Annotated in this window: 222 protein-coding genes (2 of these 222 cut by a window edge); 131 read left to right on the top strand and 91 right to left on the bottom strand. The window is 44.3% G+C overall.

The features are described from left to right. A protein-coding gene (locus M0C34_RS21085) for a hypothetical protein (RefSeq protein WP_248713612.1) crosses the window boundary here: on the bottom strand, positions 1-332 show its start. 1027 nt of this gene lie to the left of the window's left edge; only the first 332 of its 1359 coding nucleotides appear in the window; its start codon is at positions 330-332; the stop codon falls past the left edge of the window. Next, positions 332-1429, bottom strand: a complete 1098-nt coding sequence (locus M0C34_RS21080) for a hypothetical protein (protein ID WP_248713611.1) — start codon at positions 1427-1429, stop codon at positions 332-334. The genes M0C34_RS21085 and M0C34_RS21080 overlap by 1 nt, the downstream gene beginning before the upstream one ends. A 187-nt stretch (positions 1430-1616) precedes the next feature. Between M0C34_RS21080 and M0C34_RS21075 the strand changes: the two genes are divergently transcribed. From M0C34_RS21075 to M0C34_RS21055, 5 genes are all read left to right on the top strand, one after another. Continuing rightward, positions 1617-4409, top strand: coding sequence for an AAA family ATPase (locus M0C34_RS21075; RefSeq protein ID WP_248713610.1), 2793 nt, complete (start codon positions 1617-1619; stop codon positions 4407-4409). 574 nt (positions 4410-4983) lie between these two features. Further along, positions 4984-5544 (top strand): GbsR/MarR family transcriptional regulator, encoded by a 561-nt coding sequence (locus tag M0C34_RS21070; protein ID WP_248713609.1) that lies wholly within the window; start codon positions 4984-4986, stop codon positions 5542-5544. A 30-nt stretch (positions 5545-5574) separates the two neighbouring features. Continuing rightward, complete coding sequence (locus M0C34_RS21065; RefSeq protein ID WP_248713608.1) at positions 5575-6966, top strand: cytochrome ubiquinol oxidase subunit I; 1392 nt, start codon at positions 5575-5577, stop codon at positions 6964-6966. Next, entirely contained in the window at positions 6963-7967 is a 1005-nt protein-coding gene (gene cydB / locus M0C34_RS21060; RefSeq protein ID WP_248713607.1) for a cytochrome d ubiquinol oxidase subunit II, read from the top strand. Before M0C34_RS21065 ends, cydB begins: the two co-directional genes overlap by 4 nt. A 290-nt stretch (positions 7968-8257) precedes the next feature. After that, entirely contained in the window at positions 8258-8755 is a 498-nt protein-coding gene (locus tag M0C34_RS21055) for a YehS family protein (protein ID WP_248713606.1), read from the top strand. A 74-nt stretch (positions 8756-8829) separates the two neighbouring features. Here M0C34_RS21055 and M0C34_RS21050 read toward each other — a convergent pair whose 3' ends face one another. Together M0C34_RS21050 and M0C34_RS21045 are read right to left on the bottom strand one after the other, a co-directional pair. Continuing rightward, positions 8830-9024, bottom strand: a complete 195-nt coding sequence (locus M0C34_RS21050) for a hypothetical protein (RefSeq protein WP_248713605.1) — start codon at positions 9022-9024, stop codon at positions 8830-8832. Positions 9025-9153: 129 nt separating this feature from the next. Further along, on the bottom strand, positions 9154-10506 hold the full coding sequence (locus tag M0C34_RS21045; RefSeq protein WP_248713604.1) for an MFS transporter: 1353 nt from the start codon (positions 10504-10506) through the stop codon (positions 9154-9156). A gap of 332 nt (positions 10507-10838) precedes the next feature. On the opposite strand from M0C34_RS21045, the gene M0C34_RS21040 reads away from it, so the two are divergent. From M0C34_RS21040 to M0C34_RS21000, 9 genes are all read left to right on the top strand, one after another. Beyond that, positions 10839-11915, top strand: coding sequence for a DUF2804 domain-containing protein (locus tag M0C34_RS21040; RefSeq protein WP_248713603.1), 1077 nt, complete (start codon positions 10839-10841; stop codon positions 11913-11915). Between the two features lie 14 nt (positions 11916-11929). After that, positions 11930-12790: a sterol desaturase family protein gene (locus M0C34_RS21035; RefSeq protein WP_248713602.1), complete on the top strand. Its 861-nt coding sequence runs from the start codon at positions 11930-11932 to the stop codon at positions 12788-12790. Between the two features lie 79 nt (positions 12791-12869). After that, on the top strand, positions 12870-13634 hold the full coding sequence (locus M0C34_RS21030) for a DeoR/GlpR family DNA-binding transcription regulator (RefSeq protein WP_248713601.1): 765 nt from the start codon (positions 12870-12872) through the stop codon (positions 13632-13634). Positions 13635-13656: 22 nt separating this feature from the next. Then, the gene (gene glmS / locus M0C34_RS21025; RefSeq protein WP_248713600.1) at positions 13657-15492 is read left to right on the top strand and encodes a glutamine--fructose-6-phosphate transaminase (isomerizing); all 1836 of its coding nucleotides are present in this window, start codon (positions 13657-13659) and stop codon (positions 15490-15492) included. Positions 15493-15681: 189 nt separating this feature from the next. Further along, positions 15682-16101, top strand: a complete 420-nt coding sequence (locus tag M0C34_RS21020; protein WP_248713599.1) for a DUF2141 domain-containing protein — start codon at positions 15682-15684, stop codon at positions 16099-16101. Positions 16102-16216: 115 nt separating this feature from the next. Beyond that, on the top strand, positions 16217-17701 hold the full coding sequence (locus M0C34_RS21015) for a lipid-binding SYLF domain-containing protein (RefSeq protein ID WP_248713598.1): 1485 nt from the start codon (positions 16217-16219) through the stop codon (positions 17699-17701). A 91-nt stretch (positions 17702-17792) separates the two neighbouring features. Further along, complete coding sequence (locus tag M0C34_RS21010; protein WP_248713597.1) at positions 17793-18179, top strand: hypothetical protein; 387 nt, start codon at positions 17793-17795, stop codon at positions 18177-18179. Between the two features lie 127 nt (positions 18180-18306). Then, positions 18307-18867, top strand: coding sequence for a c-type cytochrome (locus M0C34_RS21005; protein WP_248713596.1), 561 nt, complete (start codon positions 18307-18309; stop codon positions 18865-18867). Beyond that, positions 18864-19301 carry a DUF411 domain-containing protein gene (locus tag M0C34_RS21000; RefSeq protein WP_248713595.1) on the top strand — a complete coding sequence of 146 codons (438 nt, stop codon included), beginning with the start codon at positions 18864-18866 and terminating at the stop codon, positions 19299-19301. Before M0C34_RS21005 ends, M0C34_RS21000 begins: the two co-directional genes overlap by 4 nt. Before the next feature lie 166 nt (positions 19302-19467). Here the strand turns inward: M0C34_RS21000 and M0C34_RS20995 are convergent, their stop codons facing one another. From M0C34_RS20995 to M0C34_RS20985, 3 genes are all read right to left on the bottom strand, one after another. Continuing rightward, positions 19468-20067 (bottom strand): MltR family transcriptional regulator, encoded by a 600-nt coding sequence (locus M0C34_RS20995; RefSeq protein WP_248713594.1) that lies wholly within the window; start codon positions 20065-20067, stop codon positions 19468-19470. Then, positions 20067-21215, bottom strand: a complete 1149-nt coding sequence (locus M0C34_RS20990; RefSeq protein ID WP_248713593.1) for a mannitol-1-phosphate 5-dehydrogenase — start codon at positions 21213-21215, stop codon at positions 20067-20069. Before M0C34_RS20990 ends, M0C34_RS20995 begins: the two co-directional genes overlap by 1 nt. A gap of 87 nt (positions 21216-21302) precedes the next feature. Further along, positions 21303-23195, bottom strand: a complete 1893-nt coding sequence (locus M0C34_RS20985; RefSeq protein WP_248713592.1) for a PTS mannitol transporter subunit IICBA — start codon at positions 23193-23195, stop codon at positions 21303-21305. A gap of 483 nt (positions 23196-23678) precedes the next feature. Between M0C34_RS20985 and M0C34_RS20980 the strand changes: the two genes are divergently transcribed. Beyond that, entirely contained in the window at positions 23679-24317 is a 639-nt protein-coding gene (locus tag M0C34_RS20980) for an HAD family hydrolase (RefSeq protein ID WP_248713591.1), read from the top strand. A gap of 40 nt (positions 24318-24357) precedes the next feature. Here the strand turns inward: M0C34_RS20980 and M0C34_RS20975 are convergent, their stop codons facing one another. The 5 genes from M0C34_RS20975 to M0C34_RS20960 form a co-directional block, all read right to left on the bottom strand. Next, the gene (locus M0C34_RS20975; RefSeq protein ID WP_248713590.1) at positions 24358-25566 is read right to left on the bottom strand and encodes a winged helix-turn-helix domain-containing protein; all 1209 of its coding nucleotides are present in this window, start codon (positions 25564-25566) and stop codon (positions 24358-24360) included. A 177-nt stretch (positions 25567-25743) separates the two neighbouring features. After that, entirely contained in the window at positions 25744-25887 is a 144-nt protein-coding gene (locus M0C34_RS20970) for an antibiotic biosynthesis monooxygenase (RefSeq protein WP_248713589.1), read from the bottom strand. A 206-nt stretch (positions 25888-26093) separates the two neighbouring features. After that, a complete protein-coding gene (locus M0C34_RS21230; RefSeq protein WP_256469303.1) occupies positions 26094-26222 on the bottom strand; it encodes a hypothetical protein in 129 nt (42 codons plus the stop codon). Between the two features lie 40 nt (positions 26223-26262). After that, positions 26263-26808: a phage tail protein gene (locus M0C34_RS20965; protein WP_248713588.1), complete on the bottom strand. Its 546-nt coding sequence runs from the start codon at positions 26806-26808 to the stop codon at positions 26263-26265. 113 nt (positions 26809-26921) lie between these two features. After that, entirely contained in the window at positions 26922-27623 is a 702-nt protein-coding gene (locus tag M0C34_RS20960; protein WP_248713587.1) for a PEP-CTERM sorting domain-containing protein, read from the bottom strand. A 243-nt stretch (positions 27624-27866) separates the two neighbouring features. On the opposite strand from M0C34_RS20960, the gene M0C34_RS20955 reads away from it, so the two are divergent. The 3 genes from M0C34_RS20955 (at position 27867) to M0C34_RS20945 (ending at position 31654) form a co-directional block, all read left to right on the top strand. Beyond that, positions 27867-28697 carry a mechanosensitive ion channel family protein gene (locus M0C34_RS20955; RefSeq protein WP_248713586.1) on the top strand — a complete coding sequence of 277 codons (831 nt, stop codon included), beginning with the start codon at positions 27867-27869 and terminating at the stop codon, positions 28695-28697. 146 nt (positions 28698-28843) lie between these two features. Next, positions 28844-30406 carry a M14 family zinc carboxypeptidase gene (locus M0C34_RS20950; protein ID WP_248713585.1) on the top strand — a complete coding sequence of 521 codons (1563 nt, stop codon included), beginning with the start codon at positions 28844-28846 and terminating at the stop codon, positions 30404-30406. A 90-nt stretch (positions 30407-30496) separates the two neighbouring features. Beyond that, on the top strand, positions 30497-31654 hold the full coding sequence (locus M0C34_RS20945; RefSeq protein ID WP_248713584.1) for an endonuclease/exonuclease/phosphatase family protein: 1158 nt from the start codon (positions 30497-30499) through the stop codon (positions 31652-31654). Positions 31655-31705: 51 nt separating this feature from the next. On the opposite strand, the gene M0C34_RS20940 is transcribed toward M0C34_RS20945, so the two are convergent. The 3 genes from M0C34_RS20940 to M0C34_RS20930 all read right to left on the bottom strand — a co-directional run bounded on the left by M0C34_RS20940 (position 31706) and on the right by M0C34_RS20930 (position 34527). Continuing rightward, positions 31706-32977: a GGDEF domain-containing protein gene (locus M0C34_RS20940; protein WP_248713583.1), complete on the bottom strand. Its 1272-nt coding sequence runs from the start codon at positions 32975-32977 to the stop codon at positions 31706-31708. A gap of 200 nt (positions 32978-33177) precedes the next feature. Beyond that, positions 33178-33507, bottom strand: coding sequence for a DUF6172 family protein (locus M0C34_RS20935; protein ID WP_248713582.1), 330 nt, complete (start codon positions 33505-33507; stop codon positions 33178-33180). A 294-nt stretch (positions 33508-33801) separates the two neighbouring features. Next, positions 33802-34527: an oligogalacturonate-specific porin KdgM family protein gene (locus M0C34_RS20930; protein WP_248713581.1), complete on the bottom strand. Its 726-nt coding sequence runs from the start codon at positions 34525-34527 to the stop codon at positions 33802-33804. A 155-nt stretch (positions 34528-34682) separates the two neighbouring features. Between M0C34_RS20930 and M0C34_RS20925 the strand changes: the two genes are divergently transcribed. The 19 genes from M0C34_RS20925 (at position 34683) to trpB (ending at position 54149) form a co-directional block, all read left to right on the top strand. Beyond that, complete coding sequence (locus M0C34_RS20925; protein ID WP_248713580.1) at positions 34683-35555, top strand: LysR family transcriptional regulator; 873 nt, start codon at positions 34683-34685, stop codon at positions 35553-35555. Between the two features lie 237 nt (positions 35556-35792). Further along, positions 35793-36230, top strand: coding sequence for an FMN-binding protein MioC (gene mioC / locus M0C34_RS20920; RefSeq protein ID WP_248713579.1), 438 nt, complete (start codon positions 35793-35795; stop codon positions 36228-36230). A 371-nt stretch (positions 36231-36601) separates the two neighbouring features. After that, positions 36602-38491: a tRNA uridine-5-carboxymethylaminomethyl(34) synthesis enzyme MnmG gene (gene mnmG / locus M0C34_RS20915; protein WP_248713578.1), complete on the top strand. Its 1890-nt coding sequence runs from the start codon at positions 36602-36604 to the stop codon at positions 38489-38491. Between the two features lie 9 nt (positions 38492-38500). Further along, entirely contained in the window at positions 38501-39127 is a 627-nt protein-coding gene (gene rsmG / locus M0C34_RS20910) for a 16S rRNA (guanine(527)-N(7))-methyltransferase RsmG (RefSeq protein ID WP_248713577.1), read from the top strand. 11 nt (positions 39128-39138) lie between these two features. Beyond that, positions 39139-39930, top strand: coding sequence for a ParA family protein (locus tag M0C34_RS20905; protein ID WP_248713576.1), 792 nt, complete (start codon positions 39139-39141; stop codon positions 39928-39930). 17 nt (positions 39931-39947) lie between these two features. After that, positions 39948-40868: a ParB/RepB/Spo0J family partition protein gene (locus tag M0C34_RS20900; protein WP_248713575.1), complete on the top strand. Its 921-nt coding sequence runs from the start codon at positions 39948-39950 to the stop codon at positions 40866-40868. Between the two features lie 261 nt (positions 40869-41129). Next, positions 41130-41534 carry an ATP synthase subunit I gene (locus M0C34_RS20895; RefSeq protein WP_248713574.1) on the top strand — a complete coding sequence of 135 codons (405 nt, stop codon included), beginning with the start codon at positions 41130-41132 and terminating at the stop codon, positions 41532-41534. Then, a complete protein-coding gene (gene atpB / locus M0C34_RS20890) occupies positions 41524-42339 on the top strand; it encodes a F0F1 ATP synthase subunit A (protein ID WP_248713573.1) in 816 nt (271 codons plus the stop codon). The genes M0C34_RS20895 and atpB overlap by 11 nt, the downstream gene beginning before the upstream one ends. A 52-nt stretch (positions 42340-42391) precedes the next feature. Beyond that, positions 42392-42646: a F0F1 ATP synthase subunit C gene (gene atpE, locus M0C34_RS20885; RefSeq protein ID WP_137673530.1), complete on the top strand. Its 255-nt coding sequence runs from the start codon at positions 42392-42394 to the stop codon at positions 42644-42646. A 34-nt stretch (positions 42647-42680) separates the two neighbouring features. Further along, on the top strand, positions 42681-43154 hold the full coding sequence (atpF, locus tag M0C34_RS20880; protein ID WP_137673529.1) for a F0F1 ATP synthase subunit B: 474 nt from the start codon (positions 42681-42683) through the stop codon (positions 43152-43154). 19 nt (positions 43155-43173) lie between these two features. Next, complete coding sequence (gene atpH, locus M0C34_RS20875) at positions 43174-43704, top strand: F0F1 ATP synthase subunit delta (protein ID WP_248713572.1); 531 nt, start codon at positions 43174-43176, stop codon at positions 43702-43704. A 14-nt stretch (positions 43705-43718) separates the two neighbouring features. Next, positions 43719-45260, top strand: coding sequence for a F0F1 ATP synthase subunit alpha (gene atpA / locus M0C34_RS20870; protein ID WP_248713571.1), 1542 nt, complete (start codon positions 43719-43721; stop codon positions 45258-45260). A 29-nt stretch (positions 45261-45289) separates the two neighbouring features. Then, entirely contained in the window at positions 45290-46153 is an 864-nt protein-coding gene (gene atpG / locus M0C34_RS20865; protein ID WP_248713570.1) for a F0F1 ATP synthase subunit gamma, read from the top strand. A 36-nt stretch (positions 46154-46189) separates the two neighbouring features. Then, positions 46190-47566 carry a F0F1 ATP synthase subunit beta gene (atpD, locus tag M0C34_RS20860; protein WP_248713569.1) on the top strand — a complete coding sequence of 459 codons (1377 nt, stop codon included), beginning with the start codon at positions 46190-46192 and terminating at the stop codon, positions 47564-47566. Between the two features lie 31 nt (positions 47567-47597). Continuing rightward, positions 47598-48023 carry a F0F1 ATP synthase subunit epsilon gene (locus tag M0C34_RS20855; RefSeq protein ID WP_248713568.1) on the top strand — a complete coding sequence of 142 codons (426 nt, stop codon included), beginning with the start codon at positions 47598-47600 and terminating at the stop codon, positions 48021-48023. Between the two features lie 201 nt (positions 48024-48224). Beyond that, positions 48225-49874, top strand: coding sequence for an ATPase RavA domain-containing protein (locus M0C34_RS20850; protein ID WP_248713567.1), 1650 nt, complete (start codon positions 48225-48227; stop codon positions 49872-49874). Positions 49875-49877: 3 nt separating this feature from the next. Next, positions 49878-51317 (top strand): ATPase RavA stimulator ViaA, encoded by a 1440-nt coding sequence (gene viaA, locus M0C34_RS20845; RefSeq protein WP_248713566.1) that lies wholly within the window; start codon positions 49878-49880, stop codon positions 51315-51317. Between the two features lie 91 nt (positions 51318-51408). Further along, positions 51409-52770 carry a bifunctional UDP-N-acetylglucosamine diphosphorylase/glucosamine-1-phosphate N-acetyltransferase GlmU gene (gene glmU / locus M0C34_RS20840; RefSeq protein WP_248713565.1) on the top strand — a complete coding sequence of 454 codons (1362 nt, stop codon included), beginning with the start codon at positions 51409-51411 and terminating at the stop codon, positions 52768-52770. A 155-nt stretch (positions 52771-52925) separates the two neighbouring features. Continuing rightward, complete coding sequence (gene trpB / locus M0C34_RS20835) at positions 52926-54149, top strand: tryptophan synthase subunit beta (RefSeq protein ID WP_248713564.1); 1224 nt, start codon at positions 52926-52928, stop codon at positions 54147-54149. 37 nt (positions 54150-54186) lie between these two features. On the opposite strand, the gene M0C34_RS20830 is transcribed toward trpB, so the two are convergent. Further along, positions 54187-55014 (bottom strand): hypothetical protein, encoded by an 828-nt coding sequence (locus tag M0C34_RS20830; RefSeq protein WP_248713563.1) that lies wholly within the window; start codon positions 55012-55014, stop codon positions 54187-54189. A 237-nt stretch (positions 55015-55251) separates the two neighbouring features. On the opposite strand from M0C34_RS20830, the gene M0C34_RS20825 reads away from it, so the two are divergent. Continuing rightward, positions 55252-56946, top strand: coding sequence for a mechanosensitive ion channel family protein (locus M0C34_RS20825; protein ID WP_248713562.1), 1695 nt, complete (start codon positions 55252-55254; stop codon positions 56944-56946). A gap of 165 nt (positions 56947-57111) precedes the next feature. Beyond that, positions 57112-57795: a DUF2786 domain-containing protein gene (locus tag M0C34_RS20820; protein WP_248713561.1), complete on the top strand. Its 684-nt coding sequence runs from the start codon at positions 57112-57114 to the stop codon at positions 57793-57795. A gap of 106 nt (positions 57796-57901) precedes the next feature. On the opposite strand, the gene pyk is transcribed toward M0C34_RS20820, so the two are convergent. Further along, entirely contained in the window at positions 57902-59338 is a 1437-nt protein-coding gene (gene pyk / locus M0C34_RS20815) for a pyruvate kinase (RefSeq protein WP_248713560.1), read from the bottom strand. A 145-nt stretch (positions 59339-59483) separates the two neighbouring features. On the opposite strand from pyk, the gene nadE reads away from it, so the two are divergent. Both nadE and M0C34_RS20805 read left to right on the top strand, forming a co-directional pair. After that, a complete protein-coding gene (gene nadE / locus M0C34_RS20810; protein ID WP_248713559.1) occupies positions 59484-60314 on the top strand; it encodes an ammonia-dependent NAD(+) synthetase in 831 nt (276 codons plus the stop codon). A gap of 116 nt (positions 60315-60430) precedes the next feature. Further along, positions 60431-61051: a trimeric intracellular cation channel family protein gene (locus M0C34_RS20805; protein ID WP_248713558.1), complete on the top strand. Its 621-nt coding sequence runs from the start codon at positions 60431-60433 to the stop codon at positions 61049-61051. Between the two features lie 3323 nt (positions 61052-64374). Here M0C34_RS20805 and M0C34_RS20800 read toward each other — a convergent pair. Next, positions 64375-65733, bottom strand: a complete 1359-nt coding sequence (locus M0C34_RS20800; protein WP_248713557.1) for an MATE family efflux transporter — start codon at positions 65731-65733, stop codon at positions 64375-64377. A gap of 170 nt (positions 65734-65903) precedes the next feature. On the opposite strand from M0C34_RS20800, the gene M0C34_RS20795 reads away from it, so the two are divergent. From M0C34_RS20795 to glgX, 3 genes are all read left to right on the top strand, one after another. After that, on the top strand, positions 65904-67025 hold the full coding sequence (locus tag M0C34_RS20795) for a 1-acyl-sn-glycerol-3-phosphate acyltransferase (protein ID WP_248713556.1): 1122 nt from the start codon (positions 65904-65906) through the stop codon (positions 67023-67025). A gap of 78 nt (positions 67026-67103) precedes the next feature. Then, positions 67104-67286 carry a hypothetical protein gene (locus M0C34_RS20790; protein ID WP_248713555.1) on the top strand — a complete coding sequence of 61 codons (183 nt, stop codon included), beginning with the start codon at positions 67104-67106 and terminating at the stop codon, positions 67284-67286. 118 nt (positions 67287-67404) lie between these two features. Further along, positions 67405-69495, top strand: coding sequence for a glycogen debranching protein GlgX (glgX, locus tag M0C34_RS20785; RefSeq protein WP_248713554.1), 2091 nt, complete (start codon positions 67405-67407; stop codon positions 69493-69495). Here the strand turns inward: glgX and M0C34_RS21225 are convergent, their stop codons facing one another. Together M0C34_RS21225 and M0C34_RS20780 are read right to left on the bottom strand one after the other, a co-directional pair. Next, positions 69496-69627, bottom strand: coding sequence for a hypothetical protein (locus M0C34_RS21225; protein WP_256469302.1), 132 nt, complete (start codon positions 69625-69627; stop codon positions 69496-69498). 494 nt (positions 69628-70121) lie between these two features. After that, the gene (locus M0C34_RS20780; RefSeq protein WP_248713553.1) at positions 70122-72515 is read right to left on the bottom strand and encodes a DNA polymerase II; all 2394 of its coding nucleotides are present in this window, start codon (positions 72513-72515) and stop codon (positions 70122-70124) included. Between the two features lie 150 nt (positions 72516-72665). On the opposite strand from M0C34_RS20780, the gene M0C34_RS20775 reads away from it, so the two are divergent. Continuing rightward, positions 72666-73280 carry a sugar O-acetyltransferase gene (locus M0C34_RS20775; RefSeq protein WP_248713552.1) on the top strand — a complete coding sequence of 205 codons (615 nt, stop codon included), beginning with the start codon at positions 72666-72668 and terminating at the stop codon, positions 73278-73280. A 232-nt stretch (positions 73281-73512) separates the two neighbouring features. Beyond that, complete coding sequence (locus M0C34_RS20770) at positions 73513-74862, top strand: Fic family protein (protein WP_248713551.1); 1350 nt, start codon at positions 73513-73515, stop codon at positions 74860-74862. 184 nt (positions 74863-75046) lie between these two features. Here M0C34_RS20770 and pgi read toward each other — a convergent pair whose 3' ends face one another. Continuing rightward, positions 75047-76699 carry a glucose-6-phosphate isomerase gene (pgi, locus tag M0C34_RS20765; RefSeq protein WP_248713550.1) on the bottom strand — a complete coding sequence of 551 codons (1653 nt, stop codon included), beginning with the start codon at positions 76697-76699 and terminating at the stop codon, positions 75047-75049. Positions 76700-76996: 297 nt separating this feature from the next. On the opposite strand from pgi, the gene M0C34_RS20760 reads away from it, so the two are divergent. The 8 genes from M0C34_RS20760 to M0C34_RS20725 all read left to right on the top strand — a co-directional run bounded on the left by M0C34_RS20760 (position 76997) and on the right by M0C34_RS20725 (position 84264). Continuing rightward, positions 76997-78121 (top strand): GGDEF domain-containing protein, encoded by a 1125-nt coding sequence (locus M0C34_RS20760; RefSeq protein ID WP_248715687.1) that lies wholly within the window; start codon positions 76997-76999, stop codon positions 78119-78121. Then, positions 78121-78393, top strand: coding sequence for a YihD family protein (locus tag M0C34_RS20755; protein ID WP_371923103.1), 273 nt, complete (start codon positions 78121-78123; stop codon positions 78391-78393). The genes M0C34_RS20760 and M0C34_RS20755 overlap by 1 nt, the downstream gene beginning before the upstream one ends. An 86-nt stretch (positions 78394-78479) precedes the next feature. Continuing rightward, on the top strand, positions 78480-79895 hold the full coding sequence (gene ccoG / locus M0C34_RS20750) for a cytochrome c oxidase accessory protein CcoG (RefSeq protein WP_248713549.1): 1416 nt from the start codon (positions 78480-78482) through the stop codon (positions 79893-79895). A gap of 6 nt (positions 79896-79901) precedes the next feature. Continuing rightward, the gene (locus tag M0C34_RS20745) at positions 79902-80294 is read left to right on the top strand and encodes an MAPEG family protein (protein ID WP_248713548.1); all 393 of its coding nucleotides are present in this window, start codon (positions 79902-79904) and stop codon (positions 80292-80294) included. A gap of 53 nt (positions 80295-80347) precedes the next feature. Further along, the gene (locus M0C34_RS20740) at positions 80348-81319 is read left to right on the top strand and encodes a serine/threonine protein kinase (protein WP_248713547.1); all 972 of its coding nucleotides are present in this window, start codon (positions 80348-80350) and stop codon (positions 81317-81319) included. A gap of 1 nt (position 81320) precedes the next feature. Beyond that, on the top strand, positions 81321-81794 hold the full coding sequence (locus M0C34_RS20735; protein WP_248713546.1) for a CYTH domain-containing protein: 474 nt from the start codon (positions 81321-81323) through the stop codon (positions 81792-81794). A 110-nt stretch (positions 81795-81904) separates the two neighbouring features. Continuing rightward, on the top strand, positions 81905-83566 hold the full coding sequence (locus tag M0C34_RS20730) for an AMP-binding protein (protein WP_248713545.1): 1662 nt from the start codon (positions 81905-81907) through the stop codon (positions 83564-83566). A gap of 92 nt (positions 83567-83658) precedes the next feature. Further along, the gene (locus M0C34_RS20725; RefSeq protein WP_248713544.1) at positions 83659-84264 is read left to right on the top strand and encodes a thiol:disulfide interchange protein DsbA/DsbL; all 606 of its coding nucleotides are present in this window, start codon (positions 83659-83661) and stop codon (positions 84262-84264) included. Positions 84265-84316: 52 nt separating this feature from the next. Here the strand turns inward: M0C34_RS20725 and M0C34_RS20720 are convergent, their stop codons facing one another. From M0C34_RS20720 to M0C34_RS20710, 3 genes are all read right to left on the bottom strand, one after another. Beyond that, positions 84317-85057 (bottom strand): substrate-binding periplasmic protein, encoded by a 741-nt coding sequence (locus M0C34_RS20720; protein WP_248713543.1) that lies wholly within the window; start codon positions 85055-85057, stop codon positions 84317-84319. Further along, the gene (locus M0C34_RS20715; protein WP_371923102.1) at positions 85045-86724 is read right to left on the bottom strand and encodes an ABC transporter substrate-binding protein; all 1680 of its coding nucleotides are present in this window, start codon (positions 86722-86724) and stop codon (positions 85045-85047) included. Before M0C34_RS20715 ends, M0C34_RS20720 begins: the two co-directional genes overlap by 13 nt. Positions 86725-86801: 77 nt before the next feature. Then, positions 86802-87698, bottom strand: a complete 897-nt coding sequence (locus M0C34_RS20710) for an acyltransferase (RefSeq protein WP_248713542.1) — start codon at positions 87696-87698, stop codon at positions 86802-86804. A gap of 161 nt (positions 87699-87859) precedes the next feature. On the opposite strand from M0C34_RS20710, the gene M0C34_RS20705 reads away from it, so the two are divergent. Both M0C34_RS20705 and M0C34_RS20700 read left to right on the top strand, forming a co-directional pair. After that, the gene (locus M0C34_RS20705; protein WP_248713541.1) at positions 87860-88291 is read left to right on the top strand and encodes an HIT domain-containing protein; all 432 of its coding nucleotides are present in this window, start codon (positions 87860-87862) and stop codon (positions 88289-88291) included. A 39-nt stretch (positions 88292-88330) separates the two neighbouring features. Beyond that, positions 88331-88588 carry a hypothetical protein gene (locus tag M0C34_RS20700; protein ID WP_248713540.1) on the top strand — a complete coding sequence of 86 codons (258 nt, stop codon included), beginning with the start codon at positions 88331-88333 and terminating at the stop codon, positions 88586-88588. A gap of 22 nt (positions 88589-88610) precedes the next feature. Here the strand turns inward: M0C34_RS20700 and M0C34_RS20695 are convergent, their stop codons facing one another. From M0C34_RS20695 to gmk, 5 genes are all read right to left on the bottom strand, one after another. Next, the gene (locus M0C34_RS20695; protein WP_248713539.1) at positions 88611-90230 is read right to left on the bottom strand and encodes a methyl-accepting chemotaxis protein; all 1620 of its coding nucleotides are present in this window, start codon (positions 90228-90230) and stop codon (positions 88611-88613) included. Positions 90231-90352: 122 nt separating this feature from the next. Beyond that, positions 90353-91066, bottom strand: coding sequence for a tRNA (guanosine(18)-2'-O)-methyltransferase TrmH (trmH, locus tag M0C34_RS20690; RefSeq protein ID WP_248713538.1), 714 nt, complete (start codon positions 91064-91066; stop codon positions 90353-90355). 14 nt (positions 91067-91080) lie between these two features. Continuing rightward, the gene (gene spoT / locus M0C34_RS20685; protein WP_248713537.1) at positions 91081-93192 is read right to left on the bottom strand and encodes a bifunctional GTP diphosphokinase/guanosine-3',5'-bis pyrophosphate 3'-pyrophosphohydrolase; all 2112 of its coding nucleotides are present in this window, start codon (positions 93190-93192) and stop codon (positions 91081-91083) included. A 104-nt stretch (positions 93193-93296) separates the two neighbouring features. After that, the gene (gene rpoZ, locus M0C34_RS20680) at positions 93297-93572 is read right to left on the bottom strand and encodes a DNA-directed RNA polymerase subunit omega (RefSeq protein WP_248713536.1); all 276 of its coding nucleotides are present in this window, start codon (positions 93570-93572) and stop codon (positions 93297-93299) included. 73 nt (positions 93573-93645) lie between these two features. Further along, positions 93646-94272 (bottom strand): guanylate kinase, encoded by a 627-nt coding sequence (gene gmk / locus M0C34_RS20675; RefSeq protein ID WP_248713535.1) that lies wholly within the window; start codon positions 94270-94272, stop codon positions 93646-93648. 254 nt (positions 94273-94526) lie between these two features. Between gmk and ppk2 the strand changes: the two genes are divergently transcribed. Both ppk2 and ung read left to right on the top strand, forming a co-directional pair. Further along, positions 94527-95306: a polyphosphate kinase 2 gene (gene ppk2, locus M0C34_RS20670; protein ID WP_248713534.1), complete on the top strand. Its 780-nt coding sequence runs from the start codon at positions 94527-94529 to the stop codon at positions 95304-95306. A 73-nt stretch (positions 95307-95379) separates the two neighbouring features. Next, positions 95380-96039, top strand: a complete 660-nt coding sequence (gene ung / locus M0C34_RS20665; RefSeq protein ID WP_248713533.1) for a uracil-DNA glycosylase — start codon at positions 95380-95382, stop codon at positions 96037-96039. Here the strand turns inward: ung and M0C34_RS20660 are convergent, their stop codons facing one another. Next, the gene (locus M0C34_RS20660; RefSeq protein WP_248713532.1) at positions 96040-97338 is read right to left on the bottom strand and encodes a GGDEF domain-containing protein; all 1299 of its coding nucleotides are present in this window, start codon (positions 97336-97338) and stop codon (positions 96040-96042) included. A 186-nt stretch (positions 97339-97524) separates the two neighbouring features. Between M0C34_RS20660 and M0C34_RS20655 the strand changes: the two genes are divergently transcribed. Further along, positions 97525-97812 (top strand): peptidylprolyl isomerase, encoded by a 288-nt coding sequence (locus M0C34_RS20655; RefSeq protein WP_248713531.1) that lies wholly within the window; start codon positions 97525-97527, stop codon positions 97810-97812. Here M0C34_RS20655 and M0C34_RS20650 read toward each other — a convergent pair. From M0C34_RS20650 to M0C34_RS20635, 4 genes are all read right to left on the bottom strand, one after another. Beyond that, positions 97787-98281 (bottom strand): LEA/WHy family protein, encoded by a 495-nt coding sequence (locus tag M0C34_RS20650; RefSeq protein ID WP_248713530.1) that lies wholly within the window; start codon positions 98279-98281, stop codon positions 97787-97789. The two genes, M0C34_RS20655 and M0C34_RS20650, sit on opposite strands and share 26 nt — an antisense overlap. A 118-nt stretch (positions 98282-98399) precedes the next feature. Next, entirely contained in the window at positions 98400-98858 is a 459-nt protein-coding gene (locus tag M0C34_RS20645) for an NfeD family protein (RefSeq protein ID WP_248713529.1), read from the bottom strand. 3 nt (positions 98859-98861) lie between these two features. Next, positions 98862-99797 carry an SPFH domain-containing protein gene (locus M0C34_RS20640; RefSeq protein ID WP_248713528.1) on the bottom strand — a complete coding sequence of 312 codons (936 nt, stop codon included), beginning with the start codon at positions 99795-99797 and terminating at the stop codon, positions 98862-98864. A 186-nt stretch (positions 99798-99983) separates the two neighbouring features. Then, positions 99984-100961: a LysR family transcriptional regulator gene (locus M0C34_RS20635; protein WP_248713527.1), complete on the bottom strand. Its 978-nt coding sequence runs from the start codon at positions 100959-100961 to the stop codon at positions 99984-99986. 114 nt (positions 100962-101075) lie between these two features. On the opposite strand from M0C34_RS20635, the gene M0C34_RS20630 reads away from it, so the two are divergent. The 4 genes from M0C34_RS20630 (at position 101076) to M0C34_RS20615 (ending at position 104389) form a co-directional block, all read left to right on the top strand. After that, on the top strand, positions 101076-101459 hold the full coding sequence (locus M0C34_RS20630) for a DoxX family protein (protein WP_248713526.1): 384 nt from the start codon (positions 101076-101078) through the stop codon (positions 101457-101459). A 9-nt stretch (positions 101460-101468) separates the two neighbouring features. Continuing rightward, the gene (locus M0C34_RS20625; RefSeq protein ID WP_248713525.1) at positions 101469-102311 is read left to right on the top strand and encodes a pirin family protein; all 843 of its coding nucleotides are present in this window, start codon (positions 101469-101471) and stop codon (positions 102309-102311) included. 28 nt (positions 102312-102339) lie between these two features. After that, positions 102340-103320, top strand: a complete 981-nt coding sequence (locus tag M0C34_RS20620; RefSeq protein ID WP_248713524.1) for a glutathione S-transferase family protein — start codon at positions 102340-102342, stop codon at positions 103318-103320. A gap of 76 nt (positions 103321-103396) precedes the next feature. After that, complete coding sequence (locus tag M0C34_RS20615) at positions 103397-104389, top strand: ABC transporter substrate-binding protein (protein ID WP_248713523.1); 993 nt, start codon at positions 103397-103399, stop codon at positions 104387-104389. Positions 104390-104477: 88 nt separating this feature from the next. Here the strand turns inward: M0C34_RS20615 and M0C34_RS20610 are convergent, their stop codons facing one another. Beyond that, positions 104478-105242, bottom strand: coding sequence for an endonuclease (locus M0C34_RS20610; RefSeq protein ID WP_248713522.1), 765 nt, complete (start codon positions 105240-105242; stop codon positions 104478-104480). 404 nt (positions 105243-105646) lie between these two features. Here M0C34_RS20610 and M0C34_RS20605 point away from each other — a divergent pair, with 404 nt between their 5' ends. The 4 genes from M0C34_RS20605 to M0C34_RS20590 all read left to right on the top strand — a co-directional run bounded on the left by M0C34_RS20605 (position 105647) and on the right by M0C34_RS20590 (position 109931). Then, positions 105647-105880 carry a helix-turn-helix domain-containing protein gene (locus M0C34_RS20605; RefSeq protein ID WP_248713521.1) on the top strand — a complete coding sequence of 78 codons (234 nt, stop codon included), beginning with the start codon at positions 105647-105649 and terminating at the stop codon, positions 105878-105880. Continuing rightward, complete coding sequence (locus M0C34_RS20600; RefSeq protein WP_248713520.1) at positions 105870-107834, top strand: DUF2075 domain-containing protein; 1965 nt, start codon at positions 105870-105872, stop codon at positions 107832-107834. The genes M0C34_RS20605 and M0C34_RS20600 overlap by 11 nt, the downstream gene beginning before the upstream one ends. 292 nt (positions 107835-108126) lie before the next feature. Then, positions 108127-108807, top strand: a complete 681-nt coding sequence (locus M0C34_RS20595) for a hypothetical protein (protein ID WP_248713519.1) — start codon at positions 108127-108129, stop codon at positions 108805-108807. Positions 108808-108809: 2 nt separating this feature from the next. Further along, a complete protein-coding gene (locus tag M0C34_RS20590) occupies positions 108810-109931 on the top strand; it encodes a helix-turn-helix domain-containing protein (protein ID WP_248713518.1) in 1122 nt (373 codons plus the stop codon). A 43-nt stretch (positions 109932-109974) separates the two neighbouring features. On the opposite strand, the gene ptuB is transcribed toward M0C34_RS20590, so the two are convergent. The 3 genes from ptuB to M0C34_RS20575 are packed head-to-tail and all read right to left on the bottom strand — an operon-like array spanning position 109975 to position 113251. Beyond that, entirely contained in the window at positions 109975-110643 is a 669-nt protein-coding gene (ptuB, locus tag M0C34_RS20585; RefSeq protein ID WP_248713517.1) for a retron Ec78 anti-phage system effector HNH endonuclease PtuB, read from the bottom strand. Between the two features lie 3 nt (positions 110644-110646). After that, entirely contained in the window at positions 110647-112335 is a 1689-nt protein-coding gene (gene ptuA, locus M0C34_RS20580; RefSeq protein ID WP_248713516.1) for a retron Ec78 anti-phage system effector ATPase PtuA, read from the bottom strand. Further along, complete coding sequence (locus tag M0C34_RS20575; protein WP_248713515.1) at positions 112328-113251, bottom strand: retron St85 family RNA-directed DNA polymerase; 924 nt, start codon at positions 113249-113251, stop codon at positions 112328-112330. Before M0C34_RS20575 ends, ptuA begins: the two co-directional genes overlap by 8 nt. 426 nt (positions 113252-113677) lie before the next feature. Here M0C34_RS20575 and M0C34_RS20570 point away from each other — a divergent pair. Continuing rightward, positions 113678-114831 (top strand): IS3 family transposase gene (locus M0C34_RS20570; RefSeq protein WP_248713514.1). Its coding sequence is split into 2 segments (ribosomal slippage): positions 113678-113927 and positions 113927-114831, totalling 1155 coding nucleotides; the frame shifts between segments, so codons are not numbered across the junction. 83 nt (positions 114832-114914) lie between these two features. On the opposite strand, the gene M0C34_RS20565 is transcribed toward M0C34_RS20570, so the two are convergent. From M0C34_RS20565 to M0C34_RS20545, 5 genes are all read right to left on the bottom strand, one after another. Then, entirely contained in the window at positions 114915-115826 is a 912-nt protein-coding gene (locus M0C34_RS20565; protein ID WP_248713513.1) for a hypothetical protein, read from the bottom strand. 17 nt (positions 115827-115843) lie between these two features. Further along, a complete protein-coding gene (locus tag M0C34_RS20560) occupies positions 115844-116359 on the bottom strand; it encodes a hypothetical protein (RefSeq protein ID WP_248713512.1) in 516 nt (171 codons plus the stop codon). Positions 116360-116362: 3 nt separating this feature from the next. Continuing rightward, positions 116363-117166 (bottom strand): TIGR04255 family protein, encoded by an 804-nt coding sequence (locus tag M0C34_RS20555; RefSeq protein ID WP_248713511.1) that lies wholly within the window; start codon positions 117164-117166, stop codon positions 116363-116365. Between the two features lie 272 nt (positions 117167-117438). Continuing rightward, a complete protein-coding gene (locus M0C34_RS20550; protein WP_248713510.1) occupies positions 117439-118689 on the bottom strand; it encodes a tyrosine-type recombinase/integrase in 1251 nt (416 codons plus the stop codon). 179 nt (positions 118690-118868) lie between these two features. Further along, entirely contained in the window at positions 118869-119729 is an 861-nt protein-coding gene (locus tag M0C34_RS20545) for a YicC/YloC family endoribonuclease (RefSeq protein ID WP_248713509.1), read from the bottom strand. Positions 119730-119999: 270 nt separating this feature from the next. Here M0C34_RS20545 and rph point away from each other — a divergent pair, with 270 nt between their 5' ends. Both rph and pyrE read left to right on the top strand, forming a co-directional pair. Continuing rightward, the gene (gene rph / locus M0C34_RS20540) at positions 120000-120716 is read left to right on the top strand and encodes a ribonuclease PH (RefSeq protein WP_248713508.1); all 717 of its coding nucleotides are present in this window, start codon (positions 120000-120002) and stop codon (positions 120714-120716) included. Between the two features lie 14 nt (positions 120717-120730). Next, positions 120731-121375 carry an orotate phosphoribosyltransferase gene (pyrE, locus tag M0C34_RS20535; RefSeq protein ID WP_248715684.1) on the top strand — a complete coding sequence of 215 codons (645 nt, stop codon included), beginning with the start codon at positions 120731-120733 and terminating at the stop codon, positions 121373-121375. 59 nt (positions 121376-121434) lie between these two features. On the opposite strand, the gene M0C34_RS20530 is transcribed toward pyrE, so the two are convergent. Next, on the bottom strand, positions 121435-122103 hold the full coding sequence (locus M0C34_RS20530) for a potassium channel family protein (protein WP_248713507.1): 669 nt from the start codon (positions 122101-122103) through the stop codon (positions 121435-121437). A 219-nt stretch (positions 122104-122322) separates the two neighbouring features. Between M0C34_RS20530 and M0C34_RS20525 the strand changes: the two genes are divergently transcribed. Beyond that, a complete protein-coding gene (locus M0C34_RS20525; protein WP_248713506.1) occupies positions 122323-122778 on the top strand; it encodes a hypothetical protein in 456 nt (151 codons plus the stop codon). 113 nt (positions 122779-122891) lie between these two features. Here the strand turns inward: M0C34_RS20525 and mscS are convergent, their stop codons facing one another. From mscS to coaBC, 4 genes are all read right to left on the bottom strand, one after another. Then, on the bottom strand, positions 122892-123722 hold the full coding sequence (gene mscS, locus M0C34_RS20520; RefSeq protein ID WP_248713505.1) for a small-conductance mechanosensitive channel MscS: 831 nt from the start codon (positions 123720-123722) through the stop codon (positions 122892-122894). Positions 123723-123860: 138 nt separating this feature from the next. Beyond that, positions 123861-124454, bottom strand: coding sequence for a nucleoid occlusion factor SlmA (gene slmA, locus M0C34_RS20515; RefSeq protein ID WP_248713504.1), 594 nt, complete (start codon positions 124452-124454; stop codon positions 123861-123863). Positions 124455-124505: 51 nt separating this feature from the next. After that, positions 124506-124964, bottom strand: a complete 459-nt coding sequence (dut, locus tag M0C34_RS20510) for a dUTP diphosphatase (RefSeq protein ID WP_248715683.1) — start codon at positions 124962-124964, stop codon at positions 124506-124508. A gap of 1 nt (position 124965) precedes the next feature. Further along, the gene (coaBC, locus tag M0C34_RS20505; RefSeq protein ID WP_371923099.1) at positions 124966-126186 is read right to left on the bottom strand and encodes a bifunctional phosphopantothenoylcysteine decarboxylase/phosphopantothenate--cysteine ligase CoaBC; all 1221 of its coding nucleotides are present in this window, start codon (positions 126184-126186) and stop codon (positions 124966-124968) included. A gap of 125 nt (positions 126187-126311) precedes the next feature. Here coaBC and radC point away from each other — a divergent pair, with 125 nt between their 5' ends. The 5 genes from radC to mutM all read left to right on the top strand — a co-directional run bounded on the left by radC (position 126312) and on the right by mutM (position 128949). Continuing rightward, complete coding sequence (gene radC, locus M0C34_RS20500; protein WP_248713503.1) at positions 126312-126986, top strand: RadC family protein; 675 nt, start codon at positions 126312-126314, stop codon at positions 126984-126986. 133 nt (positions 126987-127119) lie between these two features. Further along, positions 127120-127356 carry a 50S ribosomal protein L28 gene (gene rpmB / locus M0C34_RS20495; protein ID WP_248713502.1) on the top strand — a complete coding sequence of 79 codons (237 nt, stop codon included), beginning with the start codon at positions 127120-127122 and terminating at the stop codon, positions 127354-127356. Positions 127357-127379: 23 nt separating this feature from the next. Beyond that, complete coding sequence (gene rpmG / locus M0C34_RS20490; protein ID WP_285762680.1) at positions 127380-127535, top strand: 50S ribosomal protein L33; 156 nt, start codon at positions 127380-127382, stop codon at positions 127533-127535. Between the two features lie 140 nt (positions 127536-127675). Continuing rightward, complete coding sequence (locus M0C34_RS20485) at positions 127676-128137, top strand: hypothetical protein (protein WP_248713501.1); 462 nt, start codon at positions 127676-127678, stop codon at positions 128135-128137. After that, a complete protein-coding gene (gene mutM / locus M0C34_RS20480) occupies positions 128137-128949 on the top strand; it encodes a bifunctional DNA-formamidopyrimidine glycosylase/DNA-(apurinic or apyrimidinic site) lyase (protein WP_248713500.1) in 813 nt (270 codons plus the stop codon). The genes M0C34_RS20485 and mutM overlap by 1 nt, the downstream gene beginning before the upstream one ends. On the opposite strand, the gene coaD is transcribed toward mutM, so the two are convergent. Further along, positions 128946-129431: a pantetheine-phosphate adenylyltransferase gene (gene coaD, locus M0C34_RS20475; RefSeq protein ID WP_248713499.1), complete on the bottom strand. Its 486-nt coding sequence runs from the start codon at positions 129429-129431 to the stop codon at positions 128946-128948. The two genes, mutM and coaD, sit on opposite strands and share 4 nt — an antisense overlap. A gap of 203 nt (positions 129432-129634) precedes the next feature. Here coaD and M0C34_RS20470 point away from each other — a divergent pair, with 203 nt between their 5' ends. Both M0C34_RS20470 and M0C34_RS20465 read left to right on the top strand, forming a co-directional pair. Beyond that, positions 129635-130681 carry a glycosyltransferase family 9 protein gene (locus M0C34_RS20470; protein WP_248713498.1) on the top strand — a complete coding sequence of 349 codons (1047 nt, stop codon included), beginning with the start codon at positions 129635-129637 and terminating at the stop codon, positions 130679-130681. 2 nt (positions 130682-130683) lie between these two features. Continuing rightward, positions 130684-131757, top strand: coding sequence for a glycosyltransferase family 9 protein (locus M0C34_RS20465; protein WP_248713497.1), 1074 nt, complete (start codon positions 130684-130686; stop codon positions 131755-131757). Between the two features lies 1 nt (position 131758). Here M0C34_RS20465 and M0C34_RS20460 read toward each other — a convergent pair whose 3' ends face one another. Together M0C34_RS20460 and M0C34_RS20455 are read right to left on the bottom strand one after the other, a co-directional pair. Next, complete coding sequence (locus tag M0C34_RS20460; protein ID WP_248713496.1) at positions 131759-132538, bottom strand: glycosyltransferase family 2 protein; 780 nt, start codon at positions 132536-132538, stop codon at positions 131759-131761. After that, positions 132535-133584 carry a glycosyltransferase family 9 protein gene (locus tag M0C34_RS20455; protein WP_248713495.1) on the bottom strand — a complete coding sequence of 350 codons (1050 nt, stop codon included), beginning with the start codon at positions 133582-133584 and terminating at the stop codon, positions 132535-132537. The genes M0C34_RS20460 and M0C34_RS20455 overlap by 4 nt, the downstream gene beginning before the upstream one ends. 89 nt (positions 133585-133673) lie before the next feature. On the opposite strand from M0C34_RS20455, the gene M0C34_RS20450 reads away from it, so the two are divergent. Next, positions 133674-134393 (top strand): 3-deoxy-D-manno-octulosonic acid kinase, encoded by a 720-nt coding sequence (locus M0C34_RS20450; protein ID WP_248713494.1) that lies wholly within the window; start codon positions 133674-133676, stop codon positions 134391-134393. A 60-nt stretch (positions 134394-134453) separates the two neighbouring features. On the opposite strand, the gene waaA is transcribed toward M0C34_RS20450, so the two are convergent. The 6 genes from waaA to rfaD are packed head-to-tail and all read right to left on the bottom strand — an operon-like array spanning position 134454 to position 140490. Next, positions 134454-135710: a lipid IV(A) 3-deoxy-D-manno-octulosonic acid transferase gene (waaA, locus tag M0C34_RS20445; protein WP_248713493.1), complete on the bottom strand. Its 1257-nt coding sequence runs from the start codon at positions 135708-135710 to the stop codon at positions 134454-134456. Between the two features lie 11 nt (positions 135711-135721). Beyond that, positions 135722-137062 (bottom strand): 3-deoxy-D-manno-octulosonic acid transferase, encoded by a 1341-nt coding sequence (locus M0C34_RS20440; protein WP_248713492.1) that lies wholly within the window; start codon positions 137060-137062, stop codon positions 135722-135724. Between the two features lie 19 nt (positions 137063-137081). Beyond that, positions 137082-137477 (bottom strand): GtrA family protein, encoded by a 396-nt coding sequence (locus M0C34_RS20435; protein WP_256469301.1) that lies wholly within the window; start codon positions 137475-137477, stop codon positions 137082-137084. A 3-nt stretch (positions 137478-137480) separates the two neighbouring features. Further along, positions 137481-138413, bottom strand: coding sequence for a glycosyltransferase family 2 protein (locus M0C34_RS20430; protein ID WP_248713490.1), 933 nt, complete (start codon positions 138411-138413; stop codon positions 137481-137483). Positions 138414-138450: 37 nt separating this feature from the next. Next, on the bottom strand, positions 138451-139482 hold the full coding sequence (gene waaF, locus M0C34_RS20425) for a lipopolysaccharide heptosyltransferase II (protein WP_248713489.1): 1032 nt from the start codon (positions 139480-139482) through the stop codon (positions 138451-138453). Between the two features lie 51 nt (positions 139483-139533). Beyond that, entirely contained in the window at positions 139534-140490 is a 957-nt protein-coding gene (gene rfaD / locus M0C34_RS20420; protein ID WP_248713488.1) for an ADP-glyceromanno-heptose 6-epimerase, read from the bottom strand. A gap of 156 nt (positions 140491-140646) precedes the next feature. Here rfaD and M0C34_RS20415 point away from each other — a divergent pair, with 156 nt between their 5' ends. The 4 genes from M0C34_RS20415 (at position 140647) to M0C34_RS20400 (ending at position 144832) form a co-directional block, all read left to right on the top strand. Continuing rightward, complete coding sequence (locus tag M0C34_RS20415) at positions 140647-141288, top strand: TetR/AcrR family transcriptional regulator (protein ID WP_248713487.1); 642 nt, start codon at positions 140647-140649, stop codon at positions 141286-141288. Positions 141289-141373: 85 nt separating this feature from the next. After that, positions 141374-142567: a glycine C-acetyltransferase gene (locus tag M0C34_RS20410; protein WP_248713486.1), complete on the top strand. Its 1194-nt coding sequence runs from the start codon at positions 141374-141376 to the stop codon at positions 142565-142567. Between the two features lie 2 nt (positions 142568-142569). Then, a complete protein-coding gene (gene tdh / locus M0C34_RS20405; protein WP_248715681.1) occupies positions 142570-143595 on the top strand; it encodes an L-threonine 3-dehydrogenase in 1026 nt (341 codons plus the stop codon). 64 nt (positions 143596-143659) lie between these two features. Further along, positions 143660-144832 (top strand): CDP-glycerol glycerophosphotransferase family protein, encoded by a 1173-nt coding sequence (locus M0C34_RS20400; protein ID WP_248713485.1) that lies wholly within the window; start codon positions 143660-143662, stop codon positions 144830-144832. A gap of 15 nt (positions 144833-144847) precedes the next feature. Here the strand turns inward: M0C34_RS20400 and M0C34_RS20395 are convergent, their stop codons facing one another. Next, positions 144848-145276 carry an FAD synthase family protein gene (locus tag M0C34_RS20395; RefSeq protein WP_248713484.1) on the bottom strand — a complete coding sequence of 143 codons (429 nt, stop codon included), beginning with the start codon at positions 145274-145276 and terminating at the stop codon, positions 144848-144850. Between the two features lie 172 nt (positions 145277-145448). Between M0C34_RS20395 and M0C34_RS20390 the strand changes: the two genes are divergently transcribed. Both M0C34_RS20390 and M0C34_RS20385 read left to right on the top strand, forming a co-directional pair. Further along, the gene (locus tag M0C34_RS20390) at positions 145449-146492 is read left to right on the top strand and encodes a glycosyltransferase family 9 protein (RefSeq protein ID WP_248713483.1); all 1044 of its coding nucleotides are present in this window, start codon (positions 145449-145451) and stop codon (positions 146490-146492) included. A gap of 11 nt (positions 146493-146503) precedes the next feature. Further along, positions 146504-147277: a glycosyltransferase family 25 protein gene (locus tag M0C34_RS20385; protein WP_248713482.1), complete on the top strand. Its 774-nt coding sequence runs from the start codon at positions 146504-146506 to the stop codon at positions 147275-147277. A 54-nt stretch (positions 147278-147331) separates the two neighbouring features. Here M0C34_RS20385 and M0C34_RS20380 read toward each other — a convergent pair whose 3' ends face one another. Together M0C34_RS20380 and M0C34_RS20375 are read right to left on the bottom strand one after the other, a co-directional pair. Then, positions 147332-148162, bottom strand: a complete 831-nt coding sequence (locus M0C34_RS20380; protein ID WP_248713481.1) for a glycosyltransferase — start codon at positions 148160-148162, stop codon at positions 147332-147334. After that, a complete protein-coding gene (locus M0C34_RS20375) occupies positions 148162-149946 on the bottom strand; it encodes a bifunctional glycosyltransferase family 4 protein/polysaccharide deacetylase (RefSeq protein WP_248713480.1) in 1785 nt (594 codons plus the stop codon). The genes M0C34_RS20380 and M0C34_RS20375 overlap by 1 nt, the downstream gene beginning before the upstream one ends. Before the next feature lie 134 nt (positions 149947-150080). Here M0C34_RS20375 and M0C34_RS20370 point away from each other — a divergent pair, with 134 nt between their 5' ends. Together M0C34_RS20370 and M0C34_RS20365 are read left to right on the top strand one after the other, a co-directional pair. Then, positions 150081-153248 (top strand): ABC transporter substrate binding protein, encoded by a 3168-nt coding sequence (locus M0C34_RS20370; protein WP_248713479.1) that lies wholly within the window; start codon positions 150081-150083, stop codon positions 153246-153248. Between the two features lie 44 nt (positions 153249-153292). Continuing rightward, a complete protein-coding gene (locus M0C34_RS20365; protein ID WP_256469300.1) occupies positions 153293-154045 on the top strand; it encodes a class I SAM-dependent methyltransferase in 753 nt (250 codons plus the stop codon). Positions 154046-154442: 397 nt separating this feature from the next. Here the strand turns inward: M0C34_RS20365 and M0C34_RS20360 are convergent, their stop codons facing one another. The 10 genes from M0C34_RS20360 to M0C34_RS20315 form a co-directional block, all read right to left on the bottom strand. Then, complete coding sequence (locus M0C34_RS20360; protein WP_248713478.1) at positions 154443-154856, bottom strand: GNAT family N-acetyltransferase; 414 nt, start codon at positions 154854-154856, stop codon at positions 154443-154445. Continuing rightward, positions 154853-156046 (bottom strand): enoyl-ACP reductase FabV, encoded by a 1194-nt coding sequence (fabV, locus tag M0C34_RS20355; RefSeq protein ID WP_248713477.1) that lies wholly within the window; start codon positions 156044-156046, stop codon positions 154853-154855. Before fabV ends, M0C34_RS20360 begins: the two co-directional genes overlap by 4 nt. A gap of 79 nt (positions 156047-156125) precedes the next feature. Continuing rightward, the gene (locus tag M0C34_RS20350; protein WP_248713476.1) at positions 156126-157832 is read right to left on the bottom strand and encodes a GGDEF domain-containing protein; all 1707 of its coding nucleotides are present in this window, start codon (positions 157830-157832) and stop codon (positions 156126-156128) included. A 155-nt stretch (positions 157833-157987) separates the two neighbouring features. Further along, positions 157988-159460 (bottom strand): dihydrolipoyl dehydrogenase, encoded by a 1473-nt coding sequence (locus tag M0C34_RS20345; RefSeq protein WP_371923098.1) that lies wholly within the window; start codon positions 159458-159460, stop codon positions 157988-157990. Positions 159461-159566: 106 nt separating this feature from the next. Next, entirely contained in the window at positions 159567-160295 is a 729-nt protein-coding gene (locus M0C34_RS20340) for a glutathione peroxidase (protein WP_248713475.1), read from the bottom strand. A gap of 282 nt (positions 160296-160577) precedes the next feature. Beyond that, a complete protein-coding gene (locus M0C34_RS20335) occupies positions 160578-161438 on the bottom strand; it encodes an ABC transporter permease (protein ID WP_248713474.1) in 861 nt (286 codons plus the stop codon). 2 nt (positions 161439-161440) lie between these two features. Next, a complete protein-coding gene (locus M0C34_RS20330; protein WP_248713473.1) occupies positions 161441-162685 on the bottom strand; it encodes an ABC transporter permease in 1245 nt (414 codons plus the stop codon). 48 nt (positions 162686-162733) lie between these two features. Then, positions 162734-163780, bottom strand: coding sequence for an ABC transporter substrate-binding protein (locus M0C34_RS20325; RefSeq protein ID WP_248713472.1), 1047 nt, complete (start codon positions 163778-163780; stop codon positions 162734-162736). An 18-nt stretch (positions 163781-163798) separates the two neighbouring features. Beyond that, positions 163799-164908 carry an ABC transporter ATP-binding protein gene (locus M0C34_RS20320; RefSeq protein ID WP_248713471.1) on the bottom strand — a complete coding sequence of 370 codons (1110 nt, stop codon included), beginning with the start codon at positions 164906-164908 and terminating at the stop codon, positions 163799-163801. A 202-nt stretch (positions 164909-165110) separates the two neighbouring features. Further along, positions 165111-166013 carry a LysR family transcriptional regulator gene (locus M0C34_RS20315; RefSeq protein ID WP_248713470.1) on the bottom strand — a complete coding sequence of 301 codons (903 nt, stop codon included), beginning with the start codon at positions 166011-166013 and terminating at the stop codon, positions 165111-165113. A 128-nt stretch (positions 166014-166141) separates the two neighbouring features. On the opposite strand from M0C34_RS20315, the gene M0C34_RS20310 reads away from it, so the two are divergent. Beyond that, complete coding sequence (locus M0C34_RS20310; RefSeq protein ID WP_248713469.1) at positions 166142-167137, top strand: NADP-dependent oxidoreductase; 996 nt, start codon at positions 166142-166144, stop codon at positions 167135-167137. A gap of 75 nt (positions 167138-167212) precedes the next feature. On the opposite strand, the gene M0C34_RS20305 is transcribed toward M0C34_RS20310, so the two are convergent. Beyond that, positions 167213-167830, bottom strand: coding sequence for a glutathione S-transferase family protein (locus tag M0C34_RS20305; RefSeq protein WP_248713468.1), 618 nt, complete (start codon positions 167828-167830; stop codon positions 167213-167215). A gap of 104 nt (positions 167831-167934) precedes the next feature. Here M0C34_RS20305 and M0C34_RS20300 point away from each other — a divergent pair, with 104 nt between their 5' ends. From M0C34_RS20300 to M0C34_RS20260, 9 genes are all read left to right on the top strand, one after another. After that, complete coding sequence (locus tag M0C34_RS20300; RefSeq protein ID WP_248713467.1) at positions 167935-168816, top strand: LysR substrate-binding domain-containing protein; 882 nt, start codon at positions 167935-167937, stop codon at positions 168814-168816. Positions 168817-168843: 27 nt separating this feature from the next. Continuing rightward, entirely contained in the window at positions 168844-169788 is a 945-nt protein-coding gene (locus M0C34_RS20295) for a chemotaxis protein (protein ID WP_248713466.1), read from the top strand. Between the two features lie 61 nt (positions 169789-169849). Beyond that, entirely contained in the window at positions 169850-170566 is a 717-nt protein-coding gene (locus tag M0C34_RS20290; RefSeq protein ID WP_248713465.1) for a substrate-binding periplasmic protein, read from the top strand. Between the two features lie 82 nt (positions 170567-170648). Continuing rightward, a complete protein-coding gene (locus M0C34_RS20285) occupies positions 170649-171476 on the top strand; it encodes a DUF2797 domain-containing protein (RefSeq protein WP_248715678.1) in 828 nt (275 codons plus the stop codon). A 35-nt stretch (positions 171477-171511) separates the two neighbouring features. After that, positions 171512-171817: a hypothetical protein gene (locus tag M0C34_RS20280; protein WP_248713464.1), complete on the top strand. Its 306-nt coding sequence runs from the start codon at positions 171512-171514 to the stop codon at positions 171815-171817. A gap of 27 nt (positions 171818-171844) precedes the next feature. Beyond that, complete coding sequence (locus M0C34_RS20275; protein ID WP_248713463.1) at positions 171845-172609, top strand: ZrgA family zinc uptake protein; 765 nt, start codon at positions 171845-171847, stop codon at positions 172607-172609. Position 172610: 1 nt separating this feature from the next. Then, on the top strand, positions 172611-173327 hold the full coding sequence (locus tag M0C34_RS20270; RefSeq protein ID WP_248713462.1) for an ABC transporter ATP-binding protein: 717 nt from the start codon (positions 172611-172613) through the stop codon (positions 173325-173327). Continuing rightward, positions 173314-174540: an ABC transporter permease gene (locus M0C34_RS20265; RefSeq protein WP_248713461.1), complete on the top strand. Its 1227-nt coding sequence runs from the start codon at positions 173314-173316 to the stop codon at positions 174538-174540. Before M0C34_RS20270 ends, M0C34_RS20265 begins: the two co-directional genes overlap by 14 nt. A 9-nt stretch (positions 174541-174549) precedes the next feature. Beyond that, the gene (locus M0C34_RS20260) at positions 174550-175032 is read left to right on the top strand and encodes a DUF3299 domain-containing protein (protein WP_248713460.1); all 483 of its coding nucleotides are present in this window, start codon (positions 174550-174552) and stop codon (positions 175030-175032) included. Here the strand turns inward: M0C34_RS20260 and M0C34_RS20255 are convergent. Continuing rightward, positions 175029-175274 (bottom strand): DUF6868 family protein, encoded by a 246-nt coding sequence (locus tag M0C34_RS20255; protein ID WP_248713459.1) that lies wholly within the window; start codon positions 175272-175274, stop codon positions 175029-175031. The genes M0C34_RS20260 and M0C34_RS20255 overlap by 4 nt on opposite strands. A gap of 72 nt (positions 175275-175346) precedes the next feature. Next, a complete protein-coding gene (locus M0C34_RS20250; RefSeq protein ID WP_248713458.1) occupies positions 175347-176426 on the bottom strand; it encodes a DUF2914 domain-containing protein in 1080 nt (359 codons plus the stop codon). A 326-nt stretch (positions 176427-176752) separates the two neighbouring features. Between M0C34_RS20250 and M0C34_RS20245 the strand changes: the two genes are divergently transcribed. Together M0C34_RS20245 and M0C34_RS20240 are read left to right on the top strand one after the other, a co-directional pair. After that, a complete protein-coding gene (locus M0C34_RS20245) occupies positions 176753-177496 on the top strand; it encodes a gamma-glutamyl-gamma-aminobutyrate hydrolase family protein (RefSeq protein ID WP_248713457.1) in 744 nt (247 codons plus the stop codon). Between the two features lie 27 nt (positions 177497-177523). Beyond that, on the top strand, positions 177524-178801 hold the full coding sequence (locus M0C34_RS20240) for an NAD(P)/FAD-dependent oxidoreductase (protein WP_248713456.1): 1278 nt from the start codon (positions 177524-177526) through the stop codon (positions 178799-178801). Between the two features lie 40 nt (positions 178802-178841). Here the strand turns inward: M0C34_RS20240 and M0C34_RS20235 are convergent, their stop codons facing one another. Beyond that, positions 178842-179855 carry a LacI family DNA-binding transcriptional regulator gene (locus M0C34_RS20235; protein WP_248713455.1) on the bottom strand — a complete coding sequence of 338 codons (1014 nt, stop codon included), beginning with the start codon at positions 179853-179855 and terminating at the stop codon, positions 178842-178844. A 307-nt stretch (positions 179856-180162) separates the two neighbouring features. Between M0C34_RS20235 and hemB the strand changes: the two genes are divergently transcribed. Both hemB and M0C34_RS20225 read left to right on the top strand, forming a co-directional pair. After that, a complete protein-coding gene (hemB, locus tag M0C34_RS20230; RefSeq protein ID WP_256469299.1) occupies positions 180163-181170 on the top strand; it encodes a porphobilinogen synthase in 1008 nt (335 codons plus the stop codon). 53 nt (positions 181171-181223) lie between these two features. Next, positions 181224-182525, top strand: a complete 1302-nt coding sequence (locus M0C34_RS20225) for a YfiM family lipoprotein (protein WP_248713454.1) — start codon at positions 181224-181226, stop codon at positions 182523-182525. Here the strand turns inward: M0C34_RS20225 and M0C34_RS20220 are convergent. From M0C34_RS20220 to purE, 4 genes are all read right to left on the bottom strand, one after another. Next, positions 182522-183421 (bottom strand): DMT family transporter, encoded by a 900-nt coding sequence (locus M0C34_RS20220; RefSeq protein ID WP_248713453.1) that lies wholly within the window; start codon positions 183419-183421, stop codon positions 182522-182524. The two genes, M0C34_RS20225 and M0C34_RS20220, sit on opposite strands and share 4 nt — an antisense overlap. A gap of 44 nt (positions 183422-183465) precedes the next feature. Next, positions 183466-184545, bottom strand: a complete 1080-nt coding sequence (locus M0C34_RS20215; protein ID WP_248713452.1) for a GGDEF domain-containing protein — start codon at positions 184543-184545, stop codon at positions 183466-183468. A gap of 145 nt (positions 184546-184690) precedes the next feature. Further along, positions 184691-185767 (bottom strand): 5-(carboxyamino)imidazole ribonucleotide synthase, encoded by a 1077-nt coding sequence (gene purK / locus M0C34_RS20210; RefSeq protein ID WP_248713451.1) that lies wholly within the window; start codon positions 185765-185767, stop codon positions 184691-184693. Between the two features lie 14 nt (positions 185768-185781). Continuing rightward, complete coding sequence (gene purE, locus M0C34_RS20205; protein ID WP_248713450.1) at positions 185782-186279, bottom strand: 5-(carboxyamino)imidazole ribonucleotide mutase; 498 nt, start codon at positions 186277-186279, stop codon at positions 185782-185784. A 282-nt stretch (positions 186280-186561) separates the two neighbouring features. On the opposite strand from purE, the gene M0C34_RS20200 reads away from it, so the two are divergent. Further along, the gene (locus M0C34_RS20200; RefSeq protein WP_248713449.1) at positions 186562-187353 is read left to right on the top strand and encodes a type 2 periplasmic-binding domain-containing protein; all 792 of its coding nucleotides are present in this window, start codon (positions 186562-186564) and stop codon (positions 187351-187353) included. Positions 187354-187358: 5 nt separating this feature from the next. Here the strand turns inward: M0C34_RS20200 and gppA are convergent, their stop codons facing one another. Together gppA and rhlB are read right to left on the bottom strand one after the other, a co-directional pair. After that, on the bottom strand, positions 187359-188846 hold the full coding sequence (gene gppA, locus M0C34_RS20195) for a guanosine-5'-triphosphate,3'-diphosphate diphosphatase (protein ID WP_248713448.1): 1488 nt from the start codon (positions 188844-188846) through the stop codon (positions 187359-187361). A gap of 19 nt (positions 188847-188865) precedes the next feature. Next, on the bottom strand, positions 188866-190158 hold the full coding sequence (gene rhlB / locus M0C34_RS20190) for an ATP-dependent RNA helicase RhlB (RefSeq protein ID WP_248713447.1): 1293 nt from the start codon (positions 190156-190158) through the stop codon (positions 188866-188868). A 194-nt stretch (positions 190159-190352) separates the two neighbouring features. Here rhlB and trxA point away from each other — a divergent pair, with 194 nt between their 5' ends. The 6 genes from trxA (at position 190353) to fre (ending at position 195703) form a co-directional block, all read left to right on the top strand. After that, complete coding sequence (gene trxA / locus M0C34_RS20185; protein ID WP_248713446.1) at positions 190353-190679, top strand: thioredoxin TrxA; 327 nt, start codon at positions 190353-190355, stop codon at positions 190677-190679. 203 nt (positions 190680-190882) lie between these two features. Next, entirely contained in the window at positions 190883-192148 is a 1266-nt protein-coding gene (gene rho, locus M0C34_RS20180; RefSeq protein WP_248713445.1) for a transcription termination factor Rho, read from the top strand. 38 nt (positions 192149-192186) lie between these two features. Then, entirely contained in the window at positions 192187-193089 is a 903-nt protein-coding gene (locus M0C34_RS20175) for a hypothetical protein (RefSeq protein ID WP_248713444.1), read from the top strand. Between the two features lie 175 nt (positions 193090-193264). Next, positions 193265-194731, top strand: a complete 1467-nt coding sequence (gene ubiD / locus M0C34_RS20170) for a 4-hydroxy-3-polyprenylbenzoate decarboxylase (protein WP_248713443.1) — start codon at positions 193265-193267, stop codon at positions 194729-194731. Beyond that, positions 194731-195003, top strand: a complete 273-nt coding sequence (locus tag M0C34_RS20165) for a 2Fe-2S iron-sulfur cluster-binding protein (protein WP_248713442.1) — start codon at positions 194731-194733, stop codon at positions 195001-195003. The genes ubiD and M0C34_RS20165 overlap by 1 nt, the downstream gene beginning before the upstream one ends. Positions 195004-195007: 4 nt before the next feature. Next, positions 195008-195703 carry an NAD(P)H-flavin reductase gene (gene fre / locus M0C34_RS20160; RefSeq protein ID WP_248713441.1) on the top strand — a complete coding sequence of 232 codons (696 nt, stop codon included), beginning with the start codon at positions 195008-195010 and terminating at the stop codon, positions 195701-195703. A 179-nt stretch (positions 195704-195882) separates the two neighbouring features. On the opposite strand, the gene M0C34_RS20155 is transcribed toward fre, so the two are convergent. From M0C34_RS20155 to hemC, 4 genes are read right to left on the bottom strand one after another with little or no spacing between them, the layout of a single operon-like run. After that, a complete protein-coding gene (locus tag M0C34_RS20155; RefSeq protein ID WP_248713440.1) occupies positions 195883-197052 on the bottom strand; it encodes a heme biosynthesis HemY N-terminal domain-containing protein in 1170 nt (389 codons plus the stop codon). Then, positions 197052-198212, bottom strand: a complete 1161-nt coding sequence (locus M0C34_RS20150; RefSeq protein WP_248713439.1) for a uroporphyrinogen-III C-methyltransferase — start codon at positions 198210-198212, stop codon at positions 197052-197054. The genes M0C34_RS20155 and M0C34_RS20150 overlap by 1 nt, the downstream gene beginning before the upstream one ends. Further along, positions 198199-198966 carry a uroporphyrinogen-III synthase gene (locus M0C34_RS20145; protein ID WP_248713438.1) on the bottom strand — a complete coding sequence of 256 codons (768 nt, stop codon included), beginning with the start codon at positions 198964-198966 and terminating at the stop codon, positions 198199-198201. The genes M0C34_RS20150 and M0C34_RS20145 overlap by 14 nt, the downstream gene beginning before the upstream one ends. A gap of 9 nt (positions 198967-198975) precedes the next feature. Then, positions 198976-199899, bottom strand: a complete 924-nt coding sequence (gene hemC, locus M0C34_RS20140; RefSeq protein ID WP_371923097.1) for a hydroxymethylbilane synthase — start codon at positions 199897-199899, stop codon at positions 198976-198978. A 252-nt stretch (positions 199900-200151) separates the two neighbouring features. Between hemC and M0C34_RS20135 the strand changes: the two genes are divergently transcribed. Then, a complete protein-coding gene (locus M0C34_RS20135) occupies positions 200152-202626 on the top strand; it encodes a class I adenylate cyclase (RefSeq protein ID WP_248713437.1) in 2475 nt (824 codons plus the stop codon). A 31-nt stretch (positions 202627-202657) separates the two neighbouring features. Here the strand turns inward: M0C34_RS20135 and cyaY are convergent, their stop codons facing one another. Further along, positions 202658-202981 carry an iron donor protein CyaY gene (gene cyaY, locus M0C34_RS20130; RefSeq protein ID WP_371923142.1) on the bottom strand — a complete coding sequence of 108 codons (324 nt, stop codon included), beginning with the start codon at positions 202979-202981 and terminating at the stop codon, positions 202658-202660. A 74-nt stretch (positions 202982-203055) separates the two neighbouring features. Here cyaY and lptM point away from each other — a divergent pair, with 74 nt between their 5' ends. From lptM to uvrD, 7 genes are read left to right on the top strand one after another with little or no spacing between them, the layout of a single operon-like run. Next, positions 203056-203193 carry an LPS translocon maturation chaperone LptM gene (gene lptM, locus M0C34_RS20125; protein WP_248713435.1) on the top strand — a complete coding sequence of 46 codons (138 nt, stop codon included), beginning with the start codon at positions 203056-203058 and terminating at the stop codon, positions 203191-203193. A 28-nt stretch (positions 203194-203221) separates the two neighbouring features. Continuing rightward, positions 203222-204475 (top strand): diaminopimelate decarboxylase, encoded by a 1254-nt coding sequence (lysA, locus tag M0C34_RS20120; RefSeq protein WP_248713434.1) that lies wholly within the window; start codon positions 203222-203224, stop codon positions 204473-204475. 5 nt (positions 204476-204480) lie between these two features. Continuing rightward, entirely contained in the window at positions 204481-205311 is an 831-nt protein-coding gene (gene dapF / locus M0C34_RS20115; RefSeq protein ID WP_248713433.1) for a diaminopimelate epimerase, read from the top strand. Further along, positions 205308-206012 carry a DUF484 family protein gene (locus M0C34_RS20110; protein WP_248713432.1) on the top strand — a complete coding sequence of 235 codons (705 nt, stop codon included), beginning with the start codon at positions 205308-205310 and terminating at the stop codon, positions 206010-206012. The genes dapF and M0C34_RS20110 overlap by 4 nt, the downstream gene beginning before the upstream one ends. Positions 206013-206019: 7 nt before the next feature. Further along, entirely contained in the window at positions 206020-206913 is an 894-nt protein-coding gene (gene xerC / locus M0C34_RS20105; RefSeq protein WP_248713431.1) for a tyrosine recombinase XerC, read from the top strand. A gap of 12 nt (positions 206914-206925) precedes the next feature. After that, a complete protein-coding gene (locus tag M0C34_RS20100) occupies positions 206926-207633 on the top strand; it encodes an HAD-IA family hydrolase (RefSeq protein WP_248713430.1) in 708 nt (235 codons plus the stop codon). Between the two features lie 33 nt (positions 207634-207666). Beyond that, complete coding sequence (uvrD, locus tag M0C34_RS20095; RefSeq protein ID WP_248713429.1) at positions 207667-209841, top strand: DNA helicase II; 2175 nt, start codon at positions 207667-207669, stop codon at positions 209839-209841. A gap of 21 nt (positions 209842-209862) precedes the next feature. Here the strand turns inward: uvrD and rarD are convergent, their stop codons facing one another. The 3 genes from rarD to M0C34_RS20080 form a co-directional block, all read right to left on the bottom strand. Next, positions 209863-210762, bottom strand: coding sequence for an EamA family transporter RarD (gene rarD / locus M0C34_RS20090; protein WP_248713428.1), 900 nt, complete (start codon positions 210760-210762; stop codon positions 209863-209865). A 103-nt stretch (positions 210763-210865) separates the two neighbouring features. Continuing rightward, positions 210866-211462, bottom strand: coding sequence for an AbiTii domain-containing protein (locus M0C34_RS20085; protein ID WP_248713427.1), 597 nt, complete (start codon positions 211460-211462; stop codon positions 210866-210868). 122 nt (positions 211463-211584) lie between these two features. Next, a complete protein-coding gene (locus tag M0C34_RS20080; protein ID WP_248715675.1) occupies positions 211585-212049 on the bottom strand; it encodes a thioesterase family protein in 465 nt (154 codons plus the stop codon). Between the two features lie 139 nt (positions 212050-212188). Here M0C34_RS20080 and recQ point away from each other — a divergent pair, with 139 nt between their 5' ends. The 4 genes from recQ (at position 212189) to polA (ending at position 218884) form a co-directional block, all read left to right on the top strand. Next, positions 212189-213976, top strand: a complete 1788-nt coding sequence (gene recQ, locus M0C34_RS20075; RefSeq protein ID WP_248713426.1) for a DNA helicase RecQ — start codon at positions 212189-212191, stop codon at positions 213974-213976. Between the two features lie 31 nt (positions 213977-214007). Next, on the top strand, positions 214008-215429 hold the full coding sequence (locus tag M0C34_RS20070) for a protein adenylyltransferase SelO (protein WP_248713425.1): 1422 nt from the start codon (positions 214008-214010) through the stop codon (positions 215427-215429). Then, positions 215417-215725: a hypothetical protein gene (locus tag M0C34_RS20065; protein WP_248713424.1), complete on the top strand. Its 309-nt coding sequence runs from the start codon at positions 215417-215419 to the stop codon at positions 215723-215725. Before M0C34_RS20070 ends, M0C34_RS20065 begins: the two co-directional genes overlap by 13 nt. A gap of 387 nt (positions 215726-216112) precedes the next feature. Further along, a complete protein-coding gene (gene polA, locus M0C34_RS20060) occupies positions 216113-218884 on the top strand; it encodes a DNA polymerase I (RefSeq protein WP_248713423.1) in 2772 nt (923 codons plus the stop codon). Between the two features lie 744 nt (positions 218885-219628). Here polA and M0C34_RS20055 read toward each other — a convergent pair. Together M0C34_RS20055 and yihA are read right to left on the bottom strand one after the other, a co-directional pair. Then, a complete protein-coding gene (locus M0C34_RS20055; RefSeq protein ID WP_248713422.1) occupies positions 219629-220699 on the bottom strand; it encodes a glycoside hydrolase family 43 protein in 1071 nt (356 codons plus the stop codon). A 265-nt stretch (positions 220700-220964) separates the two neighbouring features. After that, positions 220965-221606: a ribosome biogenesis GTP-binding protein YihA/YsxC gene (gene yihA, locus M0C34_RS20050; protein WP_248713421.1), complete on the bottom strand. Its 642-nt coding sequence runs from the start codon at positions 221604-221606 to the stop codon at positions 220965-220967. Positions 221607-221750: 144 nt separating this feature from the next. Here yihA and M0C34_RS20045 point away from each other — a divergent pair, with 144 nt between their 5' ends. The 5 genes from M0C34_RS20045 (at position 221751) to hemN (ending at position 225479) form a co-directional block, all read left to right on the top strand. Beyond that, positions 221751-222368 (top strand): c-type cytochrome, encoded by a 618-nt coding sequence (locus tag M0C34_RS20045; protein WP_248713420.1) that lies wholly within the window; start codon positions 221751-221753, stop codon positions 222366-222368. 108 nt (positions 222369-222476) lie between these two features. After that, positions 222477-223118, top strand: coding sequence for a methyltransferase domain-containing protein (locus M0C34_RS20040; RefSeq protein WP_248713419.1), 642 nt, complete (start codon positions 222477-222479; stop codon positions 223116-223118). Between the two features lies 1 nt (position 223119). Then, positions 223120-223641 carry a Der GTPase-activating protein YihI gene (gene yihI / locus M0C34_RS20035; RefSeq protein ID WP_248713418.1) on the top strand — a complete coding sequence of 174 codons (522 nt, stop codon included), beginning with the start codon at positions 223120-223122 and terminating at the stop codon, positions 223639-223641. A gap of 5 nt (positions 223642-223646) precedes the next feature. Then, positions 223647-224093: a DUF2489 domain-containing protein gene (locus tag M0C34_RS20030; protein ID WP_248713417.1), complete on the top strand. Its 447-nt coding sequence runs from the start codon at positions 223647-223649 to the stop codon at positions 224091-224093. A gap of 12 nt (positions 224094-224105) precedes the next feature. After that, positions 224106-225479: an oxygen-independent coproporphyrinogen III oxidase gene (hemN, locus tag M0C34_RS20025; protein ID WP_256469298.1), complete on the top strand. Its 1374-nt coding sequence runs from the start codon at positions 224106-224108 to the stop codon at positions 225477-225479. Between the two features lie 28 nt (positions 225480-225507). Here hemN and znuA read toward each other — a convergent pair whose 3' ends face one another. After that, on the bottom strand, positions 225508-226389 hold the full coding sequence (znuA, locus tag M0C34_RS20020; protein WP_248713416.1) for a zinc ABC transporter substrate-binding protein ZnuA: 882 nt from the start codon (positions 226387-226389) through the stop codon (positions 225508-225510). Between the two features lie 119 nt (positions 226390-226508). Here znuA and znuC point away from each other — a divergent pair, with 119 nt between their 5' ends. From znuC to aroE, 6 genes are all read left to right on the top strand, one after another. Further along, positions 226509-227261 (top strand): zinc ABC transporter ATP-binding protein ZnuC, encoded by a 753-nt coding sequence (gene znuC, locus M0C34_RS20015; protein ID WP_248713415.1) that lies wholly within the window; start codon positions 226509-226511, stop codon positions 227259-227261. 3 nt (positions 227262-227264) lie between these two features. Then, the gene (gene znuB / locus M0C34_RS20010; protein ID WP_248713414.1) at positions 227265-228053 is read left to right on the top strand and encodes a zinc ABC transporter permease subunit ZnuB; all 789 of its coding nucleotides are present in this window, start codon (positions 227265-227267) and stop codon (positions 228051-228053) included. Further along, a complete protein-coding gene (gene tsaC, locus M0C34_RS20005; RefSeq protein ID WP_248713413.1) occupies positions 228053-228634 on the top strand; it encodes an L-threonylcarbamoyladenylate synthase type 1 TsaC in 582 nt (193 codons plus the stop codon). The genes znuB and tsaC overlap by 1 nt, the downstream gene beginning before the upstream one ends. 20 nt (positions 228635-228654) lie before the next feature. Beyond that, complete coding sequence (gene hemF, locus M0C34_RS20000; RefSeq protein WP_248713412.1) at positions 228655-229593, top strand: oxygen-dependent coproporphyrinogen oxidase; 939 nt, start codon at positions 228655-228657, stop codon at positions 229591-229593. 134 nt (positions 229594-229727) lie between these two features. Continuing rightward, a complete protein-coding gene (locus tag M0C34_RS19995; RefSeq protein ID WP_248713411.1) occupies positions 229728-230108 on the top strand; it encodes a MaoP family protein in 381 nt (126 codons plus the stop codon). Positions 230109-230207: 99 nt separating this feature from the next. After that, positions 230208-230686, top strand: the 5' portion of a protein-coding gene (gene aroE, locus M0C34_RS19990) for a shikimate dehydrogenase (protein WP_248713410.1). Its footprint extends 340 nt past the window's final position; only the first 479 of its 819 coding nucleotides appear in the window; it begins with the start codon at positions 230208-230210; its stop codon lies beyond the right edge, outside the window.

The raw sequence follows: 230686 nt of genomic DNA, 5'->3' as shown, positions 1-230686 counted from the left end.
CGTTCAACCTCACTGCCCCATAGGTTTACTTGCTCCCTGATCGAGTCATTCTGCTGAATGCTAGCCGCTAAGCCAGCAATGCGAATCGCCACCAGTGCTCCGGCAAAGCCTAAGGCCCAGCCACCAAGAGCATCAAACAAGCCGGTATTTTCTTGCGATAGTTGACTAGCTGAAAGCTCTAATGGCAATAAATTCCACTTTATGGTGAACCAAAATATGATAAAGGTTAACGCGCCAAAAAGTAGCGTAGAAATAACCAGATGATTGACTGGGCTTTGAATAGCCTGACGCAGCCAATAACGCATTACGTTGTGTCGCTTGCGCTGAGCCATTAAATACCGCCCCTTTGTTGTTCTCCACTTTCTCGATTTAGGATGCCTTCAATGTCTTTTTTCTGCTGCTCACTTAATTCATCCAGTTTGTCTTTTATTGACTCAAACCATTGGAAGTTTGATACCTTTTCTTTACGCGCCTTAAGCAGAGAGTGCAGCTTAGCTTCAGCAGCTTGGCTGTCTTCAAGCATTAAGCCAAACAGTTCTTCATAAGTATCTTCACTAAACTGATGAATAAAAGTCACTAGTCGTTCTATCTGGCCGGGGTTGACGACGCCATCGCCTAATGGAATGTCGATAGAGATGCGTAACTCTCCATCTGATGGGTCCAAAGACATCGATAAAAATTTATATTCGAACTGGAACCAAGCAATGGCAGAGGCAATTAAACTGTAATCGGTCTTGTCCAGATCAAACTGATAAAGCCACGGAGTCACAAAGCGCAGTAAAGTTTTATCTGAATATTCAATCACTATACGCAGGCTAGGTTTATCTTTGCCGTTTAAGTATTTGCGAGTTGAAAAGCCAAAAACAAAGCGCTTTTTTTCTTCGTCATGTTCGTATTTATAATCATTTTTATCTAAGAAATGCGCCACAACTTGGTCGGCACTTAAGTGATCAACAGCCTTGGTTTCAACGGCTGCTGGCTCCGAGTCGCCTTCAGTCTCTTTGCTTTTTGAGATGGCGTCTTGGGCGGTTCTTAATAATTTAATGAGTATCGACTCTGATGCTTCAAGGTATTCATCAAGTCGTTCCGCCACTTCTTCAGGGCTTGAATCACTCGTACTTAATACGGTTGCAAAGCCATCATTATCAATGAGGATGTCTAAGCCCGAGTCTTCATCTTTAACGTCAATCCGCTTTTTCCCTTGTGCTTTTAGTAATTCTCTAGCTAATTCAACGGATTGTTTGTTGCTATAAAGGTTAAAGCAAACATGAACGGTTTTATCGTCACCAAACAAAGTGATAGACAAAGGTAACTGGCTATCCGACTCTACCCTACTAACAATAAAAGGTTCCTTGGAGCTAATCTCCCAATTATCGCGATGACTAGAAAACTCTTCAAATAGCTTGGTGTAGCGCTGGATTAAACTCATTAATGACTCCATTCAAGTAGAATTTGTTAAACTTCGTTTAAAATACCTTATTTTATAACTAAGGTATTAATAAATTTACTTTTTTTGAGGTTAACTCATTATTTAGCTTGCTAAAGGTAGGTACTTCAATATGCTCTACAGAATGGAGGGATAAAGTCGCTCTGGCATTTTAAAGGGATATAAACGCTTGAAAACATTACTTCTGTTCACCAAATATATCGCCTTACAGGAAAAGGCCTCAGCCATTTACGAGGAACACCTTGGGGCAGCTTACTTATGTTTGGCTGGGTATGCGGTAGACCGAGAAATGGATGTTTTTAAGAAGCTTTCAGAGTGTTTTAAATTGCCTCCGTTTGATTGTTTTAAACTGGCAGAGGAGTATGCAGCAACACTTAGTTATTCTGCTTTAGAACAAGCTAAGAGTGCCACCGTTTTGCCTTTTTCAAAACAGGTCAGTGAAATCTTAGAAAAAATAAATCCGCCACTTGAGCCTTCTTCATGGATCGAGCAGATGAAACTGTTTGAATTGCCAACAGGTGGCGCAGCTTATCGAGATAAACTGGCTAAATTAGAACAAGTGAAAACCGGATTGTTAGAGGAGGTTTACGGGCAAGATCATGCTGTTGAGCACCTCATTGACAATGTCGCATCATCTTTATGGCATGGCCGCCGAGATAAGCCAAAGGGTGTCTTTTTATTTGCTGGCCCCCCCGCCTCAGGAAAAACCTATTTAGCAGAGCGTTTTGCCAAACAATTAGGTGACGAATACCAATATAAGCTCTTTGATATGACCCACTATACCAACTCAAACGAAGTGTTTGGTTTAGTGGGTGCTAAGAAAACCTATGACGATTCGGCGCCGGGGCAATTAACCGAATTTGTTAAACAGAACCCTAAGTCGGTACTTGTGTTTGACGAACTTGAGAAAGCACACACTCAAGTATTGATGGGCTTTCTGAGCTTATTGTCGAGCGGCTGGATGACCGATGAATACACCGAACAAGCTATCGATTTCCGAGACACTATTATTATTTTCACTTCCAATCTTGGGCGGGCAGTGTATGGGAAAAAAGAATACCTTCAAGCCATAGAGACCAGCCCTGCTAAAGCGCGTGCTGCACTAATAGAACAACTGAGAAAAGAAACAAAAATTGAGCGCGGACGAGAGGTGCAAGCTGTACCACCAGAGTTATTGTCGCGTTTATCTCAGGGAAGCGTTCTATTATTTAAAACGCTGGGATGGGCAGAGCTAATGCGTGTAGCCATTAGGCAACTTGAGAACGACCTTCAGGCGTTTAGCCAACTGAGCCAAATAAAGTTCGATGTACTAGCAGATGAGTTAAGCCATTTACTCGTCATGAGCTTTTCTCCTTTGTTCGATATTCGAGATATAAAAGCGAATATCAGCAGTAAATTAATTGACCCCATTACTGACTTTTTACGACGCAATACACGCTCAGAGATAAAGTCTATCCGTATTTCGCTGGCTACCGACCTCGTTAATTTTTTGACCGTCGACGATAAAGAAGCCCAGTTTAAGTCCTTACGAACACGCCATGAAGTATTTAGTTTTAGCGCTCACTGTCAGTTAGACGGCACGAAACTAAATGTGCAGTTGAGCTCACCGAGTCTTGATGTGTTATTGAGGGCTGAAGATGTTGAGGTAAGTGGAGGCATTGTCATTGATTTGCCCAACATTTCGTTTTCCGATATTGCGGGGCACGACGTAGTAAAACGGCGCTTAACTGAAATCATCAGCATCATCAAAAACCAAGATACTCTTGCAGAGCAAGGCATTATAGCTCCCAAAGGTATGGTGCTGTATGGCCCGCCAGGAACGGGTAAAACAACCTTGGCTCGTGCGCTTGCTAGTGAAGCTGGTTTGCCGATGATTAGTTGCTCAGGGAACGACTTATTATCAACGTCATTTATCGAAAAACTATTTGAACGCGCCCGAAAATATGCGCCTTGCATCGTGTTTATTGATGAAATAGACGCGCTTCCTAAGCGCGGCCAAGCCGGCCCTATGGCGGATGCATTAACTAACCGCTTGTTGGTAGAGATAGATGGTTTTAACCAAGCATCAGAACCGGTGTTTATTGTGGCAGCCACAAACTTAGTTGATAAGTTAGATGACGCCTTATTACGTTCAGGGCGCTTAGATCTGCAACTAGAAGTCCCCTATTTAGATAAAGGCGCTCGGTTATGGTTTATTCATCGATTTCTTGCCAATGACTGTTATGAAAAAGACATAAATCCAGAGCTAATCGTTAGCCTAACAGCGGGTTGCAGCGGCGCCGATCTGGAGAAAATCCATCGAGAGTCAGTGCTTCGCTCACTCACTGAAGGCAATAGAAAAATTGACCAAACTGCCCTTATTGAGCAAGTAAATATACTTAAATACGGGGTAAAACGATCTCAGGATAGTTGTGAAAAATCGTTAGCCGAAACCGCTTACCACGAGGCAGGACACGCGGTACTTTCTAAGATACTGGTGCCAGAAAGAGACATCGAACAAGTTAGTATTGTTCCTCGGGAAAAAACGCTAGGCATGGTGGCGTATAACAACGATCAAAAAATCGACTACACCAAGTCATTCTGGTTTTCTCTCACTTGTATTGCCTTAGCAGGAAGAGCAGCGCAGGTTAAACAGTTTGCAGATGATGGTTTAGATACCGGTGCATCGAGTGATTTAAGACAAGCAATGCATTGCGCGTGGATGGCCATTGCACGTTATGGCATGCACCCAGACAGCTACAACCTCGACATAAATGCTATTCAAGAATTAGCAGGTGAGAGTTATTTTAAGCAACAGACTGAAAACCTAATTAAATCTTGGATAGACGATGCCTCTGCAGAAACGGATAAGCTCACCCGTGATCATTGGCCACAAATAGAAGCGGTAGCCACAGCACTACTAGAACGAGAAGTCTTATCAGAAGCAGAGCTAATTGAATTGATGCAAGCATCGATTAAATAACACGCTGAAAATAACCAATACCTGTATTGCTGCTATAGAGGCGTAAAACGGTCACTTAAACGTTTATTCATGATGCTTAATAAACGGAAGCCTGATGACCAACACGCTTCTCATCAGGCTTTTTACCGCATCGAGTAACCAGATTTTCATAGCCATTTATCAACGATAGATACCTACAATCCCATTCATCGCTTGTGCTTGTTGCAGCGATGCTGTTCGTTGATGCTTTATTTGGCAATGCCCAACTCTACGCGCTTCTTCAAGTATACGGCCAAACCCGTGTTGTATGGAAAACACCTCTTTTTCTATCAAAACCACCCCAAGTTAGTAAGCGCTCACAACCACAAATAAACCTATAAAATAACAAAAAAAGCATAACAAAATGCGTATTATCAAGAAAACGTCTAATTGGCGTCATCATTGCGATTTTTAAGTCTGCGAGTTCTAAAGTTAAGCTCAACAGGGCTCACAATTTAATAATCCCATCAAATTTAACCTTAAAAATATTGACTTAAATCAATTTTCAATTAAAGTTTCACTGTTTTCTGAAAGTTCAATAAAAAGGATTTGTCGCGTGCAATTATCGGAGAAAAGCCAAGCCTTTGTGCTGCATTTCGGAGAAATGGGCAGCCGTTGGGGCTTTAATCGAACCGTTGGTCAAATACTGGCTTTACTGGTGATCAACCAGCATCCTCTGCACGCAGAACAAATTATGCAACAACTTGGCATTAGTCGCGGCAACGTGAGTATGGGATTAAAAGAGCTGCAATCATGGCGTTTAGTTAAGCTCAGTCATCAAGCTGGCGAACGCCGAGAGTTTTTCACCGCTGCCGGTTCTATTTGGGACATGGCTAGAACGGTGTTTGAAGAACGCAGCAAACGCGAAGTAGATCCAACCCTTTCATTGCTACGCTCTAATTTATTAGAAGAACCAGAGAACGAAGCAGACAAATATACCCAGCAAAAAATGGAAGAAATCCATGATTTGTTGGAGCTAATTACTCAGTGGTCTTACGCACTCAATACTATGAACCCCGATAAACTGCAGAGTTTAATGAAAATGGGCTCAGGTATTGGCAAAATTTTAGAACTAAAAGACAAAATTGTTGGTAACAAGGGATCTGCCACCAGCTAATCACATTATCAATCTTAATGAGGCTTAACCATGCTTGATGCCCTAATGCTATCGAGGATACAGTTTGCTGCAAATATCAGCTTTCACATCCTGTTCCCCACCATCACCATTGCGATGTGTTGGTTTTTAGTATTTTTTAAAGTTCGCCACGATATGACCGGCAATCCCATTTGGATGCGTGCTTATCGCTTTTGGGTGAAAGTATTCGCACTTTCTTTTGCGATAGGTGTAGTGAGTGGCATCACCATGTCATTCCAGTTTGGCACCAATTGGCCAGGTTTCATGGAAACCGTAGGTAATATTGCTGGTCCCTTACTTGGTTACGAAGTACTTACCGCGTTCTTCCTCGAGGCTACCTTCTTAGGCATTATGTTGTTTGGCATTAAACGCGTACCAAACAAAGTCCATACCTTGGCCACCATATTGGTCGCGGTAGGCACCAGTTTATCGGCCTTTTGGATTTTAGCGCTCGACTCTTGGATGCAAACACCTACCGGCTTTGAAATGCGCGATGGCGTTGCCTTCCCCACCGACTGGTTTGCGATTGTATTTAACCCCTCATTCCCCTATCGCTTAACCCACATGTTAATCGCATCGGGTTTAACTGCCTCATTCTTCATTGCGGGTATCTCAGCCTATAGAATACTGAAAGGGGATGTGAAAAAAGCACCACGTCTTACCTTAAAAGTAAGCATGATAGTTGCTGCAGTGTTAGCGCCCACTCAAGCCTTAGTTGGCGACTATCACGGCTTAAACACCCTAGAACATCAACCCGCAAAAATCGCCGCTATTGAAGGGATATGGCATACCGAAAAAGGCGCGCCTCTACTGTTATTTGCCTTGCCAGACGAAGAAACAAAAACCAACAAATTTGCTATTGGTATCCCTAAACTTGCCAGTTTAATTTTGACTCACGACCTTAATGGTGAGCTTAAAGGCTTGAACGAATTTGAAAATGAACATCCACCAGTAGCCCCAGTATTTTGGAGCTTCCGCGTGATGGTCGGTTTGGGTTTACTGATGCTAGCGCTAAGCTGGTTTGGTAGCTACCAAATGGTACGCCGCGGCAAAATGCCTAACTGGATGCTTAAAATATTAGTCGCCACCACATTCTCGGGTTGGGTGGCGACATTAGCGGGGTGGTATGTCACAGAAATTGGGCGTCAACCTTGGTTGGTCACCGGCGTATTGCGTACCGAAGATGCGGTAACCAGCTTACCCGCTTCAAACGTTGCCTTTTCACTGGCCCTATACTTGATCGTATACGCCTTCTTGCTAGTTGCCTACATTCGAACGGTATTTCTCATGGCGCGTAAAGCGGTGAAAGAAGAAGAATTTGAAACCAACGAACCCAAACCAGATGGAAACTTAACCAACCTAAACCAACTGGAAAACACTACTGAAGGGAGTACCAACGTATGATGGACGCCTACTGGTTACCGGTCATTTTCATCGGTTTAATGGGCCTTTCGGTTCTTATTTACGCCATCTTAGATGGCTATGACCTTGGTGTAGGAATTCTACTGCCAATGGGGGAAGCCGACGAAGCACAGCGCGATACCATGATTGCCTCAATCGGGCCATTTTGGGATGCTAACGAAACCTGGTTAGTGCTCGCGGTTGGCATCATGCTGATTGCCTTTCCTGCTGCGCATAGTGTGGTGTTGTATCATCTATACATTCCGGTAGCGATTTTGCTGATCGGGCTTATTATGCGTGGCGTGGCCTTCGACTTTAGAGCCAAAGCGGCCATTGACCACAAGCTCGCTTGGGATCGAACCTTTAAAGCAGGCTCTATTCTCACCACCTTAGCCCAAGGCTACATGTTAGGTTTATATGTAATGGGCTTTGAAGAAGGCCTAAGTGCCCACCTGTTTGGCTTATTAAGTGGTGTAGGTGTTACTGCCGCATACAGCTATATTGGTGCGGCTTGGCTAGTCATGAAAACCGAAGGTGAACTACAACAGCGCTCTGTAAACTGGGCAAAAACAACCGGTCGTTTCTGCCTAATCGGCGTGATAGCGGTATCCATTGTCAACCCGCTGGTAAACCCAGGAGTATTTGACCGCTGGTTCGATTTCCCCTTAGTAATGTTTGTATTACTGATCCCGGCGTTGTGTTTTGCAGCCTTCATCTTTAATGATGTTTTGCTGAGACGTTTACCCAAAGAAAACGATCGTCACTGTTGGGTTCCCTTCTGCTTAGTGATGTTGATTTTTGTATTGTGCTTTAGTGCACTTGGCTTCAGCTTCTTTCCCTATGTGGTACCCGGACAAATCACCGTATGGGAAGCAGCATCAGCCCCTGAGTCGCTGTCGGTAATTTTAATTGGCGCACTAATCGTAGTGCCGGTTATTTTGGCTTATACCGCCTTCTCTTATTGGGTATTTAGAGGTAAAGCAACCTCTCTTAATTACCATTAAGGGTCATATTAGCCTCCTTAAATATAGTTGTTAGTCAAATAATGCCGCTCGGTTAACTGAGCGGCATTATTTTTGAGAGGCGCATAGTGTGTCCCCTACAGCGGCGAGACAAGCGGCTTCGTTCAATTTTCTAATTAAAAACTTAGCTGCTCCGCTGAGCTTTGACTACGCTCAATAAATAAACAGGGATTAGCCTATCTACTTGTTTCGCATTCAAGTAGAATCCTGCTGGCTCTGCGCTTGGTAGATTTATTTTTCCTAGCACACTTAATTTTGATCAGGAACTTTGCATGACTAACAACGATATTCTTCGCCGTATTCGCTACTGCTTTAACTTTAACGACAACAAAATGATCGCCATTTTTGCTCTGGCTGACCAAACCGTTACCCGCAGTGAAGTAAGTGATTGGCTAAAGAAAGAAGAAGATCCTGCCTATAAAAATTGTAGCGACAAAACCTTAGCGGCTTTTTTAAACGGTCTTATCAATGAAAAACGCGGAAAACGCGAAGGCCCACAGCCGGCACCAGAGAAGAAGATAAACAACAATATTATCTTTATGAAACTGAAAATTGCCTTGAACCTAAAAGCAGAAGAAGTCTTAGAAGTGCTAGGGCTAACGGGTTTTCAACTGAGCAAACATGAATTAAGTGCCTTTTTCAGAAAACCTGATCACAAGCATTACCGCGTATGTAAAGACCAAATCATGCGCAACTTCCTACATGGTATGCAATTAAAATATCGCGCGAATCCTGAAGAAGCGCCTGATTTTGAGTGGGATGCTGAATAAGCCTAATCAATAAAAAATGCCGAGCTCTTGCTCGGCATTTTGCTATATAGCCCCTTACAAGATTTTAGCCTCAACTAATAGTAAGTATCCTGCTCACTATGAAATTGCGCATCGTCGGGGTACAGCTCATGCATATGACGAGCATGCAGTAATCCCGTTTGTTGATCGCGGATCAAGGCAACACTGTTTACTTCATCAATTTTGTCGACAATGGCTTCACCATTATCGTAAACACAACGAATACCTATTTTGAAGATATGATGGCTCATAAGCTGACTCCACATTACTAAGGTTCAACAATAGTTACGTTTGTCGTTGAGACTTAGATCCTTGTATGCGGGAAAACGACGAGAGAATGAAGAAATGAACGGGCGAGATGACTCGCCCGTTGTCTTAAACTAAGCGGTTTGCGTTTGGTTTAAGTGAGTGTCTTGATTAACTAATTGAGGGTCATCTTGGTCGGTTACGGTTAGCGTCACTAAGGCGGCTATCACCATAGAAGCACCACCTAATACCAAGGCCATCATTGAATCTCCACCAAAAAATTCGCGTGTAAAGTAGCCTAAGATACCCGCCGCTAAAATCTGAGGAATAACAATGAAGAAGTTAAATACGCCCATAAAGAAGCCCATTTTTTTACTCGGTAACGAACCCGCTAAAATAGCATAAGGCATACATAAAATGCTGGCCCAAGCAAAACCAATACCTACCATGTTAAGCATAAGCATTTTCGGATCTTCAATGAAGTACATGCCGGCCAGGCTAATACCGCCCATCGTTAAACATAAAGCATGTACCGCTTTACGGCTGGTACGGTTAGCTAGCCAAGGCAAGGCGAAGGCGGCTATAGCGCTTACGCCGTTATACATAGCAAAACAAAGGCCTACCCAGTCAGCTCCTTCATTGTATAAACTTGACGAGGTATCAGTTGCACCATAAATGCTGCTAGTAACTGCAGAGGTGGTGTAAATCCACATAGCAAACAAAGCAAACCATGAGAAAAACTGTACCACCGCCAGTTGACGCATCGTGGTTGGCATTTTCTTCACGTCAGCCCACACCGCTGCAAAACCATCACCGCTTTCTTGTTCTGGCTCTGCGCTTTCAAAGCGATCCATTTCTTCAGGGCTATATTCTTTAGTTTTAAGCACTGTCCATAATACCGCACCAAAAAATACTGCTGCTCCAGCATAGAAAGAGATTTTAACCGACGGTGGTATGACTCCTTCTGGGGCGGTATTAGCCACACCAAACCAATTTGCCAGCATATAAGGCATCGCCGATGCGATAACCGAGCCAACACCAATGAAGAAGGTTTGAACAGCAAAGCCTTGAGTACGCTGTTCTGACGGTAGGTTATCAGCAACTAGCGCTCGGAAGGGTTCCATGGAGATGTTAATTGAGGCATCTAAGATCCACAACATACCAGCCGCTACCCATAAGTAAGGCGAGTTAGGCATGATCAATAAAGCCAATGAAGACAAGATCGCGCCAACTAAGAAGTAAGGGCGACGGCGACCTAAACCATTCCAAGTGCGGTCACTCATATAACCAATAATAGGTTGAATCAACAAGCCAGTTACCGGAGCAGCCAGCCATAAAATAGGGATTTGATCGATACTGGCACCCAGGGTTTCAAAAATTCGGCTGACGTTAGCGTTTTGTAGACCAAAGCCAAACTGAATACCCAGAAATCCGAAACTCATATTCCAGATTTGCCAAAAACGTAATTTTGGTTTGTTTGTGTTCATAATCTTTACTTACTGCTGAGAGTGAACAACTGGTCAAGCCAGCTGGTGAGAAATTTGGCGAGATTGTGAAGACAAAAGGTGATTTAATCCACAAAAATTAAGCGATCCAGATCACATTAAAACATGAAAATGCTTTCATCGTCACACTTAACGATATTTTTGACTAAAAATATATCGTTTACCCGTTAATACTCTGCAGCTAACATAGACAATGCTCCTCAACCACGCTTACTGACGCAAATAAACGTAAATCAGTAAGCGTGCTCACAGATCTGAATGCAAGTTTTAGAATAATTACTCAATATCTGTTTAGCTAGGTGGATGTTAATAAAATGTTACCAGCCGGAGAGAAAATGATTGAGGCCAAGCACGCAGAGATTCAATCCATTGCAGCCCCAGCAAGCTTAATCGATGCCAGCGGCAAAGTGCAGTTTGGTCACTTCAATCAAGCCGTTGGCAATTTAGGTTTACACCATTTCATCTATAACACCGTGATGGACAGACCCGCATCGGCCTGGGCCAAGCATTTTCATTACAAGCAATTTCAGTTCATCAGCATAAAAACCAAACACTACATAATAGGAGTAGCCATTGCCGATATTCGTTATTTAGCCAGCGGCTTTTGTTATGTGTATAACATTGCCAGCCAAGAGCTGCAGGAGACTAATTGGCTAAAACCCTGTGGTGTGGCTTACGGCACCGAGCCTAGCAGCGTAAATAGCCGCGCCTATATCAATGGTAAAGCCACCTTCAGTATGACGATTGAAAATGGTCAGTGGCAACTAACGGTAAATACGCCGTTTATAAAGGCTGAATTGAGCTTGCTAAGTGTAAACCCAGAGCAGGTAATGGCGATGTGTAGCCCTACCGCATATAACGGCTGGACCTATACCCAAAAACACAATGCTTTAGCGCTAAATGGCGCGCTGACGGTGAACGGTGTTAGCCAAAACTTAGTGGGAGCTTTGGCAGGCTATGATTTCTCTGCTGGATATATGCGCCGCGAAACCAGCTGGCGATGGGCCAGTATTTCAGCCCAACTTGGAGAATTAACGCTTGGCCTTAATTTGGCTGCAGGGGTTAACGAAACCGGTTTTAATGAAAACGTACTGTGGTTACAAGGACAAAAGCAGCTATTAGGTCCTGTACATTTTGAATTCTCGCGCCTACCAGCAGCACGAGGCAATCAGCCCAGCAATAACTGGCATATATACTCTGCCGATGGCCGAGTAAATTTGCACTTTACTCCACTTAATGGCCGCCAAGAGCGCCTGAACCTTTGGTTACTTAAAAGTAATTTTAGGCAATACATTGGCCATTTCTCCGGCGTGCTTACCGATCAATCTGGTAAACAACATCACTTAGATAAGGTGTTAGGCCTAAGCGAAGACCACTTTGCCCGCTGGTAGTTAAGGAACCCAACATGGATGTGAGTTTACTCATTAGTCACCCCGAATATTTACTGTTGGCATTAGCGCCACTCTTTGTAATATGCATGGGGCTGGAATGGTACTGGGGCAATCAACGCCAGCGGTTACCTTCATCTGCTCGTTATGAAAGTAAAGAGGTGCTGTGCAATTTTGCATTAGCAGGGATGCATCAGCTGAGTGATTTACTCACTGGTTTACTGATTAGCCAGCTCTATCTTTCACTGTTTGCATGGCGAGTGTTCGAGATAGAAATGAATGTGCTTAGCTTTATTGCCTTAGTGATTGCGCAAGATTTTTGCTATTACTGGTTTCATCGCGCCAGCCACCGGGTTCGTTGGATGTGGGCTGCACACGTAGTGCATCATAGTTCTGAGAATATGAACTTTAGTACCGCCTTTCGACAAAGTGTTATGTACCCCTTAGCCGGCATGTGGGTGTTTTGGTTGCCCTTGGTGATGATTGGTTTCGACCCTCACTGGGTAGTTTTTGTGGTGCTGCTTAATTTGGGTTTACAATTTTTTGTACATACACAAGCCATTAAACGCTTAGGCCCCTTAGAATGGATATTTAACACGCCATCTCACCACCGCGTACACCATGGGCGAAACCCGCAATATATAGATAAAAACTACGCCGGCGTGCTTATCATTTGGGACAAACTATTCGGTAGTTTTGAACAAGAGCAGCAACCCGTTGAATATGGAATTACCCAGCCAATTAACAGCTTTAATCCCTTGGTGGTTACCTTTAATGAGTGGCGGGCCATGTACCGCGAAACCTTAGCCCCAGGGCTATCTTTTCGCCAGCGCTGTGGCTTATTGTTTGCGCCCCCAAAAACCCCCCCTAATAAGTAGTAATAATAATGATTCAAACTTGATCTTAAGTTTCGCTTCACTATAATAAGTTTCGAATCGAAACTTAACACTTGAGAATATGATCAAACGAAACACCCAGCAGCGTCGTCGCTTAATCTTAGAAAAGCTTGCCGAACATGGTGAGGTAAAGGTTGACGACCTAGCTCACGCTTTTGAAACATCAGAAGTTACGGTTCGAAAGGACTTAGCTAGTCTTGAAGCTAATGGCTTATTGTTAAGGCGTTACGGTGGGGCGGTACCGATTCCCAAAGAGTTGATCCAAGAGCCCGATGAAGAACATATTTCTGAGCAAAAACAGTCAATTGCTCAATCAGCGGCTGGCTTAATTCGCGATCACAATCGCATCATCATCGACAGCGGCAGCACTACCGCCGCCTTATTACCAGAGCTTTCAGGAAAAGAAGGCTTGGTGGTGATGACGAATTCGCTAAGCATCGCTGGAGCGTTACGCGAATTAGAAAACGAGCCCACCCTTTTGATGACCGGTGGCACATGGGACACCCACTCAGAGGCGTTTCAAGGCCAAGTCGCCGAGCAAGTATTACGTGCTTACGACTTTGACCAGCTGTTTATAGGTGCCGACGGCATTGACGTAGCGCGTGGCTCTACCACCTTTAACGAGCTGGTGGGCTTAAGCCAAGTAATGGCAGAAGTCGCCCGAGAAGTGGTGGTATTAGCCGAATCAAATAAGATCGGTAGACGAATTCATAATTTAGAGTTGGCATGGTCAAAAATATCAACTCTAGTCACAGACAAACAGCTAGACCCAACTGTCGCCGAGCAAATTCGTGCTCAAGGCGTTAATCTGGTGATAGCGCAATAAATTTATCGACAAGGAAAGAACTATGTGTGGAATTGTAGGAGCAGTAGCTCAACGTGACATTGCTGAAATTTTAGTAGAAGGCTTACGCCGCTTAGAATACCGCGGCTACGACTCTGCCGGTGTAGCGGTCATTAATGCCGCGGGTCAGCTACAACGGGTTCGTCGCTTAGGAAAAGTGAAAGAACTCTCAGATGCGGTGGCTGAATCTAAAGTAAATGGCGCTATTGGTATTGCGCATACCCGCTGGGCAACCCACGGCGAGCCAAGTGAGATTAATGCTCACCCACATATTTCTACCAGTACTCTTGCCGTCGTGCACAACGGCATTATTGAAAACCACGATGAACTACGTGAGAAGTTACGAGGTCTAGGCTACACCTTTACCTCTCAAACCGACACCGAAGTCATTGTTCACCTTGTACACCACGAGTTAAAAACAGCGAGTTCATTGCGTGAAGCTGTGCAACGTGCAGTTCCTCAATTAGACGGCGCTTACGGTACGGTAGTACTCGACCAAAATGACCCAGAGCGTATTGTTGTTGCTCGCTCAGGTAGTCCGTTAGTTATTGGCCACGGTATGGGCGAAACCTTTATCGCATCAGACCAACTGGCATTGTTGCCCGTAACTCGCCGTTTTAGTTACTTAGAAGAAGGCGACGTAGCCGAAGTCACTCGCGCTGGCGCTGAGATTTTTGATCTTAATGGTCAGCCGGTAGAGCGTGAAATTACCGAATCTACCGTTGAACATGACGCGGGTGGTAAAGCTGGCTTCCGTCACTTCATGGAAAAAGAAATTTTTGAACAGCCCAGTGCCTTGCGTCAAACCCTTGAGCAACGTGTATCGGCTGCCGGTGTAAACATTGATGAGTTTGGTCCAAACGGTGCCGAGCTATTATCTAAAGTTGAACACGTACAAATTATTGCCTGTGGTACCTCTTATAACTCGGGCATGGTAGCGCGCTACTGGCTAGAAGCCGTTGCAGGCGTAACCTGTAACGTAGAAATTGCATCAGAGTTTCGTTACCGCCAATCGGTAGTGCGCCCAAACAGCTTGTTTGTTACTTTGTCTCAATCTGGTGAAACTGCTGATACCCTAGCAGCCTTACGCATTGCTAAAGAGTTGGGCTACATGTCTAGCTTAGCCATTTGTAACGTGCCGGGCTCGTCGTTAGTGCGCGAATCAGACCTATCTTTTATGACCAAAGCTGGCGTTGAAATTGGCGTAGCATCATCAAAAGCCTTTACCACTCAATTGGTGGCTTTATTGCTACTGACCTTAGGCATTGGCCGCTTACAAGGCCGAGTAACAGCCGAGCGTGAAGCAGAAGTGATTGCCGAGCTAAAATTATTGCCAGCCAAGGTTGAGCAAGTGTTAGCCACGTCAGAAACGATTGAAAAATTAGCCGAAGATTTTGCCGATAAAGAACACACATTGTTCTTAGGCCGCGGTGACCAATATCCCATCGCAATGGAAGGTGCACTGAAGCTTAAAGAAATCTCTTACATTCACGCAGAAGCTTACGCTGCAGGCGAACTAAAACACGGTCCATTAGCGTTAATTGACGCAGATATGCCTGTAGTTGTAGTGGCGCCAAATAACGAATTACTAGAGAAGCTAAAATCTAACGTTGAAGAAGTTCGCGCTCGTGGCGGCCAAATGTATGTATTTGCCGACCAAAATGCCCGCTTTAGCAGCGATGAAACTATGCGAGTGATAGAACTACCGCATGTTGATGAGCTGGTAGCGCCTGTACTTTACACCGTACCACTTCAGTTATTGTCTTATCATGTTGCACTGATTAAAGGCACCGACGTAGACCAACCGCGTAACCTAGCAAAAGCAGTTACGGTTGAATAATTGACACGTGGTGTACGAGCAGAGTAGTCACTGGAAGTAAATCTCAACTTAGCTAACAAACAATAAAAACGATCTGCCGCTTGGTAGGTCGTTTTTTTTTGATAAGCCTTGTTAATATACGAAATAAGTGTAATTCAACCAACAGCACTCAATCAGCTTTACTGCTGACACAACAACGGTAAGTATTGTATGAAAAACTTGTTTTACCTCATTTACCTAGTGCCATGGAGTGTATTTGCAGCAGATGTACACATTGATATTGTTGGTATCAACTCTACCGATGGGCAAGTAGTGCTTAGGGTGTGGGATTCGGATGAAAGCTATTTAAAACAGCCTCTATTAATCAAAATGATACCCACAAAAAATGCGAACAACGCTGTGTTAAGATTCACTGTTAGCCACTCATTACCCTCTGAGTGTGCCATCAATGTTTTTCATGACAAAAATAGCAATGGCCAATTAGATACTAATTGGCTTGGAATACCCAATGAACCCACCGGAATGAGCAATAATGCAAAAGGCCGTTTGGGTCCACCAAGCTACCAAGAAGCAAAAATAAGCCTATCTGGGCAAGAACAAGTATTTACGATTAAAATAAAAGAAATCTAAGCTAAGACTTAGCCATCATCATTTTCGACTGTCGGGCGTTTTACTCAAGCATTTAGCTAACCCCCTTTCAGAACAAATAGCTGTAGGATCCAGCTTAAACATAACAAGGATTGTAATGAAAACATCGCTACGTTTTACCCTTAGTTTGTTTGTCGTTTTAGCTTTAAGTGCTTGCTCTACTAAAACACTCATTCCCACCAGCGAGCGCGAAGCCGTGCGCCAGCAGGTTGAGCAGCAAGCTAGCAAGGGCATAGAGCGATTAGTTGAACTGAACCCAGAACTAAAAGAAGAGGTAGAGCAAGCTGCTGGGTACTTTGCCATTGAACTTTCGAGCTTTAAAGTGCCCGTTTTAGGTAAATCAAATGGCTTAGGTGCGTTATATAACAAGTATAACGATAGTATTACTTATATGGATGTTGAGCGTTACGACGTAGGGTTTGGTTTAGGCAAAAGCTCTTATTATCTAGTTGGTTTACTTGAAAGCCAGCAAAGTATTGATGCTTTTAGTCGCGGAGGTTGGAGCTCGGGCGTGGTTGCAGAATGGCGCTTAGGCGAAAGCGGACAAACCCTCGCTAGCACGGTAACTGTGAACCAATATGACGTACCCGCATACATTGTCAGTGAAAGTGGCGCCAACGTATCTAGCTCGGCGGTATTAGTGAATATATCGCGTAATGAAGAGCTTACCGATAGTGGCCTAAACAAAGTCACCTTGCCAATGAAAGACACTAAAGCGCGAGGCACTCAACAGCAACATGCACCTAGAAAATGGGACCGTATATTGCCATTTTATGGCCAAAGGGTGATTGATTTAGGTTATGACTTACCACTGCCAATTGGTATTAGTTTAATTTATGTTGATACCTATCAGCATATGGATATAGACGAATTGCATGTAGGTGCTGGCGGCAAAGGTGCGAACGTACCTATCGATTTTGTGGCGTTTAGCGATAACGATAACAGCTCGTCTACCCCGCAAATCAAGCTGGATGCGTGGCTGTTTCCTTTCATGAATGTGTTTACATCATTTGGCAGGATCAGCGGTGATGCCAATGTAAACTTTGCGCTAAACGGTGATGACTTACTGAATCAGTTAGAAATTGATTGCTCCGGCATTATTAATCATCCAGCCTGTGGCGTATTAGAAGGCAAAGAAACGGTTCCATTTAACGTTAACGTGGACATAAGTGGTTACAGCTATAGCGTGGGAACAGTATTGGCGGGTGGTTGGCGCAGTTACTTTTTAGCTGTACCACTGACCTTTACCTACGCAGATATGGATAGAACCAACAGCGACGGGATTGTGTTTAGTGCGGTTCCTCGCGCCGGTAAGCTGTTTCAATTTGAAGACGATCGCAGCTTAGCGCTCTATGCCGGTGTCAGCTATCTTGATAGTGAACTACGCATTGACGGCAATCAGCCCATTCCTGGTACCGAGCTATCGATAGACTACAAAGTTCGCCAAGAAAACAAAGATAAATGGCAAGGTTTAGTGGGAGGAAATTTTAACGTGAATGCTTATTGGTCGGTAATGTTTGAATATGTAGGTTTTGGTGGCGACCGTCGCCAAGTAATCGCTGGCTTAAATCGCCGTTTTTAGTCCACCAAGCGATAGATACAAGAGCCATGCTGCTTGACCTATTTACTCAGTAGCGCTTTAATGATGACAGTGGTTAGTTAGTAGGCTTGTTATGCGTCTGTCACGGTTAGGCAACATCTGGATCTCAGCGTTTAGTATCTTGGCGATGCTATTCTCTAGCTTTGCCTTTAGCGCGCCGCCAAGCAAACTTGAAATGTTAGGTGACAATCATTCAATGACAGCTGCGCCTTGCGCCATGCAGAATAATAGCCAAACAGCCTCATCAAACATGTTTCACACTAAACCCACTTCAGAATGTGCCGTTGCCGCTGAACTAATGGCAAGTTGTTGTATCGCCGCTTGTTACGTTGCTACTGGCCTTATCAACCATGCTGCCGAGCCGCAGGCGCAACCAGCGCAACGTTCGGTTATTTCACTCGATCCAAGCATTCGGCTAGTGCGACGAATAAGTCTGCTTTATCGCCCTCCAATCGTTTAAGTCCTTCTTTGTTATTCACTTCGCGTTAAGTGCTAGTTCGACTTAATGACGAGGTTTCCATCGGTGATAACATCGCCTTAAAGAAAGATATCTTAGACTCAAAATGAGTCTCTATATTGAGTTTTTTATGTACAGATTATTTAGCTATACGCTGCTATCCATTTGCCTAAGTTTGCCCACTAAGAGTTGGGCAGACCAAGTGCTATATCGAAATGCAGGGGGATATGGTTGTTCAGCCTGTCATGGCAAATATGCAAACGGTGCTGGAAATGTAGGTGGCAATATAAGAGGGGCAAGTTTAGCTCAACTAAATAGCGCCCTAAACAATGAACCTAGCATGTTGTTATTGGCCTCAGTACTCACTAAACAACAACGTAGATCATTAAGCGCTTACCTAGAATCGCTAGGGAAGATGCACTTAGTTGAATGGACAATTAGTGACTCTTTTGCCCACAGCAACCTAAACATTCACATTGGAGAACCCAGCCAATTGGTGGTGAAAAATGATACTTTTTCTTCCATTAGCATCGATTTGTCGCCGCTAGGCGCAGCAACAACATTACAGGTTGCTCCCCTAGATACCGAAGCATTTACTTTTACTCCTGCTAGTGAGTCAAGCACCACCACATTGGCGACAGCAAACCAAAAAAATACATTAAACCTTATTAAACAAGAGGAAGCACAATGAAACATCTTGTAAACGTATTCGCCTTATTACTTCTTATGTTCACAGGCTCTATCTGGGCAAAGCCAAACATAGAGCTATATAAATCGCCTACTTGTGGCTGTTGTAAAGAGTGGGCCAACATTATGGAAGACAAAGGTTATCAGGTTAATGTTCATCACCAAAGAGAATGGAACGACGTCAAAAAATCTTTTGGTATGCCAGTGCAATTACAGTCTTGTCACAGCGCAGTGATAAACGGTTATTTAATTGAAGGGCATGTACCTGAGCTAGACATTGCCCGTTTACTGGCTGAACGACCAGACAACATAAAAGGTTTAGCTGCACCGGGTATGCCTCAACATTCTCCAGGAATGGCTCAGCCTGGTCAGCCTTACAAAAACTTTAAGGTGATTTCTTTTTCGGAAGATGGCATGGCAGTGTTTAACCAGTACTAACCAATCAAGATAAGTAACGGTAGTTGTGTCTTCGCAGCTGCCTTACTTTTTACAGGGATTGTTGGCTAAGTAAATAAAAAAACAAAGAAGTTAATATTTGTGACCTCAGAGAAGGGAAGATTAAGGCCTCCTTGCCTTGGTTATTCAGATGCAGTTAAAGATAGGACTAACGCATCATTGTTTGCATCAATACATTATCTTTGCATAGCGCGCTGACAATATCGGTAATGGCCAAAACAATTGTCGACCTCACTTTTTGATTGTGACGAGCAAGATACATATCATACATAGGCCCCGTTAACTTATTTAACGATTCCATGTCTTCGTCAACCGGCATAATTCGTTGGATAGCATGCACTTTGTTAAGTTCGAAGAGTATGTCTATTTCGGTGAAACTTACTTTTTCATCTTGAATTTTAGTCCACTCTCTTAAGGTGACAAAAATCTCGATATCTTGGTAAATTTGCTGAGAAATAACCCCTAAACCTAACATTAGCTTTGATCGCAACATTATGTCACCTAACGGGCCATCGCTTTTCAGCAATGGATCCACAGCAAACTTTACCGCGTAGTCATCTTTATTAAAAATGCTTTTCAGTAAGGTATCAATGGTATCGTCTAGGGCATCATAAGCCGCCATTAAACACTCGCTGGCGCTAGTAGCATCAGCAATAGCTTCTAATAGCTCAGCTTCGTTTGCGGTATGTATTGGCATAGGGTCTCGGTAATAACAAAGTGCCACTTGTGTGGCACTTGACTGACTCATTATTTCAACGCTAAATACGCTTCTTCGGCTAGTCTAACAACTTCGTCGTTACTATTCAGCTCTGAATAGTAAGCTAATGTATCGGCGAAGCCCTTTTCTTTAAACATTGCCTGTAACTCGACAGCTTGAGGATCATCATCATTTTGATAATGGAAAGCTGCAGCTATACCCTTAATTAAGTGGCTATTGGGTAGCTGATATTCCAAGGTACCGTTTAGCGGTTTAATTAAGCGGTCTTGCGGGCTAAGTTTGCGAATAGGCTGACGGCCTACACGGTCAACTTCATCACGCAAATACGGGTTAGCAAAGCGCCCTAGTATTTTCTCTATATATGCAGCGTGAGCTGCTGGCTCAAATTGATAACGTCGTATCAATACTTCACCACTTTCTTGCATGGCCGCTTTTACATCGGCCCTAATAGCTGGGTCTTCGATTGATTCTTTAATCGTTTCGTGACCAGCCATAACCCCAAGGTACGCCGTAATTAGGTGCCCAGTATTCAGGGTAAATAATTTGCGCTCTACAAAGGCCATTAGGTTGTCGGTACATTCCATGCCAGCAATCGTCGGAATATCTCCTTTAAACTGCGTTTGGTCAACAATCCACTCGCTAAAGGTTTCTACAGTTACCGCTAATGGGTCGGTTTCCCCCGCTTCGGCAGGTGGTACAATTCGGTCTACCGCTGAATCAACAAACCCCACACCTTGCTCAACGCGGGCATGTAAGGCTTCCGGTAAATATTTAAACACCTCAGCCTTAAGCTGGCTGGTACCCCGAACCATATTTTCACAAGCAATCACATTCATGACGGTGTCATTGCCTGCCAGTAATCGTTTTTCGATGCCTTGAGCTAAAGTTTTAGCAATAATATTTAATACCGTTGGCCCCACTGCGGTGGTCACTAAATCCGCTTCTGCTACGCAATCGACTACTTCAGGGCTAGTAGAATTAACCGCGGTAACATTCGTCACTGGCTCAAGGGTACATTGTTCGCCAACAACTTTAACTTGGTACTCACCGCGTTGTTGTATAGCATTAATAACCGTTTCATTTACGTCAGCAAAGGTAACCGCGATACCCGCATCCGATAGTAATTTTCCTATAAAACCGCGGCCAATATTACCCGCGCCAAAATGTAATGCTTTCATAATAAATATCCCGAAAAATAGCGTTAAAACTGAAATAGGAGACCAAATACTATTTGGCCTCCGTTGATCTTAGGTGATGGCTAGAGCCTATTTACCGTTTAGGATTCGAAGCACATCTTCCGGGTTTGATGTGGTTTTTAAGCACTCAATTGCTTCTTCGTCGTCTAGTGCATTGGTAATAGCAGTGATGACATGAATATGCTCATCGCCTTGGGCAGCAATACCAATTACCATTTTGGCGATATCGTCTTCATCTTCACCCCAGCGAACTCCTTCTGGGAATTGGCAAAACACGATGCCTGTAGCTTTCACAAACTGTTTTGCCTCAATTGTTCCATGTGGAACAGCGATAGATTCACCCAGATAAGTCGATACCAATTGTTCGCGAGCAAGCATGCCAGGAACATAATCAGCTTCTACATAACCCAGTGTTACGAGTTGTTCACCAGCAAACTTAATCACTTCTTCTTTGGTTTTAGCTTCCATTCCCAAGAAGATGTTTTGATTAGATAGCTTTAGCGTTCCTTGTTCGCTAGAGCTAGTGTCTACTGGCGTTTCAGCCTTTTTTACTGGAGCCGCCTGTGCGGTTGTTAACTCACTAACTAAGTTGTCATACAGCGCACTATCTAAGAAATTATTCAACGAAATATGTTGAGCTCCGGCAGCGTGAGTGCGTGCTCGGTCAGTTAAGTCTTTGTGAGTGATCACAATGTCAGCGTCATTGGGTAGGTTATTGATAGCGAGGTTAGTCACTTCAATATTCAAGTTGGCCGCTTCTACCTTCTTGCGCAGTAAGCTTGCACCCATTGCACTTGAACCCATACCCGCATCACAGGCTACGATAATTTTATTAACCAGTGCCATGTCAGCGCTAACGTTAGCCGTTGCTTGGCCTTTAGAAGAAGACTTCATATCTGCCATTTGGCTAGCGGCTTGCTCTAGTGAATCATCCTCGCCGGTATCGGCTTGAGTTTTAAGTAGCAGCGATGCAACAACAAACGATACGGTTGCAGAAGCAATAACCGATAGAATTACACCCACAAAGCCTGTTTTCGGTGTCATCAACAATACCGCAAAAATAGACCCAGGAGATGCAGGAGAAATAAGGCCAGCATCAAAAACAGTCAGGGTGAATACGCCTGTCATACCACCAGCAATTACCGCTAAAATAAGGCGTGGATTCATCAATACATACGGGAAGTAAATCTCGTGAATACCGCCGAAGAAATGAATAATAGAGGCGCCAGCTGCAGACTGTTTAGCATTACCTTTACCAAATACCATGTAAGCAATTAATAAACCAAGGCCTGGACCAGGGTTAGCTTCAATCAAGAAGAAAATCGAACGACCAAACTCTTCAGATTGCTGAATACCTAACGGAGAGAAAATACCGTGGTTAATCGCGTTATTTAAGAATAGGATTTTAGCCGGTTCGACAAAGATAGATGCAAGTGGCAAGGCACCTGCTTCAACCATAGCGTTCACCCCAGCAGCTAAGCCTGTTGACAGTAATTTAACTGCAGGGCCGATGATAAGGTAAGCCAGAATGGCACAAATCATACCGATGATGCCAGCAGAGAAGTTGTTAACCAACATCTCAAAACCACTTTTCACTTTACCGTGAACCGCTGCATCAAATTTCTTAATCGCGATGCCGCCTAGCGGACCTACAATCATAGCGCCCATAAACATAGGAATATCGGTACCAACAATAACCCCCATGGTCGTGATTGCGCCCACTACAGCACCACGCTCACCGGCCACCATTTTACCACCGGTATAACCGATCAATAATGGCAGTAGGTAAGTAATCATGGGGCCAACCATAGAGGCTAGGGTTTCATTGGGTAGCCAACCGGTTGGAATGAATAGCGCAGTGATGAAACCCCAAGCGATGAAAGCGCCAATATTTGGCATCACCATGTTCGAGAGGAATCGTCCAAAATTTTGTACTTTAATCTTAGCTGTAGGAGAAAGCATAGGATTGTCCCTTTTTTTGAATTTGTTTATCGGTCCCTGAAGAACCTTTGTGTGTCGTACTGGTTGAGATAAATCTAGCACAAGATACTTTTTTGCCAACACCACCCAACAACTTGTGACACAAATCACTAATAAATAACATACACCCAACATAAACAGTGATTAACATCACAACATTTCGATGTTGATAACTTTCAACTGTTCACAAATAATAATAAACACACTAAAAAAGAGATCTAAATCACCAATAACACCCCGTCCCCACCACACCACAAAGTGACATGCATCACACAATTGATTATTAACCTATAATATACGGCCATTATTGCTCACTTGTTAATCGTTCTGGGCTCACCAAATAAGCTAAAAACCCTATAACTGTAATTAAATTACATAAGTGTTTCTGAATTTCTTAAGGTAAATTGAAGGGATTAACCACTTTACTCGCTAATATTTAAGCAAAGAATTGATTAAGAGCTAGAGATGATAAAAGCAGTATTATTTGATATGGATGGGCTGATTTTTGATACAGAGCACCTATATAAAACCAGTTGGCAGTTTGCGGCAAATGAACAAGGTTTGGATTTAACGGATGCTTTGTATCAACATTTTATAGGCGTTCCAGATGCCGCTTGCGAGCAGATGCTGCTACAACACTTTGGAAGCGATGCTGATTTAAGCCGCTTTCAACAGCATCGAGACCGTCATTTTCATCACTTAAGGCAACAAGGCATTGCGTATAAAAGCGGTTTTGCTGAGTTGTTTAACCATTTACGCCAAAAGCAAATGCGCTGCGCTTTGGTCACCTCTTCTGCTTTAGCCGAGGTAAAACATAACTTCGAAGGGTCTGACTATTTAAAACAATTTGAACGGATAGTCACCGCCGAGGATGTCGATAAGGGTAAACCTGATCCCGAGTGTTATTTATTAGCTTGCCAGCGTTTATTACTAAGTCCTGAATACTGTATAGTGCTGGAAGACTCTAATAATGGTATGCAAGCCGCATTAGACGCAGGCTGCCAAGCGGTAATGATTCCTGATTTATTGGTGCCCTCCATTGAGGTAAAACGCCGAGCGAGTTACATTTTTGAACAATTGGAACAGGTTATTGCGGTTCTCTGATTGCCTAAATGCTGCTGATTACGCTTAGAACATGGCCAGTTTATTCAGTGATTAGCGCTAAGTGGCTTAACGCTGCATGCAGTTGGGCTGTATATTTTGCGGGTGACGATTTATGAAGTTGTAATTTTTCAGATTGATTAAACTGCATGAATACGGCGATTTCTTTTGCTAATGCAGTAGCAAACTCTGCTACCTTACTTAGCGAAGGCTCTAACACTAAGTTGAAAATATGCAGAGTGCTGCTGGTGCGTTCAGCTTTGCAATCAACGCGCGCGACTAGTTGACCATCCCATAAGATGGGTAAACAGAAATAGCCATACCGGCGCTTGGCTTTGGGCACGTAACACTCTATCAAATAGTCAAAATTAAATAGCTTTTGCATGCGTTTACGCTGAATAAGTAGGTTGTCGAAAGGTGATAGAATTTTTAGCTTGCTACGCGCCAGAGGTTTATTCAGTAAAGTGAGTGACTCTGGTAAGGCAAAGTAGCAATGGCCGTTAACTTCAAGCCTTTGTAGCTCGTTACTATTTACCATTTCACTTAAGCAACTCTCCACCATCTTTTTAGTATTTTTGAGCAGATAGACCATGTCTGTCGCTTGCCCTAGGCCATTGGCCTGCAAATAACGACAAATGAGAAAACGAGCATGTTCTTCAGCGCTGGGCATTGTGGTATCGATATCAGAGGGTAATACCCGCTCGGTGAGTTGATACACTTTATGAAAGTTATGCCGATAAGGCACCATTAAATCGCCTTGCATAAACAAACACTCTAAGGCTTGTTTGGCCGGTTTGCTGGACCAGTCGGCAGTTTTTTTACCTTTATGCTCAAAGTCTTTGGCCATTAATGGGCCTTCATCGGCAATTCGCTTTAATATCGAATCCATTAGCACTTGGTCTTTGTTATACCAGTGCTTTTGTTGGCCACTAGCAAAAGCATGTTTACGCGGTAGGCTAAAACGATAATCTCGCATCGGTAAATAGGCCGCAGCATGAGACCAATACTCAAACACTTTTTTATCTCGCATTAAGCTATCGAGATGTTCAAGTTGATAACGTGGGTTGCGGTTCCATAAGGTGTGGTGATGTGCTCGTTGGATCACTGAAATGGTATCAATTTGCACATAACCCAATTGTTCGATGGCAAGCAAGCTAGCACTAATAGCGCTGCCATTTTTTTTGGGGGATGGCAGTAGCTGCGAATGTAACACTAGCTTTCTAGCGTGTTGAACAGACAATGATTCAGTCATGCAATAAACGATTTAACCAAGGGTAACTAGCAGCTTACCGTGTGTACTCGTGGCTTACCATATTCCTTATTCTATTTGTTGTACTGGTGGATGAGTTAATTCGCTGATAGCGGCTGACTGTTTTGTCTTCTACCCAAGGGGCGGTAACATCTGCAAATTCAGTACAATGGCGGTTTTTTAAATCCAGGTTAAAATCTTGCTGTGGTATACCTCGTATAAATAGACGATGTTGTCTTGTTCTGTAGATAGGCAAACATCAAATTGCAGGCAGCCTTCTTCCTGCGCTAAGGACGCTTGAGCATTTTCTAACATTTTTGGCATAAATTGCTGCAAGTAAAATTTTTACAGTAAACAGCACGGTAACGATATACATAGCGTTCCCTATGATCGCGGCTTTACAGCTTGCCCTGATAGGCCGATTGTAAGTGGGCCACCTGATATTGATTTAGTGCTGGGTAGAATGCTGGTTTAGTAATAATTGTAGCTTGCTGCGTTCTTCTAATTCTTCTATGGCATACATGGCTTTTTCAGGTGATGCGACTTACTGGGATGTTTGCATCACTAAAGTGCAAACCGATATCGTAGCCATTAAACCAGCGCATTGGCGCTTCAAATAAGCGGTGGCAGGTATGGCTCAAATGAAGCTTGCGGTACATCGCCTGTGTACTTATAGGCACCGCGAGAGTGACATTGCAGTTATTGCCGTAATGGGAACAAGCCTGAAACACAAATGATATAATTAACGGCCAAATAAGGCTGCATATTATTCACTGCCAAGTTACTCCCCTTGTTATGCTGCTGAACTTCTATTGCATTAGCGTTCATCTCAGCATCTGCAGCTTTATTTGAATAAGCAATAGTGGTACCACTTGCGTCGATCGCCCAAATATTTCCAGCAGGTGTTGCAGCGTTACCATTGCTACCAACGCATTTAGCTTTAGCGCTAACTTGGTGATTATGGCTAGGCATTTGAGCTTCAGTTAAAATGTTTGCTTCGCTACCGCCACGTTGGCCGATCTGCATAGTTGGCAAACCAGGGCCAGTTCCTGAGTGAATGGGGACGCGACCCCGTAAGTCTGGCAAGGCAAATGTGGTACGGCCATCTCCGCCATAAGTGTTGCCCAAAAGAGCGAACAGCGATGAATTTGACGAAATGGGTAACAATTGCCCATCACAAAACGCCCAATGTAGTGGAGCAAATGGTGCCCCAAACATCATAATTTGACCTAAGTACCCGTCCATAATAAATCCTTTAATTTTTGTTGACATAGAGCACAACCATTAAAAATGGTCGCGCGTTTAGTGGTTAAAGGTTAAGTTCACCCAGTAATCAGTATTACTAAACAAACTCATCGCTATTTGGATATATGACGCTTAAGGCCCAGCATAGCCGCAATAAACAAAAATATGCTGCTGGGTTCAGGCACTTGATTAGGAGGCGGGGGAGATGTTTCTTCAGTATTAATGATTAAGTTTGAGTAGATTAAACCATAGTTATTATTGGCAGACTCAGAGATTGCTCCAGTTATGCCATTGGTTAACAAACCACTACCACCGATATCCAAATTAGCAGTGAATACCCCATCGCTTAAATCGGCAAAAAAGCTATTGTCTAAACTAAAGCTATATACATCATATTGTAGATCTACCGACCCTCCACCGGCTTCAAAAAGTGTGTCTAATTCTGATGTTAAGTTGTTGCCATCTAAAGAGAATGCATCAAGTTGGCTACCAGAAGATGCAGAGTCAATATCCCAGATACCAAAACTAAATGTTGCGCTAACTATGGTGTCGACGATAGCTGAATAATTAAATGACCAACTAGTATTGGCGGGGTTAGTTAATATTTCATGTCCGAAGATTTCGTTGAATGGGGCGGGCTGGCCACTTTGGATTGGAAAGATGGTTGGAGCAAAACTATATATTCCGTCATCTACCAGACCAGAGGAGCCATTGCCTAAAGTAATATCGATTACCCCTGCATTGGCTATAGGGCTAAACATCGACAGAGAAAAAGCCGCCAATGTAAGCAATTTGTGATCATTTAATGTGCTCATGTAACAATCCTTATTAATGCCACCATTATTGGCAACATTATTTATAAGCATAAAGCGTTCCGTGTCAGTAATAGCGCGCTGTATAGAAAACATACAATGGAGGGATGCGGTAAAATGTAAAAATTGCTGACAAATTTAATAGACGAAAAAGACGAGAGAAATTGCGATTTAGTGAGTAAACTTAAGTGAAAGAACTGTAACTCACAGCTGAACCAGCAATATATCAACCGCAAGGAATGCCGAATGATTGACCAAGAACTCGCCCAACTCGAATCGGTATATCAAACCATTGTTGATTTTTTAGTGCGCTATAGCTTTCAGCTGGTGGGCGCGGTCATCATCATATTATTGGGTTTATGGTTTGCCTCTAAAGTTGCCAAGTGGCTATTTAAAACCCTCGACAACAAAGGTTTAGACATTACTCTGGCTAATTTCATTGCTAACGTGGTGAAAGTACTGCTGATTGCCATCACGGTGATGATTGCCTTGGGTAAGTTGGGTATTAGCATTACCCCCTTTGTAGCGGCCTTGGGTGCCATTTCTTTAGGAGCTGGCTTAGCGATACAAGGCACTTTATCTAACTATGGCGCGGGCTTAGCGATTATTCTTACCCGTCCCTTCGTGCTAAAAAATACCATTACCGTTAAGGGTTACACCGGCCTTGTAGAAGAAATCAATTTAGCGACTACGGTATTAATCAACGAAGACAATGAGCGTGTAACCATTCCCAATCGACACATTGTCGGCGAAATACTAAAAAACACTGAGCAAAATAGTTTGGTTGAAGGCTTGGTTGGTGTGGCTTATAGCAGTGACCCAGATCAGGTAATCTCAGTAATAGCAGCCACCTTAGAATCCATAGAAGATGTTCAGCAATCCCCCTCGGTAAAAATAGGTATTGATGCTTTTGCAGACAGCGGGATCAACATTAGCTATCGTTTTTGGGTGCCAACGCCTTTATTCCACCAAACAAAATTCACAGCAAATTTGGCGATCTACAAAGCGTTATTGCAAGCAGGCGTGCAGATACCTTTCCCACAAAGAGAAGTACGTATTCTAGACGCAAAAGATTAGCAATAAGCAGCTGCAAACTAATAGCTACAGCTTTATCTATAGTTATTGTTGTTAATAATTAGCGTTAAATCCAGTTAGTCCTATGATTTATTCTTGACCATAATTTTAGCTTTATCGCTCAAGCTAAAATTCATCAAGGATGATTTATGACTATATCTGGCACTAAGTTTAGCCCCTTACTCTTTGGTTTAAGTTTACTACTTAGTTTGCTGATATCAGCCAGTAGTAATGCCCATATAAACCACAAAGATCACTACTCAGGCAACGATGAACAGCGTGCTTTTAAACGCTTATCTAGTCACCAACAATTACAGAACCTGTTAGCCAAAATACAACGCTATTCATTTCGGCCAATTCAAACAGGGCCGCTAATCTCCAACAATGGTAACAAAGGCTTAATTGATATAGATGTAGCCTTACCCGCTGATTTAGCCATTAATTACCAAGTATGTGGTGAAACCAACTCAACCCCCACCATTCGTCAAGCTGTAGTATGCAGTATTAATGACGGGGGAAGAGGTAACCTTGATCCTCACAATATCGGTTGGTCTACTCAAGGAAGAGAATTATTAGCCATTCGCTTGGGTAATCCAAATGGCAGACGGATATTAGTCATCACTCAACAACATGGTAATGAACCAGCAGGTACAGAGGCTGCCTTAAGCATTACTCGCTGGCTAAGTAACGGCTTTGGCAGCAGCGTTCAGCGTATATTACAGCGTTTAGATATAGTTATATTACTGCGAGCAAATCCTGATGGTGGCGAACCCGACGCCCAGCACTGCAGTTTTAATCCGCAACCAGGAACAGTCATCAGTCAAGATTGCGCACTAATAAGGCAAAACGTAGACCCCCAAGCAGGAGGTGGTTTTACAGGTAATTCAGAGGCTGATTTTCACGGTATTGTGGGTCGCGGTTACGACCTTAATCGTTACCATCATGTAGCCTTAGATAAACCTATCCGTCCGGTAGAGAGCCAAGCGATGGTTGCCACTGCGTTAGCATTTATGCCCGAAGTGATACTCGATCTTCATGGTGATTTACAAAAAACTGATTGCCAACTCGATCTATCAAGTATCAACCCTGGGCAAATTTTAGGGAGCCTACCTACCGTTGAATGCTCCACCGATAAACGACAAAAAGACTTTCGTTTGCTCAGCCCCTTCGCCGACGCTCAAACGGGAACCCAGCAAGAACGGGTCGCGCAAAGCTTAGCCGCCAAAGTGATGAAAAAAATTGACCGCTTATTCATTGGTAGCGTTGGTCGTTTTTCACAAGTTCAGCTAGGTGCGGGTAATATCGGTAGCGGGGCAACCGGCTCTTATCAATTAATTGGCGCGGTGGCAGGTGGTTGGGAAACGGTAAATTTCAGTACCGATTTACGTGCTGATGTCGTTGCGATAGTCGCAGGCCAACCACAAATAGGGGTTAACCCTGGCTTGCCAGAGCCTCGTTTATTAAACCGACAGATTTGGATTAACCGGATCGCTCTCTACCACGCTTTAGATACCCTCGCTAGCTTTGAGGTAACGCCCCCCACAGATACAGGTGACTTTTGTGATTACCCACTGGCTCAGGGGCTACGCGCTAATTTGCCTGAAGAGTACTGGGGCATAAACGCCACGTCTAATGAGGTACTGATCCCAATTGAACCGAGTATCGGAGTTCCCCTATATATCAGTGGAAATTGCCCCGACAACCCACTGTAAACATAGGCTCCACGTTGAAAGCAAAAGCACAGAAGCACAACTCACGGTTTTTTTTTGCTTAATTTGAAAACCATAATGGGATAATTGGATATGCCTTTCTATAAACCGTTAAAAGATGAATCAAAAACAGATAGAGACCGAATAATAGCGGGTATCCAGCGCTTGCGCGCACAGTTCAACAAGGTGAATTTTCCAAGTAAAAAAACCTCAGAATCACTAATACTTGGGTCTTGGAATATACGCAACTTTGATGATGATCGCTTTAACTATGGCCCACGCCAGCCAGAGTCCTTCTATTATCTCGCAGAAATAATCTCTCGTTTTGATGTGATAGCAGTCCAAGAGATCTGTCAAAACTTAACACCACTTGACCAACTGATGAGCTTATTAGGACAACAGTATCGTTACATTTTAACGGATGTCACCCACAGTGGCTTAGGTGGTAATAAAGAACGATTAGGCTTTATTTATGATAAAAATAAGGTGAATTTTAAGGGAGTAGCGGGTGAATTAGTATTGCCAGAAAAACTACTCATTAGCGAAGTAGATAGCAAAAAGCGGCAGTTTTCTCGCACGCCTTTTGGTGCACAATTTCAATCAGGATGGTTCAAATTCCTATTTTCAACGGTACATATTTATTTTGGTAGTAACGCCACCAACAGCAGCCAATACGCTCGTCGCGTCAAAGAAATTGAAGCTGTAGCAAAATATTTAGCAAAAGATGCAAAAGTCAGCGACTTAAACCAGATCCTCGTCGGTGATTTCAACATCAAAGCACGCGGTAGTGCCGGTTTTAATGCTTTAGAAAAAAATGGCTTTACCACCGTAGAAAATAGAAAAGGCAGTAACCGAGACCAAACCAAGTTTTATGATCAAATATCGTTTATCTCACGGCGTGATGAATTACAGCTTATGCAGCCAGAACGTAATGATCGGGTTTTCCAATTTTTTGATAGTGTCTATCGTTCAAGTGACTTTACACTTTACCAACCGGTCATCAAAAAGCATCTCCTGTTAAAGCTCGACCAAGCCAAAGCCGAACTTGCTGCGGCGACCTCCAAAACGAAGATTAAAAAGGCTGAAAAGCGAATAGCTAGCCTACAAGCGGCAAGCCAATCCGATGAATCACTAAACCAATATTATGAAGAATGGCGAACCTTTCAAATGAGTGATCACTTGCCCCTTTGGGTAGAACTAGAAATTGATTTTTCCGATGACTACCTTAGTTACTTGAGTAAGCTTGAATAAGGGTGTGCCAATGTTAGCTTAAGCTAACATTGGCTTTAACAAGCAAAGTGACTAAGCAATTTCTACCCGATTTCGGCCATTTTCTTTCGCTTTATACAGCGCTTCATCGGTACGTTTAATCCACTGCTCTAAAAAACCAGAGTTGATTTCAGCCACCCCAAAGGAACTGGTAATTTTACGCTGGTCGCTAAGCATGGTTGACTCAATGCTACTTCTAAGATGTTCGGCCAATGAACGCGCTCCAGCGACACGAGTATGAGGACAAACAACTAAAAATTCTTCTCCCCCCCATCTGGCTAGATAATCATCTTCTCTAATTTGCTGTTTAACTAAACTGGCAATATTTACCAACACTTTATCGCCTTCATCATGTCCAAACTGATCGTTCACCAATTTAAAATGGTCTATATCAAACAGTACGATGCTAGCAGGCATACCAATGTCGATATATTCAATGATGATTTCGCTGAAAATACCCCGCAATCCGGCTCGATTCAAACAGCTAGTCAAAGGATCGGTTTTAGCCATAAACTCATAATTATCACGTTCAATACTTAAAAAGCTATTCACTCTGTTGAGTTGTAATGTGTGATTGCTTGATTCTTTACTCTGCTTTTTGGCTCTATTAGATGCTGTGATTAAATCTAAACTCAGGCTAAGTGCCCATAGGGTAAGTAAGCCAAAATACAGATAACTGGCAGGTAACCACTTTCCGCTAAAGCTTAGCGAATGAAGGGATAATTCTATATTTTTGTTGGCAGAGTTATCCCCTGTAGAAACGCGTAAATGACTAGCTTGCTTAAGAGAAGGGTTAGTTTTGTGTTTATCCGCATTCTCAAAAATCCACCAAGAAGGCGGGTAAAACTGAGCTAAAGACAAACGATAACTAGCACGGCCATCAACCGGGTTTATCACCTGTTGATGCAACTGTGAGGGGGTAGTTGTGTTAGATGGCTGATTGAGCAACTGTACAAACACCGTGTCGTGCACATTACTATGATAAGAAAGGTTTAAAATGACGGTGTCATAATGTTGTAAATTTATAAGGCTATTTGCTTTTGCTCCAAGCAATAAATTTAGCCCACAAAATGCCGCTTTTTGTTCTTCAACCGTACGACAAAACAAAGAAACTTTTTCTTCTTGTTTTATCATCAAAGCCTTAGATTCTTTATTGGCTAAATGACGATTAACAATCTCAATATTTGAATACTTGTTTATTGAATAACTCAAATAGTGATTCATCCCTAAATACTGCCAAAGTATCAGACCCAAAGTGATAAGGGTTAACAAAGGATAATAGCTTTCTCGGGATAACAACTTCATATAAAAGACGATTTTGGTAGCTGGCTTGACAAGTTTTATTATCTACTAAAGTCGTAATGGAGAAAGTGTTGAGCGTCAAAAGCTGGAAAATTAGTCATTTAGCGGGGACACTAAGCGCGACAGTTCACTAAAAAATATGTCTAACAAGATTGTTTCGCACGCAATGGAAGCCATCAAGCCTCCACTGCCTAGTGACACCTTCACTCTATAGAGCTTTCATCTTCACTGTTTTCATCAGCGTCAAATGACTTGGCAGGGCGTTGTTCTGCTCTGGCTAAAATCTCAAGATAAAACGACGGTAGTTCAAGCTTTTCAGCTTTGTCCATACAAGCATTTATTTGCGATACATGAATAACTTCAGCTTCGGCTTCATTGGCACCGTACTTACAATCAAAATCCCAAAAATCAGTGCCTGTAGGCAAGGTTTTTCCTTTTTCGCGCTTAATGTATTTTTTAGCATCGTGTTTAGCGGCTTCAATTATTCGCGCAAGATTACGTTTAGGGTGAGTTAACACATAGGTTTTTTTCATGATTAATCCTAGAAGTAGAGCTGAAGACTCAGGGGCAGACACTGTAATGATTTTAGGCCATACAGCAACAACTATCGTTTTTTAGGGGCAATTTATTGGAAGATTAAGCTGGATGAGTGCTGTGGCCGTCAGGTTAAGTGAAATAAGCATTTAACTAGGAGTATCTGATAATACGTCTTTTTTAAAGGCATGGTTCACAAACGCTACTATTGCTAGTAGCGCTTTATTGATTGATAGCAAAACCATCCAAATTGATAATTATTATAAATACCAATTAGTTAGTTTCTATAAAGACTAGAATTTCATGCTTACACCAAGTTTAATTTGGCTATCATCTTTAAGCGGTGTGCCATTGTAATTGGTACTATCAAAGTTCTTCTGTGTGTATTGTATATAAGGCTGGTAACTTCCTAGATTAGTAAGAAAAACCTTAGTTTCTAGCTCATTCAGCTTTAAATTATTAGCTTTGCGTTCAGCATTTGCGTCTTTATTAACATAGTTAAAAGAAATGCCTACAATGTCACCAGCCCAACCCGCGGTTAAATCACTACGGTTGGTTTTCACATCTCCAAGCTCAGATTGGTTCAAACTGTTGTTATTTTGAGTACCTTCATAACGATAGCGTGCTGCTAGAAAAACCCCATTATCGAAGTTGTAGCCACCTTTTAATGCTACTTTACCGGTATTCGCATCATTAGCGACATTACGAGTGTATTCAACACGAGGTTGAATGTAAGCATTACCAAATTTGTAAGTATAATCAGCAGCAAAAGTCGCTTCATGCAAACCGGATTCATGCTGGTTTTCACCATAGGGACGTCCACCTAAACGGCTTTTTGCTTCAACATCAAAACCAAACTGGCCATAATCAGTAGCGAACTCATAACCACCTTTCAAAATGCCTAGATGTGGACCAGTACGATTGCTTTCAACTGCCACTTCGCCACGAATTGCATCAGCTAAAGCAAATTGACTCATTAAAGCTAAAGAAACAGCTGGAACTACAAATTTTTTTTTCATTTTGGAACCTTTCAGTATATTTTTACTAAAACATCCATGCATCACAGAGTGTCATTTCACTCTTCATTATTTCCGTTGCGCAAATAATGAAGTGGTCGTTAAAAGTTAACAAATCAGTGTCTGTTAGCTTTTCTTAACAGAGAGCAAGAAACGCTATGAACTTACAAGCTATCGAAGCATTTGTACTTAGCCATCAATTAGGCAGTATTTCTGCTGCCGCAAAACACATGCAGAAAAACCGAGCTCAGCTAAGCCAGTGGATTACCAATTTAGAAATTGATTGGAATGTTGAATTATTTACAAGAGATGGCCATAAACCGGTATTAAGCGAACAAGGTCTAAAAATGTTGCCGCTATGCGAGCAACTTTTGGCGTCTAAAAGTCACTTAAAAAAGCAAGTTGAGCAAATTGCTAATCAAACTTGTTTTCGGATAAACCTGGGAGTCAGTGCATTTTTACAAGACGAGCTAATAGCGAAAATAATTAGCAAATTTAATCACCGCTATCCTGATGTTAATTTGCAGATCTATCAACGACGCGATGAACAACTACTCAACTGGCAACAACAGCCTCAGTTAGATTTAGCGATGTGTTTCTATCGAGATGCCTACCCTAGTCATTACACTGTAGAAGACCTAGGTAAAATGCCAGTGATTGCCGTTTGTGCAACAAACCACCCGCTTGCTCAACAACAAAAAGTGACCATCAACCAAGTGATGAAACATACTTGGATTACCTTATTGACCACCGCAAATACAAAAGTATGGGATCTAGAAAACATTCAAAAAAGAATAGAAGTGGAACACCATTCACTCGCGATTGACTTATGTTTACAAGGTGTAGGCATATTTGTAGGTCAGCAAATTCAGTTAGATTCTCACATCCAATCTGGAGAATTGAAAATCATTGACCATCATGAAGCCATAGCTAATGAATCATTAGGCCTTATTTATCCAAAACTTCCCATGCCCAATTCTACCGTTCAAGCACTCCTTGATATTTGTAAAACCGAGGTAGTACTTAGCTAAATACAATGACTTAATAGACGCTTCCGTCTTCATGCTGAGCTCTACACACATCAATGTTAGTAACTATTGTTCACAACTAACAATGAGGATCATCACTGTTATTACTCGATTTACAGTAAATTGTTGATAGTTTCACGTGAAACTATCAACAACTAGATCACAGCTAATACGCAACTAGTTAATCAGCTTAAGATCACGTTACAATGTAAAAGCACTCAAATTGACACGGGATCTTAAATGGAAATAGAAATAATAGTGGGATCTACTTTAGGTTCTGCAGAATACGTAGCTGATGAGTTAGAAGCCGCATTAAATGAACAACATCAGGTAAAAGTACACCTAAATGCAGAGTTTGAAGAGCTAAATCAACAAGCATTATGGCTAGTATGCAGCTCTACTCACGGTGCTGGTGATGTCCCCGATAACTTACAGCCATTTTTTCAGTACTTACTCGATCAACAACCCGATCTTTCGCAGCTATCTTATGTAGTAGTCGCAATAGGCAGTAGTAGTTACGATACATTTTGTGGTGGCGGTAAAGATCTCGACCAACAACTTCATAAATTGGGTGCTAAACGCTTAAAAGAACGCTTAGAAATCGACGTTGATCTCGAACCTGTACCAGAAGAACCAGCAATAAAGTGGTTAGATAGCTGGAAAAACGAGCTGATTTAGAAATTAATCTTGTGGATAACCATAGTGATCCACTGTTAATTCAGCATAGTTATTCCTATGTATAAGTTATTCTTTATTTTACTTGTGGATAAGTAGCGATTTAGATCCCAGCTTGTCCCCCGTTTAGATCGTGCTCTGTTAACAAGATCTGATCTTATCTAAGTCTATGATCCAAAGAATAAAAAATGACTTATCTACAGATCAGGCCTTTACTAATAGTAGATCTAATAAAAGATCTTTAAAAAAAGATCTTATATATATATTTAAGAGATCTACCCTAGATCTAATTCTGATCTAAGCATTCCCTTCTTGCTTCGTAACCAGTAAAATGTCGCACCCTTTTGGGATTAAGCTGGTTTGAGGTAATAACAATGTTTTATAAACAACAATACGATGTCATCGTTATCGGTGGTGGTCATGCGGGCACCGAAGCCGCTGCTGCAGCTGCCCGTATGGGACAAAATACCTTATTGCTTACTCACAATATTGAGACCTTAGGTCAAATGTCTTGTAATCCAGCGATTGGTGGTATTGGCAAGGGGCATTTAGTTAAAGAAATTGACGCCCTTGGTGGCTTAATGGCCCAAGCAACCGATTTAGCTGGGATCCAATTTAGAACGCTTAATTCATCAAAAGGACCCGCTGTTCGAGCGACTCGTGCACAAGCTGATCGAGTACTTTACCGAGCAGCAATCAGAGAACGTTTAGAAAACCAGCCTAATCTCACGATCTTTCAGCAAGCCTGTGATGACCTGATTGTTGAAAATGATCAGGTAGTTGGTGTTGTTACCCAAATGGGAATGGAATTACGTGCACGCAGTGTTGTATTAACCGTAGGTACTTTTCTTGGCGGAATAATCCACATTGGTTTAAATAACCATGCTGGTGGTCGCGCAGGTGATCCACCGTCAATTGCTTTAGCCCAACGTTTACGTGAGTTACCATTACGTGTAGACCGTTTAAAAACGGGTACCCCCCCTCGTATTGACGCGCGCAGTATTGATTTTAACCTAATGCAGCCTCAACCAGGCGATAACCCTACCCCGGTATTTTCGTTCATTGGCAAACAAAGCGATCACCCTCAGCAGATCCCTTGTTACATCACTCATACCAATGAATCGACCCATGACATTATTCGCAACGGTTTAGATCGTAGCCCTATGTTTACTGGCGTTATTGAAGGTATAGGGCCACGTTACTGCCCGTCTATTGAAGATAAAGTTACGCGTTTTGCTGACAAAAACTCGCATCAAATCTTTATCGAACCGGAAGGCTTAACGACCCATGAGGTTTATCCAAATGGTATATCAACCAGTTTGCCATTTGATGTTCAAGTTGCTTTAGTTCATTCAATGAAAGGTTTAGAGAATGCCCATATTACTCGGCCTGGTTATGCCATTGAATATGACTTTTTTGACCCTAGAGATTTAAAACAAAGCCTAGAGAATAAATATTTGAAAGGTTTGTTCTTTGCAGGCCAAATTAACGGTACTACTGGCTATGAAGAAGCCGGCGCACAGGGCCTAATTGCAGGTGCCAATGCGGCATTGTATGCTCAAGGTAAAGAATCTTGGGCTCCTCGCCGCGATCAAGCTTACATGGGGGTAATGATTGATGACTTGGCTACCTTAGGCACCAAAGAACCCTACCGCATGTTTACTAGTCGTGCTGAATATCGTTTATTGTTACGTGAAGATAACGCCGATGTGCGCTTAACCGAGCAAGGCCGAGAGCTTGGTTTGGTGAACGATCACCGTTGGAAGTTATTCAGTGATAAACAAGAATCAGTAGAGTTAGAGCGTCAGCGCCTCAAAGATACTTGGGTGCATACTAATTCTAGTCAATTGGATCAACTTAATCCCTTGCTTAAAAATCCAATTACTCGCGAGCATTCTTTAGAAGAATTGATCCGTCGTCCCGAGTTAACTTATGAAAAATTAATGGTGATTGATGGCTTTGGGCCCGGCTTAGATCAGCAAGATGCTGCTGAGCAAGTTGAAATACAAATTAAATATGACGGCTACATTAAGCGCCAATTAGAAGAAATCAAGAAAACCCAAAAACACGAAAATACCTTATTGCCTATCGATTTAGATTTCTCAAAGATTAGTGGGCTATCGAACGAAGTTGTTGCTAAATTAACCAGTGCACGACCAGAAACTATTGGTAAAGCTGCTCGTATCTCTGGTATCACTCCTGCAGCGGTATCGTTGTTATTGGTTTATTTGAAAAAACACGACTTAGCACGTAAGTCGGCTTAGGATGATCGGGTGTTAAAATCTCGCTTACAGGGCTTATTAGCCCAAACGTCTTTGCAGCTCACTGAGCTACAAATATCTCAACTGGTCATGTTGGTAGAACAACTCGACAAGTGGAATAAAGCTTACAATCTTACTTCAGTAAGAGATCCTATGGAGATGATGGTAAAACATATCCTCGATAGTTTAGTGGTAAGCCCTCACTTACAGGGGGAACGCTTTATTGATGTAGGTACAGGCCCAGGGTTACCAGGCTTACCATTGGCTATTATCAACCCAGATAAACAATTTGTATTGTTAGACAGTTTAGGCAAGCGAATCACCTTTATTCGTCAGGTATGTCATCACTTAAAGCTTAAAAATGTTACCGCGGTGCAAAGTAGAGTAGAAAACTACCAACAAAACCTCGAATTTGATGGTGTAATAAGCAGAGCGTTCGCTTCTTTACAAGATATGCTTAGCTGGTGTTCTCACTTGCCAGCAAATAATGGTAAATTCTATGCTTTAAAAGGCCTAGTGCCAGAACAAGAGCTAGAAAACCTACCTGAAGGCTTAAAATTGCACAGTATCGAGAGTTTAACCGTTCCCGAACTTGAAGGTCAGCGTCATCTAGTTATTATTGATAAAAATAACCCTTAGGCGAAAATATTGTGGGTAGAGTAATTGCGGTAGCCAACCAGAAAGGTGGCGTTGGTAAAACAACAACCAGTGTAAATTTAGCGGCGTCTATGGCGGCGACTAAAAGAAAAGTGTTGTTAATTGACCTAGACCCACAAGGTAATGCCACCATGGGTAGTGGTGTAGATAAATACAGTGTGCCCAAAACAGCCTATGAATTGTTGATTGATGAAGAGCCTATTGAGCAGGTTGTAACCAAAGACACCAGCGGATTTTTTGATTTAATTGCGGCTAACTCAGATGTAACGGCTGCTGAAATAAAGTTAATGGAGTTTTTTGCTCGAGAAGTTCGCTTACGTACCGCTTTAGCGCCGGTGCGAGATTATTACGATTACATTTTTATCGACTGCCCCCCTTCATTAAATATGCTGACTGTAAATGCAATGGCTGCCGCCGATAGCGTGTTAGTACCTATGCAATGTGAGTATTATGCCTTAGAAGGGTTAACCGCCTTGGTTGATACCATCAGCAAGCTAGCGTCAGTGGTTAACCCTGATCTGCAAGTTGAAGGAATTTTGCGTACTATGTTTGATCCGCGTAATCGTTTATCTTCAGACGTTAGCGATCAGTTAAAGCAGCATTTTGGCAAAAAAGTATATCGTACGGTGATCCCGAGAAACGTACGTTTGGCCGAAGCCCCTAGCTTTGGTAAGCCAGCGATGTATTATGATAAAACATCAAACGGTTCTAAGGCTTATCTTGCCTTGGCCGGCGAGATAATTCGCCGCCATGAAGAAGAAACGCAAGCTGTGGTCGTGGATTAATGAATACGGATAAAGATATGACAGCGAGAAAACGCGGTTTAGGTAAAGGCTTAGATTTATTATTGAGTACGAGTAATAATGCTCGTCAACGCCAAGTCGAAGAAGATACTAAAGCTGATCATAACCAACAAACAGTAGACGATAATCGGGGTGAATTGCGTAAATTACCGATTGAATGGTTACGCCCCGGTAAGTACCAACCCCGAAAAGATATGTCTGCCGAAGCCTTAGAGGAGTTGGCTCACTCCATTGAGGCGCAAGGGGTTATCCAACCTATTGTGGTGCGCGAAGTGGGTGAAAACCAGTTTGAAATTATTGCCGGTGAGCGTCGTTGGCGTGCTTCTCAACAAATCCACTTACATGAAATTCCTTGTCTTGTAAAAAACGTTAGCGACGAGAATGCGGTTGCCATCGCCTTAATTGAAAATATTCAGCGCGAAGACCTTAATGCGATGGAAGAAGCTGTCGCGCTTGATCGTTTAATGAGTGAATTTGAACTCACTCATCAGCAAGTGGCTGAAGCAGTAGGTAAATCTCGTACCACTGTGACTAATTTGCTGCGCTTAAACGGCCTTGATGAAGATGTAAAAATATTGCTTGAACACGGTGATATAGAAATGGGCCATGCCCGTGCCTTGTTAGCATTAAGCGGTGAAACCCAAGCTGAAACCGCCCGTAATGTAGCAGCCAAGGGCTTAACGGTTCGCGATACTGAGAAATTAGTAAAAGCCGTTCTCAACCCCAAAGCGCCAAAACAAGCGGCTGAAGTTGACCCTGATATTAGTCGTTTAGAACAACGCATTAGCGAGCGCTTAGGCGCCGGTGTTAAAATTCAACAAAATAAAAAAGGGCAGGGAAAGTTAGTCATTGATTATACAAATCTCGATGAATTAGATGCTATTTTGGCGCTCTTCATCGATTCTGATGAAACTCTATAGTTTTTGTAAACTATTTATAATCATATTTCTTTGATCTTGATTACCTACATTTCACTTTAAAATGACCAAAAACATTGGTTTGTAACATAAAAATTAACAATAACCGCTATTTGTTTATATAAGCTGTTACAAATTGGTGACTTGGGCACCGCAACTGATTGCAAAACCGCACTTTCAACGTATAATCATTAGGCTTTTTCGCAAGCCTTTTTACCTATAACTAGGTAAAAGGTTAAATGTAAAAACTAGTAGAGGTCGAGAATGTCTGGGTCTTTAACAACAGAAGTACGTATCAAAGCGTTGTATTTTGTTATTTTTCAGACAGGGTTTGTCGCACTATTAACACTTAAGAGTGGTTTCTTTTTTGATAAAGAGGTGGCTGTATCGGTGTTAATCGGGGGTTTGATCTTTTTGCTACCTAATGCGTTGTTCACGTTGATGGCATTTATGTTTGTCGGCGCTAGACATCAAAAATACGTAGTATTAAGTTTTTATCTCGGAGAGGTCGTAAAACTATCTCTTACAGCCATTTTGTTCATACTGGTATTTGCCTTGCTTGATATAGAGCCTCTGGCACTATTGCTTGGTTTTATACTCAGTACATTGACGCAATGGACTGCCTCTATTTTTCTTAGTAACAAAAATAGGATGATAAATGGCTGCTGAAGGTAACGTTTCAGGCTATATCCAGCACCACCTGACAAACGCGCAAATGTGTATGGCCGACGATGGCGGTTTTGCATTTAATCACGCTTGTCATGATGCAGGGTTCTGGACTTGGCACATTGATTCACTCCTGTTTTCAGTTGGCTTGGGAGCTTTGTTCTTATTTTTATTTTATAGAGCAGGGCAAAAGGCAACAACTGGCGTACCTGGCAAATTTCAATGTTTTGTTGAAATGATGGTTGAGTTTGTTGATGGGGCGGTACGTGATGCCTTCCATCGCACTGACCGTGTTATTGCGCCTATTGGTTTAACCATCTTCGTGTGGATCTTCCTCATGAACTTGATGGATTTAATCCCTGTTGACTTTATACCCCACGTCGCCGGACTTATGGGCGCTGAGTACTTTAAAATTGTACCGACTACTGATTTGAACATCACCTTTGGCATGGCCATTGCTGTGTTTGGACTTATCATTTTCTACAGTATTAAAGTGAAAGGTGTTAAAGGGTTTACTAAAGAGCTTACGCTTCAACCTTTTAACCATTGGGCTTTTATTCCTTTTAACTTCTTATTGGAATCGGTCACTTTATTGGCCAAGCCATTTTCGCTCGCTTTGCGTTTGTTCGGTAACCTGTATGCAGGTGAATTGATCTTTATTCTTATTGCCGCACTTGTTCCTTTATGGGCTCAATGGACCTTATCTGTTCCATGGGCAATTTTCCATATTCTGGTCATTGTGCTTCAGGCGTTTATTTTCATGATGCTAACGATAGTTTATCTAGCTTTAGCCCATGAAGATCACTAATTAAGTTTAATAAAAACTGTTTTAACCTAATAAATACTATTTGGAGAATTTCATGGAAACTGTTGTTGGTTTTACTATTATCGCTGTTGCAATCATGCTGAGCATGGCCGCTCTTGGTACTGCTATCGGTTTTGCACTGTTAGGTGGTAAATTGTTAGAAGCATCAGCCCGCCAACCAGAGCTAGCCCCTGCACTACAAACTAAAATGTTTATTATTGCTGGTCTACTAGATGCGATCTCAATGATTGCTGTGGGTATCGCGTTATTCTTCGTATTCGCTAACCCGTTTGTTGCCTTGTTAGGTTAATCCTTCGATACCTAACAAATAGGGAGGTGTCGTTGTGAATATCAATGCAACCATGTTTGGACAAGCGATATCGTTCGCGATTTTTTGTTGGTTCTGCGTTAAATACGTATGGCCACCATTAATCGACGCGATTGAAGCTCGTCAAAAGAAAATTGCGGATGGTTTAGCTGACGCTGAACGTGCCGGTAAAGATCTTCAATTAGCTCAAGCTAAAGCTTCAGAGCAAATGAAAGATGCTAAATCGGAAGCTGCTGTGATTGTTGAGCAAGCTAATAAGCGCAAAATTCAAATCATCGACGAAGCAAAAGAGTTGGCTAATCTAGAGCGTGAGAAAATTCTTGCTCAAGGTAATGCTGAAGTTGAAGCAGAACGTAATCGTGCTCGTGAAGAGTTACGTGCACAAGTCGCTGCTTTAGCCATCGCTGGCGCTGAGAAAATTCTTGAGCGTTCAATCGACAAAGAAGCCAACAAGCATATTGTTGATAAGCTAGTCGCTGAGCTGAAATAAGGGATAAAAGGTAGAGCTTATGGCTGATTTAACCACCATTGCTCGTCCCTACGCTAAAGCTGCGTTTGATTTTGCCGTTGAGCATAAAGCCTTAGATGAGTGGACTGAAATGTTAGCATTTGTTGCCGAAGTGGCTGCGAACGAACATATTTCTGTGCAACTGAAAAAGGAATCGGCGAGTACATTGGTAGATTTATTTACCAAAGTATGTGCTGAACAGCTTAACGAGCATGGCCTTAACCTCATAAAGTTAATGGCTGAGAATGCACGTTTAGATGCGTTGCCTGCTGTGTTAGCAATGTTTCTGGAGTATAAGGCCGAATTGGCTAAAGAAATAACAGCTGATGTTGTTTCTGCTACAGAATTAGATGCGGCGCAGCAAGCGCAAATTAGTGCTTCCTTGGAACAGCGTTTATCACGCAAAGTGAAGCTTAACTGTAGTGTTGATGCCTCACTAATGGCTGGTGTGATTATTCACGCTGGTGATTTGGTGATTGATGGCTCTGTTAAAGGGCAATTGGCAAAACTATCCGACGCACTGCAAGCGTAATTGGGGAATAGAGTATGCAACTGAATTCCACTGAAATAAGCGAACTGATCAAGCAAAGAATTGAACAGTTTGAAGTTGTCAGTGAAGCTCGTAACGAAGGTACTATCGTTTCTGTAAGTGATGGTATTATTCGAATTAATGGTCTTGCTGATGTAATGCAAGGCGAGATGATTGAGCTTCCTGGTAGTCGTTATGCTATCGCATTAAACCTAGAGCGTGATTCTGTAGGTGCGGTAGTAATGGGCCCTTACACCGATTTGGCTGAGGGCGACAAAGTTAAAAGTTCTGGTCGTATTTTGGAAGTTCCTGTAGGTCGTGGCCTACTTGGACGTGTACTAAATACACTAGGCGAACCTATTGACGGTAAAGGCGCGGTTGACAACGATGGCTTCTCGCCAATCGAAGTGATTGCACCCGGCGTAATGGAACGTAAATCGGTAGATAAACCTGTGCAAACAGGGATTAAAGCGATTGACTCAATGATTCCAATCGGCCGTGGTCAACGTGAGTTGATTATTGGTGACCGTCAGATCGGTAAAACAGCTATCGCTGTTGATACCATCATTAACCAAAAAAGTTCTGGCATTAAGTGTGTGTATGTTGCTATTGGCCAAAAAGCTTCAACTATTTCGAACGTAGTTCGTAAGTTAGAAGAATATGGCGCAATGGAATACACCACGATTGTTGCAGCATCTGCTTCAGATTCAGCCGCACTACAATACCTAGCGCCTTATGCGGGTTGTACGATGGGTGAATACTACCGTGACCGCGGTGAAGATGCGTTAATCATCTATGATGATTTATCTAAGCAAGCTGTAGCTTACCGTCAAATTTCGTTGTTGCTACGTCGACCACCTGGTCGTGAAGCTTACCCTGGTGATGTTTTCTACCTTCACTCTCGTCTACTAGAGCGCGCGTCTCAAGTTAACGAAAAGTACGTAGAAGAGTTCACTAAAGGTGAAGTTAAAGGCCAATCAGGTTCATTAACGGCATTGCCGATTATTGAAACTCAAGCCGGTGACGTATCAGCGTTCGTACCTACCAACGTAATTTCGATTACCGATGGTCAAATCTTCCTAACAGGCCAGTTGTTTAACTCTGGTACTCGTCCGGCGGTTGACCCAGGTATTTCGGTATCGCGTGTTGGTGGTGCTGCGCAAACTAAGATTATTAAGAAACTGTCTGGTGGTATTCGTACCGCACTGGCGCAATACCGTGAATTAGCGGCCTTTGCTCAGTTTGCCTCTGACTTAGACGATGTAACCCGTAAGCAGTTAGACCACGGCCAAAAAGTAACAGAGTTAATGAAGCAGAAGCAATTCAGCCCATTATCAGTTGCTGAACAGGCCTTGGGTTTATACGCAGCGGAAAAAGGTTTCTTAGCGGACGTAGAAATTAACAAAATTGTTGATTTTGAAACCGCGTTGCTAGCTTACGCTAACAACGAGTATGCCGATCTATTGGCGTCTATAAACGAGAAAGGCGATTACAACGACGAGATTGATGCTTCGATTAAAGGCTTAATTGAAAGCTTTAAATCAACGCAATCTTGGTAATCAAACCTGACTAATAGGAGCGAATAGATATGGCCGGCGCTAAAGAAATTAAAGGTAAAATGGGTAGTGTTAAAAACACTCAAAAAATTACCAAAGCGATGGAGATGGTTGCAGCGAGTAAAATGCGTCGTTCTCAGGACAGCATGGAAAGCAGCCGCCCCTACGCAGTAGCTATGCGCAAAGTAATTGGTCATATCGCGCTTGGTAAACTCGAATATAAGCATCCGTATGCTATAGAAAGAGAAACCAAGCGTGTTGGTTATATCGTGGTATCTACTGACCGCGGGTTATGTGGCGGCTTGAACATTAATTTGTTCAAAAAAGTTGTTACAGACATGCAGCAGTGGAAAGAAAAAGGTGTAGACGCCGACTTAGCCGTTATTGGCGGAAAAGCGACAGCCTTTTTTAATAGCCACGGTGGTAATGTGGTAGCTCAAAATTCGGGTTTGGGTGATGACCCAACCGTTGAAGAGCTTATCGGTACCGTAAAAGTGATGCTTGAAGCCTACGATGAAGGCAAATTGGATCGCATTTATGTGGTGTATAACCATTTTGTTAACACCATGGTACAAGAACCAACAATGGACCAGTTATTGCCGCTGCCTAAAGCAGATGACCCAGAAATTGCGTCTCGCAGTTGGGATTATTTATACGAACCAAGTGCCGAAGAAATACTCGACGGTTTACTGGTTCGTTATATCGAATCTCAAGTTTATCAAGGTGTGGTAGAAAACCTAGCTTGTGAACAAGCTGCACGAATGGTTGCAATGAAAGCGGCAACCGACAATGCGGGTAATTTGATTGACGAACTTCAGTTGATATACAACAAAGAGCGTCAAGCAGCAATTACTCAAGAATTGAGCGAAATTTCTGCGGGAGCTGCAGCCGTTTAAGGCAAGGCATTAAGCAAAATATTTAGAGGAATCAACATGAGTAACGGTAACATCGTCCAAGTAATTGGCGCTGTTGTGGACGTTGAATTTCCACATGACAGTGTACCTAAGGTATACAATGCTCTAGAAGTTCAAGGCGAAGACTTAGTTCTTGAAGTTCAACAGCAAATCGGTGGTGGTGTAGTTCGTTGTATCTGTATGGGTGCATCGGAAGGCATACGTCGTGGTCTAGAAGTGGTTGATACTGGCGACGCGATTAAAGTACCAGTGGGTGAAGCCACCCTTGGTCGCATTATGAACGTACTAGGTCATAGTATTGATCACAAAGGTGATATTGCGACTGAAGATCGCTATAAAATTCACCGCCCTGCTCCTACCTATGAAGAGCAAGCCACCTCTAACGAATTGTTAGAAACAGGCGTAAAAGTTATCGACTTAATTTGTCCATTCGCTAAGGGTGGTAAAATTGGTCTGTTCGGTGGTGCCGGTGTAGGTAAAACCGTAAACATGATGGAGTTGATCAACAACATCGCTAAAGCACACTCAGGTTTATCTGTGTTTGCTGGTGTTGGTGAGCGTACTCGTGAAGGTAATGACTTCTACTACGAGATGGAAGAAGCTGGGGTACTTGATAAAGTAGCCATGGTTTATGGTCAGATGAACGAGCCACCAGGAAACCGTTTACGCGTAGCGTTAACCGGTTTGACTATGGCTGAGAAGTTCCGTGACGAAGGTAAAGACGTACTGTTGTTTATTGACAACATTTATCGTTACACCTTGGCCGGTACTGAAGTATCTGCACTATTAGGCCGTATGCCTTCAGCGGTAGGTTACCAGCCAACATTGGCTGAAGAAATGGGTGTTCTTCAAGAACGTATTACATCTACTAAGCTAGGCTCGATTACTTCGATTCAAGCGGTATATGTACCTGCGGATGACTTGACGGATCCATCTCCAGCAACCACCTTCGCTCACTTGGATGCAACGGTGACACTAAACCGTAGTATTGCGGCTATGGGTTTATACCCTGCGATTGACCCATTGGACTCAAACTCTCGTCAGTTAGATCCATTGATTGTTGGTCAAGAGCACTATGAAGTAGCTCGTGGCGTACAAGGTTTATTGCAACGCTATAAAGAATTGAAAGATATTATTGCGATTCTAGGTATGGATGAATTGTCTGAAGAAGACAAACAAACCGTAGCTCGTGCGCGTAAGATTGAGAAATTCTTAACTCAAGATTATCACGTAGCCGAAGTATTCACTGGTAACCCAGGTAAGCTTATTGCGCTTAAAGATACTATTCGTAGCTTTAAAGGTCTATTGGCTGGCGATTACGATGATATTCCAGAGCAAGCGTTCTTGTATGCAGGCGATATTGATGACGTGCTTGAGCGCGCCAAAAATATGTAAGTATCGCCAATAGGCGTAACAGGAGGCTACAATGGCAGCGATGACAGTTCACTTGGATGTGGTTAGCGCCGAAGAGAAAATATTCTCGGGTCGCGTTGAGCATTTACGAGTAACCGGTGAAGAGGGTGAGTTAGGGGTGTTACATGGTCACGCCCCTCTGCTAACCCCAATTAAGCCTGGTATGGTTCGCATGGTAAAACAGCACGGTCACGAAGAGGTGATTTACATCTCGGGTGGTTTCTTGGAAGTACAACCAGGAAATGTAACCGTACTGGCTGATACCGCGATTCGAGGCAACGAGCTCGATAAAGCCAAGGCCCAACAAGCTAAACAAGCTGCAGAGGAAAGCATTAGCAATCCGAGCAACGATGTTGATTTCGCGAAAGCTCAAGTTGAATTAGCCAAAGCGATGGCGCAACTTCAAGTTATCGAGATTCTCGGAAAAAACATCCGATAGGTTTAGTTTGAGAATAAAAAGGCGCTCCCAGAGCGCCTTTTTTGTCTTTAAAAAGTGATGGAGCTATCAACAAAAAGTAATACTAAAAACGCTACCATTCGTCTACTACATACAGTTAGTTAATTATGCTTAACTAGTGTAATGAGATAATTATTAAGTCGTTGAGCGTTGATTTAACGACACACAAAGCAAAGGGTGAATATGGCAACTATTGCGCCATTAAATCAGGCAAACAAAGCGCTACTATCAGAGCGTATTCAAGGCTTGGTTAAAGCTTTGTCTGCGGGTATCTACGAGCGTGAAGAAAGCTTTAAGTTATGTTTATTAGCGGCCTTAGCGGGCGAAAGCGTTTTTTTACTCGGCCCGCCTGGCATTGCCAAAAGTATGATTGCCAAACGCTTAGTGAAAGCCTTTGAAAGCCAAAGCTTTTTTGATTATTTAATGACCCGCTTCTCTACCCCAGAAGAAGTGTTTGGCCCGCTGTCTATTCAAGAACTAAAAGATAATGGTAAATACGTGCGCTTAACTGAAGGTTATTTGCCAACCGCGCATATCGTATTTCTTGATGAGATTTGGAAAGCTGGCCCCGCTATTCTAAATACGCTACTGACAGTGGTGAATGAACGCACTTTTCGAAATGGCAATGAGAACCTATCGGTACCGATGCGCCTGTTGATTTCGGCATCTAACGAATTGCCTGAAGAAGATAGCGGATTAGAAGCACTATACGACCGTATGTTACTGCGGGTATTTGTTAACCGTATTCAACATAAAGATAATTTTAGAGCCTTGCTGTTAGACAACCAAAGCTTACAAGATATTCCAGAACACCTAGTGATTAAAGATATCGAATACCAAACATGGCAAAGTCAAATTAGCCAAGTCAGCATGAGCGATAGTGTATTTGAGAAAATGTACCTAATAAAAGGTCTGATTGAACAAGGCTCACCCTTAGCTGATGTAGATGGCAATATTGCAGACTTATATGTGTCTGATAGGCGCTGGAAAAAATCGGTACACCTGCTGCAAACCAGTGCATTTTTTAATGGTCGCTCCGAGATAAACCCGCTAGATTTATTGTTACTGCAAGACTGCTTGTGGCATAACCTCGACGACCGACAGTTTGTGCAAACCTGTATTCGCGATTATGCAATTAATCATGCTTTCGACCAACTGAAATTGAAAGAGTTAGCTGAGGGTGCTGAGCGCCATTATGCGGCAACGGTTGACGATATTTGCCAACAGCTCAAGGTGCAATTTAGTCATGATTCGGGCTTGCGCAAAGATCAGTATAAATATGACTTTAAAGATGCCAAGCGAATGCCAAACAAATTTGGCGCTGAGTTACTTAAACTGGTGGTCTTGCAAAGTAATTTGTCGGTGAGTGAAAAAGACAAAGGCGAAACGCGCTGGGTTTATGTTAATGCCGATGAATTCATTAAGAAAATTAAGAGCGGCAGCTGCGATATGATGGGCTTAATCAACCAAGGCTCAGAGCTCTGTCGTTTACAGTTTGAAATAGATATTAACCACCAGTTGGTCATTAAAGATATTGCCAATCGTCCATTATTATTGGGCTTAGCCAAACAACAACACCTAGATGAAAATTTAGTGAGTGGATGGCAGAGGCAAATAGATGGTGTGCTTGCTACTATTAAACAGGCAGAGTTTGAACTTAAACGTTGCCGCGGTCAGTTCCATAGTGCGCTACCGCATAACTTTATCGCTAATCAACTCCCTGAAGCGATAGAAACCAGTTTAATGGAGGTTGAGTTAATGGTCACAGGAGTCAGTGGGTTACTGGATAAACAGGCTTACAGAATGCGAAATATCAACGAGTTTTTTGGCTAAATCATGTTAGATAGCCTGCAATTTGGGGTTATGTTGGCTGAATCTGGCATGCTAGAGGAAGCGGTGCGTGAAGTGATGATGCGCCCTCAGTTAATGATGATTGCCGAATCTAGCCCCGGCATTCAAACTTCCATGAAAAACCAAGTGAGCAAATGGAAAAGCCAAATTCGTTCACAGCTTGGTCAGGTGACTATCGAAGAAAAATTTGCCGAGGAAATAGCCTTATATCAACAATCCATTGAGTTAGATAGCGCAGCATTTGTTCAACAAGTTGATGATTTACTGATTCAGTTAAGTGTGTGTTCAGCCTTCTACCATAAAGCCAATGAATTAGCCGCTCACCCGCATCATCGCTATAGCCCAATGTTTCAGAGTTACTTTTGTAACCAGTGGTTTGAAAGTATCGCCCAAGAGCTAAATCAAGCTCAACTCAATGAATTGAAACAGCATAAACAAGCCTTGTTGGCCGATCTTTATCAGCGGGTAGATACCTTAAAGGCGATGCCTGAAATGACCGAATCTGGTGATTCGAGTAAGTTAGGCCGTTTATGGGATATGGCGGCGGCAAAGCTGAGCAAAAACGAAGTTAATCTCTTACAACAGTTTGCCGTTTTTTTAAAAGGACAAAAAGGCCTACAAAAAATAGCGGAACAGTTAGGCCGAATGGCTGACCAAGTCATTGACCCCAATAGTAGTAATACCCCGGTAGAAGAAACCCAACTGGTCGAAGAGCAACTTGAGCAAGTTACCGACGATATTGTTGGTATTCATGAAGGTGATGATCTCGCCAAATTATTACCCAACGAAACCATGTTTTTAGCCTACCCTGAGCTAGAAGTGATTTTCTATAAACACCTGGTCGATCATCAATTATTGAATTACCAGATGAAGGGGAAGCAACGTAAGTTACGTAAAGTAAAAACCTACAAAAAAGCCGCGGAACAAACCATGTTAGATAAAGGGCCGTTTATTCTTGCCATCGATAGCTCGGGTTCGATGGAGGGGTTTCCGGAAAAGTGTGCCAAAGCGATGGCTTATGGTTTGATGCAAATTGCTTTAGCTGAAGAGAGAGACTGTTATGTCATTATGTTCTCTACCGAGCTGATTACCTATGAACTCACCAAAAAAGATGGTTTACGTGAAGTACTCAATTTTCTTGCTTACAGTTTTCATGGTGGCACCGACATGCCATCAGCGCTGGAGAAAGCGATTGAGCAAATGTTAGATGATAAATATAAAAATGCAGACTTAGTGGTGTTGTCAGATTTTATTGCACCAGCGCCACCAGCGGCCTTATTGACCAAGATTGAACAACTTAAAGCACAAAAAAATCGCTTTCATGCCTTAAATTTGTCCAACTATGGAAATCCACAGTTAATGGAGATTTTTGACCATCTCTGGGATTACACCCGTTCACCCATCCAACGTCTGTTTAAACGTTAATTCCAAAGCAGTACCGTTTGGCTTACACTTGTTTGATATATCGAATGGGTGTGGCTAACTGGGAATATTTAGCCTTAAAAAAGGAAAAGAAATGAATTTTAGTGTCGTGATTTTAGCTGCCGGTAAAGGAACAAGGATGCGTTCAACTTTGCCTAAGGTGCTGCACAAATTAGCCGATAAGCCGATGGTGCAACATGTTATCGATACCGCTAAAAAGCTAAAACCAGAAGCGGTTCATTTAATTTATGGTCATGGTGGCGAGTTGATTCAACAGCAAATCCAAGATCCCAGCCTAAATTGGATAGAACAAGCAGAACAGCTAGGCACGGGGCACGCTATGCAACAAGCGGCACCTCATTTTGCGCCTGACCAAGCGGTAGTGATGTTATATGGTGATACGCCATTAATTAGTGAGCAGACTATTCAACGCTTAATTGAAGCGTTGCCAGAAGGGGGGATTGGTTTATTAACAGTCGATCAAGCTGACCCAACAGGTTATGGCCGAATTATTCGACAAAATGGCAGTGTTGCCGCCATTGTAGAACATAAAGATGCCAACGCTGAGCAACTGGCTATTACTGAAGTAAACACCGGCGTGTTGGTTGCCAATAGCAATGATTTTAACCGCTGGTTAGCTAACTTGAGTAACGATAATGCTCAGGGTGAATACTACGTTACCGACATTATCGAAATGGCGACTAACGAGGGAAATATAGTACAAGCGGTTCAACCTGACTCAATTTTTGAAGTACAAGGGGTTAACGACCGTGTACAACTGAATGGTTTAGAACGTGCTTACCAAAAAGCCCAAGCTGAAAGCCTTCTGCGCGAAGGGCTTAGCCTTGCTGATGCTAATCGCTTCGATTTACGTGGTGAACTAAGCATTGGTAGCGATTGTTTCATCGACATAAACGCTATCATCAAGGGTAAAGTTACCATTGGTAACAACGTAACCATTGAAGCCAATTGTATTTTGATTGATTGTGAAATTGGTGACAATGTAACCATTAAAGCCAATAGCATTATTGAGCAAGCCAGTTTAGCCGCTGATGCTTCTGCGGGTCCATTTGCCCGGCTACGCCCTGGCGCAAAGCTTGAGCAAGATGCCCATGTGGGCAACTTTGTAGAGATGAAAAAGTCTACATTAGGCAAAGGGTCTAAAGCGGGGCATTTAAGTTACCTAGGCGATACGACGGTAGGTGAATACGTTAATATTGGTGCTGGTACCATTACGTGTAACTATGATGGTGTGAATAAGTTTCAAACCATTATTGAAGATGGCGCATTTATTGGCAGCGATACACAGTTGGTTGCACCTGTTACAGTCGGTAAAAATGCTACCGTTGGTGCAGGTTCTACCATTACCAGTAATGTAGAAGCGGATACATTGGCTATTTCACGCACTAAACAACGTAGCCTAAGTGGTTGGCAGAGACCCGTTAAAAAATCTTAATGTGGTTGAAAGTTAAGCAAAAAGCGACCTTAGGTCGCTTTTTTTAGTTAAGCGCTTATTTTATCAAACCAAACAAAAGTTGAAGCTATAAACTAGCGCACATAATTCCTTATTTTTATTAGGTATAAATAAGCTTTTGCCTGTAGGGATAGATTATGAAAAACCAGTTTGAACATGCTTTGCCGAATAATGATGGATATTTTGGTGAGTATGGCGGCAGCTTTATTCCCCCTGAGTTGCAAACAGTAATGAACGAAATTACTCAGTCTTATCAAGAAATCCGCAAAGATCCTGAGTTTATCGCGGAGCTAACGCGTTTATACCAACAATACGTAGGCCGCCCTAGCCCGATTTTTCATGCCGAAAATCTTTCTAAAACCTATGGTTGTGACATTTACTTAAAACGTGAAGATTTAAACCATACCGGTGCTCACAAAATCAACCATTGTTTAGGCGAAGTACTGTTAGCTAAAAAAATGGGGAAAACTAAAGTTATCGCTGAAACAGGGGCTGGCCAACATGGGGTGGCACTGGCCACTGCTGCTGCCTTACTGGGTTTAGAGTGTGATATTCACATGGGTGAAGTCGATATTGCTAAAGAGCATCCTAACGTGGTTAGAATGCGCATACTAGGCGCCAAGGTTATCCCTGCAAGTCATGGTCGAAAAACTCTTAAAGAAGCTGTAGATAGCGCCTTTCAAGCGTATATGGCCGATCCTCATACTCAACTCTATGCCATTGGTTCTGTCGTTGGGCCACACCCGTTCCCAATGATGGTTAGAGATTTTCAGTCCATCATCGGTATTGAAGCGCGCGAGCAGTTTCAGCAGATGACCGGTAAATTGCCCGATAACCTAGTGGCGTGTGTTGGCGGTGGCTCAAATGCCATGGGCTTGTTTAGTGCCTTTTTAGAAGATGAAACTGTTGCAATGCATGGTTGTGAGCCAGCTGGCCGCAGTTTAGATGAAGTTGGTGAGCATGCGGCTACTTTAACTAAAGGTGAACCGGGTACCATGCATGGCTTCCACTCTTATATGTTAAAAGATGACCAAGGGGAGCCTCAGCAAGTTTACTCAGTAGCCAGTGGCTTAGATTATCCTTCGGTGGGGCCGCAACACGCCTATTTAAAAGATTTAGGGCGGGTGCAATATGGCGTGGTCAGCGATAAAGAAGCGATCGATGCGTTTTTTGAGTTATCACGCTTAGAAGGGATAATTCCAGCAATTGAATCTGCTCATGCTGTGGCACACGCCATTAACTTAGCCAAGCAAGGCATTAAAGGTTCTATGCTAATCAACCTATCGGGTCGAGGTGATAAAGATATCGACTTTGTGGTAGAAAACTATGGTGAGCAATACGGTATTGCCGATTTGCTATAGGAGGGAGGCCACAAGCTCAAGCTTGTGGCCCAGCCACTTAAAACTTATAAGCCACGTTAAGCATCGGGCCTTTATAATTGTATTTAAGGGTTGTGTCGCTCCAGTCTGCTTCTACTAGGTAATAGTTATAACCTAGCTCAACACTCCAGTTTGGATTGATACTATAAGAAACAGAGGCATTCAAATCGGCTAAATAGCCACTGGCTCCATCAATTTTTATATAGAAAAATTGAGTATGACCGCCAAAGATCCAATCTTCAGAGATATGGTAGTTTAACCATAAACCTACGTCTGGCAGCGGCGCAGTGGTTGATTCATCCACCACTTCTCCATCGGTATTGGCGCTATCACACGTAATGGTTCCGTTATTGTCTAAACAGCCGGCTATTTCTCCGCTAAAGCCCATCTCAATAAACATAATGTGTAAACCTAGCGAGCCACCTACTTCAAGCGCATCTGTTTTGTAAAAAGAATAACCGTAGCCTGCTCGTAGAATATCAATATCCATACGGGTATTTATTTTAGCGCCTACTACAATGCCTTTATCGGGATTATTAGGCAGTGTGTAGCCAAACGTGGATTTGGTTTCCGCCGCGCGATGTAAGCGTCGCCAGTCAGCATAAACAGCGTGGCGTTCATTGAATTTATAGCCGACCTCAAAGAACGGTAAGAACTGGTTTTCTTCAAGGTTTAAGGTGTCTTCAAAGTCTAAGTCGATATCTTGGTTATCGAAAGCCTTGGTTGAGATAGATGAATCAGTTTGCGCCCAAAAACCGCCTGCTTTTACCACCCATTCTCCAGCTATTGAAGAGGCACTAAATAGGCTGGTTAATATGGCGAGGCAAAGCCCTTGCTTGAATTTCATATACTGTCCTTGTTGCTGTTTGAAATAACGCTTGGCTATAGTTATTTCTCATTTGTCACCATCATTGTGAGCTAATTGTTAGTATAAGCGCTTAAACTTGATAGTAAAATATAAAGGCTAGCTAATTTTTAGTGGGCAGATGATTTTATCTAGCCAAAGCTAGAGTTGTGCGTGGTTAGCTGCTATTAGTTAAGCGTGTAAATCAACAAATAACAGTAAGGCTTATTGGAGGCGGTAATGCTAAAGGATGGTTTTGGACACTTAGGCACGATTAAACTGATTGTGTTGTTGTTCTGTTCATGTATTTTTTCGGCTTATGCGGTCGATTCTGGTGGTGACCAAGCGCAAATGTTGCTGGACAAATATCAGCGTCAGCAACAACGTATAGAGAGAATTCAAGCGAGTCAAAATCAAGTATCAAGCATCGAGCAGGCAGCCTTATCTTATCGTTTATTAGAAAGGCACCTTTCTGCGTTTGATACCATAGATCAACTATCTAAATACCTTATCGAACAAAAATCATTGGGCTTAGCTACTGATCAAACGGTGTTAGCTCAGCTTGAAGTGATTATAGAAAAAAATAATAAAGAGTTAGTTAAGGCGATTGATAAGAAACAATTGCTGTTTAACCAAGCCTATGCCAGTGAAGAAGCTGATAGCGTAGGAGCCTTTCAGCTGTATGCTGAGCATCTTGCTAGTTCTGATGTTATTTACTCTGCGATGGTGCAGCAAGTTAACAATCAACAAGCTTTGGGGTTTGATGTTGATACGGAGAAAGATTACCTAATCAACCACCTTTATAGCCGAGCTGAATCATTCTCTGGCATGGTAGGTTTAGTGGGGAAAAAGCGTGAAGAGTTAGCAAAGCTAATCAAAATCACCCCTGATGACCAAGCCCTTAAAGATCAACTCGCAGTTGTGACTGAGCGACTCGCCGTCGCGGGGCTTAGTTTTAAATTGACGGTAGATTTTTTGACTCAACTAGGTTTTGACTCGTCGTTCTATCAGCAAACCCTACTGAAATTGGGTGGCCAAATTACCACCGACGTCTTGGATGTCAACATACTGGGAGGCATTGCCAAACGTTGGGTTGAGCGTTTAACTGAATATTTTGTTGATCATGGTGGAGAGTGGATATTTAAGCTGATTTTGCTGGTGGGTATTTATTATCTGTTCCGCTCTTTATCGCGTTTAGTTCGTAAGTTGATGACCAAGAGTTTAGATTCATCGAAACTTAATTTATCTTCTTTAATGAAAGATATGATTATTTCTTCAGTGGCGCGAGTGGTTATTATCATAGGTATTTTGTTTGCCTTGGCTCAGGTGGGCATTTCTCTGGCGCCTATTTTGGCTGGTTTAGGTGTGGCTGGTTTCATTATCGGTTTTGCTTTGCAAGATACGTTAGGTAATTTTGCCGCAGGTATGATGATTCTTATCTATCGTCCTTATGATGTGGGAGACATGGTTGAAGTGGGTGGCGGTGTATTTGGTAAGGTGAAGAGCATGAACCTTGTTTCAACCACTATTTTAACCATCGATAATCAAACCTTGGTGATTCCCAATAGCAAAATTTGGGGGGATGTGATTAAAAATGTTACTGCTCAAAAATTGCGTCGTGTCGACCTAATATTTGGTATCGGCTATTCCGATGATATTGAGAAAACCGAGGCGGTACTAATGGAGCTGTTAGTGAATCACCCTCTTGTATTAAACAGTCCTGAGCCAGTGGTTAAACTGCATGTACTAAATGAATCATCGGTTGATTTTATTGTGCGCCCATGGGTAAAAACAGATGATTACTGGGATGTTTACTGGGATATCACGCGAGAAGTGAAAATGCGCTTTGATCGCGATGGTATATCGATTCCTTTCCCGCAGCGCGATGTTCACTTTTATCCGGCAACGGCAGAAGCAGCGCAAATAGAAAAATAAATTTTTGTAGTTATTGGCCGTTAATTGTCGAATATTCAAAAGGCTTATCGTTTTCGATAAGCCTTTTGCTTAACTAGCATTACAACAACGCGGTTTATAACTGGAAAATTTGGCCAAAGTCAGTAAAATAGCGCTTCATTTTTGAACAGAGCTTGTTGTAGTTACGTGAGTCGAGAACGTGCCTTAGAAAAAATTGCAAAGTGTTTAGAACTGGGTAATTCCTCAAACGTTCATGAGGCTGCTCAGGCTATTCGCATGGCTCATCGTTTAATGCTGAAGCATGGTTTAGACCAAGCTGATATAGAGCTTATTCAGATGGGGAAAACATCAACTCAAACTCTGTTACCAGCCAGTGTAAGCGAAAACATATTACGCATTATTAGAGGCATTAACTCTAAGTTTGGCGTAGAAGCTGTGCTGGTTAACCACAAAGGCTTAAAGCGCGCTGAATTCGTCGGTTTAGCGGAGCGGGCAGTATTTGCCGCTTTTGCATTTGATATTGTTTACCGAGAAATGAATCAACAGGTTGGGTCGTTCCGCAATAGTTTTGCGGGTTCGGGGACCGACAGTGTCACCCTCGCTCGACGTGTTTCTTCTTACACCGCGGGTTGGTTAGAAGGGGCTCTAGAAAAACTGCCAGATTTAACTAAAGATGGCCGTAATGAGCATATGGATGATTATCTAGATGAGATGTTTGAAAAGCTAGATAGAGAAACGTTTAAAGCTAAAATTAAGGCTTCTATGGGTCAGTTAACACCAGATTTTCAAACTGGCATAAAAAAAGGTCGCAAGTTATCTGTTAACCGCCCGGTTGAAGGTACCCGTACGGCCGGCTTATTACGCCGTTAAAAAGCTACTACAACTAATTAATGATTCGATAACGGTATTTATGTAGCCTTTGATAGAGTCACTTACGGCACCAATTTGAATTAATAAGTGACTCTAATTGCTGTGTTTAACTTACCTTAAGTATCTTACTGGTATTGGTATGGCCGGTTTGGTCAAACACATCACCGTGAGTCAAAATCACCAAATCCCCTTTATTTAGGTAGCCCTGTTCTTTCAATAAATTGATCGCGCTATTGGATACCGAAATAATATCCTCGTTGGCCTCTTCAAAATAGATGGGGTACACCCCTCTATATAGTGCACAACGGCTTAATGTCGTGTGATGGCGAGACATAGAGAAAATAGGCAAGCCACTACTTAGGCGTGACATAAGCAGCGGGGTACTGCCCGACTCGGTTAAGGCGATAATCGCTTTCATGCCTTTCATGTGGTTAGCCGCAAACATGGTACTCATGGCTACCGTTTCTGAAATGCTCTCAAAGATATCGTTAATTCGGTATTTTGATACGTTAATGCTGCGTTGTTTTTCTGCGCCAACACATACCGATGCCATCGCTTGTACTGTTTCGATGGGATATTGGCCCGCTGCCGTTTCACCTGAAAGCATAACCGCATCGGTGCCATCTAATACCGCATTGGCAACATCCATGACTTCAGCGCGGGTAGGCATTGGCGCGCTAATCATCGATTCCATCATCTGAGTGGCAGTAATCACTGCGCGATTATATTTGCGGGTTAAGCGAATCAAGGTTTTCTGTACGCCAACCAGCTCGGCGTCACCAATTTCTACCCCTAAGTCACCACGCGCTACCATCACCGCATCTGAAGCTTTAATAATGTCGATCATCGCTTCTTCGGTGGCCACCGTTTCGGCGCGCTCTACTTTTGCTACCAGTTTCGTGGCAAGGCCAGCTTGTTGGGTAAGTCGACGCGCATAGTGCATGTCTTCACCGCTGTTAGGAAAAGACACTGCCAGGTAATCCACTTTTATTTGAGCTGCAGTCAGTATGTCGGCTTTGTCTTTAGCGGTTAAAGCGGCAGCTGAAAGCCCGCCACCTAATTTATTGATGCCTTTGTTGTTTGACAGTATTCCACCAATGGTTACCTCGGTGGTCACTTGGTTACCGTTTACGGCCACCACTTTTAGTTGAATACGACCATCATCAAGCAACAAAGTATCGCCAGGCTCTACGTCGTTCGGCAGGTGTTTGTAATCTAAACCAACCTGTTTTTCATCCCCTAAACCTTTACCAAGGTCACTGTCTAGCAAAAAGCTATCGCCCACATTGAGCTTCACTTTGCCGTCTTTAAAGGTAGAAACGCGAATTTTAGGCCCTTGAAGGTCACCGAGAATAGCAATATGCAGTTTATGCTTGGCAGCGAGTTCACGCACTTTAGCCGCACGAGCCAGATGATCTTCTGCAGAGCCATGAGAAAAGTTGAGACGCACCATATTTGCGCCGCTGAGTATTAATTGTTCCAGAACATCATCACGATCGGTGGCGGGGCCTAAGGTGGTAACTATTTTGGTGCGTCTTAGCATATTAATTGTCCTTAAAATGAAGTTAGTAATCTGTCAAATTCTTTACTTGCTGTTTTAATTATATGTAAATCAGCTTGTCTCTTGGTTTTTTTTTATCTCTCAAGTACATTGCCCCTTAGGGATTACATTTGCTGTGAGGTAGAAGATGAAACAAGCAATATTGGCAGAGATGAAAGTACTGCCAGAGATTGATCCGGAATATGAAGTGGCCCGCCGCATTGATTTCATCAAAGCGCGTCTACAACAAGCCGGTTTAAAAACGTTAGTATTGGGAATTAGTGGTGGCGTTGACTCTACCACTACTGGGCGTTTAGCTCAGTTAGCGGTAGAACAGCTAAATGAACAAACTAACAGCCAAGACTATCGCTTTATTGCCATGCGTCTACCTTATGGCGAGCAAAAAGATGAAGCTGATGCGCAGCTCGCACTTGGATTTATTAAACCATCTTATATTGTTACCACCAATATTAAGGATGGTACAGAAGGATTGCATCAAAGTGCTAGCTCAAGCTTGCAAGCTGCAGGCTTAGCCATACCAGAGCAAGCTGCGGTAGATTTTGCTAAGGGTAATGTTAAAGCAAGAATGAGAATGATTGCTCAATACGAAATTGCAGGCCTCACTGGCGCTTTAGTGATTGGTACAGATCACTCGGCAGAGAACTTAACCGGCTTTTACACTAAGCATGGCGACGGCGCTTGTGATTTAGCCCCCATTTTTGGCTTGAACAAACGTCAGGTTCGTCAAGTGGCTGGCTATTTAGGGGCGCCTGAACCCCTAATTGGCAAAGCGCCAACGGCAGACTTAGAGGAAGATCGCCCACAACTACCCGATGAGGTCGCTTTAGGTGTAACTTACGACCAAATAGATGACTTTCTCGAAGGTAAAACGGTTGATAGCGCCGTTGAGCAAAAACTGATAGCGATCTATCAGCGTACTCAACACAAGCGTCAGGCTATTCCCACTATCTACGATTGAGGCTAATCGGTTTATCTATGCCGAACTGATTAGGGTTCGGCTTTGTTTGATCTGCATCCTATATTGTTATTGATACATGTTGTCTAATTGCAGCCGAATTTTTTGAGGAATCGACATTGGGCAACACCATCATTTTTAGTCTCGATCTATTTGGTACTGCGGTTTTTGCTATCTCAGGTGTATTGATAGCTAGCCGCAGAAAAATGGATTTGTTTGGCGCTTTAGTCCTGGCCTGCGTTACTGCAATTGGGGGGGGCACTATCCGAGATATGGCGCTAGGAGTTAGCCCGGTCTTTTGGGTCGAGAATGGTTGGTATCTATGGGTAATATTGATAGCAAGCTTAAGCGCAGTATTGTTGTTGAATAATTTTCCTACGCCGCCTCGTTGGTTATTGCCCGTCGCTGATGCGGTTGGTATGGCAGTGTTTATGGCGATAGGTGCTGATAAAGCGTTGCAAGCGGGGGCGCCAATGATTGTCGCCGTTACGATGGGGGTAATTACCGCCTGCGGAGGTGGGATGATCCGCGACGTGCTGGCCAATCAGGTTCCTTTAGTATTGCAACGAGAAGTTTATGCGACGGCGTGCATTGTCGGTGGCTTGGTGTGGGTTGCAGCCATTCATCTTGGTTTTTCTACTACGGTAGTTACCGCTAGTTGCATCATCACCGCGCTAACTATTCGTTTGGTGGCTATTCGCTATCACTTATCTTTGCCCAAATTGTCTAAAAATCGTTAATAAACCACTAACTCTGCAAGCCGTGTGCGAGATCTCTTACATGAGTGTGCGCGATAGACGTAGTATGAACACAAAATTTTTATTAATAATTATATTATTCAATGGTTTACGAATTCATTAATATTTTTTTCAAAATAAATGAAACTTTTTTTGAAATGCTGCTTTCTCTAAAATTTAAAATACGTATAGTTAGTTCTGCACGGAGGCACTGACGTTTATCAGGAAGATATACGTAGCAGGAGCTAAAAAGGACAGCTACAGGATGTAGCAAAAGGACACCTCCTAGGAAGGAGACGTGCAACTGGTATGGATAACCGGTTATGCCATAGAAGGCTAAAGGACAGCTCAAAGGATTTGAGAAAAGGATAACTACAGGAAGTAGTAACACAGTCAAAAAGGATTGCAGGGAGCAACTACCCGTTCACGGACTTGAGCGATATGACTACTAGGGGCGACACGTAAGTGTCGCCCCGACCTTTTTCTAGACCCAGCCATGTGCTGGGTTTTTTATTGTTTAAATGTCACCGATTGTTTTAAGTGATGCTGATGCTGATGCTGAAACTGAATACGTCCTATTTAGATTTTTATCCTTTATAAGTGACTATCAGTAGACTAATTATTGATTGTAGTGGGGTAAGCCTAGAAGGTTATTTGGCGATCAACCTGAAGTAGTGTGAGAGATCGGCCATCTAAATATGCCGATAAGTCTCTTTGTTTGTCAGGCTTGATCGTTTTTTATTATTACTATTCAGAGTGTTAACTGTGATTACCTCTTAAGTAATAGCGTTGGGCGGATATTTTTATTTTTGTCTTACTGGGCTTTTATTTGGATAAGCGTAAAGTACTAACCATCAGGACGAGACAAGAATTCAGGAAGAATTAGGCAGGACGCCAAGGTATTAGGATGCACCGCTCAGGAAGAGCAGGCTTATCAAGGTCGATGAGTTTAGGATGTCAGCATAGGATTGTTAGAAAGCAAAGTACCAACAGCTTCAGGATGAAGTAAAGGATACCTCCAGGATGGAGAGAGCAAGTGTTTAGGATGAACGCTTATGCCATAGATGGCTAAAGGATAGCCCAAAGGATTTGGGAAGAGGAAACACTACGGATAGGTGTGAAACAGTCTAAAAAGGATTGCAAGGAGCAACTAACGTTCATGGACCAGAGCGATAAGACTACTTTAAGGGCGACACTTCGGTGTCGCCCTTTTCTTTTTGGCGATTGGCCTTCCTGGCGCAAACGTACCTGTATTACGGTGTTTTATGCATACTTTTCGATGTCGGCAGTTATTTGGCTTGAATAACTAGGTTTATTTAGATTTTTATCTTGCTGGTGACTGGTTTACTACTGCTTTATTCGCCCAGCGTCTTGTGAGAGATCCGCCCTGATTGCGTGGGGCTATGTCAGCGAAAATCAAATTGAATTTAAATTTAATTGTTTAATTTCAATCGTTTATATTTAATCGCTGATCAGCGAAGAATAAAAAGTGAAATTATTTACTATTTGCTACTGGGATAGTAAAAGCAAAAGCGTAAAGTACTACCCATCAGGACGAGCCAAGGCTTAGGAAGAGTCAGGGCAAGATGCCACGGTATTTAGGATGCACCGCTCAGGAAGAGCAGGCTTATCAAGGTAGATGAGCTAGGAAATCAGCATAGGATTGCTTGAGAGCAGCATACCCAACAGCTTCAGGATGAAGTAAAGGACACCTCCAGGATGGAGAGAGCAAGTGTTTAGGATGAACGCTTATGCCAAAGAAGGCTAAAGGATAGCCCAAAGGATTTGGGAAGAGGAAACACTACGGATAGGTGTGAAACAGTCTAAAAAGGATTGCAAGGAGCAACTAACGTTCATGGACCAGAGCGATAAGACTACTTTAAGGGCGACACTTCGGTGTCGCCCTTTTCTTTTTGGCGATTGGCCTTCCTGGCGCAAACGTACCTGTATTACGGTGTTTTATGCATACTTTTCGATGTCGGCAGTTATTTGGCTTGAATAACTAGGTTTATTTAGATTTTTATCTTGCTGGTGACTGGTTTACTACTGCTTTATTCGCCCAGCGTCTTGTGAGAGATCCGCCCTGATTGCGTGGGGCTATGTCAGCGAAAATCAAATTGAATTTAAATTTAATTGTTTAATTTCAATCGTTTATATTTAATCGCTGATCAGCGAAGAATAAAAAGTGAAATTATTTACTATTTGCTACTGGGATAGTAAAAGCAAAAGCGTAAAGTACTACCCATCAGGACGAGCCAAGGCTTAGGAAGAGTCAGGGCAAGATGCCACGGTATTTAGGATGCACCGCTCAGGAAGAGCAGGCTTATCAAGGTAGATGAGCTAGGAAATCAGCATAGGATTGCTTGAGAGCAGCATACCCAACAGCTTCAGGATGAAGTAAAGGACACCTCCAGGATGGAGAGAGCAAGTGTTTAGGATGAACGCTTATGCCAAAGAAGGCTAAAGGATAGCCCAAAGGATTTGGGAAGAGGAAACACTACGGATAGGTGTGAAACAGTCTAAAAAGGATTGCAAGGAGCAACTAACGTTCATGGACCAGAGCGATAAGACTACTTTAAGGGCGACACTTCGGTGTCGCCCTTTTCTTTTTCTCGCCTAAAAAACAGCGATATCGCTGATTGAGCAATAGCCTCTATTTCAAGCCCTCGGTTGATCGATGAATTACAGATTTTAGCTATCTCTTGGTGTTTTTGTTGGTTAACTTTATTTTCCGTGAAGCTTTGTACTGTTGTTAAGTCTAATTCTTTTACTTTATATGCCCGAAGCGATGTGAGAGATCAGCCCGACTTCCATTGAGTAATATCACTTATTTTTTAGATAGGTTTAAATTTAATTGTTATTTTTCAGTTTGTTGAAGCTTTTGGTGTTTATGTAGGTATGAAAAACTGAATTTATTTACTATTTGCTACTGGGATAGCAAAAGCAAAAGCGTAAAGTACTACCCATCAGGACGAGCCAAGGCTTAGGAAGAGTCAGGGCAAGATGCCAAGGTATTTAGGATGCACCGCTCAGGAAGAGCAGGCTTATCAAGGTAGATGAGCTAGGAAATCAGCATAGGATTGCTTGAGAGCAGCATACCCAACAGCTTCAGGATGAAGTAAAGGACACCTCCAGGATGGAGAGAGCAAGTGTTTAGGATGAACGCTTATGCCAAAGAAGGCTAAAGGATAGCCCAAAGGATTTGGGAAGAGGAAACACTACGGATAGGTGTGAAACAGTCAAAAAGGATTGCAGGGAGCAATTAACGTTCATGGACCAGAGCGATATGACTACTAAAAAGGGCGATACTTCGGTATCGCCCTTTTTTAATGTTGGCTGCGCCACCAACGTTTTTGAGCCATAAGGTAAGAGAGTATGGCTAAGCTCGCTAAACCAGCAAGGGTATGAGCTGCGATGTTGGCTAAAAAGATAACTTTACTGTTTCCCCACAGTGCACCCAAGTAAATAGCAGGCAACATAAATCCAAATAACCTGACTAAGTTAATCGCCATTGCTAAGATTGGCTTAGCTAAGGCATTTAAGGTTTGCGCTAACAACAATGGTACGGCCATCATGCCATAACAAAATGGCACTAATTGCAGATAAAACTGACTCAGTTCGGCGACTTCGGCATCATGATTTAAACTATGGCTGATCACTGGGGCCAATAGATACATCAGCAATGCCAGTATTAACTGCCAAATTACCGCTAAACGGATCCCATGGTGCACGATTTGTTGGGCACGATCAGCTTGCCCTGCCCCGACGTTTTGGCCAACTAACATCGGGATCACCGAGTTTATTGCCATCACTCCAATTAATAGAAGGGCCTCCACCCGAGTGGCAAAACCGTAGGCGGCCACGGTAGCAGTACCAAAGCTTGCGAGAATAAGCAGAGTAATCGCTGTGGCTATCGGAGTTAGAAGCTGAGAAAACACGGCGGGTAGCGCAATAGACAACAGCTTCTGCCATGAGCTAATTAACAGACGAAGTGAACAAAGCTTGAACACTAACAGTTTAAGTCTAAATATCAGTAAATAAAGAGCCACTACAAAGGTTAAAGCCCAGGCAATGGCGGTTGCGAGTGCCGCCCCTTGAACCCCCATAGTGGGGATCGGGCCCCAACCAAAAATCAAAATAGGGTCTAGAATTCCGTTTACCAAGCCGGCAACTAACATCACCACGCTTGGTGTTTTACTATCACCACTGGCTCGTATTGCGCTATTGCCAACCATTGGCACCACCAGCAGCGGCACCGACAGATACCAAATTTGCATATACTGTTCGATATAAGGCATTACCGGTAATTCAGCACCTAAGTGGGTAAAAAGAGGATATATGCTGACATACCCTAACCCTGCTATAGCCATAACTAACAGTAAACTAAGTAATAAACCATGGCTGGTAAGCTGAGCGGCTTGTTGTTTTTGCTGAGCTCCCAGTAAACGGCCCACATGGGATGACAAGCCAATCCCCAAGCCCATAGCCACGCTAGTAATGGCAAAGGTAATAGGAAAAGTAAAAGATACGCCTGCTAATGCATCAGTGCCCAGCATGGCAACAAAAAACGTATCAACCAAGTTAAAGAAGATGATCGAAAATATCCCAACTAAACTGGGTAATGCTTTATTGATAATGAGTGGCGTGATGGGGGCATCAAGCAATTGTTGGCGTTGTTGTTCCATCAATAATACGCTGAGAAAACCTGCTAACAGTATACGTGGCTAGGCTGTTAAGCGAAAGAATCCTCCTTTAGAACGAAAAACTAGCACTTGTTGTTTAATTTTTAACCATTGTTGTTGTCTTTAAGAGCGGAAAACGGTAAATTGCGCCTTCCTAAATTGCGAGAGTAGTTATGTCTGAGTTTGACAGTATTCGCCCATATCAAGATTCTGAAGTAAAAAGCACAATAAAACGTCTAATTAATGACCCTGAATTTATTACTACTCTAATCAAGTTTCGCTACCCGCGCGCCAGTGGTGCTTTCTTAGCGTTAATGTCATTTGTATTGCGCCAAGTACTTAAGTTTAAAGTGAGAAACGTAGCCAAAGTCTACGACTTCCAAGTCATGGTAGAACGTTACATGACCCACATGGTGAAAACCACCACCTCACAATTAAGTTCTAGCGGTTTAGATAAACTCGATTTAACTAAACCCCATTTGTTTATTTCTAACCACCGTGATATCGCCTTAGACCCCGCTTTTGTTAACTATATTTTGCATAACAATGGCCAAGATACAGTGCAAATTGCCATTGGCGATAATTTGTTAACCAAACCGTGGGTGGCTGATTTAATGCGCCTAAATCGGAGTTTTATCGTAAAGCGTTCTGCAACGGCTAAACGTGAAAAACTGGCTAACCTCAAAGAGCTATCGGCCTATATTCAGCATACGCTAAACGTCACGGGTGACCATATTTGGATCGCTCAGCGTGAAGGTCGTGCTAAAGATGGATTAGACCTCACTAATTCAGCACTTATCTCTATGTTGGCCTTAAATAAACCAAAAGATCAAAGCTTTGCAGACTATCTTAATCAATTAAGCATTGTGCCAGTGTCTATTTCTTATGAGTTTGACCCTTGTGATGTCGCTAAGGCGAATGAACTGGTATCGCAAAACCAACACGGCGAGTATTTAAAACAAGAGCACGAAGATATCTACAGTATTTCTCGGGGTATTGTTGGCCAAAAAGGCCGTGTGCACGTTCATTTTGCTGAGGCGCTAAGCGGCGAGTTTGAAAACGCGAAGGGCGTCGCCGAAGCCTTAGACAAAGCGATCATTGGCAATTACCAATTAATGCCCACGAACTGGTTAGCATTAGGGGATGCTATTCCGGAAAGTATCTCAGCCACTGACCTGGCCGATGCTAAGCGCTACTTTGAAGCAAAGACTCGCGATATTAGTGCAGAGGTCCGATCTCAACTGTACGCAATGTATGCAAACCCAGTTAAGGCACGCCAGCAACTATCTGATTAATGGTTGTTTTGTAGTTTTATTTAAATTTGGCACTGTAGCTGCATACTCCTTAATAGGTATATAATTAAGGGGTATGTTATGTTTCGTACTAAAACCAGCCAAACTATTTCTAATGTATTAGCTGATCAAGATAAGCTTGAGCAGTTACTTTCACTGATGTTGCCCGACGAGTTAGCGCAGCTAGAACAGATGGGATCATCTAAAGGCCGAAGAAAGCGCTATGCTAGCGGCCGTTCGCATTCAATTTCGGCTAAATTATAATCATCTTTGGTTAATAAATTTGCTGTCTAATGGTCTTATACTGATAAACTATAATGAAAGAGCCAACTAATAGGCTCTAACATTTCAGTTTCCACATTAATAAGACAGCAAATAAAATATGGTAATTCAAACCCAAGCGGGCAGTTCCTTTCCTCTCGGCGCTACCTATCAAGGTACAGGCGTAAATTTCAGTATATTTTCTAAGAATGCTACAGCAGTTAAGCTGCTGTTATTTAAGGAAGTAAATTCGCGAAAACCGTTCGCAGAGATCCCTCTCAACTCTACCTTTAATCGTACCGATCACTACTGGCATATCTTTGTAGAAGATTTAGAGGTCGGCACCTTATACGGCTTTCAAGTAGAAGGCCCTTGGCAGCCTGAGCGAGGTTTACGTTTTGATCCGAGTAAAGTGTTGCTCGACCCTTATGCCAAAGTAACCCATTTTCCCGATAATTATTTGCGTCAAGTGGCTGCTCGCCATGGTCATGTTAATACCGATCAGTGTATAAAAGCTGCGGTAGTTGATTTGCGTGGCTTTGATTGGCAAGGTACTCGGCCTATTAAGCGTTCGCTGCAAGATACCGTAATTTATGAGTTGCATGTGGCTGGCTTTACTAAGCATCCCTCATCAGGAGTGGCTGAGCATAAACGCGGAACTTACGCCGGTGTTATCGAAAAAATCCCTTACCTTAAAGAATTAGGGATCACCGCTGTTGAGTTGATGCCGATACAACAATTTGATCTACAAGACGCTCCCTTAGGCAAAAATAACTACTGGGGTTACAGCCCGATTAGTTTTTTCTCACCTCATAATGCGTATAGCTCTGATAAAAGTGTTTGTGGGGTATTTAATGAATTTAGAACCATGGTGCGCGAGCTTCACAAAGCCGGCATTGAGGTGATTCTTGATGTGGTATTTAACCATACCGCAGAGGGAGGCCATGATGGTCCAACCCTCAGCTTAAAAGGCCTACAAAACGACACCTATTACATTCTAGAAAACGAAAAACGTTGGTACAGTAACTATTCGGGTTGTGGCAATACTTGTAATGCTAACCACTCGGTTATGCGCAGAATGATTCGTGATTCGCTGCGTTTCTGGGTGAACGAAATGCATGTAGATGGCTTCCGTTTTGATTTAGCATCAGTGTTGGCGCGTGATTCGCAAGGTCATGTCATGAAAGAGCCGCCATTGTTATGGTCGATAGACTCAGACCCTTCTTTAGCGGGCACAAAAATTATTGCCGAAGCATGGGACGCCGCAGGCCTCTATCAAGTCGGTGAGTTTGTGGGTGACCGTTGGAATGAGTGGAATGGTAAATTCCGCGATGATGTCAGATCATTTTTCCGTGGAGATACCGGCGTTACAGGTAAGTTTGGTTCTCGTTTATTGGGTAGCCCAGACATTTACTACAAAGAAAACCATTCGCCACAACGCTCGGTAAACTTGGTCACTGCGCATGATGGTTTCACTTTAAATGACTTGGTCAGTTATAACGACAAACACAATTTAGATAATGGTGAAAATAATCGCGATGGTGACAACCACAACATTAGTTATAACCATGGTGTAGAAGGGCCAACCCTTAACCCTAAGGTGAATGACCTACGCGAACAGCAAATGAAGAACTTCTTCACCACCTTGTTGCTGTCTTTAGGCACCCCAATGATTACCATGGGCGATGAAGTTAAACGTACTCAAAATGGTAATAACAATGCTTATTGTCAAGACAATGAAACCTCTTGGTTTGATTGGACCTTAGTAGACAAAAACCAAGATTTGCTGCGCTTTGTACGAGAGCTCATTAAACTACGTTTATACGATGATGTGTTAGAAGAGAAAATTCATTTATCGCTGTCTGATGTTATTCACGATGCCAATATTGAATGGCACGGGGTTAAACAAGGTCAACCTGATTGGTCTGAAGAGAGCCACTCTATTGCGGTCACCTTTTTAGACCCTTACTCAAAAGATCGCATGTACATGGTGTTTAACTCTTATTGGGAAGAACTAGAGTTTGAAGCACCGATGATTGAAGGGCATTGGTTTACCTTGGTAAATACTGCCGCTAAACCGCCAGCCGATGTCTATGATTTTAAAACGGCGCCGATGTTAGAGACCACCTCGGTAAAAGTGGCGGCACGTTCAGTGATGATTTTTGTGGCTAATCCACAAATTGAAAATAGGTTTGAACGTTCTATCACCTAATTAAGAGACATTATGTGAAGTGGCTGTGCACTGCATAGCCCAAGATGAAGGGGTAGCGTGGGGATAGATAAACACGCTACCTAACATCACTACCAATAATAAAATGCGTGAACCCAATGATATAACAGCCATTTGTATTTCCTCTTTGCCTCCGTCCTTGTCATAGTATTTAAAATGTAAGTTTCAGTTTATTTGAAGGCCACATCCAGTAAAAGTTTCAACTTTTTAACTATTTACGGATTTTTATTTGATAAAAGTGACCTTTGTTGGGTTTTTAGACTGTCTATGTGAAACCTTATCGTTCGTTAAAAGTCAATTTACCCCTTTTTTCTGTGGATAATAGCCTTGTATTAAGCGCAGGTTAATCATCTCTGGTTGTCTACCTAGATGACTTATCTAGCCTTTAATGACTAATAAACACTTAATGTCGCAAACGATTAGGATGACTTATGTTGAGCTTACAACAACGCGTAAAAACAATACGTAAACGAACGGCTGTGGTGCGCACAATGGCGGCCACCGTTGTTTGTTTACTATTTTTAAGCTTCACCATAGAGGCCCGAGAGATGGTGATAACGGCTAAGCAACCGCTTGTAGGGTCTAGCGCTAGCTTTACACTGTAGCGCCTAAAATAAACCTAACTGGGCCCCGGTGATTTGCTCAAAATCTAAGTTAATAAAGGGCAAAATGGCATCGGCAATCGGTTGTAATTGCTTGTCTAGGTAATGCTGGTAATCAAGCTGGCTGGTGGTATTGGTGATAGGCTCTGGCCCATTAATGGTCATTAGGTAAGCAATACTGCCTTTGTTTTGGTATTGCAGCGGTTTACCCAAAGCTTGATTATGTTGGTCGGCGAGGCGTGCAGCCCTAACTTGTGGCGGCACGTTTTTTACGTACTCATCAAGCTTACGGCGCAAACGCTTGCGGTAGATCAGTTGTTGGTCGTATTCACCCGCCAACAACTTAGCCACGGTATCTAAAACAAATTGGCGCGGGTCTTGGTCAGAGAACAGGCGGTCTAACAAGCCTGTTTGAAAAATCTTGGCCAACTCGCTCCAATCTGAGCGCACGGTTTCTAGGCCTTTAATGACCAATTGGTTTTGTGCGGTTAAACCTGCATAGCGTTTTTTGCTGCCGGTTTCTGAGCCGCGAATAGTGGGCATTAAAAAACGTGAAAAATGGGTTTCAAACTCAATTTCTAAATGGCTTTCTAGCTGCATCTCATTGGCTAGTTTTTGTTGCCAGAAAAGATTGATCCCCTCTGCGAGCTGCTGGCCTATTGCATTTACCTCATCATTACTAAGGCTCTGTTTTAGCCAGACAAAGGTAGAATCGGTATCGCCATAAATAACTTCATGGCCTTGTTCGGTGATCCAGTCGGCGGTTTGCTGCATCAACTGGTGGCCGCGCATGGTAATAGAACTCGCCAAGCGCGGGTCGTGAAAACGACAGCCGGTAGAGCCAAGTACCCCATAAAAGCTATTCATCAAAATCTTAATCGCCTGTGAGCGGGCTTTGTCCTTATTCGCCTTAGCTTGATCGCGCTGTAACCACAGCTGATTAATAATATCGGGTAAAAAATGTTTATCGCGACTAAATATACCGCCTCTAAAGCCCTCAATGGCATTGTCTGGCTTTGCCAAGCCTTCAATTAAGCCTAAGGGGTCAATTTTAAAAGTGCGAATGATAGAGGGATACAGGCTCTTAAAATCGAGTACCAGTACATTTTTATACAGCCCAGGTTTAGAACTCATTACAAAGCCGCCGGGGCTGTCGGCTACAAAGTCATGGGTAAGGTTAGGGGCGACATAACCGGCTCGGTGTAGCTTAGGCAAATATACATTGGTAAATGCGGCCACCGAACCGCCGCTTCTATCTAGCATTAAGCCAGTAAGCTGCGAGCGTAAGCACAAGTATTCTAGTATTTGGGTATGCTTAAAAATATCTAATACTAGCTTGCAGTCTTCTAAGTTGTAGGCCGCCAGCTGCGGTTTATTATGGGCGAAATTGTGATTAATTTCGGCCATGCGATCGTGTACTTCATCTACCAACTTACCGCGATTTAAAAGCTGTTGAGCCACATTTTCTAAGCTAAAACTATCAAAGTGGTAGGTCGCTGATTTTAGTGAATCTATACCATCCACCACCACCCGCCCGGGGATGCTTATAAAGCCAATATGGGGATTATCGTGGCGCTCTCGCCAGCGCGCTGTTGCTTGCTCGCGGCCAATGGCCAGTTTTAGCCCATGTAAGGCGGCACGTTTAACCAACAATCTAAAATCAAAATTGATGACATTCCAACCAATTATGATGTCCGGGTCGAGGTTTTGAAACTCTACTTCTAATTGTTTTAATAGTGCGTACTCATTGGCTAGCCAAGTGATTGGCGTGTCGGCGGCTTGCTCTGGGCCGATCATCAATACCCGTTGGTAGTTGTCGCTATATAAACCAATTGAATATAGCTGACCTTTTTCACTGCACTCAATATCTAGCGATAATACCGACAGTTGGGGTGTATATTGCGCCGATTTAATTTTTGCCTGTTGCAAAGCGGGGTAACGAGGGTCATTACTCTGCTGGCCAGTAAACAGCATGCTGCCATAACAAAAGCGTTCAGTAAGAAAACGCTCATGCAGTTTTATGTCGTTTTCAAAACAGCTTAAGCCTGCCTGTTTTAGCTGCTGTGCGGCGTTAAAATGATCGTCTATGCTAGAAAAGTACAAGGCCGAGACGGGCTGGTGCTGAAAGGTTTTTAACTCAAGCGGCTGATGCTTAGATAGTTTTTTGCCTATAACCTCAAGCGCTTCGCTCAGTTCGCTGCTTAGTATAAAAAACACCGGTTGTTGGTCATTCACCTCTAAACGGATCGGACCTTGGTCGCTGGCCAGCCACAACTGAATACAAGCCTGACCTTGGCGATCATAGCTATTAGCGGTAAGTAAAAAACCTTGTCCTTGCCGTTGTTGGCGCGTCACTACTAGGCACTCTTTGGCTGCGATTTCTGCTTGGCAACTTAGCATAAACGCCAGCAACTTAGCCAGTGTAAGCGCTGCTGGCTTACTTTCTTTAGTCGGTTAATTGTGAATAGTGGTTTATGTTGTCAGCCTAATAGACAAGCCCTCATTTTGCTTGCACAGTAGTTAGATACATCGAGCTGGCTGGAGCCACCAATGACAACACAATTTGAACGGATGATCGCAGGCTTAAGCTTTAACCGCTGGGACCAAGACCTAGCCGTTCGGCGCCTCGCTACGCGGCAACTTACCCATCGTTTTAATCTCACTACGCCCGAGCAAGATTCACTGCGAGTAGAGTTGGTGCACGAGCTGTTTGTTGAAGTCGGTAAAAACATCGAGGTATGCCCACCACTCACGGTAGATTATGGCGATACGGTGTTTATTGGCGACGATGTATTCATTAATACTAACTTCACCTTGGTGAACTCGGGAAAAATTACTATTGGTGATCGGGTGATGATTGCGCCCAATGTCAGTTTGTTCTCGATTAACCACGCCTTAGACCCAGAGCTACGTAAAACTTACATTAATCAGCAAGGCGAGCGAGAGGTGATCGACTACCCGGCGCCTATCACCATTGGAGATGACGTATGGATCGGCGGTCATGCAGTGATATTAGCTGGCGTCACGGTGGGCAATGGCTCAGTGGTTGCTGCTGGTGCGGTAGTGACTAAAGATGTACCCGCAGGCGTATTGGTGGGAGGCAATCCGGCTAAGGTGATTCGCGAGATACAAGCGGGTGAAACGGTGCGGGAAGTGCGCGAGTAACTAAACAATCTGACTCTATAACCAATATTTTTTGTACTAAGTTTCAGTAGTTTATGTGGTGGGGATGTTACTTTAATACTCGCTAGTTATGTTCTTCCATGTGCAATCAAAACTGAAATGTGACCTGTTTGTTAACCTATCTACAATATATTGCCAAGAGATAGCTTGACCTATTTTTTAGGAAGTATAATATCGACAAACAAACTTTTTCAAAAACGTTGTTTACTTGTAAATGAAGAAAAAAGTCTATGGCATCGAAACGCCACCAATTCCCCGTGACGATGAATTTTCGAGGATGCCACCTGACCTTTGGTCTCAGGTTGACCCCAAAAAGTGCGGATTTGACTCCAAAGGTAACTATCTCTCATGGGACGAGTTCATCACCCGTCCACCACACTTCAAACAAAATAACCAATCAGCTTGGTACGTGCTGGGTATTCGTCGTAATCTTGAAGTATTTCCCGGCCTCGCGGTCGTCGATGAACAGAACGAGGCTGGGGTTATACAATACAGCCCGTCATCGTTGATGGGGAAGCTACACAAAATTGATCGTTTATCAACGCTCAAGCATTTGCAGCTAGGGGAAAGTAATCGTAATAATTTCTTGTCAGCTAGTTTGGTGATGGAGGAAGCTATCACTAGTGCTCAAATGGAAGGGGCGGCCACTACCCGGCCAGTGGCTAAAGAGATGCTATCAACAGGCAGGAAGCCGCGTGATTTTTCTGAGGAAATGATCTTAAACAATTACCAACTGATGAAGTTTGCCAATAATATGGTAAAAGAACCGTTATCGGTCGAGTTGATTCAAGAGTTCAACCGAGTGGCAACTCAGAATGTGTGCGAAAATGACCACACAGCTGGGATGATCAGAACCACACCTATTGCGGTGGTCGACGAAATGTACGGGGAAACAATTCATACCGCCCCTGAAGCAAAGACTGCTCTCGCTCTATTAATGGTCATGTGCAGCTTTGCCAATGCAGAGCATGAAGACGCCAGCTTCATTCATCCTATCGTTAAAGCTGTCATGCTACATTTTATGGTAGGCTATATTCACCCGTTTGCTGATGGTAATGGCCGGACAGCAAGAGCGTTGTTTTATTGGTATATGCTTAAGTCAGGCTATACTAACTTTCAGTATATTTCGATATCAACGCTACTAAAAGAATCCAAAAGTCGTTATGCCAGAGCTTTTGTTAAAACTGAAGTCGATAGGTTTGATGCGACACATTTTATTGACTTCAACTTAACTATTATTATTCGCTCGCTGGAACATTTCTCTACGTTTTTGCAAAACAAAATAGATGATATTCAAAAGACGCGACTTGATTTATATAAGTCGCCGTACTTCAACGAATTCAAGCTGCCGCATATTACTATCATTCAAAAGGCATTAGACGATCCCGGCCGCGAGTTTACAGTAGTAGCATGTCAGACAGAATTTAATGTCTCCGCTACAGCTGCACGAGCATATCTAGATAAACTAGCCAAACTCGAACTACTTCTTAAGCACCCACTTAAAGGTCGAATGATGGGGTATTTTGCTCCACGTGATTTACGAGAGCGATTAAAGCTAAAATAAAGCTATATCCGAAAAAGTCATGCTTAAGTACAACCCCTCTCTTTTTTTAATGGGGCAACTAGGTAATAAGTTCACGAATATAAGGAGGTGATGTTACATTTTAATTATTTCTTATTACTGTCTCGAAAAAAAGAGCTGGCCTAGGCCAGCTCTTTGCATTTTACGCGTTACTTAAAGCGGAGCTTTATTTCCAGGCTTTAAAGGCGTTAATCAAACCATTGGTTGAGCTATCGTGGCTATCTACTGATTCGCCGTCTTTTAGCTCTGGTAAAATTTGGTTAGCTAGCTGCTTACCTAATTCTACGCCCCATTGGTCGAAGCTGAAGATGTTCCAGATTACGCCTTGTACAAAGATTTTGTGCTCGTACATCGCTACCATGGCACCTAAAGAGTACGGGGTAATTTTCTTAACCAAAATAGAGTTGGTGGGTTTGTTACCAGTGAATACTTTAAACGGAGCAAGTTCAGCAATTTCTTCAGCTGATTTACCTGCTGCCACTAATTCTGCTTCTACAGTTTCGCGTGACTTACCAAAAGCCAAGGCTTCGGTTTGGGCGAAGAAGTTAGACATTAGCTTCGAGTGGTGATCAGACAGTGGGTTGTAGGTTTGCGCTGGTGCAATAAAGTCACAAGGAATCAATTTAGTACCTTGGTGAATCAATTGGTAGAACGCGTGTTGGCCGTTAGTACCCGGTTCACCCCAAATAATTGGGCCCGTTTGGTAATCAACAGGGTTGCCGTTGCGGTCTACACATTTACCGTTTGACTCCATGTCACCCTGCTGGAAGTAAGCAGCAAAGCGGTGCATGTATTGGTCGTAAGGTAAAATAGATACGCTTTCAGCGCCATAGAAGTTGTTGTACCAAATACCTAGCAAGGCCAAGATTACTGGCAAGTTTTGCTCAAGTTCGGTCTCTGCGAAGTGTTTGTCCATGGCGTGAGCGCCATCTAACAACTCAATAAAGTTGTCGTAACCAACAGTTAATGCAACTGAAAGACCAATCGCCGACCAAGAAGAGTAACGGCCGCCTACCCAATCCCAAAACTCAAACATGTTGTCGGTATCAATACCAAACTCTGCTACCGCTTTACCATTAGTAGAGAGTGCTGCGAAGTGCTTCGCTACATGGGCTTCGTCGCTAGCGGCTGCCAAGAACCAATCACGTGCGCTGTGTGCATTGGTCATGGTTTCTTGCGTCGTAAAGGTTTTAGAGGCTACCAAGAACAATGTGGTTTCTGGGTCTACTTGCTTGAGGGTTTCAGCAATGTGAGTGCCGTCTACGTTAGACACGAAGTGGGTCGTAATGTGCTCTAGTTTGTATGCACCTAGGGCTTCAGTAATCATTACTGGGCCAAGGTCTGAACCACCAATACCAATGTTTACAATGCTGCTAATCGCTTTACCGGTGTAGCCTTTCCACTCGCCTGAGTGAATTTTTTGGCAGAAACCTTTCATTTTCTCAAGGACTGCGTTTACACCTGGCATAACGTCTTCGCCATCTACCATCACTGGGGTATTGCTGCGGTTACGTAATGCAGTGTGCAATACGGCGCGGCCTTCAGTTTGGTTGATTTTCTCACCTGAATACATGGCTTTAATTGCACTGTCTAGCTTGGTTTCTTTGGCTAGATCTAACAATTTTTGCATCGTGTCTTCAGTGATGAAGTTTTTTGAGTAATCGAGCAAGATTTGCTCGTTAAACGACACAGAGAAACGATTGAAACGGTCTGAATCAGCGGCGAATAGCTCGCTAAGTTGAACGTTTTTCTGAGCTTCGAAGTGCGCCTGTAGGGCTTTCCAAGCTTGTGTATGTGTTGGGTTTATATTGTCCAGCATTGACCTTGTTCCTTAGATACTTTACCTAGTTGACCGATTTGCAAAATTATTGACCATTACTTGCGGGTAGCACTTTACCCTTTCTAGGAAAAAGGACGCAAGCAATCAGATCAATAATCTATTAAAGCTTGTGCCCTATTTTAGTTAAATTTGACCAATTTGTAGTCTAAATCTTCCTAAAGGGGTAATTTCTCCATAATTTAGCCATGGTTTTTTCTGTTCTAGCACTTGGTGTTGTTGCTACAATGCACACAAAATGTCCATTCTTCATCATCAAGGTATCGGTTTTTGCGCAATGTGCAGCAACAAGTAAACGCTGAAAACGTTGGTTATTTACTCAGTAATGGGCGTTTAATGGCCTTGGTGACTGCTGTAAATAGCGTGCTGTGGTGGTTATTGTTTAGCCCTGATACCGGTTCTTGGCTTGGCTTCGCTTGGCTCGCCTGCATGTTACTGGTATCGGCCAGTTTACCCTTGGTATTGCGTGTTCAAGCCGATGTGTCGCCGTCACTACTTTTTACCCGTCACTTTAGCCTATTCACCAGTAAAGGAGTGTTGTGGGCGGTGGGCATATTGTTGTTTATCCCTGAACTAACTAGCCAACAGCGTTTGCTAATGTTGCTAGGGGTGGCGGGCTTGTTTTCGTCGGTGTTGCTACCTTCTTTGCTTAGCATTAGAAGCTTTAATGGCTTTTGTCTGCCTATTTTTATGGCGCTAATTGCTGGCCTCGTAGGAGGAGAGCAAATCGAGTGGATAGCTTATGGCTTGCTGATATTATCTTGGCTTCAGCTAAACTTGGTGCTAAAACGCGCTAAGGGTTGGCTAAGTGAGAGCGCCACAAACGCGGCAATCAACCGTATAAAGGTCGCCGAGCTAACCAATAGCCAAGCGTTAATGCGTGAACAAAGCGAGCGTGATGCGCTAACCGGGTTGTATAACCGGGCAATATTTGAACAAACCTTGGCGCTGCATTGGCGTTTAAGTAGTCGCGCTAATACCTCCTTAAGTTTATTGTTAATCGATGTTGATTTCTTTAAGCCATATAACGATCATTATGGGCATGTTGCTGGAGACCAATGTCTGAGCAAAGTGGCCAGTTTATTTGAGCAAGCCTTACAACGGGAAGATGATATTGTGGCGCGCTATGGCGGTGAAGAATTTGTCATGGTTTTACCTAATACTGATACCAAAGGCGCATTGCAAGTTGCCGCTCGAATAAGAACACTATTAGCAGATGCTAAACTACGCCATGAGTATTCAACAGCCGCCAGCTACATTACTGTGAGTATTGGCGTATCTTGTTTGATCCCCGTGGCTCAACAAGACGCAAAAGAGATCGTAGACAAGGCTGATAAAGCCCTATATAGAGCCAAGCAGCTAGGCCGAAACCAAGCTGTAGTGGCCGCCCGTGGAGAAGTATAATGAGTATGCAGTTACATCGTATAGAAGAATTAATCGATTTACTCACCCCGGTATGGAACAAGCAACCGGAGCTTAATTTAGTAGAAATAATCACTCAAATCGCCGACCAAGCGGGTTTTAAGCAGCCGCTGAGTGAATTGACCGACGACGTTTTAATTTATCAATTAAAAATGTTGAGTATTGGCAAAGATGACATGATTCCGGGTATCGCTAAAGACTGCGAGGATGATTTCAAAACGGCTTTGCTTAAAGCTCGCGGTGTAAAAGTTTAGTTAGTTAACCAGCAATCACCTTTGGTGATTGCTGGTGTTGCTTGAGGCATTAGCCACTAACTGCCTCCCCTCAAAAGGATTGAGTGATGAGTGAACGTATTCCCGTTAAAGACGTGAGTCCAGCACCTAAAAAAAGAAGCCCTAAAAAGCGTGCTCCGGTTGATCGATATAACCCTAAAGAACAAATTTATGTCCGTGAGCAAAAAGGCTTGTTTCAACGTTTACGTAAATATATGGGGTGGGTGTTCATTGCCGCCTTTGTGATTGTACCGTTTATTCCCTACGGTGATCGCCAGGCCATTTTGCTAGACATGGCTGCTCGCCAATATCACTTTTTTGGTTTAACCCTGTGGCCGCAAGATTTATTGCTGCTGGCTTGGTTTTTCATCATTGCCGCATTTGCGCTGTTTTTTATTACCACCTTTCTGGGGCGGGTTTGGTGTGGTTATTTATGCCCACAAACCGTGTGGACCTTCATCTTTATTTGGTTTGAAGAGAAGATAGAAGGCAGTGCTAATAAGCGCAAAAAGCTCGATCAGTCGGCTTGGGATTTTAACAAAATATGGCGTAAAACCGCCAAACATACCGCTTGGATAGCGGTGTCGGTGTTTACCGCCCTGTCGTTTGCAGCCTACTTTGTGCCGGTAAAAGAACTATGGTGGGACTTCTTCACCCTAAATAGCAGTGGCGCAGTCAACTTCTCGATTATATTTTTCACCGTTGCCACCTACGCCAATGCTGGTTGGATGCGTACCATTGTGTGTACCCATATGTGTCCCTACGCGCGCTTTCAGTCTGCCATGTTTGATAAAGACACCTTTATCGTGGCCTATGATACTTCTCGGGGTGAGGCGCGTGGCCCACGTAAACGTAACGCTGATCATAAGGCCCAAGGTTTAGGTGACTGTGTAGATTGTGATTTGTGTGTTCAGGTATGCCCTGCCGGTATCGATATTCGTGAAGGCTTACAGTACGAGTGTATTAACTGTGGCGCTTGTATTGATGCTTGTGACCAAACCATGGAGCGAATGAATTACCCTAAAGGCTTAATTCGCTATACCACCGAGCACAATCTAGCTGGGCAAAAAACCGATATTTTGCGACCAAAACTGATTGGCTACGGCATTGTACTTACTATCATGCTGGTGGCGTTTGTGTTCACCTTATTGAATGTAAAACCGATGCAGTTAGATGTATTACGCGACCGTTCATCTTTGTATAACGAAACCTCGGAAGGTTTGGTAGAAAATACCTATACCTTGAAGGTGATTAACAAGTCTTCAGAAGCGCGTGAGTTTCACTTAAGTGTGCGCGGTTTAGAAGAAGTGGAATGGATCGGACAACAAACCGTAACGGTGAATGGGGGTGAGGTGTATAGCTTGCCGATGTCTTTAGCGGCAGACCCTTACTTGATGTCTGGTTCGATCACCGATATTGAATTTATCTTAGAAAGCGGTGATGACCAGTTTATTCAACATAGTCGCTTTATTAGTGGTGGTTAGTCTGCGATGAGTATGATCTTGCTTTGTTTAGCGCTACTGCTGGTGTTGCCTTATCTATTGGCGGCGGCCGGCTCGCTAATGAAGCGGCGTCAGCTGGGCGTGGTTAATAATCACGACCCTAGACAGCAAGCATTGCAATTAAACCAAACTGGGCGGCGTTTATATGCCGCCCAGCAAAATGCATGGGAAGCCTTAAGTTTATTTACTGCGGTCACTGCGATTAGTTACTTTTCGGGGCTTAAGCCTGAAATGGTGCACATCCCCGCGCTTGTTTTCTTGGCTACTCGGATTGCTCACCCGTTGTTATATGTGTTTGGTTTGGCTACGCTTCGCTCGCTGGTAACCGCTCTTGGGTGGTTAAGTTGTATTTACATTGTCTGCTTAGCATTTATTAGCTAGGCCTTTAGCATTACTGCTACACTGCGTTCATTACCTCTTGTAGCTGTATGATTATGAGCGCTTTCTTATTTACCGAATTGCACCCCGATTTAATCCTCGATGCCATTGAATCCCAAGGGATCTATCCCAGTAGTGGCTTGTTAGCCCTAAACTCTTACGAAAATCGGGTTTATCAGTTTAAAGCTGAAGACGAGTTGCGTTATGTGGTGAAATTTTATCGGCCAGAGCGCTGGAGCAAAGCGCAAATCATTGAAGAACATCAGTTCAGCTTATCGATGGCCGAAGTGGATGTGCCCATTGTGGCGCCGCTGGAGCGGGATGGGCAAACCCTTTTTGATTACAAAGGTTGGTGGTTCGCTATATTCCCAAGCGTAGGTGGCCGAGGATTTGAAGTCGACAATCTCGATCAGCTTGAGCGGGTTGGCCAATATCTAGGCCGGATGCACCAAAAAGTAGGCTCTCAGTTATTTGAGCACCGCTTATCGATTAATACCGAAGAAATGCTCGACCAGCCCTTAATCTTTCTTAAAGATTGGCTTCCAGAAGGTTTACAGCTGCCCTTTTTTACCATTGCCGAGCAAGTTGCAGACGCCGCAAGAGCCGCTTATAAGCCAAGCAAAATTATCCGCTTACATGGTGATTGTCACCCCAGTAATATTTTATGGCGCGACGGCCCAATGTTAGTCGATTTAGATGACGCGCGTAATGGCCCCGCGGTGCAAGACCTGTGGATGATGTTAGCGGGTGACGATAATGAACGACGCATTCAGCTAGAGGTATTGTTAGAAGGTTATGAGTCATTCTGTGAATTTGATAGCCGTGAACTAAGCTTGATTGAGCCTCTGCGAGCCATGCGCATGATTCACTATATGGGTTGGTTAGCTCGCCGTTGGCAAGATGCGGCTTTTCAGCGGGCATTTCCTTGGTTTAACTCGCAGCGTTACTGGGAAGACCAAATTTTAGCCCTAAAAGAGCAGCTTTCAGCTTTGCAGCAACCCACTCTATCGCTTATGCCGGGGTACTAAGATGAACCTAGAAATAGAACGTAAGTTTTTAGTCAATGATATGAGCTTTATAGCGCAAGCTGCTAGCCATAATCGGATTGTACAAGCCTATTTAAACAGTGATAAAAGCCGCACAGTGAGAGTGAGAATTAGCGGTGATATGGCTTTTTTAACCATCAAGGGCAAGAGTAACGACAGTGGCTTAAGCCGTTTTGAGTGGGAGCAAGCGATAGCCCAAACTGATGCTGAACAACTACTGACATTATGTGAGCCTGGACGTATCGATAAGGTACGTTATCTGGTGCCGGTGGGGAAGCATACCTATGAGGTGGATGTGTTCGCCGGTGATAACCAAGGCCTAGTTCTGGCCGAAGTGGAGTTACTTGATGAACAAGAGTTATTTGAAAAACCCAGTTGGTTAGGCGCTGAAGTCACCGGTAATCGTCAATACTACAATAGTATGTTAAGCAAAAACCCATTTATTAATTGGCCTTAAAGCACGGCTTTGTTCACATTAACTCAGCTCAGAGTTTAATTATGCTGGCATCTTCTGGCTGGCGATATAGGATTGATCTAAAAGGTGAATAATTTGTAATGAGGTTGTAAATGCCAAATATGCTTACTCCGGTTGATGCTTTAATGCATTGGCAAAAGCAACATCCCCAGCAAGTCTACTTACGTCAGCCTATCGATGATGTTTATCATGAGAAAACCTGGGCGATGGTGGCCCGTGAAGCAGGACAAATTGCTCAAGGGCTGCGTCAAGAGGGTTTAGAACCTGGCGACAAAGTCGCTATTTTGGCAAAAAATAGTGCCGAATGGTTTATTGCCGATCTCGCTATCATCATGGCGGGCTGTATCAGCATCCCAATTTACGCTACCGCCAGTGTTGATACCATTGCTTTTGTACTAAAACACAGTGAAGCCAAGTTGCTGTTTGTTGGTAAATTAGACGAATGGGGCAAGCAAGCTGCTGCTATTCCTATTGGTTTAAAAACCGTTGCTATGCCTTACCCAACGATGCCTTGCCATATTCAATGGCAAGACTGGTTAAACGACCTATCGGTGATAGATAAACATCACTTGTGGTCTGAGAACGACATCATGACCATCATCTACACCTCGGGCAGTACCGGTGACCCCAAAGGTGCAGAAATTAGTTTTGCCGCTTATCGCTATGCCAGTGAACAATTGATCGACGTATTAGGCGCTAGTGGCGATGACCGTGTGATGTCTTATCTGCCCTTAGCGCATATTACCGAGCGAGTTTACATTCAAGGTACCAGTATTTTTAATGGTCAGTTTAGCGTGTCGTTTGTTGAGTCTTTAGATACCTTTGCCGATAACTTGCGCAGTGTGCAACCTACCCTGTTTATTTCGGTTCCGCGGCTTTGGACACGCTTCCAACAAGGGGTATTTGAAAAGTTACCGCCTAAGAAGCTCAAATTATTGCTGGCGATCCCCTTTGTGTCGGGCCTGATTAAGCGCAAAATTCAAAAAGCCTTGGGCTTGAACAAGGCGCGCATACTCGGCTGTGGTAGTGCGCCAGTGGCGCCATCTTTATTGCGCTGGTATCAAACCATTGGCTTGAATATTTCAGAAGCCTGGGGAATGACCGAAAACCTCGCTTATGGCACCCTAAATGTGCCTTTTCGGAGTGACAAAATAGGCACCATTGGCCAACCTGGCCCGGGTGTAGAAGTAAAGGTCAGCGAACAGGGTGAAATTTTAGTGAAAGGCGCTGGCATGATGCAGGGCTATTACAAGCATGCTGAGCTGAGTGCTGAGTCTATCGTTGATGGTTGGCTGTATACCGGCGACAAAGGCACCATTGATGACGACGGTTATGTCAAAATTATTGGTCGAGTAAAAGAAAGTTTTAAAACCGCGAAAGGAAAATATGTTGCCCCCGTTCCTATTGAGCAGAGCCTTGCCGACAATTCGATGATCGAGCAAGTCTGTGTGGTGGGCAGTGCGCTGACACAACCTTGTGCCCTTGTTGTATTGGCCGCCGAGATGAAGCAACACCCGCAGGCACAAATTGAGGCCAGCTTAAACCGTACTTTAACCAAGGTTAATGAGCACCTTGAGAGCCATGCGAAATTATCCCACCTGATGGTGGTTGAAGAAGACTGGAACGTAGACAATGCGATGCTAACGCCCACCTTAAAAATACGGCGAAACCAAGTAGAACAATACTACACAGAGCTTATTCACCGCGAATCAGATGCAAAAATAATGTTTGAAATGGGCTCTTGGCAAACGTAAATTACTGTCAAGGCCACTGACAAAGATTGACCGAGTACAAGCTTATCTTTATGCTCGGTTTTTTATGTGTTCACTTAAGGAAATGTAGAGTGATGAAAAAGATACTAATTGGTTTGATGGCGATGTTAGCAATGCCAATGGTAATGGCTGCTGATTTTAAAGAAGGCAACCATTACGAAGTGATTAAGCAAACGGCGACCGCTAAACCAGAAGTAATAGAATTCTTTTCTTATTACTGCCCACACTGTTTTAAATTTGAACCAGTGGCAGAAGGTATTAAAAAATCACTACCTGCAGGCGTAGCGTTTAAAAAGAACCATGTTAGCTTTATTGGCGGAAAAATGGGCGAAGAAATGGTTCGCGCTTATGCAGTAGCAGAAATGCTAGAAGTAGAGCCGGCTATATCGGGTGCTATTTTTGATTCTATCCATAACAAACGCCAAAACTTCACTAGCCGTGATGATCTGCGCAAGATTTTTGTGGCAAACGGTGTGGATGGTAAGAAGTTTGATAGTGCCGCAAATAGCTTCGTGGTGAATGGCATGGTGTCGCAAATGGACAAAAATACCATCAATTATAAGATCCGTGGCGTTCCAGCCTTGATCGTTAATGGTAAATACCAAGTGAACACTGGCTCTGTGAAGTCTATTGAAGAACTAAACGAACTCGTTAATTACTTGGTTAACCTTAAAGGTTAAGCAAGTGGTGATTGACAAAAAGCAGCCCTTGTTGGCTGCTTTTTTGTTTCTTCTATAAGCCTAAATCTACTTGATATTGGCGCTCATAGGTTCTCAATATTCGGTTTATCTCTCCACTTTTTTGCAGTTGATTTAAACTCGATTGCAAATTGATTAAAGTGATGGCTTCGGTGCTTTTATTGCAGGCAATAGCGCGTAATGAGCTGTAAAACTGAAAGCCTTGAACCTGAATGCCTAAATCAAAATGCTGTTGAATATAAGCGGCTGATAATACATCGCTGGCCCAAGCATCAGTGCGCAAGCGGTTAAGCTTTTTAGCACTGTTTAAATTGGTTTTAGCTAAATCAACATTAATGCTAAAACTCTCTAGATACTCACCTATACCGCTTCCTAAATAACTGCCGATGGTTAAGCTGCTTAAGTTGCCAATACTCTTTAGTGGCACTGCCTGTTGGCTACGCTGGTATATGGCGTAGCGGCTAACAAATAGCGGGCTAATCCATGAAAACGAGCTTTCTCGGGTTTGGGTTCGCTCAATGGGAAATACACATTGGTTTGGCGATTCTTGCGCCCTTAAGTAGGCGCGTTTAAGCGGCAATAAGTTAACTTTGATGTCGAGTTTACTGTGTTGTTTAAGCTGCATCAGTATATCGATGGCGATGCCACTTAAGCCCTTATCACCATCAATAACATAGGGGGGGTCAACATAGGTATTAAAAACCAGCGGGGTGGCCCCCAAGCTCTGGCTAAGGACGAGTAATACGCCACAACAGCATTGAGTTAGGGTTGCCATTGTTTTATCAATTCCGAGTAGCTTAAGGTTTTCCCTTTTGGTTTTTCATTGTCTAGCTTAGGTTTAGGGGCGCCAGGATGGGCTAACCATAAGTTTTCATCTTGGGCTGTAATCAATTTAGGGCTACAGGCATGCTGAGTCTCATGGCCTATCTTTAGCAATGCTAAATCCATGCTTTGCGCTAACTCATGCATCACCAGTGGAACGGCTTCTCCTTGGTCGCTGGCTCGGCCAATAAATTGCCACCATAGCTTCGATAGCTCTGGGTAATTGGGCACGTTTAACCCGGTGGGGGTCCATTCATTGCGAGCCTTACTTTGATAAAATTCCACTAAGCCGCCTAACTCTTTCGCACGTTGAGTAAACGGTGTAGACATAATATCACTTTGGCGAATTGGGGTAAGTCCCACCATGGTTTTGCGCAAGGACACGGTTTTAGAAACATTAAATTGAGCGTATAGCCATGCCGCTTGTTGGCGTTTAACTGGGGTTGATTTCAATAAGGTCCAAGCGCCAACATCTTGATAACCAGATTTCATACCCGGTTGCCAATAAGCACCACGCGGAGAAGGTGCTACCCGCCAAAGAGGCAGGCCTTGTGCGTCGGTAATGGGCAAGTCGGGGTGGCTTAAATCAGCAGTAAAGGCGGTATACCAGAAAATTTGCTGAGCTATATGGCCTTTGGCTATCTCAGCCCCTGCCTCACTGAAATTCATTTTTTGCGCTTCGGGTGGGGCAAAACGTTTTAACCAATCGACATATTTTTGAACCGCATAAATGGCCGCCGGCGAGTCTAAGGCGCCACCACGCTTCATACTGGCTCCCGCTGGGCTACAGCCATTACTGCGAATGCCCCATTCATCGACTGGAAAGCCATTGGGTAGGCCTACATCGCCCATGCCAGCCATGGATAACCACGCATCAGAAATTCGCCAACCTAAAGAAGGGTCTTGTTTGCCATAATCCATATGCCCGTAGACTGTTTTACCATCGATTTGTTTGACATGTTCGGTAAAAAATTCGGCGATATCTTCATAGGCCGACCAGTTAATCGGTACTGCTAAAGCGTAACCATATAGCGCTTGAAACTGTGCTTGTAAGTCAGGCCGGTTAAACCAATCTTGGCGATACCAATATAAATTAGCAAACTGCTGGTCTGGTAGCTGCAACAGTTCACCGTAAGGGTCGGTCGTAAAGGCGATGCCGATGAAGTCATTCAGATCTAAACTGGGTAAGGTGACAGCTTGCCCTTGCTGGCGCATAAATTGGCTTAAGCTAAGGATTTTGTCCGAGCGAAAGTGGCCACCAATTAAATCACTGTCACTGACATAAATATCGTAAAAGTTTGTGCCTAAATCCATTTGGCTTTGCAGTTTTTTTACCACATCGTCTTCACTGCTTAACTCGTGGATCACTTTAATGCCGGTGAGTTGGTAAAATAGCGGGGCGATTACCGTGGCTTCGTACCAATGAGTATTAATGCGCTCAGAAATAGCGCGAATAGTCATACCTTGATAGGGTTGAGCGGCTTGTTTAAACCAACGCAGCTCCTCAATTTGTTGAGTTTGATTTAGGCTAGAGGGGCTGAACTCACTTAACCATGGGCTGAGATCGTCGGCATAGCTTGTCGCATGCAACAGCCACAAGCCAATCAATGCAATGCGCAAGTTCACCCCTGATGGTTAAGTATTACTCTTAAAAATAGCAGCTAAATAATCATCGGGGAATTGGATTGCTAAGAGATCTAGTTTTTTATTATGTTTTTTAGATAGTTGTCTTTGTTTTGCCAAGTACTATCTAACCACAGCTTAAAGTGCCGCTTAAACTGTTTATCTTGTAAATAGTCACCGCGCAGCTGCGGGCCTATAGAGATAGTATCTATTTTTATCACCACTTTGTTTAGCCTTCCTGATAGCAGCGCTTTAAACGGTGGCTCTTGTTGAGTGGTGCCTGGGTAGGCCAATGTCACATCGATTATTTGATCAAATTGCTCACCTAATGCTGACAAGGTGTAGGCAATACCCAAGGGTTTGGGTGGCAGTAGGTGTTGATAGTTAGAATGGCTAGTTTGTTGCTTTTCAGGGGTGAAACGGGTGCCTTCAACAAAATTGATCACCGTGGTGGGGCTGCTTTTAAATTTCTCGCAAGAGCGCTGAGTAGCTTCTAGGTCTTTACCTCTTTTCTCGGGGTTCTTGAGTAAATACTGGCGAGAGTAGCGGCGCATAAATGGCATGTCTAAAGCCCAACAAGCTAAACCAACAAAAGGTACATATAGTAATTGTTGTTTTAAGAAAAACTTAGGCATAGGGATGCGCGAGCCAAACAGCATACATAGCAAGACAATATCGGCCCAACTTTGATGATTGCAAATCATCAAGTACCAACTGTTTTTGTCTAACTGGCTGTTATCTTCAATGACAAATTCGGTATTGTTAACCAGCAGAAAAATAGCGCGATTAATTTCACTCCAGCACCACATCAATTGATTACATAACTTACCAATCAGCGGATAGGCCACCTTAGGCAGGATTAACTTAATCAAGCCACAAATGATAATGATGGAACCAATAAAGGCGGTGTTTAGAATCGCTAGGCTTGCAGACAGAATAACTAGCATTGGAGTAGGGCAAAAACGTAACATAGTGATCTACATGGCTCTATTGGTAGCAATTAACGGGTATTTATTGAGATTAAAATCAGCATAAATTATGGTTGCGCCCATTCTAGCATTTTTTTTCGCGGGCGAAACGCCGACCACTATATGCTGGTGTTGTAAATCTATTCGCCTAGCTTGGAGGCTCAATGAGTGACTTTGTATTACATCCACAATTAGAAAAAGACGGTATTTGGCTGGGTGATTTTGAGCTTAGTCGCGTGTTGTTGATTAATGACAGCCAATTTCCTTGGTTGGTACTAGTGCCAATGATTAATGATATTGGTGATATTTATCAATTAGATAGTTGCCAACAAGCGCAGTTTTGGCGAGAATCAAAACGGCTGAGTAAAGCCATTATGGATATTTATCAGGGTGATAAATTGAATTTGGCGGCATTGGGCAATATGGTGCCACAGCTGCATGTTCATCATGTGGTTAGGTTTCATAGTGACCCGTTATGGCCACAGCCAATCTGGGGTAAGCTTAGCGCCCAAGCTTACACTGACGAGCAACGGGCAGAACAAATCGCTGCTATCCAGCAAGCCCTTATGCCGTATTGGCAATCAATGGCAAATTAGTCGCAGCTAAGCGGCATTACAATAACAATAGGAAAAACAATGGACGGTTTTTGGCGTGGTTTATTTTTCATCATCGTAGTGATGCTGTTAGTACGATGTGATACCAATAGTTCTTTATACGATGCAGAAGAAAATGGCATCAGGGTAGAAGTACCGCGTTTTCTACAAACCCCAATATTGTGGGTAGATAAGCAAGTTGGCGAGCAGTTGTTATGGGGATTTAATCCACCTTGGGCCGATGACTACGTATTTCAGTTATATAAAGAGACAGAGGGAAATACTCCCCCTGCCGAGTAAGCTTAATTAAGCCAATTTAGGTTTAATCAAAACGCAGGTTTTTGAGGTGTATACTCAAGGCCTGTGCCACGCCACTTAGGTGGCTATGTACTTGTTGGTTTTGCAGTGCGGCGCCTGCATTGGCTTCGCTGCCATCTCGCAGAGTCAGTATGTTTTGATTAATCTCGTCGGTGGCTTGGCGTTGTTGGGCTGTCGCCACGGCACTTTGCTGGTTACGTTGCTCTAAACCACCCACCAGTTCCTCAATTTGCTCTATCTGTAAGATGTTGGCTTTAGCCTGCTCTGCTTGCTGGGTTATCCCCTTGGCAGTGCTCTCTAGGTCGCTTTCTACGGTTTCAGATACCTGTTGCAGCTGGGCAATGGTTTGCATGATTTCTTCGGTAGATTGTTGGGTACGTGATGCCAAGTTTCTCACTTCATCGGCCACCACGGCAAAACCTCGCCCTTGTTCACCCGCTCTTGCTGCTTCAATCGCTGCGTTTAAGGCCAGTAGATTGGTTTGCTGTGAAATGCCACTGATGACATCCACCACCGACCCTATATTTTGACTGCATTCGCGCAGCTCTTCTATGGCCGGCCTAGTTGAACTCATGTGTAACGACAGGTCATCTAATTGGTGCACGGTATTGCGTTGTACTTGTAAGTTTTTTTGGGCAATCTTTAAAGCGTGTATCGATACTTTTGCTGTTTCGGCACTGTTATTCGCCACCTCTTCTACAGAGCTATTCATTTCTGTCATCGATGAGGCAATTTGGTCTATCTCACTAAACTGACTTTGGGTATTGCTATGGGTAATTTGCGTGGCACTGGCCAGCTCGGTGTTGGCGTCTAGCAAACTGTCACTTGAGGCTTTCACGTCTTGCAGTAAGCCTTGATTTTGTTGGCGTAAACTCTCTAATTTCAATCCAATTTCAGAAAACTCGTTACCTCCATCCACCTTGATAGCTTGGCTATAATTGCCTTTGCCTAGACGATCTATGGCGATGCTTAGTTGATCCATTTGTTTGGCTAAATTACGGCTTACCAACCAGCTTAATACCCCAAACAAACCACAAGCGAGTAGCAAACGTAGTAAGGTGGATACATAGAGGCTGTTGAGCTCTTGGTCTATGCGATCGATGTATACACCAGTACCAATAATCCAGTTCCAATCATCGACTTTTTTCACATAAGAAAGCTTAGCGTGCATTACCTGAGTTTGCGGGTGCAAAAAGTGATATTGCACCGCACCCTCACCGCTTTTTCTTACGGTGTCGCGCATTGCTTGCCAGTGAGCCAAGCCATTGGCATCACGTACTTGGCTCATGTCGCGGCCAATGCTGTTAGGGCGAATTGGATGCATCAGTAGCTTGAGATCTAAGTCGTTTACCCAGAAATACTCATTGCCTTGATAACGCAATTGGGCAAGTGCTTCTAGCGCTAGCTGCTGGGCTTTTTCTTGTCCTAGTTGGTCTTGTTGCTGTTGGTAGTGGGCCACTAAGCTGGTGGCGATATCTAGGTTGGTATCCAGTTGTGTTTGGTAGCCTTGATAGAGAGTTTGTTTGATCTGTTGGGTATTGTTCCAAGCTTGCAAGCAAACAACAAATAACACGAGGGCCGCACTTAACAAGAATAGTTGGGGGATTCTAATTTTACTGAACATGATTTCACTTCTTTAATTTAGTGAAACTATGTTCAGATAAAATTGATATTTTGGGCTTAATTCAGATCAAGATAGCTGCCGCTTTAAACTAAAATTAAAGTAAAAGCTGTAATTTAAATCATTTACTCATCATCAATATGATCCCAAGCCTCTTTGCTCATTTGCATTTTCTCCCACCAGCTGTCATCGGCAATAATTTGGCCGTGCTCATCGATCTGTGGAATAGGCAAACCTTTGCGCTTACAGGCTTCGGCAAATATAGGGTGGCCGCCTTCAAATAAAATGCGGTTTTGTTCTTCAGGGCTCACTTTACATGGCGGTTGGTACATGCCAGCATTTTGTCGTTGGCGTTGTGCTTCATATAAAATCAGCGCACTGGCTACGGAAACGTTAAGCGATTGCACCATGCCTACCATGGGGATAATAATGTCTTGATCGGCTAAGGCTAAGGCGGTATCTGAAATACCATGTTTCTCTTGCCCCATTAAAATAGCGGTGGGTTTGGTGTAATCCACCTCGCGAAAATCGATGGCGCTATCGGATAGATTAGTGGCCAAGATTTGCATGCCGCTATTGCGTAAGCTGGCTACAGCATCTTCGATTTTTTCGTGATTATGCACTTTCACCCAGTTTTGGCTACCAGTGGCAGTGCCACGGCGCAACTCATCTTTGTAGTTTTCCCACACTGCATGTACGTGGTCTACGCCAACAGCATCACAGGTTCGAACGATCGCCGACAGATTGTGAGGTTTATGTACATTCTCCATACAAACGGTTAAATCTGTTTGGCGGGCGTCTAGCATTGCTCGAATACGTTGATGGCGTTCTGGTGTCATGTGGTTCTCGTAAATTAATTTCTTAGGCGAACTACCCGTAATACCTCTGGCATTACGCGGATTTTTCGCATGATATTGGCAAGATGAATACGGCTGTGTGTGGTGACCAATAAGTCTACGGTATATACCCGACCTTCTTTTTCTTCGGTAACAATATTCACTATGTTCGCGCCGGTAGAGGCCACAACATTGGTTAAACTCGCCAAAATACCTTGGTGGTTTACCATGTCGATCCGCATTTCTGTTTTGTATTCAGCTTCTTTATCGGCTTCTTTAGACCAATCAACATTGATGTAGCGATCGGGTTCTTTTTGATAACCGGAGATGTTTTTACAGGCTTCTAGGTGCACCACTAAGCCTTTGCCTTGACTAATATGCGCAACCACTGGGTCGCCAGGGATGGGGCGACAACAATTGGCGTAGGTTAGCAATAAACCATCAGCCCCTTGAATGGCGATGTTAGCGGAGCCTTCGGGTTGGTTAAGCTCATCGGCATTACCTAATAAGCGGCGTGCAACCACAATGCTCATGGCATTACCTAAGCCTACATCGGCCAGCAAGTCATCTAATGATTCGGCTTTAAGATCGTTGATTACCTGCTCGAGGTTTTCTTGGGCAATATCTTTTAGCTTCACGCTACCTAAGGCATGGTTAAGCAAACGACGGCCTAAGTTTACTGACTCTTCGCGACGTTGGTTTTTAAGCAATTGACGAATTTTTCCGCGGGCTTTGCCGGTGACCACAAAGTTTAACCAAGCGGCATTGGGTCTGGCGCCGGGCGCAGTAATCACTTCAATGGTTTGACCGTTACTTAGCGCTTTACTCAGCGGAAACGGGTGGCGATTAACTCGAGCACCTACGCAAGCGTGGCCAACGTCGGTGTGCACCGCATAGGCGAAATCAACGGGGGTTGCGCCTGCGGCTAATTCAATAATTTTACCTTCTGGGGTAAATACATAAATTTCATCGGGGAATAAATCGGTTTTAACGTTTTCGATGAATTCAAATGATGAGCCAGCACTTTGCTGTAGCTCTAATAAGCTTTGCATCCAACGTTGGGCACGAATTTGAGCGGTAGTGCCGTGGCTATCGTCTGTTTGTTTGTAAGACCAGTGTGCCGCGACACCTTTGTCAGCCATTTGATCCATGTGCTCAGTGCGGATCTGCACTTCCACAGGCACCCCATGAGGGCCTACCAATGAGGTATGCAAGCTTTGGTAGCCGTTAGCCTTAGGAATGGCTACATAGTCTTTAAAGCGGCCCGGACGGGGTTTATACAAGCTATGACTTAAGCCTAAGGCGCGATAACAAGTATCGAGCTTGTCTACAATGATACGAAAAGCGTAAATATCCATCACTTCATGGAATTGCAGCTCTTTGTTGACCATTTTTTTGTAGATGCTGTAGAGGTTTTTCTCGCGGCCGCTTACGTCAGCCACAATGCCCGCTTCTTCGATACGCCCTTGCAGCTCTTGATGAATACCGTTGATCAGCTCTTTACGATTACCGCGGGCATTTTTCACCGATTCTTTTAGTACCCGGTGGCGCATGGGATACAGCGCTTCAAACCCTAGCTCTTCTAGCTCATTTTTGATGCTATGAATGCCCAAACGGTTTGCGATAGGGGCATAAATTTCTAAGGTTTCGCGGGCAATACGGCGGCGTTTATCGGGGCGTAATGAGCCAAGGGTACGCATGTTATGCGTACGGTCGGCTAGCTTAATCAAGATAACGCGAATGTCTTGCACCATCGCCATCATCATTTTGCGAAAGTTTTCTACTTGCGCTTCTTTTTTATCACGAAATTTAATTTTATCGAGCTTACTGACACCCTCAACTAAATCAGCAATCTCAGTACCAAATTGCTCAGCTAATTGTTCGTAGGTGACCGGAGTATCTTCGATGGTATCGTGCAGTATTGCCGCCGCTAGCGTTTGATGGTCGAGTTTTGTTGCCGCTAAAATACTGGCTACCGCTAAGGGATGGGTAATATAGGGCTCACCGCTAGAGCGGAACTGACCTTCATGGGCTTCTTTACCCAATATATAGGCATCACGTAATAGGTTTACGTGTTCTTCACTTAAGTAACTAGAGGCTAGCTCTCGTAGGCTTTCGAATAGGTACAAGCATTACCTCATCAGCGGAGGAAACAGAAATAGAGTAGATTGGATTATGGAAGTTTTACCGTGCAGAGTAAACCCAGCACGGTAATTTTATAGACGGGAGCGAATTAAATGCGTTTATCAGCGATAGCGGCAACTGCAGCCAATTCGGCGGCTTCACGTTCCTGACGTTCTTGACGGTCTTGAGCATCCATGGTTTCGGTGGTGATCAAACCTTCTTCAATTTCACGCAAAGCGATAACGGTTGGTTTGTCGTTATCTACTTCAACTAGAGGCTCTTTGCCTTCTACTGCGATCTGACGCGCGCGACGTGCGGCGATAAGGACAAGGTCAAAGCGGTTGCCGACCTGTTCTACTGCATCTTCTACTGTTACTCGTGCCATGCACAGCTCCGTTGACTAAAAATGACGCAAGATCCTAGCCGATCTAATGACAATTAGCTAGAACTTAACGCGATTATTTCGATAAAAGATCGCCAAGCAAGGCTTTGTGTTTAGCCGCTTGCTGACGGGTTTGTAATCGTTGCCCTGTGATTATCGCGGTGAGTTCGCTTAGCGCTTCATCAAAGTTACCATTTATTATCAGGTAATCGTACTCATTATAGTGAGACATCTCGCTTTCTGCTTCATTCATACGTTTTTCGATAACATCAGGGCTATCTTGACCACGCATGTGTAAGCGATTCTCTAATTCTTCGCGACTCGGCGGCAAAATAAATACCGATACAGCCTCTGGCATCATGGCTTTCACCTGACGTGCGCCTTGCCAATCAATATCTAAAAATACATCAATACCGTCGGCTAAGGTTTTCTCGATGGTGTAGCGCGAGGTGCCATAAAAGTTGCCAAATACTTCGGCATATTCAAAAAAGGCTTGCTCAGCGATCAGGCGTTTAAACTCATCATGGCTAACAAAATGATAATGGTTACCGTCAATCTCACCTGGACGAGCTGGGCGAGTGGTATGTGAAACAGACACTTGGGCTGGGTAGGCGCGATGGCGTGATAGATAAGCATTGATCATGCTTGATTTGCCCGCGCCGCTGGGCGCCGAGACGATATATAAAGTGCCTGTAATTGCCATGTTGAATTCTTAGCAGATGTATAAAGGCGCCCAAGGTTACCATTTTATGGTTTTTTTTAAAGCGTCACAGTTAGGAAAATTGGCACAGCGCCAATCTGGGGCGTCAGTTTTTACTATGCTTAAGCTTGGGGTCACAATAATTACTGGCGAAACTGTTTAGGGTTGCTATGGTTAAGTTATTGTATTAATAGGTTTTTGATTATTTTTGGCGCCGCCGTGCAGGGCGCTTATCAACATTAAAGGTGAGTTCGTTTATGGCTGGGAAAATTGATAAGAAATCTTATGAAAAGCGCTTAGCAGAATTACAAACTGAGCTGGTGAAATTGCAACGTTGGGTGGTGGCCAAAGAATTGAAAGTTGTGGTTATTTTTGAAGGCCGCGATGCCGCCGGCAAAGGCGGTGTGATAAAACGCATTGCAGAAAAGCTTAACCCTAGGGTTTGCCGCATCGCGGCCTTACCCGCCCCTAACGAACGTGAGAAAACCCAATGGTATTTTCAGCGCTATGTTACCCACCTTCCAGCCGCAGGTGAGATAGTGCTATTTGACCGCTCTTGGTATAACCGAGCAGGAGTCGAAAAAGTAATGGGCTTTTGTAGCGAAGAACAGCACCAAGATTTTCTTCGCGCTTGTCCCGAGTTTGAACGCATGCTGATCCGCTCTGGCATTATTTTGATTAAATACTGGTTTTCAGTGTCCGATGAAGAACAAGAGAAGCGCTTTTTAGAGCGGATAAATAACCCGATTAAACGCTGGAAGTTCAGCCCTATGGACTTAGAGTCGCGTTCGCGTTGGGTGGAGTATTCACAAGCTAAAGATGAAATGTTCGCTTATACCGATACCAAGCACTCGCCTTGGTGGGTGGTGAACTCTGATGACAAAAAGTGTGCGCGCTTAAACTGCATTAGCCATTTTTTAACGCAAATAGACTATCAAGATTTAGCCCATCCTGAGATCACCTTACCGCCGATCCATAAAAAAGATTATGTAAGGGTACCGATGCACGAACAAAGCTTTGTGCCAGAGCTGTATTAAATCACGCTGATTAGCGCGGCCAAGTATATAATGGCCGCTCTTATATACAGACAATACTAAGCGGTGGACAAAGGTGGATACTTGGCAAAGCTTGTTAGCAGATGAGCAGCAACAAGATTATTTTAAGCAATTAAACGCAACGGTTGCGCAGCAGCGACAAGCCGGTAAATCGATTTACCCGCCCACTCAGCAAGTATTTGCCGCCTTTGACGTCACCCCCGTTGACCAATTAAAGGTGGTGATATTGGGGCAGGATCCTTACCACGGAGAGGGGCAAGCTCACGGCTTGAGTTTTAGTGTGCCTGAAGGGGTAAAAATTCCGCCCTCGCTCCGTAATATATACAAAGAGTTAGCCAGCGATGTGGCCGGTTTTACTGTCCCTCAGCATGGCAATTTGAGCGCCTGGGCAGAGCAAGGGGTATTGCTGCTTAATACCGTATTAACGGTTGAGCACGCTAAGGCGCATTCTCACGCTAAATATGGCTGGGAGCAATATACTGACGCGGTCATAAAACAAATTAACCAGCACTGCCAAGGTATTGTTTTTTTACTGTGGGGGGCGCATGCCCAAAAGAAAGGCTTAGTGATAGATGCCAACAAACATCATATATTAGGTGCTGCGCATCCCTCGCCGTTATCGGCCCATCGCGGCTTTTTTGGCTGTGGTCACTTTTCACAAACCAACCAATTGCTCACTCAGCAAGGTAAGAAAGCAATCAACTGGCAGGTGTAACTAACCGGCTAACTTAGAACGGTTTCGGCCACTGTCTTTCGCTTGGTAGAGGGCGTGGTCGGCTCGATTAAAGGCAGTATTAAAGGCTTCTTCTTTGTCTATTTTGGTTAGGCCAACGCTCATGCTTAATTTAATGTGTTGTTGTTTGCCCTTACTCGACAGTAAAAAATCTTGTTGATAAATTAACTCGCGTAAACGCTCGGCAAAGCTAAAAGCATCCACTTCATGTTGGTGTTGTGATAGCAATATAAATTCTTCGCCTCCCCAGCGAGCAAACAAGTCTTGGCCGCGAATGGCCGAGCTAAGTTGTCGGGCAAAAAAGCGTAATACTTCGTCGCCGTTGTTGTGGCCATAGCTATCGTTAATCAATTTAAAATGGTCAATATCGAAGACAAATAAGTAGTGATTGTCTTCGGTGAGAGGTTTTTCTTCTAGCTTATCGAGTAAGCCGCGACGATTAAATACACCGGTTAGTTGGTCAATTGTGGCGGTGACTTTAAGTTCATCTACATCGTGTTCTAAGGTGCGAATAGATTGGGTTAAGCGTCTTTTTTGTTGGTAGATATAGCGAGCTAACACTGCCATAAAATAGCACGACCATACCGCAATGATGCTGCCATACAGTGTTTGTTTACTGACCCACTGCCCCTCGGCTTCAATCTTATTTAAGGTTATTTTATACAGCGCATCACTGGCGTTAGAGGGGATATCAAAGGAGATCTCTTTAATGTTTGAAAAATCTAACCTGAAGTCTTCTCGCGACTGATAGAACTTATCTAACCACCAAGCAGGAATGGAAAATTGATTTAGCTGGGCGCTGGCGGCTTGGCCTAACTCTTGATCTTTAAAGTAAGTAAACATGAATTTGGCATTGGATAAGTTTTTGCCGCTGGTGGAGTCAGAGCCGCGCATAAAAAAACGTAATTCATCATTAGGGCCTTGGTATTCAATATCTACATTAATTTGATAATAGTCACTCAGGTCGATATTGCGCAGGTGGGTATAGGGGTCGCCCGGTTGGTCGTTGGCCAAAGAGTGGTATTTGATGCTAACGCCGCAATACCTTACTGGCGCGGAACTTTCGGCTAAGTCACAGGCAAATGCTTTTTTGCCGGTTAGCCAATAAGCGAACGAGTTTCCGCCGCTGTTGCGGTCAGCAAACAGGTCAATCAACATATCGCTACGCGGATACAGTACCAGTTTTTTAGTAGGAAGCCATGGAGTGATACACAGTACCAGTAAAGTGCCAAAGATTAAGAGGTTACGCAGCCAGGATAAATAGTTTGCTTGTTGTTTCATTTAACCTCTCTCTGCGTAAAAATATAATTCAGGTGAAAAAATAATACCGTTATGTGCATTAAAAAAATGTGAGCTAATGGGGCTAGAGTGCTATTTGTTTATGCTTTTGAGCGTTACTGTGACCAAACATTAGTTTGTAACACTTAGTGTTAGTATAGCGGTGCTTTTAATCAACGAGAGGATAACATGGCCAAAGCTAAGGCACGTGCGCAGCACATTATTGTTAGTTCAGAAAAGAAAGCAGATGAAATATTAGAAAAACTGCATAAAGGCTCTTCTTTTGAAGCCATGGCCGCGCGCTTTTCTCGTTGCCCTTCGGCAAAACAAGGCGGCGATTTGGGAGAGTTTAGTAAGGGTGAAATGGTAAAAAGCTTTGATAAAGCGGTGTTCACTGGCCCCTTAAATGAAGTTATAGGGCCAGTAAAAACGCAGTTTGGTTATCACTTAATTAAAGTGCTTGAACGCTGGAACTAAGTTGCTCGCCTAAATCCTCAAGTTTAAAGTTACCTTTCTCGCTAAGCTTAATGGCTGGCCATAAGCTACCAACATCTAGCTTTACGTCTACTTGGTAATCTAGCTCGGGGCTTTTTAGTTGTACCAAAGAGCCCAACAAGCGAAAGGTAGCAATTAAATTGGCTTGGGCTGGCAAGGTAAAGCTGGCTTCGCCATAACCGGGTACTTCTGGTAGGTCGGTGGTGGCGCCATTTACCACTTCATGGCCGTTTAATGACAGTGAATACACCGCACCGGCTAGGCTCAGGGCTTGTTTGTTTGGGTTTACTACACGCAGGTTTATCGCAAAACTAGGGGCTAGGCCGTCACCTGCAATGGGCATCACCGATACCAGGTTGACCTTAGGCGGGTCATTTGGCACAAGACTACTACAGGCGCTTAGTATTAATAGTGCCAGCACCAACAGGCCATTACGCATTGGGTTTCTCATGGGGTTGCTCTACCGCTGTATGGGTTAACTGGCTTTAGTTAAGCACAATCATACGGGCTTTGCATTATTTGAAGGGCTAGCTTGGTGCAAGCTGAAAAACTCACACCAAGCCAAAGAGTTAGTCGACCGCTTTAACCCAAAACGTGCCGACTTCTACTTTTACTACTTCTACTTCTGTATCGGCGGCAATTGGCATGTCGCTTTTTAACACCCAACTGATCCCTGAATGTTTATAGCTAGTTTGGCCGCGTTTATCGATGTCTTGCTTGCAGAAAAAACGGTGCCCATCAAAATCGCTGGTCACTTTTTTAGTGTCAGAGTGATTTTGTAATTTACGCATCGGTTTCCACAATACGGCGGCAATCACCGAGGTGGCAATGGCGTTGGCTAATAAGATAGCGTTCCAACTATCAGGCAGTATCTCTAACCACACCAGTGAACCGGTTAATACCAACGATAAACCAACAAAAAATAAGATAAATGTGGCAAAACCAATTAGCACCACTTCTATCGTAAGCAGGATTATCCCTAAGGTGACCAGGGTTTGCGGAATATAATTGGTGAATAGTTCGCCCATCACTTAGCCTTTATTAAATGCATTTAAGATAGAGGTTGCTTGTGCCACTAAAGCGCCCGCTTCAGTACCGCTGTCGGGTAGCAATACTACGCTCGACTCTTTAGCAATGGCATGTTTAGCTTCAATCGCTTTGGTGGCTAAATCAAGTTGAATCGCTTTTTGACCTTCAGGCGTAGCGGCTGATGCACCAATGGTACTAATTGCTTCGGCTTGGGCATTCGCCACGGCCACCAAGGCTTCGGCCTCACCTTCTGCGGCTAATACTTGCTCTTGTTTTTCAGCTTCAGCGGCGAGTACCCGTGATTGCTTCTGACCTTCGGCAATATTAATGGCTGCGGCTTTTTCACCTTCAGATTCAAGAATTTTAGCGCGACGTTCGCGCTCGGCGCGCATTTGCGACTCCATGGCATCCATAATAGACGCTGGCGGAGTAATATCTTTAATCTCGTAACGCATTACGGCCACACCCCAAGAGGCTGACGCTTCATTAATTGAATTCACAATCTCTGCGTTTAAGGTATCGCGTTCTTCAAAGGTTTTGTCTAACTCAATTTTACCAATTTCTGAACGCATGGTGGTTTGCGCTAATTGGGTAACCGCGAATACGTAGTCTTCAACACCATAGGTGGCTTTGTAAGGTTCTAATACTCGAAAATACAATACGCCGTCTACCGTGAGTGAGATGTTGTCTTTAGTAATGGCAGCTTGGCTTGGAATATCAAAAGCTTGTTCTTTTAACGAACGTCTCGCTGACACTTGGTCAATCATAGGGATCAGAAAGTTAAGCCCAGCTTCTTTGGTTGATTGGTATTTACCAAAACGCTCGATAACCCAAGCTTCATTTTGTGGGACAAACTTTATAGATGATTTCAGTACAAATAACGCAAAAATTAACAGCGCGACTTGCACGGTGAGTAGATAATCAAAAACGATAGGCATGTTACTTTCCTTACCAGTGACAAAATTAAATGGGTGGCTCGCGAGTGGTTCGTTACCTAGGTTTAATTAGATAGTTTATAACTTATTAATAGCTGCAAGATAAACACAAAAAGTACTGAGAATACAGGGCTTTTTGACAGTTTGGTGATTGCCGTTGTAAAGCGCGACATAAAGCAACGGCCGCCGCTAATTTGTGTGTGCTAAATGCTGGTTTAAAGCCTGATCCCAATAGGGGTTATCGCCAAATCGCTCACATAAAAAATCAATTAGCCGCCGAGTGCGCTGTGGCAAATAACGCGTATTGGGGTATACCGCCCAAGCATGCAAATTAGGGATCTGGTACTGCGGTAATACTAACTCAAGCGAGCCAGTCGCTATTGCTCGCCATGCGATGAAGGTGGGGCATAAGCTAATACCGTGTCCGGCGATCGACATATCCCTTAAAAACTCCCCATTATTGGCGCTAATGTGGGGTTGATACTGCACTTGATGAATCTGCCCTGCTGCGTCTTTAAGCCGCCATGAAGGGGTGGCTAAATTAGCATAATGCAGGATCTGGTGCTGGGTGAGATCGTGTGGCTGCTTAGGTTGGCCATGTTGTTGTAAATACTGTGGTGACGCTACCAATACAAAATTAATCGGGGTGATTTTGCGGGCTTTTAAGCTAGAGTCTTTAAGATCGGCAATCCGCAGGGCTACATCAATGCCTTCGGCCACTAAATCATGTTGGCTGTCGGACAGGCTGAGCTTTAAGCGCAGTTGCGGGTGTAATTGCATAAAGGCATCAAAGGCTGAGTTTAGGTGGTTTAAACCAAACGAAAGCGGCATGGCCACATGCAAAGTACCCGTTAAGGCATCGCTTTGAGTACTGGCTTCTTGGTTAAGCATGTTTACTTCATCAAGAATGCCTAAGCAGCGTTGATAAAAGCGTTGGCCGTTGTCGTTCAGGCTTAAACGGCGGGTGGTGCGCTGTATTAGGCTGCAGCCTAAGCGGGCTTCTAAGCCGGCTAAACGTCGGCTAACTACCGACTTGGCCATACCCAATTGCTCGGCGGCGCGGCTAATACTGCCCGCTTCTACTACCCGCACAAAAATCTGCATCTCTTCTAACTGGCCCATCTCCGCCCCGTAATACCCGCTACATTCACTCTCTATTGTTGCCATTATAGAAACAATCATTTGCCATATGCACGGTTTATTGTTGGTTTGGCTGCGATTAAGCTAGTCACATAGTCAACGTTTGACCCAATTTATAAAATATAAACCAAGGAAAAAATCATGAAACAACTACAACTACTTGCTCAACCCTTAGCCCGCTTACTGCTAGCATTTATGTTTATTATGTCTGGTTACAGCAAAATTGGCGGCTACGCTGGCACGCAAGGTTATATGGAAGCGATGGGCGTACCGGGCATGTTATTGCCGTTAGTGATAGCCCTTGAGCTGGTGGGCGGTATTGCCATTGTTGTAGGTTGGCAAACCCGTTTAGTGGCCTTTTTACTGGCAGGCTTTAGTCTGGTGTCGGCAGTGTTATTTCACTTCAACCCAAGCGATCAAATGCAGATGATTATGTTTATGAAAAACGTCTCGATTGCTGGTGGTTTCTTATTATTAGTCGCGCATGGTGCGGGTGCGTTCTCACTAGATAACCGCCGCGCATAGGAGGCTGTAATGGTTAAGCAAACACGACAATTGCTCAAGGTGGTGGCCGGTCAGGCCACTAGCGACGGCGCCGGGGTTAAGTTAACCCGCATGTTAGGGAATACTCAACTCCCCAGTTTAGATCCCTTCTTAATGCTAGATTGCTTTGAATCAGATAAACCGCAAGATTATATGGCGGGTTTTCCTGAGCATCCTCACCGCGGCTTTCAAACGGTGACCTATATTCTTAATGGCAGAATGCGCCATAAAGATAATGCCGGCCACGAAAGTGTGATTGAAGCGGGTGGCGTGCAATGGATGAACGCAGGTAAAGGCGTTATTCATTCAGAAATGCCCGAGCAACAAGATGGCTTAATGAAAGGCTTTCAGTTATGGGTGAACTTAGCCGCTGAACACAAAATGTCGGCGCCGGGTTATCAAGAATGCAGCGCCGAGCAAATACCGGTGAGCGAAGACAGCCAAGGCAACGTAATAAGAGTGGTGGCCGGTGAACTCGCTAATGGCTTAAAAGGCGCAGTGCAAACCGAGAAAACCGCCGCTACCTATCTCGATATTAGCTTAGTGGCTGGGGCTGATTTAAGCCTTGATTTACCCACCCATCATCATGGCTTTGTCTATGTGATTGAGGGCGAGGTCGCGGTGGCAGGCAACGCGCAAACCCTAAGTGCTTATCACCTAGGCGTGCTAAGCGAGGGTGATACCCTGCACTTGCAAAGTGGCCATGCTAGCCGAGTACTCGTAGTAAGCGGTGAGCCGATCAACGAGCCAATTGCTTGGGGTGGCCCTTTCGTGATGAATACTCGCGAAGAAGTGTTGCAAGCATTTGATGATTTTCAGAATAACAAGTTTTAGTGTCTATTTAGGCAATGAGGAGCAAGCAATGGGTTTGTTAGTAGAAGGCAAGTGGCAAGATAAATGGTACGAAACCAAACAAAACAAGGGGCGTTTTGTGCGCAGCGAAGCGCAGTTTCGTAACTGGGTCACCGCCGATGGCAGTGCCGGGCCAACCGGCAAACCTGGCTTTAAAGCCGAAACTGGCCGTTATCATCTGTATATCTCGCATGCTTGCCCTTGGGCTAATCGCACCATGATTTTTCGCAAGCTTAAAGGCTTAGAAGAGATGATTGATTACTCGGTGGTGCATTGGTTTATGGGTGAACACGGCTGGACGTTTGCCCCCGGCGAAGGTGTAGTGAGCGATCCCATCAACCAAGCTGAGTATTTACATCAGGTGTATACCGCCGCTAATGCTAACTATAGCGGCAGAGTTACGGTGCCAATATTGTGGGATAAACACCAGCAAACCATTGTGTCGAATGAATCAGCCGACATAATCCGAATGTTTAATTCAGCCTTTGATGAGATGGGTGCTAAAGCGGGGGATTACTACCCAGAGTGGCTTCGTGAAGAGATAGACCCCCTTAACCAGCGCATTTATGACACGGTAAATAATGGGGTGTATCGTGCCGGCTTTGCTACTAACCAAGACGCTTATGAAGAAGCACTGGTGCCATTATTTGCTACGCTTGATGACTTAGAACTGCGATTAAGTAAGCAGCGCTACCTTACCGGTTCGCAACTCACCGAAGCCGATTGGCGACTCTTCACCACGCTGATCCGTTTTGATGCCGTATATGTTGGTCACTTTAAATGTAACCTGCGCCGAATAGTGGATTACCCCCATTTACATGGCTACATGCTAGAGCTTTACCAAGTAGAGGGTATTGCTGAAACGGTCAACTTTGCGCATATCAAGCAGCACTATTACCAAAGCCACACCATGATTAACCCAACCGGTGTAGTACCCGTGGGACCGCTATTGCCATTGTCTGCGGCACACGGGCGAGAATACTTATCCTAATTACGTGATAAAAGGCCGAGTTAGTCGCTCGGCATTCGCTATACTTTAGTTACCCCTAGATGAACTAAGTGCAACAGTGCATAAATTTTTTAGTCAGTTACTTGGTATTAGCGCATTGTTATGCGCTTGGCCCGTTTTTGCCACCCAAACAGTGTTGGTAATTGAAAGCTATCACGCTGAATATGCGTGGGACATTAGCTATCGTAAGGGTATTGAATCGGTGTTGAAAGAGGGGTATCAACTAGAATACTTTCAAATGGATACCAAGCGCTTACCCATCAATCGGCATCGCAGCAGAGCAGAAATGGCGTGGCAACACCACTTAGATATTAAGCCCGACTTGGTGATTTTGGGAGACGACAATGCACTGCGCTACCTAGGCAAACGTTTTGCTAAAAGCAGACTCCCCGTGGTGTATTTAGGCATAAACAACAACCCGCGCGCCTATCATGTACACAAACGAAAAAACATTACTGGCGTGTTAGAGCGGCCGCTGATTAAACGCTCGGTGTCTAATATTGCTGAGCTAGTCAGCCCAGCACCTAAACGCATTTTAGTCATGCTAGATGATAGCGTGACCGCTAAAAATGTTCTGCAAGAAACCTTTTCTGGCGAAACAGAAATACGTATCTCTGGTATTGATGTTCAGTTAAAGCTGATAAAAAGTTGGTCTGAGTGGCAAAACACCGTGCTAACACTGCAAGATGAGGGCTTTGATGCGGTCGCCTTTGGCCTTTATCACACCCTTCGCGATGATAGTAATAAGCATGTAGATGCCGAACAAGTGATTGCTTGGTCGTCGGAAAACACCGCTATTCCTCCCTTTGGTTTTTGGGAGTTTGCCGTTGGCAAAAACAAAACCATTGGTGGCATGGTGTTATTTGGCTTTGAGCAAGGCCGCTTAGCCGCCGAGATGGCGCATACCATTCTTACCACCGATGTGGTGCCTCGTTCACTGGGGCCTAAAACCGCAGATAAAGGCCGCTACCTATTTAGCCGCTCACAACTTGAGCGTTATAATATAACGCTCCCTCAAAATATCGCCGACAAAGCCACCTATGTAGACTAATGCCAACACCGGCTAATAGTTAGCGATGCCGTTTGGCTCTCTGTCTTTCGGCGATAGTCTCGACCATATTGTGGCGGGGGCTGCGCCCTTACTTTAAATGTGAGCAGCGCTCACTCACTATCTGTTGGCGGTTTTTTTGGCTGCGCTCAATTCGCTCGGCTCTTAGGCACTCTTGCCGAGTGACCGGGTATTGCTTGTCCCAGGCTAACATTAGTTGGCGTTGGCTTTTGCTCATAGTAAAGCGTGGGTAGGTGGCATCCATATACAAATAGCTACGGGCAATAGGGCCGCGCGCCACTTCTGGCGGCTGTACTTTGCGGCTTTCTATACGCATATCACAACTGCCAAAGCTAGATTTATGGGTGCTTAGCATGGTGAAGTTATAGTTAGAACGCGCTGCATTTACTGCCCCAATGGCTGGGTACAAGTTATACATGTCGGCCTGCATTAAGCGATATTCGCTATTTACCTTTTCGGCGCAACGCCGCCCTTTATAGGCCTTACCTTTGCTGTTAACACAGCTGGGGTGGCCGTCTCGCCACTCACTAAAGCTGCGGCCAAAGTTTTCGGCGGGTACGACGTGCTCGGTTTCATAGCGGGCCAAGCGATTTTTATATTTGCTGGTGGCAAAGCCGCTGTTTAAATGCAGGTTTTTCTTTTCATCAAAGCTTGCTTCGCAGTACAGCGTTTTACGCTCATTGGGCTCAACATATACCTGTTGTAGTAATAAGCGCTTGGCGGTAGAAAACGACTCGATGGTTTGGTTGCCACTGGCCAAGGCGACAGGAGCAACGCCAAGACAAAGCGATAATACACAGCCTAGTAGGCTGTTTAGCTTGTGTTTTAAATACATGATAAATAAGCGGGAAAGCGCCCTAGTTACAGCGATATTCAATCAGGTGCAGCGAACTTATCACCTGCCAATCAACTGCGCTAATCATCAGTAGTGGGGTGTGGGTTTGTAGTTGTAAATGAAAAAGTCGATTGAGCATTTAAGCGCTTTTTAAGCTTGGGTTTTAGCGGTCATTTGAGGTCATTAGAAATAGGTTGTGCCTCGTAAAAGCATTTGCATACCTTCTATCAATTTTTTATCTATAGGGAGCGGTGAGTTATCTATGTTCATTCGCAGCATGTATCTAGCGGGTTAAGCAAGGTAGAAAGTGTTTTGAGCTTTTAGGGGATGTGACTCATAGTCCGTGGACGTAAAAGCTACAGGTAGTGATTATGTTGTTCTCTATAGTTCAATGAGTTACCAGCGTGAACACATCAATTCTTACCTCTTTTGGTGCGCATGTACGCCAGATTCGCCTAGATATAGGTATCAGCCAAGAAGAGCTTTCTGCAACTAGCGGCCTAGACCGTACCTATATCAGCGGCATAGAGCGTGGGGTGCGCAATCTTAGTTTACTCAACATCTTTAAACTGGCTGACGCACTTAAGGTGACGCCAGCATCACTACTGGCATTTGAATTAAAGACTAATGATGAGTAGCTGCCGCGCATTTTATAGCGCTGAGCTGGTTGATTTTATGTCTGCCAGTAATAACAGCATCATTGGCGCGCTTACTGCAAACCATACGCAGCAGCTGGTGCACGAACAAACAGGAGCTTGGCTGTCTCAAGTTGAGCTGTTACAACAAGAATTTAAGATGCTCACTGAACCTGCAGGGCACATCTTTTTTGAGTTTATGATCCCGCGCATGGGCAAGCGCGCAGATGTCGTCTTGTGTTACCGAGGTGTGGTGTTTGCGTTGGAATTTAAGATTGGCACCTTAAAGTATCAGCAGGCTGATAAGCGGCAAGCACATAGCTATGCACTTGACCTTAAGAATTTTCATCGCGGCAGTCATAACAAACCAATCATCCCGATCCTTATTGCTACGCAATCAAGTATTGGCTCAAACCAATTGGCTCTCGCGGGCGATTTAGTAGCAAAACCTCTTTTAACTAATGGTAAAGGTATCGCCGCATTGGTGGATGACATTGCGCAACAGTGTAATGCCCCTACCTTTGATGCTTGCGATTGGGCTGCGAGTGGATACCTGCCAACACCGACAATTATCGAGGCTGCGCAGGCATTGTATGCTCAACATGCTGTTGAGGATATTGCAAAAACAGAGGCTGACGTAACCAATCTTGGCGTAACAAGTGACAAATTATTAGAAGTAATCCACGAAGCTAGACTCAACAAGCAAAAGGTAATTTGCTTTGTTACTGGTGTTCCCGGAGCGGGTAAAACCTTGGTCGGATTGAATATCGCGAATAAGCATTCACGGCCAGAGGATAACGAGTATGCCGTATTCCTCAGTGGTAATGGGCCACTGGTTACGGTTTTACAAGAGGCTCTTGCCATCGATAAAGCCAGTAGCAGCGGAGAAACTAAAGCCAGCGCTCGCAGGCAAACCTCGCAGTTCATTCAAAATATACATCGATTTAGAGACCAAGCCCTTGATGGCAGCAAGCCGCCTGAGCAGGTCGTTATTTTTGATGAAGCGCAAAGGGCTTGGAATGCTGAGCAAGCATCCAAGTTTATGAAATCAAAGCGCAAGCTAGATGATTTTGATAAGTCGGAACCAGCATTTCTTATCGAGGTTATGGATCGCCATGATGACTGGGCGGTTATCATTGCTTTGATTGGTGGTGGGCAAGAAATCAATACCGGCGAAGCAGGACTCGCTGGTTGGCTTGAAGCCTTAAAGAATAGGTTTAGTCATTGGCATGTGTATTGTTCAGAGCAATTACTATCAGGTGAATACATATCCAACGGTGTCTCGCAGGAGAATTTAGAACAAGTTAAGCAATTACCTAGTTTGCATCTAGCTACCTCAATGCGTTCATTTCGTGCTGAAACATTGTCTAGCTTTGTACATTTTGTCATTGGCGGTGAAATTGATAAAGCCGTAGCTATTTCTGAATCACTGCATGAGCAATATCCGCTCTATATTACCCGGGATTTAACGCTGGCAAAGGCATGGTTAAAGAGCAAGTCTCGAGGATTGGAGAGCCAAGGTATGCTTGCTTCTTCAAATGGAATCCGTTTAAAGCCTGATGGGATTTTTGTCAAAAATCGCTTCGACCCGGTGGCATGGTTTCTGAATCCACAGGATGATATTCGCTCTTGCCATTTTTTAGAAGACACTGCTACTGAGTTTGATATCCAAGGGTTAGAGCTAGATTGGTGCTTAGTTGGCTGGGATGCTGATTTTCGCTATAACGGTTCTACCTTTGAACATTGGAAATTTAAAGGTACCAAATGGCAGCAACGTAAAAAGATTGAAGATAAACGTTATCTGGAAAATGCCTACAGGGTGTTATTGACTAGAGCGCGTCAAGGTATGGTTATTTATATACCTGAAGGCAACGATGCGGATCCTACTCGTTCAACTCAGTATTATGCCGATACTTATCAGTACTTGTTAGCTTGTGGTTTTTTAGAGTTGAATTGAATCCCAGTGTTGATGAAGCTAGGTTAGAATCTAAAAGCATAGCCTTTTCATCCTATCAAGACGGTTACTTAGTGCTTCAAAGTATTATTCTAAGTTCTGGATCTGAATGCGTAATTTTGATTTAAACTATTGTTTTAAATAGTTTATGTTTGTAATTTTTGGTTTTTTGTCACCATTCCTGTCACCAATTGATTTTATGCAATGATATTTTTTAGAAAATCACATTCACTTCCTTTATTTTAACCTCAAATGAGGTTAAAATAAAGGAAGTGAATGAAAGTCGGGACTTAGAATGCAGAACATAGACAATCAAATTATTAGTAGTGACATGGGTGCCCTTGATTCTTTTCTTCAGGAAAAGGGAGTTTCGATAGACCATATTAAGCACGCGGTAAGTGAGGCTGTCATTGCATTTAATAGTACGACATCAGATGAGCCTGCGGGATACAGAGGTTATACAATAACTGCTAAAGCAACACTTGCATTGCGTCAGAGCTTGAAATCTCTTGGATTTAAGAAGGAAGCTCCACATAACATCGAATTGACGGCAAATAGTGATAATAAGTTTGCGATTCACATTTGTAGAGGTGATGAGCAAGCTGGTATATCTAGCGGATACCCTTCAACAATGAGAGCTAAAGGGCCAAGGTCTCAAGAGTTCTTTGGGCTGATAACATCTGATATTAGCCAGATAGATATGTTTCCTGAAGACCTTCCAGACTACTCTCTGAATAATTGCCCATTTGATGTGTGGTTTTTATTGCTTAATGCTGAGAAAAAATCGGAAGGGTTGGATATCAAAGCGGAGCTATCGAAACCGGTTTTTTGTTCTCAAAAAGGTTTCGTTAATGGATTTAGTAAACGTTTCATGATAGATATGTCCGACTTCAATTCTGGCCTCATTATTGATACTGATGAGAGTGCTACTGATGGCTTCTCTGATGATATCGATTTAGATATTTCAATGAACTAAAAATGTATATCCCCACTAGATTAAAACAAGCCCGAGAACGTCGGAAGCTAACAAAAAAAGCATTTGCTGATTTGATAGGTATTAGCTCGAAAACAGTTTCTATCTATGAAAGTAGTCAGCCTCAATTCGAGCTCCAAGACGAAATGATACAGAAGTTCGCTATAGCCTTAGGGTATCCAGTTGAGTTCTTCTATAAAGCCATTTCAGAAACAATTGACCCTGAATCAATTAGCTTCAGGGCAGTAACTAAGTTGTCTAGTCGGCTAAAGCTAGCTACGGAAGCTGCTAGTGTAAATGCCTTAGAGTTATCAGAGTGGATTGATAGTAAGTTTAAAAATTTACCTAAGGTTCAATTGCCAGACTACTCTCATGATAATCGTAATGACCCTGAAGTTGCAGCAATGGAGCTTCGCAATGTATGGGCGTTAGGTGAGCTTTCAGTTAAAAATATGATTCACTTGCTGGAGTCAAAGGGAGTTAGAGTTTTTTCATTGTCAGAAGATTGTAAAGAGGTGGATGCGTTTTCTTTTTGGAAAGGGGATAGGCCCTTTGTTGTTTTAAATCAGTTTAAAACTCCAGAAAGGAGCCGTTTTGATGCTGCGCATGAGCTTGCTCACCTTATTTTACATAAGCATGGTTGTCAAAATAAGGGTAGAGAGGCTGAGTTAGAGGCTGACCGATTTGCTTCTGCTTTTCTGATGCCAAGGGGTAGTGTTCTAGCAAAAGTACGTCCCAATGCTAACGCTGCGCTTAAAGATATCCTTGCTCTTAAGAAAAATTGGAATGTATCTGCGATGGCTATGATTAGGCGCCTTTACGATCTGAGTTGTTTAACTGAATGGCAATATCGACAGCTTACAATTAGTGCAACTAAAGAGGGGTATCGCTCATGTGAGCCTGAAGGTTTAGAGCAACGTGAGAAATCTCTTTTACTTGAAAAAGTATTTATATCTTTAAAAGACAAAGGTTATCGTCGTGTAGATATCTGTAATGAGCTATTTCTCCCATTAGATGAAATTTCGAATTTAACATTCAATAATCCATTCTTTAGCTTATCTTTAGTTAGCCAAAACACACAGATTGGAGATCAACCATATAGAGCTAGTCTTTCTTTAGTCAAATAGAATAGTGAGTTGATATCTTTAATCAACTCACTGAATTAATTGACTATATCCAGATCACGGCTTGTTTTATTGCTGTTCTATGTGAGGCGGACTTGGCTTCTTGTTCTATATTTCTGTATTCAATCATTGCTAAAGCTATAGTTTCTTCATCTCCAGTGTCGATGAAGTTTAGAGCTGTGGTTACTTTTGATTGAAATCGAGTTATCTGCTGCTCTCGTGAGCGTTCCAATGATGAATCGTCAAGGTTTAACGCCTTAATTGTTTCACTCGCTTTTTGTTCAGAGAGAGCATCTAAGCCATTTTTGCTCTCAATTTTACCACTCGGTAAGAACTGTAAGTAATCTTCTGGATCTTCAGTGTCAGGCTTAATTAATAAGCTTGTGTTATAGGTTCGCCTAACTCCTCCAGGGAGAACTTGATCTTTGTAATGACCACAATGAAGTCTTGAAGCGCAACATCCGAATAAGTTGCTCCAATCAAAAGTTAGATGAACATGAGTGCTTTTGTCGAAAAAATGCTCGATATGGCCTGTATGAGTTCCTTTTTCTGCTTCGGATTCACAATAAACGCAGAGCTTATTTTGGAATTTCCCTAGCTCTTTCCACACACTTTTCTTCCTAGATTTGGTCATATTCTTCCAAGTGTGTGTGGTGTGAGATATATTATTGAGAAATATGGGCTTTTCCGCCAGATTGCGATCTAACTTCTTCACTTATTAACCCTCTTTTCTCTTGAGGTTAATCCTTTCCTTCATTTCGAATACGTCTAATTTGCTCTGGCAATCTCGAATGACAGGGTGGTCGGAACCAAAATGTTGTTCAAGCTCTTTAAGTAGTTCCGTTGCTTTATCTTTCTGATTATCTAATAAGAATTCTGAAAACTTATCAACTTTACGAGCTTCCTCTACATCTGGAATTGAATTTGTCCCCATTATTTCAGCGAGGATATCAGCACTTCTAACCCCTTTCGTTTGAAACCTAGGTGGTGGGCAATGGACATTACCATTCTCATCTGTAATAAAGTGCCTAATAGAAGATTTATCGACAGTCGATAGGACTTGTGGGCTATGAGTTGTAACTATAAATTGAATGTTTGGGAATGTGGTTACTAATACATTGACTATATTTTGTTGCCACTTAGGATGTAAGTGAAGTTCAATCTCATCGATCAGTACTATTCCTTGGCCATGTAAAGGGTTCTCCATATTAGGATTTAACGCAACTAATTTCCTTGCGATATCTGCAATCATAGATATAAAGACATGCTGCCCTTGTGAAGTTTGAAATATATTAATATTCCTCCCGTCTACAGTTACTTTTAGCTCTGCCCTCCCTGAGTCAGGGTTTTTTTCAATAAAAATGTCTGTAAAGCCAGGTACTGTTGAAAGTATTGCGCTTTTTACAAAGTGAAGGTTCTTTATGTGAGATTTACGACTGTCATAATCGTTTTGGAGATGTTCATACTCTTCTTTAGCGGTAGTGTATAATTCAAAAATCTCACTAGTGTCTTTATCCGCTCCTACAGCTTTCAGTGCATCAAGTCGTTTTTTTGCACTGTGTAAGCGAACGCTTAAATCTTCGCCTGAGAGATTGTGTAGAGCTAAAAACCATTCAGAAAATTCATCAAAGTTACCAGTGCCATCAATTGATTTATTCTCATAAGCATCATACTTAGAGCCTATTTTAACTGAGGTGATTTTTTCTAAGTCAAAGGTTTTATTAGACTTAATATTGGTTCTGTTCACTGAATAGCTAACAATAAGTGGCAGATTAATCTCACTTTTATTATTTGTGCGATTGTAATTATCTACTACTCTATATAGTCCACCTAATTCTTCGAACGCCTCTAGTTCACTTTTTTTTGCTTCTTTAGCACCTTTGGCTGTTTTGTATAAAGATACTGAATATTGACTGTTTTTATTTAGGCTTGTCTGTAAGGTAACTTCAGCAAAGCTCATTGAATCAATATTTACATCATAATCTGTAACACGAAGGCCAGCTCCCCCTTTTTTGAGAATGTTTGCACTAAGCCAACTTAAAGATTTTGTTATGCCGTCAATAATGGTCGTTTTACCTGCACCATTATCACCAATAATAACAGTTAGGTTTTTATTCAGCTTTACTTTGAGTGTTTTGAATTTTCTGAAGTCCGATAAAGTTAATCGAGATACATGAAGCCTGTTATTTTTTTCATTATCATTAAGTGATTGTCTACAATCTAGTAAATATGTATGAGCTATTTTTGGGCTCTTATCTAGGATGCAAATTATATTGCCATCAGAATTTTTTTCGAAGACACCATTGTCATACATCTCATAAAGCTTAAATCCAGATGAAATAGATCCTGCCTTAAAGCTTCTTTCAAGTAATGCTATTTCATTGTTTATCTTAGCTTCTCTACTCATTTGGGACCTCAAAAATACGTTCTATTAGTTCTTTTGAGTACTTTCTTATAAGAGACTCATAAAAACTTGGTTCAATATGACGAGCATAAGCCATCAACCCTTTTAAGTGCATTACTTCGTGGTTATTTAGCAGCTCAAGAGAGAATTGATGAACTTTATGTTTTATATATCTTTTCTTACTACGACCTAAAGATATCTTTCCACTATTAGTAATGGTAATTCCGGTTACGTGACGATTATGGGCTTTGGACGAAAAAATAGTTTTACCTTTATTTAATCTTAAATTTCCGTTAAAGCATTTGGACAAAATATTTTCTACACTTTCTGGGATTTGGAAAAGTATATCTTTCTCATTGGTAGAGAAGGTTAAATCATCGGCATAGCGAGTGTACTTTATTCCCAAACTTTGACACTGGTCTTGTAACATTTGATCGAATATAAGCACACAAAAATTGGATACAGAAGGTGAGCTAGGGGCTCCCACGCTTAAAACGAGCTTATCTTCTAGATTCCAAAAAAGCAGCTTTTCAATCCATTGTTGATTATCTTTAGTTGGTAGCTCTGCACCTGTTAATTCCCATGTGTGCCAAAAGATATTAGGAGTTATGCTGTTGAAGAAGTTTTCGAAATCTAGCTTGAGCAAGTATGCTTGGTTTTTATGTGCAATGGCATTTTCTTTGATACTTAAGCCTTCTCTATAGGCCATAGCGCAATTGTGAGTGGGGAGGTTACAAAACCTAAGAAATGCCCTCTGGCATTCTTTTAATTCTTTTGATGGTTGGGCTATTTGTCTAAAGCCGTGAGTTCGTTTAGGGATATAGTAGATTTTATATCTCATTGGAGCGATGAATAGAATATCTTCTATCACGTACTCAGGTTTCTTTAAGGTTTGTGCTATCTGGCTAATGATACTCATAGTTTTCCGTTAAAAAGCTCAAGGTGTGGTAAAACACCTTGAGCTTAACTCTTTACTAAAGAGTGCGAGATGTACGCATCCTAAAGGAGGAACGAGTTTAGGATGCGTACATCTCGCATTTAAACCCGTTCAATAAATTTGAGTCTGGCTAATCACCCGACTAGACGAATTACGTCTTACACTAAAGAGCCTTTCAATGTTACTCCACTAACTGGCAAACCTCAATATTCCCCTAAGCATTTGAGTCGGTTGTAGTTAAGGAGGTCATATAGATAAGATTGGAGTTATATACTACTAATTGACATCGCCCCTGAATTATACAAATGGTCACGGCTCTCTTGCTGAGAATATGTTGCATTGGTAAGGCCTGAGAAAACCCGACACTTTTTATGGTAAAAATGTAACTTAACTATAGAAGGTAAAACCATGGCTAAAGGCACACGCTATTCAGCAGAGTTCAAACAAGAAGCCGTTAATCAAATTACTGTTCACGGTTATGCCGTTGCAGATGTCGCAGAGCGTTTAGGTATAAGCACCAAAGCCTTGTATAACTGGATGCGTACCTACGCAAAGCCGCCTAAACAGCGCGTTCAAGAGCAAGACCTTCAGGCTGAAGTCGCTAGGCTTAAGCGAGAGCTGAAACGTACACAGCAAGAGAGGGACATTTTAAAGGAAGCCGCCGTGTTCTTTGCAAGCGAGTCAAAGAACGCTACCCGTTCATAAAATCTCGTAGCAATCATTACCCCGTTCGGCTGCTGTGTCGGGCTTTGCAGGTGCACCCGAGTGGTTATTATGATTGGCTTAAGCAGCCATTAAGCCAACGAGAAAGTGCAGATAAAAAACTGCTGGGTCAGATAAAACAGTTCTGGATTGAGAGCGGTGGGCATTACGGCTATCGCAATATCCATAAGGATTTACTTGAAGCACGCATTACCTGTGGCAGAGACCGAGTGCTGCGATTAATGCGTCAAGCAGGGTTAAAAGCACAGCGCGGCTATAAGTCACCAAAGGGCTGTTATGGCGGTAAACCAGACATTATTGCAGCGAATACGCTTAATCGTGAGTTTTCTGTAGAAGAGCCTAATCAATGGTGGGTCAGCGACATTACTTATATCCACACCCAGGAAGGCTTCCTATTCCTTGCAGTAGTGATGGATCTGTATGCTCGCAACATCGTTGGGTGGTCGATGGGCGAACGCATGACAGAGGACTTGGTGCTTGACGCCTTAACTGCTGCGTATTGGCGGCGAAAGCCGAACAATACAGTGAACCTACATACTGATCAGGGCTCTCAATACTCCAGCCGTAACTTTAGAAAGCTACTGACTGAATTGGGTATAAAGCCCAGTATGAGCCGCAGGGGAAATTGTTGGGATAACGCAGTAGCAGAAAGTTTCTTTAGCAACTTAAAGAAAGAAAAAGTACGCAAAACTAAGTACAAAACGAGGGATGAGGCTAGGCAAGCTATGTTCCACTATATCGAAATGTTCTACAATCCGAAGCGACGACATACTAACAATGACCGTATGTCTCCTGCTGACTTTGAGCAGCAGTATTTTGAGAACCTAGAAAGTGTCTAGGATTCTCAGGCCTTACCACTAACAGTAAAAGAAGCAGATACAATAAAGGTGCATTTTATACTTGTACCTTTTTCCTAAATTGATTACGAGTTGCTTTCCATTTCTGCGGGCATTGGAGCATCTGGACTTTGTTCCGACAAAGTATATGGATTTAATCGTCGGAACTGTCTCTGATGACTTAATGTCACTTGATTCTCCGTTTTCAGATCTAAAGCAATACCAATAGACAAGGTTCTATCTTCGGTCCAGTTAACTGTATCACCTAGAGCAACCTTGAACTCATTGCGTATAGCATTATCGATATCATCATTACTTACATCAACAAGCTCCGGCTGGGCCTGCTTAACAGCTCGTCGTAGTGGGCGAAGCATCTTATCTTCAATGACAACTATCCCACAGACCTCATACTTTTGACCCTCTGGCTTTTCTTCCCAAGAATCAAGCTTGAGGTAAACACCTGAAAGGTGTCCATTCCGACGCACATAGAACTTTTTTAAACGTTTCTCTGCACTTTTTATTGAACGATTGAAAGCATCCGGCCAAACATCGCGTCGAAAGCGCTCAGCGAGCCAGTGCTTTAAGCTAAATGAGGAATTATCTCCTACCTGATAACCAACTTGCCTATTGAGCTCAAGCAGCCTGTTACGTTCAAACTGGATAATACTCGAAGCGTTGACTTCAAATGCTTCATCCTGCCCATCTTTAGTTACAGAAAAGTGCAACCTTCGCTCACTGCGACCATTTTGAAACTGCTTATTTAGCCCATCGATTTTCTTAGCTATAAGCACATTAACCCATGGCTCCGAAACGAAGCATGGGTTAATTACAGCACAGTCGTACAAAGATATGATCAGGAGATTACCGTCGACACATAGTTCTTGGACACTCTCTGGCAGTATAGGGGTAAGCCATTCGATGATTGAATCATCAATTAGAATACAACTATGTCGGCCCCAGCCTCTTGCTAAGAGTTCCTCTCGAACGCCTTCTGTCACATTTTTTCCTTATAGGATCAAGCTAGTAGGTCAAATTTATCGTAGAGTTCATCATACCAAGAAAAAAGTTTTTCTTTACTTGCTCCATTAAGTAAAGCTTCACCGAAAGCAGGATCGCCATCGATAGGGCTAAATGCGACTTTGTGCAATAACGGTCTATGTTCCTTGTCCATATCCATCATCAAAGCATTCAAGTTTACAAGTCTAGCCTCAACAGCCGCTTCACTTCGAGAGCTACTTGGATCATTAATCCAGTTGTACAAAGAACGTCTTTTCAAGCCTAACCAAGAGGCAAATTGTGTATGAGAAAGCTGAAATTCATCTTTCAACTCTTGATACAGAGCAACAGAAGCGTGTTCTCCTGTATTTGCACTCTGATCATTTGTTGCTTCCAACACAAACTGAGGTAAGTCGTAATCTTGAATAAAAACAACAGGCTCTGGTTGTTGAATAGCGTAAGCACCAGGAGTGGCTGCCAGCAAACAAACTGATAGTATCTGAGGTGCTACCTGTCTAGTTAGCGTAGTTTCCATACTTTAGCTCTCCTTAGTTATTGAACCGTATGTGCAATTTAAATGCTCATGAATCTGCTTAAATTTATTTTCAACATCCTGTAAATCTAGATTCACAAGACTCACTTCTTGAGGAGATCTTTGTTCTTTTCCTTGTTGATGATGTGCAACAGAAATCGTCAACAAAAGGCTTCTCTCTTGTACGACAGGAATCCCGCCCATAAATTGCCATAGCTCCCATTCAGGCTGAGGTATGAAGCTTTGGCCTTCATGTGCAATTGTACTGTGTACTACTAATCCGATTAGGCCATCGTCTAGCTCATAATCATGTCTAGTCGCTGCGCCGACACGTTGCCATGCCTCATCGATTCCTTTATCTGTAACAGCAAAAGGAGAATTTTCACGGATGTTAGCTGCCGCACCTTCAGCATCAAATGCAAGCATATTAATATTTTGCATGGATATATGCCCAACATATTTCACATCCATTGCACGCATAACCATGCTGACAACATGTAAGAACATTTCTTTTTGTTCTTCAAACGGTACATAGTTACGTACTGAATAGTCAAAACCTTGGTTACCAATCTTTAATGCATGAACATTATCAGCACTCACCATGTGCAACTCATAAGCACCATCTTGGTCAACCTGTACCGCATTAGGATTGGTAAGATCTATGTTTAGAGCTTGAACACGAGGCATATGTGACTTAGGAAATCGGTCACGAAGAACTTCTTGTAGAGCTTCAAGCTTCGACTTGAGTCCCGATACTCCTAGCTTTTCAAACCTAATAGACGCTTTTTTCGCAACTATTTTATTTACCATCTCGCCCTCATTTGCACTTTTAAGTATGCACTCGTTTAAGTTTTGCACAAAAATTATGAGTACGCATTATAATTTGCACACTATTTTGCACAAGTGATTTGTAGCAAATATTACGTTAATGTAGTGTGATTTGCACCTAATCTCTTAATCTTAACTATGTTTAATCAAGCGTTTCTTTTGTGTGATGACTTGATTGGTATTACCAACCAGAAACACATAGTTAAGCGACTTAAACTGCTTGAGTTGATTTATGCATTTCCTCAGTGTTCGGTTCAGATCTTGAGTGAATCATTACAGCTTACAATATGAACTATCGAGTTACACAGCATATTCAATGATTGCCTGCGTTCTTCTAAATAATCATATCGGTCATAAATCCCTTCAACGCCCTTAACTTTGTGATTAAGACACCTTTCTGCAATATGACTAGGGACACCGTTTTCAGCCAGAAGACTACGGCAAGTTCTTCTTAAATCATGTACAACAAAATGTTCGATCCCATGCTCTCCAAGGATGTTTGGTAATGGTTGTTTTTTTGAGTCTACTTTTTTACCAAACAGCTTAGCTAAGGCGTGATTTAGCGTATCGTCACTAATATACTGGCGTCTTTTACTCGCTCGACGAGAGGGAAATAGGTAGTCCGAGCCATTAGCTCTCATATGTAGCTCTTTGAACCATGGAAGAGTTTTTTCTGGAATTGGAATGCTAATTTTTACTCCAGTTTTGGTTCTTTCTGCTGGTAATCCCCAACACAAATTTTCAAAATCAAATTCATCCCACTGAGCGGCAATTAATTCTCCCTTACGAACACCAAAGATGATAAGCATAGCTATCGCTAGATAATTCTCACGAGTCATGATGTCTGAGTGCTTGCCAAAAACTTGGAAAATAGTTTCAATTTCCTGAAGAGACAAGGCTCTATCTCGGGGCTTCTCTGTTCCACCTGCATCTTTTTCTGTAAACGGGGCCGCTGGGTTATTTGATGTCAGATCAAGTTTCAAGGCGTGATTAAATAGCTGTTTACAGTAGTTTAAAGCGTCATTAGAAATTGAAGGGCGACCACTTTGATTAATCAGTCGGATGATGTTCAGAATGTCTCTAGAACTTACTTTATCGACAGCTAATTCACCAATATAAGGAGAGATATCTTTTCGATATACACGAGCAGGGATTTGGGGATTTTTTAAATGGCGTTCACACTCTTTAAGCCAGTCTTTTGCTACATCATCAACAGTACGAAATTGAGGCAGTTGGTTTCGCTTTTTTTCAGCAATAGGGTCAACACCCTTTCTAATGCCAGATCTTAGTTGTAAGGCTTGTAGCTTTGCATCGCTAAGAGGTAGCCCTTCAGGCACTCTTCCATATCTGCCAAGTGTTAGCTCTCTTCGCTTTCCATTAATGGAATAGCGAAGAACCCAGAAAGCACTACCTTGTTCGGTGATTCGAAAGTAAAGACCAGTATCTACCTTAAACTTCCCAACCTTTCCTTCTCTTAGCTTAGCTTTTAATTGTGAATCATTCATAGGCGTAAAAAAATGGTGACAGATACCAAGTAACGTATCATCACCTTGTTAGCTTGTCACCATTTTTGCCACCATTAAGATGGTCGCTTGTCACCACTATTGAAATCTAATGAAACTAAGCGTTAGATAAAATCTCAATATAAACAGCGTATTGTGATATTTTTGTGCCTAGTGAAATATCATTCTATGTTCTGGATCTGCTCGCGCATTTGCTCAATTAACACCTTAAGCTCTACCGCTGCTTGGGTGATTTCTGAGTTGATAGACTTAGACGCTAGAGTATTGGCTTCGCGGTTAAACTCTTGCATCATAAAGTCGAGGCGTCGGCCACAAGCGCCGCCCTTTTTAAGAATTTTTTGCGTCTCAGTGACGTGCGAGTCTAGGCGGTCTAGCTCTTCGGCTACGTCTATCTTCTGCGCGACCATGATCATTTCTAGTTCAATGCGCTGCGGCTCTAACTCGTCTTTTACTTCGGCTAGGCGATTGTTTAAGCGGTCACGCTGCCATTGCATTACGGCGGGCATTTGCTCACGTACAAAGGCCACTTGCTGAGTGATTTTCTCTAGGCGGGTGGTGATCATGGTGGCGGTGTTGGCCCCTTCGCTCGCACGGCTTTCAATAAAGGCCTCTAGGGCCACTAGCCAACCGGCTAATAGCTCTTTGCTAATCGCGTCGGCGTCTTGCTCTGGGGTTTCCATTACGCCCGGCCAGCGCAATATATCTACCGGGTTAATTTGACCGCCAGCTTGCTGCTGAACCCACTCGGCATTTTTAATCAGTTGTTCGGCCAGGGCTTGGTTTAGTTGTAGTTCGCCACGGCTGGCTTGGTCGGCGTCAAAGCGTAGGTTACATTCTACTTTACCGCGTTGTAGGGCTTTTCTGATCTTGTCTCGCAATACTGGCTCTAGGGCGCGAAACTGCTCTGGCATGCGCCAGTAGGTTTCTAAGTAACGTTGGTTTACGCTGCGAATTTCCCATGTTGCACTGCCCCAATCGGCTTTAAGTTGGTGGCGTGCATAGCCTGTCATGCTGTGGATCATAGTTGAATACCCTCAATAAATTTGCTCGATTATAGCGGTTATTCAGCGCTTCGTCAGTGTGGGTGTGAGCAAGTGCGATAAAAGCCGCTAAATCCACGTCACCAAAGCGCCCAGCCAATCCACTTCGGGCTTGCCGTGTTTTTTTAAGCTGGTCACCATTATTTTAACAATACGCCGAGAATGGGTTTTACTCAGGCTGCTCTGAAATCTGCACTTTGTAGGAGAACCTGTATATAATAGCCGCGAATTTTCTATTTAAAGGTTACTACCATGCGTCCTAACGGAAGAGCTGTTGAACAAATGCGCCCTATTACTATTACTCGTAACTACACGGCACATGCCGAGGGGTCGGTATTGGTCGAGTTTGGTGATACCAAAGTGTTATGTAATGCCTCGGTAGACGATGGTGTACCACGTTTCTTAAAAGGTAAGGGCCAAGGTTGGATTACTGCTGAATACGGTATGTTGCCTCGCTCTACGCATAGCCGTATGGGGCGTGAAGCGGCGCGTGGTAAGCAAAGTGGTCGTACTCAAGAAATCCAACGCTTAATTGGTCGCTCGCTACGTGCTGCAGTTGATTTAGAAGCCTTGGGTGAATACACCATTGTGGTTGATTGTGATGTTATTCAAGCCGATGGCGGCACCCGTACTGCGGCCATTACTGGCGCATGTGTGGCATTACAAGACGCCATTTGGTGGATGATAGAGCAGAAGAAACTTAAAGTAAGCCCACTGAAACAGCTTATTGCAGCGGTATCGGTAGGTGTTGTTGGCGGTGAAGTGGTGTGTGACCTTGAGTACACCGAAGACAGCGTAGCTGAAACCGACATGAACGTAGTCATGTGTGAAGACGGCAACATGATTGAAGTGCAAGGCACGGCTGAAGGCGCACCGTTTAGCCACCAAGAACTGTTAGACATGTTAGCCTTTGCTAAAGACGGTATTGCCCAAATTAATGCGGCCCAACGTGAAGCCCTAGCGGGTTAATTTGAGAGAGAATGATGAAAGCTTATCAACGTGAGTTTATTGAATTTGCTTTAGCCAAAGGCGTCCTAAAGTTTGGCGAATTTACCTTAAAATCTGGCCGTACTAGCCCGTACTTTTTTAATGCGGGTTTGTTTAACACCGGCCGTGATTTAAACCGTTTAGGTAAGTTTTACGCTGCCGCGCTGCAAGACTCAAACATTGATTACGATTTAGTGTTTGGCCCTGCTTATAAAGGTATTCCTATTGCGACGACTACGGTGGTGGCCTTAGACGAACACCACGGTAAAGATGTGCCTTATTGCTTTAACCGTAAAGAAGCTAAAACCCATGGCGAAGGCGGTAGTTTGGTAGGTTCTGAGTTGGCTGGCAAGGTCATGTTGGTTGACGACGTAATTACCGCGGGCACCGCTATTCGTGAGTCAATGGACATTATTAATGCCCATAACGCAGCGCTTGCGGGTGTGCTGATTGCGCTAGATCGCCAAGAGAAAGGTAAAGGCGAGCTGTCGGCGATTCAAGAGGTTGAGCGTGACTACAATGCCACGGTTATCTCTATTGTTAAGCTGGCAGATTTAATCACTTACTTAGAAGAGCAAGGCACTAACCAAACGGCCTTGGCTGCAGTCAGTGCTTACCGTGAGCAATACGGCATTGCCTAGTACTTGAGTGCTAAAACCGTAACAGGCGACCATTGGGTCGCCTTTTTTATGGGTAGAGTTTAAGGCTCTCGCTCTGACATACGCGCGCCTACTAAACTGGCGACCAATATCGCCATATAAAACTGGCCAAATACCGCTTCGCTATAGGTGAAGAAGCGCGTGATGGGGGTATTAGGTGTGATTTCGCCATAACCGAGGGTTGTGAGTGTAACAAAGCTGAAGTAGATGAAATCGGTCATCTGAGTACTCCAGTGCTCGGTGGGTACACCGTTAAAGGCATCGTTAAACCAGAAGTTAAGAATGGTGTACAAATGCGCCCAGCCTAGGCCTATTAGCAAGAAGATGCAGATAGCACCCACAATTTTGTTGGTATCAATGTTGCCGGTAAATAGCACTTGTTTTAGGGCTGTCCAGGTCGTCATGACTAAGTAGCAAAACACAATGGCCAAATATAAGCTCACGAGGCCTTCGGCTTCAAACCAAAAGCTAAAGAAAGCCAGCGTAGTGGTGGTGAGTAAAAAGCCTAGGCCGGTAACATACCAAAGGCGTTTGCCCTTGGCTTGCCATACTCCACCGGCTAATACTAATACCATGGCGGCTTGGAGAAACTTAAAGCCGTCGCCTTGCCAAAACTGATCAAGGCAGGCAGCCAGAAAGATGTAACCAATTAAGGCAGCGGTAAGAAAAATAAAGTTATTCTTTTCGCTCCACGACACCAGCTTTTTCATCGGTTTTCCTTACATTAATCCTATACTTACTACCATAGCAAATCTGTGATTTGGCTGCTTGCCAATTGTGCAAAGCGGAGACTTTTTGAGCTGGATCGCAAGCTCTACACAAACTGCCAATGCAGCTTGATGTATATCAAGCTGCCGGCGCTTAACTTAGCCATTCAGCGATTGGCGCTCTACTATAGTTATTAAAGAGTCTGTTCTGGAGTCATTACCATGCGTTTTAATCAACTTAAGCAGTTATTAGAGCACTTTGTTGCTTGCCGAGAAGCCATGTTGCCTTTATATCGACGTTTAGAGCTCAATGCCGACTCTGAACGGGTAAGAATGTTGTTGGCCTATTTGCAGCATCAAGAAAAAGACAATGCGGCCCATTTAAAAGACTTCATTCATCAAGCTAAGCCTGAGTTACTCGATACCTGGACAGACATTCGCGCCGAGCAAGATTTAGTAGAGAAAATGGCTAAATTAAGCCTGCCAGCCAATATGAGCAGTGACGATGTGAGCACCCTAGCCTTAGATTTGAGTGAGCAATCTTTAGCGTTGTTGCGCATGGCTAAAGACGCCTTAACCATGTTAGGCGCTCGGCAATTTTTGGGTAACTTAATTGAACACCAAGAAAAGCGTCAGCAACAAATGGTGCATGCTACTCACCGCTTAGACGATATTTAGCCCTAGGGCGGCAGCGAATACTCACTCGCCTTCATCAAGCCGAGCTTATTCAGTTACTCTCGGGCATAAAAAAGCACAGCCTAGGCTGTGCTTTTGCATTTGAAGAGAGGCTATTAGCTAGCGGCTTTTTCCAAATGTACATCCATTTGTGGGAATGGAATTTCAATACCGGCATTGTCTAGTGCAACTTTGATGTTTTCGTTTAGGTCAAAGTATACACCCCAGTAATCAGCACTGTTCACCCATGGGCGAACCACTAAATTTACCGAACTGTCGGCTAGCTCTACTACACCAATAGTGATGTCTGGATCTTTTAGCACGCGAGAATCAGCTTCACATACTTCGCGTAGAATCGCTTTAGTTTGGGCTAAGTCTGCGTTGTAGCTAACACCTACCACCAGATCAACACGGCGGGTTGGGTGAGTAGAGTAGTTGACAATATTGCCACCTAATACCGAACCATTAGGCACTACAATTTGTTTGTTGTCGGGGGTTTTTAATACCGTAGTAAAAATTTGTACTGAGGCTACCGAGCCAGCAGTACCGGCAATTTCTACGAAGTCACCGGCTTTGAATGGGCGGAAACCAATAATCAGTACGCCTGCAGCAAAGTTAGACAGTGAACCTTGTAAGGCCAAGCCCACCGCTAAACCTGCAGCACCAATAATGGCGACAAATGAGGCGGTTTGAATACCAATACGTGAAAGAGCGGCAATAATCACAAAGGCGATTATCACGTATTTCACCATCGAAGCTACAAAGTGACTAATGGTAGAGTCGAGGTTACGGGCGTTCATTAGTTTTTCAACGCTTGATGCTAAAACGCGCGCTACTATCATACCTATAACGAGTACAATTATTGCAGCGCCAATGTTAATCGCATATTGCAGTAGTAATTCTTGGTTGTTTTCTAACCAGCTGGTGCCTTGATCGAGTACGTCCATGTTTGTTAGACCTATCTATGTGAAAGTTGCTACAAATCTAGCAGTTTTTTCAATACAAACAAGTGTCCATTTTTTTTACAATTGAATAAAAAACGCCCAAGTAATCATTTGTGGGCGTTTAAGTAAAAAAAGTGGGCTTTATCCCTGTATTAATTGTTGTTTTAAGAAACCCCAATGCACATCAAACTGGGCTGTGGGCACCAGTTTAAATTCGCTGCGCACATATTGGCTAATGCGGCCCTCGGTATAGGCTAGCAGCAAGGTGGCTAAACTGTTTTCTTCTATTAAGAAGCCCTGCCCTTCACGCAAACGACGCTCGCGTAGTATTTGTTTGAGTTGCACTTCTATTTTGTCAAACAACACGCTGACTCGAGCGCGTAAACGCTCGTGTTCGCCCTGCAAGGCGTCGCCGGTAAGAATGCGGCTTAAGCCTGGGTTACGTTCAGAGAAGCCGAGTAATAGCATTAATATGTGTTGGCAACGATTAAGGGTGTCTTTTTGTTCTTCTTGAATCAGGTTAATGCGCGATAGTAAGGTTTCTTCAATAAACTCTATTAGCCCTTCAAACATCCGTGCTTTGCTTGGAAAGTGACGATAGAGAGCGGCTTCTGATACACCTACTTCTTTGGCTAAACTTGCGGTTGTGATGCGCTGTCCGTGGCTAGTTTCTAACATTCTAGCCAGTGCTTGAAGTATCTGTTCTCGGCGATTGCTTTTGGGTTTTCCCGCCATTTTTATAATTATCCTTTTTATAGTCTATTAGCGTACTGCGGTGAAAAGCGTTTATTTGGTACCCGAATGGCCAAAGCCACCTTCACCACGCTGACTGGCGTTAAAATCTTCTACAATTTCAAAGCTAGCTTGTACTACTGGCACAAAAACCAATTGCGCGATCCGTTCACCGGGTTGAATGGTGAAGTGGGTTTGCCCACGGTTCCAACAAGACACCATTAGTTGTCCTTGGTAGTCAGAATCGATAAGGCCCACTAAATTGCCTAATACTATGCCGTGTTTATGGCCAAGGCCTGAGCGCGGTAATATTGTGGCAGCCAGTGATGGATCGGCGATATGAATGGCTAAGCCAGTAGGAAGTAGCTCCGTTTGTCCGGGAGCGAGTTCAATGGCTGTGTCGAGGCAGGCACGTAAGTCCATACCTGCTGAGCCTGGCGTAGCATATTCTGGGATTGGAAAAGTAGTGCCAATTCTTTGGTCTAGTATTTTAAGTGCTATTTGAGTCATTATTTTATTTTGATTGTTGTAAAGCGTATTGCTTGGCAACTAGTGCGAGTAGTTGTTGAGCTAAATCGGCCTTATCAGCGAGGTCTAATTGCTGATGGCCAGTTGGCCAAAATACCTTTAGGGCATTTTGTTCACTATTAAAGCCTTGGTCGGGCTTTGATACGTCGTTGGCGGCGATCATGTCTAGGTTTTTTCGCGCCATCTTATCTTGGGCATAATTGTCTAGATTTTGCGTTTCAGCGGCAAAACCTACGGTAAAAGGTTTGTTGTTTAAGCCCGCGATGGTGGCAACAATATCTGGATTTTTAACCAAACGTAATTGCATATCATCGCTTTCATCGGTTTTCTTAATTTTTTGCTCAGCAACGCTGGCTACTCGGTAGTCTGCCACCGCGGCACAGGCAATAAATATGTCGCAGTTAGCGACTTCTGCGAGTGAGGCGTCTAACATTTGCTGCGCACTGGTGACGGCGATTTTATTAATACCTGCTGGCGTGGTTAAGTTTACTGGGCCAGAAATTATACTCACCTTGGCGCCTAGTTGTTTAGCCGCTTGGGCTAAAGCGAAACCCATTTTACCAGAGCTGTGGTTGCTAATGTAACGCACTGGGTCTATCGCTTCGCGGGTTGGCCCTGCGGTAATCACCACATGTTTACCAGCTAATAGCGGTGGTTGCCTAGCATCGGAAAAATGCTGCTGAATATTCGCCAGTAACTGGGCGGGCTCTAGCATCCTGCCTGGGCCTACGTCTCCGCAGGCTTGCTCGCCTTGAGCTGGCCCCCAGATGGGCACAGAACGTTGCTTAAGCACCGCTAAGTTGGCTTGCGTGGCGGCTGCTAGGTACATTTGTTGATTCATCGCTGGCGCTACCGCAACGGGGGCGCCAGTGGCTTGTAACAGGGTGCTCACTAAGTCGTCGGAGATACCGTGGCAAAACTTGGCGATAGCGTTGGCGGTGGCGGGCGCTAATAATACTAAGTCTGGCCATTTGGCATAAGCGATATGCCCCATCGAGCCTTCTTGAGTGGGGTCTACCACTTTCAGCCCCACTGGCTCACCGGATACAGCTTGCAAGGTAAGCGGAGTGATAAAGCTGGTGGCGTGCTCGGTCATCACCACTTTTACTTCTGCGCCATGATCTTTCAAGCGACGAACTAATTCAGGCATTTTATATGCCGCGATGCCGCCACTAATGGCGAGCAGTATTTTCTTTCCCGTTAACATGCTGATACCGAAATATTAATCACCGTTTAATATCGGCAAGCCTACCATAAAACTTAAGCGCTCCGCATAGACAAGTCGACAGATTGATCTACTCTTATTATATTGAGTTATCTATTATTAAGTGTATGTCGATATCAGATTGGCCAGCCGATCAGCGGCCTAGAGAAAAACTCCTCTCTAAAGGTGCCCACAGCCTAAGTGATGCTGAATTACTGGCTATTTTTTTGCGCATTGGCTGCGCCGGAATGGACGCGGTAAGTTTAGCCCAGCATCTACTGCAACATTTTGGCTCGTTGCGGGCGGTATTGTCGGCTGATCAGCAAACTTTTTGTGCTGAACGCGGCATGGGTTGTGCGAAATTCGCTCAATTACAAGCCAGCATTGAAATGAGTCGGCGTTATTTATTGGCCGACATCAGTGAAAAAAGTGTGGTAGATAGCGCTGAATCGGCCAAAAACTACCTTTCTATGGAATTATCTCACCAACAACGCGAAGTATTTGCGATATTGCTATTGGATAATCAGCATCGAGTGTTACAATTCGCGCCGCTATTTTTCGGAACGATTGATGCTGCCAGTGTTTATCCACGGGTAGTGGTACAGCGTGTATTAGAAAAAAATGCCGCTGCGGTAATATTTGCCCATAACCACCCTTCGGGAGTGGCCGAGCCGAGTCAGGCTGATAAGCAAATTACTACTAAATTAATCAAGGCCTTAGCGCTGATTGATGTGCGAGTTTTAGACCATATTGTAATCGGTTATGGAGAGACTATGTCTTTTGCCGAACGTGGTTGGATCTGATCTTTGTTCAATTTTTAGTTGATCTAGGGTTCTATTTCCTGTATAAAATGCGGCCTTTCTGTCGTCCCGGGCGACGGCCTAACGGGGCATGAACAGATGCTCGAGCAGAAGTATATATTTGGAGAAGACTGACATGTCTAGAGTATGCCAAGTTACTGGTAAAAAACCAGCTGTTGGTAACAACGTATCACACGCAAAAAACCGCACACGTCGTCGTTTTTTGCCTAATCTTCATTCTCACCGTTTTTGGGTTGAGAGTGAGAAACGTTTTGTTAAATTACGCGTATCTACTAAAGGTATGCGCATCATCGACAAAAAAGGTATCGACGCTATTTTAGCTGAGATGCGTGGTCGTGGTGAGAAGGTATAAGGAGCTAAATAATGGCTAAAGGTATTCGCGAGAAAATTCGTTTGAACTCATCAGCTGGCACTGGTCACTTCTACACCACTGATAAGAACAAACGTAACATGCCTGAAAAAATGGAAATCAAAAAATTTGATCCCGTTGTACGCAAGCACGTTATGTACAAAGAAGGCAAAATCAAATAGATTTTGGCTTTAATGTATAAAGAAGCTCAGCTTAGGCTGGGCTTTTTTTTGGCCTTTTTTTAGCCTCTTCCAATTCGCCTAACCCTTTACTCGCTAATTACTTCCCGCTTATGATGGCCTGATAAGAAGGGAGAACGTCAATGAAAATGAGCCGCAGAGGCTGGAACAACATCATCATATTTGCTGTTGCCTCAATGATATTGATTTTTAAATACGTTGAGCTCAATGATCAGCAAATGGGTTCTGAGCAGGTGGCAGACGGTTTACTGCTGCCACAAGGCGCCACCATTTTACGCTTAGAGTTACCCACTCTAGTGATTGAGCGTATGGGAACCCAATGGCGCAGTGAACCGCCTGTAGACCGTTCTATTGCGGTTATTGATGCTTGGTTACACGCAAGCTTGGTTCCTTGGCCTAATGCCGTTGGCGGCGCTGCTAGCAGCCAAGTTATCCAGGTGTATTTGGCTAACTCGGCGGCTCCGCTTGAATTAACCTTATTTGAACTGGCCGAGCAGCGTTTTATTACCAATTGGCAAGGGCAGTTGTTATCGGTAGACCCAGACAGTTATCAAGCCCTATTTCCAACAGCGAGCGCCCCTTAATGCCAGAGTTACCCGAAGTAGAAACCAGCCGCCGTGGCATTAGCCCTTACCTACAAGATCAAACCATTGCGGCGGTGATTGTACGCCAGCCTAAATTACGTTGGCCGGTGCCAGAGTTAATCCAGTGTTGTGTGGGTTTACCCATCTTGGGGATCAGTCGGCGGGCTAAGTACTTGTTAATTGAGACGCAAGCGGGACATATTATTATTCACTTAGGCATGTCGGGCAGTTTACGCATTGTTGATAAGGCGGTGGCCGCAGAAAAACATGACCATGTGGATATAGTATTAGCCAGTGGCAAGGCGCTGCGTTTGAATGATCCGCGCCGCTTTGGTTGTGTATTGTTTAGCCAGTTACCTATTGAACAACACAATTTATTAGCCAAGCTTGGCCCAGAACCTTTGCTAGAAGACTTTTCAAGTGACTATTTAATCGCGCAAGCGGCTAAACGCAGTGTGGCTATCAAGCAGTTTGTTATGGATAACAAAGTGGTGGTGGGGGTGGGTAATATCTATGCCAATGAAGCCTTGTTTAGAACCGGTATTCATCCTAAACGGGCTGCTAATAAGGTGAGTAAGCATCGGCTTGAAGCGCTCACCAGCAACATTAAGCAGGTGTTAGCCGAAGCCATTGAGCAAGGTGGCACTAGCCTAAAAGACTTTACCAATGCAGATGGCAAGCCAGGTTATTTTAAGCAAACCTTGGCGGTATATGGCCGTGAGGGAGAAGCCTGTGATAACTGTGGTGAGCTGATTAAGGCATTACGCATAGGCCAGCGTAATACCTTTTTCTGTCCGCATTGCCAGCGCTAAACCTTGGGCAGCTTATTACTGACGGCTTGGGCAACGTGAGGCGCTACAAAGCGCGCTATGTCGCCGCCATGTTTAGCCACTTCTTTAATCAAACTTGAAGAGATAAACGACACCCCTTCGCCAGGGGTGAGAAAGACACTTTCTAGATTAGGGTCTAATTGACGATTCATATCGGCCAGTTGCATTTCATACTCAAAATCAGAGCCAGTACGTAGGCCACGTAATAGTACATTGGCATTTTGTTGTTTGGCTAAATCGACCAGCAAACCGGTAAAACCAATCACTTCAATGTTTTTAGTATTGGCGAGGCTTTGCTCTAACAGTTGCACCCGTTCAGCTAAACTAAACAGCGGTTGCTTACTAGGACTAGCGGCCACTGCTACTATTACCTTATCGAACATTCGAGCGGCGCGATGGATGAGGTCGGTGTGCCCATTGGTCACAGGGTCAAAGGTGCCTGGATAGATAACCCTAGTTGTCATAAAAATTTACCGATAATGATTGTTAGCTGGATTATAACCGCAAGTGCACTGAAATGCGCGGCCCAGAAAATGCGTCTACTGGGTAGCATTGTAAGCGAGATGAACGGTATTTATAGTAAGCGGCTCAAAGCGTTGGGAAACTTCTTGAGCAAGCTGACAAGATTAGTCACAATGCGCAAGCTTGATAATTGGGGTAATAGATAATGCAAAAGCTGTTGGTAGTGCGAAATGACAAAATTGGTGATTTTATGCTGGCTTGGCCCAGTTTCGCGTTGTTGAAGCAATCGCTAGTTGATACCGAAATAACGGCTTTAGTCCCTAGTTATACCGCTCCGTTGGCGCAGTTATGTCCGTGGATTGATAAGGTGATTGTTGATTGCGGGGCTGAGGGGGATTCGGCTGCGCAAAGCCAGTTACTCACGCAGGTTAAACAGCAGCAGTTTGATGGTTATTTGTGTTTATTTTCCAATATGCGCAACGCCTGGTTAGGCGCGAGAGCGGGGATTAAACAGCGCTGCGCACCAGCCACCAAGTTGGCGCAGTTTTTATTTACTCAGCGTGTAAAGCAACGCCGCTCACAATCTCGTAAGCCTGAATTTGAATACAATATGGATCTTGCCAGAGCGTTTTTGATTCACCATAAGGTTAGCGTCAGTGAGCCAACACCGCCGTACTTTAGCGTTAAGCCAGAGCAACTTGCTGGGCGCAAGCGCAGTGATTTTGCTGAGCAGCAAGACCAACCTTTGTTTATGGTGCATATTGGAAGTGGTGGTTCGGCCAATAATTTGAGCGTAGAGCAGTACTTCAGTTTGATAGATTGCTTGGCTAAGCTTAAGCCTGAGGCTTGTTTTGTTATTACCGCAGGCCCCGGTGAGCTGGTTGCTGCCCAAGAGCTGACCGAGCAATTGGCTGAGGCAGAGATTGATCACCGTTTATATTTCTCTGAGCAGGGTTTAGCGGTGTTTTGCCAAGTGATTGCTTGTGCCGATTTATTTATTGCCGGTTCTACTGGCCCACTACATATCGCCGGCGCACTTGATGTGCCTACAGTGGGTTTCTTCCCGAGCCGCCGCAGCGCGACGCCTTTGCGTTGGCAGCCCCTAAATAGTCAGGGCCGACATATTGCTTTTTCTCCGCCAGCCGGCGAAATGACCCAAGAAGATATGAGCTTAATTAATGTGAGTGATTCAGCGGTAAAAATTAACTTATGGTGGCAGAAACTGCAGCCAGCAGCAGAAGTAGAACAATAGCGATGAGCATAGTTAAAAAAATACGAACCGCCCTACGACAATTTGACGCCAAGCGCAGAAATCATTCGATAGCTTTAGAAGTCGGATTTTTAAAATTGTTAGTGCGGGGTAAAGGCCGCCAGCCAGAATTGCTCGAACCTAAGCAGGTAAAGCGGGTGCTGATTGTGCGTAATAACAAGCGCATTGGTAATATGTTCTTCTTACTCCCTTTTGTTAATTATTCTAAAGAACTGTACCCCAACGCAGAGTTTGATTTGTTATTAAGTGAGCCTTGGCAAGGCACTATTTTTGATAACTTGGGTTTGAAAAATGTCTATTACTCCCAATTTGGCGTTAAAAGCATATTTGATTTTTTCCGCACAATATCAAGCGTTAAGAAACAACAATACGATCTCATTTTATTGCCTTACGGGGGCTCGAGCGATCGTATTGTGACCGCCATGCTGAATGGTAAGAATGTGGTCGCTTTTTATGGCGCCGCAGATGCTGCGGTATGCAGCCACACGTTTAAATACCAAGCCAAATATAAGCATTTCGCGCTAAGCTGCATTGAGTTATTGGAGCAGTTAGGCCTGCCAGCCCCCGCGCAAGCGAGTGCGCGTTTAGTATTAAGTGACTCAGAGAAACAATGTGCCGCCGATGAGCTTAAGCTCTTGCTGGGAGAGCAAAACAACAAGCCTTGCCTTGCTTATTTTAGAGGCGCGCGTGGGGCAAAAGTGATTGCCGATAAAGACTGGCAGGCATTATTGGCTAAGTTTAAGCAGCACTATGCCGGTGACGTTAACGTTATAGAAATTTTAAGCCCAGACGTTACCCGCCCCTTAGCGGAAGCCGACTTTAGCTATTCAAATGGTGACTTGCGCAAACTTGCTGCATTTTTACAGCAAGTTCCGCTGTTTTTCTGCGGAGATACAGGCCCGTTGCACTTAGCTAGCTCGGCCGGAGCTTACTGTGTTGGGCTGTTCACTGTGACCAATGTGGCGCAATACGGTTGTTTGGGCGAGCACGTTGTTAATGTGACCGATTTAGATGCCATTCAGGCCCCTGCGTTGCTCGCCGAATTAGGCTTAGATTAAACTACTTTCGATAGTGACGGTCGTGCTGCCTAGCCCATAAATCGGCATATTTCACAAAGGTGGAATGTGCCGATAGCAGCGCGATTAAAAAGCCCGCTTTGCCATCTAAAAAGCCCCGTTTTAAAATATACATTTTGGCAAAACAGCCAATGGCATGTAATACGCCTTGGCTTAAGGTGGCGCGTTTGCCTCGCGCTTCACGTTGATCTGCCCAAGCTTTGGCATAACCGGCCGACTTCACTAAATAGTGCTCAATGTTGCGGTAGGAGTAATGCAGAATATCGCCATCTAATTCAGCGACTTGGCAACCTTCCGGCACGATTACCGATTCATGCACTAAGTTATCGTTATACTGAGTTAGTTGCCGTGGATAGAGACGAATATGGCGATAATACCAACCAGAATGTTTAAGAAAACGACCAAATACCCAGGTTAATTCATTCAGGTTGAATACGGTATTACTGGGCGGATTAACTAACATTTTTTGGATGTTGTCACGCAGGGTGGCGTCGATACGCTCATCGGCATCTACCGCTAAGATCCAGTCACTGCTGGCATAGCTTTGGGCCAATTGTTTTTGTTTACCAAAGCCTGGCCAATTGTCATTAGTGAATACATCTTGAGTATAGTGTTTTGCTAGCTCAACCGTGCCGTCGCTACTGCCTGAATCAACAACCACTATTTGGTCTACCCAAGTGAGGCTTTCCAAGCAATCCTTTAAACTATCTTGTTCGTTTTTAGTGATAATGATGGCGGTAATGCTGGCTTTATTCGCGCTCATAGTTGCTGCTCTTGTTTAATCGTTTCAAACATATCGATCACCGCATCGAGGGTAATCAGTTGCATGGCATCGGGGTTTTTCACTCGGCTGCGCCAACTTAATTGGCTGGCAGGTTTGCCTTGTTCTTTTTCTATTTCTTGTTGCCATACGCTCACTACATAGTGGCGATATTGATAAGGCCCTGTGCGCTGTGGGTTATGGTGAGCATATAAGCCTAGCACCGGTGTATTAACCGCCACTGCCATGTGAGCCGGCCCGGTATCGGGCGATATCAAGATATCTGCTTGGTCAATCAGCGCCCATAGCTGTGGCAAGCTGGTTTTACCGCACAGATTGCTTAGCCTACCCTTACAAGCTTGGTTTATTTGTTCAGATAGTGCCATTTCATTGTTGGCTGGGCTACCGATGAGGCTGACTTGGTAACCTTGGTTGAGGGCATATAGGGCAATGCCGACATAACCTTCTATGGTCCAATTTTTGTAGGCTTTGCTTGCGGCTGGGCAAATGAGTAGTTGCTTAGTATCTGTGTTGAGCAAGGTTTTTGCGTAATCACGGTCTTGCTCACTGAGCGGAACATGCCATTTAACTGGCTGCGGCGCTATATTTAGCTGGTTTAAAAATTGTAAAAATCCATCCAATACGTGGGGCGAATTTGCGGGTGATATTTTTTCGTTGGTAAATAACCACTGGCCGTCTTTGGCACGACTTCGGTCAAAGCCTATCCGCCGTTTGGCATTAATACAATAACTGACCAAGCTAGCACGTAGGGCGGCCTGCATGTGCCAGAGTACATCAAACTGTTGCGCCTTAAGTTGACGCTTTAGGCATAGCAATCCCCGCAAGCCGTCACGTTTGTCGTATATCACCACGTTAATATTGGTAAATAGTGCCAGTAGGTGTGCTTCGGCTTTACCACAAACCCAGGTAATGTCTGCTTCAGGCAGCGCCTGTTGCAGTTGTTGCACTACCGCTAGGGCGTTACACACATCACCAATCGCCGATAAACGAAGGATGCAGATTTTTTGAATGGCTTGAGTTGAGGTCATTTTGGCAAAAGTGGCGGATTTTCTTAAGTATTATGCTTTTTGCTGCCCGCGATGTAAAATTGTTGGGATATGTTTTGTAAGCGGTATTTATGCAGATAGAAAAACAAAAAACGGAAGATGGCTATCTATTCTTCAACCCTGCGGTGTGGGATCACGTGAGTGATGCTTATTTTGAGGTCCGCCATTGGCAACAAAACCGAGCCGTAGTGGGCCATGCAATGGGTCGAGGTAAAACCATATTTTTCCGTTTTCAGCACCGTGAGTGTGTATTACGCCATTATCATCGTGGTGGTTTAGTCTCAAAACTGAGCAACGATCGCTATTTGTATACCAGCCTCAAGCGGACGCGAGTATGGCGTGAGTTTTCACTGTTGATGAGCCTGAAAGCGCTGCAATTGCCGGCTCCATTAGCCATTGCCGGGCGCATTAAACGCAGTGGTATGAGTTTTCAAGCCGACCTGATATTGGAGCGTATTGATGGTGCTAAAGATTTAGCCCAGCTACTTAGTGAGCGCCGCTTGCCTTTGTCTTTGTGGCAAAAAGTGGGTGAAACCATCGCTTTATTTCACAAAGCGGGGGTGTATCACGCCGATCTCAACTTGCGTAATATTATGGTAGACGACCAGCAAAAGGTGTGGCTGATAGATTTTGATAGTGGTCGACTGTGTCGGCCCCGTAAAAAGTGGCAACAAGCCAATATTGCTCGTTTGTACCGTTCTTTAGAAAAAGAGCAAACTAAGCCAGGCTATTGTCATTGGTTGGAGTCTGATTGGCAGTATATGCTAGCCGCCTATAAAAATGCGCTCTAGTTATCAGGGCGAATCATTGGTGTAATTACCCGCTAAAAGATTTGCCCTGAGTAAACCACTTTAAGGCTCAGCCAATAAAGCGTTAAGGCTGCGAGCTAACGCGCCTTGGTTTTGTTTAACGATGTTTAAACCGGCTTCACCGGCTTGTTTTCGCTCGGTACTGTCGCTCAACCAAGCTTTCAACCAGTTAGCGAGTTGCTCGGTATCAGAGCTCAGTTTTAGCGCCCCTTGGGCTTGTAGCTGCTGGCTAATATCGGAGAAATTATAATCGTATTCACCGGCTACGCAAGGTAAACGCATTGCTGCTGCTTCTAAATAGTTATGCCCCCCTACTTTCACCAATGAACCACCAATGAAGGCAACATCAGCGCAGCCGTACATTAGCATCATCTCGCCCATGGTATCGGCTAGGTAGACGGTCTGCTCGACGCTAGGCGTTTGTTGTAAGCTGCGCCGAGCGCAGGATAAACCGCGCTCAGCAATTAGCTCTGCCACGTGGTCAAAACGCTCTGGGTGGCGCGGGACTAAAACCAACACACTGTCGGGCAGTTGCGTTCGTACTTTTTGCATAACCTCTAGTATCAGCTCGTCTTCACCTTTATGGGTACTGGCGGCTATCCACACTAAACGCTGATCAAATAATTGACGACGAAGCAAGGCCGCTTGCTGCTGGATGGTTTCGGTATTGGGTAAATCATATTTGATTGAGCCACTTACCATTAGCTTTGCGGCATCGACACCTAATAGATTAAAGCGCTGAGCGTCATCTTGGTGTTGAGCCAATACTAAGTTAATGTTTGAAAACAACTGGCGGCTAAATGTTTTAAAGCGCAAATAACGCTGGCAAGAGCGTTGTGACATGCGGGCGTTGAGCAAGGACACGGGGATCTGTTTCTTACCGCAAATGCTTAGCCAATTTGGCCACAGTTCGGTTTCCATTATCCATAGCTTTTTGGGTTGATGCTTGTGAATGAATAGACTGATACACGGCCATAAATCGAAGGGGGCGTAACGGTGAACCACCAGCTCGCCGAGTTTATTGGCAACTTGCTCTGCACCCGTCGCGGTGGTGGTGGTGACTAATATGCAAAGTTCAGGTTGCTGTTGTTTAAGTTGCTTGATCAGTGGTGTTGCGGCGATAACCTCACCCACTGATACGGTATGCAACCATAAATCTACGCCGGTCACTTTTTTACTAAAACCAAAGTGCTCTACCCAGCGCTTGCCTACCGAAGGCTTGCCTGCTTTGGGCCAGTACAGTTTGTACATAGCCAAAGGCAATAAGGGGATGAGCAGTAAATTGTAGAGTAATTTCATTAGCACAATCATCACCTAATGGTGTCTAGGGGGGACTGAACCGCCAGGCCTTTATCAATTAAAAATTGGCGCTCTTGCTCGGCAAAACTGTGCGTATAAGAAAACTTATTACTATCATGACTGGCTACCAAGTTGACCACCAGAAAATAGCCTGCCACCAACATTATGATTTTAGCGAGACGTTCTGGTTGGCTGTTTTGCCAGCGCTGTGCTTGGTATAACACTGGAAATAGAGCAAAGCCAAAGGTAATGATTAGATGCCAATATGAGAAGATAATAGGCGACAAAATGGCAGAGATAATAATACCGAGTACGGCTGAAAATGCGTAATGCATTAACCAATCTTGATTCGATAGGTTTAAAGCCTTACGAGAGCGCCAATGTGGCTTTATTCTTCGCCAAACTCTTTGGTTAATCCCCCAAGATACGATCACTGTTAAGCCCCCAACCACATATAAAACAGCCTGCCACAGATAATTAATTGCCATGCGTAACCAATTAATATCTGTTAGCCATAAAAATTCGGCGTCGGTAATTATTCGGTTAGAAAATAAGAAAGAGCTGTAACGTAGCCAGTAGAGTACCGACTTGAATACAGGATAGACATGCACTCCGCCCCAACCAATGTAGCGATCTGACTCTTGCCCCTGTATTGCTTGATTGGCTTGTAATTCAATGAGGTAAGGGATTAATGAAACGAAAATAGTTGCACAACCAAAGATGATCCCTAGCCAATGCACATGAATGAGTCGACGGTAAAACAAGTAAGCAGACATCACGGCTAATATTGGCCATGAGTAATGTAATTGCATGGCAAAGCCAATGGCGATGACATTTAGAAAACTAAAAATAAAAGAGCGTTGTTGGCTCATGTTAAAGGCTGACCAGCAATGCAGCGCAGCAAAGAAACATAGGTAGGCAGGGTTGTAAATTAAGCTATCAAATAAGAACCAAGGATTAAGCAAGTAAAGCACCAAAAAGCTTAACCTCACTACGGGGCTAAATATCTGTTTAATGACTAAATCAAACAGTAGAAACGACACCACCCGCAATGCAAGCAACAATAGCATCGGCGCCCATGCGGAATTCCATATTAATAAGGGAATTCCAACAATATAGGTTGATAAAGAACCGGGTACGTTACCCACTACGCTGGCAGCATTGCCGTAGCTCAGCCAGTTGTTTTGATAGGCCCCCAAATAGCCCTTAATCAGCATTTGAGTTTGGTCGCCGGTTAAGATTTGGTTTGAAGCGTATATCAACGAGAGGGCAACTGCGCTGAGAAATACCAGCCAGTAGATGCTGTTAAAGTGTTTTTCTAAGGTTTGATGCAAAGATACGGTTGAGTTCATTATGTTTAGCTTAATTGATTTAAGAGGCTTCTGCGCGCGCAAAAGTCCAAAAGCGGTGAATAACAAAAGTGATGGCGGGTAGTAATACAATCACTAAGCTTACTTTTAAAAAATTTGGATAGGTGGTTAATTGTGATGATAACCAAACCGATAGGCTTAATGCGCCCAATTGCACCACAAAAAACCGCAGTGCATTATTAATCGCCAGCTCTTTTTCAAATACCCACAGTGTTTGTACTAAGTAAGAGAAGATAAACGCTAAGCTAAACCCCACTAGGTTGGCCGCTATAAACGCCAAGGGCCATAGTTCGAGTATTATTAACGCCAAGCTAAAGTGAATAAGAGTCGCCACGCCGCCGGCAAGAGCATATCTAACTATTCTTAATGCAAGCAATCTGTTGATGAGCTGTGCCATCGTCTAGTTGTCATCTTCAATGATATATATAGGGCGACGTTTTGACTCCATAAATAGCCGACCGATATATTCCCCCAATACGCCAAGGCCGATTAACTGCACCCCTCCTAGGAATAGCACAATGGTAATCAATGAAGCATAACCCGGCGCATCAATACCAAACATTAGGGTTTTCATTACGATGGCGCTGCCGTATACAAAAGCTAATACTGATATTAGCATACCCACATATAGCCATACCCGTAACGGTGCGGTGCTAAAACTGGTGATACCTTCTAGGGCAAAATTCCATAACTTCCAGCCATTAAAACTGGTTTCTCCGGCTATTCGTGGGTCGCGCTTATATTCAACTACTTTGGTTTTGAAACCTACCCATGAAAAAATACCTTTCATAAATCTTTGGTTTTCGGGTAATTGCTGAATGGCTCTCACCACTCGGCGGGTCATTAAGCGGTAATCGCCGACATTTTCCGGAATTTTTACGTGGGAGATTCTATTGTGGAATTTGTAAAACAATTCGGCGCTGAGTTTTTTAGCAAGGCTGTCACTGGTGCGGTCGATACGTTTGGCTACTACAACATCGTAGCCATTGTTCCATTCTCGCAGAAAATCGTGGATAAGTTCTGGTGGGTCTTGCAAATCAACATCGATAGGAACAATCACTTCTCCCTTAGATAAGTCTATACCGGCGGTTAAAGCGGCCTCTTTGCCGAAATTTCTGGCAAGATTGACCACTCGAAGCCCTGCATGTTGGCTTTGTAGTGTCTTCAAATTCTCTAGGGTCTGATCGCTGCTACCGTCGTTGATAAAGATGATTTCATAGCTCAGCTGAGTGTTGTCCAATTCCGGAATCATCGTGTCGATGAATAAACCTACCGTGTCTTGTTCGTTATAACAGGGGCAAACTATCGAGATAACAGGAGTGTTAGTACTCATATGATTCCTTTAAACCGTTTAAATATTAAAAGTGTAGCTAACTGAGAAGTTTAGCCATAGCTGAAATGGCTTGTTCTGGCGCTAGTTCACTTAAACATTTCATATGGCCAAATTTACAGGTTTTCTTAAAACAAGGTCGGCACTCAATATCGGTGTGCAGTATTTCAGCCGTTTCACTGAGCGGCGGCGTATATTGTGGGGACGAAGACCCATATACGGCAATTAACGGTAGTTGCAGGGCAGCAGCAATATGCATCAGACCTGAATCGTTACTAACGGCTAAACTGGCTAAGGCCATTAAGTCGATGGCTTCTGCTAATTGAGTTTTACCCGCAAGGTTGTAGCAGTCAGCTTGTTGCTCTGCGGGTAAATTAGCGATGATTTGCTCACCGACCGCCTGGTCTTTATCGGAGCCAAAAATCCACACTTGGCCATGACGCTGCTCGATCCAGTGTTGAGCAACGGTGGCATAATGCTGTTCTGGCCAACGTTTAGCGGGGCCAAATTCTGCCCCAGGGCATAGCGCGAGTATTGGCTGCTGGTTGCTCAGTTGCAGCTGTTGAAGTGCGGCCTGTTGGTTATTGGCGTTGGCGGTTAAGGCCGGGTGAGCATAGCTGGGTAGGTCTTTGGCAGAGCCCATTTGGTGTTTGTCATGAGCAAGCGAAACATAGCGTTCTACCATCAAGGGGAAGGCCTGTTTGTTGCTACGTAGATCGTTGAGCAAGCCATAGCGACTTTCACCTTTCCAGCCTGTTCGGCGCTTAATCCCAGCAAATAAGGGGATTAAAGCTGATTTTAGTGAGTTGGGCTGAGTGATTGCCCAGTCATAATGTTGCTCTTTTAGTTGTCTCGCTAACGCCCAGCGAACAGCGAGTTGTAAATCACCATGGCCAAGCGGCATACGCAGCGCGTTGTCGACTTCAGGCATACGTTCTAATAACGCGCGACACCAATCGGGGGCGAGTACGTCAAGCTGAGCGTGTGGATACAGTTGCTTAAGCGTTTTATATAAGCTTTGTGACATCACCATGTCACCGACCCAAGACGGGCCCACCACCAAAATTTTCATCGTGTACCTAAATAAAAGGGGACCGTTGAGTCCCCATTGTTTATTTGAGAGCTATTTATTCAACCAAGCCATGTATTCGGCAACGCCTTGGGCGACGTCTTTAAACGGTTCGGCGTAGCCTGCTGCGCGAAGTTTGTCGATGTTAGCTTGAGTAAAGCTTTGGTAACGGCCTTTCAGATGATCAGGGAAAGGAATATATTCAATTTCACCTTTTTGGTGATGATTGATGACCGCTTCAGCCACAGAGCGGAATGGTTCTGCTTGGCCGGTCCCTAGGTTGAAGATGCCGCTTTGATCGGGGTTTTTCCAGAACCAAAGATTCACTTTGACTACGTCGCCGACGTAAACGAAATCGCGGCTTTGGCCGCCGTTGCCGTAACCGTCGTAACCTTCAAATAGTTTAGGGTTTTGGTCATCGTTAACTTGATTATTCAAGTGGAAGGCAACACTTGCCATGCTGCCTTTGTGTTGTTCACGGGGACCGTATACGTTGAAGTAACGGAAGCCAACGACTTGCGAGTCAATGTCTGGCAATAAGCGGCGCACGTAGTTATCAAATTGCAGCTTTGAATAACCGTAAACATTCAGTGGGCCTTCGTATTGTTTCTCTTCGATAAAAGTATCGGTATCACCATAGGTGGCCGCAGAAGAGGCGTACAAGAAAGGAATGCGGCGGTCTAAACAGTAATGAAGTAATTCTTTTGAGTATTCATAATTGTTTTCCATCATGTATTTGCCATCCCACTCAGTGGTAGCAGAGCATGCGCCTTCATGGAAAATGGCTTCGATTTTTTGACCGTATTCAGCGCCGATGTCTTCACCGGATACAATGCGGGCAATGAAGTCGTCTTTGTCGAGATAGTCGGCAATGTCTAAATCGACTAGATTAACGAATTTAGTGCCGTCTTTTAGGTCGTCGACCACGATGATGTCGTTATGACCTTGCTCATTTAAGCTCTTTACAATATTGGCGCCAATAAAGCCCGCCCCGCCTGTTACGATAATCATAATTCAACCATTCCCAAAATTGCCGTTAATCTAAGGATTTTATGCTGTGACGAAGCGAATAGCAATTGGCTGGGCAGTGGAATGCAGCGAAGAAAAACTGGATTTTGGCAGCGTTTGCAGGTATCACAGTAATATAACGGAGAACTTTTTAGCCAAATGAAAACTAAAGATAAAATTATCCACACCTCTTTGCAGCTCTTCAACGAACGAGGCGAACGCCAGATCACGACCAATCACATTGCCGCAGAGTTAGGTATTAGCCCCGGTAATCTGTATTACCACTTCAGCAATAAACAAGAAATTATACGCAGTATCTTTCAGCTTTATGTTGAGCAGCTTGAATGCAGTTTTCGTCCACATGCCGATCAGCTGCTAAGCCTTGATCATTTAACTCAATATTTGGATGCCAGTTTTGAATTAATGTGGCGCTTCCGTTTTTTATTCGCCAATTTGTTAGAGCTGTTGGCGCGAGATGCCGAACTAGAAGCGCAATATCAAGATTTGCAACTCGAACTATCAGCTTGGAGTAGTGACATATTGATACAGCTGAGAGACAGCCGCTTCATTAGTGGCGATGACGCCACCATGGTGGAGTTAGCTGACAGTGTTAAATTCATTATTGGTGCATGGATTGGCTACCAAAGCGCTCAGTTAAAAGGTGGAGAAATCACTAAACCACGGTTGTATCAGGGAGTATTAAAAATACTGTTTACTCTGCGCCCTTATTTCACCGAAGAGTCGATGAGCATCTATCATCGTTTGTACGATCACTATGTAAAATGTGCTGAACATAGCTAACAGTTATTAATTTAGATAAAAGGCTGTATTTGCCAAATAAAACACTATAATTCAGTGATTGTTCTGGTTTTTAATAGGGTTTGGTATGACGGCGGCTTTTTCAACATTCATTTCACAGCAACTGCAACAAGTTAAAGATGACGGTTTATATAAACATGAACGCGTGATTAACTCGCAACAGCAAGCTTCGATTGCTGTTGAACAAGGCCGAGTGGTTAACTTTTGTGCCAACAATTATTTAGGTTTAGCCAACTCGCCAGCCCTTATTAACGCGGCTAAAGCAGGTTTAGATAGCCATGGTTTTGGAGCAGCCTCAGTACGATTTATCTGTGGTACTCAAGATATACATAAACGCTTAGAGCAAGGCTTAAGTGAATTTTTAGGAATGGAAGATACCATTCTTTATTCATCGTGTTTTGATGCCAATGCCGGCTTGTTTGAAACCCTATTAGGCCCTGAAGATGCCATTATCTCTGATGCCTTGAATCATGCTTCAATCATCGATGGTGTTCGTTTGTGTAAAGCTAAGCGTTTTCGTTATGCCAACAACAATTTGGTTGAGTTGGAGCAGTGTTTAAAAGACGCCGACGCTGCAGGTGTGCGCTTTAAACTGATTGCTACCGACGGTGTATTTTCAATGGACGGGGTTATCGCTAACTTGCCGGGTATTTGTGATTTAGCAGATAAATACGATGCCATGGTGATGGTAGATGATTCGCATGCCGTAGGTTTTGTTGGTCAACACGGCCGTGGTACCCACGAGTACCACCAAGTGATGGATCGCGTAGACATTATCACTGGCACCTTGGGTAAAGCCATGGGTGGCGCCTCTGGTGGCTTTACCTCTGCAAAGAAAGAAGTGGTTGATTGGTTACGCCAACGCTCACGCCCTTATTTATTCTCAAATTCATTGGCGCCATCGATAGTGACGGCGTCGTTAAAAGTACTAGCGCTGTTAGCCGACGGTGATGCCCTGCGTAAACAGTTATGGGACAACGTTGCCTATTTCAGAACTGAGATGAGTAAGGCTGGTTTTACCTTAGCGGGCGCCGATCACGCGATTATTCCGGTCATGTTAGGGGATGCCAAGCTTGCCAGTACTTTTGCTGATAAGTTGTTAGAACGCGGCATTTACGTGATTGGTTTTTCTTTCCCTGTGGTGCCTAAGGGCCAAGCACGGATTCGTACTCAAATATCGGCAGCACATACTCCTGAGCAGTTAGCCCATGCAGTAGCGGCGTTTACCGAGGTAGGTAAAGAGCTAGGAGTCATTGCATGAGCATAAAAGCACTGGCAAAAACCAAGGCTGAGCCAGGTATATGGATGACTCAAGTTGAGATGCCTAAATTGGGTCATAACGATCTGCTGATTAAAATAAACAAAACCGCCGTTTGTGGCACCGATGTGCACATCTACAACTGGGATGAATGGTCGCAAAAAACCATTCCAGTGCCAATGGTGATAGGCCATGAATATGCCGGTGAAGTGGTTGATATAGGCCAAGAAGTTCGAGGTTTTAGTATTGGTGATCGGGTCTCTGGTGAGGGCCATATAACTTGTGGGCATTGCCGAAACTGTCGCGGTGGCCGTACTCATTTATGTCGCAATACCGTAGGCGTGGGCGTTAATCGCACCGGCTGTTTTTCTGAATACTTAGTGATACCGGCGGTGAATGCATTTAAGTTACCTGATGAAATTAGTGATGATTTAGCCGCCATTTTCGACCCTTTTGGTAATGCTGTTCACAGTGCTTTGTCGTTTGATTTAGTGGGTGAAGATGTGCTTATCACCGGTGCTGGGCCAATTGGCGTAATGGCGGCAGCGATATGTAAGCACGTAGGTGCCCGCCATGTCGTGGTTACCGATGTTAACGATTATCGGCTAGACTTGGCCAAAAAAATGGGCGCAACTCGGGTCGTTAATGTTGCTAAGCATTCTCTTAGCGATACCATGAGCGAGTTAAAAATGACCGAAGGCTTTGATGTTGGTTTGGAAATGTCGGGTGTGCCCAGTGCCTTCAGCTCGATGTTAGAGTTAATGAACCACGGTGGCAAAGTGGCGATGCTGGGCATTCCGCCCAGTGATATGGGCATCGACTGGAGCCTAGTCATCTTTAAAGGCTTAGTGATTAAAGGGATATATGGCCGAGAGATGTTTGAAACATGGTATAAAATGGCATCTTTGGTACAATCTGGCCTCGATTTAAGTCCCATTATCACTCACCATTATTCAGTTGATGATTTTCAACAAGGTTTTGACGCGATGCGCTCTGGGCAAAGTGGTAAGGTGATTTTAGATTGGACCTAGAGTAATGGTTTGTCTTTAATCTATTGGTGAGCGAAGCTTGTTTTTGTATTAATTAGGGGTGCTTGTGGCTAATTTGGTAAAAGTTATTTCGGCAACGGTTGCGGCAGAAGTTACTCGCCTCGCCTATTTTGTAACCAAACCTTTTATGAAAAAAAGAGTTTGGTTACTTTGTGAGACTGCCAGCCAAGCCCAAGAAAATGGCTATGAACTGTTTCGTTGGATAAGAGAAAACAAACCAGAGATCGATGCCTATTATGTAATTAAACGTGATTCCCCTTCGATTGATAAGTTTTTATCTGAACAGGAGTGGCTAGCTCTAGGCTCATTAAAGCAGCTGTTCTACATGTACCATGCAGAAGCCATTATTTCTACTCACGGCTTATGGATGATTCCTGATGAGTTAGGTATTTTAAAAAAACTGACCAGTAAAACCTTAAAAGCTAAGCGAGTCATGTTAAACCATGGCGTGGGTTTCCTGAAAAATGGCAAACAGTTTTACCATAAGACGGTGTTCCCCTTAAATAATCAAATCATGGCTTTATCACCAAAACATAAAGCAATATTTGTCGAAGAGTATGGCTACGATGATAGTGAGGTAAAGGTTGCTGGTTACCCTCGGTTTGACGGAATGACTGATTTAAGTGCTCAATCCAAGTGGCCTAATCTGATTGTTTATATGCCGACCTTTCGGGACAACGAACAACATTTAGGTGATGGCTTTACCCAAACTGAGCTTTTTAAACACACGGAAGCACTGTTAAAAAGTGATAGTTTTAAGCAACACTTAGAACAGAATGATGCTCATATTGCGGTCTACCTACATCAAAATATTCAAGCTTGTTCACAGTACTTTGATAGCTTGTCTTCTTCGCGTATTCACATTGTTAGGCAGGGACAGCATTCGGTTACTGAATTATTAAGAATGGGCAAATTATTGATCACCGATTACTCAAGCGTGTTCTTTGACTTTGTGTATATGAATAAACCGTTTATCTCCTATCAGTTTGATTATGAAGAGTTTATTGGGGCTAGAAAAAACAAAGCATTTATCGATATTCGACATGATCTACCGGGTTACGTGGCAAATACACCCTCAGAATTAGAGCAACAAATTGCCCAAGTATTTGCCGATGGATTTGCGCTACTGCCTGCCCACCAAGACAAGGTTAAACAGTACTTCAGTTTTCAAGATCAGAACAATTGTGAGCGAGTTTTTAACGCTATTAACCAGCGTTAATAGCGCAGAGAAGCGTTAAGCTTGTTCTTTATACATGTTTTCTAGTACTTTTCTTAATATCGAGCTCGAGGTGTGTTCGGTATAAGAGAAGTAAACAATTTCTACACCGACTTCATTAAATGACTCTTCTAATTTTGTCCATTTCTCTGTGCCTTTCCAGTCATCGCCAACAAACATTTTGTCAAATTTTAAGTTGTTCCACGCTTCCATTTTGTCGTAGTTCACTTGCGGAGAGACTTCGTCGACAAATTTTATTGACTCAACAATTTTTAGGCGCTCTTGGAAGGGAATGATCGGCTTTTTGCCTTTGGCTGCAATTGAAAGCTCGTCAGTGGTAACACCGACTATCAAATAGTCACATTCTAACCTAGCGCGCTGTAAAACGTTGAGGTGCCCAATGTGGAACATATCAAACACGCCAGTGGTGTAACCTATCTTTTTCATACTTTACTCTGCTTATTAAAAGTGACGATTATAAAATTTTAGCTCTGATTGAGAGGCTTAAGGAAGTCTAGTGAGATATAATACAACGATTACTCAGAGTTTGCGCTAATAGAAGGTTTACAGCTTGCTTAAAGATAATACGCTTGGTCGATTGTTTAAGTTTAGGGATAGCTTGAATTTTATTATTGGAAAGTACTTGTTTGATAAATCGGTAGACAAATTTGATGTCAGTACGCCAATCAAAAGCCTATTGTTAATTCGTGGTGATGGCAAAATTGGTGACAGCATCGTATCTTCATTTCTCTATCGAGAAATAAAAAAGCACCAGCCTGAGCTCAACATCGGCGTATTATGCACCGCTAACTCGCAGCATTTATTTAATAACGACCCATTCATCGACCAAGTACATTGTTACCCTAAGCGGCCTAAATTATGGCAAGTTAGCCGGCTTATCGGGGCGTTACCGCATTATGATGCCGTGGTTTTTTTGCCTGAAGTACTAAAAGCGCGTGATTTTTTGATGTTACGTTGCTTGAAGGCCAGGGCCAATGTTGGTGTAGCAAAAAATGTAGCCTTGATTAATTGCAACATTGCAGAGAAAGTGAGCGGGCAACATAGTCAGCAGTACTTTGTCGAAGCGGCTAAGCAACTGGGAATAGACGTTGAAGACTTGAGCTATAGGTTTAACTTATCCCAAGCCATTGAAGATGACATTTTGGCATTTCTAGGGGACAAGAAAGGACGTTATATTGCTTTAAATGCTTTTGGTAATACTCAAAAACGTTCTTTCAGCGAAGCGCGCCTTCGGGAGGTTATCGCAGCGCTACGAGATGAATTTCCCCAGTATCCACTGGTTATATTGAGCTCGCCGGTGACTCAGAAATTGGTTAATAAAGTCGTCGCCGAGGTTGATCACGTTTTTTGTCTTAGTAATACAACAACTGTTGAACAGAATGCAGCTTTAATCAAGTTTAGTCAGTTGTTTGTTAGCGTAGATACCGCAACTGTTCACTTAGCGCATTGTTTCAATACCCCAATGGTTGCCATCTATCGTCAAGACCCTGAAAACTTTGCCATGTGGGCACCCAACTACCAACCCACAAAAGCTATCTTTGCCAGAGCCGTGGTGAACAAACTAGAAGAAGTTAATGTGGGTGAGTTTGACCTAAATGAGCTGCTTCTCAAGATTAATGACTTATTGCAGAACACACAGTGAGATATTGGTAGATGAAAATACTCGTCATAAGCTTGGAGCGTTCAGCCCAACGAAGAGAACGTATAACTCAGGAGTTTAGTAAGCTTGGCCTTGAGTTTGAGTTTTTTGATGCCGTTGATGGTGCTAAAGGCTATCATCCTTTGTTTGATAAATACGATGAAAAAAGGGCGAAATGGCAAGGAGGGTCGGGCTTAAACGCTGGAGAGTTGGGCTGTTTTGCTAGTCACTTTTTAATATGGCAAAGATGTATAGAATTAAACGAACCTGTACTGGTTTTTGAAGATGATGTGCTGATCCCGGATGATTTCTCTCAAATATTCTCTTTGCTTGATGATGTATTACCGCGCTACCAATATATTAAATTAGGTCGGGGCCGATTGCGCTCGCTGTGGCCGGTGGGTGAATTTGTAGAAGAGCAACCCTTAGGGCGGTTAAAGATAGTTAAATACATGCGCCAAACCGATTGTGCTCATGCCTACGCCTTAACCCCAGATGCTGCTAAACGGTTTGTTGATAATGCCAGCCGCTGGATTTTTCCAGTAGATGACTACATGGATAAAGAGCATCTCAGCAAAGTACTTCAGTTTGGTGTGGAGCCGCGCTATGTGTTTCAACGCGGCGAAGATTCAGATATTAAACAAACTATTGACGATAATACTCAGCGAAAACGTATTAGCACTATTAGGCGCATTCGCCGAGAGTATTATCGATACCGTGATAAATATGCCTGTAACTGGATTAACTATGGTTATTGGTTCAAAAGAAAATTAGGCCTTAATAAATAGTGACTGAGGTTTTAGCGGTAAGCTGCGCTGAACGATTCAGCGCTGCCTCCATCCTTATCGTTTTTGACGAATCCCAAATTCAGTCCAAGCCTGCTGTTGCTGTTTTACGGCTTTAAACAATGCATCATTCTCGCTAGAGCGCGGCAGCTCCTGATGATAAATATGTACTTGCGTCGCCTTATAGAATAAGGGATGGATATCGATTCCTAACAACCTTAGTCGGAACTCCGGGTCGCTGTCTTCACCAGTGCCGGCTGCTTCGTAGCGCTCATCAAAACCATTAATACCTAATAGATCCGCTTTGTGTAGTGAGAAATTGCAGCCCACAATGCCCTTATTGGTTTTTTGCAGGTATCGTCTAATTTTGTTAGATGGAATTCGTATTCCTTTTTCGATGTTTTTACCGCGACCTAAGATATAGCCCCAAACTAGAGGCCAAAAATGCGACTGTACAAAATTTGCAGGGTGTTGAGTTAGCTGCAATTGCTGAGTCATTTGTGGCGATAAATCAGCGCGACGGCCATTTAAACAGCGGCCTAATTGGGCTTCGCTTAAATGGTCTTCTACAAAGTATGTTTGCGGAACGCAATCACCATCAATGAAAATCAAGTATTCAGCTTGAGCTGCTTGCACCGCTAAATTTAAGCAACGGTTTTTACGAAATCCTTTATCTTCATGCCAAACATGTTGAATCTGTAAGGCACTGTGTTGCTGTAAGGCTTCTAATTGTTCAACCGAAGCATCATTAGAGCCATCATCGGCAATCACGACTTCAAAGTCGGTCATGCTTTGCGCTTCTAATGCGCTAAGAACTAACTTTAATGCCTTGATATTATTATAAAAAGCCACTACTACAGAGGCTTTAGGGGCGCTGTTTGAGCTCATTAATGGTGTTTTCTCGTTTTTTTATAAGTGTAGTTGCCTTTAATCTTCCGCCACAAGCCGAATTTTGTGGTGCTAGGGAACATGACGATTCGTCTTATTTGTTGCAGATCTTGATGCATACCCACTGGGCCTGAGTCGGTGGCAACGGTATAGGTATAAGCGGCTTGTTTGGCGAGCTGTTTAGTCTTGTCGTTATGGTTGCCGTATGGGTAGGCAAAGGTACTGAGTTTGCGCCCTAATAAACCTTCTAATTCAGCTTTGTTTTGCTCAATTTCTTGTTGTTGTTCTACTTCACTCAACTCTGCCAATTTAGGGTGGTTAAGCGTATGTCCGCCAATTTCAACATAACCGCTTTGGTCGATTTGGCGCATGGTTTGGTGGCTCATCAGCTCAAAGCGTTGGTCAGGTTTAGTGGGGTGTTCCACGTCCCAGCGATTGTGGTCAGTGCCTGTTACCGCATAGATAACCGCCTTAAATTGGTACTTTTTAAGTAGCGGTAATAGCAAGTCAAAGTTGTCTTGGTAGCCATCGTCAAAGGTTAGAATAATGTAGCGCTTGCCGTGATTAAAACGGTGCTCTAAGCCTATTTGGGCTAATTCGGTAAAGGTGATGGGAGTTAAGCCCATGCGCTTTATAGTTTGAAAATGTTGTTCTAAGCGCGCTAGCGTTATATAGGTTCCGTAGGCACCTTTTTGGCTATCATCTTGAGTAACACGGTGGTACATAATGATAGGCACCTCGCGTTGCTTGGTATAGACATACGCCGTTTGATAAAGCCTCACTAGCTTTTGGCACACTTCGTCTAAGTCATACTCAGCGCGAATTGCGCTGACCAATTGATCACTGACTTCAGTCTCTGTAGTCGCGGTGACTAGCTGTTGAGCCAGTAGTGAAAAATCGATATCGAGTTCAGTTTTGCCGTCATCAGCGACATCACCAAAATTACTGGCTAAGGCCGCTGGTAGGTTATCGAGAGTTATTAAGCCTAAGGCTTTGGCCTCTCCTACGGCAAACACCGGTTTTTTACAGAGTAATGCTTCCATGGCGACGCGACCTGCACCAATAACGAGATCAGCTTGGCTTATGGTTTGGCGTATATCTTTGCTGTAGCCGCAAAATTCCACTTGGCCTTCAAATTCAGTAAAACGGTCAGCTATTTTGCTACCACTGATGATTTGCACGTGGTTGGCGCCTAGGTCAATAGATTGTTTTAACAGTTGGTATACCAACTCACCTTTAGGGCCGGTTAGTCGACCGATTATTTGAATAATGGGCTTTGAGTTATTGGCTTTTGCTAATGGGCTAAATTGTTGGCTATTTACACCGTTGCGCACCACACTAACTTGTTGTTTTGGCACACCGAGATCGCGAATGATTTGCTGGGCAATATTTTCGCATACGGCTACCGCATGAAAGCCCAAAGCATGGAATTTTTTGCGAGAGCGATGCACCGGTTGCCGACCATGTACAGTGGTAATCATCGGTGTATTGGTGATTTTGCACGCCACATAGGAAGACCAGCCAGACGCTCGGCTATGGGCATGAACTAATTGAATTTTATATCTAATAATCAGATAGATTAGATAGAATACATGCCATACTCTGCGTAGCAGACTACGTTTATTAAAACGTAGCTTAAAATGTGGCCCTTGATGAGGACAAGTTAAGGTATCTGATACATAGAATACTTGATGTCCTCGCTGAGTGAGGCGATCACCCACTTGAGTAGCGTATACTTCAGCTCCGGTTACTTCGAGTTGTGATAGAGCCATCAAAATATTCATAAAGATGAGAGACCTTGCTGTTGTTTGATAACATATTCTACAGAACTGACTTGGTTACGCCTAGTCAATGTGTGAAGGTCTGATTTAGTGTTTGGTTTGTGATTAATAATGATTAAAGGCGGTAATAGATTTTTGTGAGTAAGTCATCAAAAAAAACAACTCCTTTGTTAGGGTACATCAAGCATCTAATGGGACTGTTTGTGGTGCTAACCTTGCTCGTGACTGGGCAAGCGCAAGCACGAACCGCTCGAGTTTTATTGCTAAATTCCTATCAGGCTGGCTTACAGTGGGATGCTAGCTTTGATTTAGGTTTACGCCAAGAAGTGGGAGAACACTCCGTGTGGTTTTATAACCATAGGGTGGAATCAACACCGCGTAATGACGACAGTTATGCTTCGGCGCAAATCGACTTACTCAATGAAGTAGTGCTGCATTATCAATTTGACTTGATTGTAGCGCTAGGCCAACAAGCTTTAGATATTGCCACATCATTACAAGATGCTGGCGTACTTCGAGCCCCTATTGTGGCAGCTGGCGCAGATTTAACGGCGTATATGGAGCCGAGAGAACGGCATATTACCGGGGTGCACCAGCACTTAGCCTTGCGTGAAAACCTATTGCTGATTCGCCAGCTCAGCCCCGAGCTTGAATCGATTCACTTATTGGTTGATAGCTCGTCAAATGGTAAGCGGATTGCTAGCGAGTTTGCTCAATTAGCCAAGCAATTTGCGCTCACTTATACCGTTTGGCACAACCAAGATTACGAGGAAATAAAAGCCAAAACGTCGATACTTAATCCAAATGATGCGATTCTTTTTGGAGTATTACAGCAATCTTTAGCCAGCAATATCGCTCTTTCTGAGCAACAGATAGCGTCTTTGTCGGAGGTGTCTCGCGCCCCCATTTATAGCCTGTGGCAACATGCTATTGGTCATGGTGCGGTGGGTGGTTTTGTTACTTTGCCTGAGCAGTTAGGAAAGGCTACAGGCTCGATGGTCTTGCAAGTATTACAAGGCACCGATGTGCGTGATATAGCGATAAGTGCGCGAGAGCCGCAAACTTACCTGTTTGATTATGCGCAACTAGAGCGCTGGAAGATTCCGTTGTCGAATTTGGACGAAAATGCCAGCTTCCTCAATCAGCGGATATTTCAATCTTGGCAACAGCGTTATCAAGTTGTGCTTGCCCTCGTTATTGTCGCATTAGCAGCAATGTTGCTGATTATTTGGGGCTTTCGTTCTAAGCGTAAGGTTGTTGAGCAACTGGATGAGAAAAATGCGTATTTGTCTTCGTTATTTGATTTTACCGATCAGGCCTGCGGCCTGCTTGATGAAAATGGACACGTACTGGTACTAAATCAAGCCTCTAGGGCTCTATTAGGTGATAGAGCGGATTATTTAGTGGGTAACTCCTTGCTGGATAGTGCTATCTGGCAGCATCAGCCAGAGTTAAAACAACAAATAAGAAATGGCATTGCCGAGTGCTTAACGGGTGAGCGGGTTAAATTTCAAGCAGAGTTACAGCAAGAGTCACAATCGTGTTTATACGATATTTCAATTAGCCCGCAATTAAATGACCGTAAGCAAGTGAAAAAAGTGCTTATAGAGCTGCGCGATTTAAGTTTGTTGCAACAACGGCAGCGCCAACTTAGTCAAAGTGAGCTGCACTATCGTATGCTGTTTGACCAAAGCCCCGCCATGTTGATGTTAGTCAACCGTTTAGGGGTTATTGTTTGTTGCAATCACTTACTGGCTAAGCATTTAGGCTTTGCTAGAGAGCACCTTGACCTTTCCCAACTGCGCAACCTGTATAGTGATAGCGAGCAAAAGTTATCAATAATGGAGTATTTAAATAGCCAGAGTGTGGCGAAGGCAACCCGTGAGATTGCCTACCAAACCCGCCAAGGAAAGCAGCTGTGGTTTAAAGAATCAATGGTCAAAATAGAAGATGAAGATGTCTTTATGGTGGTGTGTGAGGATGTTACAGCCACCATTAATTTGGCGAGAGAATTAGACTTCCACGCAAACTTTGATTTGCTTACAGGCATCTATAATCGCGGTTACTTTGAGCGCAGGTTAAATCTGCTGTTGCAGCAAGGACAAGCTAGCAGCGGTGAGCATGCCTTATTGTTTATAGACTTAGCCCAGTTTAAAGTGATCAATGATACTTTTGGTCACGGTTCAGGAGACCAAGCGCTTAAACAAGTGGCCAATGTTTTAGAATTATTGATTCCTGAATCGGCGATTGTAGCCCGATTAGGCAGTGATGAATTTGCGATTTTATTAGAGCATACCCAGCAGCAAGCTAGCCTTGAATTCGCCAATGTCGTGATCGACAAACTGAATGATACCCACTATGTGCGTGATGACCGCATGTTTAGTTTTGGCTGTAGCATTGGCGTGACTCTATTTAGTCAGCAAGAAGGCTCGGCTCAGCAAGTGATGGCGCAAGCAGACAATGCCTGTTTTACTGCTAAGTCTTTAGGTCGAAGCAGTGTGTATTTATATCAAACCAACGACCAAGCTTTGTTGGAGCGTCAGGGCCAAATGGAGTGGGTTACTCGCATTCAAAAAGCCTTGCGTGAAGAGCGATTTTTGCTGTATGCACAAGCTATTGTGCCAGTAACCGCGGGTGATAGTGATTACCTTCACTATGAAGTACTGTTGCGAATGATTGATGAAGATGGTCGAATTGTACCGCCTGGTGCTTTTCTTCCTGCAGCCGAAAACTACAACTTGGCCGATCAAATTGATCGCGTGGTTATTGCTAAGAGTTTGCAATGGCTGGCCGAGAACCCTGGTCATTTAACCCGCTTGAATATGTGCTCTATGAACCTATCGGGGCAATCTTTGGGTAATGCTGAATTTGTTGAGTGGTTATTAACCACCCTTGAAAACAGTGCCTTACCACTAAGTAAATTATGTTTTGAAACCACCGAAACTGTGGCTATTGCTAACTTAAATGTGGCCACCGAGTTCTTTAATAAAGTACGACAACTTGGCTGTAAAATTGCCTTAGATGACTTTGGTTCGGGTTTATCATCATTTGGGTATTTGAAAAACTTACCTATCGATTATCTTAAAATTGATGGCATATTTATTCGTGACTTAGAAAACGATCATATGGATGCCGCTATTGTGCGTAGCATTAATCAAATGGCACATGTTATGGGTAAGAAGACTATCGCTGAGTTTGTTGAGAACGATGCAATCAATCAAATACTGCTAGATATTGGGGTTGACTACGCCCAAGGCTACCACTTTGGTAAACCTGTCCCTATCGAGATGTTGGTGCTTAATTAAAGCTGGTAAACTGAGACCTTAATCAACTATTGGAGAGTGTTTGGGTGAGCGCTAATCAGCCCCGTATTTACTGTGAAAACCAGACATATGCCGAATATGCCGAAGAACTCAGTAACCGCTTTAAGCTACAAATTTGTGAGCAATTACCCGAACAGGGTTTTTGTTTGGTTTTGAGCGCCGATGGTTTGGCTTTACGTTGGTGTGAAGAAGCTAAACTTGGCGACATTTCTGTGGACTTTCTAGCAGGAAGAAGTGCCCATCGTCGTCAATATGGTGGTGCAGAGGCCGTTAGTAAAGCGATTGGTATTAAGAAAGGCCAGCGCCCAACGGTGATAGACGGCACTGCTGGCTTAGGCAGAGACGCTTTTGTATTGGCTAATCTTGGCTGCCAAGTCACAATGGTTGAGCGTTCACCTTGGGTTGCAGCCTTGCTTGAGGATGGTTTACGCCGAGCTAAAGCTGACCCACAGATTGGCGCTTGGGTTAGTGAGCGAATGCGTTTAGTGCATGCCAGTAGTATCGATAGCCTAGTTGGCCTTGAGGCTGAAGTGGTTTATCTCGACCCTATGTATCCGCATAGAAAAAAATCTGCTCAGGTAAAAAAAGAAATGCGTATTTTTCAACATTTAGTTGGCGCAGATTTAGACGCAGACCAGCTATTAGAGCATGCATTATTGGTGGCAAGTAAACGGGTTGTAGTGAAACGGCCAAGTTATGCGGAGCCCTTAGCAGGAAAAGTAAGCCATCATCAACTGACAACGAAAACTCACCGCTTCGATATTTATTCGCTGATCTAGTGGCTTAATCCAGCGCTACGTTATCGGGGATATTCTGCCTAAAAAAGACCTTTAATGCCTGATATTCCTCAAGTTTAAGCCTATCTATAGTTTGTTTTGTGCTTAAGTGAATATCACGCTAAAAAATATTAGCTAATAAAAACAGGTGCTTATAGAAGCCCTTTATTGCTAATGGATATTCATTGATCTAGGTCACATTTAGGTCGAATTTAAGTGAGCTTGATCTAGTTTCTTATGTTTAGCAGGGAAAACACTTGCATCAAGAAAACGCTATCATTACTCTATTTCCATTGCTCCAAGGATTGGCGCGATAACGAAAGAAATAAGATCTGACCTTTGTTGACCGACAGAAAAACTGGAGAAGCCATAGCTTCTCCTTTTTTTTGCCTATTGATTGTTAGCGCTGAAGTTGGCGTGACATTTTTACATACTCAACACCATGTTTCTCGAACACCGCACTATCAACGCTAAAGCCCAAACCTTGATAAAAATCTATGGCGCTGCAGCGGGCATCAAACCAAAAACACTTAAGAGAGGTCGCTTGTTGTAAGTGAAGTAAATGCTTGAGCATCGCACTACCATAACCCCGCCCTTGAAACGCCGGTAAACAAGCAAATTTCCGCAGCCTAATGCTATCTTGTTGAATAAACAGAGACGCCACCATAATGAGCTGCCCGTCTAACCAAGCACCGAAGTGTTGGCCTGATTGGTCTTCAGCGACTCGGCAGAAGTCTTGGCTGTACGCTGGCCACAGCACTTGTTGGCGAATGCGAAGAGTTTGTTCGGCATCTATTGGGGTAATTTTTATCATGGTTGCAGCTTACTTAACGCATTAATGTCGAGGTTTTGTTGATAATCGACGCCTTCCACCGCAAAGCCATTCAGTCGTAAGAACGCCGACTTGTAGCCTGCAAAGTCTGTTAGCTGTTTAAAGTTAGCCGGACTAATACTGGCGTAGCGTTGGTCAATCTGTTGCTGTACTTGAGGGCTTAACTCATAGTCGTCGATGCGTATTTGCCTTAACTTATCGAGTTTTACTTGACCATCAACAGGATATAAATGCTGGCTAAATAAACGATAAGCCTGCTCAATACACTCTTCATGATTCCCCTGTTCCTTCATTACTTGATAAAGCAAGGCGATATAGGGAGACATTACCGGAATGTAGACACTGGCTTTGGTGACCAATGCTTTACATACACAGGCATAAGCGTGTCCATTTAAGTGCTTAGTGAGTTGAGCGTCTAGTTCGGTGGCGGTAGCGTGCAGGTGTTGTTTCGCTCTGCCTATGGTGCCATCACGGTAGACCGCTGCGGTGCGTTCTGGACCGATATATGAGTATGCGATGGTATTACAGCCTTCAGCTAGCACCTTGGCTTGTTGCAGCGCATCTATCCAGTTACGCCATTCGTCTCCACCCATTACTTTGGTGGTTGCTTCAACTTCAGCAGCATTTGCCAGCGCCACCGATTGGGCTTCTAATTGTTCAGTTTCCAGGTTAATGCTGAAGCCATGCAGCGGTTCATCGGTGGTTTTTAGCACCGATTGCCACTGCCCAGATGGAGTGGTTCTTTTGCCTGTCGCTAGGCTATAAATGACAAGGTCAACCTGACCACCAAAATGCTGTTTGATATAGTTGATGACCTGGTCGCGCATCTGTGGCGAAAAGGCATCACCAATAAAGTTTTTAGCGGTTAAGCCCTGTTTTTCGGCCAGTTCACGAAAATAGATGTTGTTATACCAACCAGCACTGCCGATGCCTCTTTCAGATGGGCCTCGCTCAAAAGATACGCCAATGGTGTCTGCTCCGCCGGCTATTGATAAAGCCAAACGAGAAGCTAAGCCAAATCCAGATGACGCCCCCAGAATGAGTACTTTTTTCGCGCCATTAATTTTGCCTTGCTGGGCAATGTACGCTGCTTGTTGCTGTAAGTATTGTTGGCAGCCTATAGGATGACAATTACGCGCAATATTGCCACTGAGCTGGGGGGTAATTAACATGTGAACTCCTGAAATGGGCGGTATCAGAAGAGTGTAACCTATTTGGATTGATCAACAGAAAGTTTTGCCGAGTGTGCGCTCAGCCCTGATGGGGTTGCGGTTGTTCGCTAACGGCTATCAGCTTAATTTTTCGCTTGCGTTGCGCTTTTTGTTGATACATCGCCATGTCTGCTCGATAAAACAATTGCTCTGCATCATCACACTCATCGGTGGTGGAGCAACCAAAACTGATACCGCTTTGAGCGGACCCGTTTAGTTGAATCACCTTGTCAGCGATAGCGAGTTTATCGCGAAGTTCATCACTACTTAGTTTGGAGGTAAATACTGCAAATTCATCGCCGCCAATTCTAAACAATTGTACTTTGTCACTGAGCACTAAGTTTAGCGCCTCGGCCACGAGCTTGATGAGCTTGTCCCCTTCTTGGTGACCCGCTTGATCATTAACTGATTTTAGATAATCAATGTCGATCAAAGACAGGCATGTGAATGGCTCAGTCTCAAATTCGATATTATTTACGTATTCATTGAAGGCGTAGCGGTTTTGTAAGCCTGTTAAAGCATCTAGTCTTGCCGCGTCACGTTCTAGATTTAATTGCTCGTTGACCAGCAAAGACTCTAAGGTCAGCCTTCTGAACTTGTAATGTAAGGTGAGTGACATAAACAAAGTGCTGAGCAAGCAACTCAGTAAAACGGAAACGTCGGCCGCTAATAGGGTGCTGCTGTTTTTAGGCACTGTCGACATGGCTAGCAGTATCGCTGGGATTAATAGCATTAGGGTAGATAAGATAAAGAGCAGGGCTTGTTTAGCGCCCTGACGCCAACATTGTATGCCGCAGCTAAAGGCTAGGGCTACCCAAATCAATACGACGCTGTAAATTAACACCACCGCATAGTTCACCCAAATGGCCGCCGCAGGAATAGCAACTAAGCTTACCACCACGAGTAGGCGGCTGGCTTGCCATAGGCGCGGCGCATAGTTGGGCAGGTTAAGAAAACGACAGTAAAACAGTACACTAAATATTGGAATGCCAAGCACCGGTAACATTTGAACACTGAGTACAGTGAAATGAAACAGGTGAGCCCCAACATGAAAAACAAGTGCTAAGGATAAGGTAACGGCAAACAAGTAAGCGCTAAAGTAGCCAAAAATTCGGTCTTGTTGTACTAAGCTAACGGCACCGTTATATAAAGCAAGAATAAATAGCCCCCCCAAACATAAGGTGATGATACTTGCTCGCCAATGATAGATATGGGTCATTTTAGCTTTTTGGCCAAAGCTTAATTGAGGTTGCTCAGAGTAGTACTGGCTTGAAATCCGGGTTATCAGCCAGTAACCCCCTAGCGTGGGTGTATCGATATGTCTTGCGTAACTAAATAGGTATTCATAGGGGTGTGAATAGCCACTACTAAGATGGCGGATCTGATTACCCTCTGAGTATAAGTAGTAATCAATATTTTCAATGATCGGCCCATCTACACTGGCTATCCATTGACTGGGTTCGCTGATGCTGAGTTTTTTCACAAGCCAATAACTGCCGCCAGTTAAATCAACCCGATCTACTTTACTCAGTTTATTTAGCCAATGAGGTACATCGCTATAACGATGAGGTAATACTTGCTGGTCTTCTGCAAAATAGATTTGTTGCGAGCTAGTGCTTAGCCCAGCGGCATCTGCCAAAGGCATATAGGCCAACAAAAAAGTAACACAGAGCGTGAGTAAACATCTAAAAGCAGACATAAGTGTTTGTATCGACCATCCTTGTACCAACAAAACTTCAGTTAGCATAGAGTAAATCATTGCTAATGATAAGCCCGTTATCAATTGTTTCGCTGTTTATTGCTTTTATTATGTATTTTGTCACTTAAAAAGAAAAGGCCCCTGAAGATTATTCATGGGGCCTTTAACACTGAAGTGACTTAATTCAGTTATTCTAAGGCTGCTTAACTACCGACACCACATTCCATGCAGGCATCAATCATTTCTGGGCCAAGGTGGAGTTTGGCATTTAAGTCTCGTAAAGCGGTACGAATGCCTTCTTCAATGACGGGGTGATAGAAAGGCATATCTAGCATCTGCGATATGGTCATTTGGCTTTGGTGTGCCCATGCTAGCAGGTGCGCCAAGTGCTCGGCATTGGGGCCAATAATCTCAGCGCCCAAGAAGCGCCCAGTACCTTGTTCACCATAGAGGTGAGCGATACCTTTATTGACCAACATCACTCGGCTGCGGCCTTGGTTCTCAAAGCTCACTTCACCGATTTCGAAGCAACCACAATTGCCCAAGCGTTTTTCAATTTGGCGATGGCTTTCACCTACCATGGCAATTTGCGGGTCGCTAAAGACAGCGGCAATACTGGTTCTGCGCAATCCGGCTCTGATGTCTTTACCTCGCCCTGCGTTGTCACCAGCAATTTTTCCTTGGTCTGCGGCCTCATGCAGTAAAGGAATTTGGTTGCTCGCATCACCAGCAATGAAAATATGACTAAGCGAAGTTTGTAAAGTGTAGTGATCGGCGGTGGGCACACCTCTTGGGTCGAGTTCAATGTTGAGTTTGTCTAAACCAAGTTTATCGGTATTTGCTCTACGCCCTGTGGCGGCCACCAAGTAATCCACTTCGGTTTCTACTGTCTCATCTTGTTTATTTAGGTAACGTAGTTTTACGCCGTTTTCGCTGCGCTCTATCAATTCCACTTTGGCGTCAGAATCTAAGTAAAACTCTTTGGCGTAAAGGGTATTGGCATAGTCAGTTAATGCCGGGTCTGTGAGTGGACCCACCGCACCGCCTACACCAAACATCAATACTTTTACGCCTAGGCGATGTAGTGCTTGACCGAGTTCTAGGCCGATAACGCCTGGGCCAAATACGGCGATTGACTCAGGCAAGGTGTCCCATTCAAAAATATCATCGTTTACTAATAGTCGGTCACCTAAGTCACTCCAAGCTGCAGGGTAGGCTGGGCGTGAGCCTGTGGCGATTACAATACGTTTAGCATGAACCATACTGGTTTCACCATTGGTGTGCTGCACTTGTAGATGGTGTTGGTCGACAAATTGCGCATAACCGTCAAGCTTGTGCTCTGCGTCAATACCTTCAACAGATTCTAATACGAAACCAACAAAGCGGTCTCTCTCAGATTTCACCCGTTGCATGACTGCGCGGCCGTCAATGTGTGGTTTACCTAGATTTACGCCAAACTGGGCTGATTTCTCGTACTGATGCGCATTTTCGGCGGCAGCTATCAATAGTTTGCTGGGCATACATCCCACTCGTGCACAGGTGGTGCCATACGGACCTGCTTCTATCATTAATACCGAATTTGTATGTTCTTTTGCAGCACGATAGGCTGCCAAGCCTGCAGTTCCACCACCAATAATGGCCACATCAACAGTTTGCTTAATATCTAGATTTGACATCGTAACTACCTTTTAACGATCTTTAAAAAATGGCCTAATAGATAAGCCTTGTACACGAGAGCTTGGGGGTTCAGGCGAGCAGAACAACTCGCCTGGGTAGTGCTGCTTAAGCTAGGTAAGCTTCTAAGTCTTCACTGCCACCAATGTGCTTACCGTCTACAAATACCTGCGGTACGCTACTCTGGCCACTTAGGGCTTTTAGGCTAACGCTGGTTGCATCGGTACCTAGAACCACCTCTTCAAAGGCTAAACCTTTCGCTTTTAACAGCTCTTTAGCTTTTAAGCAGAAAGGACAACCTGGTTTAGTAATGACGCTAATCGCAGCTGGTTTCTTGGCATCGCTATTGATGTAGTTAAGCATGGTATCGGCGTCTGATACTTCAAACGGGTCGCCAGCAACATCCGCTTCAATGAACATTTTTTCAATCACGCCGTTTTTAACTAGCATCGAATAGCGCCAGCTGCGTTTGCCAAAACCTAAGTCAGCTTTGTCTACTAACATGCCCATACCTTGGCTAAATTCGCCATTACCATCAGGAACTACCGTGATGTTTTCAGCTTCTTGGTCGGCTAACCATGCGTTCATAACAAAGGTGTCGTTGACACTCAAACATACGATGTCGTCTACACCATTGTCTTTAAGTACGCCAGCTAGTTCGTTGTAACGTGGTAAATGGGTTGACGAGCAGGTAGGGGTGAAAGCGCCTGGTAAGGCAAAAACCACCACTGTTTTGTCTTTAAATAGTTGTTCGGTTGTCACGTCTACCCATGCATCGTTTTGGCGAGTATGAAAAGTAACACTTGGAATAGTTTGGCCTTCGCGATTCTCTAACATATTTTTCTCCAACAAGGTTGTTAACTGGTGTTTGATTACTTGATGTAGCTAGTATCAACTTTTCCTTTTGATAAGTAAAAGTGATTGAATCTATTTTAATGATAGATTAAACCTTTCAATAGGTTTTATTGAAACTGAACTAGCACTAGCATAGTTGTCGAACAGTTAGTGTGGGGAGGGTTTACTACCGTTATTTGGATAAAAGTTGTTATAGCGCAAACCTATGCTTCGAAAGGCATAGGTTTAAATATTTGTTTTACATTGTTTTTATATTAAACCAGTTTATTCACCGTCTAATTCACCACTTTGAATACGTTCGCTACGAGCACGCAGGTATTCAATGGTAAACAGTAGCATCGCTGAAATAATGATCAGTAGGGTAGCCACTGCCAAAATGGTGGGGTTAATTTGCTCACGTAGACCCGAGAACATCTGTCTTGGAATGGTTCGTTGCTCTGGACCTGCGAGAAAAAGAACCACCACCACTTCATCAAAAGAGGTGATGAAGGCGAACAAGGCCCCCGATATGACACCGGGGCGTATCAAGGGCATAATCACTTTGAAAAAAGTCATTGTAGGGCGGGCGCCCAAGCCTAGGGACGCGTTAACTAAAGAGTAATCGAAGCCTGAGAGTGCTGCGTTTACGGTGATTAATACAAAGGGGGTTCCGAGTGCTGCGTGCGCTAAGATCACTCCCAAAAAGGAGCCTGCTAAATTGAGTTGGCTATAAAAGAAATACATACCAGCGGCTGTAATAATCAGCGGCACAATCATCGGTGACAATAAAATGGCCATCCAAAGTTTCTGCCAAGGCATGGCGGGATTACTTAAGCCGATCGCTGCTAAGGTTCCTAATACGGTGGCGATAAGTGTGGCAAAAATACCAATAATGAAACTGTTTTTAATGGCTAGCAGCCATTTGTCATCATTCCAAATTTCGGCGTACCATTTTAGCGAATAGGCTTCGGGATCCAGCGCTAACATGCCTTCGGTAAAGCTAAAAAATGGTTCCACATTAAACGACAGTGGGATGATGACGATAATCGGCAGCATCAAAAAAGCCAGAACTAATAGCGAGCAAACGCGTAAACCATAGTGGGCTACGATGTGCCAAAAAGTGAAATATTTTGGATAGTTTCTCATATTTAGCCCAACTTAATATTGTTGACGCCTACATAGCGGTCGTAGACCCAATACAGCGCAAGAATGAGTGCCAATAACAACGAACCTAAAGCGGCAGCCAGCTCCCAGTTGTTTGATGACTGCATATGAAAGGCAATGATATTTGAAATCATTTGTCCTTCAGTCCCCCCCACAATGGCGGGAGTAATGTAGTAGCCGATGGAAATAATAAACACCAACAGCGCACCAGCACTGACGCCAGGCACGGTCATGGGCAAATAAATTTTAAAAAACGCCGGTATAGGCCTCGCCCCTAACGAGAGGGCTGCCCGTAAATAGCTAGGGTCAATATTCTTCATAACGCTATATAGCGGCAAAATCATAAACGGTAATAAGATATGAGTCATCGCGATAATGGTGGCGTATTCGGTATACAACAACTCAAAGGGTTGGTCGATTATGCCTAAGGCTTGCAAGCTTGAGTTAAGCACGCCATTGGTTTGTAAAATCGCAATCCAAGAGGTGGTGCGCACTAATAGTGAGGTCCAAAATGGTAATAGCACTAATACCATTAAGCGATTCGCTATTTTACTGGGGGCGGTGGCGAGATAGTAAGCCAGCGGGTAAGCAAAAATCGCCGTCAATAGGGTAATGATTAAGGCTATTTTAAGGCTTTTCCAATACAGTTTGAGGTAGATTTGGGTATCGCGCTGTTCTATCTCTCCTGCCGAATTACGGGTTAAATCTAAGGTGGTTAAATAATAGCTATCGGTAAACGGTTGACCTGCTCGTTTAATGGCACGCCATAGCTCGATGTCTTGCCATTTTTTATGGCTAGCGAGTAGAAACTGGTCTCCGGTTAGCTGCAGTTGCTCAGGCTTTTGTTTTCTGAGTTTTCTAGCGGTAGATTTAATTAAGCTGGAGCTACCAGGCTTAAGACGGTTGATTTCTTCGGCTAGCTTTCCGGATAAACGTTGTTCGGCTAAGGATCGCAACTCAAGGCTAAATTCGCGCAATACCATTCCATCTGGCAGTGCGGACTGAGTCTCGTCCCAGTTTTTCATTTGGCTTAAGCTTAAGGGGATCAGTTGGCTGACCGTGGGGTGATAAACACTCCGGTATAACATAGTGGCAATGGGCGCAATAAAAGTGATGAAGACAAAAATTAATAGCGGCGTAGTAAACAACAGCAACAGCCGTTTTTTACGTTTCAGTACACGTTTACTGGAGAGGATCTCTTCAACGCTAAGACTACTGCTAGTTTCCATCTTCACCTCTGGTTTAACAGGCGAAGGGCAAAGCCCTTCGCAGTTGGGTTATTTTAATAACCACTCGTTGAATTTTTCACCTAAAGACTCACCATAGTCAGCCCAAAATTCACCTGAGGCTTTTAGTCCTTCATCAAGGTGAGAAGAAGGTAGCTTAGGAATTACAGCTTTATCAACATAGGCATAAGAAGAGTTACGGGTTGGGCCGTAAGCGACTTCTGGCATGCCACTTAAAGGCTTAGAGCCCGTAGCGAAGCGAATAAACTCCATTGCCAATTCTTTTTTCTTGGTGCCTTTTACGATGGCCCAAACATCGAGGTCATAAAGGTGGGCGTCCCATACCATTTCAAAAGGTTTACCTTCACTTTGAATGGCATCAAAAATACGACCATTAGCCGATTGAACCATTACCGCACCGCCGTCATTTAACAGTTGTGGTGCTTGTGACCAGCTGTCAAACCAAATGATGTCATCTGAGATGGTGGCCAGTTTGGCAAAGGCTCTGGCTTGTCCTTCTTCGGTTTCTAGTACTTCGTATACCTGCTCTTTAGGCACGCCATCAGCGATCAATGCCCACTCTAAGTTTACTTGTGGACGTTTACGTAGTGCCCGTTTGCCCGGATACTTTTTAGTGTCAAACAAATCGGCGATAGTACTAGGTTGTCCTCCCTTAATGGTATCGTTGCTGAAGGCGTACAATACAGTCCACACAATGTTGCCTACGCCACATTCGTTGGATAATGCCGCTTCACTGAAGTCTTCCGCAGCTGGCGTACCGTCATCTCCTGGCGGTAAGGTATCGTGAGGAATGACCTCTAGTAGCCCTTCAGAACAAGCGCGTTCTAAATCGATAACTTCAATATCGATGACATCCCAAAGAATGTTGCCACTTTCTACTTGAGCTTTGATTTCGGCAATGCCGCCGGAGTAGTTTTCAAAGAGTATCTTGTGGCCTGTCTCCGCCACAAAAGGGTCTATCATGTGTTTTTGTTGCGCTGCGCCATAGGCGCCACCAAACGACACTGCTGTTAACTGTTCAGCGCTAGCAAGGTTACAAACCGTGGCAAGTGCAACAATCGGGAGTAAACGTTTCATAGGTTCCATCCTTTACCATTAAGATTTCGGGGGTGTATCAAAAGCTAACCCGTCAGTTACGGACCACGTTAGTTGAGTGAGTGCGCCTGCAGCCATTGTAGGCGCGTCGTGATCGTTGAGCACTTTTACCATCAGCTCAGTTTTGTCACGAAGTTTAAAAAAGTAGCGAATAAAGTCGCCGACATAGAGGCGGGTAATAAATTCGGCCTCAATAACATTCTCAAATTGATGTTTGTCACTGAGAATAAATAGATTTTCTGGTCGTACCGCCAGTAAACAAGCTTGTTGTTCTTCAGGGCAATCCATTGCTTGCCCTTTTACGACACTGCCGTCACTTAGCTCTACTGTGGCGACGCCTTCGCTGCGCTTGATAACCTTGCCTGCTAGATGGTTATTCTCGCCGATGAAGTCGGCGACAAAAGCGTTTTTAGGGCGCTCGTAAAGCACATCGGGGGCATCACATTGCTGGACCACGCCATCGTTAAATACTGCGATCCGATCAGACATGGTCAACGCTTCGGTTTGGTCATGGGTAACATAAATGGCGGTGAAACCGATAGATTCGTGTAAGCGTTTTATCTCTAGCTGCATTTGTTCGCGTAAATTTTTATCTAGCGCGCCAAGTGGCTCATCCATTAAGACTATTGAGGGCTCAAAAATCAGTGAACGGGCTAAGGCTACCCGCTGTTTTTGCCCGCCAGATAAATGGCCGGGATAACGATTACCGAAGCTGTCTAATTCAACTAAGGCTAAAGACTCTGCCACTCGGCGTTTTATTTCTTCGCTAGGCAGCTTGCGCACCACCAAAGGATAAGCGAGGTTTTCGGCCACCGTCATATGCGGAAATAAGGCGTAGTGCTGAAATACCATGCCAATATTGCGGTTATATGGCGCAACATTGGTAATGGCTTGGCCGTTTACTAAGATTTGTCCGCTAGTGACATCTTCAAAGCCAGCCAGCATCATCAAACAGGTGGTTTTACCTGAGCCCGATGGTCCTAATAGGGTGACAAACTCACCTTTGCGGATATCTAAATTGAAATTCTTTACTACTAAGCTGCGTTGGTCGTAGCTTTTTTTTACATCAACAAAGCGCACATATTGTTGGTCGTTGACCAGCTCGCTCATACACAGATCCTTTTGCCGAGAGCTTATTGTTAAAGTAGACCAAGTAATCAAGTTTTCTATTAACATTAGCCTAACAAATAAAACGCTAGAGAAAAGTGCAAATTTTGAACTGCTTACCGGTACATGTAGCACAATGAACTAGCTAGAGAGTAAAGCTTAGTCTAAAAAATGGCTTGGCTTTGAAAACTTGATATTTTAACAATTAGTACTGGGGTAACTGTTCCAGCAAAAAGTTCACCGCTACTCTTATTTTGGGGATCTGGTATTTAAGCCCTTGGTATAAAAGATAAATTCCGGTTGAGTCGGCTTTAGAGACCCTAATATCTTGGCCTACGTCAAATTTAACTAAGCTACCCTGGGCTAATTGTTCACTGATCCCCCACTCGGGGAGTAAGGCGATCCCTTCTCCGGCCAGAGCTGCATTAACCAGAGTGGCACCATGATTACTGATTAAGCGAATGGGCGGCTGTAACTCCTGCCATTGTTGCTGGGCTTTATATAACCAAGGCAGCACCAACTCTGGACTTCGATAGCGTAAACAAGGGTGCAGGTTTAACTCTTCGGGGCTGGTGGGTTGGCCATGTAATGCCAAGTACTTTGGAGACGCGCAGAGTACAAAGCGGTTTTCCGATAGTCGTTTAGCGACGATCCGCTCGTCGGGGGCTTTCCCCCCTCTAATCGCGATATCTATTTGGTCACGGCGTAAGTTACTAAGCTGATCGCTAAAATGTAAATCAAGGATGATATCGGGGTATAGCTGTGAAAATTTATTGAGTACGGGGGCTAAACAAAGCTCTCCATAACTGGGCATGGCGCTGATCGATAGCATCCCACTTGGGTGTTGCTGCTGTTGCTTTAGCAAGTCTTCAGCATCACTCAAACCATGCAGTGCGGGTAATATCTGTTGGTAGTACAGCGCACCTAATTCAGTCAGTTTTACTTGCCGAGTGCTACGCTGTAATAACTGCTGCTTGAGTAAAGCTTCTAAATCAGAAATACGCCGTGATACCGAAGAAGGAGGTACAGAAAAGGCCTCCGCGGTTTGGGTGAAACTGCCAGATTCGGCCAAATGGGCAAAATAATGTAGTGCTCTGAGCTTATCCATAAAGACCTTTTTTGCTAAAAAGACAATAAAGTTTAGCTAAATAGGCTATTTATTCCAAGTGGGAGGTCTATTTATAATGATTTCGATAAAAATAATCGGCTTCGGCCTCTCAATGTTAAGGAAGTTTTATGTCTAGCTATCAATCAATTCACTTAGTTCAGCGCCCGCTTACGCATATTGAAGCGAGTTGTTTTGAGCTTCGCGAGCATTCTACTCACGCTTTAGCTGAGGGGCAGTTTCGTGTTAAGCAAACTCATATGTCACTTGATCCGGCGATGCGTGGTTGGATGAGTGCTGATACCGATAGCTACATTCCTCCTGTTGCACTGGGTGATGTGATGCGGGCTAGCGGTATCGCTGAAGTGATTGAATCAAATAATGCTAACTTTCCTGTAGGCGCAAGCGTTATGGGAATGTTTGGATGGACAGAGCAAGCGGTTAGCGATGGCACTGGTGTGAACATTGTGCCACCAGGCTTGCCTGCTGAAGCCGTATTGGCGGTTCTTGCTTTACCGGGTATGACCGCTGCGCAAGGTTTGTTGGAAATAGCAAAACCCAAAGCCGGCGAAACCTTGTTAGTGAGTGGCGCGGCTGGCTCAGTGGGATCATTGGTTGGTCAAATAGCCAAGGCTGAGGGCTTACGCGTTATCGGCGTGGCGGGCAGCGATGAGAAATGTCGCTGGCTGGTGGAAGAACTAGGTTTTGATGGCGCTGTGAATTACAAAACCGATGATATTGCCGCGCGAGTGGCAGAGTTAACGCCAGATGGCGTGGACATTTATTTTGAGAATACTGGCGGCGCAATTCAACAAGTCGCGGTTGATAATATGAATGCTTTTGGGCGCATTGTGGTGTGTGGGATGATCGCCGATTACAACAACGAAACCCCATCAGCGGGACCTAATTGGATCAGCGTTGTTAAAAAGCGTTTATCAATTCAGGGTTTTACCATGCCTGACCACTTTGACCGCGCGCCACAACTTATGCAGCAAGTCGGCGGCTATCTACAAGCCGGTAAATTGCAATACCGAGTGCATGTATTAGACGGCTTAGCATCAGCAATTGATGGTATTAATTTACTGTTTAGCGGTGAAAACCAAGGCAAGTTAATTGTGAAGTTGTAAGCGCAATTGTAAGAGCAAATGTAAGCGTTTGACCAAGCCGTTCGCGGCTTGGTCCTTTTTTTAGCTCAGCTAAACTCAATGCATCACTACAGATTCATCATCAATCGCCAAATAGTTGTCCAATTGGCTAATACGCTGGCACCACTTTCTAATTGCGGGGTACGCGTTTAGCTCAAAGCCACCCTCTTCGGCTACATGGGTATAAGCGTATAAAGCGATATCAGCGATGCTCATTTGCTCTCCAACAAAAAAGTCTTGCTGATTGAGCGTTTGCTCCATCACGTCCAGCGCGGCATAACCTTGCTTCATCTTGTCCTCTAATTGGGCTTGGCGTGTGTCGTTCATACCGGCGTGACCTAACCAAAAGCGTACCGAGGCAATATTAGGCTCGTGACTGTACTGCTCAAAGTTCATCCATTTTAATACTTGTGCCTGTTGCCAGCTATCTTGTGGCCAATATGCGCTATTCTGCGCGAGGTAAAATAATACGGCGTTAGACTCCGCTAGGCAGCGGCCGTCGTCGAACTGCAAGACGGGGATTTTGCCATTTGGGTTCAGTGCCAAAAACGCAGCGGTGCGTGTTTCTCCTGCAACAATGTTGTAGCACTTCACTTGAAATTCTTGCCCTAGCAGGCTGAGTAATAATCGAATTTTATAGCCATTTCCCGAAGGTAAGTAGTCGTGCAAAATCATTGCTGTTCCTTGCTTAACGAATAGGTATTTAGTGTGGCAAGTTGCTTGTGCTTTGAATAACGATTATTTTTGATGGCAACTATCAGTCTTGTTAATGGGTGAACATGGATATTGATGCTTTACGCAGCTTAGTGGCTTTTGTTGAAAGTGGCAGTTTTACCCGTGCCGCCAGCCAAACTTTTCGCACCCAATCAGCGATTAGTGCGCAAATGAAAAAGCTGCAACAAGAAAGTGATAGCCCTTTGTTTGAAAAAGAAGGGCGTAGCCTAGTACTTACCCCGGCAGGGCAAGCTTTGGCGAGTTATGCCCGTAGAATCGTCAGTTTACATGATCAAGCCGTGACCGAGCTTAAACACAGCAAGGCTAAAGTTGAGCTGCGTATAGGCTGTCCTGATGATTACAGTTTATCGATTTTGCCGCTATTTACCGAGATACTGCAGCAACAGATACCTAATTTGTACTTACGACTCCGAGCTGGACCAAGTTATCAGCTGCGTGAGCAGCTTGATCTGGGGGAACTAGACTTAGCCATACTTACTCGTCCCCCCGATAGTGATGAGGGTTTATTACTGCGTCACGACCAAGGTATTTGGGTCAGTTCCGCCACCAAAGATGTTTGCCAGCAACGGCCATTACCGCTAGCCTTATATGATACCGATTGCAAATTTCACAGCAGTGCGATTGATGGTTTAGATAAAGCGGAGATTGCCTATCACTTGATGGCGACCAGTGCTAACCATAGTGGTTTGTATGGTTTAGTTGCGCAGGGTTTGGCTGTAGCAGCCATGGCCCGTTCTAGCAAAGGTGAATTGCAAGAAATGTGCGCTGAAACAATGCCGCCGTTGCCGGCAATTGATATCGTAGTGGTTAGCGCTACCAAGCCTCATTTGGCTTGCAATCGCCCGACCCTAAAAAACATATGTGAACAATTTCGTCTTGCTGACCAGCAAGTGCAGAGCAAATTAAGCGACGTTGTGCTTAGTTAGCCTTTTTAACATAAGTAAGGATGCTGTATGAGTAGCGCCACTAGTCAAACCCAAGGTTTATTGCATTTTAGACTGTCATTAAGTCAGTTATTTGCAATTGGCACCTTAAAAGTGCGTGAAATTGTACCTTACACCCGGCTAACTGCACTGCCTCACTCTCACCAGTTCGTACTTGGCTCGGCGTCATTACGCGGGCAAACCATTTCGGTTATCGATATGGCTGCTGCGGTAGGTTATCGACCGATTGGTGAAGATGAGCGAGAAAGTTGCTCGATCATTATTACCGACGTAAGTCGGCAGACGGTTGGCTTTTTGGTGAGAGGTATTGAGAAAATCACCGAATGTCGCTGGCGTGACATCGATCCACCACCTAGCTCTTTAGGTAAAGACGCTTATGTCACTGGCGTGACCCGGGTTGATGATAAATTGGTTCAGTTACTCGATATTGAAAAACTGATTGCCAGTGTATTTCCTGATGATGAAGACCGGGTGAGGGTATCGGTAAGTTTGCCCGACCAAGCTATTTTGAGTCAGCTTAAAATCTTATTAGTTGATGATTCTGCCACGGCGCGTAAGCAGTTATCTAGCGCGCTAGACAGCATAGAAATTGATTATCAAATGGCCAGTGACGGCGCCACCGCATTTAAAATGATGCAACAGGCCGCTGCCAGTGGTAACCCGATTGATGTGTTGGTTAGTGATATCGAGATGCCGGGATTAGATGGTTACGAACTCACCTTTGAAGTGCGCAGTGACCCCGGTATAGCTGAAGCCTATATTATTTTGCATACCTCATTATCGAGTGAAATCAGTGTCGACCGAGCCAGCCAAGTGGGCGCTGATGAAGCGTTGACCAAGTTTGATGCGGGTGAACTGATTGATGCCATGTTGCGAGGGGCCGATCGGGTGTCTGGTGATGTTACCAAGAGTGCTTTGGCAAAAAAGAGCGGAATCCTTGAGGGCGTGCTTTAGCGCTAAGCAGGTCACTCTGCTACTATTAGCCTAAAGATGACTCAAGGATTTAACTAGGTAGATGAAAATAATTGTCATTGTTTATTTGCTTATCCATTCTTTTACATCTGTTGCTAGTAATATCTCTGTGGCCACCGATTTTTGGGAAGACTATAGCAACAAAGATGGCACCGGTTATTACTTCGCCTTGCTAAAGCGGGTGTTTCCTGAACACCAGTATGCCTTTCATTTTATGCCCTATCCTCGCTCAATTGCTATGCTCGAAAAACAACAAGTAGATTTGGTCTTTGGTGCCTCCGAAGATGAATTTGATAATGCCAATTGCTCTAGTTATATCGTCGAGGCCGATGTAACAGATATGCTGGTGTCAGAAGCATTTTACGATAGCTATATGTCACTTGATGATTTAGTGGGGAAACGCGTGGTGTCTCATCTTGGTTATGATTGGGCCGACTCGCTACCCGAAGGCACTAAGTATAGTGAATATTCTGATTTAACTCAGATGATTAAGTTATTGAAAAAGGGGCGGGTTGACGCGATTTTAGATTATCGGGCCGATATAGAAGCGCTGTTAGCGCTGGCCCCTGAGCTTGATGGCGGTATTGCCATCATTGATTCGGTCTTAAGCTACGGGTCCACCTTTTGCTTTGCTGCCACTGATAAGGGGGCTGAGCTGCTTAGCCAGTTTGAGCAAGTCATGCCATTGCTTATCGAAAGTGACGAGTTACATCAAATAATGATCGACCAAGTGGATAGCGATGTGGATTACCCATATTAACTATCTACCGGATACTCTCTTGGATAGCTGCCTGCTTTGATTTAGACTGCTCAGCCTTAATGTTTCCCATGAGTAATCAATGATGCAAGGACACCTTTCTAAAATGCGCGCCGAATTGGCAGAGCAAGTACAATACTACTTGCCCATTGGCGACCAAGAATTACATCTGAACCCGCTTATAGGTAAGTCCTTTGGCTTCGAATTTACCGGCAGTATTAATTGCCGTAGCTGCGGAAAAAAAACTAAAAAAAGCTACTCGCAAGGCCATTGCTTTGTTTGCATGCGTAAGCTGGCGAGTTGCGACATGTGCATCATGAAACCAGAAACTTGTCACTATGCCGAAGGAACTTGCAGGGAGCCTGAGTGGGGTGATACGTACTGTATGATCCCGCATTACGTTTATCTCGCTAATACTTCAGGCCTTAAAGTGGGTATTACCCGCCATAGCCAAATACCCACTCGATGGATAGACCAAGGTGCGACGCAAGCGCTACCTATTTTTAAAGTGGCGACTCGCCAGTTGTCGGGCCTTGTTGAGATTGAGTTAGCTAAGTTAGTGGCTGATAAAACCAACTGGCGCGCAATGTTAAAAGGTGATGCCATCGCACTAGACTTAGAGGCTGAGCGTGAGCGCTTGTTGCCGCAAATTGCTGAGGCCTTAGCCGAGCTGTCGGAGCGCTTTGGTTTCGACGCGGTAACGGCTTTGCCCGATGAGAAAGTGGTAGATTTACACTTTCCGGTTCAGCAATATCCTTCAAAAATTGCTAGTTTCAACCTAGACAAAGACCCTCTAGTACAAGGTGAATTACAAGGAATAAAGGGCCAGTATTTAATCTTTAACAATGGTGTGATAAATATCCGTAAGTTTGGCTCTTACCAAGTGAAATTGTTAGAGTCTTTAGCTGAGTAGCTTTGGCGCTCAATGAATCACCAATAGGTAACTAGATGACAACGCCCCGCTCCCAGAACAGGTTAACATGGATACTGATTTTATCAGTGTTCGCGCTTGCCTTGGCGTGGGGTGAACATCAATTGGAGCGCTTAGACCCGGCCCATTCTGAGGTACATTGTCAGCTTTGTTATCATTTAGAAAAACTCGCAACTGCAATCACTTGTAGTGCACTAATTACCGCATTGCTCAGTGGTGCAGTGAGTGCTATTAAATCCCACTACCGCTATCAAAATGTTGATGCGGTTACCGCGAGTGCGCGCTCCCCTCCCTCCATGAAACTAACCGTAAGAAACCTTTAATTTTTTAGTTAATCATGGATATACACAATGAAGTTACAGCCTATTTTTGTCGCGGGCCTAAGCCTGCTTAGCTGCGCAGTATATGCGCAATCAGCCCATCAACATGGGGTTGCAGAGTTATTTTTCGCCGCTTCAGGCGAACAATTAGATATCGACATTCACTCACCCGCCGATAACTTGTTGGGTTTTGAGCATGCTCCAGTTAACGAGCAGCAACAGCAATTATTGAGTGATGCACAATTGCAGGTGGCGCAAGCGATGCAACTGTTTACATTTGATGGTGGCGAATGTGAGTTAGAAAAAGTGACTCAGGACTGGGGGGCGTTAGAAGCCGAACACCATGAGCATGGTAAACATGACCATCATGATGTAGAGGAAGAACATCATGAGCATGATAAACACGACCATCATAGTGAGGCGGAAGAACATCATGAGCATGATAAACATGGCCATCATGATGAAGAGGAAGAACATCATGAGCATGATAAACACGACCATCATAGTGAAGCGGAAGAACATGATGCTCATGACCATGCTAAGCATCAAGATGATGAAGCCATGCATGAGCAGCACAATGAACTCGCAGAACCGGATAGCCACGATCATTCCAGCCATCAAGATGTGCGCTTGAGTTATCAGTTCCATTGCCATCAATTATCTACATTAACTGGCTTTGAGCTTCAGTGGTTTGAGGCCTTCCCACGGATCCAAGTATTTCATGTGCAAGGGGTTAGCGATAGCGGACAAACCGCCCTTGACGCTAAACCCAATCAAAATAAGGTGAAGCTATAAAATGACTCACTCTGCTTCTCTATTGCGTTTAGATGAAGTGGTGTTTGCGTGGCCGGGTGAACAGCACCCGGCCATTCACATTCCCCATTTAAACATTCAAGCTGCCAGTCATACCTTCATCCATGGGCCTAGCGGTTGTGGTAAGTCGACCCTATTGAGCTTAATAGCTGGGGTGATAAGCCCACAGCGCGGGCGGCTTGAATTTATGGGACAGGACTGCGCCAGCCTGTCTGCTGCGAAGCGAGACCAATTACGCGCTGACAATATTGGTTATGTATTTCAGCAGTTTAATTTGTTGCCTTATTTATCCGTATTAGACAATGTTGCTTTGGCTTGTCAGTTTTCTAGGCTACGTAAACAGCGCGCCTTGAGTCGCTCAGCCACGGTGCTTGAAGAAGCGCGGCGCTTACTGGCGCATCTACAATTGCCCGACAAACAGCTCGAGCAGCCGGTAGGCCAACTGAGCATTGGCCAGCAGCAACGGGTAGCTGCCGCGCGTGCCATGATTGGCTCACCGGCGCTTATTATTGCCGACGAACCCACCTCTGCTTTAGATAAAACTAACCGCGAACACTTTATGAACTTGCTGATGGCTGAACTAAAACACTGTGACAGTAGTTTATTATTGGTGAGCCATGATCATGAGTTAGCTGAACGTTTTGAGCAAGTGGTTGATTTACCCGCGCTTAATTTAGGAGGCCAGCATGAGCTTGCTTAAACTCGCCGGACATAGCCTTTGGGCAAGGCGTGGTACCGCCTTATTAAGCTTATTTACTATTGCCTTAAGTGTTGCTTTACTCCTTGGTGTAGAGAATCTGCGTACCCAAGCTAAATCGAGTTTTGCCTCGACCATCTCGGGTACCGATTTAATTGTGGGGGCGCGCAGTGGTCCTACTCAACTACTTCTCTATTCAGTATTTCGCATTGGTAACGCGACCAATAATATTAGTTGGGACAGTTATCAAGAGATCGCCGGTCAGTCTTCAGTGAAGTGGTCGATTCCTATTTCGCTGGGTGATTCACATCGCGGTTATCGAGTCATGGGCACAACCAATAGCTTTTTTGACCATTACCAATATGCCAATAAACAGCCTTTACGCTTTGCAAAAGGGCAGGCCTTGAATGATACTTTCGAGGTGGTTCTAGGGGCTGAAGTGGCCCGCAAGTTAGGCTATCAACTGGGTGATAAGATTGTGGTTGCCCATGGTATTGCCGCAGTTAGCTTTGTTAATCATGATCAATACCCGTTTGTGGTCAGCGGTATATTAAAACCAACCGGTACGCCAGTTGATCGCACGGTTATCACTACTTTAGCGGGGATTGAAGCTATTCATTTAGCGCCTCAAAGCGACCCCTACAGTGCGCAACAGCTTACGCCGTCTAGCATTACAGCCATGATGTTAGGGACTCAGTCTAAGTTACAAATTTTTAGTCTACAGCGGCAAATAAACCAGTATAAGAATGAGGCTTTGTTAGCGATATTGCCGGGCGTAGCCTTGCAAGAATTGTGGAGCATTTTAAGCATCGCTGAAAGCGCACTGCTAGCAGTGTCTATTTGTGTGGTAATTACCGGTTTAATGAGTATGTTAACCACCTTAATGGTGAGCTTAAAAGAGCGCCGCAGAGAAATGGCTATTTTGCGTTCGGTAGGGGCTAAACCGAGACATATTTTTGGTTTGTTACTGATTGAAGCGCTATTGCTGAGTGGACTAGGTGCCCTAATGGGCCTAGCTAGCATGTATTTAATTTTGGCTGCGGCAAAGCCTATCTTACTTAATCAATTTGGCTTCTACCTAATATTGACTTGGCCAAGTCTAGAGCAGTGGTATTTATTGTTGGCGGTAGTGGTGATTGGCTTTATTGCAGGCGTACTGCCTGCTTGGCGTGCTTATCGTTATTCGCTTAGCGATGGCATGAGCATAAAAATTTAAATAGGAGCGATGATGAAACTTGCTTATTACCTGGTTGGCCTAGTGCTGTTGAGCGTGAATGCTCAGGCTGATGGCGTAGATGTTTGGGACCAGCTATTACCCGAAAATGAAAGACAAATGAGTATGCCTGAGGTTGACCATAACGCGCCGATGAACGAAGCGGGTCAGCAAAACCTCAATGTTAGCGTTAATCAAGACTTAGACGGCACGCCGATCCGTATTCCGGGTTTCATTGTGCCTCTAGACAGTGAGGGGGAGTTAGTGACCGAGTTTTTGTTGGTACCCTACTTTGGCGCGTGTTTGCATTATCCGCCACCGCCACCTAACCAAATTGTTTATGTGACTTATAAGCAGGGTTTACAATTAGAAGACTTGTGGGAACCCATATGGGTTGAAGGAACCATTCATACCCAAATTCAAGACGTTGAGGGTGTGGCCACCGTCGGATATTCGATCACTGAGCCTAAGTCGATAGTGTTATATACCGACTAATCTAAGACGATGGTAAGGGCAATATACGGCACGATGTAGAAGGCAATAATGGCCGTTTTATAGAGTGCCAGCCCTAAGTAATGAAAGCGGTCAAATTTTTCTACGCTAAGGTTAAACCACTTAGAATGCCATTTATACGTCCAATCGTGGGCTAAGGTTAAAAAAGCAAACCAATACAAAAGCACTGCTACGTTGATAAGCGCTCCCCAGCCAAGGGCGCTACGAATTAAATCAAGCTCCACCGAATCACCTTTTGATGGTCTAAAGTTACTACTAAATCTACCATGACTTAGCGGTGCTGCAAGTTATGGGGCTTAATCCACGGTAAATTCTTGCTCAAAAATGAGCTTTTGCTGCTGATTGACGACGCTGACACGCCAATTGCCACGACTACTCATATCAAACTGTTTACTCGAATTAGTACGCCAGCGTTGCCCGCCAATCGCTAAATCTACACTGGCACGTAATTGTTGACCTTGATACCAATGCACCTGCACTTGCTGCCCCTGCATACCGCGTAGCTCTAAAAAGAGATAGGCAACATTTTGCTCGCTAAGCGTAATACGCGTGAGTGTATCGAGTGGCTCGCGTCGGCTAATGCCACTGGTAAGCTGCGCCCGCGGTAATTGTTGATTAATCCACCTTGGTGCTTGCTTAGCCAATGTGGGTTCAGTTATTAATCTCTCGCTTTCCTGTGTAATCAATAGTTGTTCAGAGGTGTTTACCTCGCTTGAACGTTGCTCGTCAGAGACAACTTGAATGGCGCTTGCTTGACTTAACCTGGTTGTATCAGAGGCGGCTTGCGTTGCGCTTGCTTGACTTAACGTGGCTGTCTCAGAGGCAGCTTGTGTTGCGCTTGCCTGACTTAACGTGGTTGTCTCATAGGCGGCTTGCGTTGCGCTTGCTTGACTTAACGTGGTTGTCTCATAGGCGGCTTGCGTTGCGCTTGCTTGACTTAACGTGGTTGTCTCAGAGGCGGTTTGATTAGGGTTTGTCTGAGCTAACGCTGGAGTGTCTGAGCTAGCCTGTGCAGTCGCTTGATTTAAAGCTTGTGAGTCTAGTACTGCCTTGCTTGCAGCCTTCTCTATATTGTTTGGTTGCGGGTGTGTTTGCTCCGGAACGGGCAAACTTATTGCCGTTGTTTCAAGGGGGGCGCTTGAGCTAGAGTCATCAATCGCTACTGCGATAGGCGCTGCAATTAGCCTTGAGCTTGGGCTTTCTGCAGGCCAAAAGCGATAAATAAGTACGCCAACTAACAGGATGAGTATGCTGAGAGCGGCAAAAATCTTACCTAAATCAAAGGGGGCTTTAGGTGCGAGTACTTTATTTACTGACGGTTGTTGTGGCGTAGCTACTGAGTTGACTTGGATCTTAATGCGTACTTGTTCTGCCATGATTGAGGGTGTGCCCCATACTCCTAATGTATTACGAGCTGATTTTACCTATTATCGAGCGGAGCCGCCATTGATTTACCAGATTAGCACTAATGGCGCTTAGTCTATTCATAGCGATTTACTTTAACTGTTTAGTAAAAGCCTTAGCGAAGAGTGGTCCACTGATACTGACATTTGCGCGCGTCGATTATCTGCCCGTTTGCTGGTGGTTCGAAGGTGCAACTAATTATCACTTTATTACTGGGTGTTAATTATATTTTACATTTGGCTTTTTCTATGCCACCTTAGTTTTAATCTGTTTAGGATCAAGGGTGAAGAGGACGTTAATGGAAACTAGCGCTAAACAACCGTTAATCGGTGTGATTACTTGTCATAAGCCACAGGGTGCTTATCAGGTTCAAAGTGTCAATGAGTTTTACTTAAATGCCTTAAGCGAATATGGCGCTAGCCCAGTAATACTAACTCATCAGCTAAGTGGAGATACCTTAGGCCGAGTGCTCGCACAGCTTGACGGAGTATTGTTAACTGGTAGTCATTCTAACGTGCACCCTAGCTTATATGGGGCTAGCCATTTGGAACCACAATTAGACGCCGGCAGAGATAGTCTGGCTTTTGCTATTGTTGAATATTCTAAACAGCACGCTCTGCCAGTGCTGGGTATTTGCCGCGGTTTTCAAGAGATGAACGTTGCCTTAGGTGGCAGCTTACACCATAAGGTTTATCAGCTAGAAGGCAGCATTGAGCATCGCGAACCCGATACCGAAGATTTTAATCAAAAATACGCTGATCAGCATCGCCTCAAGCTAGCCACAGATAGTTGGCTGGCAAAATGGCTAAATAGTCATACTGCCGACGTTAACTCTCTACATAATCAAGGCGTGAAGCGTTTAGCTGACGGCTTAATTATAGAAGCTCAAGCTGAAGATGGCTTGGTTGAAGCCTATCGATTGGCCGAACATCCATTTTTTTATGCGGTGCAGTGGCACCCCGAGTGGCAAGCTAAAAGCAATCTTATCTCGCAAGCTATTTTTGGGCATTTTGTTCAAGCAGCTCAACAGCATCAGCCATAAGCGACACCATTACTTTAGGGGGGGGCTATGCAACAACACACCGATTCTTATTATGCGGCAACGGCAAATAACAGCCGTCAATTTCCGCAACTACAGGCAGATCTACGCTGTGATATATGTATTGTTGGTGGTGGTTTTAGCGGACTATCTTCAGCCTTACATTTAGCTGAGAAAGGCTTTCATGTGGTGGTGCTTGAAAGTGTCAAAGTTGGCTTTGGTGCGACTGGACGTAATGGTGGGCAAATCGTAAATAGCTACAGCCGCGACGTGGATGTCATCGAGCAGCGTTATGACAAAGATACTGCGCAAGCGTTAAATGAAATGATTTTTGAAGGCGGCGAAATCATTCGCTCACGAATTGCCGACTACAACATTGATTGTGACTACCAACAAGGCGGAGTGTTCGCTGCGTTCAATGCTAAGCAATTAGCCGGTTTAGCCGAGCAAAAAGCTAACTGGGAACGCTTTGGCAATCATCAGCTGGAATTGTTAGATAAAGCTCAGCTAGAAAAAGTAGTAGGCACCAGCGCTTATCATGGCGGTTTATTAGATATGAAAGGCGGCCATATTCACTCGCTTAATTTAGCCTTAGGTGAAGCTGAGGCCATATTGGCATTAGGCGGTGAAATCTACGAACAATCGGCGGTGATTGATTATCAAAGTGGCGAGCCTGCTAAAGTCACCACTGAACATGGCAGTGTTACCGCTAACTATTTACTGTTTGCTGGAAATGCCTATTTGGGTGAGTTAGAACCTAAGCTGAGTGACAAGGCGATACGCTGTGGCACTCAAGTGGTAGCGACAGAGCCTTTGAGTGATCAGCTATGCCAACAGCTATTGCCGCAAAATTATTGTGTGGAAGACTGTAACTATTTGCTCGACTACTACCGTATAACGGCTGATAAGCGACTGCTTTTTGGTGGTGGCGTAGTCTATGGGGCGAAGCCATTAGCCTCTATTGAGCGACAAATTCGCCCCAAATTTGAAGCCTTGTTTCCTCAGCTAAAGCAAGTCAGCATTGATTACGCTTGGACCGGTAATTTTTTATTGACCTATTCGCGCATGCCGCAGTTTGGTCGCTTAGACAGCAACATATATTACTTACAAGGTTACAGTGGGCATGGTCTTACTTGCACCCATTTAGCGGGTAAATTATTGGCTGAAGTCATCAGCGAGCAATCTCAACGTTTTGATGTATTTGCCTCGTTAAACCACTATCGCTTTCCAGGAGGGCGTCATTTGCAAGTGCCGTTCACCGCATTAGGGGCGGTGTATTACAATTTGCGAGATAAGTTGGGGATTTAGCCACTTGGCTGGGCCTTGTGGCTGGGGGGCCCTGTTTGGTTTAAACGCTAACGGTTTTGGTCTGCGCCACCACCGAATCACGTTTAACTAGGGTGGGCACATATTTGTGTAGCGGGGCGACGCTGCCTCCGCTGGCTAAAGCCAAGGACATTTCAGCCGCTTTCATGGCCATCATCTCTATTGGATAACGCATTGTTGTTAACTTGGGGCGCAAGTAGCGTGATAACAATACGTCGTCAAAGCCGATGACTGAAATATCTTCTGGAACTCGGTAACCATTATCACATAACACAGTGATTGCCCCAGATGCCATGGAATCGTTATAAACGATCAGTGCGGTAAAATCTAAGCCTCTAGCTAGGAGGTTTTGGGCTGCTATCTCACCGCCAATTTCATTGGGTTCAGACGAAGCGATAGCGTGCTCTGCCAAGGGCGCGCCATGCTCACTGAGGGCATTTTTAACCCCTTGCAAGCGTAAGCGGGGGTCTTCAATATCGTAGTTACTGGTTATACATGCGATGTTGCTATGGCCCAAGGATAATAAATGACGCGCTGCTGCTTCACCGCCAGCCTGGTTGTCTAACCATACACAGCGATGGGCAATTTCGGGAATATAGCGGTTGATCAATACCATTGCGGGCACTGCTTCGGCATAGTCAATTAACGCCTGATTACTCAAGGCTTTAGAGTGTACCACCAAGGCTTGGCAACGCTGTTCTAATAAGGTTTCGATAGCTCGTTTTTCTGTTTCGGCACTCACTAAACCGTTACTAATGAGCAATTGGATATTGTTGTTGCGGGTAACCTTTTCTACTCCGCCTGCTAGGGTGGCAAAAAATGGGTCGGTGAGTTCACTAAATACTAAACCTAAAGTAGGATTGGTTTGAGTCACCAAAGCGCGCGCATTAGCGTTAGGCCGGTAACCGAGTTCTAACATTACTTTTTTTACTAAGTCGCGGTTTTTAGCACTTACTTTTGGGCCATTATTTACCACTCGTGATACCGTGGCAACAGACACGCCAGCGGCGGCAGCTACGTCTTTAATTGTGGCCATTTGCTCTCCATAAACAAGCTAATTGTGTTGTTAAGCCTAGGTCTTTATTTAGCGAGGCTGTATCAAGTGCGTTAATCTAGGCACCCACTACAATGTATCCATTCAATCTAGCAAATGTAGCGTAAAAGTGGAAACGTTTTCCTTTGTAGCGATTGTCAGTAGAAGGGATAAACTGCGCGTTTTGGAGCGCTTAACTCAGGCTGTTGGTGAACGATTATATTGAATAAATCGCTCAGCGAGGCTTGCCGATGTGTGTTTGGCCGCTTAAAGTAGCGCTAGCTATTTTTTCTCATCCAAGGAGCGCCTTGTGAGCGTAACAAGAACTTTCCCCGCTACCCGCATGCGTCGTATTCGCCGCCATGACTTTTCGCGCCGTTTAGCCTGTGAAAATCAGCTTACAGTGGATGACCTCATTTATCCTATGTTCGTTATTGAGGGCGACAATCAGACTGAAAGCGTGGCTTCTATGCCTGGGGTATATCGTTTTAGTATTGATTTGCTACTGAAAGAGGCAGAGCAATTAGTGTCTTTAGGGGTGCCAATGATTGCCCTGTTTCCGGTGACGCCGCTCGAGCAAAAATCACTATTAGCTGAACAAGCTTATGCTGCTGATGCCCTTGCACAACGGGCCGTTCGAGCCCTTAAACAGGCTTTTCCTGAGCTGGGTATAATGACTGACGTCGCTTTAGATCCCTTTACCACCCACGGTCAAGACGGCATTATTGATGAGCAAGGTTATGTGCAAAACGACATCACCACTGAAATTTTAGTCAAGCAAGCCTTGTCCCACGCAGCAGCTGGAGCCGATGTGGTTGCTCCATCTGACATGATGGATGGGCGAATTGCTGCAATTCGTGAAGCGCTTGAAGAGGCGGGTTTTCACAACACCTTGATTATGGCTTATTCGGCTAAGTATGCTTCTAGCTATTACGGCCCATTTCGCGATGCCGTGGGAAGCTCTGCTAACCTAAAAGGTGGCAATAAGAAAACCTATCAGATGGACCCTGCTAATGGTCAAGAAGCCTTACATGAAGTGGCCTTAGATATTGAAGAAGGGGCTGACATGGTGATGGTTAAGCCTGGTATGCCTTATTTGGATGTGGTGCGCCAAGTGAAAGATACCTTTGCCGTGCCCACCTTTGCTTATCAAGTGAGCGGAGAGTATGCGATGCATAAAGCGGCAATACAAAATGGCTGGTTAGCTGAGCGCCCCGTTGTATTAGAATCATTGTTGGCCTTTAAACGTGCTGGCGCCGATGGGATTTTGAGCTACTTCGCTAAAGATGTCGCGCAGTGGTTAAGCGAAGATAAGTAGTTAACGTCCTCATTGATCACTATTAACACTGCTTGGGATTTGGCTTTGCCATTATGAGAAAACTGTTAGCTGCGTTGTTGGGTTTAGCGCTGGTTTTGTTGCTGGGTATATTGTTGCTATTGGCGTTAACGTTATCTAAACAAGCCACTGTATACGCCCCTGCTTCGGTTAGTGCTGGGCAGGTTGCTGAATCTAAACAGTGGCTAAAAACCAATCTTGCACACTACCGCAGTGCTCAACAAGTGATTGAGGTACAGTTAAACCAGCAGCAAATGCAGGGCTTATTAGCTTTGGCCTCTACTGCGCTTAAGGGGCTCAATGCCGAAGCGGAATACCAGTCACAACAGTTACTGATTAGCGCCAGTTTAGCCCTGCCTAATTCTGTCTTCAGTGCTTATATTAATAGCCAAATAACGGTATTGTCTTCAGCAGACGGGTTGCGCTTAGGCGACTGGCAGCTGGGCGGTTTACGGCTGCCGGGGAGTTTTGCACAGTCTTTGGCTACTGGTGCATTAGCCCACCTGTTTCCTGAGCTAAAAGTGGCAGAACTACTAGCCAGTGTTGTTAGTGTTAAAGTCAACCCTCAGCAATTGGATGTCACTTTACAACCCATGGCCAATTTGGGTTTACGGGTAGCGAGTGTCTACAAAAACATCAGTCAGTGGCAAAACCCTAGCAGTCATCACTTACCGGTTGATGTGTATTACCAAAAACTTTCAACGCTAAAGCGGCAATATGGTCAGCGGCAAGCTATCTCCCTCTATGATTATTTGTATCCTTTAAGTTTTGATGCGGCAATCCGCGGGAAACAAGGTGAAGTGCTCGCTGAGCAGCAAGCTTTAGTGTGGGCGATGGCCATTTTTTTTAGTCAAGGGGCGTTCCAGCAACTGATGGTGCAGCGCTTTGATCAGCCTATAATTTTAGAAGCTGCACCCACTAACGTAACCCTTGCAGGGCGAAGAGACCTATTGCTGCATTTTGTATATTCAGCAGGTTTGAGCTTAGCCGCAGAGCGAGGTTTTAGTGCTTCCATTGGTGAGTTTAAAGAGCTATTTGACTCGCTTGAGGGTGGCAGTGGTTTTAGTTTTGCAGATCTAGCGGCAGACCGCACTGGCATTATGTTCGCCGAAACGGCGAGAAATGCCGATAAAGCCCAGCAGTTTTTGTCGGTCATGCGTCATGCTCATTCAGAGGAGGCTTTTTTCCCTCGAATTGACGATCTTACCGAAGGCATCAGTGAACAACAGTTTAGCCAAGTATACGGCTCCACCAGTTCGGAGCTATACCAGCAAAAAGTGTTTTTTATTGACCAGCGAATTGCTCATTTAGCGGCCTTTAAATCGCCAAAAGACTAAGCAAATATTAGCAAGGCACTCCCTAAAAGGCATAAGCTAGCACTTAGCCATGCTGAACGCGTGGGGGCTTGTTTAGTCACTATCCAAAGCAACGGCAGCACCAATACCGGAGAGGTAGAAGACAATAGCGCTACCACAGATAAGTCGCCATAGCGCAAAGCATAGAGCATTAAGGTCATACCGACAGCCATCGCTAGAAAGCCATTGCTCGCTATCATTAAAAACAAGGGCCTGCTTAGCGGGGCCTGCGCTCGCGCCATTTTGTGACCGCTGAGCCATAATAGCCAGTGGGCAGCAAACGCACTGGTCATACGCAGAGCGGAGCCTGCAACGGGGTCAATTTGTGCCAGTTCAGGATTGCTCATCATGGGTTTGAGCATGACCGTGCCGATGCTTTGACAAAGCGCAGCGGTTAAACCTAGAGCGACAGCAATACTCACCGTGCCTGATATGGTCTCCCAGCTGTGTTGCTCTGATTTGCGACCAAAACTGACTGCCAGCACTACGCTCAAAAATAAACACGCTGCGCCGAGTAGCGACCAGCCAAACAACGCTTCGTTAAATAACCATACGCCTAAAAAAGCCGAAAAAGCGGCATGGCAGGCAAATAACAAACTGGCGCGGCGTGGCCCTAGTCGATTCATGCAGGCGAATAACGCGGTATCGCCAACAAATACCCCCACAAAGCCTGACAGCGCGAATAAACCAGCTTGCTCGATGCTAATCATTTGCCACTGATTATTGAAAACTGCCGCGCTAAGCAACATGATGCTCACCAGTCCCATGCGCCAACGACTATAGGCGAACGCGCCTAATTGGCGGCTTGGTGTCACCGAAATTAAGCTAGTAAAAGCCCACAATGCTGCGGCTAATAGAGCTAACCATTCATAGTTCAAAGTGGCGGCCTAATCGCAAATATAGAAAGAGCATTGGCAGGGCACTAGGCGGGTACAGAGTGTTTAGGCTTAATCCAAGCTGCCACAAAAGTATTACGCCCTTTACCTTTGGCTGCGTACATGGCGTGGTCAGCCTCAATGAGCAATTTTGAAAGGTGTTGGCTCTGTGTGTCAAAGGCGAGCCCCATACTGATGGTCATTCGCTGCCGGTGCCGGTGCTGCTGATGCTGCCAGGGTTTACTCGCGACATGCTGAACCAGTTGTAACGCTAAATACTGTGCTTGTGGCCGCTTGCAATTAGGCCACAAAATACAGAACTCATCTCCCCCAAAGCGGGCGAACATCAGCTCTTCGGGCAACACCTCTTGAATAGTGGCCACTACGTGTTTTAGTGCCTCGTCGCCTGCATGGTGGCCATGTTGGTCGTTAATGGCTTTGAACTTGTCAATATCAAACAACATTACGGCCATGCTCGCTACAGAACTACATGCTTGCTCAAGTTGTCGTTCTAGCTCTCGGCGATTCAAAATGTTAGTCAAAGGGTCAATTCGTGCTTGTTTTGCCAGATGGTTGTGTGCCCGTTGTGTATCGACAGAAAACAGTTTTGCAACCAGACTCAGTAAAATGGCGCAATTGATAAACACCAAAGCCATTGAGCTATGCCTTTGCTCGATGTTACTGGGATACATAGGCTCACTTGGCCAGTAAAATACCGCAAAAAAGGCCACGCTAATCAAGGCGAGTAAAGCATTGCGAATGGACGGTTTGTTTTGCCAAAGTAAGAAGGCAACCGGATACAATATTACCAGATGGAAGAATATAAGAGATTCAATGCCAAACCAGCGGGTTGAGGCGAGGGTAATATCCAGAACAAATACCGTGATCATCCAGGCGCGTGCTAATTCATTTTGATTTAGCCAATTCAGCAAAAGAGTGGCGCAGTAAGCGAGTATGACTATGCCGTTAATCAGCCAAAATTCAGTGGCTGTAATGTTGAATTCGAGCGCTTGTACGAAAACGTTGAGGATCAACAAAGGCAGGCCAATAACAATGAAAAGATTGGTCATGCGAACGGCGTGGCGCTGTCCTTTACGGGTACCAATGTTGAGAATGTTATTGAGCAACCGTGATCCTTACAGTTACGACTTAATAGATGCTTAGTGTATAAGACATCAAGTGAAACAAATGTGAAACCGCTTAAACTGCCGACTATTGCTGCTTAGTGGCCTCAGTCAATGGCGGTGTAACGCTAATTACACCGCCAAATGCTTAATCTAAGTGATTAATTAGCCATGCTATCGCGTCAGCATATACAGGCGTCATTAGCGGTTCTAATTGCGCTAGGCTGGTGAGTAATTGCTGGCGGTCGGCAATACTAATGTTGATATGACCGACTTTTCGACCAGGGCGAACCTCTTTGCCATACCAAAAAACTTCGATACCCGGCACGCTTAACCATTGCTGATTATATTCAACACCAATCAGATTGAGCATTACACTTTGGGTTTTCACTAGGGGCTGAACCAAGGGCAAGTCTGCTACGGCGCGAATATGCGCTTCAAACTGACTTAAGCTAGATCCCGCTTGAGTCCAATGTCCGCTATTGTGAACGCGTGGCGCGATTTCGTTTATTAATAGCTTATCACCTACCTGGAAGCACTCCATGGTCATCACCCCGACATAGTCGAGCGCGTCCATTAGCTTGCCAAGCATCGTTTCTGCTTGGCCTTGCAGCGGCGTTTTGCTAGCAACAGGTGACACGGTAGCGAGCAAAATACCTTCATGGTGCTGATTAATAGCCAGAGGGTAAAAAGCAGTATCACCATTAGCATGGCGCATGCCAATTAACGAAACTTCTTCGTCAAAGTTAATCGCTTGCTCGGCAATACAATGGTCTAACCATTCTTGCGGTATCGCGCGTTGCTCGGCACTACCTTGTTGCTTAAGCCAATGTTGGCCTTTTCCGTCGTAGCCGCCAGAGCGCTGTTTTAACAATACCCGCTCGCCGAGCTCGGCAAACAGTTGCTCGGCGCTGTGTTTTTGTTTCACATCAACCCACGGCGCGGTGGCTAAACCTAAAGAGTCAAGGAGCTTCTTTTGACTGGCACGGTCGGCTAACTGCGCCAGTGCAGGCCCATTGAGAAAACTTGGGTGCTGAGTGAGTTGCTCGGTGGCTGCTGTAACGGGCCAGTGCTCACGCTCAACCGTAATGATGTCGTTGCTGGCGATAGCAAAGGTGTCGGTTTCGTCAGTTTCCACTGGACGAACCTCGATATTCAGTGGTTGAGCGGCATGTTTAAGCATGGCGCCTAATTGACCTGCACCTAAGATCCAAATTTTGTTCATTGTACTCACCTAACTTACTCGGCTACACGTGGATCTGGGTGGGCTAACACCGATTCAGTTTGCGCACTGCGGAATGCTTCAATACGCTCTGCTAGTTGTGGGTTAGTTGTTGCCAAGATTTGCGCGGCAAACAAGCCAGCATTATAAGCACCCGCAGTGCCAATGGCTAAGGTGCCAACTGCTACGCCTTTAGGCATCTGGGCAATTGACAGTAAGCTGTCCATGCCATTTAAGGCTTTGCTTTGAACCGGAACACCTAATACCGGTAAACGGGTTTTCGACGCAACCATGCCTGGTAAATGGGCTGCACCGCCTGCACCACCAATAATCACTTTGATACCACGGTCAGCCGCGTTGGCCGAGAATTCCATAAGTTTGTCGGGAGTGCGGTGAGCGCTAACTACTTCAACCTCAAATTCTACGCCTAATTGTTCTAATACTTCGGCGGCGTTTTCCATGGTTGGCCAATCGCTTTTTGACCCCATGATGATGGCAACTTGTGGTTGTGGCATTGTATTCTCCTCGACTTAAATAGCACAGTGGTAACACGTTTTATGGCAGTAACCGAAATGTTGACTGCTCGCGGGCGCAGTGTGCCAGCCTCGCCTGCTAAGGTCAATATTAGCGCAACGCTTGAACTTAAAAGTGACCAAATTATAAGTTAAAAGGCCATTATCTCTATTTTCAGCAAAATTTGTGTTTGGCTGATCTTTTTATGTCATCTAAATAGGCTATCTTTAAATAAGCGTGGAGTACTAGCTGGAGCTAGTAATCTTATTTATGCAGGAGGCATTATGCGATGTATTGTTGGCTTACTATTCTTGGTCTCTCAGTCCTTATACGCAGCAACGGTTGAATTGCATTTACCGGTTTACTCCGATGACTCACACATTTATTACCACGAGCTGCTAGAGCAAGCGCTATTGGACGCGGGTCATCAGCCGCAGATTATCTTGTCGTCTAATTTGCCGCAAAAGAGAGCGGAATCAATGTTGCGCAATGGACAATTGAGCTTGGTGTGGCTGTTGGCCACCGAGGAGCGAAATCAAGATCCAGCCTTCACCCCAATTAAAATTGGTTTGACCAACGGCCTAATTGGCCATCGTCTGTTACTCGTGCCGAAGTCGGATGTAGATAGCTATCGCTTTGTGTCTAACTTAGATGATTTTAAAGCGCTAGATAAAACCGGCGGCTTTGGTAAAAATTGGTTCGATGTTGCGGTGTGGCAGCACAACCAGTTAGCAACAGTCGAAGTTGACGGCGAGTGGCGCCGTTTATACAAAATGGTGGCGAATAAAAAGCGTGGCATTGATTATTTTTCACGTGGCTTTACTGAAATCATTAATGAGTCTCTGCAGCATCCTTACTTAGCGATTGAGCCCTACTTGTTGTTAAATTATCAGCGAGATTTTCAGTTTTATGTGAGTAGTAAAGACCCTACATTAGCCCCCATATTAGAACAAGCATTAGAAAAAGCGGTTGATAGTGGCTTAATGGACAAAATGATTGAAGAATTTTGGCGAGAAGATTTTGATTTGCTGAATTATCGTAAGCGGGTGGTGATACCTTTAGCTACACCGAAGTAGCGGGTTTAACATAAGGCTTCAATAATACCCAACGGGTAGCCCGCTTCTGTTTGAACTTTTGCTTCGTGTTGCAATTCGGCTGCACGTAACGGATGTTGCTGGTTCCAAGTCGGCGGGAAGCAAAGTTGCCAGTTATCTTGTGTTTGTAGCAAAGTGATTTTAGGTACGCTACCTTGAGTTCGTCGCATACATACAATGATAGCGATGCGCAGTAATCTGGCTAATACGATGGCTTCGGCGTTTTCCAAGGCATTTTGTTGAGCTAAAAGCCCGGTTTGCCACTCACCACGCTGATTCAATAATAAGCTTGATATAAAGTGTTTTTGAGCGCTGGTAAAGCCTGGTAAATCAGAATGGTCAATAATATAAGCTGCATGTTGAGGTGCTTTTTTAAACTCGATGTTCAAACCCACTTCATGGAACATCGCTGCCCACTTCAGCAAACTTAAACCGCGATTACTTAAACTTGGGCTAGTTTGTTGGGCCATATTGAGGGCGCAATGGGCCACTCGCTCTGCATGTTCATTATCTATGCGGTGACGCTTTACGAAGCTTTCAGCGGTACGAGCTCGAACGCTACTGGTTTCTTTTTGGCTCAATAAGCTGTAAACCAAGCCTTCGCGTAAAGCGCCTCCGGCTAATGTTAAGCTTTCTATCTGCAAGCTTTCAAATAAAGCTAAAATAATGGCTAAACCAGAAGCGAATACTGGTTTTCGCTCATCGCCCAAGCCCTGAATCTCGAGTTTTTCCACGCTGCCACAATCGATGACTTGTTGCTGAATCGCTTTTAGCTTGGGGTAAGTGATGCGTTCATCGAGGCCTTGTGCGGTCACTATTTCTAGTAGTGCTTGAATGGTGCCTGACGCACCTAAGCTAGATTGCCAGCCAAGGCGCCGATAATCACTTAGCACAGGATCTATCACTTGCTTGGCTGCGGCAATGGCTTGTACAAAGTTTGCCTCGCTGAGCTGATCTTGAAAAAAGCGCTTTAACCAAGTGACGCAGCCCATATCTAAGCTATTTAGCAATAAGGTTTCGCTTTGTTCGCCTACGACGAGCTCGGTGCTGGCGCCGCCAATATCTATCACTAGACGTTTTCCGCTGCCACTACTGGTATGCGCGACCCCTCGATAAATAATTTTGGCTTCAGTCTCACCGCTAATGATATGGATTTTGTGATTGAGGATTTTTTCTGCTTGTAGCAAAAACTCTTCGGCGTTAGTTGCTCGGCGCAGGGTTGCTGTAGCCACTATTTTTATTTGGGCGTCTGGAATGTCTTGGAGCTGTTCAGCAAATAAGCTGAGACATTGCCAGCCGCGAACCATCGCGGCTTGGTCCAATTTATCGTCCGCATCTAAACCAGCCGCTAAGCGAACTTTGCGTTTCACTTTAGCGATAGTTTGCACACTGCCACTCAGCTCCCGCACGATTAACATGTGGAAGCTGTTGGAACCTAAATCAATGGCTGCATATAGGGGCGAAGCTTTTGACACGGAGATCCTTTGCGTCTATTTAATGCTGCCTAGGGCGGCGTTGATGCGAATGTTTACTATTACTGCGACTATGCCCTTTGCTGCCATTACGGTTATTCATATTTTTAGCTCTATGAATACGTTGGGCACGGGGTAAGTCACTGATCAATGCTTCACTATCGTATTGACTAACGGGCACCGTATGTTTGATGTATTCTTCAATGGCTGGCAAATTAAATACATACTCTTCACAAGCAAGACTAATGGCATGACCGCTTAGGCCTGCGCGTCCAGTACGACCAATACGGTGTACATAATCTTCAGCATCGTCGGGTAAATCGTAATTAAATACATGCGTTACCGAAGGAATATGCAAGCCGCGAGCGGCTACGTCAGTAGCGACTAGAATATCTAACTTACCTTCTGTAAATTGCTCTAGAATTTGTACGCGTTTACGCTGAGGAATATCACCAGTGAGAAGGCCTACACGATGTTTGTCGGCACTTAAGTGGCCCCAAATATCTTCACAGCGATGTTTGGTATTAGCGAAAATGATGGCGCGTTCTGGCCAATCTTCTTCAACCAAGGTTTGCAATAAGGCCATTTTATCTTCGTTAGAAGGATAAAAAAGTTCTTCTTTAATGCGAACACCCGTCATTTGTTCTGGTTCAACAATGACATGTTCAGGCTCGTTCATGTGTTCAAACGCGAGCTCTTTAACTTTGAAAGATAAGGTCGCGGAAAACAGCATGTTCAAACGTAGTTTTGGTTCTGGCATGCGACGCATTAAATAGCGGATATCTTTAATAAAGCCTAAATCGAACATTCGATCAGCTTCATCCAATACCAGCGCTTGCACACTGTTTAGGCTGAATGCGCCCTGCTTAAAGTAGTCAATCATTCTGCCGGTTGTTCCGATTAGAATATCAACACCTTCATCTAAAGTGGCGCGTTGGCTAGCGTAACCTTCTCCCCCATAAACTAAACCCAGCTTTAAGCCGGTAGCTTTAGCTAGCAGGCGGGCATCGTTATGAATTTGAATCGCCAGTTCGCGAGTCGGGGCGAGAATTAACGCTCTTGGTTGGTTTTGTTGGCGCGTTTCGGGCACTTCTGTGATTAGCAGGTGATTAAACGTGGCAACTAAAAAGGCTAATGTTTTCCCCGTACCGGTCTGGGCTTGGCCTGCAATATCTTTACCTGTGGTTAAGATGGGAAGGCTTTGCGCTTGGATCGGGGTGCAATTGTGATAGCCGTGCTGCTCTAAGGCTTCTAATACCTTATCTTGCAGTCCTAATTCGGCGAATCGTAGTTCAGTTAAATGTGCTTTGCTCATTGCGTAAGCATATCACAGCTAAGTTGCACTACCAGTACCAGATTTACTTTTAATGCTTGCTTCAATTACTTATGTTAATTGAAGCTAGCTTAGATTCCCTTGGAATGAGCTTGGGCTTGCATTCATTGGTCGGATGATTTCAAATAGTCAGGTAAATTATCTATATAGATAGCAGAAAATATTTGGAGTAAGACATGAGCGACAAATTGGTTCAGCTGAGCGACGACAGTTTCGAGGCAGACGTACTAAATGCAAGCACACCTGTACTGGTTGACTTCTGGGCTGAGTGGTGTGGACCGTGTAAAATGATTGCACCGATCCTAGATGAAGTTGCTGACGAATATGCCGGTAAAGTCACAGTGGGCAAATTGAATATTGACCAAAATGCGGGCACACCGCCAAAATTCGGTATTCGAGGCATCCCAACTTTGTTGTTATTTAAAGATGGCAAAGTAGCGGCGACCAAGGTTGGCGCCTTGTCTAAAGCGCAGTTGACCGCGTTTTTGGACGAAAACCTGTAACAACTATGTGAGCAGGTCGACATTCGTTGCCTGCTTTTGCTGGATCTTTCTCCACAATAGTGCTAATTTTATTTTCGAATTTTCCTACGCCCGTTTTTTTATAGGCTATCCCTTGGCCGATTAGACAGTCGAGTAAGCATCTCTATTTTATCTCACTCAAGCTGCCGTCAGCCTTTTTCGATAAAAACTGAAACCCCATCATTATGAATTTAACTGAGCTAAAAAATACCCCGGTCCATGAATTGATTACCCTAGGTGAATCAATGGGCTTAGAAAATCTGGCACGTTTGCGCAAGCAAGATATTATCTTTTCGATCTTAAAAGCTCACGCGAAAAGCGGCGAAGCGATTTTTGGTCATGGTGTACTGGAAATTTTGCAGGATGGTTTTGGCTTCTTACGTAGCGCCGACTGTTCTTACTTAGCTGGTCCTGATGATATTTATGTTTCGCCTAGCCAAATCCGTCGATTTAACTTACGTACCGGTGATACGGTAGAAGGTAAAATTCGCCCACCTAAAGAAGGCGAGCGTTACTTTGCTTTATTAAAAATCGGTCAAGTTAACCACGACAAACCAGAAAACTCGCGTAATAAAATCTTATTTGAAAACCTCACTCCACTGCATGCAACCAAGCGTATGCGTATGGAGCGTGGTAATGGTTCTACCGAAGATATTACCGCTCGTGTTTTAGATTTAGCCTCTCCGATTGGTAAAGGCCAACGTGGTTTGATTGTTGCTCCGCCAAAAGCGGGTAAAACCATGTTGCTACAAAACATTGCGCAAAACGTGGCATTTAATCACCCAGAGTGTGAGCTTATTGTATTGCTGATCGATGAGCGCCCTGAAGAAGTGACTGAAATGCAGCGTTTGGTTCGCGGCGAAGTGATTGCTTCGACCTTTGATGAGCCCGCTAGCCGTCACGTTCAAGTGGCAGAAATGGTAATTGAAAAAGCTAAACGTCTAGTTGAACACAAGAAAGACGTTATCATCTTACTTGATTCTATTACTCGTTTGGCGCGCGCTTACAACACCGTTATTCCTTCTTCAGGCAAGGTATTAACCGGTGGTGTAGACGCTAACGCTTTACACCGTCCAAAGCGTTTCTTTGGTGCGGCCCGTAACGTAGAAGAAGGTGGTAGTTTAACCATTATTGCTACCGCGTTGGTAGATACCGGTTCAAAAATGGACGAAGTTATCTACGAAGAGTTTAAAGGTACCGGTAACATGGAACTGCACTTGAGCCGTAAGATTGCAGAAAAACGTGTTTACCCAGCTATCGACATTAATCGCTCTGGTACTCGTCGCGAAGAGTTGCTTACTAGTGCCGATGAACTGCAGAAAATGTGGATATTGCGGAAGATTGTTCATCCAATGGATGAAACCAGCGCGATGGAATTCCTAATTGATAAACTCTCTATGAGTAAGACCAATGATGATTTTTTTGATGCGATGAAAGCGCAGAAGAAATAATTTTAAACTGGCCGTTAATACGGCCAGTTTTATTTCTGATGATGAAATATCTTCTACTCGTTTTAGGTTTAAACTTAAGCTTGTTTGCTCATTCTGAGCAGCAAGGTCCCAATCTGCCTGCCGACGCTATCGATCAGCAAGTGCCAAACATGATTTTACGGCGCAGTGTTGATGCTTTAATGCAAAACCAACCCGCCTGGGTCATCGACTTACTTCCCAATTTAAGAGCTGAACACCGTGAAGCCTTGCTGTTTGAAAGCTTGCGCTACTTGCATTTAAATCAGCATATTCCAGACCAAACTTTAAAAAATTGGTTATTGGAGTTAGCTTCAGAGCGGCCATTGGTAAGAGAAGCTGCGGTGATCGATGGTTACGAAGTGATTCGACCTAGTTATGATTATCCGGCCTTAGCCAGAAGCTTAATTCTCAATCAAGTTTCAGCGGAACGCTCTCAACTGTATTTAACCGAATTACTGCGTGATGATTTCCAGTGGTCTTTGGTGTTCAGGCGGAATAACCCCCTTATTTTAGCGCAGCAGCTTGATCTAAAGAGAGCCTTTTCGCAATTGAATTCTGAACAGTTACACTATGTGAAGAAAGCAATGCCAGGGAAGTTATTTTTCCCTGATAACAGTGTGGTGGTGGCGTTAGCCTTGGGTATCGCTACGCCTGAAGCTATTGCCGAAGTATTGCGCTTACCTATGGATCAATACAGTGTCTCGTTGCTAGAGTGGGTGCGTTTACAAATGCCGCCTGAACTGGCCTTTGAGATACTCATGGATGCAGCGGATAATCCAGAATTACTCTATTTTGCGTATAGCGCGATTGCCCGCTTAGGCAGAGTTTACCCGCCCGCTGCTCAGTTTATTTTGGAGCAATTCCGTGATTCTGAGCATAAAGAGTTGGCTGCAATTGTGATGATTGAGATGCAATCTCGGTAATCTAAAGGCACCGCATAGGCGCTATTCATTAGGCTTAGTGAACCCTTGGTTAGTCTGCAGCGTTGTTCTATATTGATGTAGAATAAGCATATTTTTCATTTTCGTCTTGTTTAAAAGCTATTAATGACTTCACCGCAGCGGTGAAAGAAAGACCAATCGACCTTGGGTTAATGTAATGAAATATAAAGATTTAAGAGACTTTATTGGCTTGCTGGAGAAGCGCGGAGAGCTAAAACGTATTACCGTTGAAGTGTCTACCGAGTTAGAAATGACCGAAATATGCGATCGAACTTTAAAAGCGGGTGGCCCTGCTTTATTGTTCGAAAATGTTAAAGGTCACAGCATGCCGGTGTTGGGCAATCTTTTTGGCACTCCAGAACGCGTGGCTTTAGGGATGGGGCAAGACTCTGTATCAGCCTTGCGCGAGGTGGGTACTTGGCTGTCTTACCTAAAAGAGCCTGAGCCACCAAAAGGTTTGAAAGAACTGTGGGAAAAACTGCCTATATTCAAACAAGTTCTTAATATGCCCACTAAAAAGCTGCGTTCGGCGCCATGCCAGGAAATTGTATGGAGTGGCGAGGAGGTTGATTTAGACAAATTGCCTATTCAACACTGCTGGCCTGGAGACGTTGCACCACTGGTTACCTGGGGGCTGACTATTACTCGGGGCCCCTATAAGAAACGCCAAAACTTGGGTATCTATCGACAGCAAAAGTTGGCTAAAAACAAACTTATCATGCGTTGGTTGTCACACCGTGGTGGAGCTATTGATTTTCGAGAGTTTCAAGAACTTAACCCTGGTAAACCCTACCCTGTAGCGGTTGCTTTGGGCGCTGATCCTGCCACTATTTTGGGGGCGGTAACTCCGGTCCCTGATACCTTATCAGAATACGCCTTTGCCGGCTTATTACGGGGCGGAAGAACCGAAACCGTGCAGTGTATTAGTAATGATTTGGAAGTACCAGCGAGTGCTGAAATAGTGCTTGAGGGATATTTGGAGCCGAATGAAAATGCGCCCGAGGGCCCTTACGGTGATCACACCGGCTATTATAACGAAGTAGACGAATTTCCGGTGTTTACGATTACCCATATGACGATGCGAAAAGACCCTATTTACCATAGTACTTATACGGGGCGGCCGCCCGACGAGCCCGCTGTATTAGGCGTTGCCTTAAATGAAGTATTTGTTCCAATTCTACAAAAGCAGTTTCCAGAAATTGTTGATTTTTATTTGCCACCCGAAGGGTGTTCTTATCGGATGGCGGTGATAACGATTAAGAAACAATACCCTGGTCATGCTAAGCGGGTAATGCTTGGGGTTTGGTCATATCTACGCCAGTTTATGTATACCAAGTTTGTTATTGTTTGTGATGATGATATCAACGCGCGTTCTTGGCAGGATGTAATATGGGCTATCACCACACGTATGGATCCTAGCCGAGATACTACGTTAATAGACCATACTCCCATTGATTATTTAGATTTTGCCTCGCCGGTGTCTGGCTTGGGTTCAAAAATGGGTCTCGATGCGACCAATAAATGGCCCGGTGAAACTAATCGAGAGTGGGGGGAAGTGATTGAAATGGCTCCAGAAGTGAAGCAGAGAGTGGATAGTATTTGGCAGCAATTAGGCATAGACTAGTGGCAAAGAGCTATAAAGTCGAAATGGGGCAAACCGTTTTCTGGGTTGAACCGCAAGAAACACTCCTAAATGCAGCGACAAGGCAGGGAGTAAAATGGCCATATAGATGTGGTCAAGGTGCTTGCTTAAGCTGCTTAGCCCGATGTATATCAGGCACAGTGAGTTACCATGGAATGGCGCCAATGCTAAGCGAAGCCGAGCAAACCCAAGGATGGTTTGCGGGCTGCTTAGCGAGTGCAGAAACAGATCTCTATATCAGTTTAGAAGGGTGAAAGTATGAAGCGCATTAGTTGCAAGGTTGCATCGGTCTCGCCGATCTTGGATGACATTTTTAATGTAGAATTAGAGCCATCTGAGCCACAAGGATTTGTGGCGGGCCAGTATCTACAGATAGTAATGGCTGAAGATGATAAACGACCATTTTCTCTGGCCAGTTCGCCAGAGCAGGCGGGGGTTTACGAATTACATATTGGCGCCCCTGAAGGCAACCCTTATGCCCGCCAAGTCATCGACAAGTTAAAAATTAGCGGTGAAATTGAGGTGGAAATGCCTTTTGGTCATGCGGGTTTTGATGAATCAAGCCAACGGCCGATCCTAATTATGGTTGGTGGAACCGGCTTTTCTTACGCTAAGTCTATCGTTGAACATATTGTGGATAGCGAACAAGATCGCGAGATCTATTTGTATTGGGGTGGCCGTAATTTAGGCGGCCTGTACTTACACGAACTTGCCTATCAATGGGCTGAACTTGATCAAGTCACTTTTGTTCCTGTGCTTGAACAAGCTATGCCACAGTGGACAGGGAAAAAAGGTTTAGTACATGAAGCGGTATTAGAAGACTTTGCCGATATGAGTGGCTTAGAGGTTTATATTGCTGGTCGTTTTGAGATGGCCGATGTAGCGCGTACTGCTTTTACTCAGCAAGGTTTACCCTTAGACCAATTACATGGTGATGCTTACGAGTTCATCTAATACTTTGCCACTTATTCGCTCAGTATTGTAAGGGCGAAAATAGAGGCGAATAGTGCTGTGAATGTTGTAATTTGAATCACTCATTACTGCACCTTCGCGGGTATAAAAATGGCGAGCTTAGCTCGCCATTTTGCTTTTTTATCTTTGCCACACCTTTACGTCGTCTCGCTAAGCCCTTGCTAAATGGCCAACGCTTGGCGGTAGTAATGAATTGCCTGTTCAGGATCGTCTAATTGGCGACAGGTTTCAGCTAAGCCTTTATAACACTCGCTAGTGGCTGCTATTTGCATACTCTCTTCATAGTATTTTTTCGCTTCTTGCCATTGTTGTTGTTGCATATGTAACTGAGCAATAAGGTTTAATAGCGCTGTATTATTAGGGTGTTTACGAAGCAAGCCGCTGAGTTGCTGTTGTAGCGGATGAGGATCAGCTAAATGTAATTCTGCAGCCACTGCTAGTAGTTCTTTATCGGCGTGTTTATTCAGTAAATCACCGAGTAATTGATACGCAGCTGTGTTATCACCAGAGGTAATTAAGGCTTGGCATGCGGCAGCCGCAATGGTCATCGATTTTTTCTGCTTGCGTGGCATGGTATTCCAGTGCTCAGCGACGGCCTCTGAGCCCCTGCTATTAGCCAGCTGCAAGAATAATGCTTGATAGCTGGTTGATAGCTCGCTGTGATAGTGGGCCGCGTCAATCAATTCTGCCTTGGCGGCAAGCGGTAACAAGTCAATATAGCGTTGCCAAAGCGATAATTGGGGCAATATTTGTAACAGCATACGTTTTACTGGCGCTTGCTTGATACTTTCATGTGGTAATTGCTCGATACTGTTCAGCGCAGCTTGGAAGTTTTGCTGCTTGATTTGCAGGCGAGCTTGCGTAATCAGTACTGCCGACTCATTGTTTGATGTTTTATTGGCTTGCTCCAAATATTGGTCGCGCTTCTTATCTTGGCCTTGCTCCTGAGCTGCCTCGGCGGCGGCTAAATAGTTTAATGCAGGAGCATCACTAAAACTGGCCCCTTTACTGACTAATTTTTCTGCGTTTTGATAATCACCTCTCATCATCGCCAGCATGCCTTGTTGGGTGTTACTAATGGCTTTTTGTTTGCGTCGTTGGCCCCACCAGTTGCCGCTGCGAGAGACACTTAGCCATAACCATCGAGCCAACCATAAACTAAGTAGCAACACACAGAAACAGATAAAACTGAGGAAAATAGCACTGGTTACCGACATTTCGATGGTGTAATTGTCAAAGGCAATCAGTACGTATCCTTTATTTCCCGCGAGTTGCGGGCCGAGGGATAAGCCAATGGCAATGCACACTAGCAGGATAAGTATTTTAAACATTACTCGCCCTCCCCTAAAGAAGGTAATAGCCGTTGTTGGCGATCTTTAATGGCTTGCTCGGCTGCGCTTAAGCTAGAGAGTTGTTCCGGTAACTTATCGACAATGTTCAGTTGCTGCAGTTGCTGCAAATCTGCAATCATCGCTTGAGCTTGACTGTTTTGAATGAAAAAATCCGTCACCCAAAGTTCAGCGCGTTGCAGCTTAGCTTTGAAGAGCTCCCCGTGGGAACGAAATAGCGCTTGTTCGGCTTGTTGTAGTTGTAGCTTTAGGTTCTCTTTTAAGTACCAAGCATGCTGAGGTTCTATTAAGGCTTCAACTTGGCCGTCACGGCGACGCACGGTAATGAAGTTTTCACTAAACTTGCGCCAGCTTTTACTTAAATTTTCCTGCCAATCGGCACTGTCGGCACTGAGTTCATTATTCTGCTGTTGTACGGCTTCTGGCAGTTCAATTTCTGCTAGCTGGAGGTTTTCGGCTTGATGCAAAATGCTCTCTAACTGAAAGGCAATACCATCTTTATCGACCAAAGGTATCGCTTTTAGCAATTGAATATCGTTATTTATGGCACGACGAAGCGGCAACAGATGAGGGTCATCGGCGTTGTTAATACTGCTATCGGCTTCTAACAACAGAGCGATGGCTGTGGCGGGATCCTGTTCTAGCCATAACTTGTGTGCGGCTAACTTTAGTAAGTAGTTGGCTTCATTGAGTCGCCAATGATTAGCATCTTTAATATTCAGCAGTGCTAATTGGCGCTCAATGGTTTTGCGGTTTTGCTCGGTTAATGCTAACTGAGCTTGCAAAGCAACGTAGGCTTGTTGCTGCTCTGCCAGTTTGTCATCGATATTACTGAGCTGGCTTTTATTTGAACTCACACCACTAATTAAATTTTGCTCTTTGGCCGCTAGGCTGGTTTTCATTAGCTGAATTTGGGTCTCTGAGTGCTCGCGGAACTGATGGCCATGCCAATATAAGCCTATGGCCATTGCAATACTAAGAATAATCGCAATAATCGCCAGTAGTTTAGCTGTTTTGTCTCCTGAGTCGTTCGATGTTGCAGGGGACGCTAGCTCAGGCGCTGCGGCATGGGTATTAGTGGCCGTTGAATCATTAGAGGGAGTAGCCTTGGTTTGGCTATCTGATTGTTTATCTTTGGTCATTTTTATTCCTTGCCGATGACGATATCTGCGCTAATGCGTTAATAAAAGCCATATCTGATGCGCCTTCGCACAATACAATGTGCACAAAACCCAAACTCTTCGCGTATTCAAGCAAACGCTGACTTGGCACCAATAAAGTAACGCCTTTAAGCCAAGCTCGTTGCATTGGTGTACTAGTAAGGGTAGTAAGGTGTTTCAAAATTTCACCACTAGTAGCAATTATAGTGTTGATCTGTGAGCGCCAATGTTCAAGTTGTTGCTCTGAGTAACTAATTAAATTTCTTTGGTAACAAGTAACATAGCTCACCTCTATGCCTTTGGCTTGTAGTTTTTGCGCTAGCCATTCGCGACCTTGTTGTCCACGTAAGATAGTGGCTCGAGTCACCCCCTGCAATTGTTGGTCAATCAGTTGCAACATACCTTCACTATCTTGTCGTGCAGGAACTAAGGCCTTAACGCCATATTGTTGCCAACATTCAGCGGTGGCTTTTCCAACCGCTAAATATTGTAATGAGCTTGGCCAATTTAGTCGCTGTTGTTGGACAAACTGTTGGCAGGACTCAACCGCATATTGGCTGACCGCAATGACTAAGTCGACAGTACTGTCAGCTGCAAGTATCGTGTTTAATTGAGCCAGTTGTTGGCTGGCTTTAATATCTACCATAGGAGCCGCAACAGCCGAGTAGCCAAAAGCTTGAAGCGTTTTGACACATTGTTGGTTGTGCGGCTTAGGTCGAGTAACAAGTACTTGCACTAGGCATCCTTATTTTTGGTAGACCGCCTGTAAGATGGGCGCGGCACCGGCTTCTAATAGTTCTTCAGCTAAGGCTAAACCGATCTGCTCGGCGTCTTTACAGGCCCCTCGAAGCTGCTTTTCAATGATTTGAGAGCCATCTATCGCCCCGACCAAACCGCGAACAAATAATTGCTCACCTTCTAGCTCGGCGTAACAACCAATAGGCACCTGACATCCCCCCTCTAAACGACGGTTCATTGCTCGTTCAGCACTCACTCTCATTGCAGTAGCTAGGTGATTTAGCGGGGCAAGCAAAGCGAGTAATTCGCTATCGTCACTGCGACATTCGATACCTACAGCGCCTTGTCCGCCGGCAGGTAAAATTTGCTCGGGCTCGATATACGCGCTGATCCGTTCGGCCATTTCTAAGCGAATCAGTCCGGCACTGGCCAGAATGATGGCATCAAACTCCCCGGCATCTAATTTTGCTAGGCGAGTATTCACATTGCCACGCAAGTCTTTAATGGTTAGGTCTGGGCGCTGCGCTTTGAGTTGGCATTGACGACGTAGGCTAGAGGTTCCAACAATCGCCCCTTGTGGTAATGCATCTAAGGTGGCGTAGTGATTGCTGACGAAGGCATCACGAGGATCTTCTCGTTGGCAAATACAATGCAAGCCCAAACCTTGCGGAAATTCCATCGGTACATCTTTCATCGAGTGCACCGCAATGTCGGCCAAGCCATCCAGCATGGCCACCTCTAACTCCTTAATGAATAGTCCTTTACCACCAATTTTGGCTAAGGGAGTATCTAGAATCTTGTCGCCTCGAGTACTCATCGCTAAAAGTTCAACGGTTAAACTGGGGTGGTGACGTTCTAACTCTGATTTAACAAAGTGGGCTTGCCACATAGCTAAAGGGCTCTTGCGAGTTGCGATTCTCACTTTCTTCACTGGAATAAACCTCTTGATTTGGGTAACAAATAGTACCACTGGATAGTTTTTAGCCCAAGCAAGCATTACTAACAGGGATGGTTGAGTAAAGACTATCTCTTTGAGTTACAACAATTAGTACTAGTCTAAATATACGCACAAAAATTGTGCGTTTGTATTTACCGGTATTATACTAACTGTTAAGATGATCACATTTTGTTATCACTGAAATTCAGTCAATATTAACCCACTAAGCCACAGGTAATAAAAACTTTGCAAGAAACAATTGCCTCTCTATTAGAGAAGGTGACGCGATCAAATCAGCACCGTAAGCAACTCGCATTGCAGACCATGCCTGCCGCTGTTCAGCAGGTATTTGAGCTGTTGCCGTTGATGCTGCATTATTCGCATCCTTGCGTACCTGGGTTTATTGAAGGGCAAGTACCTAGTGGTGTTTGTCAATTTGAGCCTAGTGCTCGGCACGCCATTTATTTACAGCAACACTTCTTATGTAGCCCTGAACAACCTAATCAGTGTGAAATTTTAGGCCTGTACTCTATGGGGAGTACCGCCACGGTGGGGCAAACTGAATCAAGCGATTTGGATATTTGGGTTTGTCACAATGCCGACTTAGCAGTGGAACGCGTCGCCTTACTCACTGAAAAGTGCGCACAGATTTCTTCTTGGGCCGCCCACCAAGGGGTTGAGCTTAATTTCTTCATGGTTGAAGAAAACCAATTTAAGACCGGTTCTATCAGCGAGCTGTCTAAAGACAATTGTGGCAGTGCTCAACACCTGTTATTGCTGGATGAATTTTATCGCACCGCGTTACCGCTTGCCGGTAAACAGTTGGTCTGGTTTGCCGTTCCCACTAATTTGGAGCAGAGCTATGAGAGTTTTGTGGCTGATCAGTTCGAGTTAGGTGTATTTAATCATCAAGAGTGGTTAGATTTAGGTGGCTTAGATACCATTCCGGCAGAAGAGTATTTTGGCTCTGGCTTATGGCAACTTTACAAGGGTATCGACTCGCCCTATAAAGCGGTATTAAAAACATTGCTAATGGAAGCGTATTCGGCGGATTACCCAAGGCCAAGTTTATTGGCGGTAGAAGCCAAACGCCTCATGCAGCAAGACCAAACCTTTGCACTAGAACATGATGCTTACTATCTGATGTTGGATAAGGTAACCAAGTATCTTGAATCAATTAAAGATAGCGCCCGCTTGGATTTGGTTAGGCGCTGTTTCTATCTGAAAAACTGCGAATGTAGTCCCTTACCGAGTGATTTAGTTGACGTGCGCTCGTTAACTTGGCAACAGCGCTTCATGGCTAAGCTCGTTAAGCAATGGGATTGGCCACAACATAAAATTGAGCACCTTAATCTGCGCCGTGCTTGGAAAGTACAAGATGTTCGCCAAGCGCACAGTGAATTACTCGACGCACTCATGCTAAGTTACCGAAACTTGATTCGCTTTGCCCGCCGTAACGATATTAGTGAGTCAATTAACCCTGAAGATATCGGCATATTGTCACGTAAGTTGTATGCGGCCTTTGAAAGCTTGCCGGGCAAAGTGACCCTGATTAATCCGCAAATTTCTCCCGATTTATCAGAGGAAAATCTCAGCTTTATTCATGTTCCCAAGGGGCGAAGCTGCGCTGAAGGTTGGTACTTATATAAACAGCCTCTTACTGGTTTATCGATTGTCGGACAAGCTCCACTTGAGCACGCCAGCTATATTTCTAAATTGATGGCCTGGAGCTACTTTAATCAACTTAAAACCGACCAAACCCAGTTAAGTTTGCATAAACACCAAGGTGATTTGAATCTTGAGACGCTAAAACAGTTTGCTGAAGACTTACGCCGAGCTTTTCCAGTCAATGTTGATGCGGCCAGTAATACGGCCTTAACGCGTCCTTGTGAAATACGCCATTTAGGGGTATTCATCAATTTAGAGAAAGATCCTACCGCTAAATGGGCGGGTAAAGTGATCGAGTTTGATGCTACTGCTACTGACGTATTTAGTTTTGGTCGAGACTCTGATTGTTTAGTGGGCTCAGTTGATCTGGTCTACCGCAATACTTGGAATGAGATTAGAACCCTACATTTTAAGGGCGATAGTGCGGTGGTTGATGCCTTAACGACCGTATTGGGCAAGATGCACCGTGATGCCAATGTTCCCGAGCACATTGACGTATTTTGCTACAGTGAAAACTTGCGTGAACAGATATGTAGTAACTTTAAAACCTTGTTAGTTGAGAGTATTCAGAGTCGCTTACAACCCTTGGATAAACGCATTGTAAAAACCATTGTATTAGGTAGAGACAAATACGGCTTGTTCATTGAAGACCGTGGCGTATCGGTTAAAAAATTAGAAAATGGCGTAGAGTTTTATCGTCAGCTTTCTAATAACAAACTACAACGTATGCCTTTGCAGTTAAACGCGGGAAACACCAAAAAAGTACCTAACGTTGTAGAAGCGCATGCTAGCGAAGGATTGGTACAGTACTTCTTTGAAAATCTTAATACTGGTTTTAACATCTATATTGTTGATGAACACAACCGTATTGAGATGTATCAAGATTTTGAAGGGAGTAAAGAAGAATTAGTGCAAGGAATTAATCGGTTTTACACCTCTTCTCGAGAGCAATATGGTACTCGTAATGAGGTGATAAACTTTAACTTGCCTCAGTTCTACGACATTGTTGTTGTCGAAGGGCAGTGGCAAGTTAAGTCATATCGTAGCAGCTAACAATTAATTGTGCTGCTACTGGGTCGCATGCTTAGAAAGACAGCTGTTCGCCACTCTGCTTAGTAATCGATTCTGTTAAGAATGACCAAAACTCTACGCCGCTCCTATTACAAATCCACAAGCCTTGATCTTCATGCCACTCAAAATGGAAGCCACCAAATTTAGTCGCCAACCAAAGCTGATGTAATGGCTCTTGTTTGTTGATTACCATTTTAGAACGATTTTCAAACTCTAAGGTAAGCACGCCACCATTAACATCACATTCAATATCGAAGTCATCGCTATCCGTGGTCGTTTCGATCTTTTCAAAGGCATTATCCACCAGTTGGTGATATTGACTATCATTCATCACAATCATCCTGTCCTATTGCTTTTCTTGCTTCGAATGCGGATTATAGAGGGCATTCAAAAAAGAATCATGGCTTTATCATGAACAAACAGGCAATAGCTGTTATTTTGCTGAGTATTGGGCTTAGTGCTTGCGGTCAAAAAGGACCTCTTACTCACCCGCAAGCGACACCGGAAAATACCCCGGCGGCCCCCGCACAAGCAGAACCTACAGAGTAAGCACTGCAACACAAAAAAGGACAGATCATTGGATTTCTTTAGTTATCAAAACGAGCAATTAAACGCAGAACAATGCTCGGTAGCTGACTTAGCCAGCACTTACGGTACACCTTTGTACGTATATTCACGCGCCACGATTGAGCGTCATTGGCAAGCCTTTGACAAAGCGGCGGGTAAACGTCCACACATGATCTGTTACGCAGTAAAGGCTAATTCAAACTTAGCGGTACTTAATGTGATGGCGCGAATGGGCTCTGGCTTTGATATTGTATCTGGTGGTGAACTGGCAAGAGTCATAAAGGCGGGGGGTGATCCTGCTAAAGTGGTCTTTTCAGGTGTGGGTAAAACCGAGCAAGAAATTACCGATGCGCTCAATCACGGTATCTACTGTTTTAACGTAGAATCTGAGCCTGAGCTAGATCGAATCAGTAAAGTGGCTCAAGGTTTAGGCAAAGTAGCGCCTATTTCATTACGTATTAACCCAGATATTGATGCTGGCACACACCCTTATATCTCTACCGGATTAAAAGAAAACAAATTTGGTATCGCGATTGAAAAAGCTGCCGCCGCCTATGCTTATGCCGCGGATTTACCGTCGTTGAATGTCGTAGGTCTAGATTGCCATATTGGCTCGCAGCTAACCGAAATATCGCCCTTTGTCGAAGCTATCGATAAATTACTGGCTTTAATCGACCAGCTTGCCGAGCAGGGCATTGTGATTGAGCACCTTGATGTCGGTGGGGGCTTAGGCGTTAATTACGACGATGAAACCCCACCCGAGCCTGCAGATTATGCTAGCGCTCTAGCTGAACGCTTAGGTGACCGAAAATTAAAGCTACTGTTTGAACCTGGCCGTGCCATTATGGCCAATGCGGGTATTTTAGTGTCTAAAGTTGAATTCTTAAAAATGTCAGACAGTAAAAATTTTGCCATTGTTGATGCTGCGATGAACGATTTGTTGCGTCCGTCTTTATATAGCGCTTGGCAACGTATTGTGCCAGTGATTAAGCGTCCTGAACTTATCGCGACTAGCTATGATGTGGTGGGGCCTATTTGTGAGACTGGCGATTTCTTAGGTAAAGACCGCGAATTAGCCATTGAAGCGGGCGACTATATCGCAGTGCGCTCATCTGGCGCGTATGGCTTTACCATGAGCTCAAATTATAACTCTCGTTGTCGAGCAGCCGAAGTGATGGTTGACGGTGATAGCGCGCATATTGTGCGTGAGCGTGAAGTCCTCGAGTCTCTTTGGGCCGGCGAAACGCTGTTGCCTAAAGGATAAAAATAATGTTAGTAAACTTTACTAAAATGCACGGCTTGGGTAATGACTTTGTGGTTATCGACAATGTCACCCAAAATGTGTTTTTTAACCAAGAAGTGATTAGCCGTCTGGCAGATCGTAATTTTGGTATTGGCTTTGACCAGTTTTTAGTGGTTGAGCCACCCTATGATCCAGATTTAGATTTTCACTATCGAATTTTTAATGCCGATGGCAGTGAAGTTGAGCAGTGTGGTAATGGCGCCCGTTGTTTTGCCCGCTTTGTGGTGAGTAAAGGCCTTACTAATAAACGCAGTATTGGGGTGAGTACCAAGTCGGGGAAAATCGTCTTGCATGTCGAGAGTGATGGCCAGATCACCGTGAATATGGGGGTGCCAGAGTTTGAACCAAGTAAAATCCCTTTTCGCGCTAAAAAAGCAGAAAAAACCTACATCTTAAGGGGTGAAGAGCAAACCGTTTTTGCCGGTGTGGTCTCTATGGGCAATCCACATTGTGTTATCGATGTCGATGACATCACTCAAGCGCCTTTAGACACGCTAGGAAAAAGCTTAGAGAAACATGAGCGATTTCCGCAAAAAGTGAATGTAGGTTTCAGCCAAATTATCGACGAGAACAACATTAAACTACGTGTTTATGAGCGTGGTGTTGGTGAAACGCTTGCTTGTGGTACGGGGGCGTGTGCGGCGGTTGTTGTTGGGCGTCAGCAAGGTAAATTAGCTGAAAATGTGAATGTTGATTTACCCGGTGGACGCTTACGCATTCAATGGCAGGGAGAAGGTAAACCAGTGAAAATGACTGGCCCTGCAGTCATGGTGTTTGATGGTCAGGTGCATTTATGAGTGAGTTCGATCTGTCTCAACCCTTGCTAATTGACGAAACCTTGGTGGTGGAGTTCTTATTAGATAATCCTGATTTCTTTATGCGTCACCCCAGCTTAGTAAAGCAATTGCGTTTGCCACATAAAGAGAAAGGGGCGGTGTCTTTAGTCGAGTTACAAGTACAGCGGTTGCGCGACAAAGTGCTCAACCTCGAACAAGAAATCACCGACTTAATGGCCGTCGCTAGTCTTAATGAACGCATTTACAACGTATATGTAGATTTATTACCGGATTTAATGGCCTGTGATTCTTTTGCCGAATTACAGCATCGTTTAAGCCGTGCGCTTGTGGATGACTTAGGTGTAGAAAGAGTGTCTTTACGCTTGAGTAAAAGCTTGTTTGCGTCGGGTGATTTAACTGATGAATATGGTTTAGAGCATGAGCAAATCGAGCGAGTACGGGTAACTCGTTTAAGTCATCAGCCTCACTATTTTGGTCGTATGACTAAAGGAGAATTGGAGCTATTGTTTGAGCACACTGACGATATAGCCTCAGTGGCAATGATGCCGTTAGGCCACAATGCTGAGTTAGGCTTTTTCATTGCGGCGAGCCGCGATGCAGACCACTACGTGGCTGGTATGGATAGTTTATTACTTACCCAACTCTGCCAGGTAATCGCCAGCTTATTGATACGTTTAGTGCCATTGAAACAAGAGCCATAAGCGTTATATGCAGGATGATATTGACGCTTTTCTCCACTACCTAGAGGTTGAGCGTCGCTATAGCCCCGCCACCATTAGCTCCTACCAACGTAGCTTGCTACAACATCAAAAACTGTTAAATCAACTGGGTTGCCAGTCATGGCAATCGGTTGATTCTCAGATCTTGCGTGGCGTGTTAGTTAAACTAAAAACAGCCGGCTTATCGCCCCGCTCTATGGCTAATAAATTGTCGGCCTTGCGAAGCTTTTTTAACTATTTACTGCGTCAACAAATAGTCCCGCTCAATCCGGTGATTGGTATCTCTGCTCCCAAGCAAAGCAAGCCATTACCCAAGAACTTAGACATTGATTCTATTGAGCAGTTATTGTCTTTAGATAGCAGTGATTTAGTCAGTTGCCGTGATTTAGCTATGATGGAATTATTGTACGCCAGCGGTATTCGACTGGCTGAGCTAGTGAGTTTAAATGTTTCGGATATCGATTTTGAACAACAGCAGTTGTTGGTCACCGGTAAAGGTAACAAGCAGCGTTTGGTGCCTTTTGGCTCTAAAGCGGAACAAGCACTAAAACACTGGCTTAAGCAGCGGCGCTTATTGGTCATGGACGAAGCGGAGCCGGCGGTGTTTGTTAGTGTTCGCCAACAGCGAATTAGCCACCGCACTGTGCAAAAGCGTTTGCAACACTGGGCGCAGCAAATGCAACTAAGCAGCACCCTTCATCCTCATAAGTTGCGCCATTCTTTTGCGACGCATTTATTAGAAAGTAGTGGTGACTTACGTGTGGTTCAAGAGTTATTGGGGCACGCTAACTTATCCACTACCCAAGTTTATACCCATCTAGATTTTGCCCACTTGGCGAGTACTTATGATGCGGCTCACCCACGTGCTAAACGTAAACCTTAAGCGAGTAAGCAGATGATTTTTTACCGAAGTTGGTCACCTGTAAAGGCGCTGTCTTTCGACTTAGATGATACTTTATACGATAACTGGCCGCATATTCACCGCGCCGAACAGTGGTTAATGGATTATCTTAAATCTGAAGTGCATGCCACTGCACATTTGACCACGAGTCAGTGGCAGCAGTATAAACGCCGTATTATTAAGAATAATCCAGAATTGAAAGGTGATGTGAGCGCCTGCCGTATAGCTTGGTTGCGCTTGGCCTTTGTTGAGCACGGCCTGGAGCAAGTAGCGGCGAGTCACTTAGCCGAGCAAATATTTCAGCAGTTCTTAGCGGTACGTAGTGACTTTGTGGTGCCGCCAACCAGTTTGGCGTTACTGCAACAGCTCGCCAGCCGCTATCGTCTCGTCGCGATCACCAATGGTAATGTTGATATTCTCCAAATTGGCTTAGGTGGATTGTTCGAGCTAGAGCTAAAGGCTGGTGGCAAGTTTAGCGCCAAGCCAGCGGCTGATATGTACCACTATGCCAGTCAACAGTTACAGTTGGCACCGCAGCAAATTGCTCACGTTGGCGATCACTGCATTACCGATGTTGCGGGGGCCACTAAGGCGGGTTACCGCTCTATTTGGCTTAATCAAAATAGCCAACAACCAAGAAAACTGACCGCTTTACCCGATATCGAGATAAGCCAACTGGCACAACTTCAATACCTGTTATAATATACAGGTGTTTTTACCCCTCAAGAGAGCACCATGGATATTTCTGAGCTGTTAGACGGCCTCAATGATAAGCAGCGCGAAGCCGTCGCCGCTGCACCTAGCAACATGTTATTACTCGCGGGCGCTGGTAGCGGTAAAACGCGTGTCTTGGTGCATCGCATTGCATGGCTAATGCAGGTGGAAAATGTTTCTCCACTATCAATTTTGTCGGTCACCTTTACCAACAAAGCGGCAGCAGAAATGCGTTCACGGGTTGAGAAATTAGTCGGCAATCGCTTTCAAGGTATGTGGATGGGGACCTTTCACTCGCTGGCGCATCGCCTATTACGTGCCCACTCTCGTGATGCAGGCCTGCCCGATGACTTTCAAATCATCGATTCTGACGATCAATATCGCCTATTGCGTCGCTTAATCAAGGCGATGAATCTAGATGAGAAACAATGGCCCGCCAAGCAAGTTCAATGGTATATCAATGCGCGTAAAGATGAGGGCCAACGGGCTGAACATGTAGACTACAGTAACAATCCCATTGAGCGTCAGCAGTTAGAAATTTATCAAGCGTATCAGCAAGCATGTGATCGCTCTGGTTTGGTCGATTTTGCTGAATTGTTGTTACGCGCCCACGAATTGTGGCTAAAACAGCCGCATATCTTGCACCACTACCAACAGCGTTTTCGCCATATTCTGGTGGACGAATTTCAAGATACCAACACCATTCAATATGCTTGGCTACGAATGTTGGTTACCGACCACAATAACATCACTATCGTAGGCGATGACGACCAGTCTATTTACGGCTGGCGTGGTGCTAAAATTGAAAATATTCAAAGCTTCGAACGAGATGTACCAAAGGTGAATACTATTCGTCTTGAGCAAAATTATCGAAGCAGCGCCAATATTCTAAAAGCCTCCAATCAGCTTATCGAAAACAACCAAGGTCGTATGGGTAAAAGTCTCTGGACCGATGATAAAGATGGAGAGTTGATTTCTATTTACACCGCTTTTAATGATATCGACGAAGCCCGCTTTGTGGTGGCGCGTATTCAACAGCGTGTTGAAGAGCATGGCGCTAGCCTCGCTGACTGTGCCATTTTGTATCGTAACAATGCTCAGTCGCGGGTATTGGAAGAAGCGCTAATGCAAGAGCGTTTGGCTTATCGCATCTATGGTGGCTTACGCTTCTTCGAGCGCCAAGAAATCAAAGACGCCTTGGCCTATTTACGTTTAATCAGTAATCCTCACGATGACGCCTCGTTTGAACGTGTGGTCAATACCCCTACCCGTGGGATTGGGCAGCGAACCATTGAGTTGCTGCGTCAAGCTGCCCGTGAGCAGCAGTTAAGCCTGTGGCAAGCGGTAGACTATTGTTTGCAACAAAATGCCCTGTCGGGGCGTGCGGCCAATGCAGTGAGTCAATTTGTACAGTTGCTACAACAGCTTAAGTTACAAACTCAAGAAATGGCCCTAGGCGAGCAAACTGACTACGTAGTTAAGGGCTCTGGTCTACTAGCGATGTATCAAGCTGAAAAGGGCGAAAAAGCGCAAGCTCGAGTAGAAAACTTAGATGAACTGGTCACCGCCACCCAGCAATTCACGCAAATGGAAGAAGACCAAGATCTTTCGCCTTTGGTGGCTTTTTTATCACATGCGGCCTTAGAAGCGGGTGACAATCAAGCTGAAGCTGATGAAGCGGCGGTGCAGCTCATGACCTTGCATAGTGCCAAGGGCTTAGAGTTCCCAGTTGTGTTTTTAGTGGGCGTCGAAGAAGGCATGTTCCCAAGCCAGCAGTCGGCGGAAGAGTCTGGACGACTCGAAGAAGAGCGCCGACTGTGTTACGTGGGCATGACCCGAGCCATGCAAAAATTATATTTATGCCATGCTGAGAGCCGTCGTTTGTGGGGAAAAGAGGTTTTTCATCCGCCTTCACGCTTCTTGCGTGAGCTACCCAGTGAATGCTTGGATGAAATCCGCTTGAATACCGCTGTTAGCCGACCAGTGCAACAAGGACGCTTTTCTCACCAAATACAACAAGCTGCCTTTGATGATAGTGGTTTTAGTTTAGGGCAGCGAGTTGCCCACCCTAAATTTGGTGCGGGTATCGTGTTGAATTATGAAGGCTCTGGGCAACAAAGTCGGGTGCAAGTGCAGTTTGAAGAAGCGGGCGCGAAATGGCTGGTACTCGCTTACGCCCGACTCGAAAAAATCTAATGGGTAAAGTCTAAGCAGCCATTATTTGGCTGCTTTTTTTTGTCTGCGTTGGTTACGTAAGGCATCCCAGGTAAATACGCTTAAACCTAGCCAAATAAAAGCGAAGGTGAGTAGCTTCATGGGCTCTAGCTCTTCGCCATATACACTGGTGGCTAAAATGAACATCAGCGAGGGGCCAATGTATTGAAAGAAACCAATAGTAGACAGGCGTAAGCGCGTAGCGGCCGCAGCAAAACACAGTAAGGGCAGTGTCGTGACGATGCCTGCACTTAATAACAGTATATTTAAACTGCTAGTATTGCCGAGTAAATGGCTGGTAGCTGAATCGGCAAATAACCCCAGATAAGCCAGCGCTAGCGGAAATAACCATAGGGTTTCCACAAATAATCCTGGCAAGGCTCCTAGGTTGACTTTTTTGCGTAGTAAACCATAAAAGCCAAAACTCACCGCTAAACTGATCGCAATCCACGGCAGAGAGCCATAGCTTATAACCTGAATTAACACGCCGCTGAGGGCTAAACCAATCGCAACCCATTGAGCGCGACGAAAGCGCTCCCCCAAAAACAGCATGCCTAATACAACATTAAATAAGGGGTTGATGTAGTAACCCAAACTAGCGTCCAACATGCGGTCATTATTGACCGCCCAAATGAAAATCAACCAATTTAAGCCTATTAACACTGAGGTTAGTGCTAGCGTCGCTAATTGCCTGGGTTGTTTGATAACCGCACTTACCGCCCCCCATTGCTTACCTAAACCGAGCAAGGCTGCCACAAATACACAAGACCAAATGACGCGATGCGCTAAAATTTCATAGGCAGGTACTTGAGTCAGGCTTTTAAAATATACGGGAGCAAAGCCCCACATAACATAGGCGGCAAGGGCAAAGATTACACCGTGCTTAGTGGTTTGATTAGGCATTAAGTTGGGAGTTTGGCGAGAAAGTCAGTGTAGTGTATCAGGTGAATGGATATGCAGCCATATATTCAATTGCGCGGTTTCTAGGATGATTACCTCAAGCTGTTTATGCGGTTGAGGTGGCATCTTTGTAAAGTTTAGCCCATAGCAAATCTAGTTGGGGGTTTTGCTTACACTGCTCAGCCACCTCTGCGATGAGTACCGCACCTTTGGGGTTATCAGATAACAGTAACAAGTGAATTAAATGGCCGAGCACACCACTAATTAAGCGTTCATTTAGTGGAGCATGGAAACTTTGCCAAGCACGTACACACTGGTAGCCGGGAATAATATCCTCGGCATAGCTGGCTAAAAGTCGAGTAGGCCAAGCGCGTTGAATTTCTTCCTCTGTGCTTAAGCAGTCGCTTAACGATAACTGAAGGTGCAAATAACGGAGTTGGCAACGGTCTCGTTCATTTAGACAATCATCGTGGATTTGCTCAAAATGCTGCAACTCTTGGCCCGGTTTCTTAAAAATGCCGAACTGTTTACATTCTACGATTCGATAATCAGGGAAGTGAGCAAAATCACCGTACCCTTCAAGCTCGTGCTCTAACCATTGATCGATATCTTCTATGCTTAAGCTGTGGGCGTGTTCTCGTACGGTTTGCAGAATAGCTTGTAGTAAACTGATTACACTGGGCGAAATAGTCGGAGCGCTCATTAGCCTGATAGCCTATTTAACAGAAGAGTTAATGTCCTTAGTATAGTCATAACTGACAGTGAGATATCAATATTTACTTAAGGAAAATGAGAAAATAGTTACCCAGTGGCAAGCGAACTGGACTAGCCAACTAAGTAAGTACCGGTACCAAAAGCAATATGGGTACCCTCTTGGTTATGTAGCTCCATGCGAGTTACGGTCACTTTATTGCCTGAACGGATCACTTCTGCAGAGGCATAAAATAGCTCTCCTACTCCCGGACGTAAGTAATCAATGCGCAGATCTATGGTACCGGTTTTGCTCATCCGTACTGACAATTCTTTACTGGATAGGTTTTCTAAACGTTGCACTGCCGCTGCGGCCGCGGTCATTCCTCCGGCTACATCCAAAATAGTGGCAGTGACTCCGCCATGTAAGATGCCGTGAATGGGGTTACCGATTAATTTGGGGTCCATGGCGAGTTTTAAGGTGACTCCGGTAGCACTGTATTCTACCAATTCAATACCAAGTAATTGATTAAAAGGCATTTGATTGATGAAGGTGTCGGCGATGGCTTTACGCCATTTTTGTTGTCGTAGGGTGGTCATCATTAATCCTTAAAAGTTAAACGCCTGTTTAAATACAATATAGCGAGAAAAGAATAAAGGCAAACCAAGACAAGACCGTGGCGCTTGATTACAATAGCCGACCGATTAGCCAACAACACAGTTTTGGATTTCACCCCGAATGCAGCGCGCCCAGCAAGTTCTACAAGATGTTTTTGGTTTTGCCGAATTTAGAAGCGGGCAAGCGGCGGTTATTCAGCGTTTGTTGGCAGACCAAGATTGCCTTGCCATTATGCCTACGGGCGGTGGAAAATCCTTGTGTTACCAAATTCCTGCTTTAGTTAAGTCAGGTTTAACAGTGGTCATTTCACCACTCATTTCGTTGATGAAAGATCAAGTAGACAGTTTGCAGCATAATGGTGTGAATGCAGCCTACTTAAACTCTAGCTTAGCGCGTGATCAGCAATACCAAGTTTACCGAAGCCTCCAGCAGGGTGAGCTGAAATTACTGTATATTTCGCCCGAGCGATTGATTAATGGTGACTTTATACAACGCTTGCAAGCATTGCCTTTGGCTATGTTTGCCATTGATGAGGCGCATTGTATTTCGCAATGGGGTCATGATTTTAGGCCTGAATATAATGCGCTGGGTTGCCTCAAACAGAATTTTCCTAACATACCCTTGGTCGCTTTAACTGCGACCGCCGATGATACAACACGCTTAGATATTGTTCAGCGATTGGGGCTGGGTGAAGCCTTCACCCATATATCTAGTTTTGATCGCCCTAATATTCGTTATACCTTACAAGAAAAATATCGCCCTTGGCAGCAGCTTAGTGATTATGTAAAACGACGCCGAGAAGACAGCGGTATTGTGTATTGCAGTAGCCGTAAACGCGTCGAAGAGTTGGCGATGAAACTGAGTGCCGAAGGTTTGCGCAGTGCTGCCTATCATGCGGGCTTGCCAATAGCACAACGCCAGTTGGTTCAGGAACAGTTTCAGCGGGATGAAATAGAAGTGGTGGTTGCCACAGTCGCCTTTGGAATGGGCATTGATAAACCCAATGTGCGCTATGTATTTCACTACGATATTCCACGAAATATTGAAGCTTATTACCAAGAAACCGGTCGCGCAGGGCGAGATGGCACCGAAGCCGAAGCGGTATTTTTGTATGATCCTGCCGATGCGAATTGGGTGCGGCGGATGATTGAAGAAAATGAAAACGAGCAACAGCGGCGAGTGGAAAGCCATAAGTTTAATGCCATTGTGGCCTTTGCTGAGGCACAAACCTGTCGTCGCCAAGTATTGTTGAATTATTTCGGTGAGTATCTCGCTAAACCTTGTGGTAACTGTGATGTTTGTTTAGACCCTCCTAAGCAATATGATGGTCTGCAAGATGCACAAAAGGCACTATCTTGCGTTTATCGCTTAGGTCAGCGCTTTGGTATTGGTTACGTTATCGAAGTATTACGTGGCAGTATGGGACAGCGCATACTTGAACAAGGTCATGACAAACTGTCTACGCATGGGATCGGAAAAAGTGCCAGTCATGAGCATTGGATGAGCATTTTACGTCAATTGATCCATTTGGGCTTGTTACAGCAAAACATTGCTCGTAGCTCTGTGCTCCAACTTACCGAAGCCGCACGACCGTTTCTCAAGGGTGAGCAACCATTATCGTTGGCGGTACCGCGCCTAAATACCACCAAGCAAAGCAAAAAAACCGCCAGTTATGGGGTTTATGATAAACGTTTGTTTGCTTTGCTACGTAATTTAAGAAAGCGCTTGGCTGATGAAGAATCGGTACCTCCATTTGTGGTCTTTAACGATGCGACATTGATTGAAATGGCACAGCAACAACCGCAAACGCAACATGAAATGTTGGCCATTAGTGGTGTGGGTTTAAAGAAATTAGAACGATATGGGTATCAATTCTTGGGCCTTATCGATCAATATCAGGCAAGCTAAGTACTTATCATTTGCTAATCAAGGGTCACACATGGAATTTGTGAATCGTTTTGCCACTGAATTACCGGAGCTATGCCATCAGCAGCAACCTACGCCACTAAAAGATCCTGAAATGGCCATTGTTAGTCACGATGCGGCTCAGTTAATTGGCTTAGACAGCGATTTTATGGCAGGCCCGCAGGCCTTGGGTTTAAGCGCTGGTAAGCTATTGATTGATGGTATGCAACCTGCTTCTACGGTATATGCAGGGCATCAGTTTGGTGGTTATTCACCGCAGCTTGGTGATGGCCGAGCCTTATTGCTCGGTGAAGTGAAAACGCCGCAAGGTGATTACTGGGAGCTGCAATTAAAAGGTTCTGGATTAACCCCTTTTTCACGACAAGGTGATGGTAAAGCGGTATTACGCTCTAGCATACGTGAATTTTTGGCTAGCGAAGCCATGGCGGCTTTAGGGATTGCTACTACGCGAGCCTTGAGTTTAACGGTGGGTTCTGGCCTAGTGCAACGAGAGCGTTTTGAAAAAGAAGCGATGTTGGTGCGTATGGCACCCAGCCATATTCGCTTTGGTCATTTTGAATACCTTTATCACCAGCAGCAAACTAAGCCCTTAAAGCGCTTAGTTGATTTTTGCTTGGAGCATTACTTTAGCGATTGTCTTGAACAATCAAACCCCGTATTAGCAATGCTGGAACAAGTCGTAGATAGCACCGCCTTGATGATTGCCCAGTGGCAAGCTGAAGGCTTTTGTCATGGCGTCATGAATACTGACAATATGTCGATACTAGGGCTCACCATGGATTACGGCCCCTATGGATTCCTTGATGATTACGACCCGTTACATATTTGTAATCACAGCGATCACTATGGTCGTTATGCCTTTAATCAGCAGCCGGGAATAGGGTTGTGGAACTTACAGCGTTTAGCGCAGGCTTTGTCTGATTACATACCAAGCCATCAAACAGAACCGCTGTGGGTGCGGTATCAACAGAAGATTAATCAACATTACCAAAGCTTGATGCTAAATAAATTGGGATTGCAGGTTTGGCAGGATGGAGACGAAGCACTATTAGCGCAATTGCTTAAACTCTTGGCCGAGCAAAAAGCCGACTATCATCAAAGCTTACGCGCCCTAGCGCAGCCCTTAGAAGAATTACCGCAGCGCTTAGCTGAGCCATGGCAAACTTGGTTAACGCTTTATACTGCGCGTTGTCAGCATAGCAAGCTGAGCCAGCAACAACGTATCGAACATATTCAGCAGCACGTACCTTTATACGTATTACGTAACTATTTAGCGCAACACGCGATTGAGCAAGCTGAAGGCGGCGATTATGCGAATCTACAATTGCTACATAAGGTGCTTAGCCAGCCTTTTAGTCAGCAAGCAGATATGCAACGTTTTGCCGAAACGCCGCCTAGCTGGGGCAAGTGTTTGGAAATATCATGCAGCAGTTAAGTGGTCGCGTAGACATTCTTGAAGAACATGCGGTTATTAAACTTAATCTAGTGTTTAGTGAGGCGCATTTTTTAGCTCAAGCTAAACAGTTTGTTGAGCAGCAATCTTGGCCAATCTCAGTGACTGAACAAGGCGCCGATTGGCAAGTCTTAGGGTTTTATCTTGGCCCACAATTATGGTGGTGGCGTTTCGATGGCTTAAGCGAAAGTACTTGGTTTGAATGCGCCAATAGTGAACATTTTCAGGCCAGTTACCCATCATTACTGGCAGCACTAAAACATGCCAGTTTTAGTTAAACGAAATTAAATTTTTAGGCTGATTAAAATGTGATCTATTCCAAGGTTTCCCCCAGTATAATCTTCTATATTATTCCACCTGCCTAGCTTGGGTTGTTTGTTAATTGTTCAGCTAGGCCCGAAAAGCAATGTCATGGAATGATGTTTTCCACAATAAGGAAAGTGTTTGCTGCCCCTACTTGTTGCCTTTCTTTTTCTGTAAGTTGTTGAAATAAATAATGTTAATGCATTTTTAATAAGCTTGTGAATATTTCGCGAGAGAATCACCGCTGTTTGTCAACAGACTTATCCACAATTTATCGATAGCTAAATCGCTTAGCTCTGGTGCATTTAGAGTGGCTGTGGCATCATCGAGCGCAATCAAAATCAGAACTATGGATCACGGTTATGGCAACCCTCCCCGAGCAGCCTTTGGTATTAGTTGATGGCTCATCTTATCTGTACCGCGCGTACTATTCTCCGCCACATTTGACTAACTCAAAAGGTGAGGCTACCGGTGCCGTTTATGGCGTAATTAACATGCTACGCAGTTTGCTTAAGCAATTTAAGCCAGAGCACATAGTGGTGGTGTTTGACGCCAAGGGGAAAACCTTTCGAGATGACATCTATAAAGAGTACAAGGCTAATCGTCCTTCAATGCCTGATGATTTGCGCAGTCAAATCGAGCCTTTACATGCGGTTATTAAAGCCATGGGACTGCCCTTGGTGGCAACGCCAGGCGTAGAAGCTGATGATGTGATTGGCACCTTAGCCAAACAAGCTTCCGCTGAAAACAAAGCGGTGGTGATCAGTACTGGCGATAAAGATATGGCTCAGTTGGTGGATGAGAACATCACTTTGATCAATACCATGACCGATACGGTGATGGATCGTGCGGGTGTAATTGACAAGTTTGGCGTACCGCCAGAGCTAATTATTGATTACTTAGCATTGATGGGTGACAAGGTAGATAACATTCCTGGTTTACCCGGTGTGGGCGAAAAAACAGCCTTGGCTATGTTACAAGGTATTGGCGGTGTTGATGCGCTGCTTGCCGATCCTGATGCGGTTGCCCCCTTGGGCTTTCGCGGTTCTAAAACCATGCCGAAAAAACTTCGCGAACATGGCGAAGATGCCCGCTTGTCTTACCTATTGGCAACCATCAAATGTGATGTCGATGTTGGCTTTAGCATGGATGACATGCAGCGCAGCCCTGAGGATAAAGACGCCTTAATTAAGCTGTTTGGTCAATTAGAATTTAAACGCTGGTTAAGTGAGGCTTTGAGCAATCAATCTAGCTCAGCATTGCCAACAGGTGGTGAACTGGAGCAGACGAGTGATGCCGCTGAAGCGGTTGTCGTTGAACTGAAAGGTGAATACGAAACCATCTTAACTGAGCAACATTTTGAACAGTGGTTTAAGCAATTAGAGGGCGCAGAACTGATTGCCATTGATACCGAAACCACCTCGCTAAACTATATGCAGGCTGAGTTAGTCGGTTTATCGTTTGCAGTAGAAGCGGGTAAAGCTGCTTATTTACCGGTTGCCCATGACTACCTTAATGCCCCTGAGCAACTTGACCGCGATTGGGTACTCGAGAAACTGAAGCCGATGTTGGAAGATCCTAACAAAGCCAAAGTCGGTCAAAACTTAAAATACGATGCTAGCGTCTTAGCGCGTTATGATATTGCCCTGAAAGGCATCAAGTACGACACCATGTTAGAGTCTTACGTGCTTAACAGCACCTTGACTCGTCATGATATGGATTCACTGTCATTACAATACCTCCAGCATAAAACCATTAAATTTGAAGACATCGCGGGTAAGGGGGCTAAGCAACTCACCTTTAACCAAATTGAACTTGAAGTCGCCGCGCCTTATGCGGCAGAAGATGCTGACGTTACTTTACGCTTGCATCAAACCCTATGGTCAAAATTAGAGCAGCAACCTAAGCTGAAAAGCTTGTTTGAAGATGTTGAGTTGCCGCTTGTCAGTATATTATCGCAAACCGAGCGCCAAGGTGTACGCATCGACAGCTCTCGTTTAGCTGCGCATAGTTTGTCTTTAGGCGAACGCATTGATGGCTTAGAGAAGCAAGCGCACGAGTTGGCTGGCGAACCATTTAATTTGGGCTCGCCTAAGCAGTTACAAACTATTTTATTTGAGAAAATGGAACTGCCAGTCGTTAAGAAAACGCCAAAAGGTGCCCCTTCAACGGCGGAAGAAGTATTACAAGAATTAGCCTTAGATTACGCACTGCCTAAAGTGATTTTAGAATACCGTAGTTTATCTAAGCTTAAGTCTACGTATACCGATAAATTGCCTAAAATGGTGGAGCCAAGTACTGGTCGAGTACATACCTCTTATCATCAAGCGGTAACGGCTACGGGGCGTTTTTCGTCTACTGATCCTAACTTACAAAATATCCCTATTCGTCATGAAGAAGGGCGCAAAGTTCGGCAGGCTTTTGTCCCTGCCGATGGCTATAAATTGGTGGCGATTGATTACTCGCAAATTGAATTGCGTATTATGGCGCACCTTTCGCAGGATCCTGGTTTACTGAAAGCCTTTGCCGCGGGGGAAGATGTTCACAAAGCCACTGCCGCGGAAGTATTTGGCAAAGAACTTGAGGCAGTTAGCAGTGATGAGCGCCGTAGTGCTAAAGCAATTAACTTTGGGTTGATTTATGGCATGAGTGCCTTTGGTTTGGCGAAGCAATTAGGTATTGGCCGTGCTGACGCCCAACACTATATGAATCGATATTTTGAGCGTTACCCTGCTGTTCAAGACTACATGGACAGTACACGAGATTTCTGCCAAGAACACGGCTATGTTGAAACGGTGTTTGGCCGTCGTTTGTATTTACCTGAGATTAATTCACGTAATGGTATGCGTAAGAAAGCTGCCGAGCGTGCAGCGGTGAATGCACCGATGCAAGGCACCGCCGCCGATATTATTAAAAAGGCGATGATTGCGGTGGCTGCTTGGTTAGACACCCAACCCAGCGAGCATTGCAACATGTTAATGCAAGTGCACGATGAATTAGTGTTTGAAGTATTGGAAAGTGAAATAGAACGTATAGTGCCTAAACTGACTCAACTGATGGAGCAAGCGGTAAGTTTAGATTTACCTTTAGTTGCTGAGTCTGGTGTTGGTAACAATTGGGATGAAGCCCACTAAGTTATCGCGGTGTTGGCAAAAGGGAGGCTTAGGCCTTCTTTTTTTGTGCCAAAAATTCGAGTCTAGTCATGGTAATTTTGAAAACCTTTTCGCGTAATTTAAAAACTCGTCTAGCCCTAAAAAATGAAATTCCCTTACAAAAAGTGCTTTATTTTTCAGCAGTGATACTCTAGAGTAACCGTTGTAGGGTACAGAGGTAAGATGTTCTATCTTTCAGACCTTTATTTCACGTAGTTGAAACAGGCTATTTTGCCGCCTCGACAGTCATCTGTCGGGGCGTTTTTTTGTTTAAAATTAAGTGGATACGCCCAGTTGATCTTGTGGGCTTGTGATTTTTATTCGTTCTTCGTTATTTCTCTCTCATTTTGTTGCTTTATTTCTCTTTTTGAGTTGTTAAATTACATTTTATTGAGTGCTTTCCCTCTGAAATTGAAGCTTTGCAAGTCTGTTTTGCTAGGTTAAGCCTGCGGAATAAACACATTTTGAAAAGCTCATGAAATAAAAACGCATTTTTTTGAAAAACTTTGTGAACTAATTCATTTTCTGCGAGTCATAATTAAAGCAATTGGAATAGTGCTTTCAGTTTTAAGAATTTCATTTCTTATAAGCCTCATCGGACGATGAGGCTTTTTTTTGTCTGGATTTCGGTGTGCAGTAGATTGGTCACTATGCGCTGAGCGGAACATTTATTACAGACACAAAAAACGCCACGGTTGTGGCGTTCTACTGGCTAAAAATGTTGGCCTATGTGTAGTAAGGCTCAATCACTTCAATTTTGCCATTATCATCAATGTTCAACTCAGCCATTTTGATGCTGCGTAAGTGCGTTTGACCAGCAGAAAGGGTACTGTCATGGTAGAACAAGAACCACTTATCTTGATACTTAACAATTGAGTGGTGGGTGGTCCAACCTAATACCGGCTCAAGTATGACCCCTTCATAGCGGAATGGCCCATAAGGTGAATCACTGCTTGCGTAGGCAATTTTATGGGTATCACCTGTAGAGTAAGAGAAGTAATAGCGGCCATTGTGTTTGTGCATCCAAGGCCCTTCGAAGTAACGGCGCTCGTTATCGCCAGCAAGCAGTAGCTCGCCATTTTCGTCAACAATGTCGATTTCTTTAACCGTCTCAGAAAACTCCAACATGTCGTCAGTCAGTTTTGCTACTAGTGGTTTAAGCGCAGGTTGATCATCGGCAGGGAATTGATCTTCACCAAATTCACCATTGCGCCAATTTTGTAACTGACCACCCCATAACCCACCAAAGTACATATAGTGGCTGCCGTCGTCGTCTTTAAATACCGCAGGGTCAATGCTGAAGCTGCCTTCAATCGCTTTATCTCGTGGTGTGAATGGCCCTTCAGGTTGGTCGCCCACCGCCACTCCAATTTGGAAAATACCGTCGTAGTTGCGTGCTGGGAAGTACAAATAGTATTTGCCATCTTTTTCTGCAGCATCTGGCGCCCACATTTGTTTCTCAGCCCAAGCAACGTCTTTAACGTCTAGCGCATTGCCATGGTCTGTGACAACCCCAAACGGACGGTCTAGAGAAAATACGTGATAATCACGCATATCGAAATGGTCACCGTTATCATTTAAGGGTTGGCCATTATCAACATCGTGCGAAGGATAAACATAAATTTTGCCATTAAATACGTGTGCAGAAGGATCGGCGGTGTACATGTGGGTGACTAGCGCGCCGCTAATTGGCTTTAATTGATCGGCTCGTGCTTTGTCTGCTGCGGTTACGGCTTCTGCATCACTGAGTTCACTAGGCTCTAGAGCATTGGCTTTGGTCGTGTCATTCACGCTCATGTTGTTTCCTCATTTAGTTTTGCGCTCAGTATAATGGTCTGGCTTGGCATAACCTTTACGTTCTTCTGTAGCTCAATTGCAAAATTTATCACTAGACGATGTTTCTCATAAATTTATGAGCTAGCGCACAGCTCACAGCTGTGAAAAGCGGATGAAGAGGCGGCATGCAGATGAAAATGAGCGAAAGCAGTGGTTGTAACTAAATGGAGTATTGCTTGCTTAGGGGAAAGTTAAGGCCTGCAGAAAAACGACAAGCCTGTCATTGTCATTCTTCGGCAGATGTCTCGCTTGGGTCACTATCTTGCTGATGTTGGTCAAACCAAGCCACTAGCGCATTTTGTAGTAAGTCTAAGCCAGTTCGTTTTAACGATGAGAAACCTTCTACACGGACATTGCCGCCAAACTCGGAGGCTGTTTCGCGGCCTTTTAAAATAGCGGCTTTACGTGCGCCCTGCTTAAGTTTGTCGGACTTAGTGAGTAATGCCAGTACTGGCAAATTACAATCTACTGCCCATTCAATTAAGCCGCGGTCGGTGTCTTTGAATGGATGACGAATGTCCATCAACACCACAATGCCTTTTAAGCTTTGGCGATCTTGTAGGTATTCAGAGAGTGACTTTTGCCACTTCTTTTTAACCTCTTCGGGAACTTGGGCAAAACCGTAGCCGGGTAAATCGATTAAACGAAAGCCTTCACTTATCTCAAAAACGTTAATTAGTTGGGTTCGTCCAGGTGTTTTACTGGTTCGTGCTAAACTTTTTTGGCGAGTTAAAGTATTTAATGCGCTAGATTTACCAGCATTTGAGCGTCCTGCAAAAGCTATTTCAATCCCGCTATCCTCCGGCATGGCCGTAATATCGGGCGCACTGGTAATAAAGTGGGTGTTTTGAAAATGATATTGCGCCATGGTGATGTTGAGCTCCACAAGGAAATTAGGGTAATACATTACGTTTTTGGCAAAATTGTGTAAAATAATGCCGTTACTGGACTCGCTAAGTGTATCACGGGGCACCAGTGTGTGGTTTGGAATAATACTAATAAATGGAATGTCATGAAAAAACTTACCGTAGTTTTAATGTTAATGGCGGGTTTAGCCAGTCCAGTATGGGCAAAGGGAGATGCAGCAGCTGGGGAGCAGAAAGCGGCAACGTGTAAAGCTTGTCACAACGAGCAAGGTGAAGCTGCAGGCTATCCGAAATTAGAAGGCCAGCACGCCGGATACCTCGTTAAACAGTTGCAAGAATTTAAAGCCGCTATGACTAGCGGTGGAACTGAAGGCCGAAATAACGCCGTGATGGGTGGTATGGCAATGCCATTATCTGAACAAGACATGGAAGATTTAGCGGCTTACTTCTCAGCGCAAGCTATGAGCCCAAATACCACTGCGCCAGAATACGTGGAAGCTGGTCAGAAGTTATACATGGGTGGCGATTTAGAACGCGGCATCGCGGCTTGTACTGCTTGTCACGGGCCACGAGGTGTAGGCCAAAGTTTGGCTAAGTTCCCGCGTATCTCTTCGCAGTATGCTGGTTATATTAAGTCGCAACTAGAAATGTTCCGCAGTGGCGAACGAAATAACGATATGAATGGCATGATGCAAGATGTTGCGAGTAAGCTAAGCGATAAAGACATTGAAATCTTGTCGCAATATCTTGGTGGATTGCACTAAGACATAAATGGGCAGCTCAGGCTGCCCATATCTGCTTGATTTATTATTCGCCATCGATGCTCTAAGTGTTACACTTGCGCCCCTAAAAATACGGCAAGGTGTTGATCGGTGAAATGTCTACTCTGTAGTACCCCATCACCCAACGATTTTTATCGTAACAAAGCGCGTCAGTATTGGCATTGTGCAGTATGTGATTTGATATTTGTTGATCCGAATGATGTGCTAAGTGCTGCTGCTGAACACGCCCATTACAACTTGCATAATAACGACCCGCAAGATCAAGCATATTTAAACTTTTTGCGACGAGTGAGTGAGCCTGTGATTGCTGCCTTGAAACAGCCAGCTATTGGTTTAGATTTTGGTTGTGGTCCTGGGCCCGCGTTAAGCCATTTGTTAGCACAAGCAGGACATCAGTTACTGAACTATGATCCAATATACTACCCAGATGAGCAGCGTTTACAGCAGACCTATCGGTTTATAACTTGTACTGAAGTCGTTGAGCATTTTAACTACCCGGCCAAAGCTTGGCAGTGCTTAATGGACTTGTTGCAGAGGCCTGGTTTGCTAGCCGTAATGACTAAGCGCCATTGGGGAATTGATGTATTTCCCCATTGGCATTATAAAAACGATCCGACTCATGTGGTGTTTTATAGCGATAAAACATTGCATTGGTTAGCCGATCGTTATCAGATTAGATTGGACATAGTGGGTCCCGACGTGGCGCTATTCCATAGAGGTGAAGGTAATTAACATGGCTAGAAAAAAGAATCGTAAAGGTGGTTTGATTGGGGTACGTAAAGATCCAGATTTTAAAGCAAAGCGTATTGCCGTTCCCGATCGTGTAACCAAAGGTAAAGGTAATAGCTCTGGTAGCCGTCAGCAAGAAGCTGAACTGGTCACCAATCAGGCTGGCGCTAAACAGAAGCAAGATCCGCGTTTAGGCAGTAAAACACCGGTTGTTTTGGGTGTGGCTAAACCAGCAGTTAAGAAAGACATTAAACCGGTAAAAGCCAAGCAGCCACTTACTCCTGAGAAAGAGTTAGCGTTGTTAGAGGCCAACACTCGTTTGGAAAACCTGATTGACCTATTAGATGAGGGCGCTGAAATCAGTAAGCAAGAGCAGCAGTGGGTTGATCAACAACTTGCCCGACATGCAGAGTTGTTGGCTGAGCTAGGTTTATCAGAAGAAGCTGAAGAAGTTGACGCATTAGATGAAGACGAACAGTTATGGCGTTCACTCAACAGCTCTTCTCTAGATCAATATAAGGATTAAGTCGTATGTTTTGGTGGGTATTGGCAGGGCTAGCTATTATTTCGGTTTTAGCTATTTACGCTGCAGTATTAGTGGGGCGTTTGCTTGGACAACGTAAGGTCATTAAACAGGCTGTTGAAAAGCGTAACCAACACTTACTTACCGATATTCGCTATATTGCGAAAGCGATGCAAGAGGACCGCTGTGGCTTATCAGAAGGTGTGATCCGTCTCTGTAATTTGTTAATTGCCCTGCAAACGCCTGCTGTGATTGATTGGGCGCAGCGATTTCCGTCGGTGTTTCAGTTATATAATGCGGTTAAAGAATTGCCCACTCATGAGGCGCGCAATACGCTGCCTTTGCAACAGCGGATGCGTCAAGATCTCGAACGTGAAGCTGAAGAGAAAGCCTTGGCCGAGCAAATCTTGCAAGAAGCCGCTGTTATCGCCCAACTGAATCTAGATACGCTTTAGGAGAACACTCACATGTCACTACTTGGTGTAGATTGGGATCAACAACTGATCGAGAAGTACAACTACTCAGGGCCGCGTTATACTTCGTACCCAACCGCGCTAGAGTTTAGCGAAGAGTTTGGTGAAGCCCAATTTAAGGTGGCAAGTGAAAAATTCCCTGAACGGGACTTATCACTGTATCTGCATATCCCGTTTTGTCATAAGCTTTGTTATTACTGCGGCTGCAATAAGGTGATTACTCGTCATCAACATAAGGCCGATATTTATCTGGATTACTTAGAGCAAGAAATCTTGTTGCAAGCACCGCGCTTTAAGCAGCGTAAAGTGAGTCAAATGCATTGGGGTGGTGGTACCCCAACCTATCTAGAACCCGAACAACTAAAGCGTCTTACTGGCCAGCTGTTTAAGCAGTTTAGCTTTACTGAAGATGCTGAAATCAGTATTGAAGTTGACCCTCGCGAGATAGCGCTATCGACTATCGATTTACTGGCTGAGTTAGGCTTTAATCGTTTAAGTCTAGGGGTGCAAGACTTTAATAAGCAAGTGCAACAAGCGGTAAATCGTGAGCAAGACGAAGACTTTATTTTTGCCTTGGTTGAACGGGCCAAAGCTGTGGGCTTTAACTCGGTCAACATTGATTTAATCTATGGCTTACCCCATCAAAGTCGCAACAGCTTTAGCAAAACATTAACTCGTGTGATCGATCTAGACCCAGATCGCCTCTCGGTATTTAACTATGCGCACTTACCTAGTCGTTTTGCTGCGCAGCGTAAAATTGATGAATCTGCCATGCCAAGCAGTGATGAGCGCTTAGGTATTTTGCGTGACAGTATTGAGTTTCTCACAACCCACGGTTATCAGTTTATAGGTATGGACCATTTTGCCAAGCCAAATGACGAATTAGCCATCGCGCAAAACAAAGGCGAGTTGCACCGTAACTTTCAAGGTTATACCACCCAAGGTGAAGCCGATCTGCTGGGTTTAGGCGTGTCGTCGATTTCTATGCTGGGTGATGCTTACAGCCAAAATCAGAAAGACTTAAAAACCTATTACGCACAAATTGACCAGCAAGGTCACGCCCAGTGGAAAGGCATAGCCTTAAATCAAGACGACCTGATTCGTCGTGAATTAATCAAAAAATTAATATGTAACTTCCAGCTGCAATTTAGCGATATAGAGCAGCAGTTTACCCTTAACTTCCACGACTATTTTGCTGAAGACTTACAGTTGCTACAGCCTTTTGTCGAAGATGGCCTCGTCACCATCAACACAGCAGTGATTACTGTGACGAATAAGGGGCGATTGCTGATCCGCAATATTTGTATGTGTTTTGATGTGTACTTCCGCACTCAAGCACGGCGGCAGCAGTTCTCAAGAGTGATTTAACAAAGCGGAGCTTAGGCTCCGCTTGTTGTTAGTCGCTCAAACACTCATGGTAGGTATTAGCCAGTTGTCTTAGTAGCGCAAAATAACCTTGCGCATCTTGTTCGACACTAATACCCAAAGGGTCTAGTAGGCTAATTTGGGCGCCACTATCCTTACTTATGTTTTCTAGTAAGGCACCATCAAATTGCGGTTCAGCAAAAATACAGCGAGCCGAACCTTGTTCTAGTTGTTGGCGAATACTTTGCAGTGTTTTTGCCCCAGGGCGGCGTTGCGGGTTGATGGTAAACTCACCTAAACGATTCAAACCAAATTGGCGTTCAAAGTAGCTATAGCCATCGTGAAAGACAAAGTATCCTTGTTGCTTCACTGGCGCCAACTGCTCCATTATCTCTTGTTCTAAGCTGTCCAAGCGTTGGTTAAATCGAGCTAATTGCTGCTCTAATAGTTTTTTTGATTGTGGCTGCAAGGCCATCAACTGCTGACTAATGGCAGCGGCGATAACGCGAGTTTCAGCAAGGCCTAACCAAATGTGAGGGTCAACCTCATGGTGATGATCGCCATGTTGATGATGGTCGTGTCCTTCTTGACCTTCAATCAAATTTAAGCCTTCTAATTGAAGTAAGGTGAGTTGAAGGGTATTGGTTTGACTGAGTGGCTTAGTTAAAAAAGGTTCTAGCTCTTCCCCTACCCAAATGACCAGATCTGCTTGGCGAATACGTCGAACGTCAGATGGACGCAATGCATAATCATGGGGGGATACGTTAGGACTAATTAAATAATCCACCTCTAATTGGCCTTCCGTTAGACTAGTAACAATTAGCTGAAGGGGTTTAATGCTAACCAAAATGTTAGGCTTGCTTGCCCAACTAGGTGCGGCTATTAACAATAAAGCAAAGAACAGTTTACGCATAAAGACTTTTTGGGGTGATTTGGTTAAATAATACGATAGTGTAACATCTAGTGTAGAATAGCGCCCCCAAGTAAAACTCGCTGGGTTTTTACAAACGATTTTTCAATAGGAAGCTGAGATTGAGCACCTTACTGTCATTAAGCAACATCTGCGTTAGCTTCGATCAGCGCTTGGTATTAGACCATGTTTCGCTAGAGCTAAATCGAGGTCAAATTACCACCTTGATTGGCCCCAATGGCGCGGGTAAAAGCACCTTAATTAAAGTGATCCTAGGTTTGATTTCGGCAGATTCAGGTAACATCACCAAGGCCTCAAAGTTACGTATTGGCTATGTACCGCAAAAAATCAGTTTAGATGAATCCTTTCCTTTGACGGTTGAGCGTTTCTTAAAATTAGCGCGTCGCTCATCTAAGCAAGGTTTAGCTAAAGTGATTCGTCAATTAAGTATTGATAGCTTACTGACAAGGCAAATGGTGCGTTTATCGGGTGGCGAAATGCAGCGAGTATTATTAGCAAGAGCCTTATTAGGTGAACCGCAGTTGCTGGTACTAGATGAGCCGGTACAAGGTGTTGATATCTCAGGACAGATTGAGCTTTATCAGTTAATTGCCGATATCGCGCAACAGATTAATTGTGGAGTATTGTTAGTTTCTCATGACCTTCACTTAGTGATGGCGGGCACGGACCATGTGATTTGTTTAAATCACCATGTATGCTGCCATGGCGAACCAGAGAGTGTTGCTCAGCATCCTGAATTCGCGCGTTTGTTTGCTCAAAATGAACGTCAGCAGTTAGCCGTTTATACCCATCATCACGTATGTGATGACCATGAGCATCATCATAATCAGCCAAGCACTCAAGAGATTAACTAAATCATGGATGACTTTTTAATCAATGCCTTATTGGCGGGCTTAGGTATCGCTGTATTAGCCGGCCCGCTGGGTTCTTTCATGGTGTGGCGGCGCTTAGCCTATTTTGGTGATACCTTAGCGCACGCATCTTTACTGGGGGTTGCCTTAGGTTTGTGGCTACAAATCAACCCGATAATCGCGGTGGTGTTTAGCGGTGTGATGTTGGCGATTATCTTGTTGTCGCTACAGCGTTATAAGCAATTAGCGAGTGATACTTTGTTAGGCATTATGGCGCATTCAGCCTTGTCTCTCGGTTTGGTGGTTGTGGCGTTAATGGATAATGTTCGTATCGATCTGATGGCCTACTTATTTGGTGATTTATTAGCGGTAACTCAACAAGACTTGTTATGGATTTGGGGCGGTGGTGCAGTCGTACTGGCTATTTTACTGAGCCAGTGGAACAAACTGCTATCGGCAACGGTACATGAACAAATCGCCGAAGTTGAAGGAGTGAACGTTGCTGTTATGCGGGCCTTGTTATTGCTATTGCTGGCGGTGGTGATTGCTATTGCGATGAAAATAGTCGGTGCGCTAATTATTAGCTCTCTGTTATTAATTCCTGCGGCTACGGCGCGACGCTTAAGCCGGTCACCTGAGCAAATGGCTATATTTGCTATTGTGTTTGGTGCTATATCGGTGGTGCTAGGCTTGTGTTTATCTTGGTATCAAGATACGCCTGCAGGGCCCTCAGTGGTGGTGTGTGCCGCTCTACAGTTTGTATTGATCCATAGTTTAGTTAAAGTGCAAAAATAATGACTCATTCTCACTCTCAAACAGTAGCGATTACTACTGTTGCCGAAACGGCGATAAGTGCATTAAAACAAGGCCAGGTATTGGCTTACCCGACCGAAGCGGTGTTTGGATTAGGTTGTGATCCTGACCAGCAAAGTGCGGTGGAAAAAATCCTGAAAATAAAACATCGTCCAGTTGAAAAAGGGTTGATTTTGTTAGCCTCAGATTTAGCCCAGCTGTTGCCATATATTGAGTATGCGGCGCTAAGTGCCGAGCAGCGACAATTATTGATTACCCCGCAATTGCGTCCCACCACGTGGTTAGTGCCAGTGTCAGAGCTAACACCTAAATGGATTTGTGGTCAATTTAGCAGTGTTGCGGTGCGATTAACCTCTCATCCCGTAGTGAGCGCTGTGTGTGATGTATGGGGTAAACCTTTAGTCTCTACTTCGGCCAATTACAGTGGAGAACCCCCTGCGGTCACTGCGAACCAAGCCACCCAACTCAGTGGTGTAGATATAGTCTTAGATGGTCCTTTGGGTGGGGCAACGCAAACGAGCCAAATTAAAGACATTTTCACTGGTGCTGTGATTCGTGCATAACATTGATTCAAGGAACTAACATGCAAGACGTAAACATCGAAGCCGTGCGACAATTTTTTCTGCAACTACAGCAAACTATTTGTCAGCAATTGGAACAACAAGATGGTCAAGCCCGTTTCTTACACGATGATTGGCAACGCGATCCTGCGGAGCATAAAGGCTTAACCGGTGAAGGCCGTACTCGAGTATTAACCAATGGTCGAGTTTTTGAACAAGCGGGGGTCAATTTTTCGCATGTCTGTGGTGAGCAAATGCCCGCTTCAGCTACCGCTCAGAGGCCTGAATTAGCGGGCAGGCATTTCGAGGCCATGGGGGTCTCTTTGGTTATTCACCCCAACAATCCAATGGTGCCCACCTCGCATGCCAATGTGCGTTTTTTTGTCGCAGAAAAGGAAGGCGAAGCGCCTATTTGGTGGTTTGGCGGTGGTTTTGATTTAACACCTTATTATGGCTTTGATGAAGATTGTATTTCTTGGCATCAAGCGGCTGCCGACTTATGCCAGCCTTTTGGTGAAGAAGTTTATGCTAATTATAAGGCGTGGTGTGACCGCTATTTCTTCTTAAAACATCGTAATGAAACCCGTGGTGTAGGCGGACTTTTTTTTGATGATTTAAACGAAGATGGCTTTGAGCAAAGCTTCGCTTTTACCCAAGCAGTAGGCAACGGTTTCTTAGTGGCTTATTTACCCATTGTAGAGCGTCGCAAAGGTATTCCTTTCACTGAGGCGCAGCGTGATTTTCAGCTATATCGGCGTGGTCGTTATGTTGAGTTTAATTTGGTGTATGACCGTGGCACCTTGTTTGGCTTGCAATCGGGTGGCCGTACTGAGTCGATTTTGATGTCTTTGCCGCCGTTAGTGAAATGGCGTTACAATTGGCGGCCTGAAGTCGGTAGTTTAGAAGAGCAGCTTTACCAACGTTATTTGGTCCCCCGCGATTGGTTAAATCAATCGATGTAGCGGCTGTAAAAAAAATGACTTATTTTCTTGCAACAATCCCAGCTATGGATTAAATATTTTATTTGTTGGCTACTCATTGGTAGCGAATACCTAACAAATAATATTAATGATTTTTAATCGTTGAGTCTTGCGCTATGAATGGATCGTTTTCAGCAACACGTCGATTTTTCGATGATAAAAACTTTCGCCGCGGCTTTTCTCGCAGTGGTGCCTTTACGATAAAAGAAGCCGAGTTACTTGAGCGTTGTGGCAGCGCTTTTAAAGAGCTCGACGAAGCCTTGCGTCAGCCAATCGATGAGATTGAGTCTGAATTTGTGTCGGTGTGCCGCGGTGACGCCGAGCCAGAAACTGCCGAGCAAAAGCTTTGGCTAAAATACAAAAAGCTTACCGGTCGTAAGGCCTTTCATGGTTTGGTGAGTAATCCGCCTAAGCTAGCTGCAAAAGTAGTTGATAGTGACGATGATGACACTAGCGATTTAGACGATGATGCACCAGAACTGGATGACGATGATTAATAATTAGCAGCGCAGGCTGCTTTTTATTTTTTGTACTTTGGCTTTTGCTTAAAGCCTTGTTAAGGTGCGTTATTGTTTTTGTTTTAAGTAGTGCACCTAATGGATTTATACGCAGTATTTGGCAACCCAATTAGCCAATCAAAATCGCCTTTTATTCACACCCTTTTTGCCCGTCAAACTCAACAGAAATTGACCTATACCGCAATTGAGCCAGCAGACAATGGTTTTGCCGAGGCCCTCTCACAGTTTTGGCGCGAGGGCGGGAAAGGCTGTAACATTACTGCGCCATTTAAAGAGCAGGCTTATCAGGCTGCCGAGCAACACACCGAGCGGGCCTTACTCGCGGGTGCGGTGAATACCTTAAAACTGACCGATGATGGTGTGATTTTGGGAGACAATACTGATGGTGCGGGTTTAGTCGCTGATCTGGTGGCCAATTTTGGCGAGCTTAAAGGTTTACGCATTTTGTTACTGGGGGCTGGTGGCGCAGCGCGCGGAGTGTTACATCCCTTATTACTCGCACAACCCAATGAGTTGATTATAGCGAATAGAACGGTTAGCAAAGCAGAAGCGCTAGC

Source organism: Agarivorans sp. TSD2052 (assembly GCF_023238625.1).
In the GTDB taxonomy this organism is placed as follows: Bacteria; Pseudomonadota; Gammaproteobacteria; order Enterobacterales; family Celerinatantimonadaceae; genus Agarivorans.
This window is presented reverse-complemented; position numbering and strand designations above follow the sequence as displayed.

What these genes read in the sequence shown, in the direction of transcription:
- M0C34_RS20960 (WP_248713587.1), bottom strand. Translation starts at nt 27,623, where the DNA reads ATGAGCACATTAAATGATCACAAATTGCTTACATTGGCGGCTTTTTCT.
- viaA (WP_248713566.1), top strand. Translation starts at nt 49,878, where the DNA reads ATGTTAGATAGCCTGCAATTTGGGGTTATGTTGGCTGAATCTGGCATG.
- hemN (WP_256469298.1), top strand. Translation starts at nt 224,106, where the DNA reads ATGTCACTACTTGGTGTAGATTGGGATCAACAACTGATCGAGAAGTAC.
- M0C34_RS20265 (WP_248713461.1), top strand. Translation starts at nt 173,314, where the DNA reads ATGAGCTTGCTTAAACTCGCCGGACATAGCCTTTGGGCAAGGCGTGGT.
- M0C34_RS20700 (WP_248713540.1), top strand. Translation starts at nt 88,331, where the DNA reads ATGGACGGTTTTTGGCGTGGTTTATTTTTCATCATCGTAGTGATGCTG.
- M0C34_RS20085 (WP_248713427.1), bottom strand. Translation starts at nt 211,462, where the DNA reads ATGAGCGCTCCGACTATTTCGCCCAGTGTAATCAGTTTACTACAAGCT.
- M0C34_RS20705 (WP_248713541.1), top strand. Translation starts at nt 87,860, where the DNA reads ATGAGTGACTTTGTATTACATCCACAATTAGAAAAAGACGGTATTTGG.
- xerC (WP_248713431.1), top strand. Translation starts at nt 206,020, where the DNA reads ATGCAGGATGATATTGACGCTTTTCTCCACTACCTAGAGGTTGAGCGT.
- M0C34_RS20455 (WP_248713495.1), bottom strand. Translation starts at nt 133,584, where the DNA reads ATGACCTCAACTCAAGCCATTCAAAAAATCTGCATCCTTCGTTTATCG.
- M0C34_RS20030 (WP_248713417.1), top strand. Translation starts at nt 223,647, where the DNA reads ATGTTTTGGTGGGTATTGGCAGGGCTAGCTATTATTTCGGTTTTAGCT.
- M0C34_RS20995 (WP_248713594.1), bottom strand. Translation starts at nt 20,067, where the DNA reads ATGAGTCAGTCAAGTGCCACACAAGTGGCACTTTGTTATTACCGAGAC.
- M0C34_RS20970 (WP_248713589.1), bottom strand. Translation starts at nt 25,887, where the DNA reads ATGCCAAAAATGTTAGAAAATGCTCAAGCGTCCTTAGCGCAGGAAGAA.
- znuB (WP_248713414.1), top strand. Translation starts at nt 227,265, where the DNA reads ATGGATGACTTTTTAATCAATGCCTTATTGGCGGGCTTAGGTATCGCT.
- M0C34_RS20825 (WP_248713562.1), top strand. Translation starts at nt 55,252, where the DNA reads ATGCTAAAGGATGGTTTTGGACACTTAGGCACGATTAAACTGATTGTG.
- M0C34_RS20620 (WP_248713524.1), top strand. Translation starts at nt 102,340, where the DNA reads ATGGGTTTGTTAGTAGAAGGCAAGTGGCAAGATAAATGGTACGAAACC.
- M0C34_RS20410 (WP_248713486.1), top strand. Translation starts at nt 141,374, where the DNA reads ATGACGGCGGCTTTTTCAACATTCATTTCACAGCAACTGCAACAAGTT.
- M0C34_RS21045 (WP_248713604.1), bottom strand. Translation starts at nt 10,506, where the DNA reads ATGAACACAAACAAACCAAAATTACGTTTTTGGCAAATCTGGAATATG.
- recQ (WP_248713426.1), top strand. Translation starts at nt 212,189, where the DNA reads ATGCAGCGCGCCCAGCAAGTTCTACAAGATGTTTTTGGTTTTGCCGAA.
- ppk2 (WP_248713534.1), top strand. Translation starts at nt 94,527, where the DNA reads ATGGCTGGGAAAATTGATAAGAAATCTTATGAAAAGCGCTTAGCAGAA.
- M0C34_RS20485 (WP_248713501.1), top strand. Translation starts at nt 127,676, where the DNA reads ATGAAAATGAGCCGCAGAGGCTGGAACAACATCATCATATTTGCTGTT.
- M0C34_RS20975 (WP_248713590.1), bottom strand. Translation starts at nt 25,566, where the DNA reads ATGACTGAATCATTGTCTGTTCAACACGCTAGAAAGCTAGTGTTACAT.
- M0C34_RS20525 (WP_248713506.1), top strand. Translation starts at nt 122,323, where the DNA reads ATGCGTTTTAATCAACTTAAGCAGTTATTAGAGCACTTTGTTGCTTGC.
- mscS (WP_248713505.1), bottom strand. Translation starts at nt 123,722, where the DNA reads ATGGACGTACTCGATCAAGGCACCAGCTGGTTAGAAAACAACCAAGAA.
- M0C34_RS20350 (WP_248713476.1), bottom strand. Translation starts at nt 157,832, where the DNA reads ATGCTAACTGAAGTTTTGTTGGTACAAGGATGGTCGATACAAACACTT.
- M0C34_RS20725 (WP_248713544.1), top strand. Translation starts at nt 83,659, where the DNA reads ATGAAAAAGATACTAATTGGTTTGATGGCGATGTTAGCAATGCCAATG.
- M0C34_RS20470 (WP_248713498.1), top strand. Translation starts at nt 129,635, where the DNA reads ATGCAAAAGCTGTTGGTAGTGCGAAATGACAAAATTGGTGATTTTATG.
- M0C34_RS20550 (WP_248713510.1), bottom strand. Translation starts at nt 118,689, where the DNA reads ATGAATGATTCACAATTAAAAGCTAAGCTAAGAGAAGGAAAGGTTGGG.
- M0C34_RS20270 (WP_248713462.1), top strand. Translation starts at nt 172,611, where the DNA reads ATGACTCACTCTGCTTCTCTATTGCGTTTAGATGAAGTGGTGTTTGCG.
- M0C34_RS20315 (WP_248713470.1), bottom strand. Translation starts at nt 166,013, where the DNA reads ATGGATAAGCTCAGAGCACTACATTATTTTGCCCATTTGGCCGAATCT.
- M0C34_RS20965 (WP_248713588.1), bottom strand. Translation starts at nt 26,808, where the DNA reads ATGGACGGGTACTTAGGTCAAATTATGATGTTTGGGGCACCATTTGCT.
- M0C34_RS20720 (WP_248713543.1), bottom strand. Translation starts at nt 85,057, where the DNA reads ATGGCAACCCTAACTCAATGCTGTTGTGGCGTATTACTCGTCCTTAGC.
- M0C34_RS20775 (WP_248713552.1), top strand. Translation starts at nt 72,666, where the DNA reads ATGACAACACAATTTGAACGGATGATCGCAGGCTTAAGCTTTAACCGC.
- M0C34_RS21020 (WP_248713599.1), top strand. Translation starts at nt 15,682, where the DNA reads ATGAAAAACTTGTTTTACCTCATTTACCTAGTGCCATGGAGTGTATTT.
- glgX (WP_248713554.1), top strand. Translation starts at nt 67,405, where the DNA reads ATGGTAATTCAAACCCAAGCGGGCAGTTCCTTTCCTCTCGGCGCTACC.
- yihA (WP_248713421.1), bottom strand. Translation starts at nt 221,606, where the DNA reads ATGGCGCAATATCATTTTCAAAACACCCACTTTATTACCAGTGCGCCC.
- M0C34_RS20530 (WP_248713507.1), bottom strand. Translation starts at nt 122,103, where the DNA reads ATGAAAAAGCTGGTGTCGTGGAGCGAAAAGAATAACTTTATTTTTCTT.
- M0C34_RS20635 (WP_248713527.1), bottom strand. Translation starts at nt 100,961, where the DNA reads ATGGCAACAATAGAGAGTGAATGTAGCGGGTATTACGGGGCGGAGATG.
- tsaC (WP_248713413.1), top strand. Translation starts at nt 228,053, where the DNA reads ATGACTCATTCTCACTCTCAAACAGTAGCGATTACTACTGTTGCCGAA.
- M0C34_RS20385 (WP_248713482.1), top strand. Translation starts at nt 146,504, where the DNA reads ATGAAAATACTCGTCATAAGCTTGGAGCGTTCAGCCCAACGAAGAGAA.
- M0C34_RS20830 (WP_248713563.1), bottom strand. Translation starts at nt 55,014, where the DNA reads ATGAAATTCAAGCAAGGGCTTTGCCTCGCCATATTAACCAGCCTATTT.
- waaA (WP_248713493.1), bottom strand. Translation starts at nt 135,710, where the DNA reads ATGAAATTACTCTACAATTTACTGCTCATCCCCTTATTGCCTTTGGCT.
- M0C34_RS21005 (WP_248713596.1), top strand. Translation starts at nt 18,307, where the DNA reads ATGTACAGATTATTTAGCTATACGCTGCTATCCATTTGCCTAAGTTTG.
- M0C34_RS21225 (WP_256469302.1), bottom strand. Translation starts at nt 69,627, where the DNA reads ATGGCTGTTATATCATTGGGTTCACGCATTTTATTATTGGTAGTGATG.
- waaF (WP_248713489.1), bottom strand. Translation starts at nt 139,482, where the DNA reads ATGAAAATTTTGGTGGTGGGCCCGTCTTGGGTCGGTGACATGGTGATG.
- M0C34_RS20240 (WP_248713456.1), top strand. Translation starts at nt 177,524, where the DNA reads ATGCAACAACACACCGATTCTTATTATGCGGCAACGGCAAATAACAGC.
- M0C34_RS21055 (WP_248713606.1), top strand. Translation starts at nt 8,258, where the DNA reads ATGACTAACAACGATATTCTTCGCCGTATTCGCTACTGCTTTAACTTT.
- M0C34_RS20465 (WP_248713497.1), top strand. Translation starts at nt 130,684, where the DNA reads ATGAGCATAGTTAAAAAAATACGAACCGCCCTACGACAATTTGACGCC.
- M0C34_RS20990 (WP_248713593.1), bottom strand. Translation starts at nt 21,215, where the DNA reads ATGAAAGCATTACATTTTGGCGCGGGTAATATTGGCCGCGGTTTTATA.
- M0C34_RS20950 (WP_248713585.1), top strand. Translation starts at nt 28,844, where the DNA reads ATGACTATATCTGGCACTAAGTTTAGCCCCTTACTCTTTGGTTTAAGT.
- M0C34_RS20645 (WP_248713529.1), bottom strand. Translation starts at nt 98,858, where the DNA reads ATGGGCGAACTATTCACCAATTATATTCCGCAAACCCTGGTCACCTTA.
- M0C34_RS20795 (WP_248713556.1), top strand. Translation starts at nt 65,904, where the DNA reads ATGTCTGAGTTTGACAGTATTCGCCCATATCAAGATTCTGAAGTAAAA.
- M0C34_RS20320 (WP_248713471.1), bottom strand. Translation starts at nt 164,908, where the DNA reads ATGAGCGAGCTGGTCAACGACCAACAATATGTGCGCTTTGTTGATGTA.
- M0C34_RS21080 (WP_248713611.1), bottom strand. Translation starts at nt 1,429, where the DNA reads ATGAGTTTAATCCAGCGCTACACCAAGCTATTTGAAGAGTTTTCTAGT.
- M0C34_RS20755 (WP_371923103.1), top strand. Translation starts at nt 78,121, where the DNA reads ATGAGTATGCAGTTACATCGTATAGAAGAATTAATCGATTTACTCACC.
- fabV (WP_248713477.1), bottom strand. Translation starts at nt 156,046, where the DNA reads ATGTTAATTACCCCCCAGCTCAGTGGCAATATTGCGCGTAATTGTCAT.
- trxA (WP_248713446.1), top strand. Translation starts at nt 190,353, where the DNA reads ATGAGCGACAAATTGGTTCAGCTGAGCGACGACAGTTTCGAGGCAGAC.
- M0C34_RS21010 (WP_248713597.1), top strand. Translation starts at nt 17,793, where the DNA reads ATGCGTCTGTCACGGTTAGGCAACATCTGGATCTCAGCGTTTAGTATC.
- M0C34_RS20600 (WP_248713520.1), top strand. Translation starts at nt 105,870, where the DNA reads ATGATGAGTAGCTGCCGCGCATTTTATAGCGCTGAGCTGGTTGATTTT.
- rho (WP_248713445.1), top strand. Translation starts at nt 190,883, where the DNA reads ATGAATTTAACTGAGCTAAAAAATACCCCGGTCCATGAATTGATTACC.
- M0C34_RS20730 (WP_248713545.1), top strand. Translation starts at nt 81,905, where the DNA reads ATGCCAAATATGCTTACTCCGGTTGATGCTTTAATGCATTGGCAAAAG.
- M0C34_RS20325 (WP_248713472.1), bottom strand. Translation starts at nt 163,780, where the DNA reads ATGAAACGTTTACTCCCGATTGTTGCACTTGCCACGGTTTGTAACCTT.
- M0C34_RS20955 (WP_248713586.1), top strand. Translation starts at nt 27,867, where the DNA reads ATGATTGACCAAGAACTCGCCCAACTCGAATCGGTATATCAAACCATT.
- M0C34_RS20080 (WP_248715675.1), bottom strand. Translation starts at nt 212,049, where the DNA reads ATGACCACCCTACGACAACAAAAATGGCGTAAAGCCATCGCCGACACC.
- pyk (WP_248713560.1), bottom strand. Translation starts at nt 59,338, where the DNA reads ATGCTAAGACGCACCAAAATAGTTACCACCTTAGGCCCCGCCACCGAT.
- rpoZ (WP_248713536.1), bottom strand. Translation starts at nt 93,572, where the DNA reads ATGGCACGAGTAACAGTAGAAGATGCAGTAGAACAGGTCGGCAACCGC.
- M0C34_RS20935 (WP_248713582.1), bottom strand. Translation starts at nt 33,507, where the DNA reads ATGAAAAAAACCTATGTGTTAACTCACCCTAAACGTAATCTTGCGCGA.
- M0C34_RS20415 (WP_248713487.1), top strand. Translation starts at nt 140,647, where the DNA reads ATGAAAACTAAAGATAAAATTATCCACACCTCTTTGCAGCTCTTCAAC.
- M0C34_RS21065 (WP_248713608.1), top strand. Translation starts at nt 5,575, where the DNA reads ATGCTTGATGCCCTAATGCTATCGAGGATACAGTTTGCTGCAAATATC.
- M0C34_RS20345 (WP_371923098.1), bottom strand. Translation starts at nt 159,460, where the DNA reads ATGTCAAATCTAGATATTAAGCAAACTGTTGATGTGGCCATTATTGGT.
- hemF (WP_248713412.1), top strand. Translation starts at nt 228,655, where the DNA reads ATGCAAGACGTAAACATCGAAGCCGTGCGACAATTTTTTCTGCAACTA.
- M0C34_RS20305 (WP_248713468.1), bottom strand. Translation starts at nt 167,830, where the DNA reads ATGATTTTGCACGACTACTTACCTTCGGGAAATGGCTATAAAATTCGA.
- M0C34_RS20155 (WP_248713440.1), bottom strand. Translation starts at nt 197,052, where the DNA reads ATGTTTAAAATACTTATCCTGCTAGTGTGCATTGCCATTGGCTTATCC.
- M0C34_RS20395 (WP_248713484.1), bottom strand. Translation starts at nt 145,276, where the DNA reads ATGAAAAAGATAGGTTACACCACTGGCGTGTTTGATATGTTCCACATT.
- glmU (WP_248713565.1), top strand. Translation starts at nt 51,409, where the DNA reads ATGAATTTTAGTGTCGTGATTTTAGCTGCCGGTAAAGGAACAAGGATG.
- M0C34_RS20100 (WP_248713430.1), top strand. Translation starts at nt 206,926, where the DNA reads ATGATTTTTTACCGAAGTTGGTCACCTGTAAAGGCGCTGTCTTTCGAC.
- pyrE (WP_248715684.1), top strand. Translation starts at nt 120,731, where the DNA reads ATGAAAGCTTATCAACGTGAGTTTATTGAATTTGCTTTAGCCAAAGGC.
- M0C34_RS20045 (WP_248713420.1), top strand. Translation starts at nt 221,751, where the DNA reads ATGAAAAAACTTACCGTAGTTTTAATGTTAATGGCGGGTTTAGCCAGT.
- purE (WP_248713450.1), bottom strand. Translation starts at nt 186,279, where the DNA reads ATGCCACAACCACAAGTTGCCATCATCATGGGGTCAAAAAGCGATTGG.
- M0C34_RS20545 (WP_248713509.1), bottom strand. Translation starts at nt 119,729, where the DNA reads ATGATCCACAGCATGACAGGCTATGCACGCCACCAACTTAAAGCCGAT.
- M0C34_RS20380 (WP_248713481.1), bottom strand. Translation starts at nt 148,162, where the DNA reads ATGAGCTCAAACAGCGCCCCTAAAGCCTCTGTAGTAGTGGCTTTTTAT.
- M0C34_RS20780 (WP_248713553.1), bottom strand. Translation starts at nt 72,515, where the DNA reads ATGCTAAGTTGCCAAGCAGAAATCGCAGCCAAAGAGTGCCTAGTAGTG.
- M0C34_RS20855 (WP_248713568.1), top strand. Translation starts at nt 47,598, where the DNA reads ATGGCAGCGATGACAGTTCACTTGGATGTGGTTAGCGCCGAAGAGAAA.
- cydB (WP_248713607.1), top strand. Translation starts at nt 6,963, where the DNA reads ATGATGGACGCCTACTGGTTACCGGTCATTTTCATCGGTTTAATGGGC.
- M0C34_RS21035 (WP_248713602.1), top strand. Translation starts at nt 11,930, where the DNA reads ATGGATGTGAGTTTACTCATTAGTCACCCCGAATATTTACTGTTGGCA.
- M0C34_RS20450 (WP_248713494.1), top strand. Translation starts at nt 133,674, where the DNA reads ATGCAGATAGAAAAACAAAAAACGGAAGATGGCTATCTATTCTTCAAC.
- M0C34_RS20735 (WP_248713546.1), top strand. Translation starts at nt 81,321, where the DNA reads ATGAACCTAGAAATAGAACGTAAGTTTTTAGTCAATGATATGAGCTTT.
- M0C34_RS20610 (WP_248713522.1), bottom strand. Translation starts at nt 105,242, where the DNA reads ATGTATTTAAAACACAAGCTAAACAGCCTACTAGGCTGTGTATTATCG.
- atpD (WP_248713569.1), top strand. Translation starts at nt 46,190, where the DNA reads ATGAGTAACGGTAACATCGTCCAAGTAATTGGCGCTGTTGTGGACGTT.
- M0C34_RS20070 (WP_248713425.1), top strand. Translation starts at nt 214,008, where the DNA reads ATGGAATTTGTGAATCGTTTTGCCACTGAATTACCGGAGCTATGCCAT.
- M0C34_RS20980 (WP_248713591.1), top strand. Translation starts at nt 23,679, where the DNA reads ATGATAAAAGCAGTATTATTTGATATGGATGGGCTGATTTTTGATACA.
- M0C34_RS20695 (WP_248713539.1), bottom strand. Translation starts at nt 90,230, where the DNA reads ATGTTCAGTAAAATTAGAATCCCCCAACTATTCTTGTTAAGTGCGGCC.
- M0C34_RS20925 (WP_248713580.1), top strand. Translation starts at nt 34,683, where the DNA reads ATGAACTTACAAGCTATCGAAGCATTTGTACTTAGCCATCAATTAGGC.
- M0C34_RS20360 (WP_248713478.1), bottom strand. Translation starts at nt 154,856, where the DNA reads ATGATAAAAATTACCCCAATAGATGCCGAACAAACTCTTCGCATTCGC.
- M0C34_RS20375 (WP_248713480.1), bottom strand. Translation starts at nt 149,946, where the DNA reads ATGAATATTTTGATGGCTCTATCACAACTCGAAGTAACCGGAGCTGAA.
- rhlB (WP_248713447.1), bottom strand. Translation starts at nt 190,158, where the DNA reads ATGAGCAAAGCACATTTAACTGAACTACGATTCGCCGAATTAGGACTG.
- radC (WP_248713503.1), top strand. Translation starts at nt 126,312, where the DNA reads ATGTCGATATCAGATTGGCCAGCCGATCAGCGGCCTAGAGAAAAACTC.
- M0C34_RS20740 (WP_248713547.1), top strand. Translation starts at nt 80,348, where the DNA reads ATGAGCGCTTTCTTATTTACCGAATTGCACCCCGATTTAATCCTCGAT.
- atpG (WP_248713570.1), top strand. Translation starts at nt 45,290, where the DNA reads ATGGCCGGCGCTAAAGAAATTAAAGGTAAAATGGGTAGTGTTAAAAAC.
- M0C34_RS19995 (WP_248713411.1), top strand. Translation starts at nt 229,728, where the DNA reads ATGAATGGATCGTTTTCAGCAACACGTCGATTTTTCGATGATAAAAAC.
- M0C34_RS20295 (WP_248713466.1), top strand. Translation starts at nt 168,844, where the DNA reads ATGAGTAGCGCCACTAGTCAAACCCAAGGTTTATTGCATTTTAGACTG.
- trmH (WP_248713538.1), bottom strand. Translation starts at nt 91,066, where the DNA reads ATGACACCAGAACGCCATCAACGTATTCGAGCAATGCTAGACGCCCGC.
- M0C34_RS20590 (WP_248713518.1), top strand. Translation starts at nt 108,810, where the DNA reads ATGTATATCCCCACTAGATTAAAACAAGCCCGAGAACGTCGGAAGCTA.
- atpH (WP_248713572.1), top strand. Translation starts at nt 43,174, where the DNA reads ATGGCTGATTTAACCACCATTGCTCGTCCCTACGCTAAAGCTGCGTTT.
- M0C34_RS20245 (WP_248713457.1), top strand. Translation starts at nt 176,753, where the DNA reads ATGGAAACTAGCGCTAAACAACCGTTAATCGGTGTGATTACTTGTCAT.
- M0C34_RS20225 (WP_248713454.1), top strand. Translation starts at nt 181,224, where the DNA reads ATGAGAAAACTGTTAGCTGCGTTGTTGGGTTTAGCGCTGGTTTTGTTG.
- M0C34_RS20895 (WP_248713574.1), top strand. Translation starts at nt 41,130, where the DNA reads ATGTCTGGGTCTTTAACAACAGAAGTACGTATCAAAGCGTTGTATTTT.
- M0C34_RS21230 (WP_256469303.1), bottom strand. Translation starts at nt 26,222, where the DNA reads ATGTACCGCAAGCTTCATTTGAGCCATACCTGCCACCGCTTATTTGAA.
- polA (WP_248713423.1), top strand. Translation starts at nt 216,113, where the DNA reads ATGGCAACCCTCCCCGAGCAGCCTTTGGTATTAGTTGATGGCTCATCT.
- M0C34_RS20110 (WP_248713432.1), top strand. Translation starts at nt 205,308, where the DNA reads ATGAGTGAGTTCGATCTGTCTCAACCCTTGCTAATTGACGAAACCTTG.
- coaD (WP_248713499.1), bottom strand. Translation starts at nt 129,431, where the DNA reads ATGACAACTAGGGTTATCTATCCAGGCACCTTTGACCCTGTGACCAAT.
- fre (WP_248713441.1), top strand. Translation starts at nt 195,008, where the DNA reads ATGAAGCGCATTAGTTGCAAGGTTGCATCGGTCTCGCCGATCTTGGAT.
- M0C34_RS20985 (WP_248713592.1), bottom strand. Translation starts at nt 23,195, where the DNA reads ATGCTTTCTCCTACAGCTAAGATTAAAGTACAAAATTTTGGACGATTC.
- M0C34_RS21000 (WP_248713595.1), top strand. Translation starts at nt 18,864, where the DNA reads ATGAAACATCTTGTAAACGTATTCGCCTTATTACTTCTTATGTTCACA.
- ccoG (WP_248713549.1), top strand. Translation starts at nt 78,480, where the DNA reads ATGAGTGAACGTATTCCCGTTAAAGACGTGAGTCCAGCACCTAAAAAA.
- M0C34_RS20940 (WP_248713583.1), bottom strand. Translation starts at nt 32,977, where the DNA reads ATGAAGTTGTTATCCCGAGAAAGCTATTATCCTTTGTTAACCCTTATC.
- M0C34_RS20710 (WP_248713542.1), bottom strand. Translation starts at nt 87,698, where the DNA reads ATGTTACGTTTTTGCCCTACTCCAATGCTAGTTATTCTGTCTGCAAGC.
- znuA (WP_248713416.1), bottom strand. Translation starts at nt 226,389, where the DNA reads ATGCGTAAACTGTTCTTTGCTTTATTGTTAATAGCCGCACCTAGTTGG.
- uvrD (WP_248713429.1), top strand. Translation starts at nt 207,667, where the DNA reads ATGGATATTTCTGAGCTGTTAGACGGCCTCAATGATAAGCAGCGCGAA.
- M0C34_RS20800 (WP_248713557.1), bottom strand. Translation starts at nt 65,733, where the DNA reads ATGGAACAACAACGCCAACAATTGCTTGATGCCCCCATCACGCCACTC.
- atpE (WP_137673530.1), top strand. Translation starts at nt 42,392, where the DNA reads ATGGAAACTGTTGTTGGTTTTACTATTATCGCTGTTGCAATCATGCTG.
- M0C34_RS20260 (WP_248713460.1), top strand. Translation starts at nt 174,550, where the DNA reads ATGATGAAACTTGCTTATTACCTGGTTGGCCTAGTGCTGTTGAGCGTG.
- M0C34_RS20285 (WP_248715678.1), top strand. Translation starts at nt 170,649, where the DNA reads ATGCAAGGACACCTTTCTAAAATGCGCGCCGAATTGGCAGAGCAAGTA.
- M0C34_RS20575 (WP_248713515.1), bottom strand. Translation starts at nt 113,251, where the DNA reads ATGAGTATCATTAGCCAGATAGCACAAACCTTAAAGAAACCTGAGTAC.
- M0C34_RS21030 (WP_248713601.1), top strand. Translation starts at nt 12,870, where the DNA reads ATGATCAAACGAAACACCCAGCAGCGTCGTCGCTTAATCTTAGAAAAG.
- M0C34_RS20630 (WP_248713526.1), top strand. Translation starts at nt 101,076, where the DNA reads ATGAAACAACTACAACTACTTGCTCAACCCTTAGCCCGCTTACTGCTA.
- dapF (WP_248713433.1), top strand. Translation starts at nt 204,481, where the DNA reads ATGTTAGTAAACTTTACTAAAATGCACGGCTTGGGTAATGACTTTGTG.
- purK (WP_248713451.1), bottom strand. Translation starts at nt 185,767, where the DNA reads ATGAACAAAATTTGGATCTTAGGTGCAGGTCAATTAGGCGCCATGCTT.
- nadE (WP_248713559.1), top strand. Translation starts at nt 59,484, where the DNA reads ATGAAACAAGCAATATTGGCAGAGATGAAAGTACTGCCAGAGATTGAT.
- M0C34_RS20290 (WP_248713465.1), top strand. Translation starts at nt 169,850, where the DNA reads ATGAAAATAATTGTCATTGTTTATTTGCTTATCCATTCTTTTACATCT.
- gmk (WP_248713535.1), bottom strand. Translation starts at nt 94,272, where the DNA reads ATGGCAATTACAGGCACTTTATATATCGTCTCGGCGCCCAGCGGCGCG.
- mnmG (WP_248713578.1), top strand. Translation starts at nt 36,602, where the DNA reads ATGTTTTATAAACAACAATACGATGTCATCGTTATCGGTGGTGGTCAT.
- M0C34_RS20300 (WP_248713467.1), top strand. Translation starts at nt 167,935, where the DNA reads ATGGATATTGATGCTTTACGCAGCTTAGTGGCTTTTGTTGAAAGTGGC.
- yihI (WP_248713418.1), top strand. Translation starts at nt 223,120, where the DNA reads ATGGCTAGAAAAAAGAATCGTAAAGGTGGTTTGATTGGGGTACGTAAA.
- ptuA (WP_248713516.1), bottom strand. Translation starts at nt 112,335, where the DNA reads ATGAGTAGAGAAGCTAAGATAAACAATGAAATAGCATTACTTGAAAGA.
- mioC (WP_248713579.1), top strand. Translation starts at nt 35,793, where the DNA reads ATGGAAATAGAAATAATAGTGGGATCTACTTTAGGTTCTGCAGAATAC.
- coaBC (WP_371923099.1), bottom strand. Translation starts at nt 126,186, where the DNA reads ATGTTAACGGGAAAGAAAATACTGCTCGCCATTAGTGGCGGCATCGCG.
- M0C34_RS20850 (WP_248713567.1), top strand. Translation starts at nt 48,225, where the DNA reads ATGGCAACTATTGCGCCATTAAATCAGGCAAACAAAGCGCTACTATCA.
- M0C34_RS20310 (WP_248713469.1), top strand. Translation starts at nt 166,142, where the DNA reads ATGTCTAGCTATCAATCAATTCACTTAGTTCAGCGCCCGCTTACGCAT.
- M0C34_RS20055 (WP_248713422.1), bottom strand. Translation starts at nt 220,699, where the DNA reads ATGAGCGTGAATGACACGACCAAAGCCAATGCTCTAGAGCCTAGTGAA.
- M0C34_RS20330 (WP_248713473.1), bottom strand. Translation starts at nt 162,685, where the DNA reads ATGGAAACTAGCAGTAGTCTTAGCGTTGAAGAGATCCTCTCCAGTAAA.
- M0C34_RS21050 (WP_248713605.1), bottom strand. Translation starts at nt 9,024, where the DNA reads ATGAGCCATCATATCTTCAAAATAGGTATTCGTTGTGTTTACGATAAT.
- M0C34_RS20625 (WP_248713525.1), top strand. Translation starts at nt 101,469, where the DNA reads ATGGTTAAGCAAACACGACAATTGCTCAAGGTGGTGGCCGGTCAGGCC.
- M0C34_RS20175 (WP_248713444.1), top strand. Translation starts at nt 192,187, where the DNA reads ATGATGAAATATCTTCTACTCGTTTTAGGTTTAAACTTAAGCTTGTTT.
- M0C34_RS20275 (WP_248713463.1), top strand. Translation starts at nt 171,845, where the DNA reads ATGAAGTTACAGCCTATTTTTGTCGCGGGCCTAAGCCTGCTTAGCTGC.
- M0C34_RS20435 (WP_256469301.1), bottom strand. Translation starts at nt 137,477, where the DNA reads ATGGCACAGCTCATCAACAGATTGCTTGCATTAAGAATAGTTAGATAT.
- M0C34_RS20560 (WP_248713512.1), bottom strand. Translation starts at nt 116,359, where the DNA reads ATGGAAACTACGCTAACTAGACAGGTAGCACCTCAGATACTATCAGTT.
- M0C34_RS20555 (WP_248713511.1), bottom strand. Translation starts at nt 117,166, where the DNA reads ATGGTAAATAAAATAGTTGCGAAAAAAGCGTCTATTAGGTTTGAAAAG.
- M0C34_RS20745 (WP_248713548.1), top strand. Translation starts at nt 79,902, where the DNA reads ATGAGTATGATCTTGCTTTGTTTAGCGCTACTGCTGGTGTTGCCTTAT.
- M0C34_RS20200 (WP_248713449.1), top strand. Translation starts at nt 186,562, where the DNA reads ATGCGATGTATTGTTGGCTTACTATTCTTGGTCTCTCAGTCCTTATAC.
- M0C34_RS20340 (WP_248713475.1), bottom strand. Translation starts at nt 160,295, where the DNA reads ATGTTAGAGAATCGCGAAGGCCAAACTATTCCAAGTGTTACTTTTCAT.
- M0C34_RS20065 (WP_248713424.1), top strand. Translation starts at nt 215,417, where the DNA reads ATGCAGCAGTTAAGTGGTCGCGTAGACATTCTTGAAGAACATGCGGTT.
- lptM (WP_248713435.1), top strand. Translation starts at nt 203,056, where the DNA reads ATGAACAAACAGGCAATAGCTGTTATTTTGCTGAGTATTGGGCTTAGT.
- M0C34_RS20460 (WP_248713496.1), bottom strand. Translation starts at nt 132,538, where the DNA reads ATGAGCGCGAATAAAGCCAGCATTACCGCCATCATTATCACTAAAAAC.
- rpmB (WP_248713502.1), top strand. Translation starts at nt 127,120, where the DNA reads ATGTCTAGAGTATGCCAAGTTACTGGTAAAAAACCAGCTGTTGGTAAC.
- M0C34_RS20335 (WP_248713474.1), bottom strand. Translation starts at nt 161,438, where the DNA reads ATGAGAAACTATCCAAAATATTTCACTTTTTGGCACATCGTAGCCCAC.
- mutM (WP_248713500.1), top strand. Translation starts at nt 128,137, where the DNA reads ATGCCAGAGTTACCCGAAGTAGAAACCAGCCGCCGTGGCATTAGCCCT.
- M0C34_RS20595 (WP_248713519.1), top strand. Translation starts at nt 108,127, where the DNA reads ATGCAGAACATAGACAATCAAATTATTAGTAGTGACATGGGTGCCCTT.
- rarD (WP_248713428.1), bottom strand. Translation starts at nt 210,762, where the DNA reads ATGCCTAATCAAACCACTAAGCACGGTGTAATCTTTGCCCTTGCCGCC.
- slmA (WP_248713504.1), bottom strand. Translation starts at nt 124,454, where the DNA reads ATGGCGGGAAAACCCAAAAGCAATCGCCGAGAACAGATACTTCAAGCA.
- M0C34_RS20650 (WP_248713530.1), bottom strand. Translation starts at nt 98,281, where the DNA reads ATGAGAAACCCAATGCGTAATGGCCTGTTGGTGCTGGCACTATTAATA.
- M0C34_RS20900 (WP_248713575.1), top strand. Translation starts at nt 39,948, where the DNA reads ATGACAGCGAGAAAACGCGGTTTAGGTAAAGGCTTAGATTTATTATTG.
- trpB (WP_248713564.1), top strand. Translation starts at nt 52,926, where the DNA reads ATGAAAAACCAGTTTGAACATGCTTTGCCGAATAATGATGGATATTTT.
- M0C34_RS20640 (WP_248713528.1), bottom strand. Translation starts at nt 99,797, where the DNA reads ATGCCTATCGTTTTTGATTATCTACTCACCGTGCAAGTCGCGCTGTTA.
- rph (WP_248713508.1), top strand. Translation starts at nt 120,000, where the DNA reads ATGCGTCCTAACGGAAGAGCTGTTGAACAAATGCGCCCTATTACTATT.
- M0C34_RS20930 (WP_248713581.1), bottom strand. Translation starts at nt 34,527, where the DNA reads ATGAAAAAAAAATTTGTAGTTCCAGCTGTTTCTTTAGCTTTAATGAGT.
- glmS (WP_248713600.1), top strand. Translation starts at nt 13,657, where the DNA reads ATGTGTGGAATTGTAGGAGCAGTAGCTCAACGTGACATTGCTGAAATT.
- M0C34_RS20660 (WP_248713532.1), bottom strand. Translation starts at nt 97,338, where the DNA reads ATGAAACAACAAGCAAACTATTTATCCTGGCTGCGTAACCTCTTAATC.
- M0C34_RS20235 (WP_248713455.1), bottom strand. Translation starts at nt 179,855, where the DNA reads ATGGCCACAATTAAAGACGTAGCTGCCGCCGCTGGCGTGTCTGTTGCC.
- M0C34_RS21015 (WP_248713598.1), top strand. Translation starts at nt 16,217, where the DNA reads ATGAAAACATCGCTACGTTTTACCCTTAGTTTGTTTGTCGTTTTAGCT.
- M0C34_RS20945 (WP_248713584.1), top strand. Translation starts at nt 30,497, where the DNA reads ATGCCTTTCTATAAACCGTTAAAAGATGAATCAAAAACAGATAGAGAC.
- M0C34_RS20440 (WP_248713492.1), bottom strand. Translation starts at nt 137,062, where the DNA reads ATGAACTCAACCGTATCTTTGCATCAAACCTTAGAAAAACACTTTAAC.
- pgi (WP_248713550.1), bottom strand. Translation starts at nt 76,699, where the DNA reads ATGCTGGACAATATAAACCCAACACATACACAAGCTTGGAAAGCCCTA.
- atpB (WP_248713573.1), top strand. Translation starts at nt 41,524, where the DNA reads ATGGCTGCTGAAGGTAACGTTTCAGGCTATATCCAGCACCACCTGACA.
- M0C34_RS20250 (WP_248713458.1), bottom strand. Translation starts at nt 176,426, where the DNA reads ATGGCAGAACAAGTACGCATTAAGATCCAAGTCAACTCAGTAGCTACG.
- M0C34_RS20655 (WP_248713531.1), top strand. Translation starts at nt 97,525, where the DNA reads ATGGCCAAAGCTAAGGCACGTGCGCAGCACATTATTGTTAGTTCAGAA.
- M0C34_RS20430 (WP_248713490.1), bottom strand. Translation starts at nt 138,413, where the DNA reads ATGAGTACTAACACTCCTGTTATCTCGATAGTTTGCCCCTGTTATAAC.
- M0C34_RS21040 (WP_248713603.1), top strand. Translation starts at nt 10,839, where the DNA reads ATGTTACCAGCCGGAGAGAAAATGATTGAGGCCAAGCACGCAGAGATT.
- ubiD (WP_248713443.1), top strand. Translation starts at nt 193,265, where the DNA reads ATGAAATATAAAGATTTAAGAGACTTTATTGGCTTGCTGGAGAAGCGC.
- M0C34_RS20790 (WP_248713555.1), top strand. Translation starts at nt 67,104, where the DNA reads ATGTTTCGTACTAAAACCAGCCAAACTATTTCTAATGTATTAGCTGAT.
- atpA (WP_248713571.1), top strand. Translation starts at nt 43,719, where the DNA reads ATGCAACTGAATTCCACTGAAATAAGCGAACTGATCAAGCAAAGAATT.
- M0C34_RS20150 (WP_248713439.1), bottom strand. Translation starts at nt 198,212, where the DNA reads ATGACCAAAGATAAACAATCAGATAGCCAAACCAAGGCTACTCCCTCT.
- M0C34_RS20770 (WP_248713551.1), top strand. Translation starts at nt 73,513, where the DNA reads ATGAAGAAAAAAGTCTATGGCATCGAAACGCCACCAATTCCCCGTGAC.
- M0C34_RS20280 (WP_248713464.1), top strand. Translation starts at nt 171,512, where the DNA reads ATGACAACGCCCCGCTCCCAGAACAGGTTAACATGGATACTGATTTTA.
- rfaD (WP_248713488.1), bottom strand. Translation starts at nt 140,490, where the DNA reads ATGATTATCGTAACAGGCGGGGCGGGCTTTATTGGCGCCAATATTGTA.